The organism is Nocardia sp. NPDC050710 (assembly GCF_040654375.1).
Lineage (GTDB): Bacteria > Actinomycetota > Actinomycetes > Mycobacteriales > Mycobacteriaceae > Nocardia.
Genome location: NZ_JBFAHV010000008.1, coordinates 1 through 230,686, shown reverse-complemented (window position 1 = coordinate 230,686; position 230,686 = coordinate 1). Strand labels below are relative to the sequence as shown.

The window sequence follows — 230,686 nt, the reverse complement described above, 5'->3', positions numbered from 1 at the left end:
GGATCGGTGACTGTGATCAACGTCATCGACACCCCGGGCCACGCCGATTTCGGTGGTGAGGTCGAGCGCGGCCTGTCCATGGTGGACGGCGTCGTCCTGCTCGTCGACGCATCCGAAGGGCCGCTGCCGCAGACCCGTTTCGTGCTGCGCAAGGCGCTTGCCGCGTCGTTGCCGGTGATCCTGGTCGTCAACAAGACCGACCGGCCGGACGCCCGCATCGAGGAGGTTGTCGAGGAGAGCCACGATCTGCTGCTCGACCTGGCCTCCGATCTGGACGACGCCGCCGCCGAGGCCGCCGAACTCGCCCTGGACCTGCCGGTGCTCTACGCCTCCGGCCGTGAGGGCAAGGCGTCCAAGGAGCGTCCGGAGAACGGCCAAGCGCCCGATGCCGAGAACCTCGACGCATTGTTCGACGTGCTGATGGAGTACATCCCGGAGCCCAAGGGCGATCCGACCGCGCCGCTGCAGGCACACGTCACCAACCTCGACGCCTCGGCCTTCCTCGGCCGCCTCGCGCTGGTCCGCATCCACAACGGTGAGCTGCGCAAGGGTCAGAACGTCGCGTGGATGCACGCCGACGGCGTCAAGCAGGTCAAGATCACCGAGCTGCTGCAGACCGTCGGCGTCGACCGCCAGCCGGGCGAGATCGCGGTGGCCGGTGACATCGTCGCTATCGCGGGTATCCCCGAGATCATGATCGGTGACACCCTCGCCGATCAGGAGAACCCGATCGCGCTGCCGCGTATCACCGTCGACGAGCCCGCCATCTCGGTAACCATCGGCACCAACACCTCGCCGCTCGTCGGCCGCGTGCAGGGCCATAAGCTCACCGCCCGCATGGTGAAGTCGCGCCTGGACCAGGAACTGGTCGGCAACGTGTCGCTGCGGGTGCTCGATATCGGCCGTCCGGACGCCTGGGAGGTCCAGGGCCGCGGTGAGCTGGCGCTGGCCATCCTGGTCGAGCAAATGCGCCGCGAAGGCTTCGAGCTGACCGTCGGCAAGCCGCAGGTGGTCACCAAGCAGGTCGACGGCAAGGTGCACGAGCCCTTCGAAGAGCTCACCATCGACTGCCCGGACGAGTACCTCGGCGCGATCACCCAGCTGCTGGCCGCCCGCAAGGGCAAGATGGTGCAGATGAACAACCACGCCGCCGGATGGGTGCGGATGGAGTTCATCGTTCCGTCGCGCGGCCTGATCGGCTTCCGCACCGACTTCCTCACCGAGACCCGCGGCACCGGCATCGCCAACGCCGTCTCGCACGGCTACGCGCCGTGGGCCGGTGAGATCCGCGCTCGGCATACCGGCTCGCTGGTCTCCGACCGCGCGGGCACGGTGACCCCGTTCGCCATGATCCAGCTCTCCGACCGCGGCCAGTTCTTCGTGGAGCCGGGCGCGGACACCTACGAGGGTCATGTCGTCGGCATCAACCCGCGCGCCGAGGACCTCGACATCAACGTCACCCGCGAGAAGAAGCTGACCAATATGCGCAGCTCGACCGCCGACGTGATGGAGACGCTGGCCAAGCCACTGCAGCTCGATCTCGAGGGTGCTATGGAGTTCTGCGCGGGCGACGAATGCGTCGAAGTCACCCCCGAGGTGGTCCGGGTGCGCAAGGTGATCCTGGGTGCTACCGAGCGTGGCCGGGAGCTGTCCCGGCGGAAGGCGCGGGACCGGGCCGCGTTGTAGTGCGGACGCGACCAACAGGGTGCGCTCTGTGTGGCCGAGTGTCAGTGAGGCGAAGTACGTGAGGGAGCGCAGCGAGCGAACCGGTGGGCACAGCCGCGTGCGCGCGCTGCGTGGCCGAGTGTCAGTGAGGCGAAGTACGTGAGGGAGCGCAGCGAGCGAACCGGTGGGCACAGCCGCGTGCGCGCGCTACGTAGCCGAGCGTCAGCGAGGCGAAGTAGAGTGCGCACCGTGAGCTCGGGGGCAAGACGACGCGCGACGGCGCGTGCGATGTTGGTGGTGATGATGGCGGCCTCCGTGACGGTGGTGCTCGCCGGTTGCACCGCGAATCCGCCACCGCCGATCGAGAGCACCGACAGCCCGAAGACGACGCCCGCGAAACCGGGTAAGCACACGGTCGTGGTGGCGATCGACGACATCGGCATCGGATTCAATCCGCATCTGCGCGCCGATCAGTCGCCCGCCAACGCGGCGGTGGCGTCGATGGTGTTGCCGAGCCCGTTCCGGCCGGTGCCGAATCCGGCATTGCCCGGCGCCACCGAGTGGGTGCCGGATACGGCCCTGGTCACCGCGGCCGAGGTGACCGCGCAGGAGCCGTTCACCATCACCTATACGCTGCGCAATCAGGCCAACTGGTCGGACGGCGCCCCGATCGCGGCCGAGGACTTCCGGTATCTGTGGCAGCAGATGATCACCCAGCCGGGGGCGGTCGATCCGGCGGGCTACCGGCTGATCACCGACGTGAGTTCCTCCGGCGGCGGCAAGACCGTCACGGTGACCATGAATCAGCCGTACCCGGCGTGGCGCGAGTTGTTCGTGGATCTGCTGCCTTCGCACCTGCTGAAGGATTCGCCCGGCGGATTCGCCAATGGGCTGGAGGAGCCGAGTCAGGTCTCCGGCGGTAACTTCGCCATCAAGTCGGTCGACCGCGGCCGCGACGAGATTCTGCTGGAACGCAACGACCGCTATTGGGGTACGCCCGCCGCACCGGACCAGATCCTGTTGCGCCGCGGCGGAACTCCGGCCCAGCTCGCCGAATCGCTGCGCTCCGGCGATGCCCAGATGGCGCTGGTGCACGGTGGTGTCGCGACGCGGGCGCAGCTCGCGGCGATCCCCTCGGTGCGCACCGCGATCATGCCGCAGTCGCGCGAATTGCAGTTCATATTGAACGGGCGCAGTGGGGATCTCGGCGATCATCGGGTCCGGCGCGGGGTGGTGGCGCTGCTCGATCCCGCGCTGCTCGCCACCGTCGGCGCGCAGACCGGCGGTTGGGTGGAACCGGTGCGCGCCCAGATCCTGACCCCGTCCGACCCCGGCTACACACCGACCGCGCCGCCACGGGCGTCCGCCGAGGAAGCGTTCGGGCTACTGGCCGAGGCGGGTTATGTCCGCGCCCCGGAGCAACCGCCGGTGGCCTCGCCGACCTCGCCCGCGCCGCAGCCCAGGGCCGTCGCGAAAAACGGTAAGCAGCTTGTTATTCGGATCGGCGCGGTGACCGGCGATGCCACCGCGCTCGCGGTCGCGAATACCGCCGCCGACCAATTGCGCAGTGCCGGAATCGATGCCAGCGTGCGCAGCCTCGCCGCCGACGCGCTGTACGGCAAGGAGTTGGTCGAGAGCGGGGTCGACGCGCTGGTCGGCTGGGAGGTCGCGGGCGGGGATCCCGCTACGGTGCTCGGCTCCCGGTACGGCTGTCCGCCGACCGCCGATCCCGCGGTGAGTAATGGAAATGCGCAGGCGGCGGTGGAAGCGGCGCGTCGCGCGCCGACCAACCTGTCCGGGGTATGCGATCCGGCGTTGCAGCCCGGCATCGACGGCGCGCTGCGTGGCATCGATGTCGGCCGGGTGCTGGCCGAGGCCGAGCCCGCGCTCTGGAATCTCGCCACCGTGCTGCCGATCGTGCAGGACAATGTGGTCGCGGCCTCCGGCCCGCGGGTGGACGGGGCCTCGCTGAGCGGCGCCATCCAGGTCGGCATCTTCGGTGACGCGGCGATGTGGAGAAGGATCCCGTGAGCACGCACGGCGAGGGTCGGCCGTGACCGGAGGCATCCTGCTGGTGCATGCCCATCCGGACGACGAATCCATCACCACCGGTGGCACTATCGCGCACTATCGCCGCCGCGGTGTGCCGGTGACGGTGGTCACCTGCACCCTCGGTGAGGAGGGTGAGGTGATCGGGGCGGAGTGGGCGCAGTTGGTCGCGGATCGCGCCGATCAGCTCGGCGGCTACCGCGTACTCGAATTGACCAGGGCGCTGGCCGCTTTGGATGCCGGGCCGCCGCGCTTCCTCGGTGGGGCGGGCCGGTGGCGGGATTCCGGGATGGCGGGTACTCCAGCGGCCGAGAACCCCAGGGCCTTCGTACATTCCGGCGAGGAGGCAGTGGGCGCGCTCACCGAGGTGATACTCGAACTGCGCCCGCGGGTGGTGATCGGCTACGACCCGCGCGGGGGCTACGGCCACCCGGATCACATTCGCGCACACCAGATCACGACCGCGGCGGTCCATGCGGCGGCCGATCGGGGCTGGGACGTACCGAAGTCCTATTGGACCGTGACCGATGCCGATATGCTCCGCCTGCACACCGAGGCGTTGGCCCGCCGCACCGTGGAGGGCCTGCCCGGCGCGTTGCCGCCCGGTTGGCGGCTGCCCGCCGTGGACGAGCTGGCGAGTGTGCCCAGTCATACCGTGACGACGACGATTGAGGTCTCGGACGCGCTGGCCGCGAAGCGGGCCGCATTGCGCGCGCACGCCACCCAGGTGACGGTGGCGCCGTCCGGACGGGAATTCGCGCTATCCAATAATGTCGCGCAGCCGGTACTGCCCGAGGAGCATTTCGTGTTGGTGCGCGGTGAAAAGGGGCCGACCGGGCCGGACGGACGTGAACACGACCTGTTTGCCGGAATTGACTGAATTCGGCTGAAGCGCTGATAGCGATCGCCGGCCGACGGGGAGTGACGCGCGGTCACATCGAGCGGAATAGACTCATCGCATGTACAACTGGCACCTCCAGGACGCCATCGTGGCCTTCGTGGACAGCATGAAGCCGTACTGGCCCGCACAGCATGAGCTGTACATGTCGGTGCTGTACGCGTTCGTCGATATGCAGAGCCACCTGCTGACCCTCCTCGGCTACCCGCCGGTCTCGTGACGGCGACCGTCGACAAGCGCGCGGCAGCACCACTCACCGATCAGGGCCGCCTCGAGGGCATACCCGCGGCCGCCCTGATGACGCTGCTCGTCCTCAGCGGCCTGTTCACCCTGATTTTCGAGGTCCTCTACCTCCCGACCTATCTGGGCACCGCTCACCTGCCCTCCCCGGAGCCCGAGATCGTGGCCGCACCGGCCGGTCTGGCCGCGGCCATGAGCGCGGGCGCGATCGCCTTCCCGGTGACCGCCCTGCTCGCCGCCGTCCTGAACGTCCTCCTGGTCGCCGCCATGCGCACCCTCACCGACCGCATCGGCATCGCCCTGCTCCCGGTACTGGCCTGGGCCCTCGGCTTCTTCGCCGCCTCGGTCTCCGGCCCGGGAGGCGACATCATGCTCCTCAGCGACTGGCCCACCCTGCTCCTGCTGCTCTGTGGCCTGGTGCCACCGCTGCTCTACGCCTACACCCGCGCCAACCCGGATCTGTTCCGCCTCGGCTGAGTCGGCCACGTCGCCGGACGAGATCCGATACGGCGCGTCCGGGTTCAATCCACGCGGATGGCGAGGGTGGCGACTATGGCATCGGTGCGGCCTCGGAGCGCGGCGGTGAGGACGGGGCCGCGGGGGTTGTGGAGGGGCCGATGCCGCCAGGAGCGGGATTCCACATGGGCCAGCAGGACGGTGACGGGACGGTTGCCGCTGGTTTGCTTGCGGACATAGCCGACGAGGGTGGCGATGAGGCTGCGGTGCGGGCAGGGCAGGACGACGAGAGGGACGCCGGGGTTCCACCGCTTCCATTCGGCGCTGAGGCGTTTGGTGGAGTCGGGATCGATTTCGGCTGCCACCGCGATGATTTCGCCGCGCATGCGGAGGGCGGCTTCGAGGGCGCGGACGGTGACCGTGCTGAGGGAAACCACCGGGACGATGACGAGAGCCCGTGCGTCCGTGGGTGCTCGGGGATGGGGCGGGATCTGGCCGAGACGCAGTTGGGCGGCGATATCGGCGTAGTAATTTTCGGTGCGGGCGAACAGGATGATCAGGGCGGGGATGATGATCAACAGCAACCAGGCGCCCTCGGTGAACTTCTCGGCGAGCAGCACGATCCCCGCGAGCAGCGTGAGGGTGGCGCCGAATCCGTTGAGCAGGGCGCGGGGCAACCAGCCGGGACCGCGGTCGTTCCGCCAGTGCACGACGAGGCCGGTTTGGCTGATGGTGAAGCCGATGAAGACGCCGATGGCGAAAACCGGTAGCAGACGGTGTGTTTCGGCACCGACGACGACCAGTACGAGTCCGGCCGTCACCGCCAAGGCGGTGACGCCGTAGCGGAAGACCGGCCGTTCCGAGCGCAGCGCGAACAGTGACGGGACCCGGCGGTCCTTGGCCAGTAGTGACAGCAGTACCGGCAGACCGCCGAAGCTGGTGTTGGCGGCCAGCACCAGGACCACGGTGACGGCGAGGTTGGTGAGGTAGAAGAGCCATCCGGTGCCGAAGGCCGCCGCCGACAGCTGGGCCAGGATGGTCACGTCATCGCGCGGGACGACGTGATGCTGCCGGATCAGCCAAGCCAGGCCCAGCAACATCGTGCCGAGCAGCGCGCCGAGCGCGACCTCGGTGTGCTGGGCGCGCGGAACACGCGGCGCACGGAAGGACGGCACCGCGTTGGCGATCGCCTCGACCCCGGTGAGCGCCGAACATCCCGCGGCGAAGGCCTTGAGCAGCAGGACGATTCCGATCGCTTCGAACGGGATGAACGGCCCGTGGTCCGTGCCGATGATCGCCACCGGATGCGGGCGCAGCAGTCCGACGCCGATCACCGCCGCGATCACGACGATGAATACGAGCGTCGGACCCATCAGTACCCTCGCCGATTCCGCGACTCCGATCAGGTTGATCACCGTCAGCGCCGCGAGCCCAATCAGCGTGAGCAGCAGCAGATTATCGGCCAGCACCGGAAACGCGCTGGCCAGGCTGGCCGCACCGGCCGAGAGGCTGACCGCGACGGTGAGCACGTAGTCCACCACCAGACTCGCGGCGGCCAGCAGGCTCGCACCCCGCCCGAGCCGCTTCTTCGCGACCGCGTACGCACCACCCCCGTCCGGGTGCACCGCGATGACCTGGCGGTAGGAGAGCACCAGCACCAGCAAGAGCGTCGCGATCGCGCAGGCGACGGGCAGCGTCCAGGTCACCGCCGCGGCGCCCGCCGCGACCAGTACCAGCACGATGGCCTCGGGACCGTACGCGACGCTGGACAGCGCGTCCAGTGATAGCGCGGCGAGACCACCGAGCGCGTTCAGCCGGTACTTGTCCCCTCGGTGCAAGCGCCGAACCCGGGGGTCGGCGATGGGCAGTTCCCGTGTTGTCGACTCCGAGGTCTGGACCACGTCATCCATTGAACGTCGCGGCGCTCCAGCACACCGTCAGCCACACCGAGGGGTTGGTGGGATCGGTCGGGTTCCGGACGGCCCATGCCGGGGTGTGCGCACGCCGCATGGCGACCCGCGCCGGTTTCCGCCGACGCGGGGCGCACCGCGCACGCTCGCCTCGGATAGCTCACTGTGTGCCGAGTTGCCCCGGGGTGACCTCCTCGATCAACGCCCATGCCTCGTCGACCGGGATATCGGTCACCAGGTAGCGCTTCTTGCCCGCGGCGGTAGCGGCGACCACGGTCGCGACGCCGGAGCGGCGTTGCCAAAAGGTTTGCCGCACTGTCCAACCGATGATGCCGCGGGCTTCCAGACAGTCGCGATCGCGGTCCAGCGATCCGGCGCGGGTGATCAACCAGGCCGGGGTGTCCGCCGTAGCGGGCAGGACGGCGTGGCCGAGGCCGCGGTAGCGATCCTCCGCCAGCGCGACCCCGATGAGCGCGACCACCGCGGGCAGCAGCCACCACCACGGCGAGAAGGTCACGTCGGCAAGCAGATACAGCAGCATAACGGACCCCGGAATGAGCGCGGGGGTCACCGCGCGGGTGTAGCGGCGACGGCGCGCGGCCGGGCCATGAGGTGTGAGGGCGACGGTGATCTGGACGCTGGTGGCCGGTGTGGCCCCATTTCTCGAATATGCGGCCGGATCCCGCTGTGGCGTCGCGGCGGTCTCCGGCGTCGGGGCGGCGGCGCGTGATACGAGCAGTTCGGCCAGCGTCCGTTCCACGGCGGCGCGCGGGGCCTGCGGCAGGAGCTTCTGGCGGGCGTTCTCGCCGACCATGATCGCCTCGAGTTCCGCGCCGCCCGCCAACCGCAGCAGCAGCGGCTCATTGACCGTGGCGCCGCGGAACCGGGCCAGGTCCAGGGTGATCTGGCGGGTGGTGAACAGGCCGTGCCGCAGATGCAGCGTGTGGCCGTCGTCGAGGACGCGGAGGCCGAAATACGTTGTCAGATAACGCGTGCAGGCGGCCAGGCTGACCAGCACGACAATGGCGGCCACCAGTATCAGCATGGAAATGACCACCAGCGCGGCGGTACCTTCTTCGATATTGTGTGCCGCGTCCGAGCTGAACACGACCTCGCCGAGTCCGTATTGGAAGGCCGCGGCCACGATCGGTGCGACGACCGCGAACCCGGTGAGCGACAGCGGTGCGTAGCGGACCCAGCGCGGCTGCCAATGTCCGATCTCCAGCGCGGCGGGTGCGCGGAAGCCTGACTCGGGTGTCGGCGGGCCGACCTGGGCGGACGGCGGAATCGGCTGTCCGGCCACACCTTGCGTTCCCGCGGTGGCATGCGCCAGCAGGGTGTTGCGCAACGCGGGCACCATGCCCGCGTCGAGGGAATCCAGCTTGAACTTCTCGCTGGTTTCGGCCTGCTGGCCGGTGCCGATCACCACGACCGCGAGCCCGAGGGCGCGGTGCAGCAGATCGGCCTCGATATCGACGGAACGGATTCGGGAGCGCGGCACCGAAAGCGTGCGGCGCTGGAGCAGGCCCGTCCGCAGCTCGACGTGTGCCGGACCGATCCGGTAGGCGGTGGTGAACCAACGGGCCAGTGCGATACCGATGATCAATGCCAGCGAGATGATGCTCCACCAGTGGTTCCCGCTGCTGGTGCCGAGGATCAGCGTGCCGATCAGCACCGGGATGAACTTCACCACCTCGTTCACCGGATGCACCAACAGCATGCGCTTGTCGAGGCGCAACCACAGCCGGCCGTTCGGGTCGACCGGATCCGGAGGTTCGGCGGGTGTGGCCGCCGGGGGTAGCGCGTCGCCCCGGTCCGGGTGCTCGGCCCCGGAGAACCTGCCGTTGTGGTCGGTCGGGCCCGAGGTGTGGTTACTCATGTCGCATCACCGCGATGCAGCGCGGCGATTTCGGTCAATCGCGTGACGGTCTGTTCGGCCACCGGCAGATCGAGCGCTTCGATGCGCACCGCGCCCGCGGAGGAGGCGGTGGTCACCGTCACCGTGGCCAGACCGAGTAACCGTTCGATCGGTCCGCGCTCGGTGTCGACCGTCTGCACCCGGGAGATCGGCGCGACCCGGCTTTCCTGCGTCAGCCAGCCGACCCGGGTGTACACCGCCTCGTCGGTGACCTCCCAGCGATGCACCGCGTACCGCCACCAGGGCACGACCGCGATACTGAAGCCCCCGAGAATCAGCGCGGCGACCAGGGCCACCAGTTGCCACCCGCGATGTCCGTCATCGAAGAACGCCCAGGCCAGCACGGCCGCGATCGGAATCATCCAGCCCACGGCGGCCTGCATGGTCCACAGTAGTTTCGCCCTCGGGCTCGGACGCCAGGCCGGATCGGCCAGGATGGTGCGCGGCTGCGACATGCTTGTCATGCTTCCATGAACGGGGCGCACCGTCCCGCGCCTCGACGCAACCGCACCGCGCGTGATGACGAGCGCGACGAGCGAACCATCGGCACAGCGCCTCGGGGCGACATCGCCCTCGGGAAGTGCGGAGCCGAGTGTCGGCGCGGTGACGTTGTGAGCGAACGAACCGCCCCCGGGATCGGCCCCCGGAATAACCTCGCGTCGTAGCGAGGTTGTGCTGCTCACGACTGCGCCCGAGGTGGCGCGGCCGTCGTCGTGCGCGTGGCCGCCGGCAACCGCCGGCTTGCTCGCAACGCTCACTCACGTGCACTCGAGGGAGACAGCGAAGGATGTGTAGCGCATGATCGAGGGCGTGACCGAGCCGAGTTCACCCACCCCGCCGGCTTCGCCGGCTGCCGTTCCACTAGCGACACCGAGCGTTCCTCCCGTACCGCCCTCGCCGTCGGCCATGCGCCGGGCGCTGCGGCGCGCGCGCGACGGTGTGACGTTGAATGTGGACGAAGCCGCCGTGCTGCTGCATGCGCGCGGTGATGATCTGGTGGATCTGTGTCACAGCGCGGCCCGGGTGCGCGACGCCGGACTGGAGTCGGCGGGCCGCCCGAATACGATCAGCTACTCCCGCAATGTGTTCATTCCGTTGACGAAGCTGTGCCGGGACAAATGCCACTACTGCACCTTCGTCACGGTGCCCGGCAAGCTGCGGGCCGAGGGCAAGGGGATGTTCCTCGAACCCGATGAGGTGCTCGAGATCGCCCGCCAGGGCGCGGCGCTCGGGTGCAAGGAAGCGCTGTTCACCCTCGGTGACCGGCCCGAGGATCGTTGGCCGGAGGCCGCGCAGTGGCTGGACGAGCGTGGCTACGACTCGACGCTGGACTATCTGCGCGCCGTCTCGATCATGGTGCTGGAGGAGACCGGCCTGCTGCCGCATCTGAACCCCGGCGTGATGAGCTGGGCGGAGATCTCTCGGCTCAAGCCGGTGGCGCAGTCCATGGGCATGATGCTCGAGACCACCTCCACCAGGCTCTTCACCGAGAAGGGTCAGTGCCATTACGGCAGCCCCGACAAGGACCCCGCGGTCAGGTTGCGCGCCATCACCGATGCCGGGCGTCTCTCGGTTCCGTACACCACCGGAATCCTGGTCGGCATCGGCGAGACGCTGACCGAGCGCGCCGAGTCGATCATGGCGATTCGCAAGCAGCACAAGGCATTCGGGCATATTCAGGAAGTGATCATCCAGAACTTCCGCGCCAAGGACGACACCGCCATGCGTGATGTGCCGGATGCGGGACTGGAGGAGTTCCGTGCCACCATCGCGGTCACCCGGCTGCTGCTCGGCCCGGATGTGCCGGTCCAGGCGCCGCCGAATCTGGTGTCGCACGAGGAGTGCCGGGCGCTCATCGACGCGGGCATCGATGACTGGGGCGGGGTCTCGCCGGTGACGCCGGATCACGTGAATCCCGAACGGCCGTGGCCGAATCTGGACACGCTGCGCGAGATCACCGAGGCGGCGGGCTATCGGCTGGTCGAACGGACCTCGGCGCATCCGAAGTACGTGCGGGCGGGCAACCCGTGGATCGACCCGCGCATCGGCGCTCACGTCGCCGCGCTTACCGATCCGGCGACCGGGCTGGCGAATCCGGACGCGCTCCCGATCGGTCTGCCCTGGCAGGAGCCGGACGAATCCTGGGAGTCGGCGGGCCGGGTCGATCTCAACACCTCCATCGATACCGAGGGCCGCAACACCGAGAGCCGCAGCGATTCCGGGCTCGGTCAGGAGGTCGTCGGCGCGTTCGGCGATTGGGACACCATTCGTGAGCAGGCGCGCGACCTGACCTCCGCCGCACCGGAACGTCTCGATGCCGATGTGCTCGCCGCGCTACGGGCCGCCGAGAAGGATCCCGCCGGGCTGACCGACGATGAATACCTGGCGCTGGCCACCGCCGACGGCGCCGATCTGGAAGCCGTTGCGGCGCTTGCTGATCAACTGCGCCGCGAGGTCGTGGGTGACGAGGTCACCTATGTGGTGAACCGGAATATCAACTTCACCAATATCTGCTACACCGGCTGCCGCTTCTGTGCTTTCGCGCAGCGCAAGGGCGATGCGGACGCGTTCACATTGAGCATGGACGAGGTGGCCGACCGCGCCTGGGAGGCGCATGTCGACGGTGCCACCGAGGTGTGCATGCAGGGCGGCATCGATCCCGATCTGCCGGTGACCGGCTATGCCGATCTGGTGCGTGCGGTGAAGCAGCGGGTGCCCTCGATGCATGTGCACGCGTTCAGTCCGATGGAGATCGTGAACGGCGCCTCGCGCGGCGGCCAGAGCATTCGCGACTGGCTGGTCGCGCTGAAAGAGGCCGGGCTGGATACCATTCCGGGCACCGCCGCGGAGATCCTGGACGACGAGGTGCGCTGGGTGCTCACCAAGGGCAAGCTGCCCAGTTCGGCCTGGATCGAGGTCATCACCACCGCGCACCGAGTGGGCCTGCGCTCCAGTTCGACGATGATGTACGGCCACGTGGACAGCCCGAAGCATTGGGTCGGGCATCTGCGGGTGCTGCGCGGAATCCAGGACGAGACCGGCGGTTTCACCGAATTCGTGCTGCTGCCCTTCGTCCATCAGAGCGCTCCGCTCTACCTCGCGGGCGCGGCGCGACCCGGCCCCACCATCCGGGACAATCGTGCGGCGCACGCGCTGGCCCGCATCATGCTGCACGGCCGCATCGACAACATCCAGACCAGCTGGGTGAAACTCGGTACCGCGGGCACCCGCATGATGCTCAACGGGGGCGCCAACGATCTCGGCGGCACACTGATGGAGGAGACCATCTCCCGAATGGCCGGCTCACAGCACGGCTCCGCCAAAACCGTCGCCGAACTGCGCGAGATCGCAGAGGGTATCGGCAGGCCGGTGCGCGAACGAACCACGGTCTACGGGCATATCGATCGCAAGGCGGCCGTCGTACCGCTTCCGGTCGGATAACCCGCCCACGCCGGACGCGAGTCTACGATCGGACCGTGACCGTCAGCTGGCAAGGACCGCAACCGGCGCCCATCGCCTGGGAGGCATTTCTCGATCTCGACGAGGACATCCGCCGAGATCTGGAGATCGTCGACGGCTATGTGGTGCCGCGGGAACAGCGTGGTCGGGACCACCAGAAGGTGGGCACCCGGCTTTCGCTGGCGCTCGAGCGAGCGGCGGTAGGCGAGATGCGCGGCAGCGGTGGCGGATCCTGCTACGAGACCAACACGGAGGTCGATGTGCTCCTGTGGGAGGTGCCGCCGACCGCGCGGAAGCCCGATGCCGTGCTGCACCGTTGTCTGCCCGAGTTCGAACAGCTTGCCGCCGAGCATTGCCTGATCGTCGCCGAGGTGCTGTCCACATGGTCCGCCCGCCGGGACCGGGTGCACAAGATGAGCGACTATGCCGATGCGGGCATCCCGCACTATTGGTTGGTCAGTTTCGACAAGATCGGAGCGCTGACCATCGAGCGGTATGCCCTGTCCGATCGCACGGGGCCCTATACACATATCGGGACAGCACACCGGGATATGGGGCCCGTGGCGGTTACGGTGTCCGATCCGTTTCCGATCGAGCTGCGGTGGGCCGACCTCGAGATCGCCGCGCAGGTGTGAGTTCGGACTCGGCCTGTGTTCGGCGGGCCCGGCGTGGGCGGCGAATGCGGGTGCGTGGCACTACGATCTGGGTGGTGGGCATCGATGTCGATGCGGAAGGCTCGGTGGCCGGTCCGAGCGGGGGCGGAACTGCGAAGTTAGGGCAGGCTGACCGGTAGTAACGTGGGGTCTCGGGATAGGGTTTCGCAGGCGGACCATCCCCGCAGGTGAGGACAGACTAGGAGAGCGGCAGTGCCGTACATCATCGCTGAACCGTGCGTTGACGTGAAGGACAAGGCATGCATCGAGGAATGCCCCGTGGACTGCATCTACGAGGGTGGTCGCATGCTGTACATCCATCCCGACGAGTGCGTGGACTGTGGTGCATGTGAACCGGTGTGCCCGGTGGAGGCGATCTTCTACGAAGACGACACGCCGGACCAGTGGAGCGGCTACGTGAACGCCAACGTCGACTTCTTCGATGAGCTGGGTTCGCCCGGCGGCGCGACCAAGGTCGGCAAGGTGGATTACGACCCGCCGTTCATCAAAGAACTCCCCCCGATGGGCGAGTGAGACCGAACGTGGCATTGCGCGTCCGGGTCAGCAGTCTGCTACCCGATTTTCCGTGGGACACCATCGCGGCGGTCAAGGCGAAGGCGGCGGCACATCCCGGCGGAATCGTCGACCTTTCGGTCGGCACCCCCGTCGACCCCGTCGCCGCGCTGATCCGGACCGCACTGAGTTCGGTCGCCGAGATCCCCGGCTACCCGACCACACACGGCACCCCGGAGCTGCGCGCCGCGGCCGTGGACGCGCTGAAGCGGCGATACGGGATCACCGATATCGATCCGGCCGCGGTACTGCCCGTGATCGGGACCAAGGAACTGATCGCCGGGTTGCCCCGGCTGCTCGGTCTCGGTGCGGCGGACCTGGTGGTCATTCCCGAGGTCGCCTACCCGACCTACGAGGTGGGCGGACTGCTCGCGGGCGCGGAGGTGGTGCGTGCGGACGGGCTCACCCAGCTCGGCCCGCGTAATCCCGCGCTGATCTACGTCAACTCGCCGTCGAATCCGACCGGCCGCGTGCTCGGTGTCGACCACCTGCGCAAGGTGGTGGCCTTCGCCCGCGAGCGCGGCGCGATTGTCGCCTCCGACGAGTGCTACCTGGGGCTGACCTGGGAGGGCCGCGCCGCCTCCCTCCTCGACCCCGAGGTCTGCGACGGTGACCACACCGGTTTGCTCGCGGTGCATTCGCTCTCGAAGACCTCCAACCTGGCCAGCTATCGCGCCGGGTTCGTGGCGGGCGATCCCGAACTGGTCGCCGAGCTGCTGGAGGTGCGCAAGCACTCCGGCATGATGGTGCCGTTCCCGATCCAGGCCGCGATGACCGCGGCGCTCAGCGATGACGCGCATGAGGCGCAGCAACGCGAGCGTTACCGGGCTCGCCGGGAGATCCTGCGAAATGCTTTGCAGGCGGCGGGTTTCCGTATCGATCATTCCGAAGCGGGACTGTACCTGTGGTCCACCCGCGGCGAGAACTGCCGCACCACCCTGGAGTGGCTGGCCGAGCGCGGCATTCTCGCCGCCCCCGGCGACTTCTACGGGCCCTCCGGTGCGGAGCATGTGCGCATCGCCCTCACCGCGACCGACGAACGCGTCGCCGCCGCCGCGGAACGCCTCGCCGCCCACTGACCGCGCGCACCGTCGGTCCGCGGCCGCCACGGTATGCGACCCGGGGTCGGTCCGCCGGAACGGCCGCATCAGCAACAGGTCGGTGTCCGGGACGTTGTGCGAGCGGGAACCGTGCTCCGTAGGGTGGACACGATTGTCGGCTGGGTGAAAGGTTCTGCGATGCAAGGGGCGGGGCTCATCGCGGGTGCGGTGTTCGCGGGCTATCGGATCGAGCGGGTGCTCGGCCGCGGCGGGATGGGCACGGTGTATCTGGCCGCCCATCCACGACTACCACGGCTGATCGCGCTGAAACTGCTCAGCCGCGACCTGTACGCCGACGAGGATGTGCGACTGCGTTTCGAGCGGGAGGCCGATGTGGCGGCCCGGCTGGATCACCCGAATATCGTCTCGGTGCTGGATCGCGGCGCCGAGGACGGTCAACTGTGGATCTCGATGCAGTATGTCGACGGCTCCGATGCGGCCGCGTTCGGCGCCGCACCACCGGATCCGCTGCGCGCGGCACGGATCATCGGGCAGACCGCGGAAGCGCTGGACTACGCCCACGAACGGGGCGTGCTGCATCGAGATGTGAAGCCCGCCAATATCTTGCTGACCTCCGGGCGCGGCGGTGACCGGGTCCTGCTGAGCGACTTCGGTATCGCCCGGCTTCGTGACGACCAGCACCAGCTGACGAAAACCGGTGAGTTCCTCGCCACCTTGGCTTATGCCTCGCCGGAACAGCTTTCGGGTCGGCCGGTGGACCATCGGGCCGATCAATACGCGCTCGGCTGCACGTTGTACGCCCTGCTGACCGGTGCAGCGCCGTTCGCGGCAACCAATCCCGGCGCCGTGGTCGCCGCCCATCTATCCCTGCCGGTGCCGAGGGCCAGCGCCGCGGTGCCGCGGTTACCGGAGGCGATCGACGCCGTGATCGCCCGGTCGATGGCGAAGAATCCGGACGAAAGGTTCGGCAGCTGTAGCGAATTCGCCGATACCGCCTACTCCGCATTGACCAGGCGTCCGCCGGTCGCGAATGTGAACCTCGCCGCCGCGGTCCCGCCGAATGCCGTGCCGGAGCATTCGCCGTCGTATCCGGCGATCGCGCGGACCTCTGTGTTGCCGCCCGCATCGGCAGAGATCGCGGCGTCGGGGCCGACAGTGCGTTCGCCCGGGCCGGGGCAGCCCGGCAGAGTCGATGCCACGCGCCTGGAGAACAGTTGGCAGGCGGCGCCACATGGTCACGGACTCGCCGGAGTGGGTGGGCCGGCGGCGGGGTATCCGGTGCCGCACCCCGCACCGGTATCGAGGCAGCGTCAGGTCTCCTCCGGCTGGCGGACCGCCTCGGTGCTGCTGATCGTGCTGGCGTTGCTGGCCGTAGCCGGTGCCGGCGCGGTCTACTGGAAGTTCCTGCGCCCGCCGGGGCCGAAACCGGTGCCGTGGGGCGCACACCATCCGATCGCGGTGAACTTTCCGGGATTGATACCCGCGGACCCGGCCGGGACGGGCTGGCGCGGGGCGCGGTGCTCGGCCGCGGGCACGGTGGTGGCGCAGGCGGGCGATCCGATACCGGTGCGGCAGATCATCTGCACCGATCCGGACGGTGTCACCGCGTGGTACACGGAGTACAGCAGCCGGGACGACGTCGAGAAATATCTGACCGCCCACACGACCCGGGTCGGTGAGCGGGACTTCTCCGAATTCGGCGTGCTGGTGCTGCACCGGCCGACCGATCCGGCGGCCCCGTTCTCGCTGGCCACCCACGGCTGGGTGACCCCGGGTCTGGACAACAAACTGGTCGAGGTCTCCTGGCCGGGACACAGCTTCGACGAGGTGCGTGACCAGTGGTGGCAGCCTGCCCCGTTCTGAGACCGGGCATGGACACGCTGAGCCCATCGGTACGCGCCGCGAGGTGCGCGAATGGCGCTAGCCTGGGGTATGGACGCTGTCACGGTTGTCCCTACTCCCGGCAATGAGCCGGTGCACTCCTACGCACCGGGAAGCCGGGAGCGTGAGTTGCTGGTCGGCAAGCTGACCGAGATCGCCGCTGAATCCGTCGATGTGCCACTGGTGGTCGGTGGCAAACATCGGCCCGGCATCGGGGAGCGGCACAGTATCGTCGCACCGCACCGGCACCACCACATTCTGGGGACCTACACCGATACCACTCATTCCGAGGCGCGCGGAGCCATCGAGGCGGCGATCGCGGCGGCGCCCGGCTGGCGCACGCTGCCGTTCGACGAGCGCGCCGCGATCCTGCTGCGCGCGGCGGATCTGCTGGCCGGGCCGTGGCGGGAGACCATCGCCGCGGCAACGATGCTCGGGCAGTCGAAGTCGGCGATCCAGGCCGAGATCGACGCGCCCTGCGAACTGGTGGACTTCTGGCGCTTCAATGTGGCCTTCGCGCGCCAGATCATCGAGCAGCAGCCGCAATCCAGCGCCGGTGTTTGGAATCGCCTGGACTACCGGCCGCTGGAGGGGTTCGTCTACGCGATCACTCCGTTCAACTTCACCGCGATCGCGGGCAATCTGCCGACCGCGCCCGCATTGATGGGCAATACCGTGGTCTGGAAGCCCTCGCCGACCCAGACCCTCGCCGCGTTCTACACCATGCGATTGCTGGAGGCGGCCGGCCTGCCGCCCGGCGTCATCAATATGGTGACCGGCGACGGTGTGGAGCTCTCGGAGGTGGCGCTGACCGATCCGCGGTTGGCCGGAATTCATTTCACCGGATCCACCAGGACATTTCAGTTCCTCTGGCAGCAGGTCGGCGCGAATATCGGCCGGTACCACGGCTATCCGCGCCTGGTCGGGGAGACCGGCGGCAAGGATTTCATCGTCGCGCACACCTCCGCGGATCCGGACGCGCTGCGCACCGCGCTGGTCCGCGGCGCCTTCGAATACCAGGGGCAGAAGTGTTCGGCGGCCTCGCGCGCCTACATCGCCCGTTCGGTGTGGCGCACCATCGGCGACGACTTTCTGGATCTGACCCGTCGGCTCAGCTTCGGCGATGTGGCGGATCTGACGAACTTCGGTGGCGCGCTGATCGATCGGCGTGCCTACGACAAGTCGGTGGCCGCCATCGAACGCGCGAGGGAGGCGGGCATCGCCATCCCGGTGGGCGGCGATTACGACGACAGCGAGGGCTGGTTCGTACGTCCGACGGTGCTACTGGTGGACGATCCGCGCGACGAGTCCTTCGCCACCGAGTATTTCGGGCCGATTCTGTCGGTGCATGTCTACGACGATGACCAGCCGGGTTCCTACGCCGCGGTGCTCGCCGAGGTGGAGGCGGCGGCGCCGTACGCATTGACCGGCGCGATCTTCGCGCAGGACCGCCGCGCGATCGAACAGGCAGGCGCCGCACTGCGATTCGCGGCGGGAAACTTCTATATCAACGACAAGCCGACCGGCGCGGTGGTCGGACAGCAGCCCTTCGGCGGTGCCCGCGCCTCGGGAACCGACGATAAGGCGGGCTCACCGCTCAACCTGCTGCGCTGGGTCGCACCCCGGACCATCAAGGAAACCTTCGTGCCGCCCGCCGATCACCGGTACCCGCATATGGACCGGTGATGAATCCGTTGCGCCCGGTCATCCTCGCGGCCGCCGATTCGCCGCGGATGAAGCGCGTGCTCACCGGGAATCCGGTCACCGCCGAAATCGTCCGCCGGTTCGTGGCCGGTGAGGGCCGCGACGAGCTGTTGCCGGTGGTCGCCGATCTGCTCGCGAGCAGGCGGCTGATCAGCGTCGACTTCCTCGGCGAGAACACCACCGATCGGGCGAGCGCCGAGGCCACGGTGGCGGAGTACCTTTCGCTGATCAACGCGCTCGCGGCGATCGAGCGCCCGGTCTTGCCCGGAATCGGGGCCGCCCCGGTCGAGGTATCGGTGAAACTGTCCGCGCTCGGCCAATCGTTGCCCGCCGACGGCCTCGCCATCTCCCTCGACAATCTGCGCACTCTGTGCGTCGGGGCCGCCGCGGCGGGGGTATGGGTGACCGTGGACGCCGAGGATCACACCACCACCGACGCCACCTTGGCGACCGTCCGCGCGTTGCGGACCGAATTCCCTTGGCTCGGTGCGGTTCTGCAGGCCTATCTGCATCGCACCGAGTCCGACTGCGTCGAATTCGCCGGACCGGGTTCGCGTATCCGATTGTGCAAGGGCGCCTATCGGGAGCCGCATCGGGTCGCCTTCCAGCGCGCGACCGAGGTCACCGACGCCTACCTGCGGTGCCTTCAGGTCCTGATGCACGGGCGAGGGTATCCGATGGTGGCCACACACGATCCGGTGCTCATCCTCGCGGCGGAGGCGATGGCCGCCGAAACCGGCCGTCCCGCTCACCGATTCGAGCATCAGATGCTCTACGGCATCCGCGACGCCGAGCAACTGCGGCTGACCGGAGCGGGTTACGCGATGCGGGTTTACATCCCCTACGGCAGCCAGTGGTACGGCTACCTGACCCGGCGACTCGCCGAGCGCCCGGCGAATCTGACCTTCTTCCTGCGGGCGCTCGTCGGGAAATCCTGAGTCCGGCTAGACCAGGGGCTTGCCGAGGCGATGGCGACGGCGCATATCCCACAGATAGAAGTTCATCGGAAAGAGCCTGGCTTGCTTCGGAAGTCGTCGCTGGACCGTGCCCGCGGCACGCAGCAGCCGCGTCATCGCCCGGTCCTGCCGTGCGGTCCAGGTCATGCCCATCTCGTCGCGCAGGTGCTGGGGCAGCAGTCCGGTGACGAAGAACCGCTGGATCGGGGCGAAGACACGCAGTGGCGGCGCGACCATCTTCAGATCGATGAGGTCCTCGAAGTACGCACGCGTGCGCGGATCGATGGTCTTGGTCACCAGGTTGGTGTCCCAATACCGCTGGAATGCGGCGCGATCGGCGGGCCACATCTCGGGACGCATCTGCAGGGTGGTGCCGAGACGGGCGGCGAATTGGTGGAACACCTCGGCGGTGTCCTCGTCCAGCGGGCCGTGCAGCCGCTGCTCCAGATCCGTGATGCCCCAGTACAGGCAGGCCGCGACCCACAACTGCAACCGGGGATCGAATGCGTTGTAGTCGACCGGACTCTCGCTATTCGACCGCACGCCGCGGTGTGAGGTGTTCACCGCGTCGCGGTAGACCCGGCGATCCTCCTCGGTGCCCATCATCGCGACCGCCAGGTAGGTGAGCGTGGTGCGCAGCCGCTTCCACGGATGCAGGGTGATCTTGCCGCTGTCGACCTTGCTCTCCATCACGCCGTAGGCGACCGGCCGCAGGCTCAGCTGCATGATGACGTTGGCGGTTCCGCCGAGGAACGCGGCGATCCCGGACCAGAACTCCGCCATGTCGAAATCGTCGGCCGTGCCGTAACGGCAGGTGCGGTCCGGTTCGGGTGTTGTTGCGCGGAGGGGCGCGGTCATCGTCGACCTCGTCTTTCGGTATCCGCTCGCTCTCCGATGAGCGACGGTGAGAAGATTCGCCATTCACCTTCTCATCGTCTCGGTGCCCTGTCAATCGTGTTCGGCCGTCCGGGGTCATGATGCTATGCGAAGCTGAGGGCGTCATCGTTTCTCCGGACATCGACAGCGGATAGGGTGAGGACATGGCGAGGCTGACCAAGTTGCTGCCGCTGGTGCGCAGCACCGGCCCGGAGGATCGCAATCAGGCGCGGGTGCTGGATGCGGCGCTGCTGGCATTCCTGGACTTCGGGATCAAGCGCACGAGCATGGTCGAGGTGGCCCGGCGCTGTGGGCTTTCGCTGGCCACTCTCTATCGGCGCTTCGCCAGCAAATCCGATCTCATTCAGGCCGTCGCGCTGCGCCAGACCCGCGAATTCATCGATGAGGTGGACGCGGTGCTGCAACGACAGGTCGACCGCGATGCCAGCGCCGAGGATCAGATCGTCGAACTCTTCGCGGCGTTCATCAATGGGTTGCGCGACAACAAGCTGGTGCACCGGCTCTTGGCGACCGAACCGGAATTGGTACTGCCGTTCCTCACCACCAAGGGCGCGCCGATCATCGAATTGGGGCGCGACTATCTGGCCGAATTCGTGACCCGGCTGCAACGGGAGGGCAAACTGCCCGCCTACGATCCGGAGCCGCTGGCCGAGATGATCGCGCGCACCGCCGTGTCGCTCGCGCTGACCCCGCAGACGGTGATTCCGCTCGGCGACGACGCCGCGATCCGGCGCTTCGCCCGCGACCACGTGGTGGTGTCGTTCCGGGTGTCCTGACCGCTCAGCGCGGCGTGGTTCGAAATCGTTCGGCGAGGATGTCGACCAGTTTCGCGGGCAGGGTCGCGAGTAGGTCGCCGAGCAGACCCACCTGGGCGGCGAGGACGTCATCGGTTTGATCCGCCGGTGTGCCGTAGGTGTGGGCCGCGACGGCGAAACCGCTTCCATAGGAGGCCGAGGCGACCTCGGGCGGCCCGAAGTCCGACCAGCCCCACTTCGTTCCCAGCACCCGCGGCAGCTGTGCGGTGCCCCAATTCTGTTCGGTGCCATCGGCGGCGGTGCGGTCCGCCTGGGCCATCCAGGTCAGGATCGGCGACGCGGGATCGGAACGCAGCTTGGCGTTCAGGAAGTCGGCCACATCGGCGCTGCTGGTGCGCGTGGCGCTCCAATGCCCGGCCGAGCGGGTTTCGGTGAGGTGGTATTCCTCGGCGACGGTGTCGATGGCCTGCGGGTATTTGGCGGCCATCACATCCGCGGCCCCATCGTCGGAGAGCCGGATCATGCGCTCGGCGAGTTGGCGATCGGTGTCCGAGCCGTCGCCGTGGCGCAGCGCGTAGTCGACAAGGAAGAGTTTGGACAGGGACAGGCTCGCCCGGGGCTGGCGCTCGTTGGCCGTGCCCCAGGCGAAGCCGAGCGGGGTGCGAAACGAAAGCGCGGTGCGGTCCGGAACGAGCGCGTCGGCGTCCGCGGCCGCGGTGGGGGCCGCTAGCGCGAGGCATATCCCGGCGGTGACGGTGGCGAGCGCGATACCCCGATTGCCCACGGTTTCCTCCTGGCTCCAGCCCCCCGTGATCCGGTCCTCGGTGCGATTCGAGATAACACCTGTTCGAGGCGAATTCGGGGGTACGACACGCCGATATCGGGTTATTGCTTCAACGGCGTGGCGTCGACGGTGCCCGGATCGGTGGATTCCTAGACCAGTCGCATGCCGAGGCGTCGGCGCAGACGCAGATCCCAGAGGAAGGCGTTCACCGGAAACGCCTTGATCTGCCTGGGCATCCGGCCCTCCACGGCGCCGATCGCGGTGAGCAGCCGGGCCAGCGCGCGATCGTCGCGCTCGGTCCAGGTCATGCCCATCTGCTCGCGCAGGCGCGCGGGCAACATACCCGCGGTGATCCAACGGTGAAATCGGCCGAAGACCAACTGGAACGGGCGGGGGAACATCTTCAGATCGACGATGTCGTCGAACATGGCGCGTACCGGCGGATCGATCCGGGTTTCGGCAAGGTTCGCGGTCCAGTACCGATCGAAGGCGGCGCGATCGGCGGGCCACAGCGCCGCGGGCATCTGCAGGGTGCTGCCCAGCCGTTCGGCGTGCCGGTAGAAGGCGTCCGCGGCGGCGGGGTCCATCGGTCCGTGCATGCGTTCGTAGAGGTCGCGGGCGCCCCAGTAGAGGCAGGCGGCCACCCAGAGTTGCAGATTCGGATCAAAGGCGTTGTATTTCACCGGGCTCGCCGGGCCGGAGCGGATCGGGCGATGCGAGCGATTGACGGCCTCGCGATAGGCGGCGCGTTCCTCGTCGGTGCCGAGCATGGCGACCGCGAGATAGGTGAGGGTCGTGCGGGTTCGCTTGATCGGATGCAGCATGATCTTGCCGCTGTCGACGGGGCTTTCCAGCACGCCGTAGCCGACCGCCGGGGTGCTGAGCTGCATGATGACATTCGCGGCGGCACCGAAGAATGCGGCCGAACCGTCGAGATGCTGTCGGATATCGAAGCCATCGGCGGCCGCGGTCGCGGGGTTGGTGGTAGCGCGAAGCGGGCTGGTCATCATCGACCTCGTTCTCGTCGTTGAGAAAGATGTATATAAACCGTCTCACTGCCTCGCGGATGTGTCAACCACCCCGATGCGCACGTCACCGACCTGTGATCGCCGCCGACACGTGGCGCGGGCGAGTGTCGCGGGTGGGGGCGGCCGAAGTAGCGTGAGCGAATGTCGTTCGGTCCGCCGCTGCTGCTTCGATCCCTGAACCCGCTCGCCGTCGCCGCGGGCGCGGATATTCCGGATGCCGTCACCATCGACGGCGTCACCCTCTCGCGCAGTGATCTGCTCGGCGCGGCCACCTCGGTCGCCGAGCGGATCGCGCGCGCCGAGCGGGTCGCGGTGCTGGCCCGCCCGACTGTGACGACGGTGCTCGCGGTGGTGGGCTGCCTGATCGCGGGCGTGACGGTGGTGCCGGTACCGCCGGATTCCGGGGCCGCCGAGCTCACGCATATCCTCGCCGATTCGGGTGCTCAGGCATGGCTGGGGGAGGCGCCGGAGGGGACCGAACTGCCGGTGGTTCCGGTGCGCGTACACGCCCGCTCCTGGCACACCTACCCCGAACCCGACACGGCCGCACCGGCATTCGTGCTCTACACGTCCGGGACCACCGGCCTGCCCAAGGGTGTCGTGCTGAGCCGCGGCGCTATCGCCGCCGGTCTCGAAGCGCTCGCCGACGCCTGGGACTGGACCGCGAATGATGTACTGGTGCATGGACTTCCGCTGTTCCACGTGCACGGGCTGATCCTCGGCGTACTCGGTCCGTTGCGCGTCGGCAGCCCGCTGATCCACACCGGCAAACCGACTCCGTCGGCATATGCGCGGGCGCGCGGCACACTGTATTTCGGCGTCCCGACGGTGTGGTCGCGCATTGTCGAAGATCCCGATGCCGCACGGCAATTGGCCGGCGCGCGACTGTTGGTATCGGGGAGTGCGCCGCTGCCGGTGCCGGTCTTCGAGAAGCTGCGCGAGCTCACCGGGCATACCCCGATCGAACGCTACGGCATGAGCGAAACCATGATCACGCTGTCCACCCGCGCGGATGGCGAGCGGCGGCCCGGCTGGGTCGGCACGCCGGTGCGTGGTGTGCGAACCCGGCTGTGCGACGAGGCGGGCAACCCGGTACCGCACGACGGCGACAGCATCGGCGCACTCCAGGTCAGCGGCCCGATGCTCTTCGACGGCTACCTGAACCGGCCCGAGGCCACCGCGGAGAGCTGGACCGAGGACGGCTGGTTCAAGACCGGTGACGTGGCCGCCATCGATGCCGAGGGTTTCCATCGCATTGTCGGCCGGGAATCGGTCGACCTCATCAAATCCGGCGGCTACCGCGTCGGTGCGGGCGAGGTGGAGACCGTCCTGCTCGGACATCCGGAGGTCGCCGAAGCGGCGGTGGTCGGCCTGCCCGACGACGATCTCGGCCAGCGTATCGTCGCCTTCGTCGTCCTGCGCGACGGTGCCCCCGCCACCCTCGAACAACAGCTCATCGACTATGTGGCACAGCAGCTTTCGGTCCACAAACGCCCGCGCGAGATCCGCGTGGTCGATGGCCTGCCGCGGAACGCCATGGGCAAGGTGCAGAAGAAACTCCTGACCTGAATTCGGCGCTTGACCTCGAGTCAGGTACAGGTTCTACGGTCGCGGTATGAGTGCACAGCTGACCACCGAACAGATCGACTACCTGCATACGCAGCGGCTCGGGCGGCTCGCGACCGTCCGGCCCGACGGATCGCCGCAGAACAATCCCGTCGGGTTCCGCTACAACGCCGAATTCGGCACGATCGATATCGCCGGTTGGAATATGGGCGCCTCGTGGAAGTTCCGCAATCTGGCGGGCAATGATCGCGTCGCCTTCGTGGTCGACGATGTCGCCTCCGTCCAGCCCTGGCGCGTCCGATGTCTCGAAATCCGCGGCACCGCGGAGGCTCTGACCGATGTCGACCCGTATATCGCCGGTGTCTCCCGGGAAATGATCCGCATCCGCCCCGAGCGGATCATCGCCTTCGGACTCGAGCCCGCCGCCGTCCCGTAGCGATCGTGCGCCGTCGGCGGAGGCGATAGCCGCCGAGACGGCACACGCCTCGCAGCCGTTACCCGGACTGCGAGGCGTGGCGAAGCGTCAGCGGTGTTCAGTCGTTGGCGTGCAGTTCGGCGTTGAGCTCGATGCCGGTGCCCTTGCGCGGGACGACCTCGACCGCGCCGGTCTGGGAGTTGCGGCGGAACAGCAGGTTGTCCTGCCCGGAGAGTTCGGCCGCCTTCACCACGGTGCCGTCGGGGGTCTGCACCTTGGTGCCCGCGGTGACGTAGAGGCCCGCCTCGACGACGCAGTCGTCACCGAGCGGAATTCCGACGCCCGCGTTGGCGCCGAGCAGCGAGCGCTCGCCGATCGAGATGATGGTGGTGCCACCGCCGGACAGGGTGCCCATGATGGAGGCGCCGCCGCCGACATCGGAACCGTCGCCGACCACGACACCGGCCGAGATGCGGCCCTCGACCATGGAGTTGCCGAGTGTGCCCGCGTTGAAGTTGACGAAGCCCTCGTGCATGACGGTGGTACCCGAGGCCAGGTGCGCGCCGAGGCGCACTCGATCGGCGTCGCCGATGCGCACACCGGAGGGGACCACGTAGTCGACCATGCGCGGGAATTTGTCGATGCTGTAGACGGTGACCGGGCCGCGGGCGCGCAGCTTGGCGCGGGTGGCCTCGAAGCCCTCCACCGCGGCCGGGCCATAGTTGGTCCACACCACATTGCTGAGCAGGCCGAACTGGCCGTCCAGGCTGACCTCGTGCGGCTTGACCAGCCGGTGCGAGAGCAGGTGCAGACGCAGGTACACGTCGTGCGCGTCGACCGGGGCCGCCGACAGGTCGGCGATGGTGGTGTGGACCGCGATCACGTCCACGCCGCGCGCCTCGTCGAATCCGAGCAGCGTCGCGTACTCCGCGGGCGCCTCGTCGAGCCGCTTGGTGCCGGTCTCGCCGAACGCGCCCAGCTCCGGGCTCGGGTACCAGGTGTCGAGGACGGTCCCGTCCGCGGTCACATTGGCGATGCCGACTGCTGCTGCTCCCTGAATGCTCACGTCAGGAGAGGTTACCGACCCGCGTCGGGCGGTGGTGCAGCTACCTGCGGCGAACTCGTCACAGGCGCGACCAGCGCACGGTCCGGTCGCCCTACCGCGGAGATCCGGCGCGGATTCGCCTCCGTAGGCTGAGCGCGTGACCATCGACCTGCGCGAGGACCCCATTACGCTGACCGCCGCACTCGTGGACATTCCGAGTGTGTCGCTGGACGAGGCGGCGATCGCCGATGTGGTCGAGCGAGCGCTGCGCGAGCAGACCAGCGGATTCGAGGTGCTGCGGCACGGGAATGTGGTGCTGGCGCGGACCGATCGGGGATTACCGACGCGGGTGATCCTGGCCGGACATCTGGATACGGTGCCGATCGCCGACAATGTGCCGAGCCGGTTCGACAAGGACGACGCGGGCGCGCAGGTGCTCTACGGCTGCGGCACTGTCGATATGAAGTCCGGTGACGCGGTCTTCCTGCATCTGGCCGCGACCGTCGCCGATCCGGTCTGCGATCTGACGCTGATCTTCTACGACGGTGAGGAGATCGCCGCCGAATACAACGGGCTCGGCCGCGTCGAACAAGAGCTGCCCGAATGGCTCGAAGGTGACCTGGCGGTTCTCGGCGAACCCTCCGGCGGCTGGATCGAGGCGGGGTGCCAGGGCACCGTGCGGGTCCGCCTGAGCACCGCGGGCACCCGAGCGCATTCGGCGCGAGCGTGGCTGGGCGACAATGCCATTCACCGCCTCGCCCCGATACTGGGGCGCCTCTCGGAGTATCGGGCCAGGCAGGTCGATATCGATGGCTGCGTGTACCGCGAAGGACTGTCCGCGGTCCGGGTCTCCGGCGGGGTCGCGGGCAATGTCGTCCCGGATGCCGCCGAGGTGGACGTGAACTTCCGCTTCGCCCCGGATCGCACCGTGGCGCAGGCCATCGAGCATGTCCGCGAGGTATTCGCCGGCCTCGACCTGAGTTTCGAGGTGACCGACTCGGCCCCCGGAGCCCTCCCCGGCCTGACCGCGCCCGCCGCCGCGGATCTCATCACGTCGGTCACCTCCCACGGTGGCGGCGGAGTCCGTGCCAAGTACGGCTGGACCGACGTCTCCCGCTTCGCCGCCCGCGGCATCCCCGCGGTGAACTTCGGCCCCGGCGACCCCAACCTCGCGCACAAGCGCGACGAACACGTCCCCACCGCTCAGATCACCGCGGTCACCGCGATGCTGCGCAATTACCTCACCGGGCAGATCTGAGGGTGCGCGTCGTCGCCGTGCGTACGCGCGGCGTTGTTCCGGTTGTCCGGTGCGCGAAACCCGTGCCCCGGTAGCGTGGTCGACATGTCCACCGACGCCGCCGACCCCGAGGTTGCCAGCTCACGGAAGTCGACTCCCACATTCCGCGGGCCGATAATGTTTCGCCGCGACCGCAAGCATGGTCGGGGTACCGCCGATCAGAATCTGCTGGATAAGCACGATCCCGGCGATTGGGTACATACCGACCCGTGGCGGGTGCTACGCATCCAGGCCGAATTCGTCGAGGGATTCGGCGCGCTGGCCGAAGTGCCGCGCGCGGTCGCCGTCTTCGGATCCGCCCGTACCCCCGTCGATCACCCCGAATACCAGGCCGCCCACGCCATCGGAGCCGCGCTGGCGCAGGCCGGATTCGCGGTGATCACCGGCGGCGGTCCCGGCGCGATGGAGGCGGCCAACCGCGGCGCCTCCGAGGCGGGCGGCTATTCGGTCGGACTCGGCATCGAACTGCCGTTCGAGCAGAGCCTCAACGACTGGGTCGATCTCGGCATCAATTTCCGGTACTTCTTCGCGCGCAAGACCATGTTCGTGAAGTACTCACAGGCCTTCGTCTGCCTGCCCGGCGGGTTCGGCACCCTGGATGAGCTCTTCGAGGCGCTCACCCTGGTACAGACCCGCAAGATCACCCGCTTCCCGATCATCCTGTTCGGCACCAAATACTGGTCCGGCCTGGTGGATTGGCTGCGCGACTCGCTCGGCGGCTCCGGCAAGATCTCGCCGGGAGACCTCGGCCTGCTGCATGTGACCGATAGCGTCGAGGAGGTGTGCGCCATCATCCTCGCGACCGCGGAGGCGGGCGGCGCGGCCGATGCGATCGGTACGGAGGATCAATGGTGAGCGCGCCCGGATATTCCGTGTGCGTGTATTGCTCGGCCAGCACGGCCGATCCGGACCATATCTCTCTCGCCGCCCGGGTCGGCACCGAAATCGCCCGGCGCGGTTGGCAATTGGTCTCCGGTGGCGGACACGTGTCGATGATGGGCGCGGTGGCGACGGCGGCTCGCGCGGGCGGCGCCCATACCGTCGGGGTGATCCCGAAACATCTGGTGCACCAGGAAGTCGCCGATGTCGACGCCGATGAACTGATCGTCACCGACACCATGCGCCAGCGCAAACAGGTCATGGAGGACCGCGCCGACGCCTTCCTCACCCTGCCCGGCGGCATCGGCACGCTCGAGGAGTTCTTCGAAACCTGGACCGGCGGCTATCTGGGACAGCATGACAAGCCGGTGGTGGTATTGGATCCGAACGGGTTCTACACCGGCCTGTTCCATTGGCTGGACGAGCTGTACGACCGAAAGTTCGTATCCCAATTCGCCAGGGACCGGATCACCGTGGCCACCGATCTGGCCGCCGCGTTCGACGCCATGCACACCATCGGTCTCGAGGAGGAGAACCGACACACGTGAGCAGCGAAGCGGGCGTCGCGGCCGGACGCGCACCGAGGAACTGACCATCGACCCGTGCCCGGCGGCGCTCGGAATATGTGTCGGTACAGTCGAGGCATGTTCAGCCCGACCGTAGTGCCGTTTCCCACGTTGTGCGGCAGGCCGGTGGCGACGGATCGGGCGCTGGTCATGGCGATCGTGAATCGCACGCCCGACTCGTTCTACGACAGAGGGGCCACCTTCAGCGACGCCGCCGCCATGGACGCGGTGGCCCGCGCGGTGGACGAGGGCGCGGATCTGGTCGATATCGGCGGGGTGAAGGCGGGGCCGGGCAGCCTGGTCGATGCGGCCGAGGAGGCGCAACGGGTGGTCCCGTTCGTGGCCGCGATCCGGGAGAAGTATCCGGAGCTACTGATCAGCGTCGACACCTGGCGCGCCGAGGTGGCCAGGGCCGCGGTGGCCGCGGGCGCGGATCTGATCAACGACACGTGGGCGGGGGCCGATCCGGATCTGGTCCTGGTGGCAGCTGAACTCGGTGTCGGAATTGTGTGCAGTCACACGGGTGGGGCGGTGCCGCGAACTCGGCCACATCGGGTTCGCTACACCGATGTAGCGGCCGAAGTGACGGATACCGTGGTGCGGGCCGCGGAAGACGCGGTCGCGGCGGGGGTTCGCAAGGATTCGATTCTGATCGATCCGACCCATGATTTCGGCAAGAACACTTACCACGGGCTCGAGTTGTTGCGGAAAGTGGACGTTCTTGTAAATACCGGATGGCCAGTCTTGATGGCGCTGAGCAACAAGGATTTCATCGGGGAGACTCTAGGTGTCGGTCTATCCGAACGGTTGGAGGGCACATTGGCGGCAACAGCATGGTCTGCTGCGGCCGGCGCCCGAGTCTTCCGTGTTCACGAAGTCGCCGCGACCCGGCGGGTAGTGGACATGATCGCCGCGATCCAGGGCATCCGGCCCCCCGCACGAACTCTGCGAGGTCTGGTATGAAAATCCAACACCGCGAGCCCGCCTGGGCGACCACCAATACCTTCGACACCCCCGATTGGCAGGTCGACGAACTCGTCGCCGCCAAGGCCGGGCGCACCGTATCCGTCGTACTGCCCGCACTCAACGAGGAACGGACCGTCGCCGAGGTGGTGGCCAGTATCCGGCCGCTGCTCGGCACCCTGGTCGATGAACTCGTGGTACTCGACTCCGGTTCCACCGATGCCACCGCCGAACGCGCGGCGGCCGCGGGTGCCGAGGTGATCACCCGCGAGGAGGCGGTCCCCGAACTCGATCCGGTATCGGGCAAGGGCGAGGTGCTGTGGCGCTCGCTGGCCGTGACCACCGGCGACCTCATCGCCTTCGTCGATTCCGACCTGATCGATCCGGACCCGGCCTTCGTACCGAATCTGCTCGGTCCGCTATTGACCGTCGACGATATGCACCTGGTCAAGGCCTACTACCGGCGTCCGCTGCGGCAGGGCGGCACGGTCGACGCGCACGGCGGCGGCCGGGTCACCGAACTGGTCGCGCGACCCCTGCTGGCGGCGCTGCGCCCGGAGCTGTCGCAGGTGTTGCAGCCGTTGAGCGGCGAATACGCGGGTACCAGGGAACTGCTGACCTCGGTTCCGTTCGCCCCCGGATACGGCGTGGAGATCGGACTGCTGCTCGACACCTACGACCGGCTCGGTCTCGACGCCATCGGCCAGGTGAACCTCGGCGTGCGAACACACCGGAATCGCCCGCTCGCCGATCTCGGCGTCATGAGCAGGCAGATTCTCGGAACCGTGCTCGCCCGCAGCGGTGTGCCGGACTCGGGGGCGGCGCTCACCCAATTCCCGCTCATCGGTGACGAATTCACCGCACACAGCACCGAGGTCTCGCTGACCGACCGTCCGCCGATGAATACATTGCGTCCGTCGCGGGTCGCCGCCTGACGAGCCACCCTCCGGTCCGCCGATGAAGGATGGGGGCAGCGTCAGCGGTGGATGGGACCGTCCAGCTCGTCGAGCGGGCGGGCCGATGCGCCGCTGCGCTCCGCGAGGATCTGGGCGGCGATGGAGATCGCGGTTTCATCCGGGGTGTGGGCGTCGAGATCAAGTCCCAGAGGGCTTTTCAGGCGGCGGAGCCGCGTGTCGGTGACGCCTGCGGCGCGCAGGCGGTTCAGGCGTTCGGCGTGGGTGCGGCGGGAGCCGAGGGCGCCGATGAACGCGAGGTTCTCGATATCGAGCGCGGCCGCGATCATCGGCACGTCGAATTTGGTGTCGTGGGTGAGAACACAGATCACGGTGCGCGAGTCGATCTGGCCCGCTTCGTGCTCGGCCGCCAGGTAGCGGTGCGGCCAGTCCACGACGACTTCGTGGGCGGAGGGGAAACGCGCCGGGGTGGTGAAGGTTTCGCGAGCGTCGACCACGGTGACCCGGTAGCCGAGCTGGCGGCCGGTGCGGCTCAGCGCGCGGACGAAATCATTGGCGCCGGCCAGGATCATCCGCGGCGGCGTGGCGAAAACCTGGACGAATACGCGCGGGCGCGTGGCATCGACGGCGTCGCATTCATCACCGCCGACGATCCCGCTGCGTCCCGCTGCGAGCCGAGCCATGGCATCGCGATCCACCCCGCGCCACCGCTCGGAATCACCGGGGCACAACAATTTCCATTCCGTCGTGGTGTCGAGCGTGGTGGCCAGCGCGATGGGAGCACTCGCGCCGAGCCGCCGCCGCAATCGCGTCAGAATCGGCAACCGGTCCGCGTCGACCCGCTCGATGAAAACCTCCAGCTCGCCACCGCAGGTCAACCCCACCTCGATGCCCTCGGCCGCCGCATACCCGAACCGATCCGTCGTCGCCTGCCCGGTCGCCAGCACATCCCGCGCGGTCTCGACCACGGTGGCCTCGACGCACCCGACCGACAGCGACCCGAAGACCGCGCCGGACCCGGTCACCACCATCGCCGCCCCCGGATCTCGCGGCCCCGCCCCCGTCGTATCGACCACCCGCGCCAACACGACCGGCCCCGCCGTCACCAGTTCGATGAGCTGATCGAGTAACGCCCGCACGGCATCCGGTCCTCTCCTCGGGCCGGTGACGTTCCACCCGTCGGCGACCGTCGACCGCCACGCACCTGCCAATAGCTCGAGCGTAGCTACCGATCACCGATTCGGCGCGTCGACCACGACGCGACACGGCCCCGAACGCACGAGGAGATTTCCATCGCCGAGTGCGGGCGATGATCGATAACGCCAACGCAACGGCGGTCGTGCCGATGACCGGTACCGGCCTCCTGGGCACGGCACTAACCGATGACAGCCTGAGTCTCGCCGTCCGCGCGGCTTCGGCAGTGGGTCCATGCCGTTCTTGGTATTCAGTGTGTTCGCCTGTGTGGTGCAGATGACTGATCGCGCGCATAGTCTCGGCCCTCGGCTCGGCCCCAAGGGGCGCCGCCGAGCCGCCGTGGTGGTGTCAGTTTTGACGAGAGCCCATCTTGACGGCATTTTGCTCGGCAAACCTCGTCAGAATGAAGTCGATCCCGGAGTTTCTTGACTCTCGTCCGGCCGCCGCCACCGTGGATCTGGACGAGAAGATGGCTCCGGAAGAATCGCCGGGCCCGTCTTGTGACTCGCAGTGCTATGTGGCGGTATTTTCGCGTTATCAGGCGGCGCTGATGACGAGGGCGCTGCGGGCGGTTTCGACGACATCGGGCCGACAGCAACTCATGCGACAACCTCGTGCTGCTGGCCAGCCGGGGCCACCAAGACCGAGCCGAGCAGCAGATCACCCACCGACCACCGACCCCGCAAGCCGAATGATCACGACCCGGCGAATGGAGAAACGCAATGGCTTCTGGCAGTGAGGCGTCGACTACAGCAGAGCCCGATCGTGTGCGTGTCGGTGCGGTCTACCCGCAAACCGAACTCGGCGGAGACCCCGAAGCGGTCCGACGATTCGGAATCGCCATCGAGGAACTCGGTTTCGACTACCTCCTCGCCTACGAGCACGTCCTCGGTGCCGTACATGCCGACCGCACACCGCCATTGTCGGGCCCCTACACCGAACACGACCCGTTCCACGACCCCTTCGTCATGTTCGCCTACCTCGCCGCGATCACCGAACGAATCGGATTCGCCACCGGCGTGCTGGTCCTGCCTCAACGTCAAACCGCCCTCGTCGCCCGCCAAGCCGCCGACGTCGACCTGTTCTCCGGTGGCCGGCTACGACTCGGCGTCGGGGTCGGCTGGAGCCCCGTCGAATACCAAGCCCTCGGCCAGGACTTCCGCACCCGCGGAGCCAGGCAAAAAGAACAAATCGAACTGCTGCGCCGCTTGTTCACCGAACCCGTCGTCGACTTCGCCGGCCGCTACGACACCGTCGACCGCGCCGCGCTGATACCCAAACCGGCTCGCATCATCCCGATCTGGCTCGGCGGAGCCTCCGGCAAAGCATTCGAACGCGCCGCCCGACACGCCGACGGCTTCGTCTTCTTTGGTGACACCGGCATCGACCCCGCCATCGACGCCTGGAAACAACTACGCGACCGAGTCCACGACCTCGGCAGAAACGTCGAAGACTTCGGCGCAGAATACATTTCCCTCAGCCACGGCACCCACGCCGTCACCACCGAAATCGCAGCATGGCACGCCGCAGGGGGCACCCACGCCGCCGTGGCCACCATGGGCTTCGGCCTCGATACCGTCGATGCCCACATCGACTACCTCACCACCATCGCCGATGCCTTGAACCTGCACTGACCACACGCAGACACCCCACCGACGTGTCATGCCCCGGTGCCCCGGAACCAATACCGGATCGGCCATCTACCGCCCCAGAATCACCGCCACATATCGCTGCGAGTCACACCGTCTCTTGCGGACAACGCAATCCGGCAAGGGATAGGTCCAGTGTTGTAAACCGTTCGTTTCTCGGACATACGGGCGCTCCGAGGGAACCTCTGGTGCCACAGTGGTTCTCGGTGTCCGCAAAACGCGTTGAGGAGAATGCCGGGTTGTTCAACATCTCCGGGAGCCGTGCCCCGAGACCTCGGCACCGGCGCAGCGGCCGTTTACTGTGTATCGGCTCTGGCTGCGCTGGTGAATTCCGACGTCGTTTGTCGGCGAAGTTCGACGTCGGTTGGGGCCGAGACCCCGTTCGCATCGGCGAAAAGTGACGTCGCGGGCCAGCCTTGTCTCGGCGGCTGAGCGTGTCCGCTGAACGCACGCTCGTGCCGATGACAGCTAGTCATGAACTTCAGCTGTGCGAGCCCAATCGCGATGCGAGAATGAAGCCCCTCAGCTGCTTGCATTTTCAGGAGCGGGTATGTTCGAGCTTCGTCTCGGCCGGTTCCGCAGTGTATGTCAGCATCAACCAGTCGAACCGAAAACAACAGATATGAGCGTCGGCCCTGGTCGGTAGCGATGTACCGCTAACCCCCGAACGGTTGCCCCGATCAGGACGTACGTCGAACCTCGATGGAGTTTCGGCGAGCTCTACCGGAACCCCTAGGCGTAGCGACCACCGATCGCGGGAGGGTGCCCCCCGGCCGACCGCGACGGCCATAGCGTCGCAGTGCGTGTGGCGTCTACCGGCTCGGTGTGCGTGATGAATCGCTGGGCTGGCCGTCGCGATCGAGCACCGTGTCGAGCGGGGACGGGGTATCGCTGCTGGGCGCGGTGTCGGCGGGCGCCGCGTGGTCGGCCGGTGCGGCGTCGCGGGGGGCGCCGGGGTGGGCGGTGGCGTCGAGATCCGACTCTGTTCCGGTGGGGTCCCGATCGAGGTCGGTGTGCGAGTCGAAAGCAGCGCGGGTGGGGCCGGCGTCGAACTCGTCGGCGAGGCCGTCTCTTCCGACCTCTTCGGCGAGTCTGGCCTGAATGTCGGCCACCGTCAGGTGCTTATCCGCCGAGCGCGGTCGGCGCAGGACCCCGACGAGTATGCCGACCATCCCGACGACGAATACGACCACGACCACGCCGATGATCACAATGAGGTTCACAGCTGCCTCCCCTGGTGGGTGTCGGGCAATGCGACGTTCGACCCGCGCGTCATTCGACCCGGCACGGCTTGTCCTCGGGACGTTATACCCACAGAACGCTCACCCACCTAACGGATAGTTATCTTCTGGCGATCTAAGCATCGACGGCGAAGCCCGACACGTCGCGGGGCTAGTGACCTGCGACACATATATGAAACTCGAAGTAACTCTAATTGGTTTTCGGGGGTTTCGCCACTGTGATGGCAACTATTCGGCGCGCTTCGTGGCGTGGCGCTGCGGTGTTGTGACACGGCAGCATTCGGCGCCGCAGTGCGGGCTGCCCGCGTTGCGACACGGGTCGATCGCCATACGGCCGCACGGAATAGCCGCGCGCGTCGAGGCGCGGGCGGATCGCGTGATGGCCGCGTTGCGGACGTGATGCCCGCAGCACTCGATAGGCGCATGGGGGTGCGGGCGGATCGTGTGGGGGAGCAGGCGGATCGAGTGGGGGCGTGGGCGGATCGCTCGGGGCGTTGGTGGATCGTGCGGGGCGCGGGTCGACCGCGCCCCGGAGTCGGTGTGTGAGTAGGGAATCGGGCGGCTCAGCGCCGCGTGCGTGGCGCCATTGGCCGGGAGTCGGTGGGGTCGTGCCGGTAGACAGGGGTGAGTAGGTCGGCGTCGATGGGCTCACCGGTCGAGCGGTCGTAGCGGACCGCGATCAGCACCGAGAACAGGTGGTTGGCAGCGCGTTCGTGCAGTGTGGCCAGGCGGGTGGCGAGCAGACGGATGGCGCCGAGCGAACCGGGTGGGTGCAGGCCGTCTATGAGCAGGCAGGTGCCGCGGCCATCCGGGCGCGGCAGCCGGGCCAGGTAGGCGATATCGTGCGGTTCCGGGCCGCCGGGCCGGTACACCCGGCGGGCCGCCCGATCCTCGATCCCGCGGCGGGCGTCCCCGGCCCGTGCCACGGCGCGGCGCAGGCGCGGGTCGGCGGCGATGACCTGGCGCAGGCTGGGGGAGAGTTCGGGGCCGCCGATGGCGATCAGGCCGTCGCGGTTCAGATTGATCGGGCGGCCGGGCAGGAAATGTTCGATGGTCGCGCTGAATCCCAGTTCGCGCAACAACTCCACCAGTCGTGTCCCAGCGTTGGGGTCGGGTGCGCCGAGCACTCGGCCCGCGCGTATCTCGGGGACCAGCACGGTGAGCGAGCCGTGCCCGAAGAACAACCCCTCCGGCGCCGGACCCTGGGTGCTCACCTGATGGATACGCGCGCGGGAAAGTCCCGCCGCGGCACCGATTCTGGCGAAGGTCCAGCCTTCGGCATGTAGTTCCCGGATCACCGCTCGGCGGATCCGGGTTAGTTCGTTGATGGTCTGTTGGGCCGCCGCCACCCCGTCGGTGGCCGCCTTGAGTCTTTCGACTTTGTCCTCGATTGCAAAGACTCGCGCCACGTCATCGGCCGACATGTGCGAAGTCTAGACAGCTGGACAGCGTCTAGTGTCTACCCCACTTGACATGACGTACTTTGCGACAGCCCAGTCTGTTTCGGCTGCTAGGGGTGTTTCGACAGGTCAGGTGGCGTCGTTGTCGATCGGCGGATGCTCGTTGCGCGCCAACGGCTTCTCGAGTTTCGGCATCTGGTAATTCGGCATGCCGCTCGACGCGCCGAACAACTCGTCCTTACTCGGCACCGCCTTGTCGATCTCGCGGAACAGTGAATCATCGCCGTTCAACAGATGTTTGGTGACCATCGAGCGCGGCGTCATACCGCGCAGCTCGTTCAGCTCGGCCAGCGGCTTGCGCAGATCGTCGAATTCGGGCCCGAGTTCCTCTTTCAGCTGCGCGGTCGCCCCGCTCGCGTAGTCGCGCACCTGGCGCAGGCTGCGCGTGGTCCAGCGAACCGCGCCGGGCAGTCGCTCCGGGCCGAGGATCACTAGGGCGGCGACGAGCAAGATGATCATCTCGCTCCAGCCGATGCTGCTGAACACGGGTCCAGGCTACCTGGGGATCGAAGTCGGAGGTCAGTCGGATTCCAGCGTGACCGGCACGTCAACCTGCCTGCCATCGCGGATCAACTGCACGTTCACCGTCTCGCCGATCTTGTGGGCCTGTACCGCGACCGTCAGCTCCTCCGGCCCGGTCACCTCACGATCCCCGACCTTGACGATGACATCGCCCTCGACGATCCCCGCCTTGGCGGCGGGGCCGTTCGGCGCCACGTCGGCAACCGCGGCGCCGCTCATCACCTCATTGGCCACGGTCTTGGTGCGGGCGCTGATGCCGATCATCGCGTGATGCATCTGACCGTCCCGGATCAGCGTCTGGGCGACATTGGTCATCACATCCACCGGGATGGCGAAGCCGAGGCCCACCGACCCGCCGGTCTCGCTGCGGATCGCGGTGTTGACGCCGATGACCCGGCCCTCCATGTCGACCAGCGCGCCACCGGAGTTACCCGGGTTGATGGAGGCGTCGGTCTGCACCGCGTCGATCACGGCATTGGTGTCGCTGCCCTCGCCCTGCAGCTTCACCGGGCGGTGCAGCGCACTGACGATGCCGGAGGTGACGGTCTTGCTCAGCCCCAGCGGCGAGCCGATGGCAAGCACGTCGTCGCCGACCTGCACGTCGCCGGACTTGCCCAGCTTGGCCACCGTGAGGTTCTTCACATCGACCTTGAGCACCGCCAGATCGGTCTTGGGATCGCGCCCGACGATCTTCGCGGGCACCCGGGAACCATCGGAGAAGGTCACCTGGATAGCGGCGCGATTGCTCTTGTCCTGGGCGGCCATCGAGATCACGTGATTATTGGTGACCACATAGCCCGCGCCGTCGATCACCACGCCGGAACCGGTCGCACCGTTGTCGCCGACGGTGACCCGGATCGAGACCACCGACGGCAGCACGGCATTGGCGACCTGGGAGATCAGGCCGTGCGGGCGCTCGGTGTCACCGCTCTGCTCCAGCGTCACCTTGCGGGAGGTGAGATTCGTCGTCGCCTCGGCGGTCAGCCTGCCGACCAGACCGCCCAGCAGCCCGATGGCAAGGGCGACCACGGCGAGCATGGCCAGCGCCTTCGGCGCCACCCGGGAACCGAAGAGCACCTCGCGCGCGGTCAGCTTGCGCGACGGAGGCAGCGGCTGGGCACGTGGCGTGGGTACCGCGGGCGCGCCGAGCCGGGCGGCGGCCGCCGGATCGCGCCACGGATCGACCGGTCCGGCGACCGCGGGCGCGCCGGCCCCCGCGTCGGGGTCGCGCTGCAACAGCTCCGTGGAGCCCTCGGGACGCCCGAATGCCTCGGCCAGCACGGCGTCCGGCGGGCGATTGTGCAACTCCGGACCAAGCTGCGGGGCACCGGAATCGGTTTTCGATGCCGCCTGCTCGGCGAAGGAACCGACCTGCCCGGTGGGGCGGCGGAAGGCGTGCGCGGTGTGGGTGTCGACATGCGGCCGATAGACCGGCCGCGGCCCGAGCACGGGAGCGTCCGACGGCCTCAGGGGGGTGGTGGTAGCCGGCGGGGTGGGTGAGCCCGGTTTCCCCCTGCTGGCCGCCGAATCAGGGGTGTCGCCCGCGGCGGGCGCGTCAGACACGGGTCCGGTGTTCGGTGATTCGGTGGTCACGCGCCAAACTCTACTTGCGCCACCAGGTTGCCCACCGGGTCGCGGTGAACGAATCGGTCAGAAAGCCGAAAACTGCCTCGTTGCGGGTGCTCGCCGCCGGGGGGTGCGCCGCTCCGGTGGGGCCCGTACCGGGCAATTCGGCGAGCGGGATCCGCGTCAGGCTGTCGTGCAGACCGGTGGGAATCGATACCTGACCGGACTGGCGGAGCGCGATCCGCGCCTGCTGCTGAGCGTCGACCTCGGCCGCGCACTCGGGGCAGAGAGAAAGATGTTGAGCGGCACGCAGGTAGGCGTTCATCCGCAGCTCGCCGTCCACAAAGGCCGCGATAGCCTCGCTCGCCAGGTGCTCGGTGGGACGGAACCGCGGCGAACGACCGGACGTGCTGGACTCGCCACTCATTCGGTGCTCACCCTTCCAACCGACATCATCCACGAACCGGGGAGATGCGGACTTCCGACCGATCACCCTATGTTCGCGTCAGCGGCCAACCGCTGCTGAGATCCATTATGCGCAAGGTAGTCGCGCAATGCCTGACGCCCGCGGTGGATGCGGCTGCGCACGGTCCCCAGCTTCACACCCAGGGTCGCGCCGATCTCCTCGTAGGACAGGCCCTCGATGTCACAGAGCACGACCGCGGCGCGGAATTCCGGCGCCAGCGAGTCCAGCGCGGACTGCAGGTCGGGATCGAGTCGGGCGTCGTGGTAGGCGTCCTCGGGGGTCGGACCCTCGGCGGGCACCCGTTCGTAATCCTCGGGCAGCGCCTCCATACGGATTCGGTTGCGCCTGCGCACCATGTCCAGGAACAGGTTGGTGGTGATGCGATGCAGCCAGCCCTCGAAGGTGCCCGGTTGGTAGTTCGAGAGGGAGCGGAACACCCGGATGAAAGTCTCCTGGGTGAGATCCTCGGCATCCTGAGCATCGCCGGAGAGACGGTAGGCCAGCCGGTACACCCGGTCGGCGTGTTCGCGAACCAGTTCGTCCCACGACGGCATGACGGCTCGATCGCCGGTGGCGTCGAACGCCGCGGTGCCGGTCAATTCCCCGGTATCGGCGGGCTCGGACTCGGTGGCTTCGTCGGCCGTTTCGTTTTCGAACGGCATAATCTGCTCTGGCAGGGTGGCGTATTCACGCGCCGCATCGACCGTGTGGATGGGGCTACCTCCTACTCGGGACCGTAAACGCTCAGGAACGGTCGTGGCGATCCGGATCTCGAACCTCCACCTACGGGATACAACCAACTACCGGTATGTCGTTGTTCCCGCGTCCCGTGTAAACAGTCGGCTGGTCTTGCGTGCCCTTACTCTTTCCTGTCCCGATATGCCGCAGATATGGAGATCCTGAGGGACACCTGAGAAAAAGTGTCCGGCGCGGAATTCGTACTGAAGCGCTTTGTCGGAGCGTCAATACATCGTGCGTCCCACTAGCCTCATAGGCGTGGCATCGAACCTGGAGCGAAATCTCGCCTACGTGGAGGAATCCGTCGTGGAGGACGAGATCCTCGTCAGCGCGCGCGAACGGGCCACCGAACTCGGCGCGGCACCCGTGCCGCCGTCGGTCGGGGCCCTGCTGAGCATGTATGCCCAGCTGCTCGGTGCGCGCGCAGTCGTGGAGGTGGGGACCGGCGCGGGTATCAGCGGCCTCTGGCTGCTCGACGGTATGCGCGAGGACGGCACGCTGACCACGATCGATTCCGAGCCGGAGCATCAGCGCGCGGCCAAGGAGGCGTTCCGGGCCGCCGAGATCCCGCCGGCGCGCACCCGGCTGATCAACGGTCGCGCCCTGGATGTGCTGCCACGTCTCGCCGACGGCGCCTACGACTTGGTCTTCATCGATGCCGCACCGCTGGAGCACCCGCAGTACGTCAGCCAGGCCGTGCGATTGCTGCGCGACGGGGGCGCGATCATCCTGCACAACGCGCTACTCGGCGGTCGGGTCCCCGATACGACCCAGCGCGATCCGGCCACCCAGGCGGTGCGCGCCGCGACCCGGGCGATCGCGGAGGATCCCGAGCTCACCAGCGTCCTGATCCCGGTCGGCGATGGGCTGCTCTGCGCGTCACGGGGCTGATTTCGGCACCACCCGCGGTACCGGCCCGGCGTGGCGTCCTTCGTGCGCGATCGGACGGAATGGCCACTGGGCGAGGCGGTTTCGGCGGTGATATCCGGGTATACCGTGGAGAAACCGGAACCTCAGAGGTGCAGCCATGGTGTGGGAACGCGGTTCGGAGATCATCGAAGGGGCCCATATCGGCCACATTGTCACCGAGCGGCGGGCGCACAGTTGGCTGTTGCTGATCTTCGGCACCTTCGGATTCATGCTCCTGGTAGCGATGATTGTGCTTTTGTTGGTCAGCAATGCCGATTTCGATACCGGGCCGACCGAGGCCCCGCCGACTTCCGGGACCTGTGCACCGTTCTGCACGGCCGATATCCCGTCACCGGCGCCGGGCGGCACGCCGTAATTGATCCGAACGCCACGGCCCGGGCTTATCCCGAAGGGGCCGTGATGTTCTGGAACAACGATGACGACGATCGGGTGGACTGGGGTGGCGCCACCGTCATCTTCGCGCTGATCGTGCTGCTGGCGGTCGCCGTGCTCATCCTGGTGAGCACCGCGGATTTCGGTGATCGCACCAGGCCGACGGCGCCACGCACACCCGGCCCGTGCGAGCCGTTCTGCCCGGCGCCGTGATCGTCAGACCCAGACGCCCTTGCCGACGGTGACCACACCGCCGTTGCTCACCGCGAAGCGATCACGGTCCCGCTCCAGATCGACGCCGATGATTTCGCCCTCGCCGACCACCACGTTCTTGTCCAGAATGGCGCGCCGGACCACCGCGCCGCGTCCGACGCGCACGCCGGGCATCAGCACACTGCCCTCGACCGTGGCGCCGTCGTCGACCATCACATTGGCGCTGAGTACCGAATTACGGACGGTCGCGGCGGACAGAATGCTGCCCGCGCCCACGATGGATTCCTGGGCCAGCCCGCCCTGGGCGAATTTGGCGGGCGGCAGATTCTCGGCCGCGCCGCGGATCGGCCAGTGCCGGTTGTAGAGGTTGAAGACCGGGTGCACCGAGACCAGATCCATGTGGGCGTCGTAGAACGCGTCGATGGTCCCGACATCGCGCCAGTAGCCGCGGTCGCGTTCGGTAGCGCCGGGGACCTCGTTATCGGCGAAGTCGTAGACGGCGGCCTCGCCCGCGGCCACCAGCGACGGAATGATGTCGCCGCCCATATCGTGGTCGGAATCGGAGTTGTCGGCGTCGGCGCGGATGGAATCGACGAGCACCTTGGTGGTGAAGACGTAGTTGCCCATGGACGCGAAGGTCACATTCGGGTCGTCCGGGGTGCCGGGCGGATGAGCGGGCTTCTCCAGGAACTGGGTGATCCGGCCCGACTCGTCGGAATCGATGCAGCCGAAGGCGCCGGCCTCGCTGCGCGGCACCCGGATACCCGCCACCGTGACGCCCGCACCGGAGTCGATGTGATGGGAGACCATCTGCTCCGGATCCATCCGGTACACGTGGTCGGCGCCGAAGACCACGATGTAATCCGGGTCCTCGTCGTAGATCAGATTCAGCGACTGCATGATCGCGTCGGCGCTGCCGGTGTACCAGCGCGGGCCGAGACGCTGCTGGGCCGGGACCGGCGTGATGTATTCGCCCGCGAACCCCGATAACCGCCAGGTCTGGGAGATATGCCGGTCCAGTGAATGCGATTTGTACTGCGTGAGCACGCACAACCGCAGGTAGCCCGCGTTGACGAGGTTGCTCAACACGAAGTCGATGAGCCGGTACGCCCCACCGAACGGTACCGCTGGCTTCGCTCGGTCGGCGGTGAGTGGAAACAGGCGCTTGCCCTCGCCACCGGCGAGCACGATCCCGAGTACGTGCGGCTGGCTCCTCACAGTGCCCAAACTACCGTGAAGTACGGGCGCAGGTGGCCCCCGCCGACCCGAGCGTCTACTTTGAATCGGTGAGTTTCGGCACGGACGGCGGGCGCTCGGTAGCGGGATCCGGTGCGACCGAGCAGGGACGCGGCGATACCGCAGCGGGTACCGTCGGGTCCGAGCACGGCGACGCGGCGCCGGTGCGTGACCGATTGCGTGTCGCGATGCTGACCCGCGAATATCCACCCGAGGTCTACGGCGGTGCCGGGGTGCACGTCACCGAGCTGACCGCGCGACTACGGGCGTTGTGCGAGGTCACCGTGCACTGCATGGGGGCGCCGCGCGCGGATGCCGTGGTGCACCAACCGGATTCGACGCTCTACGCGGCCAATGCGGCGCTCCAGATGATGTCCGCCCAGCTCCGCATTGCCGATGCCGTCGGGCAGGTGGACGTGGTGCATTCGCACACCTGGTATACCGGCCTGGCCGGGCATCTGGCCGCCACCCTGTACGGGATGCCGCATGTGCTCACCGCGCATTCGCTGGAGCCGAGGCGGCCGTGGAAGGCCGAACAACTCGGGGGCGGATACCGGCTGTCGTCGTGGTCGGAGCGCAATGCCATCGAACACGCCGATGCCGTCATCGCGGTCAGCCAGGGGATGCGCCACGACGTTCTCGACGCCTACCCGACATTGGACCCGGACCGGGTTCACGTGGTGCACAACGGGATCGACGCGGCCCTGTGGCATCCCGGACCCGTCGCCGCGGGCGCCCGGCCGGTCCTGGACGAACTCGGGGTCAGCGCCGACCGGCCCATGGTGGCCTTCGTCGGCCGGATCACCCGGCAGAAGGGTGTCGGGCATCTGCTGGCCGCGGCACGCGAGTTCGACCCCGAGATCCAGCTCGTGCTCTGCGCGGGTGCGCCCGATACCAAACAGCTCGAGGTCGAGACCGCCGCCGCGGTCGCCGAATTACAGCAGCGCCGCGGCAATGTGTTCTGGGTCCGCGAGATGCTGCCCACCGAGCAGATCCGTCAGATCCTCGCCGCGGCCACCGTATTCGTGTGCCCGTCGGTCTACGAGCCGCTCGGCATCGTCAACCTGGAGGCGATGGCCTGCGCCACCGCCGTCGTCGCCTCCGATGTCGGGGGCATTCCCGAGGTTGTCACGGACGGGGTGACCGGCCGCCTGGTCCACTACGACCCCGTCGCCGCCCTCGACTACGAGCGCGCCCTCGCCGCCGCGGTAAACGAGGTCGCCCGCGACCCGATCCTGGCCGCCGAATTCGGCACCGCCGGGAGAGCCAGAGCCATCGCCGAATTCGACTGGTCGAACATCGCCGCCCGCACCGTCGAGGTCTACGACCACGTTCGCAAGCTCTGAGCCGCACCCCGTACCCGTTCCCACAGACCGTCCGCATGCCTCACAGAGCCTGCACCCTCTGTGAGGCGTAGGAACTCTCTGTGAAGACCGCGACTATGCCAGTTGGGGGCGGTACACGGAGATTGTTACCGAGGCGGTTACCTCGGTGGTGGTGGGTAGTGCGGCGATGCGAGGGTCGGCTGTCGCGGGCGCGTGGAATGCCGAGGGGCCCATGCCGATGACGTGCGCGATATCGTCGCGGGACAGGTTCATCGGGTAGTCGATGACCATGCGATCGAGCTGATCGAAATGACCCGCCATGGAGTCGGCGAGGCGGCGGTTCTTATCCGGATCCACCGTCACCATGTCCAATGGGCCGATCAGCTCGGCCAGATGGCGGGGGGTGGGGGTGGCGACGACGAAGCGGCCGTCGGCGCGCAGCACCCGGGCGATCTCGGCGGGGTTGCGTGGGGCGAAGACGGCGAGTACTCGGCTCATGGTGTGGTCGGCGATCGGCAGACCGCGCCACGCGTCGGCCAGCACCGAAGCGGCACGCGGATGTGCGCGGGCGCAGCGGCGGGCCGCGGGTTTTGCCACGTCCAGCGCGATGCCGAGGGCCGCGGGCGCGGCGTCGAGTACGGCGGCCAGGTAGTAGCCGGTGCCCGCGCCGACCTCGAGCACGGTCGCGGCCGGTTCCGCGACGGCCGCGACCACCGCGTCGGCGATCGGTGCGAAATGCCGCGCGCCCTGAAAGGCCGCGCGGGCATCGAGCATGGTCGCGGTATCGCCGGTCATTTTGGTCGACGCGCCGGTCAACAGGCTGACATAACCCTGCTTGGCAATGTCGAAACCGTGACCGCGCCCGCAACGAAGCATTCGGTCTCGGACTTCGAGCCCGAGACCGCACTCCGGACAGGCCAGCAAGCCGGCCACTTCAGCGAGTGCCGAATGACTAGCTGGTGACACTCTTCAGTTCGTCGCCGAGCGCCGCTGCCTCATCCGGCGTGAGTTCGACGACCAGACGCCCGCCACCCTCGAGTGGAACCCGCATAACGATTCCACGCCCTTCTTTGGTTGCCTCGAGGGGACCGTCCCCGGTGCGGGGCTTCATGGCCGCCATCCTCTGCTCCCTCCAGATCTGCGCGGTTTTCTGCGCACTTTCTTGGAACTCCAGTTGTCACCAACCAGCGAGCCCACCGGCATTTGGCGAGCTACACCCGTCCCATTCTTCCCTATCGCCGATGTGGACGGATACCTGAGTTCGAAATGTGACCGCTAGGTCGGTGTCGGGCAGGTCACTCTAGACCCAGCAATCGGCCAGATGATCGTCCACCATTCCGGTCGCCTGCATCAGCGCGTAGGCCGTTGTCGGGCCGACGAAACGGAATCCGCGTCTCTTCAATTCTTTTGCCAGAGCGACGGATTCGGGGCTGGTCGCGGGCACATCGGCAAGTGTGCGCGGGCGCGGGCGCGGGTCGGGAGCGAACGACCAGATCAGCTCGTCGAGCCCGATGTCCAGACGCTGGGCGACCCGGGCGTTGGCGATGGCGGCCTCCACCTTGGCCCGGTTGCGGACAATGCCGGTATCGGCCAGCAATCGCGCCACATCCGCGTCGTCGAATGCGGCCACGCGCTCGATGGAGAAGCCGGCAAATGCGATACGGAAAGCGGGCCGCTTCCGCAGGATGGTGATCCACGCCAGTCCCGATTGGAAGGCCTCGAGGCACAGGCGCTCGAACATGGCGTGGTCGCCGTGCAGCGGCTGTCCCCACTCCAGATCATGGTAGTCGCGATACAGCTGCGATCCCTCCGACCACGGGCAGCGGAATCGGCCGTCGGGAGCGAGTTCGGCGGTCACTTCGACTCGGGGGTGGGCTGCGACGCGTCGCCGCGATCGGAACCGTCCGGCCGCCTATCGCCGTTCGACTGCGGATGCTGTGACGGTTGACCGGTCGTCGTACTCACCTGCGGCGGTGTGATCGGCTGTGACTCGGCGGACGGCCGCTCGGCATCGGCGGTCCGCGCGGGCCCGGGGGATGAACCGCCGCTCGGCTGCGAGCCGCCCGGTTCGGCGATGGGTGCGGGCCTGTGCTGCTGCGGTGTGACAGCCTGCTGTGGACCTGTCAGCCCGGCCAGCGGTGACTGCGCGGCATTCTGGGTTTGTTGCTGCGGCGCCTGGGTGCCGCGCGGCACCGCGGTGGAGATCGCGGCACTGCGCGCGTGCGCCAACTCCAGTTGTAGTTCATCGATGCGGGCGGCCAGCCGTGCCAGCGCCCAATCCACTTCGCCCGCCTTGTACCCGCGCACCACCTGCTGGAATCGCAGCGCTCGTACGTCCGCCCCGCTGATCCCCTCCGCGGGTAGCACGGTGGCCGTGGTCCCCTCCGGTAGCGGCCCCAATTCCTCTCCGCGCCCGAACACCGCACTCGCGAGCAGGAACAGCACCGCGGCCACCAGACCGACGATCAGCACGTACAAAAGCAGCGTGAGCATGCCCCGAGCTTATTGGCCCGTACCGACACCCGGATACATCCGGTCCGGCGGAAATCGGTCCTCGAATACCGCCAGCGGCGGGCAACCGCTCCGGAACGTGTCTTACAGGTGGCGAGTGGTGTCGATGCCGAGGGACATGCCCGCCAGACCGCGGCGGCGCACCGCGAGCTTGTCGGCGACCGCGACAAGGGCCTTGGCGGAGGCGCTTTCCGGGTCGCGGAGCACGATCGGGGTGCCCTCGTCGCTCGCCTCGCGCAGCGCCTGCTCGATCGGGATCTGACCGAGCAGCGGGACGGTGGCGCCGACCGCGCGGGTCAGGCTGTCGGCGACGGTCTGACCACCGCCGGAGCCGTAGAGCTCCATCCTGTTGCCGTCGGGCAGGTCCAGCCAGGACATGTTCTCCACTACGCCCGCGATGCGCTGCCGGGTCTGCAATGCGATCGAACCCGCCCGCTCGGCCACCTCCGCGGCGGCCAGCTGCGGGGTGGTGACGACCAGGATCTCCGCGTTGGGGATCAACTGGGCGATGGAGATGGCGACATCGCCGGTGCCCGGCGGCAGGTCGAGGAGCAGGACGTCCAGATCTCCCCAGAACACATCGGCGAGGAACTGCTGTAGCGCCCGGTGCAGCATCGGGCCGCGCCACACCACGGGCGTATTCCCCTGGGTGAACATGGCGATCGAGATGACCTTCACCTCATGCGCCACCGGCGGCATGATCATCCGCTCGACCTGGGTCGGACGCTGATCGGTGCCCAGCATGCGCGGCACCGAGTGGCCGTAGATATCGGCGTCGAGCACGCCGACCGACAGTCCGCGCGCGGCCATGGCGGCGGCGAGGTTGACGGTGACGCTGGACTTCCCGACGCCACCCTTACCGGACGCCACCGCGTACACCCGGGTCAGCGAGCCGGGCTGGGCGAACGGGATCACCGGATCGGCGGAGTCGCCACGCAGCTGCTTGCGCAGGTTGGTGCGCTGCTCGTCGTCCATCACATCGAGTTCGACCGTGACCGCGCCGATACCCGCGACGTCGGCCACCGCCTTGGTCACCCGCTGGGTGATCTCGGTGCGCAACGGGCAGCCCGCCGTTGTCAGGTAGATCACGATATGGACATTGCTATCGGCGCCGATCGCGACGCTTTTCACCATGCCCAGTTCGGTGATCGGCTTACGGATCTCCGGGTCGTCGACCTTCGCGAGGGCGCCCCGCACATCCGCTTCCGTTACCACTGGCATAACCACGATTTTAGTGGTGTCAGATCCGGGGCAGCTCCGCGGGCTTCGGTGCGACCCCGGTGTTGTACGAATTGGCCCACGCCATGACGTTCGCGACGTAGGCCATCGAGTTGTTGTACCGCAGGATGGCACGGGTCTGCTGGGCCGTATTGCGCATATTCAAATTGCCGGCGCAGAGGTACTTCCCGGCCGTCAACGCCGCGTCGTAGAGGTTCTGCGGGTCGGCGATTCCGTCACCGTTGCCGTCGGCGGCGTAGCGCTTCCAGGTCTCGGGCAGGAACTGCATCGGACCCACCGCGCGGTCGTAGCCCGCGAGGCCGTCCAACTCACCGTCGTCGCTGTCGTGGATGACATTGTTGCCCCACAGTGAGCCGTCGAGGACCGGACCGTAGACCGGGGTGAGCGGATTGCCCTCGGCATCGGCCTTGCCGCCGAAGGCGTGGGTCGATTCCACCCGGCCGATTCCGGCCAGTAGGTACCAGGGCATCCCGCAGTCGGGGTTCTCCGCGATCAGCGTGCGTTCGGCGTTCTGGTAGGCCGCGATGGCGACGCCGGGGACACCGAGCTGTCCTGCGGGCATGTTGGCGACTTCCCGATTCGCGGGCAGTGCAACGGATTTGACGACGGGTGGTGCCACGGTGCCCTGTTTGGCCATGGCATGCGCGACGGCTTCGTCGAGAGACTGGGATCTGAGGCCCAGTGCGTCCTGATCATCCCCCGGAGACTGCTGGATTGCGGCCTGTTCGGCGGTGTCCAGGTCGGATGCGCCTGCGACGGTGACGATTCCGGCGGGGACCAATCCTGATAGCGCGATTACAGAGCTTCGCCCGATATTCACAGACGAAGGTTTTCGGTGACGCCCCACTGTGTGGTGACCCTCCTCCGGCTTCCCGAAGGACTCGCTGACGAGCCCTCGTTGGATGAAGGAGAGACTACCGCATTCGAGACCTTTTTGTTACTACTTCGTGACCTGCTCTGATGTTTGGTTTCAGCCTTGTGGCGGAACGGGAATCACGATGTTGAACGGCAGCGTGATGCCCGGCTGCTGGGTTGTCGTCGGCGCGGTCTCCGGCGTGGGTTCCGTGGCCTCGGGCACCCCGGGCTCGGGCGTCTTGGCGGGCTCCGGCGTCTGCTCGGGTGCGGGCGCCTGTTGGGGCGCGGGTGCGGGTGCGGGTGCCTGCTGATTGGCGGCGTCCGGCTGCGGCGGTGTGCAGACCGGCTGCGGCTGCTTGGCCTGCTCCGGCTGCTGGCGCTGCTCCGGCTGCTGGCGCTGCCCCGGATGTTGCGGATCGCCCGAACCGAAGCTTTCGGCGGGGGCGACCGGCGCCTGTGCCAGTAGGCCCGGACGCGGCATCGGCGCGGGAACCGCCTGCACCTCACATGGATTCGCGGGCGGAGGCGGCGGCGGGCAGAAGATGCCGCAGGGGATCGGCGGCAGGCCGGGGATCGTGATCATCACCTGGGTCGGCCTGGGCGGCTCGACCGTGGTCCGGGTATTCGGTGGCGGTTCGGACGTGGTGGTCGGCGTGGTGGTGTTGGCCGCCATGACATCCGGACCGGCCTGGATCGGTGTTTGGCCGGGCGGGATCAGGTCGGGGGAGATCCTGACCTGACTCGGCGTGCCGCCGGTCCGGTAGGCCGCCGACCAGCGCAGCACATTGGCGGCGTAGGACATCGAGTTGTTGTAGCGCAATATCGAGCGCAATTCCTGGGCCGGGTCGCGCAAATTCAGCCCGCCCGAGCACAGGTATTTGCCCGCCGCCAGGGTGGCGTCGAAGATGTTGTGCGGATCGGCGACGCCGTCGCCGTTACCGTCGGCGGCGTAGCGGCTCCAGGTGCCGGGCAGGAACTGCATCGGCCCGATAGCGCGGACATAACCGCCGTCGGCGGCCTTGATGACCTCGTTACCGGGCAGGGTGCCGTCCAACGCCGGTCCGAAGATGGGGGTGACCGAGGTGCCCGCGGCGTCGGTGCGCCCGCCTCCCGCATGTCCGGATTCGATGCGCCCGATACCGGCCAGCAGGTTCCAGGTCAGGCCGCAGCCCGGCATCGAGGATTCCAGTGCCAGTTCGGCATTGCGGTAGGCGGCCAGTACGACCTGCGGGATGCCGAGCGCCCCACCGGTGGTGGGCAGTGTGATGTCGCGCAGAGGAATCGCCCCGGCGAAGGGGGCGATTCCGTCAGCGGGAGGAATCATAGCTGTGAGTTTGCGGGGTGTCTCCGGAGTGACCGGTAGCAGTCCGACTGTCCGAGACAGCTGGGCGTCTGTGGCCGTCGCCGCCGCGTTGCTGGATCCGCCCACCCCGCTGGACGCGGCCAGCAGTGCCTCTGGTGCCTGCGGCGGCGTACTGGACGTGGTGGTGTTGGTGGTCGATCCTGTGGCGACGAGGCCCGCGACGACCAGGACCGAGACGGTTATCGGAGCAGATATTCGCATTCGGCCACACCAATCCTCGGACGTCGTGAGAGCGGGTGTCCGGGACATCCACTGCCCGGCCTGCTCGGGACAACGTTGTCCAGGTTACCCATCGGTCAGGAAGTAATTGAGCATTTCCGGTCATTGATCAACAACTGGTGGCGGAATGGGCCCCGGCGACTGCTTCGGACCGGAGCTTTTCTTGCGGCGCGCCTTTGGGGCCGTGTCGGTGGGAAGCGCGCGATCCGCGGATCCGGCGGCCTCGATTCGGTCCAATACCTCTCGCATCTCCTCCAGTTCGCGGCGCAGGTAGTCACGAGTGGCCACCTCGCCGACCGCGATTCGCAGTGCCGCCAGTTCGCGGGCCAGAAACTCGGTGTCCGCCTTGGTTTGTGCCGCCCGCGTCCGGTCCTCCTCCAACGCCACCCGGTCGCGGTTGTCCTGCCGGTTCTGCGCCAACAGGATCAGCGGCGCCGCGTAGGCCGCCTGGGTGGAAAACGCCAGATTCAACAGAATGAACGGATACGGGTCCCAGCGCAATGTCACAACGAAGACATTGATGAGGATCCAGACGATGACGACGATGGTCTGCATCGCCAAATACCGCCCGGTACCGAGGAATCGGGCCACCCTTTCGCTGCTGCGGGCCAATGCCTCTGCGTCCCAGTCCAATCGGAAGCGCGATTCGACCGGCATCTCCAGCCGCTGCCGCGCCGGACTCTTCTCACTCATGTCCGGCGACCCCCTCGTCTGCCTCGTTCTGCTCGCGCCAATCCTCGGGCAGCAGGTGGTCGAGCACGTCGTCGACGCTGACCGCGCCGAGCAGATGATTCTCCGTATCCACCACCGGCCCGCATACCAGGTTGTAGGTGGCGAAGTAGCGGGTCACGGTGCCCAGCGGGGCGTCGGGGCGCAGCGGCGCGAGATCGCTGTCGATGATCCCGCCGATCAGGTGCGCCGGTGGTTCGCGCAATAGTTGCTGGATATGGACGCAGCCCAGGTATCGGCCGGTCGGGGTGGCGGTCGGCGGGCGCACCACGAAGACCATGGAGGCGAGCGCGGGCGTCAGGTCCGGATTGCGCACCCTGGCCAGCGCCTCGGCGACCGTGGTGGCGGGCGTCAGGATCACCGGCTTCGTGGTCATCAGACCGCCCGCGGTATCGGGGGAGTGCTGGAGCAGCCTGCGCACCGGTTCGGATTCCTCCGGATCCATCAGCGCGAGTAGCGATTCCCGCTCTCCCGTGGACAGCTCGCCGAGCAGGTCGGCGGCATCGTCGGGATCCATCGCCTCGAGTACGTCGGCGGCCCGGTGGACCTCGAGGTGCCCGAGCAGGTCGACCTGATCGTCGTCGGGCAGCTCCTGCACCACATCGGCCAGGCGTTCGTCGTCGAGGGCCAGGGCGACCTCGATCCGGCGTTTCTCCGGCAGCTCGCGGAGCTGATGTGCGACATCGGCGGGACGCAGGCCCTCGAACTGTTCCAGCAGCTGGGTCACGTCCTGGCCCGGTCTGCCGATCTCATAGGGGGTCAGCCCGGTGACCCGGGTCCAGTCCACCACGTGCACGGTGCGCCTGCGGCCGATGCGCCGATGCCCGCGCACCGCCACCCGGGAGACCCGCCAATCGCGGGTGCGGGTCTGCTCGATCCCCAAATCCACCACGAAGACGTCCACCCCGGCCAGAGCGGGCAGATCCGGATCGTCGACACGGACGGCGGAATCCACGATCTGCGCGAGTGCCAGCAGTTCGCCGGGCCGTTGTGCGAACCGGCGCAGGCTCACCGTGCCGGTATTGAGCGTGACCACCCCGGGTTCGACCGCGGTCACCCGTAGCATCGGCACGAAAATGCGACGCCTGCTGGGCAGTTCGACGACGAGGCCGTGAACGCGGGGTTGCTGGCGGTCATACCGGATGGCCACGACGACGTCGCGGATGCGGCCGATAGACTCGCCGTCCGGTCCCAGCACCACCAGGCCGGCCAGCCTGGCGACGTAAACCCTGGTTGCTGCCATGGCTGCCAGGCTAGAGGTTCGCGGGCGGGTGTCCTTGCCACGCCACGGAGGACAGGAGTTGTTCATGAAGCCGCGCCGTTCGGTGCTCGCCTGCCCCGGCAGCAGCCAGAAGATGATCCAGAAGGCCAAGGGTCTGCCCGTCGACGAGGTGTTTCTCGATCTCGAGGATGCGGTGGCGCCGGTCGCCAAGGCCGAGGCGCGTGCGAATATCGTTGCGGCGCTGAATGAATCGGGGTGGGGCGATCAGCTGCGGGTGGTGCGGGTGAACGACTGGACCACCGAATGGACCTACGCCGATGTCATCGCGGTGGTCGAGGGGGCGGGCGCGGCGCTCGACGCGATCCTGCTGCCCAAGGTCACCGACGCCGGTCAGGTGCGGGCCCTGGATCTACTGCTCACCCAGCTGGAGAAGGCCAACGGCCTCGAGGTCGGCCGGATCGGCATCGAGCCGCAGCTGGAGAACGCCATCGGGCTGCGCAATATCGACGCCATCGCCACGGCGAGTCCGCGGGTGCAGGCGCTGGTCTTCGGGCCCGCCGATTTCATGGCCAGCATCAATATGCGCACCCTGGTGGTGGGCGAACAGCCCGAGGGTTACGACACCGGCGACGCCTACCACCACATTCTGATGACCATCCTGCTCGCCGCCCGCGCGCACGGTCTGCAAGCGATCGACGGCCCGTATCTGCAGATCCGGGATGTGGACGGTTTCAAGCGCGCCGCCGCCCGCACCGCCGCGCTCGGATACGACGGCAAATGGGTGCTGCACCCCGGCCAGATCGATGCGGCGAACGAGATTTTCAGCCCGCGCCAGGCGGATTACGATCGCGCCGAGGAGATTCTGGACGCCTACGCCTTCCACACGTCGGCGGCGGGCGGTGCGCGCGGCGCGGTGATGCTCGGCGACGAGATGATCGATGAGGCCAGTGCGAAGATGGCGCAGGTGATCGCCGATAAAGGCAGGGCCGCGCGAATGACGCGCACCACGCGTTTCACACCACCGGAAACTCGGCCGGAATAGCAGAATAGAGATATGACGAATCCCTTGGGGAACCCGAACCGCGCGCGACAGGGTCTGCCGACCCCGCCGTCGGGCTGGCCGGTGGGCTCCTACCCGACCTACGCCGAGGCCCAGAAGGCCGTCGACTATCTGGCCGACAATCAGTTCCCGGTGCAGGACGTGACGATCGTTGGCGTGGACCTGATGCAGGTCGAACGCGTGCTCTACCGGCTGACCTGGGGCAAGGTCATCGGCGGCGGCGTGGTGAGCGGCGCCTGGCTCGGCCTGTTCCTCGGTCTGCTGCTGAGCCTGTTCACGACCGGCGGTGCGTTCGGTCCGCTGCTGGTCGGCCTGGTCGGCGGCGTTATCTTCGGCGTGATCACCACCACGATCCCGTACGCGGCGACCAAAGGACAGCGTGATTTCGCCTCCACCATGCAGTTGGTGGCCGGTCGCTACGACGTACTGTGCGATCCGAAGTCGGCGGAGCAGGCGCGCGACATGCTGGCACGGCTGGCGATCTGACATATGGATGTCGTTGATAAGGTCCGCACCGGTGTGCTGGACCATTTCGGTGTGGACGCGTCGGGCGTCGATTCGGCGTCGGTGACCTTCCTCGGGCTGGAGCCCATCGAGATCCTGCGCATCGTGGACGGCGATCTGGTGCACTACGTGACGCTCGGCGGATCGCGTCACCCGATGGGCGATCCCGGTGATCTGATGGCGGATCCGGTGCGCGGGCCGCGCGCGGAGCTGGTGCTCACCCTGCGTTCCGGGACGGGTGCGGCGTCCGGACTGGTCAGGGCGCTGGGTGTGCTGGTGGCCGCGCCCGCGGTGGAAGGCGTTGTGCTGCAAGCCGATGCGCTACTCGATCTGGGTGAGCCGATGTGGGTGAATTCGCCGTTCACCGCGGTGCTGTTGAGCGACAGCGATATTCCCGAGGTGGTGCTGCCCGAGCCCGCGGACCCGGTGCGGTATCTGACGGTGACCCCGGTGACCGGGACCGAGGCGGCGTGGGTGCGGGTGCGCGGTGCGCAGGCGCTACGCGATGCCTGGGCCGAAGCCGGGATCGACGTACACGATCCGGCCCGGGGTGCGGCCTCGCTGTAGGCCCATCCCGCGGTCGCGGGTTCAGAGCCATTTGTTGCGACGGAACAGCGTGAACAGCGTGCCGCAGATCGTCAATATAACGATCCAGACGAGCGGATACCCGAAGGTCCATCGCAGCTCGGGCATATGGTCGAAGTTCATGCCGTAGATACCGGCGATCATCGTCGGCACCGCGGCGATCGCGACCCACGCCGAAATCTTGCGCATATCGGTGTTCTGCTGCACCCCGATCTTGGCCAGTGCGGCGCTGATCAACGCGCTGAGCGCACTGTCGAAATCGGTGATGCGCTCGGCGACGCCGGTGTGGTGGTCGGCCACATCGCGCATATAGCGCCGAATCTCCTTGGGCAGCGGCAGGTCCGGCTTGTTCCCGAGCGACTGCAGCGGGATCGCGAGCGGATTCACCGCCCGGCGCAGCTCGACCACTTCGCGCTTGAGCTGGTAGATCGACTCGATGGCGACCTGACTGCGCGGGGTGAAGACCTCTTCCTCCATGGCATCGATATCGAGCTCGACCGATGCCGCCACGTCGATATAGGAATCCACCACATAATCGGCGATCGCGTGCAGCACCGCGCCGGTGCCGTACATCAGCATCGCCGATTCGGCCTCGAGTTGCTTACGCACCGAGGCCAATCCGGAGTGCTCGCCGTGCCGGACCGTCACCACGAAGTCGGGCGCCGCGAACACCATGATCTCGCCGGTCTCGACGATCTCGCTGACACTGTGCAATTCGTGGGGGACATAGGCCACCGTTCGCATCACCAGCACCAGGGTGTCGTCGTAGCGCTCCAGCTTCGGCCGCTGATGCGCCTTGACCGCGTCCTCGGCCGCGAGCACGTGCAACTCGAATGTCTCCGCGATATCGGCCATCTGGATCTCGTCCGGGTCGTGCAGGCCGACCCACACGAAGCCCTCGCCCCGGTTGCGCACCTCGGCCAGCGCGTCCTTGTGGGTGAAGAGTCCCGGCAGCCGCTTGCCCTGGACGTAGACGCCGCAATCGACGATGGCCCGCGCGGTCGGGACCGGAATGCGCGGCCGCGGCCGCGCTGTTCGACCCGAACCGCGGAACGAGGGCATGGATGGCACATCGCCGATGCTACGTCGGGCGGTTGGTCCATGCCGTATCCGCGCGACCGCAGCGGGACCGCCGTGGCCCTGTGGGCGGGGCCTGACCGCACCCACCGAGGATCACGCACTGTAAGACTGAAGGCGTGCGCATCGACCTGCATACCCATTCGACCGCCTCCGACGGTACCGACACCCCGGCCGAACTCGTGCGAAACGCGGCCGCGGCCGGCTTGGATGTCGTCGCGATCACCGATCACGACACCACCTCGGGGTGGGGCGAGGCGGTGGATGCGCTACCGAAGGGTTTGACCCTGGTGCGCGGCATGGAGATGTCCTGCGTCGGTCTCGGCGAGGACGGCTGGCCGGTCCCGGTGCACCTGTTGGCCTATCTGTTCGACCCGGCCGATCGGTGCTTCGCCGAGGAACGGGAGCGGTTGCGGGCGGAGCGGGTCGAGCGGTTGCGTGCGATGGCGGAGCGGATGCGCGCCGATGGCCTGCCGATCGATCCAGAGGCGGTGCTCGCCTCGGCCGGGCCGTCGGCGGGGCGGCCGCACCTGGCCCGCGCCCTGGTCGAGGCGGGCGTGGTGCCGAGCGTGGACGCGGCCTTCGCGGAACTGCTTGCGCCGCACGGCCCGTATTACGCCGAGAAGGCCGATACGCCGCTGCGCCGGGCCGTGGAGATGATCGCGACCGCGGGCGGGGTGAGTGTGCTGGCGCATACCAGAGCCCGTAAGCGCGGCAGGCTGCTGGCTCTGGACGACATTCGCGAGCTGGCCACGCTCGGCCTGGGCGGGCTCGAGATCGCGCACCCCGATCACTCGGCCGCGGACCGGGCCGTACTGACCGAGCTCGCCGACGAACTCGGGCTGCTCATGACCGGCTCATCGGACTACCACGGCGCCAACAAGACCATCCGGCTCGGTGAATTCACCACCGACCCAGCGCAATTCGAGGAGCTTGCGGGTAAGGCCACCGGCGTGCCCGTGATCGTCGCGTGAGAGTGGTGCGTGGGCTCAGCGGGGTGGCGGCCGCGGGGACGTTCGTGCTCACCCTTGTCGTCGTCGGTACCGCGTTCATCGGCGGGCGGCGCGGATTTCCGGGTCCGGGCGGAGAATCCATCGCCTGGCATGTGGCGGCCTCCGCGACCGTCATTGCCGCACAGGTTTTTTCGGATAGACATCGGGGTTTTGCCGCTTTTTCCGGATCGATGGTCGTTTTTATGGTGGCCGGATTATTGCTTTGGACACAGTGGTGGAGTTGATCTTCCCGTACTAGTTGCGGGCGGGTGAATTGTGGTCGAACATTTCTCTTTGTGACGGAAATCGAGACGGACGTCCTCGTTCTCGGCGGTGGTCCCGCCGGTGCCTGGGCCGCCGTCTCGGCCGCCGCCACGGGGGTGCGCGTGGTGCTGGTCGACAAGGGGCGGTGCGGTACCAGCGGACCGACGGCGTTCGGCATGACCTCGCTCTGGAACATCCCGCCGGGAGCGGCCAGGGACGAGGCGGTGCAGCGCGGCTACGCGCACGGCGGATACCTCGGCGACCCGGACTGGATGTATCGGGTGCTCGACGAAACGCATCGGCGCGTCGAACAGTTGGCGAACTGGGGTTACCGGTTCCCTGGCGACGGCCCGAACGGCGGCGGCGCGCTGCGGGTCTGCCTGGACGGGGCGAGTTACCTGCGCCGGATGCGCCGTCGCCTGCTGGAATCCGGCGTGCGGATACTCGACCACCATCCGGCGCTGCAATTGCTCACCGACCGGGACGGCGTGGTCGCGGGGGCGACCGGGGTGCAACGGCACAACCGGTTCCGGCCATGGACCGTGCGGGCGGGGGCCGTGGTCGTCGCGACCGGCGGCTGCGCCTTCCTCTCCGGTGGCGCGGGCACCGACGTGGATACCGGTGACGGTTTGCTGCTGGCCGTCGAGGCGGGCGCCGAACTGTCCGGTATGGAGTTCTCCAGCGCCTACGGCCTGGCGCCGGTGCTGAGCTCACCCTCGACCGCGACGCATTCGAGTTTCGCGCCCGGGCTGGCCCTGCACTTCGCGACGCTCTACGACGAATCCGGTGCGGTCATCTCGGGACACCGGTCGGCGGCCTTCGCGGCGATCGCCGACGGCCACCGGATTTACGCGGCGATCGATGAGGTGCCCGAGGCCGTACGGATCTGGCTGTCGCGTCAGGGCCTGGTGGATCGCGCCCGGCGGGTGCCGTTGCGCGCGGTGCTGGAGGGCACGGTGCGCGGCACCGGTGGGCTGCGGATCACCGGAGCGGATTGCGCGACCACCGTGGCCGGGCTCTTCGGCGCTGGCGACGCCACCACCCGGGAACCGATCACCGGTGCGGTGAGCGGATTCGGCGGGCAGGGCGGAGCCTGGGCCATCGCCTCGGGGGTGTGGGCGGGCGCGGGCGCCGCGCACTTCACGCGCACCCGGGGCATTCCGGACGTGGCGCGGCCGGTGCCGGGCGCCGGGCTGCACGACCGCGCGCGGCTCGACCCCCGCGCGGTGATCGGACTCGTGCAGGAACACACGCTGCCGCTGCGCCGCAGCTACTGGCGCAGTGCGGGCAGTCTGCGCGACAGCATCGCCGAACTGGACGGGATGTGGCCGGGCGCCGAATCACTGCTCGGCGGCATCGGGGCGGACCGGCTACGGGCCAGGCAGGCCGCTGCGCTGCTCGCGGTGGCGCGGTGGACCAAGCACAGTGCGCTGGCGCGCACCGAGAGCCGGGGTATGCATCGGCGCACCGACCATCCGGGGGCGGCCGACGACTGGCGGGTGCGATTGGTGTCAGGCGGGCTTGATGGCGTCTGGGTCCGGGCGCTAGCGCACCCCGTGGCCGGGGGCCTCCTCGCCCACGCCGCCGCTGAACCGGAGCTGGTTCCATCCGGGCGTACATCGGCCGGACAGGAATCGATACTCGCGGTCCCGCCCAGGACCAGGAACGGGGCGGATTCGACGCTCGACGCGGCCGGACGTACCCTCGCGGGGCAAGAGTCGGTGCTCGCCGCGCACGGACCGGCCTCCCACTCGGTCGATGTCGTGCCGGTCGCGCGCTCACCGGTGACCGAAACGGCCGAAACAATAGCGGAGACGACCGTCCGGACAGACACGGGTGCGTCGAATCACCGGAGTGCGGATCCGCTGCCGCTGTGACGGGATGTCCGGTCCCGATGCCGCCCGCCGGTCACGGATGCTCACCGTGTCCCGTCCCGCCCGCTGCGCTCTCTCACAATCACCAATCTCCGGAGGGCGAGTTTCCGCTAACCTGGGGGTAATTCCGTGGCCTTACCCTCGGAATATGGCGCGAAACCGGGATACGACACACCGGTTTGGCAAGTCGCCGGAACGGCTGGCAGAATGTTGCGGATTCCCCACCTTCGCCACCGCCGGGTACGGGAAGCACGACGACCCCCGCAGCGCGACGCACCGTCGCACCCGAGGATCGCCCCGCACGTTCCGTCCGGACCACCCTCCGGCTCCCGCAGTGCTCATCCGCTTCATCGGCTCGCCGACCGCCATCCCCTTCTGCGGATCAGTGCCGCGCACGATTTCGACATCGGCCGCCGGGTTCCCGACAACCCGAGCCGGACCCGAAACGTGCCGGTCAGCGCACTCGATGAGCGATATGAATCACCTAGTACCTATTACCCGGTGGTAACCGTCCCCCGGTTTAGCCCGACCCGAGCAGGAGTGAAATCGTGTCACCTGTGACTGACGCACCGAATGCCACTGCCTCCCTTTCCGAAATCACCCAGGAAGAGATTTTCGCGGGTCATCTCGGCGGCAAGCTCTCGGTCGAACTGTCAGCGCCGTTGGAGACCCAGCGCGACCTCTCGATCGCCTACACCCCGGGCGTCGCTCAGGTCAGCCGGGCTATCGCGCAGGACGAGTCGTTGTGCAAGCAGTACACCTGGACCGACCGTTTGGTTGTCGTCGTCAGCGACGGCACCGCGGTGCTCGGCCTCGGTGACATCGGCCCGCGCGCCTCGCTGCCGGTGATGGAGGGCAAGGCGGCGCTGTTCAAGAAGTTCGCCGGGCTGAACTCGATCCCGATCGTGCTGGACACCAAGGACGTCGACGAGATCGTCGAGACCCTGATCCGCCTGCGTCCGAGCTTCGGCGCGGTCAACCTGGAGGACATCTCCGCGCCGCGCTGCTTCGAGATCGAGAAGCGGGTCATCGAGGCGCTGGACTGCCCGGTCATGCACGACGATCAGCACGGCACCGCCATCGTGGTGCTCGCCGCCCTGAACGGCGCGGCCAGGGTGCAGGGTCGCGGCATCGACGGACTGAAGGTCGTGGTGTCCGGTGCCGGCGCGGCGGGCGTCGCCTGCACCAATATCCTGCTTGCCGCGGGTGTGTCCGATGTGACCGTGCTCGACTCGAAGGGCATCGTCAGCCGGGAGCGCGGCGACCTCAACGAGGTGAAAGCCGAACTGGCGCAGCGCACCAATCCGCGTGGCCTGAACGGCGGTGCGGCCGAGGCGCTGGCGGGCGCGGATGTGTTCCTCGGTCTGTCGGCCGGCCTGATCGCCGAGGAGCTCATCGCCTCGATGGCCCCGGAGTCGATCGTGTTCGCCATGTCCAACCCGGACCCGGAGATCCACCCCGAGGTGGCGCGCAAGTACGCCTCGATCGTGGCCACCGGCCGCAGCGACTTCCCGAACCAGATCAATAACGTGCTCGCGTTCCCCGGTGTCTTCAAGGGTGCGCTCGATGCGGGTGCGCGCCGCATCACCGAGGGTATGAAGATCGCCGCCGCCGACGCCATTCTCAGCGTGGTCGCCGACGAGCTCGGCCCGGAGAAGATCGTCCCCAGCCCGCTGGACCCCCGTGTCGCCCCGGCCGTCGCCGAGGCCGTGGCGGCCGCGGCGCGCGCGGAGGGCGTCGTCTAGTAGTACCGATGTCGAGAACGGGGCCGCTCACCCTCGGTGGGCGGCCCCGTTTCGCGTGCGGGGTCAGTGCGGTACGGAGACCGCCGAGACGAAGTGGGCGATCTCGGTGTCGCTGAGGTTCTTGGCGATATCGGATTCGCAGATCATGCCCACCAGTCGCTTATTGCGGTCGATCACGGGGATTCGCTTGATCTGCTCACCCTCCATCAGGTCGAGTACATCGCGCACCTCGGCGTCGTCGTATACCCAGCGCGGCGTGCCCTGAGCCAGGTCACCGGCTCGGACCCGACTCGGATCATGTCCCATCGCAACGCATTTCACGACAATGTCGCGGTCGGTCAGCATGCCGACCAGCCGGTCGTCGTTGCCGATCGGCAGGGCGCCGACATCGAGCCTGCGCATCACCTGCGCGGCTCGGTCCAGCGTCTCGTCGGCCGGGATCCACTCCGCACTCTCGTGCATGATGTCGCGCGCCTTCATGGAGCGACTGTTCACGGCAGAACCTCCTGGTCTCGGGCGAGTGATCCCGCAGGACTCGAGGTGTTCGCAGGACTCGACACGTGTTGTCACAAGTGCGCCGAGCGTCCACGGGTGACGACGACTCCTACGGCCTCGTCACATCGTGGCCCACATCACAGCAATGGTCAATGCGTAGTGTGCTCTGTGGTTGCTGGGGCCGGTCGATCCCGCAGGATTCCCGCGGGGGTGAGCGGCAGCGGCTTGGTGCGGCGCAGGCGGCCGGTGCCGGGAGCGCTGGCCCAGACTGCGAAGGCGAGCAGGCCGTCGAGCGCCATGGCGAGTGCGGCCACCAGCAGGGCGCCGACGAGAACGCGGTCGTAGCGGTAGAGGCCGATGCCGTCGAAGATGTAGCGGCCGAGGCCGCCCAGGTTGACGTAGGCGGCGATGGTGGCCGTCGCCACGACCTGCAGGGTTGCCCCGCGCAGGCCGGTGAGCAGGATCGGCATGGCGTTGGGGACCTCGACGCGGAACAGGATCCGGGATTCGGTCATACCCATGGCGCGGGAGGCGTCCACCACGTCGGCCGGGACGTTCGCGATCCCCGCGTAGGCGCCCGCAAGCAGCGGCGGGATACCCACGGTGACCAGGGCCAGCAGCGGCGGGATCAGGCCGAGGCCGAGTAGCAGCACCAGGAAGGTGAGCAGGCCGAGGGTCGGTAGGGCGCGCATGGCGTTGGCGACGCCGACGAGCAGTGCGGAACCGCGTTTGGTGTGGCCGATGATCAGGCCGAGCGGCACCGCGACGACTACCGAGGCGGCGATGGCGAGGAAGCTGTACCAGAGGTGTTGCGCGATACGGGTTTCGATGCCCGCCGGGCCGCCCCAGTTCGCGCCGTCGGTCAGATAGTGCCAGGCGTCGATGAAAAGGTTCATGCGCCAGCGCCTTTCGCCTTCGCGGACCTGGCGTCGGCGCGCGTCCACGGGGTTGCCCAGCGGCCGAGCGCGTACACGAGCCGGTCGAAGATCAGCGCCAGTGCCAACGTCACGATGATGCCCGCGATGATCTCGTCCGGGTAGTCGCGCTGATAGCCCTGGGTGAACAGTTTGCCCAAGCCGCCGACGCCGATCAGCGCGCCGACCGAGACCATGGCGATATTGGTGACCACCACCACACGCAGGCTGGATACGAAAACGGGCACGGCCAGCGGCATATCGACGGTCAGGGTGCGGCGCAGCGACCCGTAGCCGACCGCGTCGGCGGCGTCGATAACGCCGGCGGGCACCGAATCCAGTGCGGTGGGCACGGCGATCACCAGCAGCGCCGTCGAATAGACGGTGAGCGCGATGATCACATTCAGCGGATCGATCGTCGAAATCCCCACCAGCGGAGGGATGATCACGAACAGCGCGAGCGACGGCACTGTGTAGGCCAGGCTGGAGACCGTCACGGTGACCCGACGCAGCCACGCCACCCGGCGGACCAGCGCGCCGACCGGAACGGCGATCACCAGCCCGAGGGCGAGCGGAATCAAGGCCAGGTACAGGTGGGTTTCGGTGAACCCCATGATCTCGGAGAAGTTGTCGATCAGATACCTCATGCGCGCCTCCGCCACGCCGTCGCGCGCCGTGCTACCGGATCTCGGGCCGTCCGGGTCACGACATCTCCTGATCCGGCACGGTCTGCCTGCGCTCGGCATTCCCGGTCTCGAAGAAATGCCGGTTGCGTGCGTCGTCCTCCATCGTGCGCTGGTCGGCGAGCTGTTCGAGCACCTCGGGTCCGTGGATGCCGCCGCGCACCGCGCCCGAATCATCCACCGCCACACCGATTCCGGAGGGGGAGGAGATCGCCGCGTCGAGTGCCTGGCGGAGGTCGCCGTCCGGCGGGAACAGCGAGCCGCCCGCCGCGATGCTGTCCATCAGCGGGCGTCCGGAGCGGATCCCTTCGACGCCGGTGACGTCGATCCATCCGCGCGGCATCCCGGAATCGGTGACCACCAGCACCCATTCGCCGCGGTCCAACCGCAGCCCGGCCAGTTCCGGTTCGGTCGCGGTGTGAATCTCGTGCAGTGTCAACGTGTCCGCGTAGCGGAACGACAGCGCGCGATAGCCGCGATCGCGGCCGACGAATCCGGCAACGAAATCCGTTGCCGGAGAGGCCAATACTCGCTGCGGCTGGTCGTGCTGTTGTAGTACGCCGCCGGGTCCGAAAACCGCGATCCGGTCGCCCAGTTTGACCGCCTCGTCGATGTCGTGGGTGACGAAGACGATTGTCTTGCGCAATTCGCCCTGCAGCCGCAGCATTTCGGCCTGCAACTCCTCGCGCACCACCGGATCGACGGCACTGAAGGGTTCGTCCATCAGCAGCACCGGCGGGTCCGCGGCCAGTGCCCTGGCCACGCCGACCCGCTGCTGTTGGCCACCGGAGAGTTGCGCCGGATAGCGGTGGGCCAGTGCGCGATCCAAACCGACCCGGTCCAGCACCTCGAGTGCGGCCGCCCTGGCGGCGCGACGGCGGACCCCCTGTAGCACCGGCACGGTCGCGACATTGTCGATGACGGTACGGTGCGGCAGCAGTCCGGCGCTCTGGATCACATAGCCGATGCCGAGCCGCAGCGCGACCGGGTTCATCGTCGAAATATCCACGCCGCCCACGGTGATGGTGCCGGAGCTGGGCGTGATCATCCGGTTGATCATCCGCATCGAGGTGGTCTTGCCGCAGCCCGACGGGCCGACGAATACGGTGAACGAGCCTGATTCGATGCGCAGATCGAGTTCGGCGACGGCAGGTGTGCCGTCCGGATAGATCTTGCTGATGCCACGGAACTCGATGTCGGACAACGAGTTTTCTCCTTATCCGATCGGAGCGTTCAGCCCGTGGGCGTTGATCCACGCCACCGCCGCGGCCTTGGGCTCGGTCTTGCTGCTTCCGGAGACGGCCTCGTTCAACACGAGCAGCTCGTCGGTGGTCAGCTTGGCGGAGACGGCATTCAGTGCCGCGAGCGCCTTATCCGACCTCTTGGCCGCGTTGAACAGCGGGACGAGGTTCTGGGCCGGGAAGTTGTGCTTGGGATCTTCCAGCACTACCAGGTTGTGCTGCGCGATGGCGGGGGAGGTGGTGAAGATATCGGCCGCGGTCACCTGCCCGTCGACCAGCGCGCGCACGGTGGCGGGGCCGCCGCCGTCGGCGATGGGCACGAAGTTGTTCGCGGCGATATCGAGGTTGTAGTTCTTCTTCAGGCCAGGCAGGCCGCCCGCGCGTTCCTGGAACTCCGCGGGCGCACCGAATTTCACCTCGGCCGAATGCGCGGCCAGATCGGCGATGGTGCGCAGGTTCCAGCGGTCGGCGGTGGCCTTGGTGACCACGACCGCGTCGGAATCCTGGCCGGGCGCGGGGGTGCCGACGGCGAGATCGGAACCGAGTGCGGTGGTGAGCGCGGCATCGACATCGGCCGGGGTGGTCGCGGTCGCGTTCTTGTCCAGATACTGCAGCAGGTTGCCCGTGTACTCCGGGATCACCGAGATCGCGCACTGGCGCAGCGCCGGGATATAGGCTTCGCGGCTGCCGATATTCATCCGGGTGTCGACCTGGAAGCCGTTGATGCGCAACACTTCCGCGTAGATATTGGCGACCGTCTCGGACTCCGGGAAATTCGCTGAGCCGACGGTCAGGGCGTCGCCCTCGCAACTGCCGGTGCCCGCCAAGGGATCCGAGTTGCCGCACGCGGACAGGATCATGGCCGCGGCCAGCGCCGTGGCTGCGACGAGGAAACGGGTGGCGCGCAGTGCCAGGCGCAGCGCCGAGCGCCCGTGCCGGGCGGCATCGGGGGTGAAGGTGGATTTCACGGAGGTCCTTCCGGCGGGGCGGGCGGTGCGGGCGGCCGGGTCGCAACGGCCACCGGTACATTCTGGTTGTCCATACTGCCCGCTACTGAGCCTTTCTGTCGGCTCTGTCGACTTCGGAGAGTTGGTGTCGCCGGATGGTGCTGGCCGTGACAAGGCGGATGCTGGCTCGGTTTCTGGTGGTCACGGCCGCGGCCGTGACCGTCTCCTGCGGGAGTGACGAGGCGGATCCGTCCTTCGTGATTGGTGCGGGCGATTCGGTGGAGTCGGGGGTGCTGGCCGAGATCTACGCGGGTGCGCTGGCCCGCACCGGATTGCGCGTCTCGGTGCTGCCGCGGCTGGGGAATCGAGCCGACTATCTGGCCGCGCTCGACGACGGCCGGGTGGCACTGGTCGGTGAGCACAGCGGTGCACTGCTCGCCTTTCTCGACTCCGGCGCCACAGCGCGCACCCCGGCGCAGGTGACCGAGGCACTGAATCGAGCGCTGCCCGAGGGATGGGTGGTCGCCGATCCGGCCGACGGCACCGACCTGCGTCCGCGGGTACTGCTGCCGACCGAGTTCGCGGTACGTGAGAATGTGCGAACCATCGCGGAATTGGCGCCGCACTGTGCGGCATTCGAGGCGGGCCTCGCGCCGGTTCCCGGTCTGCTGCCGACCGCGCCGGTCTCGATCGTCGGCTGCGGATTCGCTAGGACGCTGCCGCTGCCCGACCCCCCGGCCCTGCGGAAGGCGTTGCTGGACGGCGGGATCCAGGCCGGGGTGCTCTCCGGGCCGCTCGCCCCGACGCCCGAGACAGCCGACGGGCTGACGGTGGTCTCGGATGAGGACTACGCCCTGCCCGCGGAGAATGTGCTGCCGGTGTTCCGCAAGGGTGTGCTCGACGATCGACGCGTCCGGAAGCTGAATTACGTGGCGGGGGAGCTGACCACCGACGAGTTGGTCGCGCTGATCCAGAAGGTTCGCGAGGGGACCCCACCCGCGGAGACGGCGCGCGTCTGGCTGGACGCGCACGCACTGTAGTCGCCCGGCTCTACCATCCGTTCGGGCTGCGGCGTCCTGTTCGGCTGCGCGCAGCCATCATTCACGTGTCGTCGATCACAGATTCGGCCAAGGGCGAAGGCTTGCTGCCCAAATATTCCGGACCGTATATTCCGTGTGGAGTATTTGGTGCCGGAGCAAGTCGGACCCCGGCCGGATGAGCGGCTTCGGCGGCTCGGCGCGCGTAGAGCGCATTCTCGACACGGGGAGGTGGCGCAGATGGGACAGCAGGCGCGTCCTTCGGTGACCGCACTCGCGGTGGCCGTGCTAGCGCTGCTCGAGGAGCGGCCCATGCATCCGTACGAGATGTATCAGACGATGGTCGGACGCGGCGAGGACATTCTGGTCAAGGTGCGGCCGGGATCGCTCTATCACACGGTGGCGCGGCTGGCCGACCAGGAACTGGTGCGGGCCGAGGGGGTCGATCGGGCCGGTAATCGGCCCGAGCGCACCACCTACCGGATCACCGAACGCGGCCACCTGGCGTTGCGCGCGAGAATCGCCGAGGTCATGCGATTTCCGGCCGCCGAATACCCGATGTTTCCGGTGGCGCTGGCGGAGGCGCACAACCTACCCGTCGACGATGTGCTGGCCCTGCTGCGCGAACGCTTGGGACATCTGGAATCCGATATCGCGGACCTGGATCGGATGATCGAGTGGGCGACCGCGCACCTGGTGCCGCGGCGCTATTGGATCGTCCTGTCCTATCTGCGCGCCACGATCGGCGCCGAAAGCGACTGGGTCACGGGCTTTCTCGCGGAGCTGGAGAGCGGCGCGCTGGAGTGGGAGCGGTTCGATCCGGTCACCGGAGTCCGGGTCGCGGGGCCCGAACATCCCTGGGGCGACGTCGGCCACGCCGAGTCGCCGCCCGTGCCACGACGTTCCGCGGCCTTTACCCCGCCGCCCCTGATGTGATCCCCGCGAGCAGACCCGCGCATACGGTGCGCGCCCTCGCGACCTTCGTCATCCGCAACAGCTTTCCGAGATAGGAACGAAGCCCTTGTCCACTCAACGTAATCCGTGGCTCGCGCTATTCGCGCTGGTCGTCGGCTTCTTCATGATCCTGTTGGATATGACGATCGTCGCGGTCGCCAACCCGGCGATCATGACGGATCTGCAGGCCGACATTTCCCAGGTGATCTGGGTGACCAGCGCCTACCTGCTGACCTATGCGGTTCCGCTGCTGGTCACCGGCAGGCTCGGAGATCGGTTCGGCCCCAAGAACATTTACCTCGTCGGTCTGGCCGTCTTCACGGGCGCCTCGCTGTGGTGCGGTCTGTCCGGCAGCGTCGAGATGCTGATCGCGGCGCGTGGGGTGCAGGGTCTCGGCGCCGCGCTGATGACCCCGCAGACCATGGCGGTGATCACCCGCACCTTCCCGCCGGATAGGCGCGGCGCGGCCATGGGCCTGTGGGGCGGTGTCGCCGGGCTGGCCACGCTGGTCGGCCCGATCCTGGGCGGCGTGCTGGTCGACGGACTGGGCTGGGAGTGGATCTTCTTTGTGAACGTCCCCGTCGGTATTGTCGCCTTCGCGCTGGCGATGTGGCTGGTGCCCGCGCTGCCCACGCATGAGCACAAGTTCGACATCCCTGGCGTCGTGCTCAGCGGTATCGGCCTGTTCCTGCTGGTCTTCGGCATCCAGGAAGGCAACGCCTACGACTGGTCACCGCGCATCTGGCTGATGATCGGCGCGGGTCTGGCGGTGTTGGTGGTCTTCGTGGTGAACCAGGCGCGCAATTCGGGTGAGCCGCTGCTGCCGCTGACACTGTTCAAGGACCGCAATTTCGCGCTGTCGAGTGTCGCGATCGCCGCGATGGGTGCGGCCGTCACCTCGCTGATGGTGCCGGCCTACTTCTACCTGCAGGCGGTGCGGGAGATGTCGCCGACCAGATCGGCGCTGGTCTTTGCGCCGATGGCGATCGTGACCGGTGTCTTCGCCCCGGTCATCGGCAAATTCTCCGACAAGCTGCACCCGAGGCTGGTGCCCACCATCGGCTTCACCCTTTTCGCCGCCTCGGGCTTCTGGTTCGCGAGCGTGATGACGCCGGATTCGTCAATGGTGTGGTTCCTGATCGCGGCGGGGCTGGCCGGTTTCGCGAACGCCTGTATCTGGGCGCCGCTCGCTTCGACCGCCACCCACAACCTGCCGGTGCAGCTGGCGGGCGCGGGTGCGGGCGTCTACAACACCACCCGCCAGGTCGGTTCGGTACTCGGCAGCGCGGCGATCAGCGCCCTCATCGCCGCCCGCATGACCGCCAACGGACTCGGTGGCGGCAAGGTCGCCGAGGGCGGCGCGGGCCAGGGCGCGATCCCGGAGTTCATCAAGGACCCCTTCAGTTCCGCACTGTCCGAGTCGATGTTGCTGCCCGCGGGCATCCTCGTCATCGGCGTCATCGCCTCGGCCCTGTTCATCCGCCACGGCCGATCCGGCACGGCCGGTCCGCAGGACGAACCGGCGAAGGCCGACACCCTGGCTGCTTGATCCGAGGCGGCAGCGCCCCGCGAACGGTTGCTGTGCGCGGGGCACAACCACATCAGAGGACCAGGTCGGAGAGATACTTCCAGTCCAGTTCGACGTGAATCGGCACGTTGATCGTCGTTTCGTTGCCGCTCGGCCGGAGGGTGCAGTGCTGACGGTACTGGCCGAGAACGTGGTCGAGGACGTGGATCTCAATGGTGTCGACTCGGTTGTCGGCCACCCAAACCAGCCAGTACCACGGGATTCCAGCTACAGCGTATTCCGTCTTTTTTTCGGCGATGTCGACCTTTTCGCTTCCGGGCGACACGACTTCGATGGCGATCTTGACAAGCGAGGCAGGCAGCGGGCGCAGGTGGTTCGGGGCGCAGTCGATCAAAGCTGCGTCCGGCCTTCGGATGGTTGTTCGTGGAAACTCCCAGAGCACCACATCGAAGTCGAGTTCCACGTCGAGGCAGCCTCCATAGCGGCTCACGTGGGTTCGGGCGGCTGATTCGACGAGTTCGGCAATGCGGCGCGCGGCCTTCTGATGCACGTGTTGCGGTGACTCGGCCCGAATCACCTCCCCGTTCACGACCTCTACCTGGCGGCAGTAGTCTTCGGGCAGCTTCCTCCAGATCTCCACGGTGACCGGCTCCGGCTGCAAGTTGTCGGATCGAGCCCACTCGAAGATGGCCGACATATGCGCTCCTTGGGATTGGGCACCATTTACCTGCACAGATCCTATCGTCGATCCAGCGGATCGAAATCGTGCTGGAGTATTGGGCGCGGGTCAGGTCACGTGAACTGTGACGGAGGGATAGCCGGTGGCGCCGTCGGGGATGACGTCGCGGTATCGGTCCGTTTGGGTTTCGCCGGTGCCGTCGGTGGCGCGGGCGCGGATGGTGTGCTGGCCGGGGGTGGCGGTCCAGTCGTAGACCCACTGGCGCCAGGTATCGATGGATTGTTCGGTGGACAGGCGAGCGGGTTGCCAATCACCGTTGTCGATCTGTACTTCGACGGAGCGGATGCCGCGATGTTGAGCCCATGCGACGCCCGCGATGGCGGTGCGGCCCTGCGTGGTTCGGCCGCGGGCGCGCGGGGTGTCGATGCGGGTGCCGGTTTTGATCGGGCCGCGGGCCGACCAGCCGCGGCGGGTCCAGTAGGCGGTGGCGCGGTCGAAGCGGGTGACCTCGAGTTCGGTCACCCACTTGGTCGCGGAGACATAGCCGTAGAGGCCGGGGACGACCAGCCGTGCCGGGTAGCCATGCGAGACCGGCAGCGGCTCGCCGTTCATGCCGATGGCGAGTAGGGCGTCGCGGCCGTCGGTGAGTACCTCGAGCGGACTGCCCGCGGTCCAGCCGTCCTTGCTGTGCGAGAGCACCATATCGGCATCCCGATGCGGGCCCGCCTCCGCGAGCAGTTCGTCGAGCCGGTACCCGCGCCACAGCGCATTACCGATCAGATCCCCACCCACCGGATTCGAGACGCAGGCCAGCGTCACCAGCCGCTCCACCGCCTGCCGATTCGCGAGATCGGCCCAGCTGAGCCGGATTTCGCGATCCACCATGCCGTGGATGCGCAGCGACCAATCCTCGATCGACACCTGCGGCACGATCAGCGCCGTATCGATCCGATAGAAATCGGCATTGGCGGTGAGATACGGCGTCAGCCCCGGTACCCGCAGATCCGCCTCCGGAGCGAGTGAGATCGGTGGTCCGCTCGGCTGCGGCAGCAGCACCGCCGCCCGTTCGCCGGAAACATCGGCCCGTCGCGCCCCGATCACCCGCCCCGTGATTCCGGCGGCGAGCGCGAGTCCACCGGTGACGACGAGGCCACGCAATACCTGCCTGCGTTCCGGCGCGACCTGCTGGTAAGCGGGCGGCGATACCGCCTCGGCACCCCGCGGGGCGGAAGCGCCGTCGAATGGTATTGCGCGGGTAGTGCTTCCGGAGGCCGAATCTCGGACCGAGTGGGTCGCACCGGATTCGGCGGCCGCGGATTCCGTCGCGGTCGCCACGGCGTCGATGCGCGCGGTCAGCAGGCGCAACGCGGATATCCCGACGCCGACCCCGATCACGGTGGGCAGCGCCCCGGGCAGGCCGCCGCGTCCGGCCGCGATGACGGCCGCGACCACACCGAATACCGTCAGCACGGCGGATCCCGCCGCGCGCGTGGTGCGCTCCACGGCCCCGGCGACTCCCGCGACGACGATGGCCACCACCGTCATACAGGCATACAGCACCGCTTTGTCGTCGGTGCCGAATGTCTTGATCGCCCATTCCCGCAGCCCGTCGGGCGTGTAATCGACCACGGTCGCACCCAGGGTGTGCAGCGGTGCGGAGTCGGCACCGATGAACGCCGCGAGCACCTCGGCGACTCCGAGCGCCAATCCGGCCGAGACGATCCCAGCCACCACCCGAAACCGCAGTTCAGCCATGGGTCGAGCCTACTGCCGGGTGAGACCGTCGAATGTGACCATTTGCTGACGCGGAGGTCCCGGCACCACGACGAAGGCGCTGTCCGCGATGTGTTCGCGAACAGCGCCTTCGGGCCGGGGAGCGAGCTCCTAGCTGTAGATCTTCTCCACCTCGGTGGCGTACTGCTTCATCACGACGGCGCGCTTGAGCGACATCTTCGGGGTGAGCTCGCCGGTCTCCTGGGTCCAGTCGACCGCGAGGATGCGGATCTTCTTGATGGCCTCGGCGTGCGAGACCTTCTTATTGGTCTCGGCGACCGCGGCATCGACCTCGGCGATCAGCGCAGGGTTCTCGATCAGCTTCTCGATCGCGGTGTCGGCGGGCAGGCCGTTGCGTTCCTTCCAGCCCGGCAGTGCCTCCGGGTCGAGGGTGATCAGCGCGCCGACGAAGGGCTGGCCGTCGCCGACCACCATCACCTGGCTGATCAGCGGGTGCGCCCGCAGCGAATCCTCGAGCAGCGCGGGGGAGACGTTCTTGCCGCCCGCGGTGACGATGATTTCCTTCTTGCGGCCGGTGATGGTGACGTAGCCGTCGGCGTCCACCGCGCCCAGGTCACCGCTCTTGAACCAGCCGTCCGCGAAGGCTTCCTCGGTGGCCTCGGCATTGCCCCAGTAGCCGTTGAATACGACTGAGCCGCGCAGCAGCAGCTCGCCGTCCTCGGCGATCTTGACCGCGTGGCCCTCGGTGGGGCGGCCCACCGAGCCGACCCGGATGTTCTCCGGGGTGTTCACGGTGATGGCGGCGGTGGTCTCGGTCAGGCCGTAGCCCTCGTAGATGGTGACGCCGACGCCGCGGAAGAAGTGGCCGAGCCGCGCGCCGAGCGGACCGCCGCCGGAGACGGCTGCCTGGCACTGGCCGCCCAGCGCGACCCGCAGCTTGCTGTAGACGAGCTTGTCGAACAGCGCGTGCTTGAGCTTGAGCACCAGGCCGGGGCCGCCGTTGTCGATCGATTCGCTCCACGCGATGGCGGTATCCGCGGCGGCGTCGAAGATCTTGCCCTTGCCGCCGTCGTGCGCCTTCTGCTTGGCGCTGTTGAACACCTTCTCGAAGACGCGCGGGACCGCGAGGATGAAGTGCGGGCGGTAGCTGCCGAACTGGTCGACCAGGGTGGACCAATCGGAGCTGAACGCGACCATCACCTTGGCATCGAACGCGGCCAGCGTCACGCCGCGGGCGAAGACGTGCGCCAGCGGCAGGAACATCAGCGTCTTCTTGCCCGCGGTCACGTACTTGCCGAGCGCGATCCGGTCCGACTTCGACTCCGCGTAGAGATTCGCGTGCGAGAGCATGACGCCCTTGGGGCGTCCGGTGGTGCCGGAGGTGTAGATCAGGGTGGCGGGCGAGGCCGCGTTGACCTGCTTGCGACGGTCGTGCACGAGCTGGTCGTCCAGCTCGGCGCCACGGGCGATCAGCTGGTCGATGGCGCCCTTGTCGATCTGCAGGGTTTCGCGCAGCTCGGGCAGCGCGCCCGCCTCGATCTCGTCGATGGTCGCGCGGTGCTTATCGCCGTCGACGACCAGCAGCTTGGTGGCGGAGTCCTGCAGGATCCACTTGGCCTGTTCGGCGGCGGAGCTGTCGTAGATCGCGACGGTGCAGCCGCCCGCGGCCCAGATGGCGAAGTCGAGGACGACCCACTCGTAACGGGTGGGGGCCATGATCGCGACGCGGTCGCCGAAGTCGATGCCCGCGGCGATGAGGCCCTTGGCAACGCCGGTGACGGTCTTTGCGAACTCCGCGGCTGTCACATCCTTCCAGCCACCGCTACCGTCCTGCACGTTGAACAGCACCGCGCTGGGCGACTGTTCCGCGTGTCGGAAGACGTTGTCGGAATTGTTCGCGTCTTCCGGAATGGTGTAGGAAGCCGGGACTTCGAACTCGCGCATCAGTGCCCTTCCACGTGGTTTACTCGCTAGTAATCTACGACACCTCTTGGGGGGTCGTCATATCGACCGCCGGAAATCTGTCCGAAACCGTGTCCTGTTAGGTGCTGTCGGCCCGTTGAGATGGGTTCGTCCTTATCCTAGGTCCCGCACCGAGACCGGCTGCGCCGCTTCGCGAAGGAAATCGGCGAGTTCGCGCACCGCGGCGGCCGCGGGCCCGACCAGCGACGCCTGGAGTTGCGCGACGTGCCATAGCCCGTGGCTCTCGGTGAACCGCACATGCACGCCCGCGCCGCGCAGCCCCGCGACCAGCTCAACGCATTGCGCGTGCAGCAGTTCGCTGACGTCCACCTGCACATAGGTGGGCGGCAGACCGCGCAGTTCGCCGCGCAGCGGCGCGTAGCCGGGATCGTTGCCGTCCGCGCCGCCCAGGTAGGCGGCGGCGCAGGAGCGCGACCACGACTTGTTGATGACCAGGTCGCGATCCCGGTCCGGGATCTGATTCGGATCGGTCCACGGCGCGATCAGGCCGAGTGCGGCCGGGGTCATCCCGTGCCGGCCGATCAGCCGCTGCGCGGTGGCCAGCGACAGCCCGCCACCCGCCGAATCGCCGGCGATCGCGATCTGGTCCGGGCGATAGCCCGCCTCGCGGACCAACTCGAGGAATGCGGTTTCGGCATCGTCGAGCGCGGCCGGGAACGGGTGCTCCGGGGCCAGCCGGTAATCGAGCAGATAGACCGCGCAGCCGGTTTCGTGCGCCAGCCGGGCCGCGAGCGAGCGGTGCGTGGTCATCGAGCCGACCGCGTAGCCGCCGCCGTGTAGATACAGCACGGCGCCCACCGCGGTGTGAGTGGCGGGCCCGGAGGAGGTAGCGGAGTGTGACCACGCAGGGACCCGCGAATGCCGCTGATCGGACACCGCGGTGTGAGTGGCGGGCCCGGAGGAGGTAGCGGAGCGTGACCACGCAGGGACCCGCGAATGCCGCTGATCGGACACCGCGGTGTGAGCGACGGGCCCGGAGGAGGTAGCGGAGCGTGACCACGCAGGGACCCGCGAATGCCGCTGATCGGACACAGCGGGTCCGCGCCGGGCGGCGATCCGTTCCGCGGGCCGGCCGGCCAGCCGCAGCCGATGCACGACGGTGTCGCCGGGCACCAGCTGGGCGCGGGAGCCGATATCCATCAGCATGCGCTGCACCCGCCAGGGCAGCCGGTCGTTCAGGATGACGCGGAACAGCGGATTCAGCAGCGTTCGCGCGATGGGAAGCGGAATATCGATATCGCGCATGGGATCAGGGCTGGTACGGCCGCTGCACCACGGCGGCGATGCGCTGGTAGCCCGACGCGGTGATGCGCACGAAGGCGTCGAGCAGCTTGGCCTCCCAGCCGATCAGCACGCGACCGTGCCCCTTGCGCACACCCTCGGTAATGGTCTGCGCGGCCATCTCCGGGGTGTGCATGGCCAGCTTCGCATCGAACATCGAGGCGGCGGACTTGCCGTCGATGCCCTCGGCGTAGGTGGCGTTGCGGGCGACGGCGGTCTTGATGCCGCCCGGATGCACGCAGGTGACCTTGACCGGATGCTTGCCGAGCAGCATCTCCTGGCGCAGCGACTCGGTGAAGCCGCGCACCGCGAATTTGGCCGCGTTGTAGGCACTTTGGCCCGGAATCGCGATCAGGCCGAAGAGGCTGGAGACATTGACGACATGGCCGGCGCCGGACTCCATGAGCATCGGCAGGAAGGCCTTGGTGCCGTTCACGACGCCCCAGAAGTCGACGTCCATGATCCGTTCGATGTCCTTGAATTCGGACTTGATCACGTTGCCGTGGTAGGCGATACCCGCGTTGTTGTAGATCTGGTGCACCACACCGAAGTGGGCTTTCACCGCGTCGGCGTAGAGCAGAACCGCTTCGCGCTCGGCGACATTCAGCCGATCCGACTTCACCTCGGCGCCCAGTTGCTCGCAGCGGCGCACGGTTTCGGCGAGGCCTTCGGTGTCGATATCGGAGAGCGCCAGTTTGGCGCCGCGCCTGGCCAGGTTCTCGGCCAGGGCCCGGCCGATGCCGGAACCCGCACCCGTGATCACACAGACCTTGCCCTTGAAGTAAGCGTCATGGCGCCCACCCGTTTCCCGGCCGCCGCCCCTCATCGAATCGCTGCGCGATGCCGCATTCACTGTGCTGCCACCACTTTCACATCACTACGGGACGCGGTCGTCGTCTCATACGCCGCCACGTCGAATGTCTTTGTCAACCTACGGAATTGGAAGGTGAAGTCGGGCCAGAGCGTGGTGTTGTTACCGTGCTTGTCCAGATACCAGCTGGCGCAGCCGCCGGTGCTCCACACGCTCTTGACCAGCTTGGCCTGCAGATCCCTGTTGTACGTATCCTGGACCTCGCGGCGCACCTCGACGGTGCGCAACCCCATCCGATCCACGGTGGCCAGCGCGTCGGCGATGTAGTTGATCTGCGATTCGATCATGTACACCATCGAGGTGTGGCCGAGGCCGACATTCGGGCCGAGCAGGAAGAACATATTGGGGAAGTTGGCGATCGTCGAACCCTTGTACCCCTGCTGGCCGATCTCGTCGAAGACCTCGCTCAGCGTCCGGCCGTCCTTGCCGGTGATGGTGTCGTAGGTCGGCGAATCGGTGACGTGGAAGCCGGTGGCCACGATCAGCGCGTCGATTTCGCGCTCGGTGCCGTCCTTGGTGACGATGGAGTTGGCGCGCACCTCGGTGATGCCGTCGGTGACCACGTCGACATGGGGGCGACTCAGCGCGGGGTAGTACTCGTTGGAGATCAGCATGCGCTTGCAGCCGATCCGGAAGTCCGGGGTGACCTTCCTGCGCAGCTCCGGATCGCGAATCTCCCACTGCAGCTTGGCCTTCGCCAATATTTCGAAACCCTGCATGAGTGCGGGGAATTTGGCCAGGCCGACCACCTGGGTCTCGCGCGCGGCGTAGATGGCGGCGCGTGAGAGCCGCTGGAAGCCGGGAATGTGCTTGAAGGCCAGGCGTTCCGGCAGCGTGTAGGGCCGGTCCATGCGCGGCAGCAGCCAGGGCGCGGTGCGCTGGTAGACGTCCAGGCGCGCGACCTTCGGTGCGATCGCGGGCACGATCTGGATGGCCGAGGCGCCGGTACCGATGACGGCGACCCGCTTGCCGGTCAGGTCCGTGTCATGGTTCCAGCGCGCCGAATGGAAGATGTCGCCTTCGAAGCCGTTGATGCCCTTGATATCCGGGAGTGAGGGCTCGCAGAGCGCGCCGACCGCGGAGACCACCGTGTCGGCGGTGAAATCGCCCTTGGTGGAGGTGATTTCCCACCGTGCGGCGTCGTTGTTCCAGCGGACGCCGGTCACATCGCAGTCGAAGATGTGCTTGTCGAGCACGGTGTAGCGCTGGGCGACGCCCTGGATGTAGTTCTGGATTTCGCCCTGCTTGGAGAAGGAGCGGGACCAGTCCGGGTTGAGCGCGAAGGAGTACGAGTACAGGTGCGAGGGCACGTCGCACGCGGCGCCGGGGTAGGTGTTGTCACGCCAGGTACCGCCGACATCGCTACCGCGCTCGAGGACGAGGTAGTCGTTGCGACCCTGCTGGCTGAGCCGGATGGCCAGCCCCAGACCCGCGAACCCACTGCCGATGATGATCGTCTTGGCGTGGCGGGTGGGCCGGTTGCCGACAGCTTTGTCTGTAACCTTGCGACTCATGTAAACGAGAGTACGGTTTTATTGAGCACGAGTCAACAGCTATTGAATCATGTTCAGTAGGATGGTGCGGTGAGTAGCAAGAGCTCGGGAGCGACCAAGCGGGTACGGCTCAGCCCGGACGAGCGCCGCCTGCAGCTGATCACCCTTGGCGCCAAAATGCTCGGTGACCGCGCCATCGAGGACATCTCCGTCAGCGAGATCGCCACCCAGGCGGGCATCTCCCGCGGCCTGCTGTTCCACTACTTCCCGACCAAGCAGGATTTCCAGCTCGCCATCGTCCGGCACGCCAACGCCGAACTCCTGGAGCGCGTCACCCCCGACCGCACCCTCGGCATGTTCGAGATGTTGCGCGACTCCATCGATCGCTATATCGACTACGTCAGCGAGAACCGCACCTCCTACCTCTCGCTGCTGCGCGGCCCCGCCAGCGCGAGCCCCGATGTGGTGCCGCTGGTCGACCAGACCCGCGACGCCATCATCGGCATCATCCTCACCGAGGTCCCCATTCCCATCGACGACCCTGACCGGCCCCGCCTGCTGCTGGCTATGCGCGGCTGGATCGCCTTCGTCGAGGAAACAACCCTCAGCTGGTTGCGCCACGAAACGATCACCCGCGCACAACTGGTCGAATTGCTGGTCGAGTCGATGGTGGCGCTGGCGCTGGCCTTGAATCCCGCGCTGGCCGCCGTACTGCGTCGCTGATACGACCGAACAGCGCCGGAGCGCCGCGATTCGGCGTCAGGTCACGGGCAGCCGGGGGCGTACCCGGAAGGGGCCCGAGCAGCCCAGGCCACACGGAGGACGGTGTCGATATCGGAAGCCGCCGGTGCCCAGTCGAGTTCGTCTCGTGCGCGGCGGCTGTCGCTGACCAGGCGCGGTGGTTCGGCGATCGCCGGGTGGTACTCCACGGGGATGGGGCGGCCGGTGATTCGGGTCGCGGTAGTGACCAACTCGTTGACACTGATGCCGACACCGGTGCCGATGTTGTACCGACGGCAGGCGCCCGGCCCCGGCATCCGGGCCAGGGCGGCGGTGAAAGCTCGCGCGGCATCGGTGAGGTGCAGGTAGTCGCGTACGGATGTGCCGTCGCCGGGCACCGTCAGATGAAGTTGTTCGCCCGCGGCGACCGCGAGCAGGCGCGACATGATGCGGGTTTCATCGGTGTCGTCGCCGCCGACGATATTGAACAGCCGCAGGACGATAGCGGACAGGGTGCCGCGCGCCGTCGCCGCCGCGATCGCCAGTTCGGCCGCCAGTTTGCTCGCCGCGTACGGATGGGGTGGGTGATCGGGGAGATCTTCGGACATGGGTTGCCGGTCCGGCGTCCCATAGATCGCGGCGGTGGAGGCGAAGACCAGTGCGCGGCTATCGGCCGCGGCCATGGCGTGCAGCAGAGCGGCCGTCCCGGCGTGGTTGACCGCGAAGTAGCGTTCCGGTTCGTCGAGGGACTCGCGGGCGCGGGTGAGTCCGGCGAGATGACATACCGCGTCCATGCCGTCGAGCGCCGCCGTGAGTGCGCCGGGGTCACGCAGGTCCGCGGTGCGGGTCGGCATATCCGTCGGGATCCGCGAGCGGTGGCGGTGCACCAGCCCGACGACATCGTGTCCGGCCGTACGCAATTCGCGCGCCACCACACTGCCGAGGTAGCCGTTGGCCCCCGTTACCAGGACCCGCACGCGCCGGAATCCTCAGACGAGATAGGGCGCAAGTTGCGGCACCGCCTCCACCGGATGTTTCGCCTGCATCGTTTCGGCGATCGGCCGGTACTGCCACAGCCCGCGCGGCGACCGGGTCAATGTGCCCATCACGAATCCGGTGGCGCCGTGGCCGCCATCCAGTTCGTAGCGGGCGAATTCGATGCCGTTCATGCCGTCCACCAAGCGGCAGAACGCATTTCCGATCTGCTCGAAGGGCTGGCCGGAATAGGAGGTGACGATGAAGATCACGGCGGTCACCGTCGGTGTCAGCCGCGTCAGGTCGACGGTGATCACTTCGTCGTCACCCTCGCCCGCACCGGTGGTGCTATCGCCGAGCAGCCGCACCGACCCGTCCTCGGACATGAGTTGTTCGTGATACACCACATCCACGAGCGACTCACCCGCGAACAACACCGCCGCCGCATTCAGATCGATATCGGGTTTTCCCCCGCCGAGCCACCGACCGCCGACCGGATCCCAGCCGAGCCCCATGGTGACGAATGCGAGACCGGTATCTCCCTCGTTTTCCAGCACTGCCGACACGATCCCTTCTTCGGTGCGACCACGGCACAACACTCATCGCACCGCCCACCCTAGGTCCTTCGCCGCTCGTATCTCCCGAAACGCGCCGGGCGCATCCGGATACCGGCGGATCGGTCGCCGAAACGCCGAACGCCGGGCCGAATCGCCGTGGGGGACAGCGAATTCGGCCCGGCGCTCGGGTCGGCTAGCGGATTACGCGATCGGCTCGAAGGCCTCGGCGACGATCTCCGCCTGCTCTACCGCGTGCACCTTGCTCGAACCCGAGGACGGGGCCGACATGGCGCGGCGGGAGATGCGGCGCAGCTTGGGGAAGCGCTCCGGGAGGGTTTCCGGAATGTTGAGGCCGAAGAAGGGCCATGCGCCTTGGTTGGCCGGTTCCTCCTGGACCCAGACGATATCGGTCGCGTTCGGGTAGCCGTCGAGCGCCTCGTTGAGGCGGCGGGTGGGCAGCGGGTAGAGCTGCTCGATCCGCACGATGGCGATATCCTCGCGCTTCTGCTTCGCCTTCTCGGCGGCCAGCTCGTAGTAGAGCTTGCCGCTGGTCATCAGAACCCGCTTGACCTTGCTCCGGTCACCGATGCCCTGTTCGTAGGTGGGCTCGTCGAAGACCGAGCGGAACTTCGATTCGGTGAAGTCCTTCAGGTCCGAGACCACGGCCTTGTTGCGCAGCATCGACTTCGGGGTGAAGACGATCAACGGGCGGCGGATGCCGTCGAGTGCGTGGCGGCGCAGCAGGTGGAAGTAGTTCGCCGGGGTGGACGGCACGGCGACCGTCATCGAGCCCTCGGCGCACAACTGCAGGAAGCGTTCGATGCGACCGGAGGTGTGGTCCGGGCCCTGACCCTCGTGACCGTGCGGCAGCAGCAGCACGACCTCGGAGAGCTGACCCCATTTGGCCTCACCGGAGGAGATGAACTCGTCGATGATGGACTGCGCGCCGTTGACGAAGTCACCGAACTGCGCCTCCCACAACACCAGTGCGTCCGGGTTGCCCAGCGAGTAGCCGTATTCGAAGCCGACCGCGGCATATTCGCTCAGTGCCGAATCGTGTACCGCGAACCAGCCCGGGTTCTTGCTGCCGATGTTGTGCAGCGGGGTGTATTCCTCGGCCGTCTTGCGGTCGATGATCACCGAGTGGCGCTGGGTGAACGTGCCACGACGCGAGTCCTGACCGGTCAGGCGCACCGCACGACCCTCGTCGATCAACGTGCCGAAGGCGAGCAGTTCGGCGAAGGCCCAGTCGACCTTGCCCTCATAGGCCATTTCGCGACGCTTCTCCAGCACCGGCTTGACGCGCGGGTGCACGTTGAAGCCATCGGGCACGCCCAGGAAGGCGTCGCCGATGCGCTGCAGCACCGTCTTGTCCACGGCCGTCTGCACAGTCGTGGGCTGCTGCTGGTCGTCCTCGACCGATTCACTCGGCTCCGGGACGTACTTCTCCAGCTCGCGGACCTCGTTGAATACCCGCTCCAGCTGGCCCTGGTAGTCGCGCAGCGCGTCCTCGGCCTCTTTCAGCGAGATATCGCCACGGCCGATCAGGCTCTCGGTGTAGGCCTTACGCACCGAGCGCTTGGTGTCGATGACGTCGTACATATACGGCTGGGTCATCGACGGGTCGTCGCCCTCGTTGTGGCCGCGACGCCGGTAGCAGATCATGTCGATCACGACGTCCTTGCGGAACTTCTGGCGGAAGTCCACCGCCAGACGCGCCACCCAGTCGCAGGCCTCCGGATCGTCACCGTTCACGTGGAAGACCGGCGCGCCGATGAACTTCGCGATATCGGTGGAGTATTCGGTGGAGCGGCTGTTCTCCGGCGCGGTGGTGAAGCCGATCTGATTGTTCACCACGATGTGGATGGTGCCACCGACGCGGTAACCGCGCAGACCCGACAGGTTCAGCGTCTCCGCGACCACACCCTGACCCGCGAACGCGGCGTCACCGTGCAGCATCAGCGGCATGACGGAGAACCCCTCCGGCCCGTCGCCCTTGTCCAGCAGGTCCTGCTTGGCGCGCACCAGACCCTCGAGCACCGGGTCGACCGCCTCCAGATGCGAGGGGTTGGCGGTGAGCGAGACCTCGATCTCGTTGTCGCCGAACATCTGCAGGTAGGTGCCGCGCGCACCGAGGTGGTACTTCACATCGCCCGAGCCGTGGGTAGCGGCCGGGTTCATATTGCCCTCGAACTCGGTGAAGATCTTCGAGTACGGCTTGCCGACGATATTGGCGAGCACATTCAGGCGACCGCGGTGCGGCATACCGATCACGACCTCGTCGAGCGAATGCTCGGCGCACTGGTCGATGGTCGCGTCCATCATCGGGATGACGGCCTCGGCGCCCTCCAGCGAGAAGCGCTTCTGGCCGACGTACTTGGTCTGCAGGAAGGTTTCGAAGGCCTCCGCCGCATTCAGCCGGTTCAGGATGTACTTCTGCTGCGCGACAGTCGGTTTGGCGTGCTTCTGCTCGACCCGCTCCTGAATCCACTGCAGCTGCTCGGTTTCCAGGATGTGGGTGTACTCCACACCGATGTGGCGGCAGTACGCGTCGCGCAGGATCGACAGCACGTCGCGCAGCTTCATCCGCTCCTGGCCGTGGAAGCCGCCGACATTGAACTCGCGGTCCAGGTCCCACAGGGTCAGCCCGTGCTGGGTGACGTCGAGGTCGGGGTGGCTGCGGAACTTGTCCTTGACCAACCGCAGCGGATCGGTGTCGGCCATCAGGTGGCCGCGGTTGCGGTAGGCCGCGATCATCTCCAGCACGCGGGCGCTCTTGTCGACGCCGCGTTCGCGAATGTCCTTGCGCCAGCGCACCGGCTCGTACGGCACGCCGAGGCCGTGGAAGATCTCGTCGTAGAACTCGTCGGAGATCAGCAGCTGGTGGACGGTGCGCAGGAAGTCACCGGATTCCGCGCCCTGGATGATGCGGTGGTCGTAGGTGGAGGTCAGCGTCATCAGCTTGCCGACGCCGAGGTCGGCGATGCGCTCATCGCTCATGCCCTGGAATTCGGCCGGGTACTCCATGGCGCCCGCACCGATGATCGCGCCCTGGCCGTTCATCAGGCGCGGCACCGAATGCACGGTGCCGATGGTGCCCGGGTTCGTCAGCGAGATGGTGACACCGGAGAAGTCCTCGGCGGTCAGCTTGCCGTCGCGGGCCCGGCGCACGATGTCCTCGTAGGCGGTGTGGAACTGCCCGAAGGTCATCGACTCGGTGCCCTTGATGGCCGCAACGACCAGCGAACGGCTGCCGTCCTTGCCCGGCAGGTCGATGGCGAGGCCCAGGTTGGTGTGCGCGGGGGTGACCGCGTTCGGCTTGCCGTCGATCTCGGTGAAGTGCCGATTCATATTCGGGAACTTCTTGATCCCCTGCACGATCGCGTACCCGAGCAGATGAGTGAAGGAGATCTTGCCGCCGCGGGTGCGGGCCAGGTGATTGTTGATGACCAGACGGTTATCGATCATCAGCTTCGCCGGAATGGCGCGCACGCTCGTCGCGGTCGGGATGGCCAGCGAGGCGGACATGTTCTTGACCACCGCGGCGGCCGCGCCGCGTAGCACCTTGGACTCGTCGGCGGCCTTGTCCGCTGGCTTGGGCGCACCGGAGGTGGGCGCCGCGTTCGAGGTGGGCGCCGGTGTGGTCTGGGGGGTGCGCGCGGTGGCCTTCGCCGGGGCCGGAGCGGGAGCCGGGGCGGGAGCCGGGGCGGGCTTGGCGGGTACGGGTGCGGGGGCCGCGACCGCGGCGGGAGCGGCAGCCGCGGGGGCCGGAGCCGGAGCCGGGGCCGCGGGAGCTGCTTGCGCGGCGGGTTGGCTGTTGGTGTCGCCAGTCGCTTCAGGGGTGTAGTCGGCGAGGAACTCGTGCCAACTTTCGTCGACCGAGGATGGATCCTGTTTGTACTTTTGATACATCTCGTCGACTAGCCACTGGTTCTGTCCGAACTGGGAAGTTGAGCTGCTCACAGCAGGTGTTCGCCTCATTTCGTTCTTCGCGCTGCGACGTTTGTGACGTGCCCGGCACGGGGATCAGCGGATGCGCGCCGATGCGCCCTAATTGAGGATAGGCCCAGCAGCAAATCGGTGATGCTACCCACCACCGGACAGACCCGAACTCCACATGTGCAGACTCGTCCGCACTCGAGAATATTCCTCCCGGTTCCCGGTCTGTCGCCCATCCCACACGACGCTCTCACCCGAGCGCGGGTGCTCCGGCCGCCCACAGCCGCGCGTACGGTCCACCGGCCGCCAACAGCTCGGTGTGGGTGCCGATCTCCGCGATCCGGCCGTGCTCCACGACGGCGATCCGGTCCGCCCGCGCGGCCGTGCCGAGCCGGTGCGCGACCACCACCGTGGTGCGCCCGCGGGCCAGCGATCTGCTCGCTACCAGCACCGATGCCTCTGTATCCGGGTCGAGCGTCGCGGTGGCCTCGTCGAGCAGCAGCAGATCCGGTCGCACCAGTTCGGCCCGCGCCAGCGCGATCAGCTGGCGCTGGCCTGCCGACAGCCCGCGTCCGCGTTCGCCGACCGGCTGGCGCATACCAAGCGGGAGCGCCGCGATCATCGCGCTCGCCCCGACCGCGTCGGCGGCCGCGGCGATCTCCGCGGGGGTTGCGGATGGTTGTCCGAATGCAATGTTGCTGGCGACGTCGCCGGTGAAGAGGTGAGCTTCCTGTGGGACGATGCCGAGCCGCGACCGATAGTCGGTGAGGCGGTAATCGCGGATGTCGACGCCGTCCACCAGGATGGCTCCGGCCGCCTCCCCGGCAGGCAGGTCGTAGAGCCGGGCGAGCAGCTTGACGATGGTCGACTTGCCCGCGCCGGTCGGGCCGACGAGGGCCAGGGTGGAACCGGCCGGAATCTCCAGTGACACGCCGTCCAGGGCCGCCGTCTCGGTGCCCGGATAGTGGAAGCGGACCGCGTCCACGCCGACCTCGCCGCGCAATCCCGCGGTGATCGCGACGGCACCCGGGCCGTCGGCCGCGAGGGAGGACGGGGTGCGCAGCAACTCACCGATCCGGCGCAGGCCGACCCGTGCCTGCTGATACCCGTCGAAAACCTGCGAGAGTTGCAGGATCGGCCCGAACAGCAGCTCCAGATAGAGCACGAAGGCGATCAGGGTGCCCGCGGTCGTGGTCCCCGCGGCGACCTCGCCCGCCCCGATGAACACCACGGCGGCCAGCGCCAGATCGGCCCAGGCGATGACGAATGCGAAATATGTCGCGATCGCCCACTGCGCCCGCATCCGGGACTGCCGGTAGCGCACCGAGTATTCGGCGAAACGCCGGGCGGCGACCGGTTCGTGCCGGTTGGCCTGGACGGCGCGCAGGCCGGTGACGTTCTCGGTGAAATGGGCGTTCACCGCCGAGACGCGTTCCCGCGACACCGTGTACGCGGAATTGGAGACCCGCCGGAACAGCGCGGTGGCCAGCAGTAGTGGCGGCAGCGCAAGCAGCACCACCGCGGCCAGCGAGGCGTTGATGACCAGCAATGCCACCGCGATACCGAGCAGGGTGAGTCCGCCGATCAGGGTGGTCGCGACGCCGGTCTGCAGGAAGGTCGACAGGGCATCCACGTCGGTGGTCATGCGGGTCATGATCTTGCCGGACAGTTCGCGCTCGTAGTAGTCGAGTCCGAGCCGCTGCAGATGCGCGTAGCTGCGTACCCGCAGGCCGTAGAGCACCCGCTCGCCGGTGCGCGCGGTCAGCAGAGTGGTGGCCGCGCCGACGATCAGACCGGCCGCGACCAGCAGCGCACCGATCACCGCGGCCCGGCCGAGCACACCGGCGTCATCGAGGCTCACACCGCGGTCGATGGCGTAGCGGACCAGCGGCGGGAAGGCGATGCCGACCAGCGCGTCCAACGCGAGCAGACCCACCACCGTGAGGACAAGCCCGCGGACCGGCCGCAGCAGCCGGATCAGCCGGAAGCCCGGGTCCGGCTGCCGCAGTTCGTGTTCGTCGGCCTTCGGTTGTTCGGTCGCGGGCGGCAGCCGTTCGATCGTGCGGCGCAGTTCCGGGGTTTCGCTCAGCGCGTTCGTCACGCCGGACCAGTTGCCCGGACCCCCGACCGCGTCCGGCCCGCGACCGATCGGCGCCGCCGCGGTGGTGGTCACGAGGGGTCCGCCGGGCGCGGGCAGCCGGATCACCCGGTCCGCCTGGGCCAGTGTGGATTCGCGATGCGCCAGGATCAGGGTGGTCCGGCCGCCGTGGTCCGGCAGCGTGTCGAAGATGGCGGCCTCGGTGACCGCGTCCACCGCGGAGGTCGCGTCGTCGAGCACCAGAATGCGCGGGCGCGCCAGCAGCGTCCTGGCCAGCGCGATCCGCTGGCGTTGGCCGCCGGAGAGCGTGAGCCCGCGTTCCCCGACGACCGTGTCGTAGCCGTCGGGCAGGTCGGCGATGAAGTCGTCGGCGGCGGCCAGCTTCGCCGCATGGCGAATCTCGGCGTCGGTGGCGTCCGGGCGGCCGAGGGCGATATTGGCGGCGATGGTGTCGGAGAACAGGAACGGGTCGTCGAAGACCACGCCGACCGCGGATCGGAGTTCGGCGGCGCTGACGTCGGCGATATCCACCGCGTCGAGGCGCGGATCGGCAGGCGCCGCCGACCGAGGCTCGTCCATGTCGAATGTCGAAGCGGCGGTGGCGGATTCGGAACCGAACAGGCGAATGCTGCCGGCATCGGGCGCGTAGAAGCGGGGCAGGAGCAGCGCGAGGGTGGACTTGCCGGAGCCCGCGGGCCCGATGATCGCCACCGTCTCGCCGGGACGCACCGTCAGGTCGAGATCGCGGAGCACCGGTAGATCGGGGTCGAATCCGAAGGTGAGCGATCGGATATCGATGCCGAGCGGGCCGTCCGGCAGCCGTATCGGCTCCGGTGGGTCGGCGACCACTGGTGCGGTGTCGATGACCTGGTAGACGCGTTCGGCCGCGGCGCGCGTCAGCTGAGCCATGATCACCACCGCCGACAGGGTGCGGGCCGAGGCGGTCATGGTGGCGACGTAGGCGGCGAAGGCGAGGAAGGTCCCGATGCCGATGGCGCCGTGCAGTGCGAGCAGGCCGCCGACCACGATCACCGCCACCATCCCGGCCTGCGGAATGGCCGCGACGACCGGCGCGAACCGGGCATCGATCCGGGCGGCGCGCAGCCGCTCGGCATACAGCGTGCGACCGTGTCGCTCCAGTACCTCGACCATCCGGGCTTCCTGTCCGAAACCCTTGACCACCCGGACCCCGGTCACGGTCTCCTCGACGTGCTGGGCGAGATCGGCGGCCCGCTGCTGAGCCGACCAGGTCGCCGCGTAGAGCCGGGGCCGCATCCGATACACCACCAGCGCGATCGCCGGCACCACCAGCAATGCCACCGCCGCGAGCGGCGGCGACAGCCAGACCATGACCGCGGCCGCGAGCACGAACTGCAACAGCGCCAGCCCCGACCACGGCACCATGGCCAGTAACCCCTGCACCAGTTGCAGATCGGTGATCGACCGCGACACCACCTGACCGGTACGGATGGTGTCCTGCCCGACGCCGTCCAAGCGTTGCAGCGATGCCAGTAGATCCACCCGCAGCGCATGTTGCACATCCAGCGACAGCCGTCCGGCCAGAACCCGCCTGCCCAGCGACGCGGCGAACCGTCCGACCGCGAGCAGCGCGAGCAAACCCGCGACCACCCCGATCACCGCCGTATCGCCGATTCCGGCCGCGTCCACGGCCCGCTTGGTCAGCAACGGCGCCGTGATCTCCACCACCGCCCCGCCCAGCACCGCGACCGCGATACCCGCGAGCGTGCCGCGGTACACCCAGGCGGCGGCCCACAGCCGCCGTATCCACCCCGTCCGCCGCAGCGCGCGCCCGTTCGACTCCGTCACCGTCACTCCCACTCGCCCCCGCTCATACCCATCGACGTTACGACGCGCGCCGACACCCCGTTTGTTCCCGGCCGATCCCCGCTACCCGCTTGGCCCTGTCGGTACCCGCGGCTATTGTCGCCGCATGACAACGCAGGGGGATTTCACACGCAAGTACCGTCAGCTCCGGCACGACGTCGACGACGTCTACGAACAGATCGACACCTTCCGCGCGGAGGTGAACGAACAGATCGACACATTCCGCGCGGAGGTGAACGAACGGTTCGAAGGTGTCGATGCCCGGCTCGAAGTTGTCGATACCCGACTTGAAGGTGTCGATGCCCGGCTCGAGGTCGTTGATACCCGGCTGGAAGGCATCGATACCCGGCTGGAAGGCATCGATACCCGGCTGGAAGGTGTCGATACCCGGCTGGAAGGCGTAGATACCCGGCTCCGCCAGATCGAGCACAGCGTTACCGAGATGCTCGGGCTGTTGCGTGGTGGGCGGCGGAGCCGTCCGGCCCTGGGGGCCGGTGGTATCGGATCAGAGGTCGCGGGTGCGCAAGGTCCACCAGCCGGCGCCCGTGATGCCGAGGGTCCACAGGAGTAGGACGACGACGGCGGCCGGGGTCGGGGCCAGGATGTCGCTGTCGGTGAAGGAACCGACGGCGACGGTCGCGATGGTGGCCGACCCGGGGAGCAGGGTGGCCAGGCCGCCGAGGCCGAGTGCGTTGGCGACGATCCAGATCAGGGGTTCGGCGATCAGGAGCCAGCCGAGCAGCAGAACAATCGCTCCCGTCGATTGCCGCAGCAGTATCGCCAGCCCGGTGCCGATCAATGACCAGCAGACCGCGGCGAGCAGACCGCCGCCGAGAACGGTGATCAGGCGCATGCCGAACTCGGATTCGGCGCCGCCGAATCCGAGCAGGCAGGCGAGTCCGACGAGTTCGACCACGAATGTCGTCGCCAGTGCGATACCGGCGGTGACCAGTAGTTTCGCCGCTACCAGCCGGTCCCGGTCGGTGGTGAACAACGCGGTCGCGGATATCGATTGATACCGGTACTCGGCGCCCGCGCCCGCCGCGCCGAAGGCCGCCGCCGCCAGGATCGCCGCCGCGATGCCCAGGTAGAGCCCGATGGAGGCGGCTCCGGTCGCCGGATTCGAGTTCGGGTCGGAGGGGCCGGACACGAGGGAGGTGACCGTACTCGCCACCAGCGTGATGGCGACCAGCGCGATGGCCAGCAGCAGATTCGACCGGAGGGCGCCGACCTTGCGCACCTCCGAGGTGACGGCCGGGACCAGATCCGGGGGCAGGATGGTGATCATCGTGGAATCCCGTAGGGCGTCGGCTGCTGCGGTGTGGCGGCAGCGTGGGGCAGATGCGGGCCGGGCGGTGCGAACGCAGACTGCGGTGTACGCGGTTTGGTCAGCGACGCCAGCACCCGATCCGGGTGGATCGGATCGGGCGTCACGCTGTCCAACCGCACCCCCGCGGTCCGTGCGGCATCGTGGATTTGCGACTCGGTCGCCTCCGCCACCGCCAGCCGTCCGTCCGACCGGATCACCGCGTCGGTGAATCCGCGTGCGGCCAGCACGGTGGCCAGCGCCACCGGCGTGGATGCCGCGACCACCAACCGGTCCGGATGTCCGCGCCGCAGCTTCGCGGGGGTGCCCTGGTAGACCACCGAGCCCTCACTCAGCACGATGAGGTTGTCGACCATCGGCACCACCGCGGCCAGTGAGGTGCTCGACAGCAGGACGGTTCCACCGCGCCGGGTATGTCTGCGCAGAAAGTCTTGTAGCCAACCGCGTTCCGCACCGTCGAGCCCCTCGGTCGGCTCGTCCAGGATCAGCAGCGGCGGATCGGCGAGTAGCGCGGTCGCCAGCGCCAGCCGGGTCTGTTGCCCCGCGCTCAGCGCACCGGCCTTGGTGGTGGCGTGGTCCCGCAGATTCACCGATTCGAGCAGTTCGTCGACGCGTTCGTCGGGGACCCGCGCCGCCGCGGCGTAAATGAGCAGATGATCGCGCGCCGTCCGGGCCGGATGCAGCCCGCGCGGGGTCGACATGCCGCCGACGGGCGCGCCGCCGCCGATACCCGCCACCGCGCCCGGGCTGCCCACCGCGGCGGTGCCGGTGGTGGGTCGCACCAGTCTGAGCAGGATGCGCAGGACCGTGGTCTTCCCGGCGCCCGCGGGGCCGACCAGGGCGACGCTGGTGCCCGACGTGACGGTGAAGCTCACGTCCTGCACGGCGCAGACCTGGTCGTAGTACTTGCTCAACCCGCGAACGGCGAAGGCGGGCCGCGCTGACGTCACCGCGGGCCCGCGGGATGCTGCGGCGTGGCCGGGTCGATCGCGGTGAGCGGATTCGCCTCCACGATCAGATGCCGACCTGCGGGCCATGTCACCGGTGCGGGCCCGAATGCCTTGTGCGCGTTGACGATCGTGGTCTTGCCCAGCGCCCGGTTGCCGACGCCGCCGATCACCGCGCCGATGCCCATCGGAATCACCTTGCCTGCCATCAGCGCCATCCGCTTGGTCAGGAACCGGATGATGAACCGCTTCATCAGCGAATCGTTCATGCTCGACAGGCCGGGGATGCGGGTGGCGAGCAGCGTGCCCCAGTTCTTCGCCGAATGTCCGACCGACTTCTCGACGATCTCCATACCCGCGTCGCCGAGCACCACCGCGATCACCAGTGCGCGCCGCTGCTCCTTGGCCTCCGGGGCGATACCGTGCACCGCGGCGATGGCGAGCGTGTACAGCGCCGAGGCCTCCATGAAGAACACGGTTTCCGCGGTGATGGTGGCCAGTGAGGCGACGGTGCCGACGCCCGGCATGGCCGCGGTCGCGCCCGCCGCCGTGCCGCTGCCGGTGACGGCGAGCAGGTACAGCCGTTCCAGCCGGGCAATGATCTGCGCCGGTGTTTCGTCGGGGTGGGAGCGCCGGATCAGATCGATGTATTTGGCCACGGCGGGCGCCTGTAGCTTCGACCCGTTCTCGAGCAGCGCGACCACGGTCTTCTCGAACGCGCTATGCCTCATCGGCAACACCCCTTAGTCTCAGCCGTCGCTGGCAGAACTCTATGGCACCGAACCGTCGTCGGCCCAACACGGCAACGAACCGTGCCGGACGATCGGTTCCCCGCCTCAGGCGGGTATACCCGCCTGAGGCGCGAGTATCGCGGGCACCCGTTCCGACAGCGGCGGGGGCGGGGGCGGGGTGCCATCGCCGAAGGGTCTGCCGCCCAGCGCCTCACGGCCGTGCGGGGTCAGCCAGTTGGCCAGATCCGGGCCCGATGGCACGATTCCGGCCGGATTGATGTCGGTGTGCACCACGTAGTAATGGGTCTTGATCTGCCCGAAGTCGATGGTGTCGCCGAATCCGGGGGTCTGGTAGAGGTCGCGGGCGTATGCCCACAGCACCGGCATTTCGGTGAGCTTGCTCCGATTGCATTTGAAGTGCCCGTGATAGACGGGGTCGAAGCGCACCAGTGTGGTGAACAGCCGCACATCGGCCTCGGTGATGGTGTCGCCGACCAGGTAGCGCTGTCCGGTCAGCCGCTCGGTCAGGTCATCCAACCGGGCGAAGAGCCGATCGTGAGCCGCCTCGTAGGCGCCCTGGCTACCCGCGAAGCCACAGCGGTAGACACCGTTGTTGACATCGCGGAAGACCGCCAGGTTCACCTCGTCGATCTCGGCGCGCAGCGCCTCGGGGTACAGCCGCGGTGCGCCGGGCCGGTGGTAGGCGCTCCATTCGGTGGAGAAGTCGAGGGTCATCTGCGCGTAGTCGTTGGTGACCACCTGTCCGGTCGCCACATCGACAATGGCGGGCACCGTGATGCCGCGCGGATAATCCGGGAACCTGGCCAGGTATGCGTCACGCAGCCGGTGGATGCCGAGTACCGGGTCGACCCCGTCCGGATCCAGATCGAAGGTCCAGCTCTGCTTGTCGTGGGTGGGCCCGCAGAGCCCGAGCGAGAGCACATCCTCCAGCCCGAGCAGTCTGCGCACGATGAGGGTGCGGTTGGCCCACGGGCAGGCACGCGCGGCGACCAATCGGTACCGGCCCGGCTCGACCGGATAGCCGTCGTGGCCGTCGGCCGTGATCCGGGTGGTGATGTAGTTCGTGTCGCGCTTGAACTCACCGGCCTCGACATAGGAACCGGTTTCGGATACCGACTTCGTCACTCGGACAGTTTCGCAGACGCGAGTCCTAGGCTGGCCGGCATGAGTGAATCGAAGGTCACCCGGCTGGAACGTGAAATCACCGAGGGCGGCGCGGAGGTGGCGATCCTCACGCTGGCCAATCCGCCGCTGAACCTCTTCGACCAGACGATGTTCGACGCCCTGGTCGCCGATATCACGGAGCTGGCCGCGCGGCCGCCGCGCGCGCTGCTGCTGCGGGCCGAAGGCAAAGTGGTTTCCGGCGGTGTCGACGTGCACGTCTTCGACGGTTTGTCGGTGGAGCAGGGCGCCGAGCTGTGGCGCACGCTGTTCGCCCAGATCATCCATCCGCTGGAGGCGCTACCGTGCCCGGTGGTCTTCGCCGCGCACGGACTGACCCTGACCGCCGCCTTCGAGATCGCGCTGGCCTGCGACATCATCCTGGCCGCGCCGAAGGCAAAGTTCGGCCTGGTGGAGACGGTGGTCGGGCTGACCCCGTCGATGGGCGGACCGCAGCGGCTGGCCGAGCGGGCCGGATCCGGCCGGGCCCGCGAATTCGTGATGACCGGCGATCTCTACGATGCCGCGACCATGGCGGAGTGGGGCGTGGTGAACGCCGTGCACGACGATGTGGACACTGCCGCACGGGAACTCACCCGGCGGCTGGCGCAGGGGCCGACCAGGGCGCACGCCGCGACCAAACAGATCGTCGCGGCCTGGCGTTCCGGCGGTGTCGCCCATGCGGATTCGGTGACCCCGCAGGTTTCCGGGATGTTGTTCGACACCGACGATCTGCGCGGCGCCGTGCGCAGTTTTCTGGAGGTCGGACCGGGAAAGGCGACCTACGCCGGGCGGTGATCGGTGTTGCCAACCGGACACGGATGTTCGCTATCCCAGCGAAATTGTGATCCGCGTCATATAGTCGCAGGTGCCTGCTGGCTCGAGGCACCCGCGGAGGACGAATGTCGCAGCAGTTATTGGTCGAATACCCCCTGATGCGTCCGCCTGCGTGCGACAACCCGCTGGCCCGTGGCGCCGACGGTGTGCTCCGCTACGGCAACCTGACCCCGGCGCTCACCGAACTGCTCGATCTGCAGGTGCATGCCTTCTCCGGGCGGGAGGCGGTGGTGGAGATCGGCGGCCCCCGGCTCACCTACCGGGAGCTGTGGCACTCCGCCTCGCGCATCGCGGGCGGATTGCAGGAGCACGGCATCGGCTATGGCGACCGGGTCGCGATCCATATGCCCGCCGGCCTCCGCTGGGTGCAGGCGTTTCTCGGCGCCCTGCTCAGCGGCGCCGTGCCGGTGCTGGTGCACGACGGGCTGCCCAGTGCGGTGGCCGAGCGGGTGATCGTGGACAGCAGTGCGGATTTCGTCCTCGATGCGCGGGCGGGCGGCGAGCTGCCGGACGGGGCCGCCTTCATCGATGACGGTGCGGCACTGAATGATCTGGCGCTGCTCTGCTACACCAGTGGCGCGACGTCGAGTCCGGTGTGTGCCGACGCGACCCCCAAGGGGGTCGAGCTGACCAACGAAAATCTGCTGTCCGCAATCCGTTCCGTGGTCGGGGCGCTGGATCTGCCCACCGACGGCCTGCGCAATCTGGTGCTTCTTCCGCTCGCCCATGCCAGCGGCTGTGTCGATCAGCTGCTGCCCACCTTCGCGGTCGGCGGCACCGTCGTGCTCGCCCCCGATACCCGAAGACTCGCGGAAGGTATTGCGGCCGAACGGGTCGACATGGTTTCGGCGACACCGCGCATCTTCGCCCGGCTGCTGCCGGAACTGGCCGCGCTGAGACCGGACGGGCTACGCACCGAAGGGGTCTCCCGGATCAGTAGTGCGGGGCATCGTGCCGAACGGGCCGCGGCCCCGACCGGCCCCGCGGATCCGGCCGTCACCCTGCGCGAGATGTTCCCGGTCGCCAGGCAGTGGTCGGTCTGGGGTGCGACCGAAACCAGTGGGATCGGGCTCGCGGTGGACGACGCGGCGGCCGACGCGGACGCGCGCGTTCTCGGATTCCCTTTCGGCGGTACCGAATTGGCGCTGTTCGGGCCGGGGGCCGAGGCCGGGCACGGCGAACTGCTCTGTCGCGGACCGAATGTCACCCGCCGGTACTGGAATGATCCCGAGGCGACCGCCGACCGCTTCACCGGCTCCTGGTTCCACACCGGCGATCAGGTGACCATCGACGCCGACGGTTTGGTCCGCCACGATCGCGCCGGATAGTTCCGGGATTCCTTCGAACAGCGCCGAACTCGCTCGAATACGGTCGCGCTGGCTCGAATGCGGTGGGTACTCGCCCGAATACGGCTGGTGCTCAGCATCGTTCGATTACCCGGGTCGCATCAATCGATTACTCCAGCATCCGCTCGCGCAGTCGCGCCCGCAGGTCGGGTGTGAGACCGATCGTGGCCAGATAGGTCTCGAAGTCACCGTGCAGTGCCCTCACCGCATCCGTCGCCACCTGCATGTACTGCTCCCGGACTCCCAGCAGATCCTCCGAAAGATCTTCGCCGGCAGTGAGTTTCGGCGCCATCATGGCGCGCAACGCGGGGACCGCCGCATTGCTGAGCATGAAGTCGGCCAAGATATCGCCCTCGATGACGCCCACCGACCGCAGCAAGGTCGCCACGGCCCAGCCGGTCCTGTCCTTACCCGCGGCGCAGTGCACGAGTACCGCGCCCTCGCCGCGCACTACCGACTCGGCCAGCGCCGCGATCGCAAGGTGTGCCTCGGGGAGCGCGGGGAAGTGCCGGTAGACCTCGAGCATGTGGGCCAGTGCGGACTCGGTCTGGGCCTTGTGCGGCGGCGCCGCGCCCATCCGGGAGTCGAAGGGGGTGACGTTCAACCTGATCCCGTCGGGCAGGTTGTCGTGGCCGATGTGGTCGATCTCCCGCAGTCCGCGCAGGTCGTGCACGTCGGTGACGCCGAGTTCGCGCAGGGTGGCGTGGCCCTGTGCGGTCAGACCGCTGAGCTGGGCCGAACGCAGCAGCACACCGGGGCGGACCTTCGCACCGTCGACGGTGCGCAGCCCGCCGGTATCACGGAAGTTGAAGGTGCCGGGGATGAAGAACTGATCAGCGGGTGGCGGGAGGGTCACCGATCCAGGCTATCGGTCCGTCGATGTACCGACGGTGTCGTTCCCGGATCGAACGGTGAACGTCCCGGTGACCGATTTGCGAGGTTCATTGCTGTGATCTGCCACACACGAATGGGGGCTTGTCGTCTCTCCCCGTACAGTGGTTCGCGGTGTCTCTCGCGCCGAGGGTTGACGAGATCGACACCGAGAACATGGATTCCGGGGGCGACGGACGGTCGCAAAGCGATTCCGTTTGGGTAACAAAACATTCTTTCAGTCTGAAAATACCCATTGAACCCGTTCTTAAACCCTGAAAACCCTCTACCATTGATGAACGTTGGACCGGGCAGCCCGAGGATCTCACTGGGGAGATTCGTGGGAGTGGTCGCAATGTTCAGCGAGTCGCGCCGAAGTATGCGCGCGAGTTCTTTCGCCGAGGGAGTCGTCGTTGAGCGCACGTGGAGAGATAGCAGAGGCTCGGTTACGGCCGACGATCTGCGATGCGGTCGAGAAGGCGGCCGCCTCGCTCGATTTCGCCGGGATACGAGCCCTGCGGGTGCTGCTACATGCCGGGGTCAGTGCGTACTGGCCACTGGTCAAGGCGGCGCCGACCAAGCAGGTTCGGGCTTACGAAGCGACCGTGCAGACGCTCCGTGAACGCTGGGATGAGCAGCCCGATTGTGTGCCGGACCCGACTAGCGTCGCGGCATTCCGCGAGATCGATACCGAGGTCGCGTCGTTCCTGCATCTGTGTGCCGCTCGATCGGGTACGCAGTGGCTGGAGCCGGTCGATTCGATCGCCGCCTATGTGGTGTCCGTGCTCCAGGGCACGGTCCTGCGTTGGCTCGCCGACTGCAATGACGAGACCACCCTGGTCGTGCTGGACGACCTGGTCAGCGGTCTGACCACCCGGGCCGTCGAGGTCTGATTACGCAAAAACTGGACGCCTGACCAGTTTGGTGGTTGAGTTGTCCTGGTGACATCGCCGATTGCCGGACTGCACGCGGCCACCGCCGAGCTGGATCCGCCGCTGGCCGCCCTCGACCTGACCGCGCTGCGGGCCAATGCCGCCGATCTGGTGCGCCGGGCCAATGGGGTGCCCTTGCGGGTGGCGAGCAAATCCGTACGCTGCCGCGCCGTCCTCGAAGAGGTGCTCGGATCCGAGCTGACCGAACAGGGCGGCTTCGCGGGCATCATGTCCTACTCCTTGCGCGAGGCCATCTGGCTGACCCGCCGCGGCGCCCGCGACATCCTGCTCGGCTATCCGACCGCCGATCGCGCCGCGCTCGCCGAACTCGCCGCCGATGACACGTTGCTGCGGTCCATCACCCTCATGGTCGACGATGTCGACCAGCTCACGCTGATTCGCGCCGCGGTCGGTACCGATCGGGTGCGCCCGCGGATCTGTGTGGATGTCGACGCGTCGCTGCGCGTCGGCCCGCTGCACCTCGGGGTCCGTCGCTCGCCCGTGCGCACCCCGGATCAAGCTGCGGCACTTGCCCGTTCGGCCCTCGACCGGGGCTTCGAGGTGGTCGGTGTGATGACCTACGAAGCGCAGATCGCGGGTCTGCCGGATAGCAATATCGCGATCCGGCTGCTGAAGAAGGCCTCGGCGGCCGAGATCACCAAGCGCCGCAAGCAGGTGCTCGACGCGGTCGGTTCGGTGGCGGGCAAGCTGGAGATCGTCAATAGCGGCGGTTCGGGCTCGATCGAGGTCAGTATCACCGATCCCGATGTCACCGAGGTGACCGCGGGCTCGGGCCTGTACGTGCCGACCCTGTTCGACAACTACCGCGCGTTCACCCCGCGCCCGGCTCTGTTCTTCGCCACCCCCGTGCTGCGCAAGCCGACCCCGTCCATCGCCACCGTCTTCGCGGGCGGCTACATCGCCTCCGGTCCGGCCGGCCCCTCCCGGGTTCCGAAACCGGTGTGGCCCAGCGAGGTGAAGCTGATCGGCGCCGAGGGCGCGGGCGAGGTGCAGACCCCGCTGGCCGCCGCCGCGGGCCTGCGTATCGGCGATCGGGTCTGGTTCCGGCACGCCAAGGCGGGCGAGCTCTGCGAGCGCTTCGATCGGATCCACCTCGTCGACGGCGACGGCGTGCGCACCACGGTGCCCACCTACCGCGGTGAGGGCGTCTGCTTCGGCTGACGGTCGGCCCGCCGTTTCCGACCGTCGGCGGATTCGGTTCCGCCACCCACTATTTCGGCGGAGCTTGCCGGGTGATTGATCCTTCGCCGCTATTCAGCGCAGGGCCAGTGGGGTCTCGGATTCGATGCGGGTCAGTTTCTGTGGGTTGCGGACGAAGTAGAGCCCGTTGATGCGGTCGTTCTCGACATGGAACGCCATGACTCCGTCTATCTCGTCGTCCAAGCGGAAAACCAGCGCCGGGCTGCCGTTCAGCATCATCTGGTGGACGGTGATCGTGGCGTCGGTCCTGCCGATGCCGCCGAGGATGTAGCGGACCACGTTCTCGGCGCCGGTGACCGGGCGCAGCGCTGCCCGCTTGACGCCGCCGCCATCGCTGACCAGGACGACCTCGGGTGCGAGCACATCCAGCAGCGCCTGCGGGTCTCCGGATTCGAGGGCGTGCCGGAACGACTCCAGAGCCGCCCGGGTCTCGCCGGCCGAGACCACCGACCGCGGGCGGCGGGCATCGACGTGTCGGCGGGCACGATGCGCGATCTGGCGAACGGCTGCCGGGGTTTTGTCGACGGCGGCGGCGATCTCGTCGTAGCCGATATCGAATACCTCGCGCAGTACGAACACGGCGCGTTCGGTCGGTGACAGCGTCTCGAGGACAAGCATCAGCGCAATCGACATGCTCTCGGCGAGCTCGATGCCAGCGGCCGCATCCGGTGCGGTGAGCAGCGGCTCGGGCAGCCACGGGCCGACATAGGATTCCTTGCGGCGGCTTATGGTGCGCACGCGGTTGAGCGACTGCCGGGTCGTGATGCGGACCAGGTAGGCGCGCCTGTCGCTCACTTGTCCCAGGTCGACCTTGTTCCACCGCAGCCAGGTTTCCTGCAGGACGTCTTCGGCGTCGGCTGCCGATCCGAGCATCTCGTAGGCGACGGTGAACAACAGATTGCGATGGGTGAGGAATGCCTCGGTCGCTGGGTCGGTGGCACGGTCGCTCACATCCCGGCCGCTCTCCTCCGCGAGCGGCGCTGGTGGCCGATGGCCTTCACGCGGTGGTGTATTCACTGCAGTGTCTCCTTCGATTCACAAGGGTTCGGCCACCAGACACCGCGTGACCGATCGCTGTGACAGGAGCATGAAGTAGATCACTCCACAGGTGAGGCGACCTCTGGTCCCGGTGGCGCACATCACGTCCGGTGGGGTGTCACACCCTCAGGGCCGGCGGTGTCTGATGCCCGACCAGTTACACCATCGCCTGCGCCTCAGGAGAAGCTCATGAACCTCGCCCTCTGGATCGTTGCCGGACTGCTTGCCGCCCTCTCCCTGTTCGGTGGCGCCACCAAAGCGTTCATGCCCAAGGACAGGCTGGACGAATTGGGCGCGAAGTCCGGTGGGGGATGGACGGAGCACGCAAGCGCCGGTTTCGTCAGGACTCTCGGGGGCCTCGAGATCCTGGCCGCGGCTGGTCTGATCCTGCCCGCCGCGCTCGACATCGCACCGGTGATGGTGCCCGTGACCGCCGTCTGCTGGATTCTGCTGATGATCGGCGCGATGATCACCCACGCCCGCTACGAACAGTACAAATACGTCGCGCTGAATCTGGTCTACCTCGCGATGGCCGCCTACGTGGCCTGGGGCCGCTTCGGCCCCGAATCCTTCACTGTCTGATTCGGCTGAGGCGCCGTCCGGTCGCGCGGCTGGTGAACCCGCCGCCGGTCAGCTCAGATGCAGGAAGCCGGCCAGGTCGGACAGTTCGTCCGTGGTGGCGGGCAGGTATTCGGTGAGCAGCGTGGAGCGGATGATGACGGCCTTCCACATGGCCCGGCACAGGGCCGCGTGGATCAGGCTGCGCGACAGCAGGAACGGCATGCCGTACGGCGCGTCGGCGGGGGTGGAGGTGGTCATCGAGAGCAGGACCACCGCCGCCTCGCGGCCGCGGAAGCGGTCGGGGGTGCCGACCAGGACATCTTCGATCTTGGCGCGGGCCAGCATGGTGCGGATGCGGCCGACCTGCGCGCCGTAGGGCGCGACCACGAAGATGTCGTGCGGGTGCAGACGACGGGTCACCGCGCCCACCGTCCATGAGGCCCCGAGCAGGGTCCGCACCCGGCGGACCACCTCGCGCGCCTCGGCCACCGATTCGGTGGTATTGCCGTGATGGTCGATGAGCACGGTCTCGACACCGGGCGGTACCCCGTCGAGTTGTCTTGCGAGCGTGACGGTTTCGTTGGAGCGAAGTCGGTTGTCGTAGCAGAGCCGGGAGATCGGCTCGCACACTTTCGGGTGCATCCGCCAGGTCCGGTCCAGGAAATAGCCGCGCTCGGCGGGAAGTGTGCCGCGCCCCTCGGTGAGCCAGCCGAGCACCGACTCGCCGATCGGCGCCGGATGCGCGGCGCGGACCGCCGTCGGCACCGGATCGCCGAGCAGCAGCAGATTTCGCGCGCTCAGCCCGACCGTGATCAGCTCGGCCAGCGGAAAACATCCGGCGTCGGCGATCACCAGCAGATCGAGCGTGTCCTGCGGGATCAGCTCCTCGTTCGCGAAATCCGCCGGGATCCCGCCGATGACGCAGCCGTTGACGGCATTGTCCAGGAAGCGCCGATACCGGCTGCCGTCGATCACGGCCCAGTCCGGGGCGACCGCTTCGACGTCCTTCTTGGCGACCAGCTCCGGCAGTACGCCGATCTCCACGACGGCGTCCAGCATGTTCTCGATGATCGAATGGGACTGCGCGACCACGCCGATCCGCCATTTGTGCCGGGTCACCAGCCGTTCGATCACCCGGGCCGCGGTGGAGGTCTTGCCGGTGCCCGACGGCCCCTGCACCGCGATATACGAGTGGTCCAGATCGCGCATCGCGGCGGTGATAGCGGCCGCGTGATCGCCGTGTACCTCCGGCAGTCCCGACCCGCGGCGAAGCCGGGGCGGGCGGCGTGTCAGTACGTCGAAGATCGCGTCGGAGGGGATCTCGGGCAGCGTCACCAACAGTTGCTGGGCGGCGAATTCCACGGTGCTCTCGGCGTTCTCGTCCCAGCCGGGTAGTCCGGGCGCGATCGCGGTCGGCAGATCGTCGTAGGGATCGCAGCCCGCGGGCAGCAGTTCCTCCAGCCGGACGGTGTCGTCGAAATCGGCGTCCACCGAGCAGCCGAGCACTGTCGCGGTGGCGGTCGCGCGCCTGCCGACCGCGGTGACCATGCCCGCGGCGACCGGGTGGTCGTAGAAGGTGTAGACGGTGGTCCCCGGCGTCAGCGTCGTGCCCGCCCCCGCGCTCCAACCGGTGCCGATGCGCCCGGTCAGGGTGATGTAGCGGCGCATCGTCGGCCGGTTCAGGCTGTGATGCCATTTGGTGTCGACCGTGCCCCAAGCCGTGACGAGTACCCCCGGCGCCTCGGCCCATTCGTCCACCGGATGGCTGAGGCGGTCGGCGTGCGCCCACCACAACGGCTGCCGTTCGCGCCGGTGAAAGCCGAGTGCGGCGGCCATCAGCGCGGCGGGATGCGGGGTCGGCCCCGCCGCCGTATCACCGCGTGCCGCGGCTTCGTCCTGTGTCGCCGCGAATTCGGCGAGTGCCGCCTCGACCGAGGACGGCCGCGGCGATGGAACGACCGCCGCCTCTTCCGGACTCGGCACCATACACCACGAGCTGGCCCGCTCCAGGGTCACCGCCTGCGGGTCGATGCGCTGCTCGGCGGCGCGGTCGAGCAGCCAGTCGCGCAACCGCAGCACCATGACGCAGTCGCGTTCGGCCCGATCGGAATGCCGCGCGCCCGGGAACAATTCGCGCAGCGTGCCCAGCGCATAGGATCGCTCGCCGACGATCAGCGCATTGCGCACGATCGGATACAGGTCCACCAGCACACCGTCGCAGAGCAATTCGTCGACGAGCTCCTCGCCGACACCGTGCCCGCCGGTGCAGCGCAGCAGCGCCGCCCGCACCCCGGAGGTGTAGTAGTAGACGCGCATATCGGGGTACATCCGGCGTCGCTGGGCCAGGTACTCGACAACCTCCTGTAGGGCGCGGCGTTGCGCGGCGGCCGCGGCCGCGGACCCGCCGGGGAGCCGGAACGACCGGTGCACGGTGCCAGGTCCGCCCACCTCGAGCAGCAGCGGCCGACCAGGTGTGTCGTCCAGTGTGAGTGAGAGATCGCCGGGGGAGGGCGGTGGCAGCGCGCCGAGCGCGATCGGATCGATCAGGGTGTGCGCAGGCGTCCCGGAATGTTCACTGCGGAGCTGTATCTCGGCCTGTCGCCGCAGCGCCGCGAAGGTGCGCGGCGAAACGCCCGGCACCGCGGTCTCGGTGCTCGCCAGACGGTCGATGGTGCCGATCCCGGCCTCGCGCAGCCGGGCCCGGGCCGGACTGCCCAGCCCAGCGACCAGCAGCAGGTCGCGCGCGGCGGTCAGGGCGGCAAGGCAGGTCGGGCAGTGCCCGCAGGCGATGAAGCGCGGGTCGCCCCATTGCACCGGTAGCAATTCGCTGAGCTTCTCGTCCACGATCCGCTCCAGTCGGCGTCTGCGCGCCTGGTATACCGGGACGAGATCGGCCAGGGTCTGCTCGGAAGCGTTGTTGCCCAGATGCAGTCGGACCAGGGGTGCGGTGAGGGCGCCGCTGTTGTCCAGGGCCTCGGCGCAGGCCGCGAGTTCGAGGGCGGCGCCGACCGATTCCGGCTGGCTCGGCGCGGTGCCGTGCACGGTGTAGCGGACCCGATGACCCGCGCGCACCAGAAAGTCGCAGGAGCAGGCGAATCGGCCATCGAAGAAGGTGGCATTGTGGATCACGTGCACGCCCGCGCGCAGTGCCGTGACGGTCTCGGTGTGCGCGGCGTGCAGCGCGGCGATCCGGGCCGCCGGATCGTCGGGTTCGGTATGCGGCCGGTGCACCTCGACCATGGCGCTGCCGAACCGATCCCGGAAGTCCGCGAGCCTGCGAGTGCGCGAGTCGTCGAAACCGGTGGTGGGTGCGATGGAATCTCTCTCGCGCGCGGACTCTGTCGTAGGTCCGATATTGCCGAGTTCGGTGTCGAGGGCATGCAGCAGCGCAAACTCACAGTGCGCCGCTGATACGAGATCCGCGGCGCTACCAACGACACGATCACCGAACACGAACAAACGCGGCCCTCCTGTGTCTTCGCGGGACACCGCCGCCGGCTATCGCCTCCTGTGTGCAACCGGACGGCAACACCTTAGAGCATGTCGAACAACTCGCATCCGAGTGGTCGGCATAGCCCTTCCCGAGCGTCGCCGACGCACATCGCGGATGCGGTGAGAACGACGGTTCCCGCTGCAACCGGGCGGGTTTCACCAGCAGATATTCGCTGGTCATTGCCTTTTCCATCGGCGGGCCTCGGTAACCCGGCGCGCTTCGCGGTCAGGGAGGCCGGACAGACAATTGTGTGCTTCGCCCTGAGCTGCGGTGTTGGCGGCCGCATTCGGATCGTGGTCGATCAGCGTCCCGCATTCGCGGACGAAATCCGTCCGACAATATCGGCTGCTGGTTCACAAGGCCGCGTCTTACTCGACGGGTACCCACGCTCCGCTACTCGAGCAATCTCCTGGCGATCATTTTTTCGGCGACCGAGTACGCCGACCGTCCGCGATCGACCCCAACCCAGCCGTTCCCGTTCTCGTCGCCACATAGCCGAGTATCCGCCATCCCGAGAGTCGGCTGAAATTCGTCGTCGACTCTCGGGCAGCGAGCAAGACCGCGCATTCGAGCGTGTTGCCCGAATATCGGTTCAGGAGCGCGGCTTACGCCGTTCCGGGCGCTTGCCACCGCTGCGTTCCGGGCGCGGTCCGCGGCTGAACGCGCGCTGCTGCGGGGGACCCGAATCCAGTTGCAGCTGGATCAGCTGACCGCTGATCCTGGTGCGCCGCAAAGCCTCCAGGGTTTCGTTGGATAGGTCGGCGGGCAGTTCCACCAGGCTGTGATCCGGGCGGATGCTGATATGTCCGAAGTCGCTGCGGCGCAGGCCGCCCTCGTTGGCGATGGCGCCGACGATGGCACCGGGCACCACCCGGTGTCGCTTGCCGACACTGATCCGATACGTCGCGAGTTCGGCCCCGGTACCGCGGTTGAACGAGCCGCCGCGCTCCTCGTCGAACTTGCGCGCGGGCCGCTCGCGCGGCATGCGCTCGCGCTGCGGGCGTTCCACCGGTTCCGGCTCGGGCTCCATGAAGAAGTTGTCGCCGTCGTAGGAACCGACCGCGAGCGCCGCCGCGATATCGACCAGCGGAATGTTGTGTTCGCGCTCGTAATCCTCGATGAGCTTGCGGAACAGCGCCAGATTCGCGTTGGACAGGGTCTCGGTGATGGTGTCGCCGAATTTGGCCACCCGCTGCGCGTTCACATCGTCGACGCTGGGCAGCTGCATTTCGGTGAGCGGGTGCCGGGTGGCGCGCTCGATCGCCTTGAGCAGATGCCGTTCCCGCGGCGCGACGAACAGCAGCGCCTCGCCACTGCGCCCGGCCCGGCCGGTGCGCCCGATGCGGTGCACATAGGACTCGGTGTCGTGCGGAATGTCGTAGTTGACCACGTGCGAAATGCGGTCCACATCCAGACCACGGGCGGCCACATCGGTGGCGACCAGGATGTCGAGCGCGCCGGACTTGAGCTGCCCGATGGTGCGCTCACGCTGATTCTGCGCGATATCGCCATTGATCGCGGCGGCGGAGAAGCCGCGGGCGCGCAGCTTTTCGGCCAATTCCTCGGTGCCCTGTTTGGTGCGCACGAAGATGATCATCGCCTCGAACGACTCGACCTCGAGAACACGGGTGAGTGCGTCCAGCTTGCGCTGATGCGAAACCTGCACCCAGCGCTGGTTGATATTGGTGTTGGTCGAGGTCTTGGTCTTGACGGTGATCTCGACCGGATCGTTGAGGTACTGCTTGGAGATCTTGCGGATCGCCGCGGGCATGGTGGCCGAGAACAGCGCGACCTGCTTCTCCTTGGGCGTATCCGCGAGGATGCGCTCGACATCCTCCTGGAAGCCCATCTTCAGCATCTCGTCGGCCTCGTCCAGCACCAGATACTGCAGCTGCGAGAGGTCGAGCGTGCCCTTTTCCAGGTGGTCGATGACGCGGCCCGGCGTGCCGACCACCACGTGCGCGCCGCGGCGCAGCCCGGACAGCTGGACGCCGTAGCTCTGGCCGCCGTAGATCGGCAGCACATGCAGGCCCGGGATATGCGCGGCGTAGCGACCGAAGGCCTCGGCCACCTGGATGGCCAGCTCGCGCGTGGGGGCCAGAACCAGCGCACGCGGATGTTTGCCGGTGGCCTGCAGGCCCATCAGGATCGGGATGGCGAACGCCGCGGTCTTGCCGGTACCCGTCTGCGCAAGCCCGACCACATCGGCGCCGGAGAGCAGCGGCGGAATCGTCGCGGCCTGGATCGGCGACGGCGACTCATAGCCGACATCGGCGATGGCCGCCAGGAGGCGGTCATCGATCCCGAGATCGGCGAAGGTCGGGCCGTCGGTGTCCCTGTCATTGTCGCCAGGAACGCTGGACATACCCTCCCCGCCGACTCCGTCGGCTGCCGTCCCCGATTCGACCTCATTGGTGCTCATTGACCAGGAGTTTACTGCCTTGTTGTAGTCGTCCCGGCCACCGGCCCAATACGGTGAGATCTATGCAACTGAATGACTCGCTCGCACATCAGGACCCGGCAGTCTCGACGGTGCCGGTGGCCGTCGTCCAGTTCGCGCCGGGAACCGAGCCGTCGGACAATCTCGCGGTGCTGCGCGAGCACGTCCGGACCGCCGCCGAACGGGGCGCCATGGTGGTCGTCGCACCCGAATACTCGATGTTTGCGGTCACCCGGCTCGATGAGCGCGTCGTGGCCGTCGCCGAACAGCTGACCGGGCCGTTCGCCACCGGTCTCGGCGCGATCGCCGCCGAGTTCGGGGTATATCTGGTGGCCGGGATGGTCGAACAGGTCGAGCCCGGAGCGGATCGGATCCGCAACACCCTGGTCGCCTTCGATCCCGCTGGAACATTGATCACGCGGTACCGCAAGGTGCACCTCTACGACGCGTTCGGGTACCTGGAATCGGATGTGGTGCAGGCGGGCGCCATCGAGACACCCGCCACATTCACGGTCGGAGCTGTGACATTCGGCATGCAGACCTGTTTCGACCTCCGTTTTCCGGAGGGATTCCGCCGCATCGCCGCCGCGGGCGCCCAGGTGCTGCTCCTGCCCGCGCAGTGGATTCCCGGACCGGCGAAGGTGGACCAGTGGACCACGCTGGTGCGGGCCCGCGCGATCGAGAGCACCGTCTACGTCGCCGCCGCCGATCAGGCCGCGCCACGCGGCGCGGGCGCCTCGATGATCGTCGATCCGACCGGCCGGGTGCTGGCCGAACTCGGTGACGAACCCGGCGTGCTCAGCGCCGATATCGACCTCGAATATCTCGCGACGGTGCGCATCACCAACCCGAGCCTGGCATTGCGTCGATTCGCGATCACCGAGCGGGTTGCGGAGTAGCGTTCGAATCGATGATCTACACCGATCGGGCTGCCGCCGGTCGCGCACTGGGGGCCGAGCTGGAACACCTGCGCGCGTCGATGCCGCTGGTGCTCGGGCTCCCGCGCGGCGGCGTCCCGGTGGCGGCGGCGATTCGCGACGTCATCGGCGGTGATCTCGACATCCTGCTGGTCCGCAAACTGGGCGTGCCGTGGCAGCCGGAGCTCGCCATGGGAGCCATCGGGGAGGACGGCGTCCGGGTGCTGAATCCGGATGTGTTGTCGCATATCGGGATAAGCCCGCAGCATTTCGACGAGATCGAGGATCGCGAACGTGTCGAGCTGGAACGTCGCCGCGCCATGTGGCGTGGCGACGCCGAACCCGTCGCCATCGCGGGCCGCACCACCGTCATCGTCGATGACGGCATGGCGACCGGCGCCACCATGGTCGTCGCCTGCCGGGTGGCGCGATTACATCAGCCGACCCGGATCGTGGTCGCGGTTCCGGTCTCCTCGTCCGAAGCGGTGTACCGGGCGGCGGGCGAAGCCGACGAGATCGTCTGCCCCTGGATTCCGGAATCCCTCGGCGGCGTCGGTAGCGCGTACCGCGACTTCCATCAGCTCGAGGACGACGAGGTCACCGACCTGCTGACCTGACCCGCGGCTCAGACTTCGCTGATGCCCTTGCGGTGGCGCTGGGCGAGTTCGGCGTAGAAGCCGGGGTTGAGCTTGACCCAGCCTTCGGCCTGGGTGCCTTCGATCGACTTCTTGACCTGGGCGGGGGAGCCCGCCGCGAGCACACCCGCCGGGATGTCGGCGTGCGGCGGGACGAGGGAATGCGCCGCGATCATGGTGCCCGCACCGATCGTGGCCAGGTCCAGAACCGTGCAGCCGTTGCCGACGATCGCCTCGGCGCCGACGGAAGCACCATGGAAGACCACACTGTGGGCGATGGTCGCGCCGGGGCCGATCTCCATCGGCACGTCCGGCGGCACATGCAGGACGGCGTTGTCCTGGATGTTGGCGCGCTCCCGGATGGTGATCGGCGCGAGATCCGCGCGCAGCACCGCGCCGTACCAGATGGAGGCGCCCGCCTCGACCCGCACATCACCGATCAGGGTCGCCGTCGGCGCGACGAACGCTGTCGGATCGACCTGCGGCCGCTTGCCTTCGAATTCGTACAGTGGCACGCTCTTCCGCCTCTCCGTGATTTTGCCGGTCGCTGGGTGCCGCAACAGTATCGTCGCGGGCCGGCGGTCAGGTCGCCGGTTGGATTCCGGGCGTTCCCGGTGAGTTACCCATGTCCGTGTCAGATCAGTTGTCTCGTAAGCGTTCGGCGTTGGCGCTGGTCTTTCCAGCGGCGTTGAGCATCGGGCGCAGATGGGCGGTGAAGGCCTCGGCATCGACCGGGGCGACATCCACATCGGCGCCGGTGCGGACCGTGTACCGACCGTCGCCCGCGACATCGATCCAGCACAGCACCCCGAAGGGGCGCAGCTCGCCGTCGGCGCGGCGGGCCGAGACCACGATCTGGCCGATGCCGTCGCGCGGGCGGTTGAGCAGACGGCGGATGCGCGCGGGCGCGGTGGGTCCGGCGACGGGAACGGTCACCAGATCCCTGCTGTCCTCGCGGACCCGGGGCAGCGGTGCGGTGAGCCGGGCGGCGGCGCCGGGCGGGCTGTCCGGGAGCGTCGAAACGACCCGTGCGGCCAAGCTTTTCGGACCGCCGACGAACAGCCGGATATCGCCGCCGCGATCCGGGGCCGAGCCGGGTCGTTGGGCGGCCACCACCGCGATGTGGCCCGCGGTCGCGCCGAGTACCCGCACCGTGCGCGGGTCGTGCGCGGGTACGGTGCCGTTCGTGCCGATGGTCGCCCGTTCGGCATCCGAGACCGTTGCGACACCGAGCGATTCGGCGCCGAGCGCGGCCCCGGTCAGCACCGACCGGTGCTCCTCGGACCTGCCGCGATCCGGCTCGGCGGCCGAATTGTGCTCGCCGTACACCTCCAACCGCACCGTCGGGCGCGCCAGCACCCGCAGCGCGGCCTCCAGATCGGCGTCCAGAACCCGATCACACCAGCTGTTCAGGTCCGGCAGCTGAGCGGCTCGCTCCACGGTGTCGCGGGCGGAGAGCCGGACGGCCAGCGGATAGGGGATACGGTCACCGTCGGTGCGTTCCCAGGCCAGCGCGAACTGGTCCGGGGTCAGCGTCCAGTTCACTCCAGCTCGGTCCACTCTCCGACCACCGGCGGCGTCGTCGGATCGAGCGAGCCGATCAACTCGCCCGCTTCGTCGGCCGGTTCGAGGAAGGTCAGTTCGTCGTCGTCGATCCAGTGCAATTCGTCGTCATCGTCCGCAGCGGGCTGCGCGGCGGCGCGGGGCGAGGGCGGCGATCCGATGCCCGAACTCGAACGCGGACTATCGGCGGCGGCGAAGGCACCGCCCATCAGCCCGCCGACGGCGCCTGCCCCCATGCCGTTGACGGCTTCGCCATTGGTATCGCGGCGGCGCTCTTCGCGTTTGCGTTCGTCGTCCGCGGTGTTCTGACTGCCGCTGCCCGGCACCGTCGGCGCGACCATCGGGTCCGCGGCGGCGGGTACCACCGGCGCGCCGGAGGCCGTGGGGACGACGCGCTCGGGGATGGGCGTCGCCGTCGCGGGCGTCACCGGTGCGCCCGTCGCGGCGGCCGCGGTCTGGGTGGTCGCGGGTGCCGACGGATCGACCGCACCCGGGACGGCGATCGGAACGGTGGCGGCGGGAATCGTCGCGGGCGCGGTCACCGCGTCCGGGGTGGGCTCGGCGTGCGAGGGCTGCGGGGTGGTCACGGCGTCCGGGGCGGGCGCCGTGGCCGAAACCGGTTGTACGGTGGGTATTCCCACACCCTCCTGACGGGCGGGGACGCCGGTGAGCGGCGCGGCGGCCGCGGTGACGGGCGCCTGGGACGGGTCCGCGGGCGAAGCGTCGGGGAATGCGGGCACTCCGGATCCTGCCTGGATGAACGCATTCGTGTAGATGCTGTCCATCGCCTGCACTACGTCCTGGCGGTCGTGCTCGGTGGCCTTCTGGGTAGCGCTGTTGCCGGTGGCCTGGTTCGGATCCAGCAGTGCCGCCGACAGATCCGGCGGAGCGTCGTTCGGTGTGCCGACCGCGGCGCGCAATGTCTCCGCGGCGTCGCCCGCCTGGCCGAGCCGCTGCGCCACCGTCGACATGACGTCGGCGAGCTGCTGGCCGTGCTGCTCGAACGAACGCACCGCCTCGGTCGCGGTCTGCGCCGCGCCGCCGCGCCAGCCGTCGGCGATGAGCGAGCGGATCTCGGTGTGCGCTTGGGAGACCGCGTCGGCCAGACCGGTCGCGGAGCCCTGCCAGGCTTGCTGTCCGGCGTTGAGCAGCGCCGGATCCATCAGCTCCACCGCGGCGTGGATCTCCCGGTGTGAGAGGTTGTCGAAGATCTCCACGCTCGGCGCGTAGTCGGGATCGGTGCGGGTGTGTGGCGCGCGTTCGGTGCCGAAGGGGATCTCACGCATGGGTCGCTCCCGTCGCATCGATCCGGCCGACCGCCGTGGCGAGTTCGTCGTCGGAGCGGGTATAGGCCGCCGCGGCCGCGCGGAAGGTCTGGGCAAGAGCGCGCGCGGCGTCGGCGTACTCCTGCAGCCGGATCACCGCGTCATCCGCCTTCGTCTCGAAGCCGCTGCGCAGCGCGTCTCCGGAGGGGAACCCGCCGAATCCGGGCAGTGAGGTCGCCGCGGCGAGCACCCTGATCTGCGCCTCGACCTCATCGGCGAGCTGTTCGTACCGGCGGGCGCAGCGATCATGGGCGCCCTCGGCGACCAGCACCCCGTCGATCCACAGCCGCCCCTCCTCGACCGCCCGATTCAGAGCCGTCACATCCGATTGCACCGCGATCCCCCTTCCTCATCGTGCCGCGTCTACCGCCGTACCCGGTTCACCGATGCCGTGCCAACCCCACGACGACACCCTGCAGCCAGTCCGCGATGTCAGCGGCGACCCGCGCGTGTACCGGTTCGTGCAGCAGATCGTGCCCGGCCTCCGCGTACTCACGCAAACTTACCGTTTCGTGGCGTCCAGTCCATACCCTCATCGCATCGATCGGCGCCCGCCGGTCCTCGGCGCCGTGCACAGCCAGCACGGGCAGGTTGCTGGGCATCGGGGTGCCGGGCGCCCCCGGCATGCCGCCGCCCAGTGCGCGTTTCGGCACACCGGACAGCACCAGGCCGGTCAGTTCGCCCGCGGGCAGGCTCGGCGTCACCGGGTAGTTGGACTCGACCGCGGACAGGTCCGCCGCGGAGCCGATATCGGGGACGGCCGCACCGAGCATGCCGAGCGCGGTGACGGCGCCGAGCGAGTGACCCATCAGCACCATGGGGGTGTTCGGTAGCTCCGCGCGCACCAGGTCGACCAGCATTGTCGCGTCCGCCACCAGTTGGGCCAAGGTGCCCGGTTGTTCGGGATCGCCCTCGCTGAGTCCGTGCCCCGCGGTGTCCAGCGCCCAGACCTCTATATCGATGGCCTTCAGGGTCCGGGCGAAGCGGTGGTAGTGGCCGCTGTGCTGGCCCAATCCCGGCAACAACACCACTACGGCGGTGCTGTTGTCGACCGGCCATCGCCGATAGTGCATCCGGCCCCGCGCGCCGTCGAAGAAAAGCATGCACCGATAGTGCCAAAACTTCTGCGTCTCATGTGACCTCACCACGGAAACCGTAAGCCGACTAGACTGCGCGAGTTCGCCGCGCCGCCAGGAGGATCGCCGTGTCCGTCAGCAAGCCTCGCCGTCCGATTCGCCACGGCTGGTTCACCGCCGCGCTGATTGCCGTCGCATGCATCGGGTTCGGCGCGCCGCCGGCGTCCGCCGAACCGGTTGCCGGATGCGTGCCCGCGGCCGCGTCGACCGTATTGTCCCCGGGCGTTCCACTGCTCGACTGGTCGGAGAACGTGGCCTACGACGCCGCGGGCAACCTCTGGGTTTCCCGCATCTACCGCAACGAAGTACAGCGTTACGACGGCTCGGGGCGGTTGACCGCGACCGTACCCGTCGAGTTCCCCGGTGCCGTCCGGCTCGGGCCCGATGGGTTGCTGTATGTCGTCTACGGTGCGTCACCTACCAGCGCGATCCGCCCCGGCGGTGTGGTCCGCTTCGACCCGGCCGCCGCCACGCCGCGGCCGGAGGTGTTCGTCTCCGGCTTCACCTTCCCCAACGGCGCCGCCTTCGACACCGACGGTGTGCTGTACGTCGCCTCGACCGCGACGGGCGTGATCAAGGTGCGCCGCGACGGGACTGTCGACGCGGAGTGGACCGCGCGGGCTCCCGGTGCGGGAGCCAACGGCATCGAGGTGCGCGACGGCATTGTCTATCTGACGTCGAACGCGGGTCCGCTCGGCCGGGTCATGAGTTTCCCCGTCGATGCCCCGGAGCGGCGCACGGTGCTCGCGGATCTGTCCTCGTCGCTGCCCGGTGTGCCCGACTTCGCCGATGATCTGCTCGTCGACCCCGACGGCATCGTCTACGTGGCCACGCTCTCGGGCAAGCTGGTCCGGATCGATCCCCGGGGCGGCGCGGCGTGCACGGTGCTGAGCACCGAGCCGATGACATCGGTCGTCGCGGTGCCCGGTAAGCCCGGCGAACTGCTGGCGGGCACCGAGCGCGGGGGAGTGCTGCACATTCGCCTGGTCCCGTAGCGGTCCGGTTCCGGCGACTCCGCGCGGGAGTCCGCTCAGCGTGATCCGGCTCGGTCGGTCTCGGGGGTCCACGGCGGTGCCGGATTGTTCGCGCCCGGTCCCGGCCGGACTTCGACATCGTGCGGTTCGAGCTCTTCGCCGCAGCATTCGCACACCACCTTGGCATGCGTGACCTCACCGCAGATCCGATGCACCAACTCGGTGGGGGCGCCGTTGATCAACCCGGTGTGCTTCTCACCCCAGGTCAGGATGGCCGCGATCACCGGATACAGATCGAAGCCCGCCGGGGTGAGGCGGTACTGGTGCAGCGTGCGCTGCGGGCCGGAGGCGTATTCGCGGCGCTCCATGATGCCGAAGTCGACGAGCCGGTTCAGCCGCTCGGTGAGGATATTGCGCGCGATGCCGGTCCGGCGCTGATAGTCCTCGAAGGTGCGGGCGCGGAAGTAGGCGGCGCGCAGGATCGCGATCACCCAACGCTCGCCGAGTACGGCGCCTGTGCGTTCGATGGCGCAGTTACTGGCCAGGAGATCGTCGTGTTTCATCACGAACAGAATAGCCCGTTGCAAAACGCAACGACGTCGCCTAGCTTCTAGTTGCATGTTGCAACGACGCGCGCTGGCGCTGCTGGCCATCTGCGGTAGTGCGTTCCTCGCCTTCCTGGACACCTCGATCGTCAATGTCAGCTTCCCGGACATCGCGGCCTCCTTCCCCGACGCCGACCGGGCCGAGCTGAGCTGGGTGCTCGACGCCTACTTCATCGCGATGGCCGCGCTGCTGGTTCTCGCGGGCGGACTGGCCGATCGGTTCGGCCATAAGCGGCTGTTCCTCTGGGGTACCGGACTTTTCGTACTCACCTCGATCGCCTGCGCGTTGGCCCCGAGCTGGCAGCTGCTGGTCGGCGCCCGCACCCTGCAAGGGGTGGCCGCGGCGATCATCGCACCGGTTTCGCTGGCGCTACTGCTTCCCGAATTCCCATCCGAACGTCGTGCGGCGGCCGTGGGCATCTGGGGCGCGTCCGCCGCCCTGGCCGCCGGTGCGGGGCCGCCGCTCGGCGGGCTTTTGATCGAGATCGCGGACTGGCGCTGGATCTTCCTGATCAATATCCCGGTCGGCCTGGTTATCGTGGCCGCGGGCTGGGTGGGGGTGCGTGAATCGGTGCACGACAAGGTGAACGGTCTGCCCGATCTGCTCGGCGCACTGCTGTCCGCGCTGGGCCTCGGCCTGCTCGCGCTGGCCATCATCGAGGGTCACGGCTGGGGTTGGGGCAGCCTCGACACCATCGCGTGCTTCACCGCCGCCGCAATTCTGCTCGGCTGGCTGGTGCGGCGGTGCCTGACGCACCGGCAGCCGGTGGTCGACCCCGCGCTCATGCGGATCCCGAGCTTCGCCGTCGGCAACCTCGGCACCCTGCTCTTCGCCATGGCCTTCTTCTCGATGGTCCTCGGCAATATCCTGTTTCTCACCGGCGTCTGGCAGTACAGCATTCTGCGGGCCGGTCTGGCCGTGCTGCCGGGGCCGTTGCTGACCACCCTCGTCGCCATCCCCGCGGGCCGCGTCGCCGACCGTTTCGGCCATCGCGTCGTCATCGTTCCCGGCACTGTCGTCTACGCCATCGGTCTGCTGATCCTGCGCGGCAGCAGTGTCGATCCGGACTTCCTCGGCACGTGGCTCCCCGGCCAATCGTTGGTCGGCATCGGCATCGGTCTGGCGTTCCCCGCGCTGGGCGCCGCCGCCTTGGCCGACGTGCCCGCCGACCGGTACGGATCGGCCAGTGCCGTGAGCGCCGCGTTCCGCCAATTCGGCGCGGTCCTCGGCACCGCATTGCTGATCGCCATCATCGGTGCGCCCACCACCGCCCAGGCCGCACTCGATGCCGCCGATCGCGCCTTCGTACTCGGCATCGGCGCGGCGCTCGCCGCGGGCGCGGTCGCCATGGCCCTTCGGCCCCGGCCTGCGATGGCTGACGAAACGCCCACCGCCGCAAGCATTTCCCTACCCGACCCGGCCGAGGCACGGTCATGAGGAACCGATACCTCGCCACCGCTGCCGAATCGGTGCTGCGTATGGCCCGGGTGACCTTCACCGCCCTGCAATCGCTCACCCCGTCCGGTCGTCGCCGCCTCGTACTGGAGCTGCGGATCGCCGTCGGCGCGGCTCTGGCCGAGTCGGCCCTCGAGACCCCCGCCGACTTCGGCGCGGCCGCACCTCCCGTCCCCCGAATCGCCTGGGACCTCTGGCATTACGTAAACCACCTGTCGAATCCCCGCTGACCGGGCCGCGCTGTCGCATCCCTGTCTGCACCGGCGGTCTCAGCGCAACGGAAGCTCAGGTGCCACCACGCGATTCGGTGGATCGATAGCGAGATTCGCCGCGGTCCTAGGGTGCGGGCCGGTCGGGTGGGAGCAGTTCGGTGGGCGCGGCTTGGCGCCAGGAGTCGAGCAGGATGTCGTGGAGTTCGTCGGTGTCTTCCAGTGCGGACAGACGGACGCGGACCCAGGAGGACGAGGCTTCGTGCGGTGGGACCCAGAATTTATGGGGTTCGGCGGCGATGAGTTCTTCGCGTTCGAGCTTCGGGCACCGGACGGCGAAGGAGCTGTAGTCGTCGGGAATGGTGACGAACATCTTGCCTGCCACGTCGAAAGTGGGGTGTTGCCAGCGTTGTTTTTCCACGGTCTTCGGGAAGGACAACGCGATGCGGCGCACGTCGTCGGCGTCGAGCACAGTTCTTGGCCTCCGGTCGGGGTGTAGAACCTCTATCCTGCAACATCGCGCTGCGGCCCCGCGAAAGCCCCACTCGGCAGGAGTCGCGGGAGGCACCGGAGATCAGGGGATGGCGGCGGCGATGCGAGCCGAAATCGCGCGCAGGTGCTCCACCAGCACCGGCGGCTCGTGCACCTGGAAGTCGGCGCCGAGGCCGATCAAACGGTGAGCCAGCCACTCCGGGCTGTCGTCGCGGACGGCGTCCAGGCGGCAGGACATATCGTCGACCGACGTGACCTCGCCGGGTGAATCGCCGAGGCGACCCGCCACCCGACCGGCCGGGGCGTCGATGGTGACCGATACCCGGAACGGCACTGTGCCCCAGTCGGTTCGGTGTCCGGTGACATAGGCGGCCGGATCCGCGGCGGGTAGCGATCGCGGGGTGAAGCGAGCTCCGGTGGGTTGCGGGCGCTCGATGCGGTCCACGCGGAAGATGCGCCAGTCATCGCGGTCCATATCGTGTGCGACGAGATACCAACGCCGCCGCGAGGGTACGAGGCCGAGCGGTTCGACGTGTCGGCGGGTTTCGGTGGTGCTGTCCTTGCGGTACGCGAAACGTACACGCTCCCTGTTGGTTACGGCGGCGGCCAGAACCGTCAGCGCCTCCGGATCGACGGCGGGTCCGTCGCCGGTGGGCGGCACCAGCGCGGTGCCGAGTACACGCACCCGCCTGCGCAGCGTGGCGGGCAGCACCTGCTCCAGTTTCGCGAGGGCGCGGACCGACGCCTCCTCGATACCGGTGATGGCCGAACCGGCGGCCGCGCGCAGGCCGACGGCGATCGCGACCGCCTCCTCGTCGTCGACCAGCAGCGGCGGCATGGCGGCACCCGCGACCAGGCGGTAGCCGCCGGTCGCACCCATGGTCGCCGTCACCGGATAGCCGAGTTCGCGCAGCCGGTCGATATCCCGGCGCACCGTGCGGTCGGTGACACCGAGGCGTTCGGCCAGTTCACTGCCTGGCCATTCGCGGGGCGTCTGTAGTAGCGAGAGCAGACGCAGCAGACGAGCGGGGGTGTCGTTCATGAATTTCAGGATTCCAGATAACTAGGACATGAATAGTCCTATATGAGTTCTACAGTCGTTGACGAACCGAGTGACCGACCGACAAGGAGACCCCCGATGAGCAACGACCGCACCGCCATTCGCCCGTTCCGGATCGAGATCCCGCAGGCCGATATCGATGACCTGAACGATCGGCTCGCCCGCGCCCGATGGTCGGCCCAGCTGCCGGGCGCCGGCTGGGATCGCGGGGTCCCGGTGGACTACTTGCGGGAGCTGGCCGAGTACTGGCGCACCGGTTACGACTGGCGCGCCCAGGAAACGGCGCTGAACGAATTCCCCCAGTTCATGACCGAAATCGACGGCCTGGACGTGCATTTCGTGCATATGCGGTCGCCGGAACCGGATGCGGTGCCGCTGATCCTGACCCACGGCTGGCCGAACTCGTTCGTCGAATTCACCAAGACCATCGGCCTGTTGAGCGATCCGCGTAAGTATGGACTCGATCCGGCGCAGGCGTTCCACGTCGTCGTTCCCTCGGTGCCCGGCTTCGCGTTCTCGCAGGCGCCGGACGAACTCGGCATGACTCCCGCCCGGGTGGCGCGGATGTGGGTCGAGCTGATGGAACGGCTCGGCTACCCGCGCTACGGCGTTCAGGGCGGCGACCTCGGCGCCTATATCGCACCGGAGATGGCGATCGCGGCCCCGGACCGGGTGATCGGGGTGCATCTCGACGGCGGCATCGGCATGCCCACCGAGGCCGACGTTCCCACCATGACTTCGGACGAGTTGGCCGAGTGGGAGCTCATGCAGAAGTGGATGACCGGCGTGAACCACCACGTGCTGCTGCATGCGGCGCCGCAGACCTTCGCCCATGCGTGGACGGACTCACCGGTCGGCCTGCTGTCCTGGCTCATGCACAAATTCAACGAATTCACCCCGATGGCCGAGCTTGCCGAGGATGTGATGGACCGCGACCATCTGCTGACCAACATCAGCCTGTACTGGTTCACCAATACCGCGGCCACCTCGTCCTGGCCGATGTACAACGGCCTCGGTGACGACGGTTTCGCATGGCCCAAGGGGCAGCGGCGGGTGCCCACCGGCGTCTACGGCGGCGGTTCGGCCCTCATGCTGCGACTTGCCCAGCGGGACAACACGATTGTGCATTGGCCCGAGGGCAATACCGGAAACCACTTCGTGGCGATGGAACTGCCGCGAATGCACGTCGACGATATCCGCGCCTTCTTCGCCAAGGTGCGGTGAGCACCGCGACCGGTCGCGGATCGGGTCCGGGCCCCGTCGCGCGGAATGTCAGTTGCCGGAGGGGGTTGCACTCTGGGCCGAACCCGCGAGCGGGTTCGGCGCGGCCGGTGCGGCGGGATCCGCCGGCGGGGCCGCCGGAGCGGGCGCGGGCGCGGGCAGTTCCGGCACTACGAAGGTGCCGACCGTCGGCATCATCACGCAATTCGCGAATGGGTAGTTGATGATGCCCCACATCGAGGCGATCACGGTGCCCGGTCCGCTGTCCACGGTCTTCGACAGCGTGGGCAGTCCGACCTCGGTCTTGTCGTCGAGGGTGTCGATACCGCTGCGGCCGTTGTTGATATTCAGCCAGGCCACCACCAGACCCGAGGCCAGCGGCGCACCGGAGTGCGCGGGCGCCGCGCTGAAGCGCAGCGTGCCGGGGTCGGGGCTGACGCCCTGGTTGCGGTTGGTGCCGTCGGTGGTGCCCGCGGCGATGATGGTGGTGATCGGGCCGTTGCTGCCGCATCCGAAGGTCGGGGCCGCGTAGGCGAAGGGCACGAAGTTGGCCGCGACGTGCCGCAATTGGGACACGTCGACCAGCTTGGTGTACTGGTTCAGCGCGTCGACGCCTGCCTGCGCGGTCGCGTCCTCGCCCGCTTTCACGGTGAGGTCGGCGAGCGCGGCCTCGACCGGCGAGGCCGGTTCGGCCGTGGCAGTGCCGAGAGTCAGAACCGCACCGATGCCGAGAGAAGTCACTGCCGCGGCCGCGCGTGCGATGGTTCTGCCGTTCACCACATAACTCCCTTACCTGCCGACCGCGGGTTTTCCCCGTCCCACGCGCAGCAACGTACCAGGTCGTCATCGCGCGCGCCGAGGTAGCCGAGTCTGGTAGCTCGAAGTTTGCCCGACTTCGCGTATTCACCTGGTGTGATCCCGCTGACAGCGGGAGAGTACCGGGAGGTAGGGTTCCACTCGGAAGTACGAGACACCATGGGAGTTATGTATGAAAATATCCCTGTCCCCCGACGAAGTCGCGTTCCGCGACGAGTTGCGCCGGTTCTATCGCTCCGAGATTCCCTCCGAGATCCGCGAGCGTGTGAAACACGGCAAGGAGCTGTCCCGCGAGGACGTCGTCACCACGCAAAGGATCCTCAATGACAAGGGTCTTGCCGTGCCGAACTGGCCGGTGGAGTGGGGTGGCAAGGACTGGACGCCGATGCAGCACCACATCTGGCACGACGAGATGCAGCTCGCCTCGGTGCCCGAGCCGCTGACATTCAACGCCCAGATGGTCGGCCCGGTCATCGCGCAGTTCGGTTCCCAGGAGCTCAAGGAACGTTTCCTGCCGCCGACCGCCGCCCTCGACATCTGGTGGTGCCAGGGCTTCTCCGAACCGGATGCGGGCTCCGATCTCGCGTCGCTGCGCACCACCGCGGTCCGAGACGGCGACTCCTACATTGTCAACGGCCAGAAGATCTGGACCACGCTGGCCCAGTACGCGGACTGGATCTTCTGCCTCGTGCGCACCGATCCGAGCGCGCCGAAGAAGCAGGCAGGCATCTCCTTCCTGCTCTTCGATGTCAAGAGCCCCGGCGTCACCATCCGCCCGATCAAGCTGATCGACGGCGGCTACGAGGTGAACGAGGTCTTCTTCGAGAACGTCCGCGTCCCGGCCGACCAACTCGTCGGCGAGGAGAATATGGGCTGGACCTACGCGAAATTCCTGCTCGGTAACGAGCGCACCGGCATCACCGGCGTCGGCCGCACCAAGGTCAAGCTCGGGGTCGCCAAGGAATACGCGCGCCAGGCCCGTTCGGGCTCCGGCACGCTGCTGGAGGACCCGCTGTTCGCGGCCCGGATCGCCGAGCTGGAGAACGAGCTGCTCGCCCTGGAGCTCACCCAGTTGCGGGTGGTCTCGAATTCCGAAGAGGGTAAGCCGAATCCGGCCTCCTCGGTGCTGAAGCTGCGTGGGTCCGAATTGCAGCAGGCCGCCACCGAGCTGCTGCTCGATATCGCCGGACCGGACGCCCTTCCGGTCGACGCCGACGACATCGCCTCGCCCGGGTGGGCGCAGCGCAGTGGTCCCGGCTACCTGAACTACCGCAAGACAACCATCTACGGAGGCTCCAGCGAGGTGCAGCGCACCATCATCGCCTCCACGATCCTCGGATTGTGAGACGACACCATGGATTTCGAACTCACCGATGAACAGGTCATGCTGCGTGACACGGTCCGCGACCTGCTCGCCCGCAATTACGATCCGGAAACCCGGCTCAAGGTGACCGATACCGAACTGGGTTGGAGCCGCGACGTCTGGAACCAGCTCGCCGAACTCGGCGTACTCGGTTTGCCGTTCGCCGAAGAGGACGGCGGCGTCGGCGCAGGCCCGGTCGAGACGATGGTGGTGCTGGAGGAGGTCGGTCGCAGGCTGGCGCCCGAGCCGATCGTGGACGCGGTCTACGTGCCGGGCACGCTGGTGGCTCAGGCGGGCAGCGCCGAGCAGCGGCAGCGGATCCTGCCCGAGATCGCTTCGGGCACCAAGCTGCTGGCCTTCGCGCACGCCGAATCCGGGATGCGCTGGCCCTCGACCGAGCTCACCACCGTGGCGTCCGCCGGGCCCGCCGGTGGTAATTCCTACGTGCTGACCGGTATCAAGAATCCGGTCCCGCACGGGGACGCCGCCGACGAACTGGTCGTCAGCGCGGTGCTGCCCGGCGGCGGGGTCGGCCTGTTCTTGGTCCCCGTGGACGGCCAGGGCGTGGTCCGCAAGTCCTACCGCACGGTGGACGGACTGCGCGGCGCGCAGATCGAACTGGATAACGCGCCCGCCGAGTTGCTCGGTGACTCCCTCGACGCGGCGGAGCCGGTGCTGTCGGCGCTCACCCACGCACAGGTGCTGTTGTGTGCCGAGTCGATCGGTGCGATGGAAGAGGCGCTGCGGCTGACCACCGAATACCTGAAGACGCGCAAGCAGTTCGGTGTCACGCTGTCGAAGTTCCAGACGCTGACCCAGCGGGCGGCGAATATGTACGTCTCACTGGAACTCGCGCGCAGCATGAGCCTCTATGCCACAGCGGCACTGGCCGACGACGCCATCGATCCGGTCGTGACGTCGCGGGCCCGGTTGCAGGTTGGTCGCTCGGCCCGGCACGTCGGCCAGGAGGCGATCCAGATGCACGGCGGCATCGGCGTCACCGCGGAATACCCGGTGGGCCACTATGTCGCGCGGCTGACCGCGATCGAGCGGACACTGGGCGGCGAGCTGGCGCATCTGCGGGTGCTCAGTGAGCGAGTCGGGGAGTACGAGCTGCCCGAGCTGTAGACACGGTATTCGCCGGGTGCCGGTGCGGGTCAGGATCCGCGGCGGCGCCCGGCGTTGTGCTGTTCGGGGGTGTGATCCGCCGGGCGGCTGCGTTTTTCGGGTTGCGCGCGTCGTAGCGGGCGACCGTGCCCGCTACTCCTCTTCTTGGTAGAGGGTGGTCGGCCGCGTCGAGGCCGGACGCCGGGTGGTGGTCGGCTCTTCCTGCGGGGTGGTGGCCTCGACGGTCGATGTGCGGGTCCGGGTGGTGGGCGCCGAGTCCTCGGTCTCCACGGGCATGCCCGGGACCGGCGTCTCCTGGGGGGCGCCCGACTCCCGGGGAGTGGACTCCGGCTCACTCGACCGCGGCGTGTAGCCCGGCGGTCGCCGTGGCGGCCCGGCCGGTGCGATCTGCCAGCTGGGCGACGGCGGGATGATCACCTTCGGTGCGGTCACGGTGGTACCGCCTCGGACGGTCGCGACGACCGCGGCCGGGTCGGTCTTCAGTGGCGGGGGCGACACGTAGGTTTCGTGTCGCCCGATTCCACAGGCCCCGATGAGAATGAGACCGACGGACACCGCGCCCGCCGCGACTGCCGGACCGGCAATCTTGGCCCTGCTGTTCACCATCGGGGACACTCCTCGTGTGTGGACCGGCGTTGCCGGCATCGAGTGGCCTCACCTTAATCCAGGTCGGTCGACCGGGCCAGGTGAGAGGTCGCTGTGGTTGCGCGTGAGACGCGCATTGTAAATATCGTTAGTTCAGATATCGAATTGATCTCTTCGGCGTGTCGCGGGCACGTGTCGTGGCTCTACGGCGTGCCCGGGCCGTAGCGTATGTGATCAAAGTTACGCGTGAGACGCCTGTACCAAGATGAGAGACGCGCTGCTCGAGCCGCGCGATGGCAATACTCTGATCGGCGTCATCGAGGAGTAGATGATGGGAGCATACTCGACAACTCCGCTGCGATCCGCTTCCGCGGCCGCCGATTCGGCGGACTCGGCAGCAGTGCAGCGCACGGTGTCGAAATCGCCGGACCGCGTCCTGTCCACGATCCTGTCGCGGACGCTGGCCTGGTTGATCTTCATCGGCGGGATCGTCGGAGCCGTACTCGGCATCGCCGGGCTACATGTCGAAATCACCGTCGCCGGATTGATTCTGGCGTGCACCGCGGGCCTGGTCCTGCTGAAGCTGCGCGCCGACGGCGGGAAGGTCGCCGAAACCGGCTGAAATACACTCGCTTACCGCATGCCGTGCCGGAAACCGCACAGCCGCATCGAATTCGGTGCTCGCGATGACCGGTCGATCCGGACCGGAAGGCGACACGCGCCCGCCTAGGGTGATCGTATGAAGATTGCGATCACCGGCGATGTCGAGCGGTTCGAGGCGCAGACCGAATCCTTCCTGCGCCGTGATCCGCTGCGGCACACGGTAATCACGACGATCATCGCCAACCGTCGTAGTGGACTGGACAACACGACCGACCCGTGCCACTTCGTCTCGGTACACGGCGACGACGGGTCCGTGCACGGCGTCGCCGTGTGGGTGGCCGGTCGCGAAATCTATCTCGGTCGATTGCCCGCCGACAGTGTCGACGCGGTCGCCGACGCCTTCGCCGAAGCGGTCCCGCAGACCGGTGGGGTGGAGGGCGCGACCGATACCGCGCTGTCGTTCGCCGAACGCTGGGCGGCGGTGCGTGGCGTAGGGTTCCAGCTCTCCTATGTCACCCGGCTGTACCGGCTCGACACGGTGCGCCTGCCCGATGTACCCGGGTCGCCACGGCGCGCGACGGAATCCGATCTGGCCCGCTGCATGGAGTGGTCACAGGCGATGCGCGTGGAATCCGGTATCGCAGTCGGGGGCTGGAATGCCGTCGCCATGCGCCGCCGCATCGCCGCGGGCCGCTGGTGGCTCTGGGAGCGCGACGGCCGCCCCGTCAGCCTCGCCGCCCACCAGATCCCCGCCCACGGCTGGGCTCGCATCGGCCCCGTCTACACCCCGCCCGCGGACCGCGGCAACGGCTACGCGGCCGTCCTCACCGCCCACGTCGGCCACACCCTTCGCACCGGAAATGTCGACGTCTGCCTCTTCGCCGACCGGGCGAATACCACCGCCAACAAGATCTATCGTGCTATCGGCTTTCAGCACGTCCGCGACTTCGCCCACTACGACTTCGGCTGATTCGCGGATCAGGCGCGGGCGACCCATTCGAAAGCGTCGGCTTCGGAGCGGGTTCCTTCGGCGGTCCGGGAGCGGTTGGGTTCGCGCAGCTCGGTGAGCAGGGTTTCGGTGAGAGTGACCAGGGTGGCCAGGGTCGACGGGGTGAACCAGGGCGGTCGGGTGGCGAAGAGGATGTCCTCGGTGGAGGTGTTGCCGCTGGCGCCGGGAGCGAAGGGACAGCCGCCGAGGCCGCCGAGGGAGCCGTCGACCATGTCGGCGCCCGCGGCCAAGGCGGCCAGGGTGTTGGCGACGCCCATACCCCAGGTGTCGTGGCCGTGGAAGACGATGCGGCGCCGCGGTGTTCGTTGCGCGACCGCCGTGACCAACGCCGTCACCTGGGCGGGATGGGCCTGGCCGAGGGTATCGGCGAGGACGATGTCGGCGGCGCCGTCGGTGCGGGGATCGTTGGCGATGGCCAGTACCCGTTCCGGATCGACCGGGCCGTCGAACGGGCAGGTGAAGCTGGTGGCGAGGCAGAGCTGGATTTCGCCACCCGCCTCGTGGGCCAGGCGCACCGCATCGGGCATGGCGGCGACGCTGTCCTCGGTGCTGCGCCCGATATTGGCCTTATTGTGCGCATCCGAGGCGGAGAAACAGTATTGGAAGTTGCGCACCCCCGCCGCGGCCGCCTTCTCGACATGCCGTGGCGTGGCGACCCACACCCAGCACCGTTGCAGCTCTTCGGCGGTCAGCGCCGCGATGAGTTCCATGGTGTTGGCCATCGGCGGTACCAGATCCGGCCGGGCCATCGAGCCGATCTCCAGCGCGGGCACGCCGAGTGCGAGCAGCCCGCGGACGATCTCCACCTTGCGCTCGACCGGCAGCACCTTGCCGGTGAGCTGCAGGCCGTCGCGCAGCGTCACATCGCGCAGCACCGATTCGGTGAGTCCCGTCATTTGTCCTCCCGCGCCTGCTTGGGCACGCACATCACCCCGGCCCAGGATTTCCGGTTCGTCCCGGCCGGATTCGGATGCACCGTCGGTCGCCGCGGCGAGGGTGACCGCGGCTCCCATCGGCCCCGTCCCATCGGTCGCCGCCGCTCGGGATGCCGCCGGTTCACGAGGTCTCCAAGGCGTCGATCTCGACATCGCTCATGCCGAGTAGTTCGGAGAGCACCTCGCGGGTGTGTTCGCCGAGATCGGGGCCGACATTGCGGATGGGCAGGGATTTCTCGCCGATGACCGGGACGATGCCGGGGAATCCGACCGTCTTCGGTTCCGGCGCACCGACATCCACCGGGAAGGGCTGAATCATATTGCGCGCCAGATACTGTTCGTCGGCGACGATATCGGCGGCGGTGTAGATGGGGCCGCACGGGATGGCGGCGCCCTCCAGAATGCTCAGCGCCTCGTCCCGGCTGTGGCGGATCGTCCACTCGGCGATCGAGGCGTCCAAGCGTTCCCGGTTGCGCCAGCGCCCGGCATTGTCCTGGAGTTCGGGATCGGCGGCCAGATCGGGGCGTCCGATCACCCCCATGTAGCGCTGGAAGATCGCGTCGCCGTTGCCGCCGATGATGATGCTGAACCCGTCGGCGCACGGATAGGCATTACTCGGTGCGATGCCCTCCATCCGGCCGCCGACGCGTTCCCGGTTGATGCCGTACGCCAGATAGTCGGGGACGAGGGATTCCATCACCGACAGGATCGCCTCGTTCAGCGCGACATCGATGACGCGCTCGGGTAGCGGAATCGAATCGGCCTTCGCGCGCTCGCGCTGGAACAGCGCCATCACCGTGCCGAACGCCGCGTAGATGCCCGCGATGGAGTCACCGATGGATACCCCGACCCGCACCGGCGGCCGGTCCGGGTCGCCGACGAGTTCGCGCAATCCGCCGACCGCCTCGGCGACCGCGGCGAAACCGGGACGCGCGGCGAGCGGACCGGTCTGCCCGTACGCGGAGATGCGGGTGATCACCAGATTCGGATTGGCGGCATCGAGGACCTCGGGCCCGAGTCCCCACTTCTCCAGCATCCCCGGCCGGAAGTTCTCCAGCAGCACATCGCACTGCCGGATCAGATCCAGCACGATGTCGCGGCCCGCTTCGGTCCGTAGATCCAGGGTGATCGACTTCTTATTGCGATTGACGGTGCGGAACAGCATGGAGGTGTCACCGCCGTAGAGCCGCCAGTTCCGGAGTTCGTCGCCGGCCTTCGGACGTTCCACCTTGATCACCTCGGCTCCGAAGTCGCCGAGGATGCGTCCGGCGGTCGGCGCCGCGATGTAATTGCCGAGCTCGAGGACGCGAACTCCGTCCAACGGCCGAATACTCATGGGGACCAGTGTGGACTATCCGCCGTCCGGCAACGGCGTGCACCTCACCTAGCGGTATGCCGCGGCAAGCCACGGTGACCGGCGCCACAGCCCGGCTCGCCATGCCTCCCCTCGGGCGCCGCGACATCTGCGCCCGCGCGACCCGGCCGGTGGTGCGGGTTCCGGCCGGGTCGGCTGGTCAGGCGGCCGCGGTGTCTTTCTCGACGATCGAGGTGACTTCCTCCACGATCGAGTAGTGCTCGGCATTGCCGGACAGGATGGTGCTCGGCCTGCCGTCGACGCCGACCGGGACATCCCCGGCCAGCGTGATCCGGGTCAGGCGGCGGGGCTGATCGTCGTAATCGTCGATCGCGTAGTGCTGGGTGGCGCGGTTGTCCCAGATGGCGACGTCACCGAGCTGCCAGTTCCAGCGCGTGGTGTTCTCCAACCGGGTCACCCGGTCCTGGAACAGGCGGAACAGCGCCTGCGACTCGCCGGTGGACAGGCCGACGAAATGCTTGACGAAGTGGCCGACCAGCAGCGACTTCTCTCCGGTCTCCGGGTGCACCCGGACTACCGGATGCTCGGTCTCGAAGTAGGTCGACTGGAATTCGGCGCGGTAGGCGGCCGAGTGCGGGCTTTCCTTGTCGTTGTGTGCGGCGGCGTAGTCGTAGACATTGGTGTGCACGGCGCGCAGATTCTCCGCGAGCAGCCGCAACGGCTCCGGCAGTGACTCGGACGCGGCGACGGTGGAGGCCCAGGTGGTGGAGCCGCCGTAGGACGGTAGGTGCACCGCGCGCAGGATGGACGCCTTCGGGATCCGGTCGACGAAGGTGACATCGCTGTGCCAGCTGTTGGCGCGGCCGTTCTCGGAGTCGATGGCCAGGCTCTTGACGCCCTTCGAGGTGACCGTCGGATGTGGGGTGGTCGGGGTGCCGAGCAGTTGGGCGAACTCGTGCTGACCGTCCTCGGTCAGGTGGTCCTGGCCACGGAAGAAGATGACCTTGTGCTCCAGCAGCGCTCGGCGGATCACCTCGACGGTAGCGGCGTCCAGATCGCCACCGAGTCGGATGTTGTCGATCCTGGCGCCGATGCGGGCTCCGAGTCGGGTCACCGTGGCGGTGGATGGGGTGGCGTGGTCGACCGTCATGGGATCACCTTCGCTGCTCGATATCGATTGATGCGGTATCGAGCACACCACCGAAACAACCCCCGCCACCAGGGTTTTCGTCGCTGTGATCACAAACGCGGAGGGCGGGGGATGCCGGGTGAACCTCAGCCCACGTGTTCGCGCAGATACGCCAGATCGTCGGCGACGCCCTCGGCGGGGGTCTCCAGGATCACGGGCGCGTCCGCGGTGCGGCACACCTCGGCCAGCAACTGCGGGTCGATGGTGCCGTCGGCGAAGTTGGCGTGCCGGTCCGCGCCGGAGTTGAATTCGTCGCGGGAGGAGTTCAGGTGCACCAGGTCGATGCGGCCGGTGATGGCCTTGATCCGCTCGACCACCCCGACCAGTTCCTCACCGCCGGCCCAGGCATGACAGGTGTCCAGGCAGAAGCCCGCGCCGAAATCGCCGACCGCGTCCCAGAGCCGGGCGATCGAATCGAAATGCCGCGCCATGGCGTGATTACCGCCCGCGGTGTTCTCGATGAGGATCGGCACCGCGAAGCCGCCCTTGTCCTGCTGGCGTTCGAACAGCTTGCGCCAGTTGACGATTCCGTCCTCGATCTCCGCGTCGGAGCGGACGTGACCGCCGTGTACGACCAGTCCGAACGCGCCGAGGTCGGCGGCGGCCTTCGCCTGCTGCGCCACCGCGTTGCGCGAGGGCATCCGCAGCCGATTGTTCAGGCTGGCCACATTGATCTGATACGAGGAGTGCACCACCACATCGATCGGACTGGCCAGAATCTCCTCGGTCCGCGGATGCGGGGCGGGCTTGTCCCAGCTCTGCGGATCGACGACGAACAACTGGATGACATCGGCGCCGAGCTTCTCACCGAAGCCGATCGGGTCGCTGTCGAGCCGGACGTGTGCTCCAATGCGCATGGGCTCAGCCTAGTGACTGGCACCGACAGCTCGCGGACAACCGATAATCGCGACGCCGGCGCGCCATAATGAAATGTTGCGCCCGTGTGGTCGGGCGAGATACATCGATAGGACCCACGTGCTCGACCCTATGAGGGGGGTGAAATCCACGGTGTTGCGGACTGGCGAGACCTTCGCCGGATACGTGATCAAGCGCGTGCTCGGTCAGGGCGGGATGGGGACCGTGTATCTGGCTCGGCACCCGCGGCTGCCGCGATTGACCGCGCTGAAGCTGCTCGAGCGCGATCTCTACGACGATGTCGAGATCCGGACCCGGTTCGAGCGGGAGGCCGATCTGGTCGCTCAGCTCGATCATCCCAATATCGTGACGGTGTTCGACCGCGGGGCGGAGGACGAGCAACTGTGGATCTCCATGCAGTTCGTCCCCGGCTCGGATGCCGCCAGCGCGGATGTGAACGTGCTTGCCCCGTGGCGGGCGGTGCAGATCATCGGTGAGATTGCGGCGGCACTCGATTTCGCGCACGCCAACGGAGTGCTGCACCGGGATGTGAAACCCGCCAACATCTTGTTGGCCAAGGCGCCGATCGGGCAGCCGGAACGGGTGCTGCTCACCGATTTCGGCATCGCGGGTATGCGCAATAGCGACACCACGCTGAGCTCGGCGGGCACCATCACCGCCACCCTCGCCTACGCCGCGCCGGAACAGTTGAGCGGGTTGCCGCTGGATCACCGGGCCGACCAGTATTCGCTGGCCTGCACGCTGTTCTGGATGCTGGCCGGTGCCGCGCCGTTCACCGGGGCCAACCCCGCCGCCGTGATGAACGGTCACATGTACGGTCCGGTGCCCTCGTTGCGGCCACTGCGCGCGGGTATCCCGCCCGCGCTCGACGGGGTACTGGCGCGTGCCATGGCCAAGCGGGCCGAAGACCGGTTCGCCAGCTGCACCGACTTCGCGATCGCCGCGCGCCGGGCGTTGGCGATCGCGGGGCAACCGCATCCGGCGACCGCACCCGTGCCCCCGCATCCCCGCCCGCCGACCGCGCACCCCCACGATCCGCACACGCGGGCCACGAATCCGGGGACCGGATACCCGCATCCGGCGCACCCGCGGTCCGGACATCCGGGCCAGGCGGGGTCGCCGGTCCCGCCCGGTCCGGCGAATCATCCCCGCACTCCGGTTCCGCGTCGGCCGGTTCCGCCGCCGACCGCGGCGCCCCCGCCCACCTCGGGCCCATCACCGACCGGGACGTGGCCGCCTGGGTATGCCGAACCGGCCAGCGCCCCGGTCCGGCCCAGCGCCCCGCTGCACGGCACCGTGCCGCCGGGCCCCGCGACGCCGCCCCGCGACGCCGCTCCACCACCTCCGGCCGCACCGCCGCAGCACGGGACGCACCATGCGACCCCGCGGTCGCCGCGTCCGCAGGATGCGGCGCGTCCGCACTCGGGATATCCACCGCACCCGGGACCCGGTGCTGCCGCGGTCCCGCATCCCGCGCCGTCCGAGGCCGTGCCCTCGCGCGCGGACAACGCCCCCGAATCCCCGCGCCCCGCGGCGTCGGAGTCATCGGGGAAACGGCGTGCCGGGCGTCCGATCACCATCGCGCTACCTGATGCCAGGGTGCGCCGGGCACCTCCGCCGGGTGCGGCCTCCCGGAATGGGTCGCCGCCGCCCGAACCTCGTCCGCCGCCATAGCTTTCGCCTATTGATGTCGCCTCGAATACCCCCTACTTATCGGGCAACCGCGGGGTACGCGACTGCTGCTAAGGTTTCGATGTTTTCCGTGGTCGGGTATTGCTCGAGCGCGCGTTCTTATGCTGTACGCCTGTTCATCGGTGGGTCCCGATGACGGCGGGAAGTGGAGCAGACAATGCTGGCCAACGGTGACGTTTTCGCCGGCTATGTCATCGACCGGCAATTGGGTCGTGGTGGCATGGGTTCGGTCTACCTGGCGAAGCATCCGCGACTTCCGCGGATGACAGCGCTCAAGCTGTTGAACCGGGAGATGTTCTTCGACAAGGAGGTGCGGGCGCGGTTCGAACGGGAGGCGGATTTGGTCGCCCGGCTAGACCACCCCAATATCGTCACGGTCTACGACCGCGGTCTCGACGACGAGCAACTGTGGATCTCGATGCAGTACATCGATGGCATCGATGCCGCGTCGGTCGATCCCAAGACGCTGCCCCCCGAGCGGGCGGTCCAGATCATCAAGGAGACCGCCGACGCGCTCGATTACGCACACGGCATGGGGGTGCTGCACCGGGATGTGAAGCCCGCGAACATCCTGCTGGCCCGCTCCGGCGGCGGCCGCGGCGAACGCGTCTACCTGACCGATTTCGGTATCGCGCGCCTGCGTGACGACACCGGCCACCTGACGCAGACCGGAACCTTCACCGCCACATTGGCCTACGCGTCGCCAGAGCAGCTCACCGGCGCCGCCCTCGATCACCGTTCGGACCAGTACTCCCTGGCCTGCGCCATGTTCTGGCTCTTCACCGGCAGCGGTCCGTTCGCGGCGACCAATCCGGCGCAGGTCATCCAGGGTCATTTGCAATCCGCGCCGCCCGCGTTGAGCAGTGTGCGCCCCGGCCTGCCCTACGCCTTGGACGGCGTGCTGGCCAAGGCGATGGCCAAGCGTCCGGAGGACCGTTTCGCCTCGTGCTCGGAGTTCGCGGCCGCGGCCCAGCAGGCGCTGTCCAACCTCAGCATCCCCGCCATGCCGATCACCGGCGGACCGCGGCCGGCCACCGGGCCGCCCATTCCGGTCACGGGTGGTCCGCGCCCGGTCACCGGACCGCAGAATCCGGTGACGGGCACGCCCTACCCGGTGACGAACGGTCCGGCCCCGACCAGTAGCGGCGCCCATCCGCTGACCGGTCCGACCATGGCGAACACCTCCATGCCCAACGCCTCCGTGCCCAACACGATGGTGCAGCAGCCGACCGGGCAGACCCCGCCGCACGCGAATCCCACCGCGCCGTACCACAATCAGGGCGCCTACGCCTTCGCGCAGCCGCCAGGTCCGCCGATGGGCGGTGGCCCGCAGTACTCGAACTCGCAGCCGCCGCGGAAGTCCAATACCGGGCTCATCATCGGCTTGGCCATCGGCGCGGTGGTGTTGATCGTGGTGGTGCTCGGTGTCATCGGAGTCGTCGCGGGCAGCGACAGTTCGGATACGCCGACCACCACGACCGCCTCGAGTGCCCGGCCCACCTCGGGTTCGTACACCACCACCTCGGCGGCAAGCACGGGGACGGTCACGGCGGACGCGGATTCGATCAGCAAGGAATTCCCGCGCATGGTGCCCGCCTCCAAGTCGGGCGATACCGGCTACAACGGCGCCACCTGTGGAGCTTTCAGCAGCAGTTCTCCGTCGACGCCGACCACCGGAACCCCGGATTTCGGTAACTGGGCCTACCAGTGGGACTGCTTCGGCGGCGGCAACAATGACGATCCGTTCTTCACGATCTATGTCTACAAGTCCTCCGCGGACGTCCAGGCGGCCTTGAACAACCTGCCCACGGATGCCGTCAAGTCGACCGACAGCAATGGCGGAAAGTCGTACACCAACTACAAATTCGACAACAGTGGACCGAAGATGGTGACGGTCTTCACCGGAGACAAGAACCGCGGCCAGTTCCTCATGTACACCGACGGCATCGTCGGCAGTATCGATGAGGTGCTGCGCTGGTGGCGCTCGGCTCCGCTGAACTGACAAATGCTGGAAAGCGGAGGGGTTTTCGCCGGGTACACCGTGGAGCGCCGATTGGGGCGCGGCGGTATGGGATCGGTGTACCTGGCGCGGCATCCGCGGCTGCCGCGCTGGACGGCGCTCAAGCTGCTGAACCGGGAGCTGTTCGACGACACCGAGATTCGGGCCAGATTCGAGCGAGAGGCCGATCTGGTCGCTCAGCTCGACCACCCGAATATCGTCACGGTCTTCGATCGCGGCATCGAGGGCGATCAGCTGTGGATCGCGATGCAATACATCGACGGTGTCGACGCGGCCTCGCTGGACGCGTGGACGCTGCCACCGCAGCGGGCGGTGCAGATCGTGGCCGAGACGGCGAAGGCGCTGGATTTCGCGCACCGCAAGGGCGTGCTGCATCGAGATGTGAAGCCCGCCAACATCTTGCTGGAACGGTCCGCGGCCGGTGCGGGGGAGCGGGTCTTTCTCACCGATTTCGGTATCGCCCGGCTCCGCGACGATACCGGCAAGCTCACGCAGACCGGAACCTTCACCGCAACACTGGCTTTCGCGTCACCTGAGCAGCTGTCCGGTGCCGTGCTGGATCACCGCTCCGATCAATACTCCCTGGCATGTAGCCTGTTTCGGCTGTTGACCGGCACCGTGCCCTTCGACGCGACCAATCCGGTCGCGGTGATCCAGGGACATATGCAGCAGCCGCCGCCCCGGATCAGCGCCGTGCGCCCCGGACTGCCGGTCGCGTTGGACGCGGTGCTGATGCGGGCGCTGGCGAAGCGTCCGCAGGACCGGTTCGACTCGTGCGCGGAATTCGCGGCGGCGGCGTGGCGCGCGCTGGCGGAGCCGAGTGGATCGTCGATTCCCTTGGCGGGCAACGGTTTCGCGCCTGCCGCGCCGACGAATCCGGTCGTATTCCCACAGGATGGTGCGGGCCACGCGCCGTTCGGCGGGTATCCGGCGAGTCCGCAGCAGTTCCACGGTGCGGTGCCGCCGCCGTTCCCCGGCGTCGGATCGCATGCCCCCGGGCCACAGCCGTTCCAGTATCCCGGTGATCCGATATCGCCCGGTTCGCCGAATGCCCCGATCGGCCGCGATGCCGAACCCGAACTGTCGCGGGCCCGCGAGTATCTGGGTGCGCCGCGACGCTCCCGTTTCCAAGCCACGCCGGGCGGCTGGATCGGTTTGCTGTTGCTGCTCGGATTCATCGCGCTGATCATCGCCATGGCGGTGTCCTTCGCCCGTGGTGACAAGGGGTCCGCGTCCAGCTCGCCGGATACGACGACCACCGAGGTCTCCACCCGTGCCGTCGCGCCGTCGGCTCCGGCGTCCACGAAGTCGAAGCCCAAGGATGACAAGTCCGCACTGGGCGCCAATGCCGCGTTGATCAGTAAGGAATTCCCCGCCATGGTGCCGCAGACCGATGCGAGCAACGTGGTGCACAGCGGGTCCGGCTATCACGACAAGACCTGTTTCGCGCACGACGCGGGTTCATCCTCGGCCATGGACGCGGGTTCTCCGGATTTCGGTAATTTCACCGCGTTCTGGTACTGCTTCGGCGGCCAGGACAAGGCGAATTACGAGATCTACGGTTACGGCTCCGCGGCCGATGCCGAGGCCGTGCTCGCCGCCCTGCCCGCGCACACCCGCTCCACCGCGAACCACGGCGGCCGGGCGTATACGAACTACCTGCTCGACGACAATCCGGCGACCCTGCGTCCGCGCATGATCACCCAGTTCACCGGGGATAGGACGCGTGGCGCCTTCCTGATGTACAGCGTCGGCTTCATCGCTACCCGCGCCGAATTCACCGACTGGTGGAACACCGCCCCGCTGAACTGACCGGGCGGCGTGGCCACCCGGTCGGTGCCGGAAGCCAGCTGGTGCCGAAAGGCGTTGTTCAGAGCAGGTTTTCGAGGGCGGCGCGCAGTTCGGCGGCCTCGGGGGTGGTGCGCGGGCGGAACCGCCCGGCGACCGCGCCCGACCGGTCGATGAGGAACTTCTCGAAATTCCACTGGATATCGCCCGCGGTGCCCTCGGCATCCGGGATCTGGGCCAGCTCCTGGTAGAGCGGGTGCCGGTCGTCCCCGTTGACGTCGGTCTTCTCCAACAACGGGAAGTCGACGCCGTAGGTCATCGAGCAGAACTGCTGGATCTCCTCGGCGGTGCCGGGTTCCTGACCCATGAACTGGTTACACGGCACGCCGACCACGCTGAAGCCCTTCGGCCCGTAGGTCTGCTGCAACTCGACCAGCCCCGAGTACTGGGGCGTCAGACCGCACTTCGAGGCCACATTGACCAGCAGCACCACCTTGTCGCCGACCAGCTCGGCCAGGGTGGCCTGCTCGCCGGACAGGGTGCGCAGCGGAATGCTTCGAATGCTCACTCGTCTCTACCTGCAATTCCGGATTCCCTTGATCCGAAACACAACGTACCGGATTGTCGCTTCGCGAGGCCCCGCTCGTGCCCGTCGCGTCCGTCGCCGGTCGGGGTGTTCCCCGGTCGTAGTGATCGGGTCGGGGCATCATCCTCGGGGAATCGGGGCAATCCCTGATGGCGCGGGGGCGGGTTCGCAGACAGACTGGAGGGCATGACTTCGCACGCTGTGGGTACCGATACCGTCGATTCGGCGGTTGCGACCGACGTCGCGGCCCGTGCCATTGAGGTAAGCAAGATTTACGGGTCGGGGGATACGCAGGTCAAGGCCCTGGACGCGGTCACGGCCGAGTTCGCGAAGGGGGAGTTCACCGCCATCATGGGTCCGTCGGGATCCGGCAAATCGACCCTGATGCACTGCCTGGCCGGGCTGGACAGCGCCACCTCCGGCACGGTCAGGATCGGCGGCACCGATCTGACGAATCTGTCGGATAAGCAGATGACGCGGCTGCGTCGCGACCGCATCGGCTTCGTCTTCCAGGCATTCAACCTGGTGCCGACATTGACGGCGCTGGAGAACATCACGCTGCCGCTGGATATCGCGGGCCGCAAGGCCGACCAGGAATGGCTCGAGACCGTGCTGAAGCGACTCGGCCTCACCGATCGGCTCGGCCACCGGCCGAGTGAGCTATCCGGCGGTCAGCAGCAGCGCGTGGCGTGCGCGCGTGCGCTGGCGGGCAAGCCGGAGATCATCTTCGGTGACGAGCCGACCGGCAACCTGGATTCCCGCGCCTCCGAGGAGGTGCTGTCGATCCTGCGGGCCGCGGTGGACGAATTCGGGCAGACGGTCGTGATCGTGACCCACGAACCGCATGCCGCCTCCTTCGCCGACCGCGTGGTCTTCCTCGCCGACGGCCGCATCGTGTCCGAACTTCGCGATCCCACGGCGGAGTCGGTACTCGACCGGATGAAGTCGCTGGAGCAGGCGTGAACGCGGTATCGAATAACGATTCGACGCGGGGCGGCGGCCGGGTGACCGGTGGGCTGTCCGGCAGTCCGATGCGCAAGGTCGCCCTGCGCAACCTGGCCGCACACAAGGTCCGGCTCGCCCTCACCGTGCTCTCGGTGGTGCTCGGCACCGCCTTCATCTCGGGCTCCTTCGTCTTCACCGACACCCTGCAGCGCACCTTCGATGGGATCTTCGCCAATCAGGCCAGGGGCGTCGACGTCCGGGTGAGCCCGAAGGAGTTGCAATCCTTCGGCGTCCCGCTCGCGGTGGTCGACAAGGTCGGGCAGACCGAGGGCGTACGCGCCATCGCCCCCAGCGTGGACGGGCCGCTGGTGCTGCTCGACCGGGAAGGCAAGCCGGTGCAGACCGGCGGCGCCCCGAGCTGGGGCCAGTCCTACGTACCGCCGGATCGCGCGGTGGCCGAACCGGAGCGGATCATCGAGGGCGCGCCGCCCGGTAAGGCAGGCGAGGTCGCAATCAATAGCGGCGGCGCCGAGCGGGCGGGGCTGAAGGTGGGTGATCGGACCAAGGTCCTGATTCCCTCCCGCAGCACCCAGCAGAACCCGACCATCGACGTCACCATATCGGGCATCTTCACCGTCGCCTCGGATACCGGCGGCTTCGTCGGCCTGCTCTTCGATGACACCCAGGCGCGTCAGCTCTTCACCGACGGCTACCACGTGGCCTATGTGGACATCGCGGCCGCGCCGGGCGTTCCCGCCGACGAGCTGCGCGATCGAATCGCCACGGAACTGCCCGGATTCAAGGTGCAGAACGGTGAGCAGGTGCGGGCGGATCTGAAATCCCAGGTCTCCCAGGCGTTGAACTTCATCAACTACTTCCTGCTCGCCTTCGGCGCCATCGCGCTGATCGTCGGCACCTTCATCATCTACAACACCTTCTCGATGATCGTGGCGCAGCGGCTGCGAGAACTGGCGCTGCTGCGGGCCGTCGGCGCGAGCAGGCGACAGGTCGGCAATTCGGTGGTGGCCGAGGCGCTGGTCATCGGATTGATCGGCAGCGTCATCGGTTTGGCGGCGGGTGTGGGTTTGGCCTTCGGGCTCTCCGCCGTGCTGAACGCCTTCGATCTCGGATTGCCGACCGGCTCGATGACGGTACTGCCGCGCACCATCGTCGTGGGCCTGCTGGTCGGCCTGCTGGTGACGGTGGTCAGCGCCTACGCACCGGCGCGGCGGGCGGCGAAGATCCCGCCGGTCGAGGCCATGCGCGAGGAGTTCGCCTCCACGGGCGAGTCGTTGCACGTGCGCACGGTGATCGGTGTCGTGCTCGCGGTGCTCGGCCTGGTGCTGGTGGTGCTCGGCGCCCAATCCACCGGAGGCCGGGCCGCCTCGACGGTGGGTGCCGGTGCGCTCGCGCTGATCCTGGCGGTGCTGCTGGCCTCGCCCGCATTGTCGCGGCCGGTGGTCGGTGCGCTCGGGGTGCTGATCCGCCCCTTCGGGCCGATCGGCCGGATGGCCCGTAACAACGCGGTCCGCAATCCGCGCCGCACCGCCGCAACGGCTTTCGCGCTGACCCTGGGACTGATGCTGGTCTCGGCGATCGGCATGCTCGGCGCCTCGGCCAAGGCCAGTGTCGGCGTACTGGTCGACAAGGGCGTCGCCGCCGACTACGTGCTGTCCGGTCCGCAGCAGTCGCAGTTGATCGGACTCCCGCTCGGTATACCCGATGCGGTCCGGCAGTCGGTTCCGGATGTCGAGCAGGTGGTGGGATTCCGTGGCGCCGCCGTCAAGATCGGGGACGACCAGGTGGCGGGCGTCTCCTCGGATGAGCCGATGGACGGCGTGCTGAATTACGAGATCCTGCGTGGCACCGGCACCCTCGGTGCGCACGACATCCTCGTCGAGAATGACGAAGCGGCGGAGCACAACTGGCAGGTCGGTCAGCGGCTCGAACTGACCACACTGGACAAGAACCAGAAGGTGCCGGTGACCGTCGCGGGCATCTTCAAGAAGACGCCGCTGCTGGGCAAGATGGTGCTGTCACCCGAGGTGTTCCAGGAGGTGACCCCCGTTGCCTTCCAGAACAACTTCTACGTGCTGGTCAAGGCGAAGCCGGGTGCGGATCTCGCGGCCATGCGGACGAATCTGGAGAACTCCACCGATCAGTTCGCCGTGGTGCAGGTGCAGGACCGCGAGCAGTTCAAGGGCGCGCAGGGCAGGCAGATCAACACCATGCTGGCCATCCTGTACGGCCTGCTCGCGCTGGCGGTGGTGATCGCGATCCTCGGGATCATCAATACCCTCGCGCTCTCGGTGGTCGAGCGGCGCAGGGAGATCGGTATGCTGCGCGCGGTCGGCACCATGCGTGCCCAGGTGCGGCGCACCATCTACCTGGAATCGATGTTGATCGCGGTCTTCGGTGCCATTGTCGGCGTCTTGCTCGGTATCGGTCTCGGTATCGGATTCCTGCGCACCCTCCGAGATTTCGGCATCGACCAGATCTCCATCCCGTGGAGCCAGCTGGTGCTGGTGCTGATCGCCTCGGCGGTGGTGGGTGTGCTCGCCGCACTCTGGCCGGGTATCCGCGCCGCCCGCACCCCACCCCTGGCGGCCATCGCGGACCTGTAGGCGGCAGCCGGATCGGACGCCCCCTGTTCACGCCGAACACCTCTTCGGCACGGACAGGGGGCTTTCCGCGTTCGGGGCATGTCATATCGCGTTGAACCACAGCAGTTTTCGCGCACATCACGACACCGTCGGGCATCCTCGGCCCGGCGGTGTCGCTCCGGTCACACAGTGCTGATTCCGTCTGTTCAGTGCTGTTACGGTAAACGGAGGTTTACGCTCCGGTTATTCCGGGGTGGCGGTCGGGTTCAACGGAGAGGGAGGCCGCGGCAATGGTGGCGGTGGGACTCGGCGGTCCTGGCATCGGTTTCGCGTCGGCGCCCGGTGGCGTCGTCGAACGGATACGGGCGGCCGTACACGGCCGCGGTGGTGAAGCGGCGGGGCAGTTGGCCCTGATCACCGTGCTGTACCTGGCGTATCGCGTGGGCCGGATGTTCACCGCGGACGATACGGTGCGTGCGTTCGGCAATGCGCACACCATCCTCGGGGTCGAGGACCACCTCGGTCTGCCGGAGGAAACCACGCTGCAATCGCTCTTCGTCGGACAGGACTGGCTGGCCGTCCCGGCGAACTTCTATTACGCCACGGCGCATTTCACGGTGGCGGTCGGCGTCCTGCTGTGGCTGTGGGTATTCCGCCCCGAGCACTACCGGTGGACTCGCAACCTGATGGTTGCCCTCACCGGAACCGCCCTCGTGGTGCACGTGCTGATGCCCTTGGCGCCGCCGCGTATGCTGCCGGAGTACGGCTTCGTCGACCTCGCCGCCGTACATGGCCAATCCGTCTACGGTCCGGTCGAATCGGGTGGTCTGTCCAATCAGTTCGCCGCGATGCCCTCGCTGCATGTGGGCTGGGCATTGCTGCTCGCCTTCGCTGGCGTCGCGGCGACGCGAAGCGCCTGGCGCTGGCTGCTGCTGGCGCATCCGGTACTCACCGTGCTCGTGGTCGTCGGCACCGGCAACCACTACTGGCTCGACGCCATCGTCGCCGTCGCACTACTGGCCTGGGCGGCGCTGCTGCATCCGGTGGTGGTGCCCGCGACAGCGACCGCATGGGGCCGGATGGGGCCGGTCCCCGCACGCTGACCGAGCTCAGCCGAAATAGCGGGCGTGCCATTCCGTGGTCGGTTCACCATGGTTGCCGCGTGGCGGATTCGGGCCGAACTCGATGCAGTAGTCGGTCGCGAGGCGTTCGATGACCGTCGCGGCGTCGAGAGCGGCACGCCACGGGGCGGGGATGGCGCCGCCGCCGTATCGCGCGCCGAGGATGCTGCCGCAGATGGCCCCGGTCGAGTCGCTGTCGCCGGAATGGTTGACCGCGAGCAGGATTCCGTTGCGCACGATCTGTTCCGGTGTGCCACCCGCGGCCGCCGCGGTGAGCGCCGCGTAGACGCCGATCGCCAAGGCCTCCGGGCCGATCCAGCCGCGGCCGAGCGGCTCCAGATCATCGGGACCCGGAAGCCGTCCACCCGCCTCCCGCGCCAAGCGCATGGCGGTGGCGAGCGCCTCCGAGGTCTCCTCGTGCCGGTCGTATCCGGCGAGTTCGGCGGCGGCCTGATCGATGGCGGTGGCGAGATCGATGCCACGACACAACCCGTAGACGATGGCGGCGAGCGCCCCGGCGGGCAGCCAGCCGCTGGGATGTCCGTGGGTGAGCGCGGCAGCGTCGCAGCCCAATTCGAAGACGTAGGCGAGTGAGGAACCCGCCCGATCCAGGGTGTACCCGAATCCGCACGGCGCCGCCCGCGCCACCGCGCCGCAGCCCTTGGAGTCGTTGATCGGGTCCGCGCGGGTGCCGAGCGGGCGGCTCGGCTGTAGTTGTGCCGCCACCTTCTGCAATGCGGTGGTCACGGCGTGGGTTGTGCCGCGATGACCCATGAGCTCCGGATGCGCGGCCAGTCCGCTGTGCAGCCGGACCGGCTGCTCGGGGATGGCGACGCCCTGGCCGCGCAACCAGACCAGGAAGCCCATCTGCATCAAACCCAGTGTAGCGCCGCCGATACCGCGGGCCCGGGCCCGTACCGAACCCTTGATCAGCGCCTCCACGGTGAACAGCGTGAGCTGCGTCTCCTCGGAGATGGCGCCGTCGAAGGAATCCGGGTCGCCGGTCACCCCGAGCGGTCCGTAGCGCTGCCGGATGTGGTGCAGCAGCATGTTCTCCACCGGGGCGCCGAGTGCGTCCCCGACCGCGCCGCCGAACAGGCAGCCGTGCACGATCTCCTCCTGGGACAACCTGCCGTGCCGTGCGCGCTGGGTCGCCGGGGGTACGGGTCGCCGGGTGTGCGACGGGAGATCCGGGGTGGCAGGGGACGGCGTCGGTGGGTGGTCGCGCAGCGCGCGCAGCGCCGCGTCGGCGAACTCGGTACAAGAGCCGTAGCGGTCCGCCGGGTCCTTGGCCATCGCCTTGGCGAGTACCGCGTCCAGTGCGGCGGGCAGATCGGGGCGTACCGCGCGCGGCGACGGCGGCGGGGATTGAATGTGGCCGAGCATGACCGCCGCCACATTCGCGGAGTCGTACGGTCCGACGCCGGTGAGCAGTCGAAACAGGGTGCAGGCCAGCGAATACTGATCGGATCGGTGGTCGAGCGTGGTCGCGGTGAGCTGTTCCGGCGAGGCATAGGCCAGCGTCGCCGTCAGCATTCCGGTACGGGTGAGCTGACCGGTGTCGTCGAGTAGCTTCGCAATCCCGAAGTCGGTCAACAACACTCGTTCCTCGAAGCCCGCGCCGACGCCCGCCGAACGGGACAGCAGGATATTGGCGGGCTTCACGTCCCGGTGCAGTACCCCGGTCCGGTGCGCGTAATCGAGCGCGCCCGCCGTCTGGACGATGATCTGCACCGCGCGTATCGGCGACATGGCGGGCACCGGAATGGAGGCGGTGTCGACGCCGTCGACATACTGCATGGAAATCCACAGCTGCTCGTCCTCGATCCCGCGGTCGAAGACGGTGATGATATTGGGGTGATCCAGCTGCGCCACCAGGTCGGCCTCGCGCCCGAAGCGGGTCCGGGTCTCACTGTCGCCGAACATCTCCCGATGCAGCAGCTTCAGCGCCGTCAGCTTCGGTAAGCGGGGGTGGCGCGCCGCGTAGACCGAGCCCATACCGCCGCGCCCCAGCTCCCGCTCGATCACATACCCGGCGAATACATCACCACGGCGCAACATCCGTGCCCCCATCCCAGCGAGCTGTCCCTTTCGCAGCCTATCGAACGCGGCTCATCCGGCATTGCGGTCCACCCAGGATCGGATGTCGCCGCGATCCAGGGCGGTGGCCAGCAGATCCGGGAATTTGTCGGGGGTACAGGCGAAAGCCGGGATATCCAGTGCCGCAAGGGCGGCCGCGTTCTCGTGGTCGTAGGCGGGGGCGCCGTCATCGGAGAGTGCGAGCAGCACCACCACCTGGACGCCCGCCTCCTTCATCGCGTTGACACGGCGCAGCATCTCCTGTTCGATCCCGCCCTCGTAGAGATCGGAGATCAGCACGAAGAGGGTGTCGGCGGGTCGGGTGATCAGCGACTGGCCGTAGGCGAGAGCGCGGTTGATATCGGTGCCGCCGCCGAGTTGGGTGCCGAAGAGCACCTCGACGGGGTCGGCGAGCCGCTCGGTGAGATCGACGACCTCGGTATCGAAGACGATCAGCGAGGTCTTCAGGGTGCGCATGGACGCCAGTACCGCCCCGAAGACCGAGGCGTACACCACGCTGGCCGCCATCGATCCGGACTGGTCGATGGCGAGCACCACCTCCCGGCGCACAGCCTGCGCCTTGCGCCCGTAGCCGACCAGCCGCTCGGGTACCACCGTGCGGTGTTCGGGCAGATAGTGCGCGAGATTCTTGCGAATGGTGCGGTCCCAGTCGATATCCCGGGGCCGGGGCCGGGCGATGCGGGCGGCGCGATTGAGCGCGCCGGAGACCGCGGCCCTGGTGTGCGCGGCGATCCGTCGCTCGATATCGCGGACCACCCGTTCGACCACGGTGCGGGCCGTGGCCTTGGTGGTCTCGGGCATCACCTTATTGAGGCTCAGTAGGGTTCCGACCAGGTGCACATCGGGCTCCACGGCCTCGAGCAGCTCCGGTTCCAGCAGCAGCTGGGTCAGATTCAACCGGTCGACCGCATCCCGCTGCATCACCTCGACCACGGTGGACGGGAAATAGGTGCGGATATCGCCGAGCCAGCGTGCCACCCGTGGCGCGGACCCGCCGAGGCCCGCCGATCGCTTGCCGGTGCTCTGCTCGTCACCCGCGTCATACAGGCCGCCGAGCGCGCTGTCCATGGCCGTGTCATCGGCCGAGCCGAGCCCGCCGAGTTCCGGTTCGGCCGCGGTGCCGAGCACCAGACGCCAGCGCCTGGACCGGGTGTCGTCGGGGTTCACGATGCCACCTCGCCGCGGCGGCGCGGGGGCGCGCAGCGGGTCGTCGGCGATGAGCCACCACGGATGGCGATGTGTATACGGGAGTTCATATCCGGACTCCTAGTAGGTCGGCGACCGTGCGCATGGCGAGGGTGCCGCGGGCGGTGTCGACGGTGCGCGCGGTCGCCGATACGGCCGGGGATCCGGCGTCCCGGACGGCTCGGCCGATGGCGCGGCGTTCACCGGATTCGAAGCCGCCGAAGGTGCGGCGCAGCAGCGGGAGAGTGTCGACGAACTGGTCCTCGGCCAGGCTCTCCAGCCACTCGTCGATGAGACGCAACAACTCTCGATCGTGCACCAGCAGCAGGCCGCGGCCGCCGAGGAACCCATCGATCCATGCGGCCTTGACCGCCGGGGTGTTACCGATCGAGAGCGCGGCGGAAAGTCTTCGGGCGGAGTCGGATTCGTCGAGAATACCGGCATCGCCGAGCAGTCGAACCGCGCGGCCGACGAGTGCGCCGTGCACGTCGGTGCGATCGGCCAGGCGGCGTAGCGCGCCGAGCCATTCGGTGGTGGTCCAAGCGTCGTCACGGGTGGAGATGGCGGTATGCGCCGCGTCGAGCAGGGCGCGCAGCTGTTCGGCCGCACCGGAGTCGAGCCCGGTGACGGCGCCGGGCAGGCCGGCGCAGATTCGGACCAGCAGGCCGTCGGCGACGTGCCCGAGCGCCTTGGTATCGGTGCCGCGCACATCGCCGTAGCGCAGTGTCCTGGTCAGTCCGGGCAGCGCGGCCAGCAGGTGGGTGACGTCGTGATCCAGTGCCGCAACCGATTCCAGCCGGGCGATGAGCCCTTCGGTGGCGCCGCCGAGATCGGCCAGCAGCGCCAGCTCCAGTGTGCCCGTCAGGTCGGCGAGACCTATTTCGGGGCGGCCCGCGGTATCGAGGATCTTGGCCTCGGCCGCGGTGCGCAGCGTGGTACCCCAGCGTGAGGCCTCGATAATGGCGACCGCGAACTCGGGGCGCCAGCGCAGATTCCAGCTCTCCCGGAAGGTGCCGGTGCTGCGTACCTCGCCGGTGGTGGGTGTGCCCCACTCGATGCCGAGCAGTCGCAGTCGATGTAGCAGCCGGGAGCGTTCCAGTTCGCGATCCTTGCGCAGATCCAGATCGAGCGATTTCACCTGCGGCTCCTGTTTGAGCCGCAGCGTGCGGATCCGGGCCCGCAGATCGGCCGCGAGCGGCACCGTCGGCGCGCCCTCCGGCGCCGCGCCCAGCGCCTCACCGACCACCAGTTCGGCGGCCACGACCCTGACCATCGTCTCGTCGCCCCCGCACAGCACCGCGCGCACCGCCTCGGTCACCTCGGACAACCCCGCCAGCGGGCGCTCACGCAGTACCGCCAGTGTCTCGGCGAGGCGCACGGCTTCGATGACGTGCGCGCTGGAGACCGGAAGATCGTGCGCCCGAAGGACCCCCGCGACCTTCGTCAGCCAGCGCGCGATCGGCTGCTCGGTCTCGGTGAACAGGTGGTGATACCACCCGGGCGAGGTGATGCCCGCGCCGTACCCGGATGCCGCCGACAAGCGCGAATGCGTCCACGGAACCCAGGTCACGGTCGCCTTCACCTTCGGCATGCCCTTGAGCAACCGGGTATCCGGCGCCGCGGGCCCGAGCTTGCCCGCCAAAGCCGGTGCGTGCCAAGCGCCGCACACCACCGCCAGGCGTTTCGAACCGTCCTTCAACGCCTTTCGCATGGTTTGGCGCATGTAGGCCTCACGCCGCAGCGTGTGAGCGTCGACGACGGACGACACCGGTGCGGCGGGTTCCGATACTTCGGCATCGCGGGGCGAGTCGACCGGCCGGGCGGATTCCCGCAGCGCGGCCATGGCTTCGGTGATGGCGTCGAAGGCGGCGGCGTCGGCGGAGGATTCGATGAGGGCGTCCCACCAGCGTTCGGCATCGTCGTAACCCGCGGCGCTCGCCAGTTCGGCCAGCGGGTCGGTGCCTTCGCCGTGTTCGTCGGTCGCGGCGAGCACGGCGGTGGCGGGCAGGTCGCAGAAGCGTACAGGCACCTCGTGTTCGAGGCCATAGCGCAGCGCCTGCCACTCAGGTGAGAACGCGGCGTAGGGCCAGAAGGCGGCGCGGGCCGGAGCATCGGGGACGTAGGCGAGCAGTGCGACCGGCGGCTCCATATCCGGGGCGTCGACGAAGCGCACCAGCGGATCGGCGTCCGCGGGGCCCTCGATCAGGATGGTGTCGGGCCGGAAGGACTCCAGCGCCACCCGCAGCGAGCGCGCCGAGCCCGGCCCATGGTGGCGAATGCCGAACACCCGGGTCACCGCGGTGTCGGATGCCGCCGCGCCGGTTTCGGGATCTGCCTCCACGTCGCTCACCCGCTCCCGAGCCGTCGACGGACGAGTCGCGTGTTCACGACGGTGTCGCGCTGATGCTCGGCTGCGCCACGCACGGTGCCGCCGCGGTGTCGGTTCGGTGTCGGCGCTGTCCCGATCTCGCGCACCGGCGCATCGACTCTCATCCGATGACCTCGCGGCAGGCGCGGTAGAAATCGGACCAGTCGGGCCGTTCGCGCACCACGGCCTCGAGATATTCGGTCCACACGACGGCGTCGGCGACCGGATCCTTGATGACGGAACCGAGTACGGCGCCCGCGATATCGGTGGGCCGCAGCGTGCCGTCGCCGAAATGAGCGGACAGCGCCATGCCGTTGGTGATCACCGAGATGGCCTCGGCGGTGGAGAGGGTGCCCGAGGGGGATTTGAGTTTGGTGCGGCCGTCGGCGGTGATGCCGGAACGCAGTTCGCGGAACACCCGAACCACCCGGCGCACCTCCTCGGCCGCGGCGGGCACGGCGGGCAATTCGAGTGCGGCGCCGAGCTGTTCGACGCGGCGCACGACGATCGCGACCTCGTCGTCCTCGCTGGCGGGCAGCGGCAACACCACGGTGTTGAACCGGCGGCGCAGGGCGGAGGAGAGCTCGTTGACGCCACGGTCGCGATCGTTGGCGGTGGCGACCACATTGAAACCCTTGGCGGCCTGCACCTCGGTGCCGAGTTCCGGGATCGGCAGGGTCTTTTCCGACAGCACCGTGATGAGCGCGTCCTGGACATCCGAGGGGATGCGGGTGAGTTCCTCGATGCGGGCGATGCTGCCCGTACGCATCGCGGTCAGCACCGGCGAAGGCACCAGCGCGCCGTCGCTCGGTCCCTCGGCCAGCAGGCGGGCGTAGTTCCAGCCGTAGCGGATCGACTCTTCGGTGGTGCCCGAGGTGCCCTGGACCAGCAGTGTCGAGGCGCCGCTGATGGCGGCCGAAAGATGCTCCGACACCCAGGTTTTGGCGGTGCCGGGGACGCCGAGCAGCAGCAGCGCCCGGTCGGTGGCCAGGGTCGCGACGGCGACCTCGACGAGTCGGCGGGGCCCGACATACTTCGGGGTGATCACGCTGCCGTCGTCCAGGGTGCCGCCGAGTAGGTAGGTGACCACCGCCCACGGGGACAGCCGCCACGACGGCGGTCGTGGCCGGTCGTCGACCGCGGCCAGTGCGCGCAATTCGTCGGCATAGGCCTGTTCGGCGTGTGGGCGCAGCAGATCCGGTGCGGGGTCGATGGTTGTCACTGCAACTCCTCGAGCATCATCGAGCGGTGGTTGAGGTCATGGGCGAGCTGGTCGAAGGCGCGCTCCCAGGAGGGGTCGTCGCAACGGCGCGCCATCGCGGTGGCCGAAGGCGCGGCCGTGACGGGTAGATACGCGGCCGCGGCGGCCAGCAGCGACCGGTGCGCGGCCGGACCGGCGCCGTGCGCGCCGGAGTGCTGCGCGGCGATGCGGGCGCGCTCGAACAGCAGCAGAATCAGATGCTGCGCCACCGCCTCCGGCCACGGATGCCCCATGGCGGGCAGCAGCGCCTCGATCTCCGAAAGCCAGGAGCCGTCCAGGCGCAACAGATGTCGCGTCCGATCCGCCAGCGGCAGCAGCGCGAACAGTTCCCGCCGCCGCAACAACGCGAGATCGGAGGGCACACCCGCCTCGAACAGCGCGTGCGCCCACCTCGGATCCCGCTGCGCCAGCGCCGCATCCACCCACCCGTCGAACAGCGGCTGCCGGAACCGATCGTCGACGCCGACCCGCGTCACCTGCTCCGGACCGAACCGATGCCCGGTCGACCCACCCGGCGGCGTCGCGCCGGATGTTTCGGGGTGCGCGGTGCTCGGCGGTGGCGTGGCGCCGGGTTGTGTGGGTGCGTTGGGTCGTGGGTGCGGCGGCGTCGCGCCGGATGTTTCGGGGTGCGCGGTGTTGAGCAGGGTTTCCCAGTGGTGCAACGGGGTGGCGGCGACCAGTTGGCGGAGGCGGCCCGCCATCGCGTCGGGTGCGCCCGCCCAGCGGTAGGGAAATTCGACGCCGCGGTCGAAGATGCCGTCGCGGTGGGCATCGGCATCGAGAGGGTCGGGCAGTTCGATGACGAGGTGCATGCGCGGTTCGCCGTGTTCGGCGCGGAGCCGGATGGGGCGGATCCAGGTCGCGGCTCGGCCGATCATGCGGCGCGCGAAGGCCGAATCGGGCAGTAGTGCGAGCAGACCGGCCGCGGTGCGGCGGACCTCGGCGCGGCGGTCGTCCAGGGCCGCCTCCAGCAGGTTTTCGTCCGCCGCGGAGATGCCCTGTTCGAGGGTGGCCAGCAGATCCGCCTTGGCCGCGCCGGATTCCGTCGGCCACGCCGCGGTCAAAATTCCGCGTGCCGCGGCCGGATCGCGCCGACGCAGATCGGCCAGCCAATCACGGCGCGCCTGCGGTCCACCGAACCGCCACACGTCGGCATCCGGTGTATCACCGCCCTGGGTGTCGGATGTCTCGGGCCACTTCAGTTTTCGCCATTCCGGATGCTGGGCGGCCAGCCACCGCCCCCGGGATCCCGCCAGTCGCAGCAACCGGGTTCGCCACCGTGTATTCACCGCGTGCTCGAGAACCAGCGAGCACAGCGCGTCCGGCGCCCGAAAGTCGTGCGGCTCGGCCGCGTCGAACCATTCGGCGAGGAAGTTCGACCGCTCGCGCAACATCCCCGCCAGGCGCTCCGCCGCGGCAGGCGGCAATGGCCGCCGGAGATCCTCGGGTGCCGGCTCCGGCATACTCGCGGCACCGGCCACCACCCCGGCGCGAGTGAAAGCGTCACGCAGCGCGGCGGATTCGAGGAGTAGCAGTGCCGGTTCGGTGCGTAACTGCCCGGCCGCGGCCGCGACCGGCGGTATCAGCCGCGCCGGATCCGGCGCCCTGCGCGCCGTGCCGAGCAGTGCCACGGAGGTCAGATCCGCGCCGCTGTCCGCCGGTGCGGCACCGGAACTCACGGTACGCACCGACTCTCGTTCGCCGCCGATGTCCACCACCTCACCCGCGACGAACACCGAAACCGGAATCAGTCCTTCCCCGGTCCATTCGCAGGTCAGCGTGACCGGATGCCCACCGGAAATCCCCACCAGCCGCCATGGCTGCTCCGCCGCCGCGACGGGCAGCGCCGCCCCCGCCGAATCGACCACCTGCCAACCGCTCTCACCCGGCACCGGCACCACATCGCGCAACAACATCGGCCACGACCGCAACCACGGATCGGCCCCCAACGCGCGAGCATGCTCCTCGAGCGCGATGGCCACGGCACCCGGCGTCGTCGAGCCGGTGTTCGGTGTCTCGGCGATCTCGCTTGCCGATGTCATAGGGGTTCCGGGGCTGTGCGGGACCACCGGTTCGGCTGCCGAAACATCCCGGGCTACCGCCGTTTCGAGGGGCGGTGACGGCTCGGCGTCCGCGCCGGTGGTCTCGATGAATGGGCGCGGCAGGCCGGTGAACGGTTCGTCGGTGCCGTGTCGTTCACCCCAGAGGGCGCGCAACGGTGCGGCGGCCGGGTAGTAGTGCAGTGCCGCATCGGCCATTGTGCCCAGTGCGGGAACGTCGTTCGCGAAACCGGGGGAGCCGAAGCAATGATCGATGAGCAGGGCCCAGCGGTGGGTGTGGCGGCCGTAGAGCCAGGTGCGCCTGGTGTAGAGGCGTTCCTCCTCGGTGGTGCGGCTGCCGAGGACCATCCAGTGGTCGCGCAGCGCGGGTTCGGCCCGCACCGTTTCGGTCGCGGTCGGATAGCCGATATGGGTGCGGACGCTGGCGGCCAGGGGCGCGGGCAGTTCGTCGAGGCGGCGGTGTGCGGCGATGAGCAGGTGCAGGCGGGCGTACTCACGCAGCATGAGTTCGGGCCAGTCCGCCCGGGTGACGACCGTGCTCGGCAGCTGGCGCAACGCCGCCGCCACCGCCGGGGCCTGCGCGTCGACCATGCGGGCGGCAATCGTCTCGAAGGCGCGGTATGAGCGATCGGTCTGGGCCAGACCGGTGCGCACCTGGTCGCCGAGCCAGATATCGAGCTCCTCCAGCCCCGCGGTAACCCGTACCCGCCGCTGTTCGGCGGTCGCGGGATTGGGTGTGCGGGTCGCGTTCTCGCGCGCGGGCCGATCCGCCCGCGCCGCCCGATCCGCGATCCAGCCCGCGGCGAAATCGGCGACGGTCGCGGATTCCGGTACCGCCCCGGCCGACCAGCGCAGCAAGAGCGATAGCGCGTGCTTGCACGGGAACTTCCGGCTCGGGCACGAACACCGGTACGCGGGCCCGCTCAGATCGACGACGGTCTGGTATGGGTGCGCCCCGCTGCCCTGGCACAGCCCCCACACCGCGCGGTCCCGGTACCCCGCGTCGCGCCATCGCCCGGCGAGCTTGCGCGCGGCGGCCAGCGCGCTCGCATCCGGCGCGAGCGCGCTGACCTGGGTTTCGGTCCACCGTGTGGTCATCGAGCGGCTCTCGGTCGGCGTGTTGTCATGGCGTCCCCCCGCGGTATCTGTTGACTGGATTTCTACCCCAGCCCACCGACAGCGCCGCACGCGCGCACCGCTGTTGCGCGGAATTCGCTGTGCCTCCGGCAGATTCGAAGTCACCGGCATCTTGCGTTATGTACTCGATATCTGGCATTCTGTCCTGTTCGGCTCCGTCCGAGCCACCCAAATCGGGTGATACACCATCGAGCTGCCCGCCGGGGCTGGCGAGGGGTGGACATCGAGACGCAGCCGAGCGTGTCTCGATGGCCATATCCATCCCCGCGGGCAGATTCGCACCACCGCGGTATCCGGTACCGCCGGTGGGCGAACTCGATGCGATCGGGTAGCGTTTCGCTCAGCTTTCGACAGAGACACCGGGCGCGAGGTGGGTGCGCGTGCCACGGTTCGGTGCTGGAGGGGTTTCGTATGCGCGTGGATCCCGCGGCCGACCCGGCCACGGAGGCGGCGCCGCGCCTACCCGAGGTGGTGGCCAGGCGGCTGGCCGAAGATCCCGCTGTCACCCCGGAAGTCACTCGGACGGTGCTGCGAGCCCTCGGCCGCGGCGGTTCGGCCACCGGGGCAGACGAATTCGATGCCGCAGGGGTTTTCCTGCGGGCGATCCGGGTCCGCGGATTCCGCGGCATCGGCCCCGAGTCGACGCTGAACCTGACGCCCGGCCCCGGCCTCACCCTGGTGGTGGGACGCAACGGCAGCGGCAAATCCAGTTTCGCCGAGGCCGCCGAGCTGGCGCTGACCGGCGGAAATCGACGTTGGGAGGGCCGCTCCGCCGCATGGCGGGAGGGTTGGCGCAATCTGCACGCGGGCGATTCGGCGCGAATCGAGCTGGAATTGCTCACCGCGGGTGACGATCCCGAGCTGACCATCGTGAAGGAGTGGGCGGCCGAGGCGGATCTGGGAGACGCCGAGTGGACCGAATACCGCGCCTCCGACGCGACCATCGAAACCGGCTCGGCCCCTTTCGATGTCACCCGCTGGGCCGCGGTTCTCGATCTCTATCGGCCCTTCCTGTCCTACAGCGAACTCGGCGCGCTGGTCGATGGCAAGCCCAGCGATCTGTTCGACGCGCTGCACCAACTGCTCGGCCTGGACGAACTGACCAGGGCGCAGGAGCGGATTCGAGCGCGGCGGCTGGAACTGGAACGCGCCGTACGGGATTCGCGCCAGGAACGCCTCGACCTGGTGGGCACGCTGGAGTCGCTGGCCGATGACCGCGCGGCGCGGATGGCACGGCTGCTGCGCCCGGCTCAACCCGACCTCACCGCGGTGAGCAGGCATATGTTCGGCGCCGGCGGCGATCCGATCGGACCCGACGGGCTGCGCGCGATCGTCCGGCTCGCCCTGCCGACCAGTGCCCAGGTCGACGAGGTGGCCGCCCGTCTGGAGGACTGCGGTGCGGCGGTGGCCCGCGACTCGACCGCCGACGCCGAGGCCGATTTGCGGGTGCTCGAGCTGCTGCGACGGGCACGCGAACATGTCGACGCGGGCGGTGAATGCGCCTGCCCCGTATGCGGTCGCGGTGCGCTCGATCAGGAGTGGGCGCGCGGTGCGGACGCGTCGATCTCCCAGCTCTCGGCCCGGGTGGACGCGCTGACCACCGCGCGCACCGAACTGCGCCAGGCGGTGCGCGCCGTCCGCGCGCTACCGGATCATGTACCGCCGGAACTGGATTTCGATCCCCGCAACCCGCCGACCGTCGACACCGCCGCGGTCCGCCGCGCCTGGGCGGATTGGGCGGCGCTGGCCGCCGCCGACTACAGCCCGAATCTGGCCGACCGACTGCGCGGTGCGCACGCCAGGCTGGTCGACGAGCTCGACCTGCTGCAACAGGGCACCCGCAAGGAACTCGATCGGCTGGACGAGGTCTGGGCGCCGCTGGTGCCGCGGATCGCGGGCTGGCTGGACAACGCTCGCGCGGTGGCGTTGAACGCGAGCGAATTGCGCACGGTCAAACGCGCCCAGGAATGGCTCAAATCCGCCACCGCGGGGCTGCGCGGCGAACGGATGGCGCCGCTGGAGACCACCGCCCGCTGGGTGTGGCGGACGCTGCGTCAACAGAGCAATGTCGAGCTCGGGGCAATTCGCTTGCAGGGCAATGCCGGAACCGCGCGCCGGGTACTGCTCGATGTCACCGTCGACGAGGTGGACGGCGCCGCACTCGGGGTGATGAGTCAGGGCGAACTGCACGCGCTCGGGCTGTCGCTGTTCCTGCCGCGGGCCACCGTGGAGGAGAGCCCGTTCCGCTTTGTCATGATCGACGATCCGGTGCAGGCGATGGACCCGGCCAAGGTGGACGGACTCGCCCGGGTACTGGCCGCGGTGGCCTGGACCAGGCAGGTCATCGTGTTCACCCACGATGAGCGGCTGGCCGAGGCGGTGCGCCGGATGCAACTGGATGCCTGCGTACTCGAGGTGCAGCGGCGCGAGCGCTCGGTGGTGGAGGTGCGGGTCTCCAGCGATCCGGTGCGCCGCTACCTCGATGACGCGCGCTCGCTGGTCCGCACCCCGCAGCTGCCGCAGGCGATCGCCGATGAGCTGGTCGCCACCTGCTGTCGTTCCGCCGTCGAGGCGGCCAGTCAGGCCCGGGTGCGACGCGACCTGCTGGCCTCCGGCATGCATCACCGTGAGGTGGAGCGCTATCTCGAAGCGGCGTTCACCACCCGGGCCATGGTGGCACTCGCCGTGATGGGTGTGGATTACAACGTGGACGACCTGAACAAACATCTGGCCCGCGACGGCAAGTGGCTGGTGAGCGCGCTGCGGGATGTGACCGCGGGCGCGCATGTGCCCATCGGCCGCAGTATGCGCGAATTGATCTCCGACACCGAACGATTCATCGCCTGGCTGGCCCGCAGCGAGGCGCAGCCATGAGTGGACCGCGCAGATCGCGCGGCGGATCCGGCCGTCGCCGTTCGGGTCCACCGCGCCGATCCGCGCGACCTCGCGCGCCCCGGCCGACGGTGGTCGAACGGTTCGAGGCGGTGGACCAGCTGCTCGACGGTGAGGTGACCGACGCGGGCGGGGTGTGGTCGCGGGCGACCGCCTGGATTCTGCGCCTCGCCCTGGAACAGTCGGTGGACGAACTGTGGGCCAGGACGACGCCGGAGCTGATGCGCTGCCCGATGCGCGCCCAACTGCTCGCCCTGCGCAGTTACGCCGGACCGGAAACCGCCGCACAGGTCGCGACGGTATGGGCGGCCCTGTCCCGCGCCGCCCACCACCACGATTACGAACTCGCCCCCAGCGTCACCGAACTGCGGCGCTGGCGTGAACAATCCGCCGCGATCGCCGCCGTACTGTCGCGCGTCGAGTCGCGCTGATGGTGTCCGGCTCGGCCACACCGCAGTGGCGGCGGCGAAAGACGGCCGATCGCACGGGAGATAATTCGAGACATGGCTCGATCAGGTCTTTGCCCATGCCGGCGCGGCGAACCGTTCGCCGAATGCTGCGGGCCGGTGCTGGCGGGGGAGCGGGCGGCCGCCACGGCCGAGGCGCTGATGCGTTCGCGGTATACCGCTTTCGCGGTCGGCGACACCGATTACCTTCGGCGGTCCTGGCATTCGAGCAACCGTCCCCGCACCCTCGACCTCGACCCTGGCCAGCGGTGGCTGTTCCTCGAGATCGTGCGCACCGAGCGCGGCGGTCCGTTCGACGACACCGGAACCGTCGAGTTCATCGCGCACTACCGGGCCGAAGGTGGCCGCGGCTCGTTGCACGAGGTCAGTCGATTCGTCCGTGAGGACGGCGCCTGGGTCTACCTCGACGGCGTCATCGAACCGTGACGGGTACCGTCAGCCCCATGGCACGTGTCGCGATCGAGTACTGCACCCAGTGCCGCTGGTTGCTGCGGGCGAGTTGGATGGCGCAGGAGCTGCTCAGCACCTTCGGCACCGATCTCGGCGAGGTGGCGCTGCTGCCGGGCACCGGTGGCGTCTTCCGGATCACGGTCGACGGCGAGCAGGTCTGGGAGCGCAAGGCCGACGGCGGTTTCCCGGATATCGCCGTGCTCAAACAGCGGGTGCGGGATCGGGTCGCCCAGGATCGCGATCTGGGTCACGTCGATCGGCGTGACACCGAGCACAGCGACTGATTCGTGACGGTCGTGAGATCGGCCACGGCGTGCCCGATCTCGGACGCGCGCGCACCTCAGCCGCAGCAACCGCCGCCGCAGCAGCCACTGCCCGCCGGGCTCGGCGCCGGATTCGGCGCGGGCGCACCCCCGACACCCCGGCTGACCGTGGCAAATGTGGTCAGCAACTTGACCGTATCGGCGTGCCCGTGCGGGCATACGGCGGGATCCGACGACTGCGCCATGGGGCGATTCACCTCGAAGGTGTCGCCGCAACTGCGGCACCGAAAGGCATAACTCGGCATCGGGCCAGCGTATCGCGCCCGCGTCGAATGAGTTCGTCTTACCTGCCGATGTCGGATCGGGGACGTACTCTCGAAAAGAGATCACGAGGTGCCGACCCGGGAGTAGCAAGTCCCCAGCGCACTGACGGGTCGCGGTAGGAGGTGCGGCTATGACCACTCAGTTCGAGGGGGATCCGAGCCGGGAAGCGCATGGTGCCGAGCCTGTGGCCCGAACCACGTACGGCAGCGTCCGAGGATTCTGGGACGGGCCGATCGCGACCTGGCGCAGCATCCCCTACGCCGCGCCGGTCACCGGAACCGGACGATTCCGCCCGCCGGTTCCGCCGCAGCGCTGGGACGGTGTCCGCGACTGTGTGACCTTCGGTGAGATCGCCCCGCAGACGATGGGCAACATGGTGCCGGTCGACTCGGATCTGCGGATGGGCGAGGACTGTCTGTGGCTCAATGTCTGGGCGCCGCGGGGCTTGCACAACGCGGACGGCGAACCCCGTCCGGTCATGGTCTGGCTGCACGGGGGCGCCTACTGCCTCGGCACCGCCGCCCAAGCCGTCTACAACGGACGCAAGCTGGCCGAAACCGGTGACGTCGTGGTGGTCGGGGTCAACTACCGGCTAGGCGCGCTCGGTTTCCTGGATCTGTCCTCGCTGTTCCACGGTTTCACGCCCAACCTGGGCCTGCATGATCAGATCGCCGCACTGGAATGGGTCCGCGACAATATCGCGGCATTCGGCGGTGACCCCGGCAATGTGACGCTCTTCGGCGAATCCTCCGGCGCGGGTTGCGTGACGGCCCTACTCACCTCGCCGCGCGCGACCGGACTGTTCCACAAGGCCATTGCCCAGAGTCCACCCGCGACCACGGTCTTCGGCAGGGAGCGGGCCGCGGGTGTGGCGCAACGTTTCCTGGAACTGCTGGAGATCGGCCCGTCACGGGCGCTGGAACTGATCGATATGCCGATCGAGCGGATGGTGCGAGCGGCCGGTGTGCTGTTGGACGAGGTCCCGCTCAAGGAGCCGGGGCGGTTGGCCGCGGCGCCGGTGGTCGACGGTGATCTGGTGCCGACCTATCCGATCGATCGCTTCCAACAGGGTCGTTCGCACCGGGTGCCGCTGATCATCGGCACCAATAAGGACGAGGCGTCATTGTTCCGGGTGTTCCGCTCGCCGATCATGCCGGTCACCCCCGATGCGGTGAACATCATGCTGCAGGATGTGGCCGCGAATCATCCCGAGATGTCCGCGGAGCGCATCGCGGAAATCACCTCCGCCTACCCGGATCTCGCCAGAACTCGTGGTGCGCTGGCCATGTCGACCGATGCGGCGTTCCGGATGCCCGCGCACTGGGTCGCCGACGGGCACGCACAGCACTCGGCGACCTGGGCCTACCGCTTCGACTATGCCACTCCGATGCTGCGGGCGGCCCGCGTCGGAGCGGGCCACGCCACCGAATTGCCATACGTCTTCGGCAATTTCGGCACCTTCAACCTCGACCCCACCTTCTGGCTCGGTGGCCGCAAGGTGGCCACCGAGGTTTCGGGCCGGATGATGCGCCGCTGGCTGGCCTTCGCCACCCACGGTGTTCCCGCGGCCATCGACGGCTCCAAGCACTGGCCGCCGTACCGCCCGGTCACCCGCGCCACCCTGCTCATCGATGCCATGGATCGCGTGGTGGACAACCCCGACGCCGACCTGCACACGGCCTGGGGCGACCAGGCCGTCGGCTTCAGCTAGAGCCGCGCCGCCCCGGGGACGCGGCCGCTGGATCAGACGTCGGTGGAGAAGCGGATACCGCCGTCGGGGATCTCGACGCCGGGCCAGACACGCGCGCCGCGTAGTAGCTCGCAGCGGGCGCCGACATTCGCGCCGTCGCCGATCACTCCGTCGCGGACCAGCGCGCGCGGCCCGATGCGGGCGCCGAAGCCGATAATGGAACGTTCGACGGTGGCACCGGCCTCGACCACCGCGCCGTCGAAGATGACCGCGCCGTCGAGTCGGGCCCCCGCACCGATCTCGGCGCCGCGGCCGACGACGGTGCCGCCGATGAGCAGGGCGCCCGGCGCCACGCCCGCACCCGGATGCACCAGGGATTCCCCGCGCTGGCCCGGCAGCGCCGGGGACGGGGCGATGCCGCGAACCAGGTCCGCGGAGCCGCGGACGAAGTCCTCGGGGGTGCCCATATCCCGCCAGTAGGAGGAGTCGACATGTCCCTGGACGCGGGCGCCCTCGGCGAGCAGCGCGGGGAAAACCTCACGCTCCACCGAGACCGGGCGGCCCGCGGGGATCTTCTCGATGTACTCGCGGCGGAAGACGTAACAGCCCGCGTTGATCTGATCGGTCGGCGGATCCTGGGTCTTCTCCAGGAATGCGGTGACCCGGCCGTTCTCGTCGGTCGGCACGCAGCCGAAGGCCCGCGGATCGCTCACGCGCACCAGGTGCAGGGTGACATCGGCGTTGGTGGACTCGTGCGTATCCAGGATCGCGCCGAGGTCGGTGCCACCGAGCACGTCACCGTTGAAGACCATCACGTTATCCGCGCGCAGCTTGGACAGCACATTGCGGATGCCGCCGCCGGTGCCGAGCGGTTCGGTCTCGGTGACGTACTCGAGGTCCAGGCCCAATTCGGATCCGTCGCCGAAGTGTTCCTCGAACACCTCCGCCTTGAACGAGGTGCCGAGGACCACGTGGGTGATTCCGGCCTCGGCGATCCGTGCCAACAGGTGGGTGAGGAATGGCAGTCCGGCCGTCGGCAGCATCGGCTTGGGTGCCGACAGGGTCAGCGGACGCAGCCGGGTTCCCTGGCCGCCGACCAGAATGACCGCGTCGGTGCCTGCATGTCCTGCCATCAAGTTCCCCTGTTCACAGTGGATCGGTCCCGCCAGGCGCCCCGTAAATCAGGCTAGCCTTGCGCCTGCTGTCGCAGCGCAGATCGAACCGCAATCCGGGAGCGGATCGCAAGTCCAGCGCGCAGCGCCAACCGCAACGGTGCCTGCCACCAGTGCGGATGCCGGTCGGCCTGGAAACGGTACGCGCTCGCGTGGTGCGCGGGCAGCATCACTTCCGGGTGGCGTCCGGCGGCATGCCCCTTGGCGTGGGTGACCTCGGCCGTCGGCACGAAAACGTTGTGCCAGCCCGCCTTGCCCATGCGGTCGCCGAAGTCGACATCCTCCATGTACATGAAGTAGCGCGAGTCGAAGCCCTCGATCGCGTCGAAGGCGCTGCGGCGTACCAGCAGGCAGGACCCGGAGAGCCAGCCGACGGTCCGCTCGGAGATCTGCTCGTTCTCCTGGCGGTACCGGCGGGTCCACGGATTGGCCGGCCACACGGTGCCGAGGATCGCGTGCCCCGCGCCGTCGAGCAATCCGGGCACCGAACGGGCCGACGGGTAGACGCTGCCGTCCGGCTCCAGCACCATCGGGCCGAGCGCACCCGCACGGGGCCAGCGCTGTGCGGCGGCGAGCAGTTCGTCGATGGAATCGGCGCCCCAGCGGACGTCCGGATTCGCGATCACGATGAATTCGATACTCGGATCGATCTCGGCGACCGCGCGGTTGATCGCGCCGCCGTAGCCGATATTGCCCCCGGTCCGCAGCAGCCGAACGTGTGCGTTGGCCTCGGCGGCCAACTCCGGCGTCCCGTCGACAGACCCATTATCGGCCAGGATGACCTGCGGCTTTTCGCTGGTGGCCTGGGCCAGGGTGGTGATGAAGTGTTCGAGATGCTCGCCGGGTGAGTAGGTCACCGTGACGACGGCAAGGCCACCGGGGGCCGCGGAATCGGAAGCACTCATGCCTGCACCTCGCTGACGCTCGGTTCCGGCATGACCGCCATCGCGGCTGTGTTATCGGTTCGCTCGCTGCGCTCACTCACGACCGCCCAGCCTAGCCGGATCCCTCCGGTCGCGCGCCCCCGGTCAGTGATATCGGCCGTCACCGCCCGAAGCGCAGTCGCGCAGCTCGGGGACCATCGAAAAGGCCACGCGCCGAGCCGGTCTCGGTTCCCCCTCGGCTTCGGGTGCGCGCTTTTCCTCGCCGGTGCGGGTTTTTCGGGCGGGTAGCGACGAAAAGTGCGCGTTCAGGCCGAGGCCGACAGCGCCGCCGTTACCGCGTCCCGCCACGGACGCAACGGCGACAGCCCGGCCGCGATCCAGGACCTGTCGGAGAGCACCGAATATGCTGGGCGCCGAGCGGCTCTCGGGTAAGCGGTGGAATCACACGGCCGAACCCGGTCCGGATCGGCGCCGACCTCCATGAACACCGCGCGGGCCAGTTCGAACCAGGTGGCCTGACCCCGGTTCGTGGCGTGCAGCAGCCGGGGAGTGTCCGGGCGGGCGGCCAATTCCAGCAGTCCGGCGGCGAGGTCGACGGCGTAGGTAGGTGAGCCGAGCTGGTCGTCGACCACGTCGACGGTTTCGCGCTCACGCTCCAGCCGCAGCATGGTGGCGACGAAATCACCGCCGCGCCCGCGGTACACCCAGGCCGTCCGCACCACCTGTGAATCAGGCGCCAGGTCGAGTACGGCGCGTTCCCCCGCCAGTTTGGACCGGCCGTAGACGGTGGTGGGTCCGGTCACGTCGTCGGTGTCGTAGGGCCGATCGTGGGTACCCGGGAACACATAGTCCGTCGAGAGATGAATCAGCCGGGCCCCGGCCCGCGCGCAGGCGGCGGCGAGGACGGCGGGCCCGGTTTCATTACCCGCGAAGGCGGCATCGGGTTCGGACTCGGCGCGGTCCACCGCGGTGTACGCGGCGCAGTTGATCACGACATCGCCGGGCGCCACCACGGCACGGACCGCGTCGGCGTCGGTGATGTCGAGATCGGTGCGGCCGTATCCACGGGCCCGCGGCGCCAGCCGGATCAGCTCCCGGCCGACTTGGCCGCCTGCTCCGGTCACCAGAAGACGCGCGGTCGGGGGTGGGGTTGTGGCGGTCACAGGCGCAAGTCTGGCACGCCGTCGCACCTGCGGTTGACCTCCGCTGCGATAACCGTTGGTTAGCCTGAACGCACTGATTCCGGAGTGGATGTGCTCCGGAACGGACGCGGGGGCAACCGGAGGCGGGGGCGGTCGGGTCAGCGGCGGCGCATCGTCACGGTGATACGCCGCGTACGAACCAACGCCGAATGTGTCGAGAGGATACGGGGTTGCAGGCGATGCGCGGGTCGGTCCCATCGCGGCTTTCCGGTGCCGACGGCGGTCCGGGATCGCTAGGGCCGATGCGCGTCTTTGTCGCGCTGATCGCGGTGCTGGTGGTGGTCATCACCGGTTTCGCCTGGCACAAGGTCGACTCGCTGATCTCCGGTATCGAACGGATCGGCAACCTCGGCCTCGGCGGCGTCCATGACGGTGCCGTCGACATCCTGATGGTCGGTGTGGACAGTCGTACCGACGCGCACGGCGATCCCCTCACCGACTCCGAGCGCGCGATGCTGCACGCCGGTAACGAGGTCGGGACCAACACCGACACCATCGTGCTGGTGCGCGTCCCCAACGACGGTCGCTCCGCGACCGCGATATCCCTTCCGCGCGACTCCTATGTCGACATCCCCGGTTTGGGCAAGGGCAAGATCAACTCGGCCTACGGCGCGACCAAGGAGACCGAACGGGCGAAGCTGACCGGCAAGGGCGTCTCCGAGGCGGAGGCGGAGAAACAGTCCACCCAGGCCGGGCGCAAGGCGCTGATCACCGCCGTCTCCAATCTGACCGGTGTCACCGTCGATCACTACGCCGAGGTGAGCCTGCTCGGCTTCGTCCTGCTCACCGACGCGGTCGGCGGTGTCGACGTATGCCTGAACAGTCCGGTCGACGAATGGATGTCCGGCGCCGACTTCCCGGCCGGGCGGCAACGGCTCGACGGCCCGGAGGCCCTGAGTTTCGTGCGTCAACGCCACGACCTGCCGCGCGGGGACCTGGACCGGATCGTGCGGCAGCAGGTGTTCATGGCCCAGTTGGTCGGGCAGGTGCTGAGCGCCCGAACCCTCGCCGATCCGGGCAAACTCGGCCGGCTCGGCGAGGCGGTCGGACGCACCGTTGTGCTGGACGATGATTGGGATGTGCTCGCGTTTCTGCAACAGCTGAAGGATCTTTCGGGTGGTCAGGTGAAGTTCGAGACCATTCCGGTCGCCGATCTCAACGGCATGACCAGTGACGGCGAATCGGTGGTGCGGGTCGACCCGAAGTCGGTGAAGTCCTATGTGGGCTCGCTGGTCGACGGCAAGGGCGCCGCAACCGGCGAATCCGCCGTCGACCCCGACACCGTGACGGTCAGCGTCTACAACGCCAGCGGCAAGGGCGGTCTGGCCGGGCAGGTGTCACAGATGCTGAGCGCCAAGGGATTCCGGGAGGGCCTGGTCGGTAACTATTCCGGTTCGAGCGTAAGCGGTAGCCGGGTGCTCGCCGCCGACACATCCGATCCGAGGGCCCGAGCGGTGGGCAAAGCGCTGGGCGGGCTGACCGTGATCGCCGATTCGACGATGTCACCGGATTCGGTGAGCGTTGTGCTGGCAAGCGACTACTCTGGTCCGGGCTCGGCGGCGAGTTCCATGTTCGATTTCTCCGGTACCTCGGCCTCCGCGACGCCGGTTCCGCCCGCGCCACCGATCGACGCGGGCCGGAACGGCCCGAAATGCGTGAACTGACCACTCCCCAGCAAATGATCGTGAATCCGAGAATGCGTGATCAAGACAAGTCACTCACCCTTACCGAGGCGGTGTTGGATCCGATCCTCGCGCGCGAACCCGCGGGTCCGCGCGTCACCTACTACGACGACGCCACCGGTGCCAGGATCGAGCTCTCGGGGCTGACCCTGGCGAACTGGGCGGCCAAGACCGGCAACCTGATTCGCGACGAATTCGGTCTCAGTCCCGGCGCGCGGGTCGCGGTGCTGCTGCCCGCGCACTGGCAGACCGCCGCGGTGCTGCTCGGCTGCTGGTGGGCGGGGACCGAGGTGGTCCTGCACGCCGATCCCGATGCCGACCTGGCATTGGTCACCCCGGACCGTATCGGCGACGTCGATGGTGTCGCCGAGGTCGCCGCGCTGTCCCTGGACGCCATGGGCGCCCCGGTGCGGGATCTGCCCGTCGGCATCACCGATTTCGCCACCGCCGTGCGCGTGCACGGCGACCAGTTCCGCCCCGGTGGCGTGGGGGTCGCGCTGGACGGCATGCGGGTGTCGGAGGTGCTGGCCGAGGCGAGGGTGTCCGCGCTGCGGCAGGGGTTCGCCGAGGGGGATCGGGTGCTGTCCAGTACCCCGTGGGATACCGCCGCGGAGCTGATCGACGGCTACGTCTCGGTACTCGCCGTCGGCGCCTCCCTGGTCCAGGTGGTCAATCCCGACCCCACACTCCGGGTTCGCCGCATCGCCTCGGAACGCGTCACCGCGCACCGCGGCTGACGGCGCGATCCGTCCCGGTCGACGTCCGAATGCGCGGTCGACTCCTACCTGGGTATAGGTAGGAGTCCGACCAGAGAACGTTCCACAACTGCGGTGGAGTCCGTACCGTGGACATATCGCGCGACGACGAGGTTGGTGGGATATGAGGCCGCACTATTGGTTCCGTTGGTTGTCGCAGCAGGGCACGCCCCGGCTGGTGTTGCGCACCCAGGCGCGCCGCGGTGACCCGTTCGCCATGTTGATGGGCGGGCCGGACGGCATCCGCGATCCGTATCCGCTCATCGAGCAGCTGCGTGGGCAGGGCAGGTTGGTGCATACCAAACTGTCCTGGGCCACCTTCGACCATGAGCTGAGCCGAGCCATCCTGCGCGACAGCCGCTTCGGCGTGCGCACCCCGGAAAGCTTCAATATCCCCAAGCCATTGCAGCTGCTCGCGCAACGGTCCCCGCTGCCGCCCAACCCCGTCGAGGCGCCGTCGATGCTGGTCATCGACCCGCCCGAGCACACCGCGATGCGCAAGCCGGTCGCCTCGGCCTTCACACCGCGCGCCATCGCCAAGCTGCGCGACCGCGTCGAGACGGTGACCGCGGAGCTGCTCGAACAACTGCCGTCCGGTGGATCGGCGGATCTGGTCACGTCGTTCGCCGCCCAGGTGCCGATCGCGATCATCTCCGAGATGCTCGGCTTCCCCGATAAGGATCGCGCGGTATTCCTCGACTGGGGTGATCGGATGACGCCGATGCTCGATGTCGGCATCTCCTGGCGGGCGCACTATCGCGCCCTGAAATCCATGGAGCTGATGAACGACTATCTCGATGGCCACATCGCCCGGCTGCGCCGCAACCCCGGTGACGATATCCTCAGCACCCTGGTCAGCGCGGGCGAGCTCGACGACTACGCGCTCAAGGCGACCGCGAGCCTACTCATGGGCGCGGGTTTCGAGACCACCGTCAATCTCATCGGCAACGGCGTCGTCCAACTGCTGGCGCATCCCGATCAGCTGGAGCGCCTGCGCGCCCAACCCGACCTGTGGCCGAACGCGGTCGAAGAGGTGTTGCGCATCGACTCGCCGGTGCAGACCACCGCGCGCACGGCGCTCGAGGATGTCGAGCTCGACGGCATACTGGTGCACAAGAATCACACCGTGGTGCTCTCGCTGGCCGGCGCCAATCGCGACCCGAACGTCTTCGCCGACCCGACCCGCTTCGACGTCGGACGCGCCAACGCCAAGGATCATCTCTCCTTCAGCAATGGCATCCATGTCTGTCTCGGCGCCAGTCTGGCTCGCATGGAGGGAACCTATGCCCTGCGTGCGCTATTCGACCGATTCCCCGACTTGACGCTCGACGGCACACCCCGACGCCGCCAACTGTTCACCCTGCACGGCTACGAACATATGCCGGTGCGGCTGGGCCGGCGTGCGCGCACGCCGGAGTCCGCCGCGGTCTGAGCGTCCAGGGCGTCATCCGGATCGACGTCTCCGCCGAGCATCCGCATTCTGTGGTTGGGCGGTCGGTGGCCGCTGCCGGTCGGCCGATATCAGGAGTCCGTGCCGGGTTTCCACTGGTAGCGGGTTTTCGGACGGCCCGCCCTGCCGTAGTCGGAGCGGCGCGTGACGAGGCCGTCGTCGGCGAGTTTTTCGAGGTAGCGCCAGGCGGTGATGCGGGAGACGCCGATGGAGGTGGCGGTATCGGCGGCGGTGATGCCGTCGGGGGCGGCGCGGACGGCGCGGGAGATTTCCGCGAGTGTTTGCGGGGCAACCCCTTTGGGTGCGGCGGCGCGCTGGTCGGAGGTGCGCAGGGCGCTGAGGGCGCGGTCGATATCGTGCTGGGTGATCGCGGATTCGCCCGCGGGGAGCGCGGTTCGGTATTCGCGGTAGCGTTCGAGTTTGTCGCGGAAGGCCGCGAAGGTGAACGGTTTGAGCAGATACAGGATGACGCCGTGTGAGACGGCGGTGCGGACCAGGGCCAGGTCGCGGGCCGAGGTGATGGCGATGACGTCGGGCCTGGGCGCGAGGCCGGACAGCGCGGCGGCGACATCGAGGCCGCTGGCATCGGGTAGCCCGATATCCATGAGTACCAGGTCGATCGGATGACCTTCGGCGGCGGCCTCGGCCGCGGCGCGCATCGCCTCGCGACCGGTATGCGCGATGCCGACCGGGGTGAAACCGGCGATCCGTGCGACGTAGGCGTGGTGCGCTTCGGCGATCAGCGGCTCGTCTTCGACGATCAGCACTCGGATCATGGTGCGTCCTTCCGGGGGAATCGGCTCCGGCACCGTGCCTTTCGGCCGGTGTCCGGTGCGGGTACGGCCCCCCTGCCGGGTGGTTACCGGTGCTGTCACGGTGCTGTGTCCTTTCGTGGAATCGTCACGATCACCGCACTTTCCGGTTCACGCTCGGTCCGAATCGTGCCCCCGTGCCTGGCCACCAATCGGTTCACGAGCGCCAGCCCGAGCCCCTGGTGATCCGTCTTGGTCGTATACCCCCGTTCCGCCGCTCGGGCGAAGATCTCGTCGGACATGCCGGGTCCGCTATCGGCGACCCGCAGATACAGCGCCGAGTCGGAATCATCGTGGCGCACGGTTACTTCCACCCATTCCGCGGCGCTGTCGGCGGTCGCGTCGAGGGCATTGTCGATCAGATTGCCGACCAGCGTCACCGCCTCGTGCGCGGACAGCGGAGCCGTGGAGTCCAGGGCGGTGTCCTCGGAGACGGTCAGTTCGATGCCGCGCTCGGTCGCCTGATTCACCTTGCCGAGTAACAGCGCCGCCAGTGCCGGATCTCCGACCGCGGCCATCAGCCGATCGATGAGCGATTGGGAGAGTTCGAGTTCGGCGGTCGCGAAATCGACGGCCTCGCGATGATTACCCAACTCCACCATGGTGATCACGGTGTGCAGCCGGTTCGCCGATTCGTGCGCCTGCGCGCGCAGCGATTCCGCGAAGCCGCGCACCGAGTCGAGTTCGCCGAGCACCGTACGCAATTCGGTGTGATCCCGGATGGTCATCACGGTGCCGATGGAGCGACCCTCCCAGGCGACGATGTCCTGGTTGACCAGCAGGATCCGATCCGCTGTCACATGCATCTCGTCGCGCACCCGGCCCCAGCTCATGCGCTGCAACGACAGCGGCAGATCGTGACGCCGCACCGGACCTGCGGGCAGTTCGAGCAGCCGCCGGGCCTCGTCGTTGACCACCTCCGCCTGCTCACCGGCACCGAAGACGACCAGCCCCTCGTGGATCGAATGCAGCACCGCGTCGTGGTGCTCGTACATGACGCGCAGTTCGTCGGGCGCGAGACCGTGGGTCTGTCTGCGCAGCCGCCTGCTCAGCAGGAAGGAACCGGCCGCGGCGACCAGCAGGCCCGCGAGGGCGACCCCGAGGATCTTCGGCAACTGGTCACCGACCTGATCGCCGATCCGCGACCGGGTCACGCCCGCCGAGACCAGCGCGACGATCTGGCCCGTCTCGTCACGGACCGGCGTGACCGCGCGGATCGAGGGCCCGAGTGTGCCGGTGAAGGTTTCGGTGAAGGTCTCTCCGGCCAGCGACCGATCGATATTGCCGCTGAACGGCTGGCCGATCCGTTCGGGATTGGTGTGGGTGAATCGGGTCCGGTCCGGAGCCATCACCACGATGAAGTCCATGCCGGTCCGGATGCGGATCCGTTCGGTCACCGGCTGAAGGTGGGCGGTCGGGTCGGGGGAGCGGAGAGCGGCGACGGTGGAGGGCGCCTCGGCCAAGCTGACCGCGACATCGGTGACCTTCTGCTCGGTGGTGACGTCGCTGGTGTGCCGGGCGTCAATCACCGCGAGCACCGCTCCGATCCCGATCATCAGCGCGAGGACGACCAGTTGCAGTACGAACGCCTGCCCGGCCAGAGAGCGCCGACCACCTCTCACAAGCTTGTCCTCCACGAACCGACTACCGACGAACCCGTACGAGCAATGAACGCCGGGTCCGTCGACCGCCGAGCTCGTCTGACGCCGCGCCCTTCCCACGCCGCGCCCTATTGAACGATATGCACCAAACAGTGACCGCCGTCACGTCGGCCGCCATCATTCTGCACATAGGGCCGTGAGAGACCTCACGTCGGTACCACTCGAAGGACTGCACTCGCCATGAGCGACACCACCCAACAGCCGCGGCGCGACCGCACCCATTGGCTGTATCTCGCCGTGATCGCCGCCGTGATCGCGGGCATTCTGGTCGGTTGGCTGGCGCCCGACGTCGGGGTCTCACTGGCCCCGCTCGGCACCATGTTCGTCAATCTGATCAAGATGATGATCGCGCCGGTCATCTTCTGCACCATCGTGCTCGGTATCGGTTCCGTGCGCGCCGCCGCCACCGTCGGCAAGGTCGGCGGATTGGCCATCGGGTACTTCCTGGTGATGTCGACCGTCGCGCTCGGCATCGGCATGGTGGTCGGCAATCTGCTGGATCCCGGCACCGGCATGAACATCGCGAAGACGGCCGGTGCGGGCACCAAACTCGCGGATCAGGCACACCAGGCGGGCGGAACCTGGGAGTTCGTCCAGGGCATCATTCCGACGACGCTGATCTCCTCGCTCACCGCGGGCAGCGTATTGCAGGCGCTGTTCGTCGCACTGCTGGTCGGTTTCGCGGTGCAGGCCATGGGCAGCGCGGGGGAGCCGATCCTGCGCGGCGTCGGGCTGCTGCAAAAGCTGGTGTTCCGGATTCTGTCGATGATCCTGTGGCTGGCCCCGATCGGCGCCTTCGGCGCGATCGCCAATGTGGTCGGCAAGACGGGGCTGGATGCGGTGGTGAAGCTCGGCACGCTGATGATCGCGTTCTATCTGACCTGCCTCGTCTTCGTCTTCGGGGTGCTGGGTGTGCTGATCCGGGTGGTGTCCGGGGTGTCGATCTTCAAACTCTGCCGCTACCTGGCGCGCGAATATCTGCTGATCGTGGCGACCTCGTCCTCGGAATCGGCGCTGCCGCGGCTGATCGCGAAAATGGAGCATATGGGGGTGGAGAAGACGACGGTGGGTGTCGTTGTGCCGACCGGGTATTCGTTCAATCTGGATGGCACCGCCATCTACCTGACCATGGCCTCGATATTCATTGCCGACGCCATGGGCAAGCCGCTCAGCCTCGCCGAACAGTTCGGTCTGCTGCTGTTCATGATCGTCGCGTCGAAGGGCGCCGCCGGGGTCACCGGCGCCGGTCTGGCGACCCTGGCCGGTGGTTTGCAGAGCCACCGCCCCGAACTCCTCGACGGCGTCGGTCTCATCGTCGGTATCGATCGCTTCATGTCCGAGGCCCGCGCGCTCACCAACTTTTCCGGCAATGCCGTCGCCACCGTTCTCATCGGCACCTGGACCGAGACCATCGATATCGACCGCACCCGCACGGTGCTGGACCGGGAACTCCCCTTCGACGAACAGACCATGGTCGACGACGTCCACGCCCCGCGCCCCCAGGAACCCGAAAAGTCGCTGCTCCCGGCGTGATTCGTGTTCAGACGGCCCACTTTTCGGGGTTGAGGTGGTGCTGGGTGATGGCGGTGGCGTGACCGTGTCCGAAGCCGTGTTCGGTCTTCAGCCAGGCGACGAGGTCCTTGAAGGTGGTGCGGCCGGAGTCGGTCATGGCGGACTTCCACTCGGCGATGGTGCGGCCGTACTTGGCTTCGATGGAGGGGAAGTAGGACGCGGGGCCGTGGGGCTTGGTCGCCATCGGTGACTCCTTTGCTCGTTATGCGTTCATCGGTATCGACGGACCGTCGTGCGCGGACTCATCGGCGCGGTCGTGATTGTGCGCTAGCTCACACGGGCGTGCGCCGCGCTGTCGCTGTGCTCGCGGATCAGCAGGGCGCCGGTGAGGGCGACGAAGGCGGCGGTGAGTCCGTGGATTCCGAAGGCCGCGCCGGCGGAGCCGTCCCAGCGCAGCACGGTCAGCATGTCGCCGAATGGGATGAGGGCGATCACCAGCGTCGCGATGCCGAGTGTGTAGCGCTGCTTGATCGCGAGCAGGGCCAAGATGATCAGGCCGGTGACGATGTCGCGGACGCCTTTGAGGTTCAGGAAGGCGACGGCCTCGCCCTCGGGCTGGGCGGGCAGGCCGAAGCCGGTCGCCATGGTCTCCGGGGTGATCACGTAGCCGATGCCGACGTAGAGGATGAAGGCGGCGCCGATCAGAGAGAAGGTGGTGGCGATGCGGGAGAGGGTCACGGGGTACTCCTTTGTTATGCTCTTTTTTCTAGCGTCGCTAGGTTCGAGAATGACTCTAACCGAGCCGCGTTAGCTTGTCTAGCGCTGCTAGAATTTCGGTATGAGCACGCAGACCCGCAAGGAACGCGAACGCGCCGAACGGCACCAGCGGATCATCGACACCGCCCGCGAACTCGCCGAGACCCAGGGTTGGGAGGCGGTGACGGTGCGCCGCCTCGCCGAGCGCATCGAATACAGCCAGCCCGTGCTGTACAGCCACTTCGCGAGTAAGGCCGCCATCGTCGCGGCCGTCGCCGAACAGGGCTTCGTCGACCTCACCGCACAGCTGCGCGCCGCCGCGTCGGCCGCGACCACACCGGCGCAGGCCCTGGAACAGGTCACCCGCGCATATCTGGACTTCGCCGCCGCCAACCCGGCTCGCTACGACGCGATGTTCGTCCTGAACATCGACCTGACCTTCGGTCTGGAAGCGCCCCAGGCCCTGCGCGACGGGTTCGGCGAATTCGAGTCCCTGTTCCGGCCTTTCGTGGACGAGGCCGACCTGGGCGCCCGCACCGAGGTCGCGTGGAGTTCCATCCACGGCCTCGCCACGCTGGAACGCGGCGGCCGTCTCCGCCCGGAACTGCGCGAGCGGCGCCTCGCCATCCTGGTCGCCGAATGGCTGGCCGCCGTCGGCGCCTGAGCCGCCGGCATATCCAGGCAGGCGCAAGGCCGAGTCACCGTGCCCGAGCGGGCGGTAGCGTGAGGTCATGGCGGATGTGGTGGTGGTCGGATCCGGTCCCAACGGCCTCGCCGCGGCGGTGATCCTGGCGCGGGCCGGGCTCGCGGTGCGGGTATACGAGGCCGAGGCCACCGCGGGCGGCGGGTCGAGGACCGCCGAGCTGACGCTGCCCGGATTCCGGCACGATGTGTGCGCGGGCGGGCATCCGATGGCCTTGGCATCCCCGTTCTTCCGTGCATTCGACCTGCCCGCCCACGGTGTCGAATTGCTGGCGCCGCAGGTGTCCTACGCGCATCCGCTCGACGGCGGGCGCGCCGGGCTGGCCTGGCGGGATCTCGACCGGACGGTCGAGGGTCTCGGCCGCGACGGCGCCGCGTGGCGCGGACTCTTCGAGCCGATGGCGCGGCATTGGCAGGCGATCGTGGACGTCGCGATGTCGGATCTGCGGAGGCCGCCCGCCGACTTGCTGACCGCCGCCCGCTTCGGACTGCGCGTCTTCGAGCAGGGAACCCCGCTGTGGAACCTGCGTTTTCGCGAGGCGGCGGCCCCGGCGTTGCTGACCGGCGTTGCCACGCACGCGATTACACCGCCGCGCGCGATCCCCGCCGCGGGCGCGGGCATGCTGCTCGGCACCCTGGCGCATGTGGGCGGCTGGGTGCTGCCGCGCGGTGGCAGCCAGGCGATTCCGGACGCGTTGAGCGCCGAGCTCGAGCGGCTCGGCGGCCGGGTCCATACCGAACACCGGATCGACTCGCTCGACGAATTACGCTCCGCCCGAGCGGTTCTGCTCGATCTGGCACCGGCCGAACTGCTCCGGATCGGCGGGCACCGGCTGCCCGATCGATATGCCGAGCGTCTGCGGCGCTTCCGCTACGGCGGCGCGGCCTGCAAGGTCGACTTCGCGCTTTCCGGTCCGGTGCCGTGGGCGGCCGCAGGTTGTGAGCTCGCGGGCACCCTGCACCTGGTCGGCACCCGCGCCGAGGCCGTCGCCGCGGAATGCGCCGTCGCCTCCGGGCGTCACGCGGATCGGCCGTATGTGCTGGCCATCCAGCCGGGTGTTGTCGATTCGACCCGTGCCCCAGCGGGCAATCACACGCTCTACACCTACGCCCACGTCCCCAATGGATCCCCGCGCGATATCAGCAATGCCATTGTCGCCCAGATAGAGCGCTTCGCACCGGGCTTCACCGATCTCATCCTGGCGAAACATGTCTATACCGCCGCCGAGCTCCCGGAGCACAACGCCAACTACGTCGGGGGCGATATTTCCGCGGGCGCGATGACCCTGCGCCAGTTCCTCTTCCGTCCCATGCCCCGCTGGAACCCGTACGCGACGCCCATCCCCGGCGTCTACCTGTGCTCGTCCACCCCGCCCGGCCCCGGTGTCCACGGTATGAACGGTATGCACGCCGCCCGCCATATCCTGCGAGGGGAGTTCGGCATCCGCACCGACCCGCTCGAACTGCTTGCGGCGCAGTCGGTCCGGGATCGCTGACCGATTCGGCCCCCGACCGCGCGATCAGGTCACCCGCGCCCGGTACAGGTCGGGCTCCAGGCGCGACAGCGAACAGGGATGCCTACACCGTCTGCCGGCGATACAGATCCGGCTCCAGGTAGATCACCCGGGCGGCGGGCACCGCGTCGCGCACCCGCGCCTCGGCCGCGTCGATCGCGTCGGCGATATCGGCGATCTCGAGTCCGGGCACGATCGCGATCTTGGCCGCGACCAGAATCTCCTCCGGCCCCATGTACTGGGTCTTCAGATGGATGACCCGGTCGATCTTGTTCCCGTCCACCAGATTGGACCGGATGAGCCGGTCTTCCTCGGGGGTGGCGCCCTCACCGATGAGCAGGCTCTGCATCTCGATGATCAGGATGACCGCGATGACACCGAGCAGGAGGCCGATGGCCAGTGTGCCGACACCGTCCCACACCGGATCGTCGGTGAGCATGGTCAGGCCGACACCCGCGAAGGCCAAAATCAGGCCGACCAGCGCGCCGGTGTCCTCCAGCAGCACCACCGGCAGCTCGGGGCTGCGCGAGGTCCTGATGAACCGCCACCAGCTGCTGTTCCCCTTCAGCGGCGTGGATTCCTTCACCGCGGTCATGAAGCTGTAGCTCTCCAGCCCGATGGCGATCAGCAGGATCACGATCGCCACGATCGGGGAGCTGAGCTCCTCGGGATGCTGGATCTTGTGGATACCCTCGTAGATGGCGTAGATCGAGCCGAGCGTGAACAGCACCAGGGCAACGACGAACGAGTAGAAATAGCGGTTGCGGCCGTATCCGAACGGGTGCAGTTCGTCGGCCTCCTGTTCGGCGCGCTTCTGCCCGAGCAGCAACAGCCCCTGGTTGGAGGTGTCGGCCACCGAGTGCACCGCCTCGGCCAGCATCGAAGCCGAACCGGTGATCGCCGCGCCGACGAACTTCGCCACCGCGATCCCCGCATTCGCCGACAACGCGGCGAGAATCGCTTTCTTGCCACCACCAGCAGACATGTGTCGGATGTCCTCTCTCGTTTCGCCGATCCCGGCTAACTTAGCGTGTTCGGCGGCCGGTATCCGAACGTCCGCGTCCCGGCGGCGCGAGCGGAGTCCATCCGTTGTCAGTGCGCGCTGCCGACGCAGGCGCAGAAGAACTGGGCGGGACCGTCGACCGCCTGCGCCCGAATATCGCTGTCCGCGGCCGAGATCCACGCCGCGGTGCCCCGCCCGAGCATCAGTTCCACACCGTTCTGCAGCAGTCGTATCGTGCCCGCCGTCACCAGCACGATGCCCGGGCCGTCGTGCAGCGGCACCTGGGCCGAGCCCGCGGTCAGGTCGAAGCGATGCAGTGCGAATTCGGGGGCGGGCGTCCAGTAGCGGACCGACCCGTCGCCGGCCGGTTCCGGCAGTATCACCGGCAGGTCGATCGGCTCGAAATCCAGGACCCGCAGCAGCTCCGCCACATCGACGTGTTTCGGGGTGAGACCACCGCGCAGCACATTGTCGGAATTGGCCATGATTTCCACGCCGAGCCCGCGCAGGTAGGCGTGCAGATTCCCGGCGGCCAGGAAAAGCCCCTGCCCGGGTTCCAGGGTCAGCCGGTTGAGCAGCAGTGCCGCCAGCACCCCGGCGTCACCCGGATAGGCCTCCGCGAGTTCGAGCGCGGTGCGCGCCTCGGCGGTGAACTCGCGCTTGCCCTTTCCGGAGAGGTAGCGCACGCAGCCATCCAGTACCGCGGGCAGCAGCGTGGCGAGTGCGTTGTGCGGCAGCGTGATCCAAGTGGTGAACAACGTTCGCAGGCCCGCCGAATCAGGTTGCGCGGCAAGCAAATCCGCGAAGGACTCGAGCTGGGGAACGGCCAGTGCGCGCAGCAGCGCCACGGTGCGCCGCGGATCGCGGAAACCGGCCAGCGCCTCGAACCGCTCCAACGCCACCACCAGCTCCGGCTTGTGGTTCTCGTCACGGTAGTTCCGCATCGGCGAGTCCAAGGGCACCCGGGCCCGGTTCTCCCGCTCGAATCCGGCCCGCGCCTGCGCCGTACTCGGGTGCGCCTGCAATGAGAGCGGCTCCTCGGCCGCCAGAATCTTCAGCAGGAACGGCAATTTGCCGCCGAATTCCGGTGCGGCGGAGCCGAGCTCGCGATCGGGGTCGGCGGCCACCAGCTCCAGCAGCGAGCGGGTGCCCTGCTCGACTCGCACATGCGCCGGATCGGCGGGGTGCGCGCCGAACCACAGTTCGGCCTCCGGATGCGCCGAAGGAACCGGCCTGCCGCACAGCTGAGCGAGCGCGGTGCGCGAACCCCAAGCGTAGGAACGCAGTGCACCAACGAGTTCGTGCACTAGTAGCTTCCCCCGTCGTACTGGCCGCCCGCCGCGGACGCACTAGCGCGCGATCCGATCAACCGAAGGTAGGCGGCGGCCATTTCCACCCGGAGGGCGAGCACCGCGAGTTGTTCCAGTTCCGTGCTGTCGGTGGCCGAGCCGGGCAACGGCACCCCGGACTGGTCGACCCTGGCCTGCGTCGGACCCGACGGATCGCTGAGTGTGGACTGTAAGACGTCGAGATCGGCATTCACCAGGTCGGCGTCGACCAACCCGGAGCCCGCGCCGCCGAATACCGCGAGCCTGCGCCGGGTAGCGGCCTGGTCGGGGTCGGTGCTCAGTACGAACAGCCGGATGCGCTCCACCGGCGCCGGACCGTCCAGCTCCTCGTCGTGGAACATCGGATCGAAATCGGGTGCGGATCCGCCCGCGGCCTCGACCATCCGGGGATTGGCGGCGACCGCCTCGTGCAGATCGGCCGCGGTCGCGACCCGGCCCGCCGTCTGCAGCAGCACCTCGGCGCAGTGCTCGGCGAGTTCGGCGGCGGCGGGGGAGTCACCCGCGAAGACGATCCCGCGCTGCTGCATCCGAGCCGCCAGCGTCTTGGCCGGATTGTGGAAGACCTCGTTCTGCGGCGAGGCGCGTAGCGCCTCGGCGTCCAGCACGTCGGCGAGTGTGGTGAGGTCCGGCACCGCCGCACCCGAGCGTGCCGGATCGACGATGCGTAGCACCGCGATCCCGGCCGCCAGGAAGCGCAGCAGGCGGTTGTGATCCAGCACCGGGACCCGCGGCTCCAATAGCGCGGCCCGTCCGGCCGAGGCCGCGCGCAGCGGCCCTTCGTGCGGCGCCGCGATGACGACCTCGGCACCGCGGCGTAGCCCGCGGTCGACGGCGTCGATGAGGCGCGGATCGCCCGCGTCGTCGCCCGCGACGAGCACCACGTCGAGGGGGCCGACCCAGGGTGGGAGCGCGGGTGTGCGGACCACGGGCAGACCCGCCCGATCCCCGAGCGCGGCGACCAGCAGGCCCGCCGCGCGTGCGGCCCGGCCCGCGCCGGTCACCAGCACCACGCTGCGCGGCCGGAGGTCGGTAAGACGGGCCAGCGCGTCCTCGCCGACCGCAGCCGCGGTCGCGCGTACCTGGGCGCCGCCGGAAGCAGCCGACCGCAGGGCGCCGCCGCTATCTGCTGCCTCGAGCGACGCGGCGTCGTCGAGGTCGAGCACCGGTGTTCCAGCGATCATCGGGCGTCCCACCTCCCCTCATCGCGCTGTGTCCGATCCCGCCCGACTCCTACACGGGCCATGTATACCGAGCCCGGGTCGGGCGAATCCAATGTCTGTGATTCCACTATTCCAGTCGGGAGCGGACGATGTTCAGAATCTCGGCAACGGGCAGAGCCGTCTACTTCCCTCGTCGCCGAATCCTGAGCATGTGATTCCATTCCGCCGTAATTCCACTATTCCAGTCAGGAGCGGACGATGCCGAGAATCTCGGTTACGAGTGCGTCTACTTCCTCCGACGATCGCGCCTCGACGTTCAGACGGAGTAAGGGTTCGGTATTCGACGCGCGCAGATTGAACCAGGCGTCGTCGGCGAGCTGCACGGTCACGCCATCCAGCCTATCCACCGACACGGCGCGATCGCCGAACGCCTCCAACACGGCCATGGTCCGCTGCTTCGCATCCGGCACCGTGGAATTGATCTCCCCGGAGGCCGCGTACGTCTCGTAGGACGACATCAGCTCCGAGATCGGCCGATCCTTCTCGCCGAGGGCGGCCAGCACATGCAATGCGGCGAGCATGCCGGAGTCGGCGCCCCAGAAATCGCGGAAGTAGTAGTGCGCGGAGTGCTCGCCGCCGAAAACCGCTCCGGTCGATGCCATCTCCTGCTTGATGAAGGAGTGGCCGACCCGGGTGCGCACCGGGGTGCCGCCGAGTTCGTGCACCAGCTCGGGCACCGCCCGCGAGGTGATCAGGTTGTGGATGATGACCGCGCCCGGCTCCTTGGCCAGTTCGCGCTCGGCCACCAGCGCCGTGATGGCCGACGGCGACACCGGGTCGCCATGTTCGTCCACCACGAAGCAGCGGTCGGCGTCGCCGTCGAAGGCCAGGCCGATATCCGCGCCGGACTTGCGAACCAGATCCTGCAGATCCACCAGGTTCTTCGGGTCGAGCGGATTGGCCTCGTGGTTCGGGAACGAGCCGTCCAACTCGAAGTACAGCGGCACGATCGTCACCCGGGGCAGCGTGCCGAGTACCTCCGGCACCGTATGCCCGCCCATGCCGTTACCCGCGTCCACCGCGATGGTGAGCGGGCGGATGTCGTCGAGATTCACCAGCCCGCGCAGGAACGTCGCGTAGTCGGCGAGCAGATCCATCTCGGTGGCGCTGCCGCGGGGACCGTCGAAGCCGGGCACACCCGCGACGACCTCCTCCTTGATGGTGGCGAGGCCGGTGTCCTGACCGACCGGCAGCGCGTTGGCGCGGCACAGTTTGATGCCGTTGTAGCGCGCGGGGTTGTGGCTGGCGGTGAACATGGCGCCGGGACAGCCGAGGCGGCCCGAGGCGAAGTAGAGCTGGTCGGTCGAGGCCAGGCCGATATGCACCACATCGAGGCCCTGGCCGAGTACGCCCTCGGCGAAGGCGGCGGCGAGTTCCGGTGAGGATTCCCGCATATCGTGTCCGATGACCACCCGCTTCGCACCCTCGTCGCGCATCAGCCGCGCGAACGAGGCGCCGATATCGCTGACGAATTGCGCGTCGATCTGTTCGCCGACCACCCCGCGAACGTCATAGGCCTTGATCACCGCGTTCACGAATTCGGCAGAGCGCGTGGCTGTCATGGCCACCACCCTAGTGGTATCGCCGGACAGGTTTGACGGGGTCCTGCCTCGAATCCGCCGGGCGGTTCCGGCGCGTCAGTTCGGAGGGTCGGGGAGCACCCGCAGATGGCCCCGGCGTCCGGTGCGGGTGGTGCGCGGCGGCGGGGGCGTGTAGTCGCGGTAGCCGCGCTGATCCGGCTCCGGCGGGCGGCGGCGCAGCCCTGCTTCGCGAACCGCTTCGGCCAGCGCGGTCAGATCGTCGTCATCGGGTGTGCTGGAAGAGAATCCGCCCTCGTGCCGAACCATGTCCCAGCCCTTGGGCGCGGTGATGCGGGAGGCGTGTGTTTCGCAGAGGTCCCAGGAGTGCGGTTCGGCGACGGTGGCCAGCGGTCCGACAACGGCCGTCGAGTCCGAGTACACATACGTGAGCGTCGCGACGGCCGGATTCTTGCAGCCTGGTCGGCAGCAACGACGCATGGGGATCACGCGGATGAGAGTAACCCCCTTGACGGTCCGACGCGGCCAGACACGCGGTAAAGGGTCAAGGCTGACTCGAGCGTTGAGGTCTTATCCCGCTTCGGGATCGATGATCTCGGGGTCGACGCCCAAGTAGGTCGCGATCTGCTGGACGAGGACCTCGCGGAGTAGATCGACCAGATCGTCGGGATCGCCCGCGCGCAATTCGAGCGGTTTGCGGAACAACACCACGCGGGCACGGGTGGCCGCCCCGTGCCGGTCGACGCCGGCGGGGATGAGCCGCGACAGCGGCACCGGTCCGTCGGCGACCACCTCATCCGGCCAGGTGACCGAATCAGGGTGCAGCGGACGGATTTTCGGTACATCGTCGACGGCGATATCGAGCTTGGTCAGCCGATCGTGCCAGCGGCTGTCCAGCGGTGCGAACGCCTCGAGCACCAGCCGGTCGAATTGCTGGCCGCGGGTACGCCAGGCAGGCACGGTCGGCGGCAGCATCGGCCCGCGCACGCCGCGCCCACGGCGGATCACCGACCGTGCGGTCGGTGGTCGTCGATTGCGAGAGCGAGACATAGGAAGAATCTAGGTGAACACGCACCGACCTCGTGCATCGAGGTCGGTGCGGTACCCGGTTCTAGCCGATGCCGCGCTTGAGACGGCGGCGCTCCCGCTCGGAGAGACCGCCCCAGATGCCGAAGCGCTCATCGTGTGCCAACGCGTATTCCAGGCATTCGTCGCGGACCTCGCAGCCCATGCAGATCCGTTTCGCCTCGCGGGTCGAACCGCCCTTCTCGGGGAAGAACGCCTCCGGATCGGTCTGTGCGCATAGGGCACGCTCTTGCCACTGCTCTTCGATGGATTCGAACATCTCGTCGAAGCCCGTCACGACCAGGCTGAGCCGGGGTGTCGACATATCGTCACCCGCCTCCCGATCGATCCGGCCGATGTCTGTGCAGACGCCACGTGCTGCGCCTGCTGTGGAATCGGTTGGCGTGACCATGTCTTCGGCCATCGCTCCGCCTCCTCACTGTGTGTTAGCGCAGAATGATTCTTTCCGTCGGACCAACACGCACACCGACGGCCGTACCCCGCGACGTTGTCCCGCGGACATCCCCGAGCTCGTCATCCCGATGCGAACATCTGTTCGAAAAGCCGTTCGCGCCTTGCACTCTCGCGCGAACCCGGAATGACATGACTGTGATTAGACACGCCGGACGTGTCGATGGTCAAGCCGCCGACGCTATTCCGTTACTATCCGCTGCCGTATTCTGTGTTGATCTTGTGCTGTCGAACAGCAAATGACCAGCAAATATGGCGCGAACGACGCTCGATCGGGCAGCGCATAGGCTGTGTCGATGTGACTCCACAACAAGCGGGCATCGCGCCAGCGAGCGGACCCAAGATCGCCGTCCTGGTCGGCGGGGTCGGTGGCGCGCGCTTCCTCCAGGGTGTGCGGGAGCTGCTGCCGGAGGCAGACGTTTCCGCCATCGTCAATGTCGGTGACGACGTCTGGATGCATGGCCTCCGCATCTGCCCCGACCTCGATACCTGCATGTATACCCTCGGTGGCGGAATCGACACCGAGCGCGGCTGGGGCCGGGTCGCGGAGACCTGGCATGCCAAGGAAGAGCTGGCCGAATATCACGCTCAGCCGGACTGGTTCGGCTTGGGTGACCGCGATATCGCAACGCACTTGATTCGTACCGAAATGTTGCGCGCCGGGTACCCGCTTTCCGCGGTGACGGAAGCGCTCTGCAACAGGTGGCAACCCGGGGTGAAACTGATCCCGGCAACCGACGATCGCTGTGAAACACATGTCGTTGTGAGTGACCCCGAGAACGCTGGCGAACGTCGCGCGATCCATTTCCAAGAGTGGTGGGTTCGCTACCGCGCGAACATCGAGACCCATGGATTCGCCACGATCGGGGCCGATGACGCCAAGCCGGCGCCAAATGTGACAGAGATCATAGCCGATGCGGATGCGGTGCTGCTGGCCCCCTCGAACCCGGTTGTCAGCATCGGCGCCATCCTCGCGGTGCCCGGAATCCGCGGCGCGTTGCGCACCACGAAGGCCAAGGTGATCGGCATCTCCGGGGTGATCGACGGAAAGCCGTTGCGCGGCATGGCCGATGAATGCCTCTCGGTGATCGGCGTCGAGACCACGGCCGAGGCGATCGGCCGCTACTACGGCGCCCGCTCGGCCACCGGCATCCTGGACGGCTGGTTGATCCACACCACCGACACCGCCGACGTTCCCGGCGTCGAGGTGCGCAGCGTGCCTCTGCTGATGACCGATCCGCCCACCACCGCGGAGATGGTGCGCGAGGCGCTTGATCTCGCCGGGGTGAAATGGTGACCGTGGATATCGATCACGCCGCGACCGAGCTGCGCATCCTGCCGATCACCGGGCTGCCGGAATTCCGCCCCGGCGACGACCTGGCCGAACATATCGCGGCCTGCGCGCCGTGGCTGGCCGACGGCGACATCCTGGTGGTCACCAGCAAGATCGTCGCCAAGGCCGAGGGGCGCATCGTCGCCGCGCCGCTGGATCCGGAGGAACGCGATACCGCGCGCCGGGCACTGGTGGACCAGGAGGCGGTGCGGGTGCTGGCGCGCAAGGGCCGCACCCTGATCACCGAGAACAAGCTCGGCATCGTCCAGGCCGCCTCCGGTGTCGACGGATCCAATGTCGAACAGGGTGAACTGGTACTGCTGCCCAGCGATCCCGACGGTAGCGCCAAGGCGCTGCGCACGGCGCTGGCCGAGCGGCTCGGTGTCACCGTCGCCGTGGTCATCACCGACACTATGGGCCGGGCCTGGCGCAACGGGCAGACCGATACCGCCATCGGCGCCGCCGGACTGCGAGTGCTGCACGACTACGCGGGCGCGGTGGACGGGCAGGGCAATGAACTGCAGGTCACCCAGGTCGCCATCGCCGACGAACTGGCGGCCGCCGCCGATTTGGTGAAAGGGAAGCTCGGCGGCGTGCCGGTCGCGGTGGTGCGCGGGTTGCCCGTTATCGACGACGGCTCCTGCGCGGCCGATCTGCTGCGCGGCGGCACCGATGACCTGTTCTGGCTCGGCACGGCCGAGGCGATCGAGAAGGGCAGGCGCGAGGCGCTGCTGTTGCGTCGCTCTATCCGGCAGTTCGCCGACACCCCCGTCGATCCGGACCGTATCCGGTCCGCCGTCGCGACGGCGCTGACCGCGCCCGCGCCGCACCACACCCGCCCGGTGCGGTTCGTGTGGCTGCGCAAGGACGGCCTGCGCGAACAGTTGCTGGCGGCGATGGCGGACAAGTGGCGCGCCGACCTCACCGCGGACGGGCTCGATCCGGAGCGAGTGGAGCGCCGAATCGCCCGGGGCCGAATCCTTTTCGACGCCCCCGAGGTGATCATCCCGTTCTGCGTGCCGGACGGTGCGCACGACTATCCGGATGAGCGCCGCCGGACCGCGGAGCGGACCATGTTCACCGTCGCCGTCGGCGCCGCGGTGCAGGGCCTGCTGGTGGCGCTGGCCACCGAGGGCATCGGCAGCTGCTGGATCGGCTCGACCATCTTCGCCCCGGAGATCACCCGGAACGTGTTGGGCCTCGCCGAGGACTGGAATCCGTTGGGTGCGATCGCGATCGGTCATCCACCGGAGGAGCTGGCGCCGCGTCCGGTATTCGGTCCCGGTGCGGGATTGGTCGAACTGTGAGTGCGGAATCCTTGCATGCGTCGGCGCATGAGCTGCTCGAATCCTGGCGTCCCGCCACGGGCCCCGAGCAGTCGCTGCGGGAGGCCATGCTGGCCTTCCTCGGGTCGGCGCCGCGCGGTTGCCTGCGGGCGCACGCGCCCGGCCACATCACCGCGTCGGCGGTGGTCTTCTCGCACGACGGCAGCGAGGTGCTGCTGACTCTGCACCCCCGGGTCGGGCGCTGGATCCAGCTCGGTGGGCACTGCGAGGAGGGTGACGAGACCGTCGCCGATGCGGCGTTGCGCGAGGCGACCGAAGAGTCCGGTATCGACGGCCTGACCCTGGATCCGGAGCTGTACGGCGCGCAGGCGCATCCGATCACGTGCTCACTGGGCGTGCCGACCAGGCATTTGGATCTCTTGTTCCGGATCACCGCGCCCGCGGGCGCCGTCCCGGTGCGCAGCGCCGAGTCGACGGACCTGCGGTGGTGGCCGGTCGACGCGCTCCCCGACAACGCCGACGTCCTGCTGCGCTGACGCGTCGCGACCAACACCGGGCCGTACCCCTCCGGGGGTGCGGCCCGGTGTGTATTTCGGCCCGGTATCGATTCCGGGGCGGGCGCCCGCGAGGTGTCACAACTTTACAAAATGACCATTTTGTATAGACAAATGACATCTATGTGACTAGTGTCCATGGTGGATGTATTGCGCGTCACACTGTGACGCGCCGCTGTGAATGGAGACAACGATGTCCACCGATACCGACGCGTCCGGCCGCCGGATAGCGGCGCCCGCCTGGCGCGATCGCAAGCGCTATATGTGGCTGTGGGGGCTCTTCGCGCCGACCGGCCTGTTCACCATCGGCCTCCCGCTGATCTGGGCGTTCAACGAACTCGGCTGGCACCGCCTGGCGCAGGTGCCGTTCTGGCTGGGCCCGATCCTGGTCTATGTGCTGATCCCGCTGGCCGACATCTTCTTCGGCCCGGACGGGGACAACCCGCCGGACGAGGTGATGGAGTATCTGGAGAACGACAAGTACTACCGCTACCTCACCTACCTCTATCTGCCGTTCCAGTACGCCACGCTGCTCATGGCCTGCTACCTGATCACGGCGGACAGCGTGAGCTGGCTCGGTATCGACGGCGGACTGCATATCGTCGACAAGATCGGCCTGGCGCTCACGGTCGGCATAATCGGCGGCATCGGCATCAATACCGCGCACGAATTGGGCCACAAGAAGGTCCATCTGGAGCGTTGGCTGTCGAGAATCGCTCTGGCCCAGTCCTTCTACGGCCACTTCTACATCGAGCACAACCGGGGCCATCATGTGCGCGTCGCGACGCCGGAGGATCCGGCGAGTTCCCGTGTCGGCGAGACATTCTGGGCCTTCTGGCCGCGCACCGTATGGGGCAGTCTGACCTCGTCGCTGCGACTGGAGAAGACCCGGCTCGACCGCCTGGGCAAGAAGCCGTGGAGTCTGCGCAACGAGGTGCTCAGCGCCTGGCTGATGTCGGCGGTGCTGTACGCGGTATTGCTCGCGGTCTTCGGCATCGGTCTGCTGCCTTACCTGATCCTCCAGGCGGTGGTCGGCTTCAGCCTGCTGGAGGCGGTCAACTACCTGGAGCACTACGGTCTGGTGCGCCAGCGCACCGTGTCCGGCCGGTACGAGCGGCCCGCGCCGGTGCACAGTTGGAACAGCGACCACATCGTCACCAATATCTTCCTGTACCACTTGCAGCGCCACAGTGATCACCACGCCTACCCGACCCGGCGCTACCAGACGCTGCGCAGCTGGGACGGCGCGCCCAACCTGCCGAGCGGCTACGCCAGCATGATCCTGCTCGCCTACTTCCCGCCGATCTGGCGACGGGTGATGGATAAGCGGGTGCTGGCGCACTACGGCGGCGATATCACCCGGGCGAATATCCATCCGGGCAAGCGCGACAAGGTGATCGCGCGCTACGGCGCGGGTGTGCGGGAGGCGTAGTCATGAGTGCTTTTCGTTGCCCGGTCTGCGATTACGTCTACGACGAGTCGAAAGGCGCACCGCACGAGGGCTTTCCGGCCGGGACGGCGTGGGACAGCGTGCCCGACGACTGGTGCTGTCCGGACTGCGGGGTGCGGGAGAAGATCGATTTCGAACCGATGGGAGTCGCGAAATGAGCACGGCATCGCACAGCGATTCAATGAGGGGCGGTGGTCCGGTGACGGTCGGGCCGGAGTACAAACTGTTCCAGTGCATCCAGTGCGGCTTCGAATACGACGAGGCCGAGGGCTGGCCGGAGGACGGCATCGCGCCGGGTACCCGCTGGGACGAGATCCCGGACGACTGGACCTGTCCCGACTGTGGTGCGGCCAAGGCCGATTTCTACATGGTCGAGATCGAGCGGTCGTGAGATTTTGACTGCGGCAGACGCCCGTGACAGTGTCGCGGGTATGTCGCGCACCGGACCGAGGGTCCCCTATCAGGAGGCGGCGCGGGTTCTGCTGCGCACCTCGGTCCTGGATTCCATGCGCGAACTGCTCACCGAGCGGGATTGGGCCAAGATCACCCTCGGTGATGTCGCGACCCGGGCCGGGGTGAGTAGGCAGACCCTCTACAACGAGTTCGGCTCCCGGGCCGGCCTGGCGCAGGCATATGCGCTGCGCTTGGCCGACGATCTGGTCGACCACGTGCATACCGCGATCGATAGCAATGTCGGCGATGCACGCTCGGCGTTCCGGGAGGGGCTGTCCGGCTTCTTTCTGGACGCGGGGGCCGACCCGCTGGTGCAGTCGCTATTGGCGGGTGAGGTGAAGCTGGATCTGCTTCGCCTCATCACGCTCGACGCCGGGCCGCTGCTCGAACACGCGACCGACCGGTTGGCGGCCGCCTTCCAGGACAGCTGGGTGGCTGCCACCCGCTCGGAATCGGAGGTTCTCGCGCACGCGCTCGCGCGGATCGCGCTGAGCTACATTCCCACGCCCCCCGCGCCGGGTCGCAACGCGCCCGCCGAGCTGAGCGAGTTGCTGGCACCCTACGTGGAGGCCATTCTGGCGGCCAAGGAACTGCCGTAGCGGCGGTTCTGTCGATCGCTCGCCGCTAGCGGCGAACGTGGGGGTGTTCTTGATCACATGGCAATGTGTCAACAAACCGACCGGCACGGTTGTAACCGGTGCCACGTTTCATTCGCTACACCACGTGTAACGCATCCGCAGGCTGTATGTATTGTCCTGCAACAAAGTCGGAGTTCTGACATTAGTGGGGCAAACGTGCAATCGGTTGGCAAACCGACGGGATCACTCGATCCCAAACGCCACTTATGGATACTCGGTCTGCTTGCTCCAGCCAGCGCACTCTTGCCGTCGCAGCTGGTGCTGCACACCGGTGCCGAGGTGTTCTGGTGGATCGGCCCGATCATCGTGCTGATCGCCATCCCAGTGCTGGACTGGGTGGTCGGCGACGACGGCAGCAACCCGCGCGACGAGGATTACGAGCGGCTGTCCAACGATCGCTACTACCGCTGGTGCACCTACCTGTTCCTGCCGATCCAGCTGATCGGCCTGGTCATCGCCAGCTATATGTGGGCCGGTGACCAGCTGAGCCTGGTCGACAAACTCGGTCTGGCCGCCACCCTCGGCTTCGTCAGCGGTATCGGCATCAACGCCGCGCACGAGCTCGGTCACCGGGTCGAACACCTGGAGCGCTGGCTGGCCAAGATCGCCTTGGCGCAATCGGGGTACGGCCACTTCTTCGTCGAGCACAATCGCGGCCATCACGTCCGGGTGGCGACCCCGGAGGATCCGGCCAGCGCCCGGCTCGGCGAGTCGCTGTGGGAGTTCCTGCCGCGCAGCGTGGTCGGCGGCTTCCGATCGGCGGTCCGGCTCGAGCGCGAACGCCTGGCCCGCCGGGACAAGGGCTGGTGGAGTCCGCACAATCACATCCTTCAGGCGTGGTCGATGACGCTGGTGCTCTTCGGCACGCTGATCGGGGTGTTCGGCATCGGGGCGCTGCCCTGGCTGCTACTCCAGGCCGTCATCGGCGCATCGCTGCTGGAGACGGTCAACTACGTCGAGCACTACGGGCTGCTGCGGGAGCGGCGCCCGAACGGGCTCTATCGGCGCTGCTCGGCCCGCGACAGCTGGAACAGCGACCGATTGGTCACCAACATCTTCCTGTTCCATCTGCAGCGGCACAGCGACCATCACGCCAATCCGGGACGCCGCTACCAGACCCTGCGCAGCTCTATGCAGGCGCCGCAACTGCCCGCCGGATACGCCAGCATGATCGTGTTCGCGGCCATCCCGCCGTTGTGGCGCGCGGTCATGGATCAGCGGGTCCTGGACCATTACGACGGTGATATCAGCCGGGCGAATATCCAGCCACGCAAGCGCCGCCGAATGCTCGCGTCCTACGGGCTGGCCGCCGACAACGGGGGCGAGGCAGCCGCCTGACGGGCGCGGCCGGACGAAAGTCCACCCATGGCCCGCGCTCGCCGAGCGCGGGCGAGACACCGCCTGGCCCGTCGTCGCCGATCGCGACTAGCCTTGGCTCGGTACTGTCGACCAGGAGAGGCTGATGACGACCTCAGAACTTCCCGCACGAACGTCCCTGACCGCCGATGTCCGCAACGGCATCGACTACAAGGTGGCGGACCTCTCGCTCGCCGAGTTCGGCCGCAAGGAGATCCGGCTCGCCGAGCACGAGATGCCCGGCCTGATGTCCCTGCGCCGCGAATACGCCGAGGTGCTGCCGTTGCAGGGCGCGCGCATCTCCGGTTCGCTGCACATGACGGTGCAGACCGCCGTGCTGATCGAGACCCTCGTCGCGCTCGGCGCGCAGGTGCGCTGGGCCTCGTGCAACATCTTCTCCACCCAGGACCACGCCGCGGCTGCGGTCGTCGTCGGTCCGCACGGCACCATCGACGAGCCCAAGGGCACCCCGGTTTTCGCCTGGAAAGGCGAGACGCTGGAGGAGTACTGGTGGGCCGCCGAGCAGATGCTCACCTGGCCGAACGAGCCCGCCAATATGATCCTGGACGACGGCGGTGACGCGACCATGCTCGTGCTGCGCGGCGCGCAGTTCGAAAAGGCCGGCGTGGTGCCGCCGGAGGACGAGGATCACTCGGCCGAGTACAAGGTCTTCCTGAATCTGCTGCGCGAGCGCTTCGAGACCGATAAGGGCAAGTGGGGCGCCATCGCGGAATCGGTGCGGGGCGTCACCGAGGAGACCACCACCGGCGTGCTGCGGCTGTACCAGTTCGCCGCCGCGGGCGAGCTGGTGTTCCCGGCGATCAATGTGAACGACTCGGTCACCAAGTCCAAGTTCGACAACAAGTACGGCACCCGCCACTCGCTGATCGACGGCATCAACCGCGGCACCGATGTGCTCATCGGCGGCAAGAAGGTATTGATCTGCGGCTACGGCGATGTCGGCAAGGGTTGCGCGGAATCGCTTGCGGGACAGGGTGCCCGGGTGCAGGTCACCGAGATCGATCCGATCAACGCGTTGCAGGCGCTGATGGACGGCTATGACGTCGTCACCGTCGAGAAGGCGATCGCGAACGCCGATATCGTGATCACCTCGACCGGCAACAAGGACATCATCACCCTCGATCACATGAAGGCGATGAAGGACCAGGCCATCCTCGGCAATATCGGCCACTTCGACAACGAGATCGACATGGCGGCGCTGGAGCGTTCGGGCGCAACCAAATTGAACATCAAGCCGCAGGTGGACCTGTGGACGTTCAAGGAGTCGGGCAAGTCGATCATCGTGCTGTCGGAAGGTCGTCTGCTGAACCTGGGCAACGCCACCGGCCACCCGTCGTTCGTGATGTCGAACAGCTTCTCCAACCAGGTGATCGCCCAGATCGAACTGTGGACCAAGCCGGACGAGTACGACAACGAGGTCTACCGGCTGCCCAAGCATCTGGACGAGAAGGTCGCCAGGATCCATGTCGAGGCGCTCGGCGGCGAGCTGACCAAGCTCACCAAGGATCAGGCCGAATACATCGGCGTCGACGTCGAGGGTCCGTATAAGCCGGAGCACTACCGGTACTGAGCACTGACCGGCCGGTGGCCCGTCGACTCGGCTGTCGACGGGCCACCGGACTTCGCGGGATGCGGTCGAGCGCCGCTAGCGCGGGCACACCGTGCCAGGGGTGCAGCCGCGCATGATGGACAACAGCAAGTCCAACGTGCCTTTTGCGCTTCCCGTTCCGCTTCCGCTGTTGAGACCGTCGTTGGCGACGGGTGCATTGGCGACGGGGGCCATCGGCTCGAGTGCCAGCGGTGCAGCGGTTGCTGTTCCGCAGGTCAGGGCGGTACCGAGGACGATCGCGGCGGCGACTGCTCGCAGGGTGCCGACTGTGCTCATGAAGTTCTCCTGTTGTCCGTGCCCCGCGTACTACGTGGCAGCGCACGATTCTGTCAGTGGGGTCGTTGTCGTCGCCAGCCACGGAATCCGGGGGCACCCCGCGCGGAATCCGTTCGCGTCCCGGTCGATCCGCCGGTGCGTCAGGCCCCCTTGCGAGGCGAGTACCCTGCTGGCCATGGGTGTACTGATGGCTGTCGAAGGACTCGACGGCGCCGGGAAACGGACGCTGACCGACGCCCTCGTCACCGCGCTCGCGGCGCGGGGAGTGCGGGCGGTCACGCTCGCTTTCCCGCGCTATGGGCGTTCGGCCCATGCCGATCTCGCCTCCGAGGCGCTGCACGGGCAGCACGGTGATGTCGCGGATTCGGTGTACGCTATGGCGTTGCTGTTCGCCCTCGATCGCGCCGACGCGCGCGACGAGTTGTCGAAGCTCCTGGCGGACAACGACATCGTCATCCTGGACCGCTACGTCGCCTCCAACGCCGCCTACAACGCGGCTCGGCTGCACCAGTCCGCCGACGGCGAAATCGTCACCTGGGTGGGCGAATTGGAGTTCGACAGGTTCGCGCTGCCGGTGCCCGCGCTACAGGTGTTGCTGGACGTGCCCACCGAGCTCGCGGCCGAACGGGCGCGCCGCAGGGGCGAGTTGGACGCGAGCCGCGCACTCGATGCCTACGAACGCGATGGCGGACTACAGGATCGAACCGCGGCGGTGTACCGTGAGCTCGCCGAACGGGACTGGCGAGGGCCGTGGTGGATATTCCGATCCGGTGACGATCCGGCATCGCTGGCCGCGCGTTTAGCTGAAATTGTTGCCCGATAAGGTTGGATGTGCGGCGGGTTCGCAGCATTAATGGCGTGGCGGCCCGATCCTGGCCTGGGAGATGACAACATAGTAATTATGAAGCCGAAGATTCTGGTCGTCGACGACGATATGGCGCTCGCTGAGATGCTCACGATCGTCTTGCGCGGGGAAGGGTTCGACCCGCATGTGGTCGGCGACGGCACGCAGGCCCTGGCGGCGGTTCGCGAGATCCGCCCCGATCTTGTGTTGCTGGACCTGATGTTGCCCGGCATGAACGGCATCGATGTATGCCGGGTGCTGCGGGCCGATTCCGGGGTTCCGATCGTGATGCTCACGGCGAAGACCGATACGGTCGACGTCGTGCTCGGTCTGGAATCCGGCGCCGACGATTACATCGTCAAGCCATTCAAGCCGAAGGAGCTCGTCGCCCGGGTGCGGGCACGCCTGCGCCGCACCGAGGAGGAACCCGCCGAGCTGCTGTCCATCGCGGATATCGTCATCGATGTGCCCGCGCACAAGGTGAGCCGCGGCGGCGCGCAGATCTCGCTGACTCCGCTGGAGTTCGACCTGCTGGTGGCCCTGGCCCGTAAACCACGCCAGGTCTTCACCCGCGAGGTGCTGCTCGAGCAGGTCTGGGGTTACCGGCACGCGGCCGACACCCGCCTGGTCAACGTGCACGTGCAGCGACTGCGCGCCAAGGTGGAGAAGGATCCCGAGAACCCTGAGATCGTGCTGACCGTCCGTGGGGTCGGGTACAAGGCTGGACCCCCGTGATCGATAGCGAGGAGCGTCCGACGGGCGCGCGGGGGGAGTCCGACCGATCTCGCGCACCACGTCGGATCGGTCGTCGTATCGAAAAAACGTTGGCGCCGGTGGTGGCCTGGTTCAAGGAGGCCGGCACCGCGCTGGGTCATGTCTGGCGGCGCTCGCTGCAATTGCGCGTCATCGTCTCCACGCTGACCCTGTCACTGATCGTCATCACCATCCTCGGGGTGGTGCTGACGAGTCAGATCACCGATCGGCTGCTGGACGCGAAGATCAACGCGGCGGTCGAGGAGATGGATCGCGCCCGCAATACGGTGGAGAGCCAGCTGGCAGGCGTGCACGACATCGGCACCCAGCAGCAGCGTCTCGCCGACGCGCGCAATGCGCTGTCCAACCGAGGCGGCACCGGCCAATCCAGTGGTGTCGCGGGCAGTTTCGACTCCGCGCTGACCATCGTCGGCGGCACCCCGCAGCAGCAGATCTCGGTCGGCCCGGTCGCCGAGGTCCCCGAGGAGCTGCGCCGGTTCGTGCAGCGCAATCAGGTCAGCTACCAGTTCGCCACGGTGTCGGATCCGGACGGCTATCACGGTCGCGCGTTGATCATCGGCAGCCCGAGCGCGGAGATCCCCACACTGGAGATCTACCTGGTGTTCCCGCTGGCCAACGAGGAACGCAGCCTCGCGCTGATGCGCGGCACCATGATGATCGGCGGGCTGGTGCTGCTCGTACTGCTGGCCGCGATCACCGCGCTGGTCACCCGGCAGGTCGTGCTGCCGATCCGGTCCGCGGCGCGGATCGCCAGCCGCTTCGCCGACGGCAGGCTCAAAGAACGCATGCTGGTGCGCGGCGAGGACGATATGGCGCGGCTGGCCCAAGCCTTCAACGAGATGGCCGAAAGTCTGTCGAACCAGATCACCCAGTTGGAGGAGTTCGGCAATCTGCAACGCCGCTTCACCTCCGATGTCAGCCATGAGTTGCGTACGCCGCTGACCACGGTGCGGATGGCCGCCGACCTGATCCACGGCAGCAGCGACGATCTCGATCCCGCGCTGGCCCGCAGCGCCGAACTGCTCGTCACCGAGCTGGACCGGTTCGAAGGTCTGCTCAACGATCTGCTCGAGATCAGCCGGCATGACGCGGGCGTGGCCGAGCTCCAGGTGGAATCGCTGGACGTGCGGATGTGCGCCAGGGCGGCCATCTCCACGGTGCGGCACCTGGCCAAGGACGCCGGTGTCGAGGTGGTCATCGACCTGCCGGAGGAACCGCTGGTCGCGGATGTCGATCCGCGGCGGGTGGAGCGGGTGCTGCGCAACCTGCTCGCCAACGCCATCGATCACAGCGAGGGCAAACCCGTGCTGATCCGGATGCGCGGCGATGCCGACGCCAACGCGGTCGCGGTGGTGGTGCGCGATCAAGGTGTCGGGTTGCGGCCGGGTGAGGAGAAGTTGGTCTTCAATCGCTTCTGGCGTTCGGACCCGTCCCGTATGCGCCGCTCCGGCGGCACCGGGCTCGGTCTGTCCATCAGCGTCGAGGACGCCAACCTGCACGAGGGCAGGCTGGAGGCCTGGGGCGAGGTCGGTCTCGGCGCCAGCTTCCGGTTGACGCTGCCGCTGGTGCGCGGCAAGAAGCTGGGCGCGAGTCCGCTGCCGCTGGAGCCCATGCTGCGTAAGCCGCCGCGCGCGGTGGAGCCGGAGCCGAGCGATATCACGGACGTGCCGACGATTCCGTTCCACAAGGCCGAGGCCTTCGCGAACGGCATATCGTCCGCGAAGGGCGGTGCGCCGACCGCGGATGCGGCCGTCGGCGCCGACGCGGATACCGGTGCGGCCGCCCGCACACCGTCCGCGGGCGTCGGCGGCAACGGTGTGACGTCGGATCGAACCGATGCCACCCGATCGCCCGATCCCGCCCATAGTGGTGATACGGGTGCCGACCCCGGGGACGTACAGTCATGAGTGTGCGTCCCAGGTCGACCCGGCTGTCGCGCACGACCGCGCTGGGCGCTGTCGTGCTGGCTATGACGCTGTTCACCGGGTGTGCGAGCCTGCCGGAGTCATCCGCGCCGCAGGCCCTCGGCACCATCAACCGGGAACCCGCCGCGGAGGGGCCGCTGCCGCCCGCCAAGGGGCGTGATCCTGGCCTGCTGCTGCGCGATTTTCTGCAAGCCACCGCCGACCCGTCGAATCGGCATCTGGCCGCCCGGCAGTACATGACCCAGTCCGCGGCGGCCCAATGGGACGACACTACCGGCACCGTGATCGTGGATCGGCCGGATACGCTGCTCGAGTCGCGGTCCGCTGATACGTCCACCTACCGGATCCGGGCGCAGAAGGTCGCCGAACTCGCGCCCGACGGCGCGTACCGGGCCATCGAGGGACCCCCGCTCGAGTACAAGATCGAGATGAGCAAGGTCGACGGTGAGTGGCGCATCGACGATTTGCCCGACGGTGTCGTGATGGACAAGACCGCGTTCGCCAAGTCCTACCGGCGCAATGTGCTGTACTTCGTCAACCCGACCGGCAACGCCCTCATCCCCGACCTGCGCTGGATCTCCTCGGCCAAGAATCAGCTGACCCAGCGGCTGCTGAGTCTGCTGGGTGAGGGCAGCCAGCCGGCGTTGGCCCGCGTGGTGCGCAATGGGCTGGCCGCGCCCGTGGCATTACGCGGCCCGATCACCAAGGCCAACGGCGATCCGGACGAGGTCGGCGTCGGCCTCGGTGGCGTGCGCATCGACTTCGCCGGCGCGGCCGGACTCGCGCCCCGCGACCGCGAGCTGCTCGCGGCGCAGGTGGTCCTCACCCTGGCCAGGGCCGACATCCTCGGCCCGTACATGCTTCTCGCCGACGGCAAACCGCTGGACGAGCGATTCGCCGCCAACGGCTGGTCGGTCGCCGACGTCGAGCAGTTCAGTCCGGAGGTGAACGCCCAGAACAAGACCGGCCTGCACGCGCTGCGTGAGGGCGCGCTCGTGCAGGTGGGCGTCGATGGAATCACCCAGGCTCCCGGTTATTTCGGTGCCGTCAACAATCTGCAATCGGCGTCGCTGAGCCCGGACGGGCAGTTCGTGGCGGCGGTCGCCGACGCCGGGCGTCCCGCGCCCGAGCCGCCACGCACCCTGATGGTCGGCAGTTACGGCGGCAATCAGTTCCCGGTGGCCGAGGGCACGACCATCAGCAGGCCGTCCTGGACCATGGACGGGAGCGCGGCCTGGGCCGCCATCGATGGTGAGCGGGTTATCCGGGTGGTCAACGATCGCGCCACCAATACGGTGTCGCTCCAGGATGTCGATATCTCGGGGCTGACCGCGGGATCCAATGCGCCGCGGCTACCGATCACCGAGGTCCGGATCTCCAGGGCAGGCGTCCGGGCGGTGCTGATTGCGGACGGCAAGGTGTATGTGGCGGTGGTGACCCGGCAGCCGGACGGCAAGTACGCGCTGACCTCACCCCTGCCGGTGGCGGTGGATGTCAGTACGCCCGCGGTCTCGGTGAATTGGATCGGTGGAGACACGATCTTCATCGCCTTCCAAGGCGATGTGGATCCCGTCCGGACGGTGCAGATCGACGGATCCGGTCTGATGCCGTTGACCGGCCGGAATCTGACCACCCCGGTGCGATTGGTCAGCGTCTCCCCGGAGCATCAGTACGTCGCCGACTCTCGCGCCGTGCTGGAGTTGACCGGTAATCCGGACGGCGGCGAGCCGTATTGGCGCGAGGTACCCGGACTGGGTGCGACCGCCGTACCGGTTCTGCCCGGATAGCGACCGCATCGGCGCGCTCGGCATCCGGCACCTCGGCCCGAGCATAAATCCTTCGGTCGCAACGGAATTGTGCCCGGTGCGAGTCCGATCGGAGCTGCCGGGAGGCGGCGATATCGGATCCGCCGTTGTCGGTGGGCGGGTGCAGACTCGGACGATGCAGACACTGTTGGATTTGCTGCTGCCCGCCGTCTGCGGCGGATGCGGGGCGCCGGGCACGCGGTGGTGTGCCGGATGCGCGGCGGTGCTGATGAGGCCGCCGGTGCGAGTGCGTCCGCGTACCGATCCGGGGGTGCCGTGCTGGGCGCTCGGACCGTACTCGGGGCCCGCGCGACGGGCCGTACTCGCGACGAAGGAGCACGGACGGCGGGATCTGGCCGAACCGCTGGGGCTCGCCCTGGCCGGTGCGCTGGTGCGGTTGCGGGCGGTCGGACGGCCACTGGTGCTGGTGCCCGCGCCGAGCAGACGGACCGCGGCGCGGCGGCGTGGCGGGGATCCGGTACTGCGTACGGCACGGGCCGCGGCGAGGTGGCTGCCCGATTGCCAGATGATGCCGATGTTGCGGGTGTGGTGGGGTGTGCGCGATTCGGTGGGATTGACATCTGGTGAGCGGCAGCACAATCTGCGCGGCAGGATAATGGCGCGGCCCGGGTACGGCACCGCCGTGCCGACCATGGCGAACGCCGAGGTAGTGGTGGTCGACGATGTATTGACCACCGGTGCGACCGCATGCGAATCGGTACGCGCACTAGGGCGAATCGGTGTCCCGCCACGTGCCTTTTTGGTGACGTGTGCTGCTTGACTCGGGGAAATTTGCGTGAACACTGGCGGACTGCCCGTTGGCGTACTAGCGTCGCGATCACACACCCGAACCGGGAGTTTGGAGGTGGCGCCTCGGACAACTACGTGCCGTCCGATTCCCCGACGTGAGTACAGGGCCCCAAGGGTCCGAGTCCGTGTGATCACGTAGGGCTCCGGTGAGAGAGGGATATCGAATCAGCTCGGCACGGCTCAATTCCGCCGCACGTGAATCGGTATGTGCGGCCAGATCCGGGAGGTACGCGTGACGACTTCTTCACGACCTTCAGTGAAAGATGCAGATCCTTCGGTGCTGGATGCAGGCGCCTTGGAATCGACAGAGCAACCCGCAGCGGACCGGGAGCGGGCCAATCGTGCAGACATCGTGGTCAAGGGCCGCAATGTCGAGGTGCCCGATCACTACCGAATCTATGTCGCGGAGAAACTCTCCCGTCTCGAACGTTTCGATCCGTCGATCTTTCTCTTCGACGTCGAACTGTTCCACGAACGCAACCGTCGTCAGCGTAAGAGTTGTCAGAGGGTGGAAATCACCGCACGTGGTAAAGGACCCGTGGTCCGTGCCGAGGCTCGCGCGGACAGCTTCTATGCCGCATTCGAGTCGGTGACCGCGAAACTGGAGAGTCGCCTGCGCCGGACCAAGGATCGGCGCCGCGTGCACTACGGGGAGAAGACTCCGGTGTCGGTGGCCGAGGCCACCGCCGACCTTGTCGACGATCAATTGTTCGCGCTCGCGAACGGCGCCGCACCGGCGCGCGAGGGCGAGGAATTCGCGGAGGAATACGAGGCCGGACCGGGCCATATCGTGCGCACCAAGGAGCACAACGCGACCCCGATGACCGTCGATGACGCCCTGTACCAGATGGAGCTCGTCGGCCACGACTTCTTCCTCTTCCAAGACAAAGAGACCGACCGACCGTCAGTTGTCTACCGTCGCCACGCTTTCGATTACGGCCTGATCCGGCTCGCATAGCGAAGTGTCGCTACCACCCGGCCGGGGTTCGAGAACCCCGGCCGGGTGATTTTTTCGGTATCCGCGTGCTGGGCGTCGACCGCCGCTCGCGCACGGCTCCAGACCCGGGCCAGGGCCAGTAGCTGACGGAGTTCGGATTCGAAATCGCGCGATACCGGTGTGGATCCTCGGGCCTGACGCACGGTCCGGGTGGGGCCGCGGCCGTTCACCTTCGCCCGAAGCCCATGGGCGATCCGCATCGCGTATTGCCGGTTCGCGCTGATGTCGCGCGGGATCACCACCTCCGTGGGGACGTACCTGTTCAAATGCAGCAGGGCGTCGCGGATTTCGACCGTCATCCGGATCAGCCGCACGTCGGGTTCGCCCTGTCCGCCCGCCGGGTGCAAGACGATCTCCGGCACGGCGGCGGTGACATCGCTCCAGAGTGGTTGCAGCCGTCGGCAATACCGCTTCGACCGATCCCATCCGGCACGAACCGCGAGCAGCTCGACCAGCGGTACCGCCAGCACCACGGAGATGAGGAAGACCGCGCCGTAGTTGGGTGCCGCCCAGCGGACCAGATTCGGATCATCGATGCGCATCTGCCCGTTCAGCAGGGCCGCGGAGAAGGGCAACCCGGCGCTCCCGACGATGATGGGCGCGAACAGTCCGCCGTAGACGAGTCGTTCGTGCACCGTCCGACTGGCGCGGAATTCACGTATCCCGGCCCGCCAGACCAGCCGTCCACACGCGATCGCGGGCAGGCACATGGCAATTCCGACAACCGCCGACTGCCAGTCCGGTACGGCGCCGAGTAGCCGCCCCTCCTGCCGGGCGGAGGTGCCGACGATCAGGATGACCACGACCGCGGCCACCGCGACGATGTCATAGCCGCGCTGGCGCAGCCGCGCCGTGCGCGGATCGGCCCCGGACCACAGCTGCGCGGTGCCATAGAGGCCGATCACGGCCAGCACAATGCAGCCCATGGCCAGCTGATGCATGAGACTGCCGTAGCGGGGGGCGATTTCGTTCTCCAGCAGAATCAGCGCGGCGGCGCCCCAGGCCAGCGAACGATTGAGCAGTCGGTCGGTCATGCTCTCGTGCAGCAGAATCCAGCGACCGACGGTCACCGCGATGACGAACACGATCACCGGCGCCGCGATCGCCCCCGGGATCGGTGATGTCACCGCCTGCGATCGCGGAAGAATGTCCTATGCAGCAACGAATCTCGGCGCGGCGGCCGCATCGCCTGCAACATCACCAGATCTGCGAAGGTTTCGGCGTCGCGCTCGCGGGTGTTGCCGTAGTCGGTCCTGCCGAGCACATGCCGAATGGATTCCGGTGCGATCGACGGCAGCAGTTCGGCGACGGCGGACAGGGTTTCGGTGGTCGGCGCGCAGTCGTCGGCGGGCGCCGGATCCGGTCCGTGCCCGAGCAACATATGCCCGAGTTCGTGGGCGATGATGTGCTCGGCATGCCATTCGGTGGTGTCGGCGCCATAGACGATGACGTCACTATCGTGCTTGGCGATCCACAGCCCGCTCCCGGTGCCACAACCCGCGCCCGCCAGCACCGCGGTATCGACAGGCTGCAATGTTATTGCGCGACCTCGGTATTCGGCCACCGAATCGAGATAGGTCGTCAGGTCCCAGGGGTGCGGTATCGGTACGTTCCGCGACAGCTCGCGGAACCGGGTGTCCATACCGGCCATTCGTTTGCGATCTCCTACGGCAGTTCTACGATCCCGCCCCATGTAGGTGACGATGCTACCGATTCGGCGGCCGAAGTCGATCCGTGCTGTCGATCAGTGCGGTCAGCCGGGCCAGATCCATATCCGATCCGCGCAGTGCGATGCTGGCGACATTGGCGTCGCGCATGGTCGCGAGTAGTTCGAGTTCGCGATCGATCGCCGAGGCCGAGGCTCCGGTGGTGGTGAGGTAATCGGGCTTGACGCCGAAGCATTGGGCGATGGCGGCCAGCACCTCCGACTCGACCCCGCGATCGTCGAACGCACCGTCGCGCATCTTATCGATCTGGTTCGTGGGGATGGTGCGCCGCAGCGTGCGACTGACCTCTTCGGCGACCGAGCTGGTGCTGCGTTCCGGGGCCGACCGCGGATGCATGGTGGCGAATAGTCGGTTGATCTTGCGGCTGAGCTTCAGGCGCTCTCGCGCGGGCGCTTTGTCGGTCATCTCTACCATCTTCACTATCTGCCGTTCCGGATCGTCGCGCCGTTGGCCGTGAGCCAGCGGGCCCGGAATCGGGCCTCGGTGCTCGCATCGATATCGGTGACGCGACTCGCCAGCCAGCGACGATAGCGGCGTTCCTCGACTTCGGCCGGATCGCTTGCCTCGGCTGGGATCTCGAGTAGATGCGAGAACGCCATTTCGACCAGCGGGTGCAGATCCCGTCCCGGTCCGCCGTTGCGTTCCAGCATGGCGGTGGCGTAGCGCGCGGACAGCCGGGAGACGACATTGTTGAGGTCCGCGATCGCCGCCGTCACATGCGGTTCCGTTGCCCGGCCGCGCTCGACGGCGTCGGTGAGCCGGCCGGAGGCCGCGAGCAGGGCCGTCAAATCCGAGAGTTCGAAGCGGATCGAATCGGGTCCGGAGACGATCGAATCGTCGCCGGGGGGTTCGTCGATCTGCTGTGCGGTGGGCGAGCCGCCGGCGTAGGTGCGTGCGGCGCTGCCCGGCCGCCAGCGCAGGGGCGTGTCGAGTTTGTTCAGGGTGTGGATGCTGATCGCGGCGTCGCCGTCCTCGATCTTCCTGATGGTCGGAGCCGAGGGCCCGCCGAGATCGCCGATCTGCATCTGGGTCAGACCGAGCTCGTCCCGACGCTCCTTGATGATTCGGCCGAAGCGCTTCTGCCGCGACAGCTCCGACGTGCTTTGCATAGTGGGCTTCATCGTACGGTTCCCCCGTCCCGAATGACAACTTGATAGAAAGGGTTTGAAAAATTCGTAGAAAGATTGCTACTGTTCTTTCGCGCCGAGCATACCGACACAGGCTTTGTCGGGGTTCCGGGACGAGCAGGGGCGTTCGCCGGGACGGGCGCTCCGGCCTGTTGCGCAACGGCGCGCCGCAGGCCGGCTCAGCGGATTCAGGAGGGGATCGCTGAGCCGGAAACGGCCGTTGGCCTCCCGAGAACAGTTGGCCTCCCCGCCCGGTGGGTGCGGGGAGGCCGATTGGCGTCGGTGGGTCTGGGCTGGATCCTGAACTTACTTTTGGGTAAGGTTCTGGAACGCCAGTGCGCTGATTACTCGGAGAGGCGGACAAGCATGGCTGTCAAGGGTGCTCGCCGTGCCGTGATCGTCTCGGGTGCGCGCACGCCGTTCGTGCGCGCGTTCACCGACTTCACGCGGATGGACTCGATCGCACTGGCGGATGCGGCGGTGCGCGGATTGTTGGAGCGGACCGGACTGCCCGGCGTGCGGGTCCAGGCCATGGTGTGGGGCGGGGTGATCCTGCCGAGCGCCGCGCCGAATATCGCCCGCGAGATCGCCTTGGACCTGAAGCTCGACCCGGGATGTGAGGGGTACACCGTGACCCGGGCCTGCGCGTCCGGATTGCAGGCGGTGACCGCGGCGGCCGCGGCGATCGAGCGCGGCGAATACGACATCATGATCGCCGGCGGCAGTGACTCCACCAGTAATGCCGAGGTGAAGTTGCCGCAGAAGCTGGTGCACGCGGGTGCGCCGCTGGCGCTCGGCAAGCCGAAGGTCAAGGACTATCTGTCCGCGGCCGCGCAGTTGGCGCCCTTCACCGATCTGCTGCCGACGCGGCCCAAGATCGCCGAGCGCACCACCGGCGAGGTGATGGGCGAGTCGGCCGAGAAGATGGCGCGCATCCACGGGATCGGCCGCGCCGAGCAGGACGAATTCGCGGCACGCTCACATCGGCGCGCCGCCGCGGCCATCGACTCGGGGCGCTTCGACGACGAGGTGCTTCGGGTGCGCACCGACGACAATGCGGAAATCGCCCGCGACGGCCTGGTCCGCGCCGACACCAGTGTGGCAAAGCTGGCCGCGCTGAAGCCGGTCTTCGCCGAGGGCGGCACGGTGACCGCGGGTAACGCGAGCCCGCTCACCGACGGTGCGTCCGCGGTGCTGCTGATGAGCGAGGAAGCGGCGCACGCGTTGGGCTACCGCCCACTGGCCGCCTTCCGCTCCTGGAGTTACGTCAGCGTCGACCCCACCGATCAGGTGCTCATCGGCCCCGCCATCTCCATGCCGCGCGCGCTCGACAAGGCCGGAATGTCGCTGGGCGATATCGATCTCGTCGATATCCACGAGGCCTTCGCCGCCCAGACCCTCTCCGTGGTGAGCGCCCTGGCCAGTGACGAGTGGGCCAAGACCCGCCTGGACCGCGATACCGCGGTGGGTGAGATCGATATCGACAAACTCAATGTGCACGGCGGCTCGGTAGCTCTCGGACACCCCTTCGGCGCCACCGGCGCCCGCATGGTCACCACCATGGCGAACGAATTGGCCCGCACCGGTAAGAACGCCGCTCTTCTCGGTATCTGCGCCGCGGGTGGCATCGGCGCCTCAGCGGTGCTCGAACGCGTCTGACGGCGCGTGGGTCATTCGTCGAAGGTCTCGTAGTGGATCGCTTCGGCGAGCGGGCGGCCGGTCCGCCAGCCGAAGCGTTCCAGGTCGGGGATCTGCTGGAATTCGTTGACCGGGCCGATGCACAGCCATGCCACCGGCCGGACGCCTTCGGGCAGGGCGACGAGGTCGGTCAGGAACTCCGGGTCGTAGAAGGAGACCCAGCCGACGCCGACGCTTTCGGCGGTGGCGGCCAACCACAGGTTCTGGATCGCCAGCACCGCCGAATAGATGCCGGTTTCGGGTACGGTCGCGCGGCCGAGCACCTGGGGCCCGCCCCGATCGTGCCGGTAGGTGACCACGATGCCGGTGCCGCTCTCGGTGATGCCTTCGATCTTGATCGGCTCGAAGGTGGCGGCGCGCTCCGGCGTCAGCGAATCGCGGAACTCGACCCGCTTATCCGCCACATGCTCCGCGAACTTCCGCAGCGTCGCGGTATCCCGCACCACCACGAAATCCCATGGCTGTGAATTACCGACGCTGGGCGCCCGGTGCGCGGCCTCGAGGATCCGCCACAGCGTGGCATCGTCCACGAGCGCCCCGGTGAACTCCGCGCGTACATCGCGGCGTCGCCGGATCGCCTCGTAAACACTCAGATCGTCAGCACCCACGCCACTCAGTCAACCAGCAGCGAGCCGGTGTGGATCAACCATGTCCCGTCCCCGAGGAACCGGCCGTGTACTCGGCCACCGGCCCGCGACAACGCTCTTTACGCGCTCACGCGCGGCAGAGGCGGCTCGGAGGCAGGGGAGTCGGACTGGGCGCGGCGGGCGAAGCGGCGGCGGCCCTCGGCCAGTGCCGTGCGCAGACCGCGACGCTTGCCGGTGATCGGATCGAAGCGCGGGGCGGTGTCACCGCCGAATTTGCGTTCCGAGGCGGTCTCCGGAGCATCGTCGGCGGTGTGGCGCAGATACTTGTTCGGCAGCGCGAGCTTGAGGATGGTGCGCCAGGACTTGAAGTACTGCACTGGCAGCGAACCCGTGGTGTAGGGCAGGTCGTACTTCTCGGCCAGCGCGCGCACCTTCACCGCGATATCGGCGTACCGGTTGCTCGGCAGATCCGGGAAGAGGTGGTGCTCGATCTGGTGGCTGAGATTTCCGGACATGAAGTGCATGACCGGGCCGCCCGAGATGTTGGCGCTGCCCAGCATCTGACGCAGGTACCACTGGCCCTGGGTCTCGCCGTCGATATCGGCCTTGGTGAACTTCTCGGCGCCGTCGGGGAAGTGGCCGCAGAAGATCACGGCATTGGTCCACACATTACGCACCATATTCGCGGCGATATTCGCGGTCAGGGTGGTGACGAAGGCGGGACCGGTCAGCAGCGGGAAGAGCAGGTAGTCCTTGCCGATCTGCTTACCGATCTTGGTGAGCACTTCGCTGCGCTTGCGTTCGAACTCGGCCCGCTCCGGTGTGCCCTCTTTGTAGCGCCCGGCCGCCAGCTTGCCCAGCTCGAGGTGTTGGATCGCGACACCGTATTCGAAGAACAGCTGCAGCAGTAGGTTGTAGACGGGGTTGCCGATATTGAAGGGCTTCCACCGCTGGTCCCGGGTGACACGTAGCAGGCCGTAGCCGATGTCGTCGTCCATGCCGAGCACATTGGTGTATTTGTGGTGCAGATAGTTGTGCGTCTGCTTCCAGTGCTTGGCCGGACCGGTGTTATCCCATTCCCACGAGCTGGAGTGGATCTCCGGATCGTTCATCCAGTCCCACTGCCCGTGCATGACGTTATGCCCGATCTCCATATTCTCGATGATCTTGGCGGTGCTGAGCAGGGCGACGCCGGCCAGCCAGGCCGGAGGTAGGAAACTGGCGAAAAGTACCGTGCGCCCGCTGATTTCCAGCGCGCGCTGTAGCCGAATGACATTGCGGATGTACCGCGCATCCTTCTCACCCCGGGAGGATTCGATTTCCCGCCGGATCGCGTCGAACTCCGCGCCGAGTGCCTCCACATCGGCTTCGGTGAGGTGCGCGTACTCCTTGACATCCGAGATCGCCATGGCGGTTACAGTACCGTAAGTTACGTGACCGTAGGTTACGGGAGCGTAGTCGGCTGTGTGGCAAATCCCCCATTGTGGTGTCGCCAGGAGGATGCTACAGGGTGCAGTCGAATCGAGCTCGCCCCACCGCGCTCACCGGCTACGGCGAATGCGGCGCAGCGCCCGCTCCCGCCTGGCCTTGCGGCGCAGGGTGGCCTGCTCGTTGCGGGCCTTTTCCTGTAGCGCGGCCCCGGCCTCGCGGAGCAGCTCCTTCTCCTGCCGGGCCCGCTCCTTCAGCGCCCGCTTCGCCTCACGCAGCACTTCCTTCTCGTGCTTGGCCTTCTCCCGCAGCACCACCTTGGCCTCGGCCAGCGCCGACCGCAGGCCGCGCCGCTGCCCGGTTTCCGGGTCGATCACCAGCCGGTGGTTCTCCGGCAGGAAGTGGGTCTCGTTCCAGGTCTCGGTCCAGCGCTCGGTATTCGGCAGCGTAATGCCGGCGAACTTGCGCTCCGAGGAGGTCTCGGGGGCGTCGTCGGCGGTGCGCTTGAGGAACTTGTCCGGCAGCGCCAGCTTGTGGATGGTCCGGAAAGCCAGCAGATACTGCTTGCCGAGCGAGCCGGTGGTGTAGGGCAGGTCGTACTTGTCGCAGAGTTCGCGCACCCGCACCGCGACCTCGGCATATCGGTTGCTCGGCAGGTCGGGGAAGAGGTGGTGCTCGATCTGGTAGCAGAGGTTGCCGCTCATGAACGCCATGGCGGGTCCGGCCTTGAAGTTGGCGCTGCCCAGCATCTGGCGCAGGTACCACTCGCCGCTGGTCTCGCCCTCCAACTGCTCGATGGTGAATTTCTCGGCGCCGTCGGGGAAGTGGCCGCAGAAGATGACCGCGTAGGCCCAGAGATTGCGCACCAGATTGGCGGTCGCGTTCGCCTTCAGGGTGGACTTCCACGCCGGGCCGGTGAGTGCGGGGTAGAGCAGGAAGTCCTTGCTGACCTGACGCGCGATCTTGCGTCCGAAGTCCACATTCGGCTGGGACATGATTTCCCAGCGCGGGGTCTTCGACAGGTCCTTCTCGATGCTCCAGTCGTGCAGCGCGATGCCCCACTCGAAGCTCGCGGCCAGCACGAGGTTTGCGAAGGGCTGCACCAGATGGATCGGCCGCCACTGCTCGTCGCGGGTCATCCGCAGGATGCCGAAGCCGAGGTCCTCATCCTTGCCGAGGACATTGGTATAGGTGTGGTGCGAGTAGTTGTGCGCCCGCCGCCACTGCGAGGACGGACCCGTCTGGTCCCACTCCCAGGTGCTGGAGTGGATCTCCGGATCGTTCATCCAGTCCCACTGCCCGTGGCTGATGTTGTGCCCGAGCTCCATATTCTCGATGATCTTGGCGACCGAGAGCAGTGCGGTACCGGTCAGCCAGGCCCAGCGGTTGCGGCTGCCGAACAGGATCGCCCTGGCCGCGACCTCGAGTCCGCGCTGGGCGGCGATGGTGCGACGGATGTACTTGGCGTCCCGCTCGCCGCGCGACAGCTCGACCGATCGCCGGATGGAGTCCAGCTCCTGCCCGAGGGTCTCGATGTCGGCGGCCGTGAGGTGGGCGAACGCCTTGATGTCGGTGATGGCCACCGGAGTCCCTTCTTCGGCTTGAACTACCCCGAGGGTACCTGCCGTCTCAGATGCCGCGGGTGCGGCTGCGATCAGACCTCGAGTGTGCAGTCGCCCGCGGCGGCCGAAATGCAGGTCTGCACTTTGTCGCCTTCGCGGCGTTCCTCGCCGTTGCGGAGATCGCGCGCGTGTCCGGAAGTCAATGTCACCACACAGGTTTGGCAGATGCCCATCCGACAGCCGAACGGCATCTGAACCCCGACCGACTCGCCGGCCTCGAGCAAGCTGGTCGCCCCGTCGATCTCCACCGCGCGGCCGGTCTTGCCGAAGGTGACGGTGCCGCCCTCGCCGACCGCCGAGCGCTCGATCTCGAAACGTTCCACATGCAGCCGGTCCGAAAGGCCCGCCGCGCGCCAATGCTGTTCGATCTCGTCGAGCATCGCCGCCGGACCGCAGGCCCAGGTGTCGCGCTCGCGCCAATCCGGGAAGCGCTCGTCCAGATCCGCGAGCGCGAATTTGCCCTTCTCGCCGGTGAGGTGCAGATGCGTGGTGAAGCTGGGATGCCGGTCGTGCAGGTCGCGTAGTTCGGCGCCGAACATCACGTCATCGGAGGTGCGCGCCGAATGCAGATGCACCACATCGGTCACCCGATCGCGGCGGTCCATCGCTCGCAGCATCGACATGACCGGGGTGATGCCGCTACCCGCGGTGAGGAACAGCACCTTCTCCGGCGGCGGGTAGGGCAGGACGAAGCCGCCCTGCGGCGCTTGGAGCCGGATGATGGTGCCCTCTTTCACACCGCCGACCAGGTGACTGGAGAGGAAGCCCTCCGGCATCGCCTTCACCGCGATGGAGATGAGCCGCTTACCGTGCCGGTCCCCACCCTGCTCCCGCCCGCGTCGGCCCGGATCGGTCCAGTTCGGCGGGCAGGTCAGCGAGTAGGAACGCCAGTGCCAGCGGCCGTCGACCAGGATGCCGATGCCGATGTACTGACCCGGCTGGAACTTGAAGTCGAAGCCCCAGCCCGGCTTGATGACCAGTGTGGCCGAATCCGCGGTTTCCTTGCGCACCTCGACGATTCGGCCGCGCAACTCCCGCGCCGACCACAACGGGTTGGCCAGGTGTAGGTAGTCGTCCGGCAGCAGCGGCGTGGTCACCCGCGCAACCGCCCCGCGCAGCACGTTCAGTCGACCGCCGCGCTCGGCGACACTCGCGGCCGGAGCCTCCAGCCACTCGCGGACATTCTTGAACACCATGCGCTGCCGTTCGTCTCTCTCTGTCGTGGCGGCCACCGTCGGGAGCCGTCTCGCCGCTAGGTTACGGCATCGTAGGTTACGGGAATACCGGCGGCCGGTATTCCCCAATTCTGGCAGCTCCGCGACGCGTGCGTCCGCCCGATCGGCGCTTACAGCAATTCGAGCAGGAAGGGGAGTTCCTGCGCGGCGTACCAGGCGAGCTGGTGATCTTCGGCGTCGCCGAGTACGAACTCGGCATCGGTATCGCCCAGATCGGCCGCGTCGACCACATCGACGGCCTTGGCCACCTCGGGTTCGGCCTCGGCGAGATCGACGTGCACCGACGCGATCTGGCTATAGGTGATCGGACCCGCCAGTTTGACCACCGCGTCATCCAGATCGGGGCGCAGCTTCGCGCCGGGGACATCGGCGGCGATCACCGCGCGCCGATAGACCGGGCTACCGGTCGCGGTCGGCGCGACGTCGCGTGGCTCGTCCGAGTCCGCGATGTCCTCGCGCTCGGCGGCCAGCAGGCGCAGCGAGGCCCTGGCGGCCTCGCCCATCGCCACCTCGGCCAGTTCCTCGTCGTCGCCGGAGGCGTAGGCCTCGCGCAACGCCGGGGTGACCGCGAAGGCCGTAGCGCCGATCGGGAACAGCTCCCGGTCCGCCACCAGCTGACGCAGCATCGGCACCGTTGCCGGGATGTAGACCCGCAGTGTGTTCTGATCAGACGCAGGCACCGAGCATCTCCTCCATGGATTCGTGTACCGCCGCCGCGAGTACATCTATGTCGGCCATCGCGTCACGGTCGGCATTGAGTCCGTAGAACACATGTCCGTCGTAGGACGTGATCCCGATGCTCGAGGCCTGATTGCGCAGCAGCGGCGACACCGGATACATCTCCAGCATCCGCGCGCCACCGATGTACATCGGCGTCTGCGGACCCGGTGCATTGGTGATCACCAAGTTGAACGTGTGCTCTGCGAACGTACTCGCCGCCCGCACACTCATCGCATGCAGGCTGGCCGGAGCGAATCCGGCCATATGCACCAGGGTGCGCGCCTGCACCCCGCGCCGATGTTTGCTGTTGGCCTCGGTGGCATGCGAGATATGGGAGAGCCGCATCACCGGGTTGGGTTCGCCCACCGGCAGATCGATCAGGAAGGACGAGACCTCGCTGGCCGGTTCGATCCGATCGCCATCGAGGCCGTCGACATAGACCGACATCGGCACCACCGCGCGTAGCGTCGCCGATTCGGTGAGCGCCTCGTCGCGTGAGAGCAGCCAATTGCGCAGCGCCCCGGTGACCACCGCCAGGATCACATCGTTGATCGAGCAGTTGAACCGCTTGCGGATCCTGCGGTAGCTCTCCAGATCGGTGCGGACCACATCGAAGCGGCGGCTGCGCGAGGTCTTGGCATTGAGTGGGCTGTCGGGGGCGCCGGTGGTGGCGGTCCGCACGGCGGTGACCACGGAATCCACCGCCTTGCCCGCGGCGGCGACCATGGCGAAGGCGTCCGCGGTCGCCTCCCGGACCACCTCCAATGCCTCGCGCGGCTGCGCCGCCAGATGGCTCAGTGCGCCGACCAGCAATTCCACCTCGTTGGGTTCACGCGGTGCGACCCAAGCGTCGTCGGCGACACCGCGCGGCGAGGGGCTGGTATCGAGGATCACATGCCCGATCTCGAGCGCGCTGTCCCCGTCCACCAGCGCCGAATGGGTCTTGGTGAAAATCGCGCTGCGGCCGTCGGACAGCCCTTCGATCAGATACATCTCCCACAGCGGGCGGCCCTGATCCAGCGGCCTCGAGGCCAATCGCGCCACCAGGTCGTGCAGCTGATCATCGGTGCCCGGGCTGGGCAGCGCGGAGCGCCGGATGTGATAGGTGATGTCGAAACGACTGTCCTCCACCCACACGGGCCTGCCCAGTGCGAGCGGGATCTCGCGCACCTTGCGGCGATAGCGGGGAACCAGTGACAACCTGCCCTCGACCAGGTCGACCAGGCGGTCGTAGTCCAGGTCGGAGCCCTCGTCGGTGTTCCGGACGATCGCGAGGGAGCCGATGTGGATCGGATTGCTACTCGATTCGAGCCGATAGAACGCCGCGTCCTGTGGCGTCAGTCTCGTGATCACGCTGCCCGATGCTCCCTTCCGCTGCCCGTCTCACGCCTCATTGTGGTGCCCTACAACGAACCGTAGGCGTTTCTGTGGCATATCAAGCGAAATGAATGCATTCCTTTACCCGCGTCCATTTCCGTGGCAGTGTTTTTCGATTCGATCACAGGGGTAGGGAGAATGCACAGTCGACGACCGTTACTTTCGCTCGCTTCGCGTCGGGGCCACGAGCCGCATTGCCCTCGCCGTCATCGCATGCCGTTTTGTTGCGGACGGTCCCGATCGAGGTCGGTCGCCGCGTCCGGCGCGACGGACGCCTCATATCGTACGGCACCTACCTCGAATCAGGTTCCGCACCAATCGATTCGCTGAAAGTTCGCCTATTCTTCGTCCTCCCGCGGTGTCCCGGTATCGGGCCCGTTGAGTGCATCGGGCGGATGATCCGGTCGCGGCGGGACGGTGTCGGCATGCGCGCGGCCGGCGCTCCGGTGACGAGTACGGTGAGGAGAAAGGCCCGCGGGCGCGGTGACAGAGTCGGGTGAGGTGCCACGACGCTGGTCACCGGCGCCTACCATGGGTGCGGCATTAACATGGAGCGTGCTGCGGATTCCGCTGAGCCCGGCGGGGACGTGCGCACCGGCTGCGCACACCGCCCGACCGGGTGGGGGCCGAACATTTGACACACCGACCAGAGGACTGACGAGACCCGTGCCTGCGCTGACACTGACGAGGTTGCTACGGATTGGTGAGGGTCGCACGGTCAAGCGGCTGGCCCACCTCGCGGACGAGGTCCTGGCGTTGGGGTCGGAGATCGAGTTGCTCACCGACGCCGAGCTGCGGGCCAAGACCGACGAGTTCAAGGAGCGCTACGCCGATGGCGAATCGCTGGACGAACTGCTGCTCGAGGCGTTCGCGGTGGCCCGCGAGGCGTCCTGGCGGGTGCTGAACCAGAAGCACTACAAGGTTCAGATCATGGGTGGCGCCGCGCTACACCTCGGCAATATCGCCGAGATGAAGACCGGTGAGGGCAAGACCCTGACCTGTGTGCTTCCGGCCTACCTCAACGCGCTGTCCGGTGAGGGCGTGCACGTCGTCACGGTCAACGACTACCTGGCCAAGCGCGACGCCGAGTGGATGGGCCGCGTGCACCGCTTCCTCGGCCTCGAGGTCGGCGTGATCCTGGGCGGTCTGAACCCGGCCCAGCGCCGCCAGTCCTACGCCGCCGACATCACCTACGGCACCAACAACGAGTTCGGCTTCGACTACCTGCGCGACAATATGACCCACTCGCTGGACGATCTGGTGCAGCGCGGGCACAACTTCGCCGTGGTCGATGAGGTCGACTCCATCCTCATCGATGAGGCTCGCACCCCGCTGATCATCTCGGGCCCCGCGGACGCCTCCTCGAAGTGGTACGCCGAGTTCGCGCGCATCGCGCCGCTGCTGAAGAAGGACCTGCACTACGAGGTCGACATCAAGAAGCGCACCATCGGCGTGCACGAAGCGGGCGTCGAATTCGTCGAGGATCAGCTCGGCATCGACAACCTGTACGAGGCCGCCAACTCGCCGCTGGTCAGCTACCTCAACAACGCGATCAAGGCCAAGGAGCTCTACAACAGGGACAAGGACTACATCGTCCGCGACGGCGAGGTCATCATCGTCGACGAGTTCACCGGCCGCATCCTGGTCGGACGCCGCTACAACGAGGGCATGCACCAGGCGATCGAGGCCAAGGAAGGCGTCGAGATCCAGCCGGAGAACCAGACCCTGGCCACGATCACGCTGCAGAACTACTTCCGTCTCTACGACAAGCTCTCCGGTATGACCGGTACCGCCGAGACCGAGGCGGCCGAGCTGCACCAGATCTACAGCCTCGGTGTCGTTCCGATCCCGACCAACCGGCCGATGGTCCGCGCGGACCAGTCCGACCTGATCTACAAGACCGAAGAGGCCAAGTTCTCGGCCGTGGTCGACGACGTCACCGAGCGGCACGAAAAGGGTCAGCCGGTGCTGATCGGTACCACCAGCGTCGAGCGCTCGGAGTACCTGTCCAAGCAGTTCACCAAGCGCGGCATCCCGCACAACGTGTTGAACGCGAAGTTCCACGAGAAGGAAGCCGAGATCATCGCCGAGGCCGGTCGGCCGGGCGCGGTGACCGTCGCGACGAATATGGCCGGTCGTGGTACCGACATCGTGCTCGGTGGCAACCCGGACATCATCGCCGACATCCTGCTCCGCAAGGAGGGCCTGGATCCGGTCGAGACGCCGGAGCAGTACGAGGCGGCGTGGCATCCGGCGCTGGAGCAGGTCAAGGCGCAGACCGAGGAGGACGCCGAGGCGGTGCGCGACGCGGGCGGCCTCTATGTGCTCGGCACCGAGCGGCACGAGTCCCGGCGTATCGACAACCAGCTGCGCGGCCGCTCCGGCCGTCAGGGTGACCCGGGTGAGTCCCGGTTCTACCTGTCGCTGGGCGATGAGCTGATGCGGCGCTTCAACGGCGCGGCGCTCGAGGCCATCATGACCCGGCTGAACCTGCCCGATGATGTGCCGATCGAGGCCAAGATGGTCTCCAAGGCCATCAAGAGCGCGCAGACCCAGGTCGAACAGCAGAACTTCGAGATCCGCAAGAACGTCCTCAAATACGACGAGGTCATGAACCAGCAGCGCACCGTCATCTACGGCGAGCGCAACCGGATCCTGCGCGGTGAGGATATGGAGGGCCAGGTCCAGGAGATGATCACCGACGTGATCTCCGCCTACGTGGACGGCGCAACCGCTGAGGGTTACGTCGAGGACTGGGATCTGGACAAGCTGTGGGCCGCGTTGAAGACGCTGTACCCGGTGAGCTTGGACGTCAAGGAACTGACGGGCGAAACCGAGGTCGGCGAGGCGGGTGACCTGTCCAAGGAGGAGCTGAGCGAGGCGCTGCTCGATGACGCGCACGACGCCTACGACAAGCGCGAACAGGAGATCGACGGCTTGGCCGGCGAGGGCTCGATGCGCAATCTCGAACGCCAGGTGCTGCTTTCGGTGCTGGACCGCAAGTGGCGCGAGCACCTCTACGAGATGGACTACCTCAAGGAGGGCATCGGCCTGCGCGCCATGGCGCAGCGTGACCCGCTGGTCGAATACCAGCGCGAGGGTTTCGACATGTTCGCCGCGATGCTCGAGGGTCTGAAGGAGGAGTCGGTCGGCTTCCTGTTCAACCTGCAGGTCGAGGTACAGCAGCCACAGCCGGAGGGCGTCGCGGTCGATCCGGGTCTGCGGTCGCCGGTCGGCGCCACCGCGCCGCGCCCGCTGCCCACCGAGCAGGCTCCAGTCGCCAATGGCGCCCCGGCGGCGTTGCGCGCCAAGGGTATCGGCGAACCCGGTCCGCGCGGCTTCAGCTACTCGGGTCCCGCGGGACCCGATGACGGTGGTCACGCGGCGGTGCACAACGACGCGCAGGAGTACGGCGACGACGACACCGTCGGCACCACGCGTCGCGAGCGCCGCGAAGCGGCTCGGGCGCACTCGAAGTCGAAGCGGTCCCCGAAGACGCGCCGTCGGCACTGATCACCCCTGCCGCTCGATACCGAAGGCGCCCACGGACATCGATCCGTGGGCGCCTTTGTCGTATTCGAGCCGGGTCGGAGTACTCGCGAGCCCGCCGGTGCGGCGGAGGTCGAATACCGCGTCCAGGCCGCGGTACTCGATAAACGCGCCGACGGCGCGACCGAGGCGACAATTCCCGGCCGTGCCTGTATCGCGGAGTATCTTTCGGGACGTGGACCGCCGCGCAGTGGAAGCATGGGTCGACGACTATGAACGGGCTTGGCGGTCGCCGGGCACGCAGGCCCTCGACGCGCTCTTCAGCCCCGACGTCACCTACCTGGTGTCCCCGTGGGCCGAACCGATCACCGGACTCGCGGCCCTGGCCGCATTCTGGGAACAGGGCCGCGACGGCCCGGACGAACCCTTCACCATGGATTCGGAAGTCGTCGCCGTGGACGGCTTCACCGCCGTGGTCCGGGTCGAGGTCGAATACGCCCGAGACACCCCCGGCCGCTGGCGCGACCTCTGGATCCTGCGCTTCGACCAGGTCGGCCGATGCGGTTGGTTCGAGGAATGGCCGTTCGCCCCGGGCCAACCCGACGGCCAGTGACGGCGACCGCGGGCCGGCAATTTCCCGTGGACTATTTCACCGCGACCCGGACACCACCGGAGAAGACTGAATCATGGAATTCGACGGCGGACGGGGTGGTGCCCCGCGGCACGTCGAAGACCAGGGTCACCGAGATCTTGTTGCCCGGATTGATCTCGCTGATCACGTTCTTGTTCAGGTTCAATTCGGCGGCGGTGTCGTTGGTGTAGAGCCTGCCCTGGTCGTCGACGAGTTTCTGGTTTTCCCCGAAATAGGTCTGCGGTCGGTCGCCGGTATTGGTGACGTCGATGTGGACCAATACGTATTCGCCCTGGGCGTCCTTCTTCAGGAACTGGTTGTCACCGACCGTCGGCACCGGCGGATCGACGCGGGTGACGACGAAGCCGAACTTGCCGTCGCGGACCTCGGCGCCTGCGGGTGCGGCGGAGGTGCGCTGCTCCTCGCCCTTGGCGACCTCATCGGCCGCGCTGCTGAGCAGTGCGACACAACCGCCGAAAAGTAGGAGTGCACCGGTGAATACGCCGAACAGTACCCACGGCCAGATCGCTCGCTTCTTCGGTGGCGCGGGGTAGTGCATGGCCTGTGGACGAGGGCCGGGCCAGGGCTGCTGGGGATTGACCATGGTGGTGTCTGCCTTTCAGAGCGTGGACGACTCGCTACCGGTCCGGACAGGGAGGGTGCCACGGCACAGCTACCACTGGAGGAGCGCCTGCTGATCGGTGCGGCAGGCGATGATCGTGTGAACCCCCTGTTCGTGGAGCACAACCTATTCGGAAAGTGTCGCGCGGCTCGGGGTTTCGCATGGCTCGAGCAAACATTCGGGAACCGGCCTGGTTTCGGTCCGGACTCGCCGTGTCCGGCCGTGCCATATCGGAGAAAGACCTGGAAAACCGGGCGGTCTCGCAGCGCTTCGCCCTCTCCATGATTCGGGGTCGACGGCCCGCAGCGGGGTCGGGCGTGGTGCCGGGCGGGCAATTCCGGCGCGGTGGCCGTACCGTCCAAGCCATGGGCGACAACGAATCTCGGCGCGACGATCCCGAGTTCAGTGAACGGGGCTATTGGGCGTGGCGGGATCGGCTGGAAGCCGAGCTCGAGGTGGACGACCCGGAGGCGGCGCAGGCGGTGGTTCGGGATGCGGGTGAGTGGTACGAGGCATTTGTCCGGATGCGGGAGGGCGCTCTGAAACGGCGGGCGCGTTTGTATGTCGGCGGGATCGCCGTTCTTCTGCTGGGCGCGCTGGCGGCCTGTGGCATTGCCGCGATGGTCTGGCGCGCCACTGTCTGGGCCGTCGTCATCTGCGGTGTCCTCGGTCTTGTCGCGGTATTCCACTATGTCAGCACCGTGGCCGCCGCCCGCGCCGCCCACAAACTGGAGCTCGGTGTTCTCCTACGGCAATTTCCCGGCACCGCAACATATTTGGGAGGAGACGGTGCGCAAGCGCACGGCCTGAGCGCTCCGGCGGCGGCTCGCACTCGGCCACCAGCTCGCCTGGTTCGGCCACGCGCTCCGATCCGCGCGGGCCGAGCACCCCTACGCGCCGTAATGCGGCGCGCCGTGCGATGACCGGCGGTCGCAGGCGCGCGGCGGATTCCCTGTGCGCCCGCGGCTGATTCAGATCTGGGCGGTCCAGTTGACCGGTGGCAGGCCGTCCGCTCGGCGTAAGGTGTCGGCGACGGACTCGAGATAGAGCAGCGTGCGCATCGACAGACCCTGCGCCACGCGGCCGAGTCTGCGCAGCGCGACATTGTCCAGGTCGTCGAGCACCTCCTGATCGTGGCTGTAGGTGAGGACCGGCGTGTACCCGAAATAGCCCGGGTCCAGGCCGAAGACCTGTGCCAGACCGGCTCGCACCGAGTCGGGTGCCTCGGCGACCTGGCCGGTGCGCATAGCCCGCACATAGTCGGCGGAGATGCCGTGACCCAACGCGGTCAACCACCCCGCGACGGTCTCGTCAGCGAGTGGGCGTCCGTGCGTTCGTTCCCACATCTCGAACGCCAGACTCACCCGAGTTCCGAATTCCTTGGTCACGCCCACCTCGCCTCCTGGCTCCAACGCCGTTGACGAATCAATGAATTACCGTCACCGTAATCCGCTCAGCCCACCGAACAGTCGGTTTCGCCCCAAAAGCCCGTCTTACCAGGCTCGATGGGGATCGGACCGAACCTCTTGCCCGATACCGTGCGAACTTCCCAACCCCTTGCCCGGTTCGGGAGACGGCTGCCGGATCCGCTTACCAGGGATCGTTGGAGTTCAGGGCAACCAGCAGCAGGCGGATCGCGGCGATGCGGCGTTCCTTGCCGGGGAGCAGGTCCAGTGCGCATTCGGGGTCGGCGGGCGGGCCCAGGTGGGTGCAGCCGCGTGGGCAGTCCTCGATGGCCTCGGCCAGGTCGCTGAAGGCGGCGATGACATCGTCGGGGGTGATGTGGGCGAGGCCGAAGGAACGCACGCCGGGGGTGTCGACGACCCAGCCGCCGCCGGGCAGCGGCAGCGCGACCGACTGGGTGGAGGTGTGCTTGCCCTTGCCGACGCCGGACACCTCGCCGACCGCGCGATCGGCGTCGGGCACAAGCCGATTCACCAGGGTCGATTTGCCGACCCCGGAGTGACCGATCAAGGCGGTGAGGCGGTCGGTGAGCAGATCGATGACCGGATCGCTCGGGTCGTCGATGCCGCCGTAGACGATCGTGAGAGCGAGATCATCGAACGCCGACGCGAATTCGGAGTCGGCGGCCAGATCGTGTTTGGTCAGGCACAGGATCGGTTGCAGCCCGCCGACGTACGCGGCGACCATGGCGCGCTCCACGAAGCCCGTGCGCGGCGGCGGATCGGCGAGGGCGACCACGATGAACAGTTGTTCGGCATTGCCCACGACGACGCGTTCGAACGGGTCGGTGTCATCGGCGGTGCGGCGCAGTACGGTGCGGCGTTCGGCGACCCGGACGATGCGGGCCAGGGTGTCGGGTTTGCCGGACAGATCACCGACCACGTCGACCTGGTCGCCGACCACGATCGGGGTGCGTCCGAGTTCGCGGGCGCGCATCGCCACGATGCGCCGGTGCGGGTCGCCGTCGAGGACACATCCCCAGCGTCCGCGGTCCACCGAGACCACCATGGCGGCCTCGGCGTCGATGTGCTGCGGCCGGGTCTTGGTCCGGGGACGGGTGCTCTTGCCCGGGCGGACCCGGACATCGGATTCGTCGTAGCTCGCTGTGGAACGTCCCCGACTCAGCGGACCGCTCCGCGCCCGGACAAGGCCGTGTCGAGCATCCGCTCCCACAGCGATACGAAATTCGGCAGCGTCTTGGCGGTGGTGCCGATGTCCTCGATCGCGATGCCGGGGACACGCAGCCCGAGAATCGCGCCCGCGGTGGCCATCCGGTGGTCGGCGTAGGAATGCCACCGGCCGCCGTGTAATTCGGCGGGCACTATCTCCAGCCCGTCCTCGGTCTCGGTGACTTTGCCGCCGAGCCGGTTGATCTCGGTGGACAGCGCCGCCAGCCGGTCGGTCTCATGTCCGCGCAGGTGCGCGATGCCGCGCAGCCAGGACGGGGAGTCGGCGAGCGCGGCGAGGGCGGCGACGGTCGGGGTCAGCTCGCCGACGTCGTGCAGGTCGATGTCGATGCCCGCCAGACGCTCCGGACCGCGCACGGTGAGCACACCGTCGAAGATGCGGGCCTCGGCGCCCATGCGCACCAGGATCTCGCGGATGACGTCGCCCGGCTGGGTGGTGAGCCGCGGCCAGTGCGGAATGCTGACCTCGCCGCCGGTGACCGCGGCCGCGGCCAGGAACGGGGTGGCGTTGGACAGGTCCGGCTCGATCTCCCAGTCCACCGCTCTGATCGGGCCGGGCTCGACGGTCCAGATCTGCGCCCGGCGGCTGTCGGCGGGCGCCTGCACGCGCACATCGGCGCGGCGCAGCATTTCCACGGTCATCTCGATATGCGGCATCGACGGCAGCGCCTTGCCGTCGTGGTGCACGGTCAGTCCCTCGTCGAATCGGGCGGCCGAGAGCAGCAGCCCGGAGACGAACTGTGAGGAACCCGACGCGTCGATGGTGACCGCCCCGCCGCGCAGCGCGCCTTTGCCGTGCACCACGAAGGGCAGCGCGTCGCCGTCGATATCGGCGCCCAGTCCGCGCAGCGCGTCCAGGATGGTCCGCAGCGGACGCAGCCGGGCCTGCGCATCGCCGTCGAAGGCGACATCACCGGTGGCCAGCGCCGCGACCGGCGGCAGGAAGCGCATCACGGTGCCCGCGAGTCCGCAGTCCACGCTGCCGCCGCCCAGTGGGGCCGGGGTGACTGTCAGGGTCTCGTGCTCGCCCGCGATATTCGCGCCGAGCGCTCGCAGCGCCTCGATCATCAGATTGGTGTCGCGGCTGCGCAGCGCGCCGGTGATCGTCGACGGACCATCCGCCAGTGCCGCCAAGATCAAAGCGCGGTTGGTGATGGATTTGGATCCGGGCAGGGTGACGGTTGCGTTGACTGGGACATCGACATGGGGCGCTGGCCAATAAGTCACGGGTCCATCTTCGCCCATCCGCGGCCCGGACACGCGGGCGGTCGCGAACTGGTGAGTAATTCGGATGCGCCACCGGCGGCGAGGGCCCTACGCGGACCGGCCGCCCGAATCGAAGCATGCCGTACCGGTTCACGCGCGACAGCCGCACCGGGCGGTGTGCCGGTGCGGCTGTCGCAGTGGGGGACCGTGCTTACTTGTGACGCCCGTGCAGGAACGGCACCATCTTGCGCAGCAACTTCATGGTGGAGTCGGTACGCGAGTAGCTGAGCAGCGCCATGCCGGGAATCGTGAAGCGTTGCACCGCGATCGAGTGCGGGCGGCTGAATTCGCGCAGACCCGGCTCGCCGTGGATGCGGCCGATGCCGGAATCCCCGACGCCGCCGAAGGGCAGGCCCGCGATCGCGGCGAAGGCGAGCACCGAGTTGACCGAGGTCGCGCCCACGCGCAGCCTGCGCGCGATCTCCAGGCCGTTGTTCTTGGAGTAGACCGCCGAGGAAAGGCCGTACTTGGAGTTATTGGCCAGTTCGACGGCCTCGTCCACGCCGTCCACGGTGCGAATGGTGACGGTCGGGCCGAAGGTCTCCTCGGCCACCGCCTCGGAGTTCTCGTCCACGTCGACCAGCACGACCGGTTCGATGAACGGGCCCTTGACCGATTCCGGTCCGCCGAGCACCGCGGTGCCGCCGTTCTTCAGCGCATCGTCGATGTGGCGGCGCACGATGTCGATCTGGCTGGGCATGGTCATCGGGCCGTAGGCGGCCTTCTCGTCGGAGCCGGGCTTGATGTCCTCGAGGATCCGCTTCACCTCGGCGACGAATTCATCGCGCACCGAGCGATCGACATACACCCGCTCGACACCGGCGCAGGTCTGTCCGCTGTTGGCGGTGGCGCCCCAGGCGACGGCGTCGGCCGCGGCCTTGACATCGGCGTCGCGCGCGACGATCACGGCATCCTTGCCGCCGCATTCCAGCAGCACCGGGGTGAGGGTGTCGGCGGCGGCCGCCATGATGCGCTTGCCGGTGGCGGTGGAGCCGGTGAAGGCGATTTTGTCGACGCCGGAGCGGACCAGCGCGGCGCCGGTGGCGCCGTAGCCGTTGATGGTTTCGAATACACCCTCGGGCAGTTCGGGATTGGCCTTCTTGAACGCTTCGGACAGGAAGTTGCCGATGCCGGTGGAGAATTCGCTCGGCTTGAATACGACGGTGTTGCCCGCGGCCAGCGCGTATGCGATGGAGCCGTTCGGGGTGTAGACGGGGTAGTTCCACGGGCCGATCACGCCGATCACGCCGAGCGGGCGCTGCTCCAGCCGGGCGGAGAAGTTGGCCATCAGCGCGCCGGGGGAGATCTTCTTCGGCGACAGGATCTTCTTGGCGTTCTTGGCTGCCCAGGCGATGTGCTCGAGCGCCAGCATCAATTCCAGGAAGGCGTCGTCGAGCGGCTTGCCGTTCTCCCGGTGGATGAGTGCGCAGAACTCCTCGGAGTCGGCGACGAGCCGACTGGACCAGCGCAGCAGATGTTTGCGGCGCTCGTCGAAGCTCAACGTGCCCCAGGTGGCGGCGGCGGTGCGGGCCTTGGCGACGGCCGCGCGCACCGCGTCCTCGTCATCGATGGTGTAGGTCGCGATGACCGCGCCCGTGGCCGGATCGACCGACGTCAGCGCCGTGTCGGGGGCGGCGGGTGTGGTCTCGGTGGTTGTCACGTTGGGGCTCTCCTCTTACCTCTGCGGTGGCCGGTCGGTGCGCGTGCCGGAGCGGACGGGTGTGATCCAACCCATCCGTTGAGAGAATGCTAAGCCAAAACTCTCACCAGGTCATCCCCATCCGCTGAATGTCCGCGAGCTTGTCGGTGTGAGGTGGCACGATCGAAATATGTGTGGACGATATGCGACGACCACGAATCCCGGCCGATTGGCGACCGAACTCGACGCGATCGATGAGACCGGCAGTGAAAGTGATTCGCGCGCCGATGGATTCGCCAATTATAACGTCGCACCGACCAACCGGGTGCTGACCGTGGTGGAACGGCACGACCGGAACCACCCGGACGACGATCCGGCCCTGCGGATCCGGCGCATGCGCTGGGGGCTTATCCCTGTCTGGACCAAGGCCGCCGAACCCGGGGTGCCGGTGAAGGGCAAACCGCTGTTCAATGCGCGCGCCGATAAGGCCGCCACCACTGCATCGTTCCGCGACGCGGTGAAATACCGGCGCTGTCTGGTACCGATGGACGGCTGGTACGAGTGGCTCGTCGAACCGGACGCGGTGGCGGGCGCCAAGGGCAAGGTCGCCAAACATCCGTACTACATGTCGAACGCGGACGGCTCCCGGCTGTATATGGCCGGCCTGTGGTCGGTCTGGCGGGACCGCGCGCAGCCGGAGAGCAGCCCGCTGCTGTCCTGCACCATCCTCACCACCGACGCGGTCGGCGATCTGACGAAGATCCACGACCGGATGCCGCTGCCCATGCCACGCGAATACTGGGATGCCTGGCTGGATCCGGATCATCCTGCCCCTGCCACGCTGCTGGAAACCCCGGCCCCGGAGGCGGTGGCGGCGATCGTGGCCCGGCCGGTGCCACCGCTGGTCAACAGCGTCAAGAACAACGGGCCCGAACTCCTCGCGACGGTGGACGGTCCGGATACCGAAAAGGCCGGGCAGATCAGCCTCCTGTGATCTCCCGGCCCTTCGGTCAGCGGCGGTTCAGAGCTTGCACTGCACCGCGTCCGTCGCGATATGCAGAATGCATTTGACGACACCGGACGACATGTCGATGGCCTTGGAGACGACTTCGCCGCCTACCTCCTCGGCCCTCTCCAGCCGCTCGTCCTTCTTCGGCTCGTCCGTGTTCGGCTTTTCCTTTTTCGGTGCGTCGTCGGCGCCCTTCCCGTCGAACGGGGAATCGACGTGGGTCACCGCCGGGCCACCCGGGGCGGCGGTGGCCGCGGGCGCGGTCACCACCGTCGGACCAAGGGCAAGGACGCTCGCCCCGGCCAGGGCGACGATCGCGGTACACAGACGTTGGTGCGGGGACATTTCGCATCACATCCTCGGGTCGGACCAATCGGACCTTGCTGAGATCGGTAACGCTGCGAATCAGTAACGCATAATCGGACCCCGCTCGGCATGCGTTCGCGCCGGATCGGTGATGTGTCGAGGCCGGCCGCATCGCCACGCATTCGGCCGCGAAGGCTATCGCCGATGGATCAGGCGGTTATGGGCGCGGTGACCGCCGTTGCCGCCCGGACCAGATCCGCCGGGGCCAATTCGATTTCCAGTCCGCGCTTACCCGCGCTGCACAGCACCCGATCCCAGTCCAGTGCCGAGGCGTCCACCACGGTCGGCAGCGGCTTGCGCTGACCGAGCGGAGAGATGCCGCCCAGCACATAACCGGTGCTGCGTTCGGCCTTCGCCTTATCGGCCATGCTCGCCTTCGGCGCACCCAGTGCGGCCGCGGCGGCCTTGAGCGACAACGTATTCGGTACCGGCAGTACGGCCACCGCGAGCGTGCCGGTGGACAATTCGATCACCAGGGTCTTGAAGATCTGCGCCGCCTCCACGCCCAACTCGGCGCCGAGCGCGTCGACCGCCTCGGCGCCATAGGAATCGCTGCGCGGGTCGTGGGTGTACGCGTGCACGCGATGGGCCACACCGGCCTTGGCCAGCGTGCGGATCGCGGGGGTCGAGGCGCCTGCCATGCGGGTCACCCTAGTTGCGTGGGCACCCCGACCCGCAATGGCATTTCATCGGTCCGCGGCGCGATGGGAACACAGCCGGGGCCGTACATGTTGCAAGCGATACACAGCGCACCGGACGAAGGAATTCGGACGACGTGCGTCCCGCGGATGGGAATAGCTCCCGGTACCGCGCGGAATATCAGGCCCGGATGACGTGAAGGAGATGTCGGTGCCCGTACTGCTCGACGAACGTCCGGTATGGACCGAAGCGCCTCGGCGGGGCCCTTCGTGGTTACGCTCCGCTACCGCCTCCGGGCTCGGCGCTCGCGCCGCGGAAGACACGCGATTGCCTTTCGATCTCGACTTGCCGGTAGATTTGGCAGGTACGCCGATCGAAGGGACAGGTGTGACGAGCGACGATGACGTGGTGACCGAGGGCACGGTCGGCGCCGCGCTCGACGATGACGCTGCGGCCGGTCGGGTGGCCGCATCGGTGGACGATGCCGAATTGGCGCGGCGGTTCGAGCGCGACGCGCTCCCGCTGCTCGACCAGCTCTACGGTGCCGCACTGCGCATGACCAGGAATCCGGCCGATGCCGAGGACCTCGTGCAGGAGACTTACGTCAAGGCGTTCCAGGGGTTCAAGTCCTTCAAGGAGGGCACCAACCTGCGGGCCTGGCTGTACCGCATCCTGACCAATACCTACATCAACTCCTACCGCAAGAAGCAGCGTCAGCCCGCGCAGTATCCGACCGACGAGATCACCGACTGGCAGCTCGCGGCCACCGCCGAGCACACCTCGACGGGTCTGCGTTCGGCCGAGGTCGAGGCGTTGGACGCGCTTCCGGACGACGACATCAAGGCCGCGTTGCAGGAACTGCCGGAGGAATTCCGGATGGCGGTCTACTACGCCGACGTCGAGGGTTTCCCATATAAGGAAATCGCCGACATCATGGGCACGCCCATCGGTACCGTGATGTCCCGGCTGCACCGCGGCCGCAAACAACTCAAGGGCTTGCTCGCCGATGTGGCGCGTGAGCGAGGGTTCAACCGGAGCGAACGCCAGGAGGTCAAGCAGTGAGCACGGAGCGGGACCCCGATATGGAGTTGGACTGCACCGCGGTACTCGCCGACGTGTGGCTGATGCTCGATGGCGAGTGCGATGACGCTACCCGCGCTCGGTTGCAGCACCACATGGATCACTGCTCGCCCTGTATCGAGGCCTACGGCATCGAGGAGAAGATCAAGGGGCTGCTCAGCCGCAAGTGCGGCGGTGACCGCGCGCCGGATTCGCTGCGGGACCGGTTGACGCTGGAGATCCGTAAATCCGTCACAGTGACCCGGATCGAGACGACCGAGGCCTGAGCCGGTAAATATTCCGAAAACAACTGAGCGGCCCGCTCTTCCGTGAGGAGGAGTGGGCCGCTCAGTTGTTCAAGCAGCGCTGTGGCTCAGGCGTTGGGCCGCTTGCCGTGGTTGGCCGCGCTTCCCTTGCGGCTGCGCTTCTTACGTCCGCGCTTACCCATAGGTTGTCTCCCTTCTGATTGAAGGCCATTGTTTCATGTGTGGTTGGCTGTACCTTCAGGCGGATACAGGCCGAACCGAGTGAATGGGGTGTCATGGCTGAGGAAGTACGCGCGGAGATGGTGTCGACCGTCCTGACCGTCGAGGTCACGGTGGGGGACAAGGTGCAGCTCGATCAGACGCTGGTGCTACTCGAATCCATGAAGATGGAGATCCCCGTGCTCACCGAGGTCGCGGGTGAGATCACCTCGATCGCGGTCGAGCCCGGCCAGGTGCTACAGCAGGGCGATCTGATCGCCGTGATCTCCTGAGCGAAGCGGCAGACCGAACGTGTCGACACTGAGTGAGCTACTGGCCGAACACACCGATCTACCCGGTGTCGCCGTGGACCATCTGCAGCGGGTGGTGGGCGATTGGCAGCTGCTCGCGGATCTGTCCTTCGCCGATCTGCTGCTGTGGGTCGGTGCCGGACCGATCACCGACGGTGCGGATATCGTGTGTGTCGCTCAGTGTCGTCCGACCACGGCGTCGACCGTGCACCTGGAGGACAAGGTCGGCACCACGGCCACGCAGGCCGATCATCCCCAGGTATTCGATGCGCTGACCACCGGCAAAATCGTCCGCGCGGACAGCGATGTCGAGGCGCAGGGCGTCTATCACCCGCATCCGGTGCACGCCATCCGCGAGGCCATCCCGGTGCGCTGCGGCGACGATGTGATCGCGGTGCTGAGCCGGGATACCGATATGCAGCGGTCCCGGGTGCGCAGCACCCTGGAAATCGCCTATGTGGCCTGCGCGGACGACCTGTGCCAGATGATCGCCGACGGCACCTTCCCGACGACGGAGGATCGTGCGGCCACCCACTCCAGTCCGCGCGCGGGTGACGGCTTCATCCGGCTCGATACCGAGGGCATCGTGGTCTACGCGAGTCCGAACGCGTTATCGGCCTATCACCGGATGGGTTTGCAGTCCGATCTGGCCGGACAGGATCTGGCGGTCACCACCCGCTCGCTGATCACCGATCCGTTCGATGCCCAGGAGGTCGTCGGCGATATCCAGGCCGCGCTGGCCGGCCGCACCGGACGCCGCATGGAGGTGGAGGCGCGCGGCGCGACGGTGCTGCTGCGCACCCTGGTGCTGCGTCCACACGGCGAACTCGCCGGGGCCGCGGTGCTGGTTCGCGATGTCACCGAGGTCAAGCGCAGGGACCGGGCGTTGCTCAGTAAGGACGCCACCATCCGGGAGATCCACCACCGGGTGAAGAACAACTTGCAGACCGTGGCCGCGCTGCTGCGGTTGCAGGCCCGCCGCACCGAGAACGAAGAGGCGCAAGTCGCGCTGACCGAATCGGTACGCCGCGTCACCTCGATCGCCTCGGTGCACGAAATGCTGTCGATGTCGGTGGACGAAGAGGTCGATCTCGACGAGGTGGTGGATCGGCTGCTGCCGATCATGGCCGATGTGGCCACCGTGCACACCACCCGGATCAAGGTGCGCAGGGCCGGTTCGCTCGGCGTCTTCTCGGCCGAACGCGCGACGCCGCTGGTGATGGTGCTGACCGAACTGGTGCAGAACGCCATCGAGCACGCCTTCGATTCGGGCGAAAACGGCACTGTGACAATCCGTTCCGAGCGTTCCGCGCGCTGGCTCGACGTCATCATCAGCGACGACGGCCGCGGCCTGCCGCCGGGCTTCAGCCTGGAGGCATCCGACCGCCTCGGCCTGCAGATCGTGCGCACCCTGGTCACCGCCGAACTCGGCGGGTCCATCGGCCTGCACCCGGGTGCAGACGTGGGCACCGACGCGGTGCTGCGCGTTCCGCTGGGCCGTCGCTCCGGTCGCTGAACGGCACACTTCACTTCACGCCCTCCTAGCCCCGTTCGGAGCGAGTTTTGCGAGCGACCGTTCGCGGCCGTCTCGCGTCCGAGTGGTCGAAGTGCATGCGACGCAGTCGCGAGTCTCGGCCGCTCGGACGCGAGACATCAAGGGCCGCGAACACGCAGCGCCGCAGGCGCTGCAAGTTGGATACAGCACAAAATAGCCCGGCACCTCGTGGGTGCCGGGCCGAAATGCGCTGCCGGGCCGGGCTGAAAGGTCCGGTAACGCCGATCGTCGAATCAGACGACGGTGCGGGTGCGAGTGCGCGCGTTGCGACGCTTGAGCGCCCGGCGCTCGTCCTCGCTCATACCACCCCACACGCCGGCATCCTGTCCGGACTTCAGGGCCCAGGAAAGGCAGTCGGCGGTAACGGGGCAGCGAGCGCAGACCAGCTTGGCATCGGCAATCTGCGCGAGCGCCGGACCACTGTTCCCCACCGGGAAGAACAGCTCGGGGTCCTCGTCGCGACAGATGGCCTTGTGGCGCCAGTCCATTCCTCTGCTCCTTTGCTGGGCGCCGCAAAAGGCGCCTACGGTTTGTGGATCGTTCACTTGTGCGACTTGAATGTTTCCGCACGGTTGCTTGTGAATGCTTTCACGAACACCGTAGATGTCAATAGGTCTGCGGCGCACCGTGGGGAAGCTCACGCTCTCAAGGTCCCCACATGGGGAACCTGCCCGGTCCTTTGTACTCGCTCTACCGGGTTTTCGCAGCACAACCACGAGGTTTTTCGCGGCGTTTCGCGCTTATTCGGGTCGTGGGGCAATGACCTCGAGCACGTTGGGGATGGAGGTGAAATCCACCACGTTGCGCTTCCCGATGAAATCGCCATCGATTTGCAGGCCGATGGGCTCGGCCGTCTCGATCCGCACCGAGGGTACGTCGTCTTCGCGAAATAAATTGCGCGACTTGGGATTTCCATTCGTGGCCAGGAGTTGGCGCGCGAGCAACAGTGTCGGTAGCACCGCCATGGACCGCATGGCAAACACGCCGAGGCCCGTCTCGAAGGTCGTCCCGGGGTTGGTGTGGACCGGGGTCGAGTTCAAGTACGTCCACGGACTGGCGTTCGTTACGAATGCGTAATGCACCCCGTCGACGGTTTCGTGCCCCGGAATCTCGATCCGAACGGCGGGCTCGTTGCCTTTCGCTCGGAAGAATTGTCGCACAGTTGTTCGAATATAACGGGCGGGTGTCGCGGTATGCCCCCTGGCGCGGCTGGCATCGATCGCCTCGCAGACATCGGCGTCCAATCCGACACCCGCGCTGAAGGTGAACCAGCGGTCATCGGCCAGGCCGAGGCCGATTTTACGATCGCGATTCAGCGTCAGCAGATCGATCAGCTGATTGGTGGCCGTCACCGGATCGGGCGAGATACCCAGCGCCCGCGCGAAGACATTCGCCGAACCGCCGGGAATCACCCCGAGTCGTGGCCGCCAGGCCTGGCCGTCGTCCACCTGCGGCAGCGGTAGGAAACCATTGATGGTCTCGTTCACCGTCCCATCGCCGCCGTGCACGACGATCAGATCCATTTCGTTGGTCGATGCCCACTGGGCCAATTCGGCCGCGTGGCCGCGATGCTGGGTGTGCGCAACGGTCAGCTGGGTCCGGCTCTCCAATGCGTGCGCCAGCAGATCCCGGGTCGCCGGCGTAGTCGAGGTGGCATTCGGATTCACGATCAGCAGCGTCCGCACAAACGCAGCCTAATGGGCGCGGTTGGGAGGATTCCGTGCGCACCGAGTGCGGACGAGGCGCCGCCCGATGGGCCGCGACGGCCGTCCGGCAAGCCGCTGACCGGTACCGCCCGGCGCGTGGTGTCCTCGTAGGCTTGGCGCGTGGCGGATAGCGGCAAGAGTAGTGAGGCTTCGGTGGTACCGGCGACCGTGCGCGGCGCGGGCGGGTTGGTCGCGCTGGAAGGTGCGGTGGCGGTCACCGTGGCCATCGTGCTGGTGGTGCGCGGATTGCTCGGGCACGACCAGACGGCGGCCAGCGGCTACGGCACCGCCGCCTGGTTCGGCATCCTCGGCGGCGCGGTGCTGGCAGCGGGTATCGGACTACTGCTCGGCCATCGCTGGGGGCGTGCCATCGCCACCATCGCACAGATCCTCTTGCTCCCGGTGACGTGGTCGTTGCTCACCGACTCGCATCAGCCGGTATACGGCGCACTGCTCGGTGTGGTGGTGGTCGCGGCCCTGGTGTTGCTGTTCGCGCCCGCGTCCAATCGCTGGATGGCGCAGGAGTACGGGGTCGAGCCGAACTGAGGCCGGGCGGCGCGATGACGCGCGGTCAGGATGTGCGGGCGGCGCGCAATGCCTCGCGGCACAGGTGATCGGCCCGTCGGGTGGTCTCCGGCTGGCGATAGTGCGGCGTGAGCGCGAGCACCTGGGCGCAGGCGGTATCGAGATCGATGAGATGGCCGACCGAGACGAAAACCGGCTTCACATCGGTTCTGGTGCGCAGCGCCCGTCCGACCACCTCGCCGTCGATGACGAGATCCGTCGCCGCGCCGCGTTCCCGGCCGGGTTCGGTATAGGCGCCCCACACCGTCTTGGCGACCCCGATGGTCGGGATACCGGCCAGGATTCCGACGTGGCAGGCCAGCCCGAAGCGCCGTGGATGTGCCAGCCCCTGACCGTCACAGATCAGTAGATCCGGTGTGGTGCTGAGCTTTTCGAGTACCGCGAGGGTGGTCGGGAGCTCACGGAAGGCGAGCAGGCCCGGCACGTACGGAAAGGTCGCGGTGCCGTGCGCGACCGCGGACTCGATCGTCTCCAGCGTGCCCGCATCGAGCACCACCGCCGCGGCGGCGACCACACCGGAGTCGTCGTAGGCCGAGTCGAGTCCGGCCACGGTGCGGAAATCCGCGGGCCGCGGATCGGTCGGGTCGACCAAGGGGCGCAGTTCGTCCTGCACCGCCATCGCCGCGTCCGCATCGACGGGCCAGGCCGCCGGTGTGGTTACCTTCATCGGTTGTCCCCCTGGGTATTCCGCGTCAGGATGCCTCGTTGGCCAGCTTGGTGAGTTCGCCGCCCGCGAGCCGGTAGCCGACCCACTCGTCCTGTTCGACCGCGCCCAGGGACCGATAGAAGTCGATGGACGGGGTGTTCCAGGTGAGCACCGACCAGGCGACGCGGCTGTAGCCGTTGTCGACGGCTTCCTTGGCGAGCGCGGCCAGCAGCGCCTTGCCGTAGCCCTTGCCGCGGGTCTCCGGCTTGACGTACAGATCCTCCAGATAGATGCCGTGCACGCCGTCCCAGGTGGAGAAGTTGAGGAACCAGATGGCGCAGCCGGCGATTCCGGTCTCGTCCTCCACGACGTGCGCGAAAAGCGCGGGCGCCGAACCGAACAGCGCCGTATGCAACTGTGCGTGGGTGAGAGTGCATTCGTCGCGCGCCTTTTCGTACTCCGCGAGGTCGTAGACCAGGTCGACGAGTGCGGGGACGTCGGCTTCGGTCGCACGGCGGATCTGGGCGTGGTCGGGGGGTGTCACTGAACGACTCCATTCGATGCGGGAACCAGGTTGTGCGCCAAGATGGTTCGAGCGTCGTGCTCGTAACCGAGTACCGTGGTCGCGGCGGTCGACATGGCGAAGCGGCGCCCCTCGCGCACGTCGAACTCGGCCCAGCGGGCGATCAGGACCCGGGAGAAGTGGCCGTGTCCGACCAGCACCACGTCGCGGTCCGCCAGCACCGGGTCGACGGAGGTGAGTACCCGATCGGCGCGGTCGCGCACCTGCGCCGCCGATTCGCCGCCGGGCACCTCGCCGGTGAAGATGGTCCAGCCCGGGGCGGTCTCGCGGATCTGCGGGGTGGTGAGCCCCTCGTAGTCGCCGTAGTCCCATTCGACCAGATCGTCGTCGATCTCGACGCCGGTGAGCCCGGCCAGCTCCGCGGTGCGCACCGCGCGCTGCCGCGGGCTGGTGAGCACCAGCGGATCCCGCAGCCGCAGTTCGGCGAGCAGCGGCCCGGCGGCCCTGGCCTGCGCCTCGCCCCGCTCGGTGAGCGGCAGATCGGTGCGGCCGGTGTGACGATGTTGGCTGGACCAGGACGTTTCACCGTGGCGGAGCACAACCAACCGGGCATCGTCGAATGCGGACATGTCCTCCATCATGGCGATTCGGGTTCCGGACCCCGTGACGCGGGGTTCCACCGCCCCGCTCAGCTCCGCCGGTCGAACTCGAGTACCACCAGCGGCAGCGGGCGCGAGACCTTGGCCTGGTACTTCGCCAGCGCCGGGTTGTGCTCGCGCACCCAGCTCGCGAACTCCGCGTATTCGGCGCCCGCCAGTGCCTTCGCGGTGGCATGGAAGGTGTCGGCGCCGAGTTCGACGGTGACCCGCGGTTGCGCTTTCACATTGTGGAACCAGGCCGGATATTTGTCCTCGATCAACGAGCTGACGTACAGCGTGTCACCACGGCGGAGCAGGCCGAGCGGAACCACGTGCCGCTTACCGCTCCTGGCCCCGACGGTGCCGAGCAGGATCAGCTCGCCGCCCTCGTAGGCGCCGCCGACCTTGCCGCCGTTGTCGCGGAATTCCTGGATGACGCCGTTGTTCCACTGTGCGATCTCGGCCTCGGTGTACTCCCGATTCCATGGGGCGTCGTCATCGTCGGTGACGGAGTCGGTCTGTGATCGCGCTGTGCCCGATTCGGATTCGCTCATGCCGACAGTGTGCGGTGTCCCACCGACAGGAATCGCCGGTGCGCCGTTCAGCCCAGGGCGTAGAGGTCGGTGCCGCGCCGTTCCAGCACGGTGGTGCCGAGTACGGCGAGGGAGATGGGGGAGTTGTCGTAGCCGGGGCGGTCGACCGGGATGCGGGTCAGCTCGGCGCCGGTACCGGAGTCGAGTGCGGTGATGCCCTCGGCGACCGGCATGAGCACCCGACCGGCCATCATGGCGGGACTGCCGAGTGCGTTGGGCGCGGCCCAGAGCGGGTCGAAAGTGCTGCCGTTCAAGGCGATCAGGCTGTTGCCGGTGAACAGGTAATACGTCGAACCCAGCTTGGTGGTCGTGGCCTTATCGCTCAGCGGCGCGGAAAGCTGGTGTACCACAATCGGATTCCCGCTCGCGTCGTAGACGGCTAGTCGCGGTGGCGTGGATTCGGCTCCGGCCGTTGCGGTTCCGCCCGGCAGGTACAGCACGATCCGGCCGTCGGAGACGGCGATCACCCGGGCGTCCGGTGAATCGGCGCCCACACCCGTGAGCACGTGCGAACCGTACTCCTCGGGCACCGTATTGTCCTTCGGCGCGGGGTTGAGCACGGTCAGCCGGTCGGCGGGATCGTCCGCGCAGCGTTCCAGTACCGCGAGGCGGGACGGACTGGAACCCGACGAGAGCAGATCGCAGCCCGCGCGCGGCTGGGTCTTCACATTCACCGGCGCGTCCACGTAGCCGTACTCGAGGGTCCGCACCAGATCCGAGCGCCACACTTCCAGCCGCTCCGGGCCCTGTGCCAGCGCGTAGGTGCCGTCGACGGACAGATGCAGCCTGGAATCCATATAGCTGCTGCGGGCCGTACGCCGTTCCCCGGTATCCCCCGCCAGCAGGGTGGCCTGGCTGCACCCGCGCTGATCCCGGTACACCGCGATCACCATGCCGAATTGCGACTCCACCCCGCACAGCGGCATATCGCGCCGATACCGCCACAGTTGCGCGCCGGTGCGCGGATCGCGCCCGGTGACGGTGCCGTCATGGCCGGTGACCACCACGCCGCTCGAGGTCAGCGCCCGAGCCGCCGCGCCGTCCGAGGCGTGCCACAGTTCGCGCAGCGTGGTGGGCAATTGATCGGCGGTGGGCGGCGCCGACACGGGGGTCGGCGCCGTCACCGATTCGGTTCCGGTCGCATCGCCGCGCGCCCACACCACCAGGGCCGCGACCACCACGAGCACGGCGATCGCGACTGCGGAGATGATGTCGGCGCGCGTTCGCCGCTCGGGTGCGAGCACGATTGCGAGAGTAGCGGATCCGCCGAATTATGCCGAAGCGGTCGCTGCCGAGGCCGCGACGACGTCGGCCGCCGCGCCCTCCTCGTCGGCCTTGCGACGGCGTCGCCGACGCGGCTGCTCGGTGGCCTCCGCATCGGAGGTGTCGCCGCCCGCGGGCGTGTCGGTGGCCGCTGCCGCCTCGGCGGTCTTGCGGGTGCGACGCCGCTTGACGGGTGCCTCGGCGGCCTCCGCGGAGGCGCCGTTGCTCTCGACGGCGGCGTTGCCCTCGACGGTATCGGCGGCCGCCGCGGTCTTGCGGGTGCGACGGCGGACCGGCTTCTCGACCACCTCCGAATCGCCGCTCGAGGCGGCGGTGTCGGTCGTGCCCTCGGCGGTGTCGGCGGCTGCCGCGGTCTTGCGGGTGCGGCGGCGGACCGGCTTCTCGGTCACCTCCGCGGTCTCGGCGACCACGGTGGTCTCGGCAACGACGGTGGGTTCGACGGTGTCGCTCGTGACGGTGGCCTCGGCCTCGGCGGTCGCGGTGGCGGCTTCGGCCTTGCCGGTCGCTACGGCTTCGACGGTGCCGTTCACAGCGGCAGGTTCGACGGTGCCGTTCGAGACGGCGCCCTCCGCATCGGCGTTCACGACGACAGCCGTCTCGCTGCCGTCCTCGCCCGCGGGCCTGCGCCGCCGGCGCCGACGGCGAGCGGGCTGGTCGGCGGTGTCGTCCCCGGCCTCGGCGGACTCGCCACCGTCGGCGGCGGTCGAGACCTCCCCGGTGCCGGTGTCCGCGACAGTCTCCGCGTCCGCACCCGAACGGCGACGGCGGCGCCGACGGCGGGGCTGACCGCCCTCCTCCGGCTCACCCTCGGTGCTCGGCGCGGCATCGCTCTCGGTGCCGGTGGTCTCGACCGCGTCGATCGGTTGACCGGCCCGGGTCCGCCTCCGATTGCGCTTGCGGGGTGCGCGGGCCGGTCGCTCGACGACCTCCGCGTCCTCGTCGCGGACCGGCTTGGCCTTGCGCACCGTGCCGGTCGCACCCTCCGGGATACCCAGATCCGAAAACAGGTGCGGCGACCGCGAATACGTTTCGACCGGGTCCGGGATACCGAGGCCGAGCGCCTTGTCGATACCCGCCCAGCGGTTCAGCTCGTCCCAGTCGATCAGCGTGACCGCGACGCCGGTACGCCCGGCCCGTCCGGTGCGGCCGATCCGGTGTACGTAGGTCTTCTCGTCCTCGGGGCACTGGTAATTGATGACGTGGGTGACGTCATCGATATCGATACCGCGGGCCGCCACGTCGGTGGCGACCAGCACATCGATCACGCCCTTACGGAATTTGGTCAGCGCCTTCTCGCGCGCGATCTGGCCGAGGTCACCGTGTACCGCGCCCACCGCGAAACCGCGGTCGGCCAATTCGTCGGCGACCTTCTGCGCGGTCCGCTTGGTCCGGGTGAAGATCATGGTGGCGCCCCGGCCTTCGGCCTGCAGCACCTTGGCGATGAGCTCGCTCTTGTCGAGCGCGTGCGCCCGATATACGAACTGCGCCGTGCGGTCGTGCACGGCGGAGTCGTGCGGCTCCTCGGCCCGGATATGCGTCGGGCGGGTGAGGAAAGTGCGGGCCAGGGTGATGATCGGGCCCGGCATGGTGGCCGAGAACAGCATGGTCTGACGCTTGTCGGGGACCATATTCAGGATGCGCTCGATATCCGGAAGGAAGCCGAGGTCCAGCATCTCGTCGGCCTCGTCCAGAACGAGTACGCCGATCTTGCCGAGAATCAGGTGGCTCTGGTTGGCGAGGTCCAGTAGTCGCCCCGGCGTCCCGACCACGACATCGACGCCCGCGCGCAGCGCGGCGATCTGGGAATCGTAGGGACGGCCACCGTAGATCGAGGCCACCTTCAGCGGTCCCTGGTGGTTGGTCAGGTACTTGCTCGCGTTCTCCAGATCCTGGGTGACCTGGATGCACAGCTCGCGGGTCGGCACGATCACCAGGGCGCGCGGCGTGCCGTCCAGCGGTGTGGTGCCGGTGTCGGCGGTCGCGATACGGTGCAGCAGCGGCACACCGAAACCGAAAGTCTTGCCCATACCGGTGCGGGCCTGACCGATGAGATCTTCGCCGGCCAATGCCAGCGGCAGGGTCAGTTCCTGAATCGCGAATGTGCGTTCGATGCCGATCTCGCCGAGTGCGCGCACGATTTCATCGCGAACCCCCAATTCGGCGAATGTCGGAGCGGTGTGTGTGTCATCCAGTTCTGCGGTCAACAGGGTGTCCGTCAGGCCTGGTTCCTGTTCGACAGTGATCTTGCTCAGGTTCGTGCCTTCCTCGTAATCGCGTCACGCGCGCACGAGGCGTGGGGCGGACCGGTCGGTCCACGATGACCACGTATCCGCCTGTGATACTCACCCGCGGCCACTGCCGGACGTCACCAGGGTGCCGTCGATACAGCAGCTACCTGGGACATCGGCGCGGCGCAACGGTGATGCGGATCTGGTGCGCGCACATTTTCCCGGACATCGGAAACCCTGGCTCGGGCCGTCTCGGGCCGGAAATGGCGTAGATCCGGCAACTCCGGTCGAGCGAAATCTTCCGTTGTCCGCAGTGATTGTAGCGTGATATTGTGCACGGCTCGAATTGCCGCCGTCGCAATTCCCGGACAAAACTCCGGTTTCCTCCGCCGCATCCGCGACGTACGCTGCGCGACATGGCAATTCATCCTGCGCGTCGAATCTGGACGACCCTCGAACCGCTCCACGATGTCGTCTATTTCGGCACCGGGATCAAGGAGGCGGGTGTCGCCGTCGGACTGCGTGGTTTCTGGCAGACCTACTTCGCATTCCGTGCGGCTCCGTTGGGGGCGGTCGGTCCCGGCGCGGTGACGGCGGTATTCGCCGGATTCCACCCGGGGATGGTCGGCCGAGCGTTGCCCGATGCGTGGTCGCGGACCTCGCCGCAGCGCTGCCTCGAGGCCAGGCTTACCTTCTCGACGGGGTTGTTGCGCGCCGGCGGCGCCTCCGATGCCGGGTGTGCCCGCGCGGTCGAATTGCTGCGACCGGCGCTGAACGCCGCCGACCCGACCGGTAGGCCGTTGTTCGCGGCCAATGCCGAGGCGCCCCTCGACGCGGATCCGGTGGCCGCGCTGTGGCAGGTCGCCACCACATTGCGCGAACATCGTGGTGATGGACATGTGGCCGCGCTGGTGGCGCACGGCGTGAGCGGCGCGCAGGCGCTGGTGTTGCAGGTCGCCGCGGGCAAGGTGACCGAATCGGTTTTGCGTCCGGCCCGCGGCTGGTCGGAGGACGAATGGGCGGACACCGTCGACCACTTGCGTGAGCGTGATTTGGTGCGCGGGGAGCCGACCGGTCCGACGCTGACGGACAGCGGTGCGCAGCTGTTGGAACGTGTGGAAGCCGATACCGATGACGCGGCCTGGCGCGGGGCGCTGGCCGCACTCTCCGGCGATGCCGTGCGCGAGCTGCACGCCACGCTGGCGACGGTGGCGCAGACCATGCGGGAGACGGTGGTGCCGCCGAATAATCCGGTCACGATGGGCGCGGACGCGACGGGCAAGCAATAGCCGCACACCGGACTTGCCTGTAACCGCCGGTAACTAAATATGAGAGATTCTTGATCGTGAGTCTTGCCGACACCGTCACCATCGCTGCCCGCAACGCCTGGGCCCTCACCTTCGGCTCGGGCGTCGAAGCGCCGGATCCCACCCCGGCGACGGTGCTGTGGGATGAACCGCACCGGCAGCTGCGCCGCTTCGAAGGTTCCGAATCCGGTACCGCCGCAACCGAATCGGCCGTGCTGCTGGTGCCACCGCTGGCCGCGCCCGCCACCTGCTTCGACCTGCGTCCCGATCAGAGCCTGGCCCGCTACCTACTCGAGACCGGGCGCGCGCCCTACGTCGTCGACTACGGCGAGATCACCTTCGGCGACCGCCGGATGGGCTTCGAGGACTGGATCGACGACATCCTGCCGGAGGCGATTCTGCGCGCCTCCTCCGATCGCGGTGGTCAGCCGGTCGACCTGGTCGGCTGGTCTATCGGCGGCACCCTGGCGCTGCTCACCGCGGCGGCGCACGCGCATCTGCCGATCCGGTCCGTCACCGCGGTCGGCGCCCCGCTCGACTACGACAAGATGACCGGCATCCCGCAGCTGCGCGCGGTCGCCAAGTTGACCGGCGGCATCGCCACCTCGACCGCGGTGCGCGCGGCGGGTGGCATCCCGGCCCGGCTCACCCGGATCGCCTACCGGGTCACCGCCTGGGACCGCGAACTCACCCGTCCCTGGTTCGTGGCGAGCAATATCGCGCGCACCGAAACCCTGGCCCGGATGGAATCCATCGACCGCTTCATAGCCGATATGCCCGGCTACCCGGGCCGCTTCTACGGTCAGCTGTGGGGCCGCCTGATCCTGAACAACGACATCGGCCGCGGCGTCGTGCGGCTCGGCGACCGGCGCATCGCACTCGCCGACGTCGCCGCGCATGTGCTGCTCGTCGGCGGTCCCACCGATGTGATCACCCCGGCGGCCGCCGTCGAGGCGGGCATCCGCACCCTCACCGGCGCCGCCTCGGTCCGCTACGAAACCGCGCCGGGCAGCCACCTCGGCATCCTCACCGGCGAGACCGCCCGCGACACGACATGGACTTATCTCGACGAGTTCCTCGCCGAACTGCCCTAGTTCGGCGACACGTTGCCGGGAATGTGCGGGTAGGAAAGGCTCGGTTCCACATCCAGGACTAGGCTGTGAACACATGGGAGCACAGTCATCTGCCGCGCTGGGTGTTTCGTCGACGCTAGGTGTTTCGTCGTCCGACTCGGCGAACATCGCCGCAGACCATCCCGGTGTCACCGATCTGTTCGCGGTTCTCGCCTACGGTGAGATCTCCGCGTTCTATCGGCTGGCCGAGGAGGCCAAGCTGTCCCCGACGCTGCGCGGCAAGGTCGCCGTCGCCAAGATGGCCGCCGCCGAGATGGCGCATTTCAAGACGCTGGAGTTGGCGCTGGCTCAGCGCGGCGCCGACATCTTCGACGCGATGGCGCCGTTCGTGCGCGCCCTGGACGCCTACCACACCTCCACCGACCCCTCGACCTGGCTCGAGTCGATGGTGAAGTTCCACGTCGGCGACGGCATCGCCGCGGACTTCTACACCGAGATCGCGGGCGCGCTCGACCCGGAGGTGGCGGCCGTGGTTCGCGACGTGCTCGCCGAGACCAGTCATTCCGAGTTCGTCGTGGAGGAGGTGCGTCGCGCGGTGGCGACCAGCCGTTCCGAGCGCGACCGGCTCACCCTGTGGGGCAGGCGGCTGCTGGGCGAGGCGATCACCCAGGCGCAGTACGTGATGGCGCAACGCGACGAACTCACCGACCTGGTCCTCACCGCCACCGGCGACCTCAACGGCATCGCCACGCTGTTCGAGCGCATGCAGGCCAGCCACGCCCAGCGCATGGCGGTCCTCGGCCTGTAATGCCGACGCCACGGGCTCGGATCTGGTTGAGCCCGTGGATTACTCGTTGACGGCGCGGTTCGGTACCAGGCGCAGGCCGGGCGCGTGGGCGGCGGTCTTATCCGTCAGCCAGATCATGACGCTCTGATCCCGGTCGGCGTCCAGGGTCTCGAACGGGATATCGACATGGCCGTGGTCGGGATGGTCGAAGAGCAGTACGCCGGAACGGTGGTCACCGAGGTGATGCGGCTTCCAACGTTGGGCGAACTCCGGGCTGCGGTGCAGCGCGTCGATCATCTCGTGCAGCGAATCATCGGCGGGCCAGCGGATCTTGGCGCGATTCAGTACGGCGGTGAACGCGTCGGCGGCCGCGGACCAATTGCGCAGCACCCGGCGCGCCACCGGATCCATGAAGATGTACCAGGCCAGATTCGGCTGCGCGTGCTCGTCGAGCAGGCCGAGCGGTGTGACGAAATCGGCCCAGGCCGGATTCCAGCCGAGCACGTTGAGGCGGCGGCCGATCACGAAGGCGGGAGTCGGCTGTAGTGCCCGCAAGATGGTCTGCATCGACTCGGCGAGCTGTTCCTGCGGGGATTCGGAGCCGGGGCAGCGGGATTGGTTGCCCGACGCCAGCGCCAGCATGGTGAAGTGGTGCCGAGGCGCGCCGGTGAGCAGCAGGGCATCGGCGAGCGCGTCGATCACCGCCACCGACGGATTGGTATCGCGCCCTTGCTCCAACCGGGCCAGATAATCGGCGCTGACCCCGGCCCGCACGGCGACCTCCTCGCGGCGCAGCCCCGGCGTGCGGCGCCGCCCGCCCGCGGGCATGCCCACATCGGCGGGCCGCAGTTCAGCGCGGCGGGCCACCAGGAATTCCGCGAAGCCGTTTCGGTCCATATGCCCCATCGTGCCCTGTCCTGGGACGCTTAGCCGCGCCCTGTCGGGTCCAGGATAACGGCGGTCTGGCTATCCGATGATCGTGGCGCGATCGTCGAAGACATGACACAAGCCTCCGAATCCACCACCGCCACCCAGACCCTCGTACCCGGCTCCTGGGCACTCGACGCGGCGCACTCCTCCGTCGCCTTCACCATCCGCCACCTCGGCATCTCCAAGGTCCGCGGCGGCTTCACCCGCTTCGAGACCGAGTTCGTGGTCGACGAATCCGGCGCCGCCACCCTCGGCGCGACCATCTACCTCGACTCGTTCGACACCGGGAACCCCGACCGCGACAACCACATTCGCACCGCCGACTTCCTCGATGTCGCCAACCGCCCGACACTCACCTTCCGCGCACTGGAGCCGGTGCGGGTCGGCGAGTCCTTCGTGGTCGAGGGCGAGGCCACGCTCGGCGCAGTCACCAAGCCCGTCACCCTCGACGTCGAGTGGGGCGGTGTGCAGGACTTCGGCCCGACCGGCGACCGGCACGCGGGCTTCTCCGCGACCGGCACCATCAAGCGCACCGATTTCGGCGTCGGCGGCCCGATGCCGGGCATGCTGAGCGACGCCGTCAAGATCGAACTCGAGATCCAGCTCATCGAGCCGAAGTAGCACGTTCGCTGACAGCGCAGGCGGCCGTCTGCCGCGGTGACCTCGCGCTGCACTAGCCTTGGATTCGACAGCACAGGACTCTAGGTTCGGAGGTTGGCCGTGGAGGTCAAGATCGGTATTTCGGATAGCCCGCGGGAGCTCGTGATCAACAGCTCGCAGACCCCGGACGAGGTCGAGGCGCTGGTCTCCGGTGCGCTGGCCGGTGAGGGTGGCGTCGTGTCGCTGACCGACGAGAAGGGCCGCAAGTTCCTGATCCAGGCCGCCAAGGTCGCCTATGTCGAAATCGGCACCCCGGCCAGCGGCCGCGTCGGCTTCGCCGCCGTCTAGCCCCCGAATCGATCGAGCCCCCGGTATCCGATGATCGGATACCGGGGGCTCGGTTGTCTGTGCTTCAGGAACCCAGGGTGCGCGGCATGCCGTCGATGGGGTGCAGCGGCACATGCGACAGACCGCCCCAGGCGAGTGCGACGGTGGTATCGACAGCCTCGTCCTTCGGGATCGGCCGGTCCGCCTCCAGCCAGTAGCGGGCGGTGAACTGGCTGGCCCCGACCAGACCGACGGCGAGGATACGCGCCCGGTACGGATCCAGACCCGAGTCGTGCGCGACCAGATCGAAGACCGCGTCGACGCACGCCTCGGTGGCCTGCTCGACCCGGCGCTGCACCTGCGGCTCGCTGGTCAGGTCGGACTCGAAGACCAGCCGGAAGCCCTGCATTTCATTGTCGACGAAGTCGAAGTAGGCCGCGACCGCGGCGCGCACGCGCTGGCGGTTGTCGGTGGTCGAGCGCAGCGCCTGCCGCACGCTGGACACCAGCATGTCGACGTAGTTCTGCAACACCGCCAAGTACAGTTCGAGCTTGCTGGTGAAGTGCTGATAGAGCACAGGCTTGCTCACTCCGGCGCACTGTGAGATCTCGTCCATACCCGCGGCGTGGTAACCGCGTAGGACGAACACCTCGCTGGCCGCATGGAGTAGCTGTTGACGCCGTTCGTCACGCGGAAGCCGGGTACCGCGCTTCGTCGGTACCATGGCCTCGGACGACGATCTACGGGACGTCATCCGGTCCACGAGGTCAGTCATTTCGGCTCTCCCAGTCGATTCCCCGGCAAAAGGGGTTGTGCACCGGGTATCCCATGAACGATACCCGGTCGTAGCTCATATGCGGATCGGGGATCCGTATGTGGTCCACTCGGTGAGATATCTCCCAGCGGATCCACCGTGGTGTGTTCGACTCTTCAGTCTGGCGCACTCGCGGAACTCGGGTATTGCCACCTGTGAGAGTCTGGTGTGCGTGATCCCCCGCGTTTACCTCTTCAGGTACACGGTTCCGGCTCCCCGGTTGTGTCCGGCGGCGGGCGCGATGCCCACCGCCTCGCTCGCTCCGTCGTCCTCGGTTCCGTAGTGTCGGAACCCGTGGCAAGATCCGGCCCCAATTCTCGTGCAAGCGCGTCGTCCCGCGCGGGTGCGGCGCCGGGATCCGGTGCCGCACGTCCGAAGGGACGCCAACCACGTTCCGATCCCGACGGCCGTTCGATCGCGCGAACCGGAGACGGCGCGCACCCCGGCTCCCTCGCATCGCGTCGCGACAAGAACGGCGTCGAGATCTACGACCCGCTCGGCCTGTATAGCCCGCCGAACCGCTCCCACCAGCCATTGCGTGCCCGCTGGGATCCGACCGCTCCGGACGAGAGCAGATCCCGGTCCCCGAGACCGGACCGGGATGTGAAGAAACAGAGCGCGCTGGGCCGGTTCATCTCCACCTATGGCTGGCGCGCCTACGCGCTACCGGTGCTGTTCGTGGTCACCGTGCTGGTGATCGTGGACGCGGTGAACGGGGGACCGGAGAATCTGGGCACCACAGGATCGCCCGGCTTCGGCAGACTCAGCCCGCGTGCGGCCTCCGCGGGAATCATCGGCGCACCGCCCGGTGACGGACATTTCCCGGCCGATCTACCCACCGGGGCGCTACCCGAGGGCGGCCCGTTCACCGAGATCGGCGCGGGCACCTGGCATGTGGTCCCCGGGGCCACGGCGGAGGTCGGCGCGGGCGCGGAATTCCACTTCAGCTACACCGTCGAGATCGAGGACGGGATCGACACCTCGGGCTTCGGCGGCGACGTCTCGGTGGCCAAGATGGTGGACAGCACCCTGTCCAACCCCAAGAGCTGGTCGCATGACAAGAAGTTCGCGTTCCGGCGGATCGACCAGGGCCAGCCCGACTTCCGCATCTCCCTCACCTCCCGCGAATCCACCCGCAAGGCGTGTGGTTTCGATATCCCGATCGACTCGTCGTGCTTCAACGCCGACCGGCGCCGGGTGGTGTTGTCCGAGGTGCGATGGGTGCGCGGCGCGCTGGCCTACGAGGGCGATATCGGTTCGTATCGGCAATATCAGATCAACCACGAGGTGGGCCACGCCATCGGCTACCACCAGCATCAGCCGTGCGAGACCGACGGGGGACTGGCTCCGATCATGATGCAGCAGACCTTCGGCACCAAGAACAACGACATCGCCGTCCTCGACCCCGACGGTGTGGTCCCGATGGACGGCAAGCACTGTCGCTTCAACCCTTGGCCGTACCCGCGGGGGTGAGCTGTGTTGTTGGCCGCGCGGGCGCGGCGGGTTCGCGGCCCTGGATGTCTCGCGTCCGAGCGGCCGAGATTCGCGACTTCGTCACATGTGCGGGTGGGACGGGGTGTTGCGTTCGCGTTAGCGGT

208 protein-coding genes and 3 pseudogenes (1 of these 211 cut by a window edge) are annotated in these 230,686 nt (G+C 67.9%); 99 read left to right on the top strand and 112 right to left on the bottom strand.

Annotated elements, in window-relative coordinates; translation table 11 throughout:
• The 5 genes from typA to AB0H61_RS17265 form a co-directional block, all read left to right on the top strand.
• A protein-coding gene (typA, locus tag AB0H61_RS17285; protein ID WP_357305040.1) for a translational GTPase TypA crosses the window boundary here: on the top strand, positions 1-1,686 show its 3' portion. Its footprint begins 213 nt before the window's first position; only the last 1,686 of its 1,899 coding nucleotides appear in the window; its start codon lies off the left edge, out of view; it ends in the stop codon at positions 1,684-1,686.
• Between the two features lie 267 nt (positions 1,687-1,953).
• Positions 1,954-3,696 carry an ABC transporter family substrate-binding protein gene (locus AB0H61_RS17280; RefSeq protein WP_357305235.1) on the top strand — a complete coding sequence of 581 codons (1,743 nt, stop codon included), beginning with the start codon at positions 1,954-1,956 and terminating at the stop codon, positions 3,694-3,696.
• Positions 3,697-3,718: 22 nt separating this feature from the next.
• Positions 3,719-4,594, top strand: a complete 876-nt coding sequence (gene mshB, locus AB0H61_RS17275) for an N-acetyl-1-D-myo-inositol-2-amino-2-deoxy-alpha-D-glucopyranoside deacetylase (protein ID WP_357305037.1) — start codon at positions 3,719-3,721, stop codon at positions 4,592-4,594.
• Between the two features lie 79 nt (positions 4,595-4,673).
• Positions 4,674-4,832 (top strand): hypothetical protein, encoded by a 159-nt coding sequence (locus AB0H61_RS17270; protein ID WP_357305034.1) that lies wholly within the window; start codon positions 4,674-4,676, stop codon positions 4,830-4,832.
• Positions 4,829-5,329, top strand: a complete 501-nt coding sequence (locus AB0H61_RS17265) for a hypothetical protein (protein ID WP_357305032.1) — start codon at positions 4,829-4,831, stop codon at positions 5,327-5,329. The genes AB0H61_RS17270 and AB0H61_RS17265 overlap by 4 nt, the downstream gene beginning before the upstream one ends.
• Positions 5,330-5,373: 44 nt before the next feature.
• Here the strand turns inward: AB0H61_RS17265 and AB0H61_RS17260 are convergent, their stop codons facing one another.
• From AB0H61_RS17260 to AB0H61_RS17250, 3 genes are all read right to left on the bottom strand, one after another.
• Complete coding sequence (locus AB0H61_RS17260; protein ID WP_357305029.1) at positions 5,374-7,218, bottom strand: APC family permease; 1,845 nt, start codon at positions 7,216-7,218, stop codon at positions 5,374-5,376.
• Positions 7,219-7,378: 160 nt separating this feature from the next.
• A complete protein-coding gene (locus tag AB0H61_RS17255) occupies positions 7,379-9,097 on the bottom strand; it encodes a PH domain-containing protein (protein WP_357305026.1) in 1,719 nt (572 codons plus the stop codon).
• Positions 9,094-9,591: a PH domain-containing protein gene (locus AB0H61_RS17250; RefSeq protein WP_357305232.1), complete on the bottom strand. Its 498-nt coding sequence runs from the start codon at positions 9,589-9,591 to the stop codon at positions 9,094-9,096. The genes AB0H61_RS17255 and AB0H61_RS17250 overlap by 4 nt, the downstream gene beginning before the upstream one ends.
• 343 nt (positions 9,592-9,934) lie before the next feature.
• Here AB0H61_RS17250 and AB0H61_RS17245 point away from each other — a divergent pair, with 343 nt between their 5' ends.
• The 7 genes from AB0H61_RS17245 (at position 9,935) to AB0H61_RS17215 (ending at position 19,405) form a co-directional block, all read left to right on the top strand.
• On the top strand, positions 9,935-12,577 hold the full coding sequence (locus AB0H61_RS17245) for a bifunctional FO biosynthesis protein CofGH (protein WP_357305024.1): 2,643 nt from the start codon (positions 9,935-9,937) through the stop codon (positions 12,575-12,577).
• A 35-nt stretch (positions 12,578-12,612) separates the two neighbouring features.
• Positions 12,613-13,230 carry a Uma2 family endonuclease gene (locus AB0H61_RS17240; protein ID WP_357305021.1) on the top strand — a complete coding sequence of 206 codons (618 nt, stop codon included), beginning with the start codon at positions 12,613-12,615 and terminating at the stop codon, positions 13,228-13,230.
• A gap of 231 nt (positions 13,231-13,461) precedes the next feature.
• The gene (gene fdxA / locus AB0H61_RS17235; RefSeq protein ID WP_011211287.1) at positions 13,462-13,782 is read left to right on the top strand and encodes a ferredoxin; all 321 of its coding nucleotides are present in this window, start codon (positions 13,462-13,464) and stop codon (positions 13,780-13,782) included.
• A gap of 8 nt (positions 13,783-13,790) precedes the next feature.
• Positions 13,791-14,900 (top strand): succinyldiaminopimelate transaminase, encoded by a 1,110-nt coding sequence (gene dapC / locus AB0H61_RS17230; protein WP_357305018.1) that lies wholly within the window; start codon positions 13,791-13,793, stop codon positions 14,898-14,900.
• 159 nt (positions 14,901-15,059) lie between these two features.
• Positions 15,060-16,745: a protein kinase gene (locus AB0H61_RS17225; RefSeq protein WP_357305015.1), complete on the top strand. Its 1,686-nt coding sequence runs from the start codon at positions 15,060-15,062 to the stop codon at positions 16,743-16,745.
• Positions 16,746-16,814: 69 nt separating this feature from the next.
• Positions 16,815-18,449: an L-glutamate gamma-semialdehyde dehydrogenase gene (gene pruA / locus AB0H61_RS17220; RefSeq protein WP_357305230.1), complete on the top strand. Its 1,635-nt coding sequence runs from the start codon at positions 16,815-16,817 to the stop codon at positions 18,447-18,449.
• Positions 18,449-19,405, top strand: a complete 957-nt coding sequence (locus AB0H61_RS17215) for a proline dehydrogenase family protein (protein ID WP_357305012.1) — start codon at positions 18,449-18,451, stop codon at positions 19,403-19,405. Before pruA ends, AB0H61_RS17215 begins: the two co-directional genes overlap by 1 nt.
• 6 nt (positions 19,406-19,411) lie before the next feature.
• Here AB0H61_RS17215 and AB0H61_RS17210 read toward each other — a convergent pair whose 3' ends face one another.
• Positions 19,412-20,281 (bottom strand): oxygenase MpaB family protein, encoded by an 870-nt coding sequence (locus AB0H61_RS17210; RefSeq protein WP_357305010.1) that lies wholly within the window; start codon positions 20,279-20,281, stop codon positions 19,412-19,414.
• A 182-nt stretch (positions 20,282-20,463) separates the two neighbouring features.
• Here AB0H61_RS17210 and AB0H61_RS17205 point away from each other — a divergent pair, with 182 nt between their 5' ends.
• Positions 20,464-21,096, top strand: a complete 633-nt coding sequence (locus AB0H61_RS17205) for a TetR/AcrR family transcriptional regulator (protein ID WP_357305007.1) — start codon at positions 20,464-20,466, stop codon at positions 21,094-21,096.
• Positions 21,097-21,100: 4 nt separating this feature from the next.
• On the opposite strand, the gene AB0H61_RS17200 is transcribed toward AB0H61_RS17205, so the two are convergent.
• Both AB0H61_RS17200 and AB0H61_RS17195 read right to left on the bottom strand, forming a co-directional pair.
• Positions 21,101-21,859 carry a hypothetical protein gene (locus AB0H61_RS17200; protein ID WP_357305004.1) on the bottom strand — a complete coding sequence of 253 codons (759 nt, stop codon included), beginning with the start codon at positions 21,857-21,859 and terminating at the stop codon, positions 21,101-21,103.
• 149 nt (positions 21,860-22,008) lie between these two features.
• Entirely contained in the window at positions 22,009-22,866 is an 858-nt protein-coding gene (locus AB0H61_RS17195) for an oxygenase MpaB family protein (RefSeq protein WP_357305002.1), read from the bottom strand.
• Positions 22,867-23,028: 162 nt separating this feature from the next.
• Here AB0H61_RS17195 and AB0H61_RS17190 point away from each other — a divergent pair, with 162 nt between their 5' ends.
• Together AB0H61_RS17190 and AB0H61_RS17185 are read left to right on the top strand one after the other, a co-directional pair.
• A complete protein-coding gene (locus AB0H61_RS17190) occupies positions 23,029-24,456 on the top strand; it encodes an acyl-CoA synthetase (protein WP_357305000.1) in 1,428 nt (475 codons plus the stop codon).
• A 46-nt stretch (positions 24,457-24,502) separates the two neighbouring features.
• Positions 24,503-24,889, top strand: a complete 387-nt coding sequence (locus AB0H61_RS17185) for a PPOX class F420-dependent oxidoreductase (RefSeq protein WP_357304997.1) — start codon at positions 24,503-24,505, stop codon at positions 24,887-24,889.
• Between the two features lie 97 nt (positions 24,890-24,986).
• Here the strand turns inward: AB0H61_RS17185 and dapD are convergent, their stop codons facing one another.
• The gene (gene dapD, locus AB0H61_RS17180; protein ID WP_357304994.1) at positions 24,987-25,934 is read right to left on the bottom strand and encodes a 2,3,4,5-tetrahydropyridine-2,6-dicarboxylate N-succinyltransferase; all 948 of its coding nucleotides are present in this window, start codon (positions 25,932-25,934) and stop codon (positions 24,987-24,989) included.
• A 136-nt stretch (positions 25,935-26,070) separates the two neighbouring features.
• On the opposite strand from dapD, the gene dapE reads away from it, so the two are divergent.
• From dapE to AB0H61_RS17155, 5 genes are all read left to right on the top strand, one after another.
• Entirely contained in the window at positions 26,071-27,171 is a 1,101-nt protein-coding gene (gene dapE / locus AB0H61_RS17175) for a succinyl-diaminopimelate desuccinylase (RefSeq protein ID WP_357304992.1), read from the top strand.
• Between the two features lie 84 nt (positions 27,172-27,255).
• On the top strand, positions 27,256-28,065 hold the full coding sequence (locus AB0H61_RS17170; RefSeq protein ID WP_357304990.1) for a TIGR00730 family Rossman fold protein: 810 nt from the start codon (positions 27,256-27,258) through the stop codon (positions 28,063-28,065).
• A complete protein-coding gene (locus tag AB0H61_RS17165; protein ID WP_357304987.1) occupies positions 28,059-28,637 on the top strand; it encodes a TIGR00730 family Rossman fold protein in 579 nt (192 codons plus the stop codon). Before AB0H61_RS17170 ends, AB0H61_RS17165 begins: the two co-directional genes overlap by 7 nt.
• 96 nt (positions 28,638-28,733) lie before the next feature.
• The gene (gene folP / locus AB0H61_RS17160; RefSeq protein ID WP_357304985.1) at positions 28,734-29,618 is read left to right on the top strand and encodes a dihydropteroate synthase; all 885 of its coding nucleotides are present in this window, start codon (positions 28,734-28,736) and stop codon (positions 29,616-29,618) included.
• Positions 29,615-30,553: a glucosyl-3-phosphoglycerate synthase gene (locus AB0H61_RS17155; protein WP_357304982.1), complete on the top strand. Its 939-nt coding sequence runs from the start codon at positions 29,615-29,617 to the stop codon at positions 30,551-30,553. Before folP ends, AB0H61_RS17155 begins: the two co-directional genes overlap by 4 nt.
• Positions 30,554-30,594: 41 nt before the next feature.
• On the opposite strand, the gene AB0H61_RS17150 is transcribed toward AB0H61_RS17155, so the two are convergent.
• Positions 30,595-31,671: an XdhC family protein gene (locus AB0H61_RS17150; RefSeq protein WP_357305227.1), complete on the bottom strand. Its 1,077-nt coding sequence runs from the start codon at positions 31,669-31,671 to the stop codon at positions 30,595-30,597.
• A gap of 777 nt (positions 31,672-32,448) precedes the next feature.
• Here AB0H61_RS17150 and AB0H61_RS17145 point away from each other — a divergent pair.
• On the top strand, positions 32,449-33,360 hold the full coding sequence (locus AB0H61_RS17145; protein WP_357304979.1) for an LLM class F420-dependent oxidoreductase: 912 nt from the start codon (positions 32,449-32,451) through the stop codon (positions 33,358-33,360).
• 827 nt (positions 33,361-34,187) lie between these two features.
• Here the strand turns inward: AB0H61_RS17145 and AB0H61_RS17140 are convergent.
• From AB0H61_RS17140 to sigE, 6 genes are all read right to left on the bottom strand, one after another.
• Complete coding sequence (locus AB0H61_RS17140; protein ID WP_357304977.1) at positions 34,188-34,598, bottom strand: hypothetical protein; 411 nt, start codon at positions 34,596-34,598, stop codon at positions 34,188-34,190.
• A gap of 581 nt (positions 34,599-35,179) precedes the next feature.
• On the bottom strand, positions 35,180-36,040 hold the full coding sequence (locus AB0H61_RS17135; protein WP_357304974.1) for a hypothetical protein: 861 nt from the start codon (positions 36,038-36,040) through the stop codon (positions 35,180-35,182).
• Positions 36,041-36,145: 105 nt separating this feature from the next.
• Positions 36,146-36,562: a Sec-independent protein translocase protein TatB gene (gene tatB / locus AB0H61_RS17130; RefSeq protein ID WP_357304971.1), complete on the bottom strand. Its 417-nt coding sequence runs from the start codon at positions 36,560-36,562 to the stop codon at positions 36,146-36,148.
• 33 nt (positions 36,563-36,595) lie between these two features.
• The gene (locus AB0H61_RS17125) at positions 36,596-38,191 is read right to left on the bottom strand and encodes a trypsin-like peptidase domain-containing protein (RefSeq protein WP_357304968.1); all 1,596 of its coding nucleotides are present in this window, start codon (positions 38,189-38,191) and stop codon (positions 36,596-36,598) included.
• A 10-nt stretch (positions 38,192-38,201) separates the two neighbouring features.
• Positions 38,202-38,591, bottom strand: a complete 390-nt coding sequence (locus AB0H61_RS17120; protein WP_357304965.1) for a hypothetical protein — start codon at positions 38,589-38,591, stop codon at positions 38,202-38,204.
• Between the two features lie 62 nt (positions 38,592-38,653).
• Positions 38,654-39,292 carry an RNA polymerase sigma factor SigE gene (gene sigE, locus AB0H61_RS17115; RefSeq protein ID WP_357304963.1) on the bottom strand — a complete coding sequence of 213 codons (639 nt, stop codon included), beginning with the start codon at positions 39,290-39,292 and terminating at the stop codon, positions 38,654-38,656.
• Positions 39,293-39,620: 328 nt separating this feature from the next.
• Between sigE and AB0H61_RS17110 the strand changes: the two genes are divergently transcribed.
• From AB0H61_RS17110 to AB0H61_RS17100, 3 genes are all read left to right on the top strand, one after another.
• Complete coding sequence (locus AB0H61_RS17110; RefSeq protein ID WP_357305224.1) at positions 39,621-40,259, top strand: O-methyltransferase; 639 nt, start codon at positions 39,621-39,623, stop codon at positions 40,257-40,259.
• A gap of 136 nt (positions 40,260-40,395) precedes the next feature.
• A complete protein-coding gene (locus AB0H61_RS17105; protein WP_357304961.1) occupies positions 40,396-40,653 on the top strand; it encodes a hypothetical protein in 258 nt (85 codons plus the stop codon).
• 44 nt (positions 40,654-40,697) lie between these two features.
• On the top strand, positions 40,698-40,883 hold the full coding sequence (locus AB0H61_RS17100; protein ID WP_357304959.1) for a hypothetical protein: 186 nt from the start codon (positions 40,698-40,700) through the stop codon (positions 40,881-40,883).
• Positions 40,884-40,886: 3 nt separating this feature from the next.
• Here AB0H61_RS17100 and glgC read toward each other — a convergent pair whose 3' ends face one another.
• A complete protein-coding gene (gene glgC, locus AB0H61_RS17095; protein ID WP_357304957.1) occupies positions 40,887-42,101 on the bottom strand; it encodes a glucose-1-phosphate adenylyltransferase in 1,215 nt (404 codons plus the stop codon).
• A 194-nt stretch (positions 42,102-42,295) separates the two neighbouring features.
• On the opposite strand from glgC, the gene glgA reads away from it, so the two are divergent.
• Positions 42,296-43,465, top strand: coding sequence for a glycogen synthase (glgA, locus tag AB0H61_RS17090; protein ID WP_357305222.1), 1,170 nt, complete (start codon positions 42,296-42,298; stop codon positions 43,463-43,465).
• A gap of 93 nt (positions 43,466-43,558) precedes the next feature.
• On the opposite strand, the gene AB0H61_RS17085 is transcribed toward glgA, so the two are convergent.
• From AB0H61_RS17085 to AB0H61_RS17045, 9 genes and pseudogenes are all read right to left on the bottom strand, one after another.
• Positions 43,559-44,377, bottom strand: a complete 819-nt coding sequence (locus AB0H61_RS17085; protein ID WP_357304954.1) for a putative RNA methyltransferase — start codon at positions 44,375-44,377, stop codon at positions 43,559-43,561.
• A 19-nt stretch (positions 44,378-44,396) separates the two neighbouring features.
• The gene (locus AB0H61_RS17080) at positions 44,397-44,564 is read right to left on the bottom strand and encodes a DUF3117 domain-containing protein (protein WP_011211259.1); all 168 of its coding nucleotides are present in this window, start codon (positions 44,562-44,564) and stop codon (positions 44,397-44,399) included.
• A 180-nt stretch (positions 44,565-44,744) separates the two neighbouring features.
• Positions 44,745-45,302 (bottom strand): DNA-3-methyladenine glycosylase I, encoded by a 558-nt coding sequence (locus tag AB0H61_RS17075; RefSeq protein ID WP_357304951.1) that lies wholly within the window; start codon positions 45,300-45,302, stop codon positions 44,745-44,747.
• A 356-nt stretch (positions 45,303-45,658) separates the two neighbouring features.
• A pseudogene (locus tag AB0H61_RS17070) lies at positions 45,659-45,937 on the bottom strand (DivIVA domain-containing protein); the annotation flags it as partial.
• A 102-nt stretch (positions 45,938-46,039) separates the two neighbouring features.
• Positions 46,040-47,176, bottom strand: coding sequence for an Mrp/NBP35 family ATP-binding protein (locus AB0H61_RS17065; protein ID WP_357304947.1), 1,137 nt, complete (start codon positions 47,174-47,176; stop codon positions 46,040-46,042).
• Positions 47,177-47,195: 19 nt separating this feature from the next.
• Positions 47,196-48,041 carry a lytic murein transglycosylase gene (locus tag AB0H61_RS17060; protein ID WP_357304944.1) on the bottom strand — a complete coding sequence of 282 codons (846 nt, stop codon included), beginning with the start codon at positions 48,039-48,041 and terminating at the stop codon, positions 47,196-47,198.
• 123 nt (positions 48,042-48,164) lie between these two features.
• The gene (locus tag AB0H61_RS17055; protein WP_357304942.1) at positions 48,165-49,613 is read right to left on the bottom strand and encodes a lytic murein transglycosylase; all 1,449 of its coding nucleotides are present in this window, start codon (positions 49,611-49,613) and stop codon (positions 48,165-48,167) included.
• A 120-nt stretch (positions 49,614-49,733) separates the two neighbouring features.
• Entirely contained in the window at positions 49,734-50,324 is a 591-nt protein-coding gene (locus tag AB0H61_RS17050; protein ID WP_357304939.1) for a DUF1003 domain-containing protein, read from the bottom strand.
• On the bottom strand, positions 50,317-51,603 hold the full coding sequence (locus AB0H61_RS17045) for a CBS domain-containing protein (RefSeq protein WP_357304936.1): 1,287 nt from the start codon (positions 51,601-51,603) through the stop codon (positions 50,317-50,319). Before AB0H61_RS17045 ends, AB0H61_RS17050 begins: the two co-directional genes overlap by 8 nt.
• A 64-nt stretch (positions 51,604-51,667) precedes the next feature.
• On the opposite strand from AB0H61_RS17045, the gene AB0H61_RS17040 reads away from it, so the two are divergent.
• Genes AB0H61_RS17040 through AB0H61_RS17030 form a run of 3 tightly spaced genes read left to right on the top strand, consistent with a single transcriptional unit; the run spans position 51,668 to position 53,713 of the window.
• Positions 51,668-52,624: a CoA ester lyase gene (locus AB0H61_RS17040; protein WP_357304933.1), complete on the top strand. Its 957-nt coding sequence runs from the start codon at positions 51,668-51,670 to the stop codon at positions 52,622-52,624.
• Between the two features lie 12 nt (positions 52,625-52,636).
• Positions 52,637-53,128 (top strand): general stress protein, encoded by a 492-nt coding sequence (locus tag AB0H61_RS17035; RefSeq protein ID WP_357304930.1) that lies wholly within the window; start codon positions 52,637-52,639, stop codon positions 53,126-53,128.
• Between the two features lie 3 nt (positions 53,129-53,131).
• A complete protein-coding gene (locus tag AB0H61_RS17030) occupies positions 53,132-53,713 on the top strand; it encodes a suppressor of fused domain protein (RefSeq protein ID WP_357304928.1) in 582 nt (193 codons plus the stop codon).
• Positions 53,714-53,734: 21 nt separating this feature from the next.
• Here the strand turns inward: AB0H61_RS17030 and AB0H61_RS17025 are convergent, their stop codons facing one another.
• A complete protein-coding gene (locus AB0H61_RS17025) occupies positions 53,735-54,802 on the bottom strand; it encodes a magnesium and cobalt transport protein CorA (protein WP_357304926.1) in 1,068 nt (355 codons plus the stop codon).
• A gap of 125 nt (positions 54,803-54,927) precedes the next feature.
• On the opposite strand from AB0H61_RS17025, the gene AB0H61_RS17020 reads away from it, so the two are divergent.
• The 4 genes and pseudogenes from AB0H61_RS17020 to AB0H61_RS17005 all read left to right on the top strand — a co-directional run bounded on the left by AB0H61_RS17020 (position 54,928) and on the right by AB0H61_RS17005 (position 59,683).
• Positions 54,928-55,782 (top strand): PHP domain-containing protein, encoded by an 855-nt coding sequence (locus tag AB0H61_RS17020; RefSeq protein ID WP_357304923.1) that lies wholly within the window; start codon positions 54,928-54,930, stop codon positions 55,780-55,782.
• Between the two features lie 44 nt (positions 55,783-55,826).
• Positions 55,827-56,045 carry a hypothetical protein gene (locus AB0H61_RS17015; protein ID WP_357304920.1) on the top strand — a complete coding sequence of 73 codons (219 nt, stop codon included), beginning with the start codon at positions 55,827-55,829 and terminating at the stop codon, positions 56,043-56,045.
• Between the two features lie 51 nt (positions 56,046-56,096).
• A pseudogene (locus tag AB0H61_RS17010) lies at positions 56,097-57,605 on the top strand (FAD-binding protein); the annotation flags it as partial.
• A gap of 890 nt (positions 57,606-58,495) precedes the next feature.
• Positions 58,496-59,683, top strand: coding sequence for an NADP-dependent malic enzyme (locus tag AB0H61_RS17005; protein ID WP_357305220.1), 1,188 nt, complete (start codon positions 58,496-58,498; stop codon positions 59,681-59,683).
• 63 nt (positions 59,684-59,746) lie between these two features.
• Here AB0H61_RS17005 and AB0H61_RS17000 read toward each other — a convergent pair whose 3' ends face one another.
• From AB0H61_RS17000 to AB0H61_RS16980, 5 genes are all read right to left on the bottom strand, one after another.
• Positions 59,747-60,163 carry a CBS domain-containing protein gene (locus tag AB0H61_RS17000; RefSeq protein ID WP_357304918.1) on the bottom strand — a complete coding sequence of 139 codons (417 nt, stop codon included), beginning with the start codon at positions 60,161-60,163 and terminating at the stop codon, positions 59,747-59,749.
• Between the two features lie 164 nt (positions 60,164-60,327).
• On the bottom strand, positions 60,328-61,074 hold the full coding sequence (locus tag AB0H61_RS16995; protein ID WP_357304915.1) for an ABC transporter permease: 747 nt from the start codon (positions 61,072-61,074) through the stop codon (positions 60,328-60,330).
• Positions 61,071-61,739, bottom strand: coding sequence for an ABC transporter permease (locus AB0H61_RS16990; protein ID WP_357304912.1), 669 nt, complete (start codon positions 61,737-61,739; stop codon positions 61,071-61,073). The genes AB0H61_RS16995 and AB0H61_RS16990 overlap by 4 nt, the downstream gene beginning before the upstream one ends.
• A 55-nt stretch (positions 61,740-61,794) precedes the next feature.
• Positions 61,795-62,979, bottom strand: a complete 1,185-nt coding sequence (locus AB0H61_RS16985; RefSeq protein WP_357304909.1) for an ATP-binding cassette domain-containing protein — start codon at positions 62,977-62,979, stop codon at positions 61,795-61,797.
• Between the two features lie 12 nt (positions 62,980-62,991).
• Complete coding sequence (locus AB0H61_RS16980) at positions 62,992-63,876, bottom strand: ABC transporter substrate-binding protein (RefSeq protein WP_357305218.1); 885 nt, start codon at positions 63,874-63,876, stop codon at positions 62,992-62,994.
• Positions 63,877-64,130: 254 nt separating this feature from the next.
• On the opposite strand from AB0H61_RS16980, the gene AB0H61_RS16975 reads away from it, so the two are divergent.
• The 3 genes from AB0H61_RS16975 (at position 64,131) to AB0H61_RS16965 (ending at position 67,503) form a co-directional block, all read left to right on the top strand.
• Positions 64,131-65,003 carry a glycine betaine ABC transporter substrate-binding protein gene (locus AB0H61_RS16975; protein WP_357304907.1) on the top strand — a complete coding sequence of 291 codons (873 nt, stop codon included), beginning with the start codon at positions 64,131-64,133 and terminating at the stop codon, positions 65,001-65,003.
• Positions 65,004-65,240: 237 nt separating this feature from the next.
• Entirely contained in the window at positions 65,241-65,936 is a 696-nt protein-coding gene (locus AB0H61_RS16970) for a PadR family transcriptional regulator (RefSeq protein ID WP_357304905.1), read from the top strand.
• A gap of 85 nt (positions 65,937-66,021) precedes the next feature.
• Positions 66,022-67,503 (top strand): DHA2 family efflux MFS transporter permease subunit, encoded by a 1,482-nt coding sequence (locus tag AB0H61_RS16965; protein WP_357304903.1) that lies wholly within the window; start codon positions 66,022-66,024, stop codon positions 67,501-67,503.
• Between the two features lie 52 nt (positions 67,504-67,555).
• On the opposite strand, the gene AB0H61_RS16960 is transcribed toward AB0H61_RS16965, so the two are convergent.
• The 6 genes from AB0H61_RS16960 to AB0H61_RS16935 all read right to left on the bottom strand — a co-directional run bounded on the left by AB0H61_RS16960 (position 67,556) and on the right by AB0H61_RS16935 (position 75,544).
• On the bottom strand, positions 67,556-68,179 hold the full coding sequence (locus AB0H61_RS16960) for a Uma2 family endonuclease (protein WP_357304901.1): 624 nt from the start codon (positions 68,177-68,179) through the stop codon (positions 67,556-67,558).
• 90 nt (positions 68,180-68,269) lie between these two features.
• Complete coding sequence (locus tag AB0H61_RS16955; protein ID WP_357304898.1) at positions 68,270-69,916, bottom strand: molybdopterin-dependent oxidoreductase; 1,647 nt, start codon at positions 69,914-69,916, stop codon at positions 68,270-68,272.
• Positions 69,917-70,045: 129 nt separating this feature from the next.
• Positions 70,046-71,839: a long-chain fatty acid--CoA ligase gene (locus tag AB0H61_RS16950; RefSeq protein WP_357304895.1), complete on the bottom strand. Its 1,794-nt coding sequence runs from the start codon at positions 71,837-71,839 to the stop codon at positions 70,046-70,048.
• A 132-nt stretch (positions 71,840-71,971) separates the two neighbouring features.
• Entirely contained in the window at positions 71,972-73,123 is a 1,152-nt protein-coding gene (locus AB0H61_RS16945) for an alpha/beta hydrolase (RefSeq protein ID WP_357304892.1), read from the bottom strand.
• 4 nt (positions 73,124-73,127) lie between these two features.
• Positions 73,128-73,985 carry an SDR family NAD(P)-dependent oxidoreductase gene (locus AB0H61_RS16940; protein ID WP_357305215.1) on the bottom strand — a complete coding sequence of 286 codons (858 nt, stop codon included), beginning with the start codon at positions 73,983-73,985 and terminating at the stop codon, positions 73,128-73,130.
• A 23-nt stretch (positions 73,986-74,008) separates the two neighbouring features.
• On the bottom strand, positions 74,009-75,544 hold the full coding sequence (locus AB0H61_RS16935; protein WP_357304891.1) for an NAD(P)/FAD-dependent oxidoreductase: 1,536 nt from the start codon (positions 75,542-75,544) through the stop codon (positions 74,009-74,011).
• Between the two features lie 69 nt (positions 75,545-75,613).
• Here AB0H61_RS16935 and AB0H61_RS16930 point away from each other — a divergent pair, with 69 nt between their 5' ends.
• Complete coding sequence (locus tag AB0H61_RS16930) at positions 75,614-76,246, top strand: TetR/AcrR family transcriptional regulator (RefSeq protein ID WP_357304888.1); 633 nt, start codon at positions 75,614-75,616, stop codon at positions 76,244-76,246.
• Between the two features lie 41 nt (positions 76,247-76,287).
• Here the strand turns inward: AB0H61_RS16930 and AB0H61_RS16925 are convergent, their stop codons facing one another.
• From AB0H61_RS16925 to AB0H61_RS16885, 9 genes are all read right to left on the bottom strand, one after another.
• On the bottom strand, positions 76,288-77,220 hold the full coding sequence (locus tag AB0H61_RS16925; protein ID WP_357304886.1) for an NAD-dependent epimerase/dehydratase family protein: 933 nt from the start codon (positions 77,218-77,220) through the stop codon (positions 76,288-76,290).
• 12 nt (positions 77,221-77,232) lie between these two features.
• On the bottom strand, positions 77,233-77,784 hold the full coding sequence (locus AB0H61_RS16920; RefSeq protein ID WP_357304883.1) for a TerD family protein: 552 nt from the start codon (positions 77,782-77,784) through the stop codon (positions 77,233-77,235).
• A 192-nt stretch (positions 77,785-77,976) separates the two neighbouring features.
• On the bottom strand, positions 77,977-81,756 hold the full coding sequence (locus tag AB0H61_RS16915) for a multifunctional oxoglutarate decarboxylase/oxoglutarate dehydrogenase thiamine pyrophosphate-binding subunit/dihydrolipoyllysine-residue succinyltransferase subunit (protein ID WP_357304880.1): 3,780 nt from the start codon (positions 81,754-81,756) through the stop codon (positions 77,977-77,979).
• A 208-nt stretch (positions 81,757-81,964) separates the two neighbouring features.
• Positions 81,965-85,639 carry an ABC transporter ATP-binding protein gene (locus tag AB0H61_RS16910; protein ID WP_357304878.1) on the bottom strand — a complete coding sequence of 1,225 codons (3,675 nt, stop codon included), beginning with the start codon at positions 85,637-85,639 and terminating at the stop codon, positions 81,965-81,967.
• Positions 85,640-85,676: 37 nt separating this feature from the next.
• Positions 85,677-86,087 (bottom strand): hypothetical protein, encoded by a 411-nt coding sequence (locus AB0H61_RS16905; protein WP_357304875.1) that lies wholly within the window; start codon positions 86,085-86,087, stop codon positions 85,677-85,679.
• Positions 86,088-86,162: 75 nt separating this feature from the next.
• Complete coding sequence (locus AB0H61_RS16900; protein WP_357304872.1) at positions 86,163-86,945, bottom strand: ABC transporter permease; 783 nt, start codon at positions 86,943-86,945, stop codon at positions 86,163-86,165.
• Positions 86,942-87,934 (bottom strand): ATP-binding cassette domain-containing protein, encoded by a 993-nt coding sequence (locus AB0H61_RS16895; RefSeq protein ID WP_357304868.1) that lies wholly within the window; start codon positions 87,932-87,934, stop codon positions 86,942-86,944. The genes AB0H61_RS16900 and AB0H61_RS16895 overlap by 4 nt, the downstream gene beginning before the upstream one ends.
• The gene (locus tag AB0H61_RS16890; RefSeq protein WP_357304865.1) at positions 87,931-88,662 is read right to left on the bottom strand and encodes a hypothetical protein; all 732 of its coding nucleotides are present in this window, start codon (positions 88,660-88,662) and stop codon (positions 87,931-87,933) included. Before AB0H61_RS16890 ends, AB0H61_RS16895 begins: the two co-directional genes overlap by 4 nt.
• A 105-nt stretch (positions 88,663-88,767) precedes the next feature.
• Positions 88,768-89,808, bottom strand: coding sequence for a glutathione S-transferase C-terminal domain-containing protein (locus tag AB0H61_RS16885; protein WP_357304863.1), 1,041 nt, complete (start codon positions 89,806-89,808; stop codon positions 88,768-88,770).
• A 39-nt stretch (positions 89,809-89,847) separates the two neighbouring features.
• Here AB0H61_RS16885 and AB0H61_RS16880 point away from each other — a divergent pair, with 39 nt between their 5' ends.
• Both AB0H61_RS16880 and AB0H61_RS16875 read left to right on the top strand, forming a co-directional pair.
• Positions 89,848-90,642 carry an enoyl-CoA hydratase/isomerase family protein gene (locus tag AB0H61_RS16880; RefSeq protein ID WP_357304860.1) on the top strand — a complete coding sequence of 265 codons (795 nt, stop codon included), beginning with the start codon at positions 89,848-89,850 and terminating at the stop codon, positions 90,640-90,642.
• A 104-nt stretch (positions 90,643-90,746) separates the two neighbouring features.
• Positions 90,747-92,009, top strand: coding sequence for a long-chain fatty acid--CoA ligase (locus AB0H61_RS16875; RefSeq protein WP_357304858.1), 1,263 nt, complete (start codon positions 90,747-90,749; stop codon positions 92,007-92,009).
• Positions 92,010-92,136: 127 nt separating this feature from the next.
• Here AB0H61_RS16875 and AB0H61_RS16870 read toward each other — a convergent pair whose 3' ends face one another.
• Complete coding sequence (locus AB0H61_RS16870; protein WP_357304855.1) at positions 92,137-92,883, bottom strand: tyrosine-protein phosphatase; 747 nt, start codon at positions 92,881-92,883, stop codon at positions 92,137-92,139.
• Between the two features lie 427 nt (positions 92,884-93,310).
• Here AB0H61_RS16870 and AB0H61_RS16865 point away from each other — a divergent pair, with 427 nt between their 5' ends.
• Positions 93,311-93,790 (top strand): TetR family transcriptional regulator, encoded by a 480-nt coding sequence (locus AB0H61_RS16865; RefSeq protein ID WP_357304852.1) that lies wholly within the window; start codon positions 93,311-93,313, stop codon positions 93,788-93,790.
• A 48-nt stretch (positions 93,791-93,838) separates the two neighbouring features.
• The gene (locus tag AB0H61_RS16860; protein ID WP_357304849.1) at positions 93,839-95,011 is read left to right on the top strand and encodes an amino acid deaminase/aldolase; all 1,173 of its coding nucleotides are present in this window, start codon (positions 93,839-93,841) and stop codon (positions 95,009-95,011) included.
• Between the two features lie 93 nt (positions 95,012-95,104).
• Here the strand turns inward: AB0H61_RS16860 and AB0H61_RS16855 are convergent, their stop codons facing one another.
• Positions 95,105-96,001, bottom strand: a complete 897-nt coding sequence (locus AB0H61_RS16855) for an RNA polymerase sigma-70 factor (RefSeq protein WP_357305213.1) — start codon at positions 95,999-96,001, stop codon at positions 95,105-95,107.
• 276 nt (positions 96,002-96,277) lie between these two features.
• On the opposite strand from AB0H61_RS16855, the gene AB0H61_RS16850 reads away from it, so the two are divergent.
• A complete protein-coding gene (locus AB0H61_RS16850; protein ID WP_357304846.1) occupies positions 96,278-96,670 on the top strand; it encodes a DoxX family protein in 393 nt (130 codons plus the stop codon).
• 48 nt (positions 96,671-96,718) lie between these two features.
• Here the strand turns inward: AB0H61_RS16850 and AB0H61_RS16845 are convergent, their stop codons facing one another.
• Both AB0H61_RS16845 and AB0H61_RS16840 read right to left on the bottom strand, forming a co-directional pair.
• Entirely contained in the window at positions 96,719-100,102 is a 3,384-nt protein-coding gene (locus AB0H61_RS16845; protein ID WP_357304843.1) for an AAA domain-containing protein, read from the bottom strand.
• 632 nt (positions 100,103-100,734) lie between these two features.
• Positions 100,735-102,507, bottom strand: a complete 1,773-nt coding sequence (locus AB0H61_RS16840) for a DEAD/DEAH box helicase (protein ID WP_357305210.1) — start codon at positions 102,505-102,507, stop codon at positions 100,735-100,737.
• Between the two features lie 119 nt (positions 102,508-102,626).
• Here AB0H61_RS16840 and AB0H61_RS16835 point away from each other — a divergent pair, with 119 nt between their 5' ends.
• Both AB0H61_RS16835 and AB0H61_RS16830 read left to right on the top strand, forming a co-directional pair.
• Entirely contained in the window at positions 102,627-103,481 is an 855-nt protein-coding gene (locus AB0H61_RS16835; protein ID WP_357304840.1) for a carbon-nitrogen hydrolase family protein, read from the top strand.
• A gap of 11 nt (positions 103,482-103,492) precedes the next feature.
• The gene (locus tag AB0H61_RS16830; RefSeq protein ID WP_357304837.1) at positions 103,493-104,116 is read left to right on the top strand and encodes a phosphoribosyltransferase family protein; all 624 of its coding nucleotides are present in this window, start codon (positions 103,493-103,495) and stop codon (positions 104,114-104,116) included.
• 8 nt (positions 104,117-104,124) lie between these two features.
• Here the strand turns inward: AB0H61_RS16830 and AB0H61_RS16825 are convergent, their stop codons facing one another.
• The 5 genes from AB0H61_RS16825 to AB0H61_RS16805 form a co-directional block, all read right to left on the bottom strand.
• Positions 104,125-104,649, bottom strand: coding sequence for a gamma carbonic anhydrase family protein (locus AB0H61_RS16825; RefSeq protein WP_357304834.1), 525 nt, complete (start codon positions 104,647-104,649; stop codon positions 104,125-104,127).
• Between the two features lie 124 nt (positions 104,650-104,773).
• Positions 104,774-105,679 carry an ESX secretion-associated protein EspG gene (locus AB0H61_RS16820; protein ID WP_357304832.1) on the bottom strand — a complete coding sequence of 302 codons (906 nt, stop codon included), beginning with the start codon at positions 105,677-105,679 and terminating at the stop codon, positions 104,774-104,776.
• Positions 105,676-106,983, bottom strand: a complete 1,308-nt coding sequence (locus AB0H61_RS16815; RefSeq protein WP_357304829.1) for a WXG100 family type VII secretion target — start codon at positions 106,981-106,983, stop codon at positions 105,676-105,678. Before AB0H61_RS16815 ends, AB0H61_RS16820 begins: the two co-directional genes overlap by 4 nt.
• Positions 106,976-107,344: a hypothetical protein gene (locus tag AB0H61_RS16810; protein WP_357304826.1), complete on the bottom strand. Its 369-nt coding sequence runs from the start codon at positions 107,342-107,344 to the stop codon at positions 106,976-106,978. Before AB0H61_RS16810 ends, AB0H61_RS16815 begins: the two co-directional genes overlap by 8 nt.
• A gap of 58 nt (positions 107,345-107,402) precedes the next feature.
• Complete coding sequence (locus AB0H61_RS16805) at positions 107,403-108,125, bottom strand: alpha/beta hydrolase (protein WP_357304823.1); 723 nt, start codon at positions 108,123-108,125, stop codon at positions 107,403-107,405.
• 101 nt (positions 108,126-108,226) lie between these two features.
• On the opposite strand from AB0H61_RS16805, the gene AB0H61_RS16800 reads away from it, so the two are divergent.
• Positions 108,227-109,153, top strand: coding sequence for a hypothetical protein (locus tag AB0H61_RS16800; protein ID WP_357304820.1), 927 nt, complete (start codon positions 108,227-108,229; stop codon positions 109,151-109,153).
• A 35-nt stretch (positions 109,154-109,188) separates the two neighbouring features.
• Here the strand turns inward: AB0H61_RS16800 and AB0H61_RS16795 are convergent, their stop codons facing one another.
• Positions 109,189-109,695 carry a helix-turn-helix domain-containing protein gene (locus AB0H61_RS16795; RefSeq protein ID WP_357304817.1) on the bottom strand — a complete coding sequence of 169 codons (507 nt, stop codon included), beginning with the start codon at positions 109,693-109,695 and terminating at the stop codon, positions 109,189-109,191.
• Positions 109,696-109,750: 55 nt separating this feature from the next.
• Between AB0H61_RS16795 and AB0H61_RS16790 the strand changes: the two genes are divergently transcribed.
• Positions 109,751-111,175, top strand: a complete 1,425-nt coding sequence (locus AB0H61_RS16790; RefSeq protein ID WP_357304814.1) for an MFS transporter — start codon at positions 109,751-109,753, stop codon at positions 111,173-111,175.
• Positions 111,172-111,423 (top strand): hypothetical protein, encoded by a 252-nt coding sequence (locus tag AB0H61_RS16785; protein ID WP_357304812.1) that lies wholly within the window; start codon positions 111,172-111,174, stop codon positions 111,421-111,423. Before AB0H61_RS16790 ends, AB0H61_RS16785 begins: the two co-directional genes overlap by 4 nt.
• 106 nt (positions 111,424-111,529) lie before the next feature.
• Here the strand turns inward: AB0H61_RS16785 and AB0H61_RS16780 are convergent, their stop codons facing one another.
• Positions 111,530-111,874, bottom strand: a complete 345-nt coding sequence (locus AB0H61_RS16780; RefSeq protein ID WP_357304809.1) for an MmcQ/YjbR family DNA-binding protein — start codon at positions 111,872-111,874, stop codon at positions 111,530-111,532.
• A 102-nt stretch (positions 111,875-111,976) separates the two neighbouring features.
• Complete coding sequence (locus AB0H61_RS16775; protein ID WP_357304806.1) at positions 111,977-112,936, bottom strand: YafY family protein; 960 nt, start codon at positions 112,934-112,936, stop codon at positions 111,977-111,979.
• 96 nt (positions 112,937-113,032) lie between these two features.
• Here AB0H61_RS16775 and AB0H61_RS16770 point away from each other — a divergent pair, with 96 nt between their 5' ends.
• Entirely contained in the window at positions 113,033-114,178 is a 1,146-nt protein-coding gene (locus AB0H61_RS16770) for an epoxide hydrolase (RefSeq protein ID WP_357304804.1), read from the top strand.
• 48 nt (positions 114,179-114,226) lie between these two features.
• On the opposite strand, the gene AB0H61_RS16765 is transcribed toward AB0H61_RS16770, so the two are convergent.
• Positions 114,227-114,952, bottom strand: a complete 726-nt coding sequence (locus AB0H61_RS16765) for a hypothetical protein (RefSeq protein ID WP_357304801.1) — start codon at positions 114,950-114,952, stop codon at positions 114,227-114,229.
• A 211-nt stretch (positions 114,953-115,163) separates the two neighbouring features.
• Between AB0H61_RS16765 and AB0H61_RS16760 the strand changes: the two genes are divergently transcribed.
• Entirely contained in the window at positions 115,164-116,336 is a 1,173-nt protein-coding gene (locus AB0H61_RS16760; RefSeq protein WP_357304798.1) for an acyl-CoA dehydrogenase family protein, read from the top strand.
• 9 nt (positions 116,337-116,345) lie between these two features.
• A complete protein-coding gene (locus tag AB0H61_RS16755; protein ID WP_357304796.1) occupies positions 116,346-117,482 on the top strand; it encodes an acyl-CoA dehydrogenase family protein in 1,137 nt (378 codons plus the stop codon).
• A 132-nt stretch (positions 117,483-117,614) separates the two neighbouring features.
• Here the strand turns inward: AB0H61_RS16755 and AB0H61_RS16750 are convergent, their stop codons facing one another.
• Positions 117,615-118,088, bottom strand: a complete 474-nt coding sequence (locus AB0H61_RS16750; RefSeq protein ID WP_357304793.1) for a hypothetical protein — start codon at positions 118,086-118,088, stop codon at positions 117,615-117,617.
• A gap of 310 nt (positions 118,089-118,398) precedes the next feature.
• Here AB0H61_RS16750 and AB0H61_RS16745 point away from each other — a divergent pair, with 310 nt between their 5' ends.
• Both AB0H61_RS16745 and AB0H61_RS16740 read left to right on the top strand, forming a co-directional pair.
• A complete protein-coding gene (locus AB0H61_RS16745; protein ID WP_357304790.1) occupies positions 118,399-118,689 on the top strand; it encodes a hypothetical protein in 291 nt (96 codons plus the stop codon).
• A gap of 117 nt (positions 118,690-118,806) precedes the next feature.
• Complete coding sequence (locus tag AB0H61_RS16740; RefSeq protein WP_357304787.1) at positions 118,807-119,640, top strand: GNAT family N-acetyltransferase; 834 nt, start codon at positions 118,807-118,809, stop codon at positions 119,638-119,640.
• Between the two features lie 8 nt (positions 119,641-119,648).
• Here AB0H61_RS16740 and AB0H61_RS16735 read toward each other — a convergent pair whose 3' ends face one another.
• The 4 genes from AB0H61_RS16735 to AB0H61_RS16720 form a co-directional block, all read right to left on the bottom strand.
• Positions 119,649-120,575 (bottom strand): hydroxymethylglutaryl-CoA lyase, encoded by a 927-nt coding sequence (locus AB0H61_RS16735; RefSeq protein WP_357305208.1) that lies wholly within the window; start codon positions 120,573-120,575, stop codon positions 119,649-119,651.
• A 160-nt stretch (positions 120,576-120,735) separates the two neighbouring features.
• Positions 120,736-121,950 (bottom strand): CaiB/BaiF CoA-transferase family protein, encoded by a 1,215-nt coding sequence (locus tag AB0H61_RS16730; RefSeq protein ID WP_357304784.1) that lies wholly within the window; start codon positions 121,948-121,950, stop codon positions 120,736-120,738.
• A 178-nt stretch (positions 121,951-122,128) separates the two neighbouring features.
• Entirely contained in the window at positions 122,129-123,079 is a 951-nt protein-coding gene (locus AB0H61_RS16725; RefSeq protein WP_357304781.1) for a TauD/TfdA family dioxygenase, read from the bottom strand.
• A 125-nt stretch (positions 123,080-123,204) separates the two neighbouring features.
• Positions 123,205-123,975, bottom strand: a complete 771-nt coding sequence (locus tag AB0H61_RS16720; RefSeq protein ID WP_357304778.1) for a deoxyribonuclease IV — start codon at positions 123,973-123,975, stop codon at positions 123,205-123,207.
• Between the two features lie 151 nt (positions 123,976-124,126).
• Between AB0H61_RS16720 and AB0H61_RS16715 the strand changes: the two genes are divergently transcribed.
• The 3 genes from AB0H61_RS16715 to AB0H61_RS16705 all read left to right on the top strand — a co-directional run bounded on the left by AB0H61_RS16715 (position 124,127) and on the right by AB0H61_RS16705 (position 129,518).
• Positions 124,127-125,668 carry a protein kinase gene (locus AB0H61_RS16715; RefSeq protein ID WP_357304775.1) on the top strand — a complete coding sequence of 514 codons (1,542 nt, stop codon included), beginning with the start codon at positions 124,127-124,129 and terminating at the stop codon, positions 125,666-125,668.
• A 175-nt stretch (positions 125,669-125,843) separates the two neighbouring features.
• Positions 125,844-127,688 (top strand): protein kinase, encoded by a 1,845-nt coding sequence (locus AB0H61_RS16710; protein ID WP_357304773.1) that lies wholly within the window; start codon positions 125,844-125,846, stop codon positions 127,686-127,688.
• A gap of 3 nt (positions 127,689-127,691) precedes the next feature.
• Complete coding sequence (locus tag AB0H61_RS16705) at positions 127,692-129,518, top strand: serine/threonine-protein kinase (RefSeq protein ID WP_357304771.1); 1,827 nt, start codon at positions 127,692-127,694, stop codon at positions 129,516-129,518.
• A gap of 58 nt (positions 129,519-129,576) precedes the next feature.
• Here AB0H61_RS16705 and AB0H61_RS16700 read toward each other — a convergent pair whose 3' ends face one another.
• Positions 129,577-130,062, bottom strand: coding sequence for a glutathione peroxidase (locus AB0H61_RS16700; protein WP_357304768.1), 486 nt, complete (start codon positions 130,060-130,062; stop codon positions 129,577-129,579).
• 204 nt (positions 130,063-130,266) lie between these two features.
• Between AB0H61_RS16700 and AB0H61_RS16695 the strand changes: the two genes are divergently transcribed.
• The 3 genes from AB0H61_RS16695 to AB0H61_RS16685 all read left to right on the top strand — a co-directional run bounded on the left by AB0H61_RS16695 (position 130,267) and on the right by AB0H61_RS16685 (position 134,731).
• Positions 130,267-131,043 carry an ABC transporter ATP-binding protein gene (locus AB0H61_RS16695; protein ID WP_357304766.1) on the top strand — a complete coding sequence of 259 codons (777 nt, stop codon included), beginning with the start codon at positions 130,267-130,269 and terminating at the stop codon, positions 131,041-131,043.
• 68 nt (positions 131,044-131,111) lie between these two features.
• On the top strand, positions 131,112-133,649 hold the full coding sequence (locus AB0H61_RS16690) for an FtsX-like permease family protein (protein ID WP_357305205.1): 2,538 nt from the start codon (positions 131,112-131,114) through the stop codon (positions 133,647-133,649).
• Between the two features lie 269 nt (positions 133,650-133,918).
• Positions 133,919-134,731, top strand: a complete 813-nt coding sequence (locus AB0H61_RS16685; RefSeq protein WP_357304763.1) for a phosphatase PAP2 family protein — start codon at positions 133,919-133,921, stop codon at positions 134,729-134,731.
• 6 nt (positions 134,732-134,737) lie between these two features.
• Here AB0H61_RS16685 and AB0H61_RS16680 read toward each other — a convergent pair whose 3' ends face one another.
• From AB0H61_RS16680 to AB0H61_RS16660, 5 genes are all read right to left on the bottom strand, one after another.
• Complete coding sequence (locus AB0H61_RS16680; RefSeq protein ID WP_357305203.1) at positions 134,738-136,810, bottom strand: ADP-ribosylglycohydrolase family protein; 2,073 nt, start codon at positions 136,808-136,810, stop codon at positions 134,738-134,740.
• Positions 136,811-136,861: 51 nt separating this feature from the next.
• Positions 136,862-138,016, bottom strand: coding sequence for a VWA domain-containing protein (locus AB0H61_RS16675; protein ID WP_357304760.1), 1,155 nt, complete (start codon positions 138,014-138,016; stop codon positions 136,862-136,864).
• 85 nt (positions 138,017-138,101) lie between these two features.
• Positions 138,102-140,375 carry a DUF5682 family protein gene (locus AB0H61_RS16670; protein WP_357304757.1) on the bottom strand — a complete coding sequence of 758 codons (2,274 nt, stop codon included), beginning with the start codon at positions 140,373-140,375 and terminating at the stop codon, positions 138,102-138,104.
• A 148-nt stretch (positions 140,376-140,523) separates the two neighbouring features.
• Complete coding sequence (locus AB0H61_RS16665; RefSeq protein WP_357304754.1) at positions 140,524-141,624, bottom strand: AAA family ATPase; 1,101 nt, start codon at positions 141,622-141,624, stop codon at positions 140,524-140,526.
• On the bottom strand, positions 141,621-144,821 hold the full coding sequence (locus tag AB0H61_RS16660) for an SWIM zinc finger family protein (RefSeq protein WP_357304752.1): 3,201 nt from the start codon (positions 144,819-144,821) through the stop codon (positions 141,621-141,623). Before AB0H61_RS16660 ends, AB0H61_RS16665 begins: the two co-directional genes overlap by 4 nt.
• Positions 144,822-145,271: 450 nt before the next feature.
• On the opposite strand from AB0H61_RS16660, the gene AB0H61_RS16655 reads away from it, so the two are divergent.
• From AB0H61_RS16655 to AB0H61_RS16640, 4 genes are all read left to right on the top strand, one after another.
• Entirely contained in the window at positions 145,272-147,734 is a 2,463-nt protein-coding gene (locus tag AB0H61_RS16655; RefSeq protein ID WP_357304749.1) for an AAA family ATPase, read from the top strand.
• 110 nt (positions 147,735-147,844) lie between these two features.
• Positions 147,845-148,183, top strand: a complete 339-nt coding sequence (locus tag AB0H61_RS16650) for a hypothetical protein (protein ID WP_357304747.1) — start codon at positions 147,845-147,847, stop codon at positions 148,181-148,183.
• A gap of 72 nt (positions 148,184-148,255) precedes the next feature.
• A complete protein-coding gene (locus AB0H61_RS16645; protein WP_357304744.1) occupies positions 148,256-148,645 on the top strand; it encodes a YchJ family protein in 390 nt (129 codons plus the stop codon).
• A 17-nt stretch (positions 148,646-148,662) separates the two neighbouring features.
• The gene (locus AB0H61_RS16640) at positions 148,663-148,953 is read left to right on the top strand and encodes a SelT/SelW/SelH family protein (protein ID WP_357304741.1); all 291 of its coding nucleotides are present in this window, start codon (positions 148,663-148,665) and stop codon (positions 148,951-148,953) included.
• A 56-nt stretch (positions 148,954-149,009) separates the two neighbouring features.
• On the opposite strand, the gene AB0H61_RS16635 is transcribed toward AB0H61_RS16640, so the two are convergent.
• Positions 149,010-149,237, bottom strand: coding sequence for a zinc ribbon domain-containing protein (locus AB0H61_RS16635; RefSeq protein ID WP_357304738.1), 228 nt, complete (start codon positions 149,235-149,237; stop codon positions 149,010-149,012).
• A 149-nt stretch (positions 149,238-149,386) separates the two neighbouring features.
• Between AB0H61_RS16635 and AB0H61_RS16630 the strand changes: the two genes are divergently transcribed.
• Positions 149,387-150,967, top strand: coding sequence for a carboxylesterase/lipase family protein (locus tag AB0H61_RS16630; RefSeq protein WP_357304735.1), 1,581 nt, complete (start codon positions 149,387-149,389; stop codon positions 150,965-150,967).
• A gap of 32 nt (positions 150,968-150,999) precedes the next feature.
• Here the strand turns inward: AB0H61_RS16630 and AB0H61_RS16625 are convergent, their stop codons facing one another.
• The 3 genes from AB0H61_RS16625 to rfbD all read right to left on the bottom strand — a co-directional run bounded on the left by AB0H61_RS16625 (position 151,000) and on the right by rfbD (position 154,165).
• A complete protein-coding gene (locus tag AB0H61_RS16625; RefSeq protein WP_357304732.1) occupies positions 151,000-152,079 on the bottom strand; it encodes an NDP-sugar synthase in 1,080 nt (359 codons plus the stop codon).
• A gap of 53 nt (positions 152,080-152,132) precedes the next feature.
• Positions 152,133-153,023, bottom strand: a complete 891-nt coding sequence (locus AB0H61_RS16620) for a glycosyltransferase family 2 protein (protein ID WP_357304730.1) — start codon at positions 153,021-153,023, stop codon at positions 152,133-152,135.
• A gap of 284 nt (positions 153,024-153,307) precedes the next feature.
• Positions 153,308-154,165, bottom strand: a complete 858-nt coding sequence (gene rfbD / locus AB0H61_RS16615) for a dTDP-4-dehydrorhamnose reductase (protein ID WP_357304727.1) — start codon at positions 154,163-154,165, stop codon at positions 153,308-153,310.
• 281 nt (positions 154,166-154,446) lie between these two features.
• On the opposite strand from rfbD, the gene AB0H61_RS16610 reads away from it, so the two are divergent.
• The 3 genes from AB0H61_RS16610 to AB0H61_RS16600 all read left to right on the top strand — a co-directional run bounded on the left by AB0H61_RS16610 (position 154,447) and on the right by AB0H61_RS16600 (position 158,073).
• Positions 154,447-155,868, top strand: coding sequence for an LCP family protein (locus AB0H61_RS16610; protein WP_357304724.1), 1,422 nt, complete (start codon positions 154,447-154,449; stop codon positions 155,866-155,868).
• A gap of 32 nt (positions 155,869-155,900) precedes the next feature.
• Positions 155,901-156,623 carry a TIGR03089 family protein gene (locus AB0H61_RS16605; RefSeq protein WP_357304721.1) on the top strand — a complete coding sequence of 241 codons (723 nt, stop codon included), beginning with the start codon at positions 155,901-155,903 and terminating at the stop codon, positions 156,621-156,623.
• Positions 156,624-156,765: 142 nt separating this feature from the next.
• Positions 156,766-158,073, top strand: a complete 1,308-nt coding sequence (locus AB0H61_RS16600) for a cytochrome P450 (protein ID WP_357304718.1) — start codon at positions 156,766-156,768, stop codon at positions 158,071-158,073.
• A gap of 89 nt (positions 158,074-158,162) precedes the next feature.
• On the opposite strand, the gene AB0H61_RS16595 is transcribed toward AB0H61_RS16600, so the two are convergent.
• Both AB0H61_RS16595 and AB0H61_RS16590 read right to left on the bottom strand, forming a co-directional pair.
• The gene (locus AB0H61_RS16595) at positions 158,163-158,867 is read right to left on the bottom strand and encodes a response regulator (protein ID WP_357305201.1); all 705 of its coding nucleotides are present in this window, start codon (positions 158,865-158,867) and stop codon (positions 158,163-158,165) included.
• A 95-nt stretch (positions 158,868-158,962) separates the two neighbouring features.
• Positions 158,963-160,459 carry a sensor histidine kinase gene (locus AB0H61_RS16590; protein WP_357305198.1) on the bottom strand — a complete coding sequence of 499 codons (1,497 nt, stop codon included), beginning with the start codon at positions 160,457-160,459 and terminating at the stop codon, positions 158,963-158,965.
• A gap of 285 nt (positions 160,460-160,744) precedes the next feature.
• On the opposite strand from AB0H61_RS16590, the gene AB0H61_RS16585 reads away from it, so the two are divergent.
• Positions 160,745-162,097 (top strand): cation:dicarboxylase symporter family transporter, encoded by a 1,353-nt coding sequence (locus tag AB0H61_RS16585; protein ID WP_357304716.1) that lies wholly within the window; start codon positions 160,745-160,747, stop codon positions 162,095-162,097.
• Between the two features lie 7 nt (positions 162,098-162,104).
• On the opposite strand, the gene AB0H61_RS16580 is transcribed toward AB0H61_RS16585, so the two are convergent.
• The gene (locus AB0H61_RS16580; RefSeq protein WP_357304713.1) at positions 162,105-162,320 is read right to left on the bottom strand and encodes a DUF4287 domain-containing protein; all 216 of its coding nucleotides are present in this window, start codon (positions 162,318-162,320) and stop codon (positions 162,105-162,107) included.
• Between the two features lie 83 nt (positions 162,321-162,403).
• On the bottom strand, positions 162,404-162,814 hold the full coding sequence (locus tag AB0H61_RS16575) for a DUF4267 domain-containing protein (RefSeq protein WP_357304711.1): 411 nt from the start codon (positions 162,812-162,814) through the stop codon (positions 162,404-162,406).
• Positions 162,815-162,914: 100 nt separating this feature from the next.
• Here AB0H61_RS16575 and AB0H61_RS16570 point away from each other — a divergent pair, with 100 nt between their 5' ends.
• Both AB0H61_RS16570 and AB0H61_RS16565 read left to right on the top strand, forming a co-directional pair.
• Positions 162,915-163,496, top strand: a complete 582-nt coding sequence (locus tag AB0H61_RS16570; protein WP_357304708.1) for a TetR/AcrR family transcriptional regulator — start codon at positions 162,915-162,917, stop codon at positions 163,494-163,496.
• A gap of 67 nt (positions 163,497-163,563) precedes the next feature.
• Positions 163,564-165,030, top strand: coding sequence for an NAD(P)/FAD-dependent oxidoreductase (locus AB0H61_RS16565; protein WP_357304705.1), 1,467 nt, complete (start codon positions 163,564-163,566; stop codon positions 165,028-165,030).
• A gap of 82 nt (positions 165,031-165,112) precedes the next feature.
• Here AB0H61_RS16565 and AB0H61_RS16560 read toward each other — a convergent pair whose 3' ends face one another.
• The 7 genes from AB0H61_RS16560 to AB0H61_RS16530 form a co-directional block, all read right to left on the bottom strand.
• On the bottom strand, positions 165,113-166,033 hold the full coding sequence (locus AB0H61_RS16560) for a cation diffusion facilitator family transporter (protein ID WP_357304702.1): 921 nt from the start codon (positions 166,031-166,033) through the stop codon (positions 165,113-165,115).
• A gap of 107 nt (positions 166,034-166,140) precedes the next feature.
• Positions 166,141-167,358, bottom strand: coding sequence for a mannose-6-phosphate isomerase, class I (gene manA, locus AB0H61_RS16555; protein WP_357304699.1), 1,218 nt, complete (start codon positions 167,356-167,358; stop codon positions 166,141-166,143).
• Entirely contained in the window at positions 167,358-168,581 is a 1,224-nt protein-coding gene (locus AB0H61_RS16550) for a tobH protein (RefSeq protein ID WP_357304697.1), read from the bottom strand. Before AB0H61_RS16550 ends, manA begins: the two co-directional genes overlap by 1 nt.
• A 224-nt stretch (positions 168,582-168,805) precedes the next feature.
• The gene (locus tag AB0H61_RS16545) at positions 168,806-170,182 is read right to left on the bottom strand and encodes a phosphomannomutase/phosphoglucomutase (protein ID WP_357304694.1); all 1,377 of its coding nucleotides are present in this window, start codon (positions 170,180-170,182) and stop codon (positions 168,806-168,808) included.
• 75 nt (positions 170,183-170,257) lie between these two features.
• The gene (locus AB0H61_RS16540; RefSeq protein WP_357305195.1) at positions 170,258-170,638 is read right to left on the bottom strand and encodes a DUF3499 domain-containing protein; all 381 of its coding nucleotides are present in this window, start codon (positions 170,636-170,638) and stop codon (positions 170,258-170,260) included.
• A 90-nt stretch (positions 170,639-170,728) separates the two neighbouring features.
• A complete protein-coding gene (locus AB0H61_RS16535) occupies positions 170,729-171,208 on the bottom strand; it encodes a metallopeptidase family protein (RefSeq protein ID WP_357304692.1) in 480 nt (159 codons plus the stop codon).
• Between the two features lie 61 nt (positions 171,209-171,269).
• On the bottom strand, positions 171,270-171,503 hold the full coding sequence (locus tag AB0H61_RS16530) for a WhiB family transcriptional regulator (RefSeq protein ID WP_029901515.1): 234 nt from the start codon (positions 171,501-171,503) through the stop codon (positions 171,270-171,272).
• 354 nt (positions 171,504-171,857) lie between these two features.
• Here AB0H61_RS16530 and cofD point away from each other — a divergent pair, with 354 nt between their 5' ends.
• From cofD to ahcY, 9 genes are all read left to right on the top strand, one after another.
• On the top strand, positions 171,858-172,991 hold the full coding sequence (gene cofD, locus AB0H61_RS16525; RefSeq protein WP_357304691.1) for a 2-phospho-L-lactate transferase: 1,134 nt from the start codon (positions 171,858-171,860) through the stop codon (positions 172,989-172,991).
• On the top strand, positions 172,988-174,334 hold the full coding sequence (locus AB0H61_RS16520; RefSeq protein ID WP_357304688.1) for a coenzyme F420-0:L-glutamate ligase: 1,347 nt from the start codon (positions 172,988-172,990) through the stop codon (positions 174,332-174,334). The genes cofD and AB0H61_RS16520 overlap by 4 nt, the downstream gene beginning before the upstream one ends.
• Entirely contained in the window at positions 174,331-174,849 is a 519-nt protein-coding gene (locus tag AB0H61_RS16515) for an NUDIX domain-containing protein (protein ID WP_357304685.1), read from the top strand. Before AB0H61_RS16520 ends, AB0H61_RS16515 begins: the two co-directional genes overlap by 4 nt.
• Before the next feature lie 211 nt (positions 174,850-175,060).
• On the top strand, positions 175,061-176,299 hold the full coding sequence (locus AB0H61_RS16510; RefSeq protein ID WP_357304683.1) for an alkane 1-monooxygenase: 1,239 nt from the start codon (positions 175,061-175,063) through the stop codon (positions 176,297-176,299).
• Positions 176,300-176,301: 2 nt separating this feature from the next.
• Positions 176,302-176,475 carry a rubredoxin gene (locus tag AB0H61_RS16505; protein ID WP_357304681.1) on the top strand — a complete coding sequence of 58 codons (174 nt, stop codon included), beginning with the start codon at positions 176,302-176,304 and terminating at the stop codon, positions 176,473-176,475.
• A gap of 23 nt (positions 176,476-176,498) precedes the next feature.
• Positions 176,499-176,708, top strand: coding sequence for a rubredoxin (locus tag AB0H61_RS16500; protein ID WP_357305194.1), 210 nt, complete (start codon positions 176,499-176,501; stop codon positions 176,706-176,708).
• A 40-nt stretch (positions 176,709-176,748) separates the two neighbouring features.
• Positions 176,749-177,369: a TetR family transcriptional regulator gene (locus AB0H61_RS16495; RefSeq protein ID WP_357304678.1), complete on the top strand. Its 621-nt coding sequence runs from the start codon at positions 176,749-176,751 to the stop codon at positions 177,367-177,369.
• Positions 177,370-177,651: 282 nt separating this feature from the next.
• Positions 177,652-178,746 carry an alkane 1-monooxygenase gene (locus AB0H61_RS16490; protein ID WP_357304675.1) on the top strand — a complete coding sequence of 365 codons (1,095 nt, stop codon included), beginning with the start codon at positions 177,652-177,654 and terminating at the stop codon, positions 178,744-178,746.
• A gap of 124 nt (positions 178,747-178,870) precedes the next feature.
• Positions 178,871-180,355: an adenosylhomocysteinase gene (ahcY, locus tag AB0H61_RS16485; RefSeq protein WP_357304672.1), complete on the top strand. Its 1,485-nt coding sequence runs from the start codon at positions 178,871-178,873 to the stop codon at positions 180,353-180,355.
• 75 nt (positions 180,356-180,430) lie between these two features.
• On the opposite strand, the gene AB0H61_RS16480 is transcribed toward ahcY, so the two are convergent.
• On the bottom strand, positions 180,431-180,670 hold the full coding sequence (locus AB0H61_RS16480; RefSeq protein WP_357304669.1) for a hypothetical protein: 240 nt from the start codon (positions 180,668-180,670) through the stop codon (positions 180,431-180,433).
• Positions 180,671-180,845: 175 nt separating this feature from the next.
• On the opposite strand from AB0H61_RS16480, the gene AB0H61_RS16475 reads away from it, so the two are divergent.
• From AB0H61_RS16475 to raiA, 6 genes are all read left to right on the top strand, one after another.
• Complete coding sequence (locus tag AB0H61_RS16475) at positions 180,846-181,493, top strand: dTMP kinase (protein WP_357304666.1); 648 nt, start codon at positions 180,846-180,848, stop codon at positions 181,491-181,493.
• A gap of 69 nt (positions 181,494-181,562) precedes the next feature.
• A complete protein-coding gene (gene mtrA / locus AB0H61_RS16470) occupies positions 181,563-182,249 on the top strand; it encodes an MtrAB system response regulator MtrA (RefSeq protein WP_355004330.1) in 687 nt (228 codons plus the stop codon).
• 101 nt (positions 182,250-182,350) lie between these two features.
• A complete protein-coding gene (mtrB, locus tag AB0H61_RS16465) occupies positions 182,351-184,195 on the top strand; it encodes an MtrAB system histidine kinase MtrB (protein WP_357305191.1) in 1,845 nt (614 codons plus the stop codon).
• Positions 184,192-186,000, top strand: coding sequence for an MtrAB system accessory lipoprotein LpqB (lpqB, locus tag AB0H61_RS16460; RefSeq protein ID WP_357304663.1), 1,809 nt, complete (start codon positions 184,192-184,194; stop codon positions 185,998-186,000). Before mtrB ends, lpqB begins: the two co-directional genes overlap by 4 nt.
• 154 nt (positions 186,001-186,154) lie before the next feature.
• Positions 186,155-186,799 carry a ComF family protein gene (locus AB0H61_RS16455; protein WP_357304660.1) on the top strand — a complete coding sequence of 215 codons (645 nt, stop codon included), beginning with the start codon at positions 186,155-186,157 and terminating at the stop codon, positions 186,797-186,799.
• A gap of 261 nt (positions 186,800-187,060) precedes the next feature.
• The gene (gene raiA, locus AB0H61_RS16450; RefSeq protein ID WP_357304657.1) at positions 187,061-187,786 is read left to right on the top strand and encodes a ribosome-associated translation inhibitor RaiA; all 726 of its coding nucleotides are present in this window, start codon (positions 187,061-187,063) and stop codon (positions 187,784-187,786) included.
• On the opposite strand, the gene AB0H61_RS16445 is transcribed toward raiA, so the two are convergent.
• Genes AB0H61_RS16445 through AB0H61_RS16430 form a run of 4 tightly spaced genes read right to left on the bottom strand, consistent with a single transcriptional unit; the run spans position 187,762 to position 190,661 of the window.
• Entirely contained in the window at positions 187,762-188,952 is a 1,191-nt protein-coding gene (locus AB0H61_RS16445) for an MAB_1171c family putative transporter (protein ID WP_357304655.1), read from the bottom strand. The genes raiA and AB0H61_RS16445 overlap by 25 nt on opposite strands.
• The gene (locus AB0H61_RS16440; protein ID WP_357304652.1) at positions 188,949-189,476 is read right to left on the bottom strand and encodes an ImmA/IrrE family metallo-endopeptidase; all 528 of its coding nucleotides are present in this window, start codon (positions 189,474-189,476) and stop codon (positions 188,949-188,951) included. Before AB0H61_RS16440 ends, AB0H61_RS16445 begins: the two co-directional genes overlap by 4 nt.
• Before the next feature lie 55 nt (positions 189,477-189,531).
• A complete protein-coding gene (locus tag AB0H61_RS16435; RefSeq protein ID WP_357304649.1) occupies positions 189,532-189,957 on the bottom strand; it encodes a hypothetical protein in 426 nt (141 codons plus the stop codon).
• 14 nt (positions 189,958-189,971) lie between these two features.
• Positions 189,972-190,661, bottom strand: coding sequence for a helix-turn-helix transcriptional regulator (locus AB0H61_RS16430; RefSeq protein ID WP_357304646.1), 690 nt, complete (start codon positions 190,659-190,661; stop codon positions 189,972-189,974).
• A gap of 384 nt (positions 190,662-191,045) precedes the next feature.
• On the opposite strand from AB0H61_RS16430, the gene AB0H61_RS16425 reads away from it, so the two are divergent.
• Positions 191,046-192,338: an acetyl-CoA C-acyltransferase gene (locus AB0H61_RS16425; RefSeq protein WP_357304643.1), complete on the top strand. Its 1,293-nt coding sequence runs from the start codon at positions 191,046-191,048 to the stop codon at positions 192,336-192,338.
• An 11-nt stretch (positions 192,339-192,349) separates the two neighbouring features.
• Here the strand turns inward: AB0H61_RS16425 and bluB are convergent, their stop codons facing one another.
• From bluB to AB0H61_RS16395, 6 genes are all read right to left on the bottom strand, one after another.
• Complete coding sequence (gene bluB / locus AB0H61_RS16420) at positions 192,350-192,985, bottom strand: 5,6-dimethylbenzimidazole synthase (RefSeq protein WP_357304640.1); 636 nt, start codon at positions 192,983-192,985, stop codon at positions 192,350-192,352.
• A 98-nt stretch (positions 192,986-193,083) separates the two neighbouring features.
• Positions 193,084-194,373, bottom strand: coding sequence for a fatty acid desaturase (locus AB0H61_RS16415; protein ID WP_357304637.1), 1,290 nt, complete (start codon positions 194,371-194,373; stop codon positions 193,084-193,086).
• Between the two features lie 132 nt (positions 194,374-194,505).
• Positions 194,506-195,975, bottom strand: a complete 1,470-nt coding sequence (locus AB0H61_RS16410; RefSeq protein WP_357304634.1) for a fatty acid desaturase — start codon at positions 195,973-195,975, stop codon at positions 194,506-194,508.
• A gap of 71 nt (positions 195,976-196,046) precedes the next feature.
• Entirely contained in the window at positions 196,047-197,210 is a 1,164-nt protein-coding gene (locus tag AB0H61_RS16405) for a ferredoxin reductase (protein WP_357304631.1), read from the bottom strand.
• A gap of 149 nt (positions 197,211-197,359) precedes the next feature.
• A complete protein-coding gene (locus AB0H61_RS16400) occupies positions 197,360-197,875 on the bottom strand; it encodes a hypothetical protein (RefSeq protein ID WP_357305188.1) in 516 nt (171 codons plus the stop codon).
• A gap of 40 nt (positions 197,876-197,915) precedes the next feature.
• On the bottom strand, positions 197,916-199,322 hold the full coding sequence (locus AB0H61_RS16395) for a wax ester/triacylglycerol synthase family O-acyltransferase (RefSeq protein WP_357304628.1): 1,407 nt from the start codon (positions 199,320-199,322) through the stop codon (positions 197,916-197,918).
• Positions 199,323-200,012: 690 nt separating this feature from the next.
• On the opposite strand from AB0H61_RS16395, the gene secA reads away from it, so the two are divergent.
• The gene (gene secA / locus AB0H61_RS16390) at positions 200,013-202,859 is read left to right on the top strand and encodes a preprotein translocase subunit SecA (protein WP_357304626.1); all 2,847 of its coding nucleotides are present in this window, start codon (positions 200,013-200,015) and stop codon (positions 202,857-202,859) included.
• 211 nt (positions 202,860-203,070) lie between these two features.
• Positions 203,071-203,448, top strand: coding sequence for a nuclear transport factor 2 family protein (locus AB0H61_RS16385; protein ID WP_357304623.1), 378 nt, complete (start codon positions 203,071-203,073; stop codon positions 203,446-203,448).
• Between the two features lie 31 nt (positions 203,449-203,479).
• Here the strand turns inward: AB0H61_RS16385 and AB0H61_RS16380 are convergent, their stop codons facing one another.
• Entirely contained in the window at positions 203,480-204,070 is a 591-nt protein-coding gene (locus AB0H61_RS16380) for a DUF4352 domain-containing protein (RefSeq protein ID WP_357304620.1), read from the bottom strand.
• A gap of 383 nt (positions 204,071-204,453) precedes the next feature.
• Here AB0H61_RS16380 and AB0H61_RS16375 point away from each other — a divergent pair, with 383 nt between their 5' ends.
• Positions 204,454-205,011: a hypothetical protein gene (locus AB0H61_RS16375; RefSeq protein ID WP_357304618.1), complete on the top strand. Its 558-nt coding sequence runs from the start codon at positions 204,454-204,456 to the stop codon at positions 205,009-205,011.
• A gap of 48 nt (positions 205,012-205,059) precedes the next feature.
• On the opposite strand, the gene AB0H61_RS16370 is transcribed toward AB0H61_RS16375, so the two are convergent.
• The 4 genes from AB0H61_RS16370 to AB0H61_RS16355 all read right to left on the bottom strand — a co-directional run bounded on the left by AB0H61_RS16370 (position 205,060) and on the right by AB0H61_RS16355 (position 209,665).
• Positions 205,060-205,482 carry a hypothetical protein gene (locus AB0H61_RS16370; RefSeq protein WP_357304616.1) on the bottom strand — a complete coding sequence of 141 codons (423 nt, stop codon included), beginning with the start codon at positions 205,480-205,482 and terminating at the stop codon, positions 205,060-205,062.
• Positions 205,483-205,678: 196 nt separating this feature from the next.
• Entirely contained in the window at positions 205,679-206,677 is a 999-nt protein-coding gene (rsgA, locus tag AB0H61_RS16365) for a ribosome small subunit-dependent GTPase A (RefSeq protein WP_357305185.1), read from the bottom strand.
• The gene (gene aroA, locus AB0H61_RS16360) at positions 206,674-207,984 is read right to left on the bottom strand and encodes a 3-phosphoshikimate 1-carboxyvinyltransferase (RefSeq protein WP_357304613.1); all 1,311 of its coding nucleotides are present in this window, start codon (positions 207,982-207,984) and stop codon (positions 206,674-206,676) included. The genes rsgA and aroA overlap by 4 nt, the downstream gene beginning before the upstream one ends.
• A 172-nt stretch (positions 207,985-208,156) precedes the next feature.
• The gene (locus AB0H61_RS16355) at positions 208,157-209,665 is read right to left on the bottom strand and encodes an aldehyde dehydrogenase family protein (RefSeq protein WP_357304610.1); all 1,509 of its coding nucleotides are present in this window, start codon (positions 209,663-209,665) and stop codon (positions 208,157-208,159) included.
• 169 nt (positions 209,666-209,834) lie between these two features.
• Here AB0H61_RS16355 and AB0H61_RS16350 point away from each other — a divergent pair, with 169 nt between their 5' ends.
• Positions 209,835-210,638 (top strand): SOS response-associated peptidase, encoded by an 804-nt coding sequence (locus AB0H61_RS16350; RefSeq protein WP_357304608.1) that lies wholly within the window; start codon positions 209,835-209,837, stop codon positions 210,636-210,638.
• Positions 210,639-210,665: 27 nt separating this feature from the next.
• Here the strand turns inward: AB0H61_RS16350 and AB0H61_RS16345 are convergent, their stop codons facing one another.
• The gene (locus tag AB0H61_RS16345; protein WP_357304606.1) at positions 210,666-210,998 is read right to left on the bottom strand and encodes a hypothetical protein; all 333 of its coding nucleotides are present in this window, start codon (positions 210,996-210,998) and stop codon (positions 210,666-210,668) included.
• Positions 210,999-211,168: 170 nt separating this feature from the next.
• Positions 211,169-211,660, bottom strand: a complete 492-nt coding sequence (gene ybaK / locus AB0H61_RS16340) for a Cys-tRNA(Pro) deacylase (RefSeq protein WP_357304603.1) — start codon at positions 211,658-211,660, stop codon at positions 211,169-211,171.
• A 460-nt stretch (positions 211,661-212,120) separates the two neighbouring features.
• Here ybaK and AB0H61_RS16335 point away from each other — a divergent pair, with 460 nt between their 5' ends.
• The 4 genes from AB0H61_RS16335 (at position 212,121) to AB0H61_RS16320 (ending at position 215,008) form a co-directional block, all read left to right on the top strand.
• Complete coding sequence (locus AB0H61_RS16335; protein ID WP_357305182.1) at positions 212,121-212,720, top strand: sigma-70 family RNA polymerase sigma factor; 600 nt, start codon at positions 212,121-212,123, stop codon at positions 212,718-212,720.
• Positions 212,721-212,740: 20 nt separating this feature from the next.
• Positions 212,741-213,004, top strand: coding sequence for a mycothiol system anti-sigma-R factor (gene rsrA / locus AB0H61_RS16330; RefSeq protein WP_357305179.1), 264 nt, complete (start codon positions 212,741-212,743; stop codon positions 213,002-213,004).
• 254 nt (positions 213,005-213,258) lie between these two features.
• Entirely contained in the window at positions 213,259-213,474 is a 216-nt protein-coding gene (locus AB0H61_RS16325; protein WP_357304600.1) for a biotin/lipoyl-binding carrier protein, read from the top strand.
• Positions 213,475-213,493: 19 nt separating this feature from the next.
• Entirely contained in the window at positions 213,494-215,008 is a 1,515-nt protein-coding gene (locus AB0H61_RS16320; protein ID WP_357304597.1) for a histidine kinase N-terminal domain-containing protein, read from the top strand.
• 272 nt (positions 215,009-215,280) lie between these two features.
• Here AB0H61_RS16320 and AB0H61_RS16315 read toward each other — a convergent pair whose 3' ends face one another.
• Positions 215,281-215,535: a WhiB family transcriptional regulator gene (locus AB0H61_RS16315; RefSeq protein WP_011211115.1), complete on the bottom strand. Its 255-nt coding sequence runs from the start codon at positions 215,533-215,535 to the stop codon at positions 215,281-215,283.
• A gap of 252 nt (positions 215,536-215,787) precedes the next feature.
• Positions 215,788-216,732, bottom strand: coding sequence for a diacylglycerol kinase family protein (locus AB0H61_RS16310; RefSeq protein ID WP_357304594.1), 945 nt, complete (start codon positions 216,730-216,732; stop codon positions 215,788-215,790).
• Between the two features lie 141 nt (positions 216,733-216,873).
• On the opposite strand from AB0H61_RS16310, the gene AB0H61_RS16305 reads away from it, so the two are divergent.
• A complete protein-coding gene (locus tag AB0H61_RS16305) occupies positions 216,874-217,299 on the top strand; it encodes a hypothetical protein (RefSeq protein WP_357304591.1) in 426 nt (141 codons plus the stop codon).
• Positions 217,300-217,324: 25 nt separating this feature from the next.
• Here the strand turns inward: AB0H61_RS16305 and AB0H61_RS16300 are convergent, their stop codons facing one another.
• The 6 genes and pseudogenes from AB0H61_RS16300 to AB0H61_RS16275 form a co-directional block, all read right to left on the bottom strand.
• Positions 217,325-218,005: an endonuclease V gene (locus tag AB0H61_RS16300; protein WP_357304589.1), complete on the bottom strand. Its 681-nt coding sequence runs from the start codon at positions 218,003-218,005 to the stop codon at positions 217,325-217,327.
• Positions 218,006-218,030: 25 nt separating this feature from the next.
• The gene (locus AB0H61_RS16295; RefSeq protein WP_357304586.1) at positions 218,031-218,528 is read right to left on the bottom strand and encodes a GNAT family N-acetyltransferase; all 498 of its coding nucleotides are present in this window, start codon (positions 218,526-218,528) and stop codon (positions 218,031-218,033) included.
• Complete coding sequence (locus tag AB0H61_RS16290) at positions 218,525-219,136, bottom strand: acid phosphatase (RefSeq protein WP_357304585.1); 612 nt, start codon at positions 219,134-219,136, stop codon at positions 218,525-218,527. Before AB0H61_RS16290 ends, AB0H61_RS16295 begins: the two co-directional genes overlap by 4 nt.
• 59 nt (positions 219,137-219,195) lie before the next feature.
• Positions 219,196-219,699 (bottom strand): nitroreductase/quinone reductase family protein, encoded by a 504-nt coding sequence (locus AB0H61_RS16285; RefSeq protein ID WP_357304582.1) that lies wholly within the window; start codon positions 219,697-219,699, stop codon positions 219,196-219,198.
• A 47-nt stretch (positions 219,700-219,746) separates the two neighbouring features.
• A complete protein-coding gene (locus AB0H61_RS16280; protein ID WP_357304579.1) occupies positions 219,747-220,982 on the bottom strand; it encodes a hypothetical protein in 1,236 nt (411 codons plus the stop codon).
• A gap of 765 nt (positions 220,983-221,747) precedes the next feature.
• Positions 221,748-223,241 (bottom strand): annotated as a pseudogene (locus AB0H61_RS16275) (DEAD/DEAH box helicase); the annotation flags it as partial.
• A 425-nt stretch (positions 223,242-223,666) separates the two neighbouring features.
• Here AB0H61_RS16275 and AB0H61_RS16270 point away from each other — a divergent pair.
• The 3 genes from AB0H61_RS16270 to AB0H61_RS16260 all read left to right on the top strand — a co-directional run bounded on the left by AB0H61_RS16270 (position 223,667) and on the right by AB0H61_RS16260 (position 226,438).
• Entirely contained in the window at positions 223,667-224,539 is an 873-nt protein-coding gene (locus tag AB0H61_RS16270) for a hypothetical protein (protein WP_357304577.1), read from the top strand.
• A gap of 56 nt (positions 224,540-224,595) precedes the next feature.
• Positions 224,596-225,651 (top strand): alpha/beta fold hydrolase, encoded by a 1,056-nt coding sequence (locus tag AB0H61_RS16265; protein ID WP_357304574.1) that lies wholly within the window; start codon positions 224,596-224,598, stop codon positions 225,649-225,651.
• A gap of 73 nt (positions 225,652-225,724) precedes the next feature.
• Positions 225,725-226,438: a ferritin-like fold-containing protein gene (locus tag AB0H61_RS16260; RefSeq protein ID WP_357304572.1), complete on the top strand. Its 714-nt coding sequence runs from the start codon at positions 225,725-225,727 to the stop codon at positions 226,436-226,438.
• Between the two features lie 39 nt (positions 226,439-226,477).
• On the opposite strand, the gene AB0H61_RS16255 is transcribed toward AB0H61_RS16260, so the two are convergent.
• A complete protein-coding gene (locus AB0H61_RS16255) occupies positions 226,478-227,314 on the bottom strand; it encodes a helix-turn-helix transcriptional regulator (protein WP_357304571.1) in 837 nt (278 codons plus the stop codon).
• Positions 227,315-227,416: 102 nt separating this feature from the next.
• On the opposite strand from AB0H61_RS16255, the gene AB0H61_RS16250 reads away from it, so the two are divergent.
• Positions 227,417-227,968 carry a YceI family protein gene (locus AB0H61_RS16250; protein ID WP_357304569.1) on the top strand — a complete coding sequence of 184 codons (552 nt, stop codon included), beginning with the start codon at positions 227,417-227,419 and terminating at the stop codon, positions 227,966-227,968.
• A 99-nt stretch (positions 227,969-228,067) separates the two neighbouring features.
• Positions 228,068-228,295, top strand: coding sequence for a DUF3107 domain-containing protein (locus tag AB0H61_RS16245; RefSeq protein ID WP_357304566.1), 228 nt, complete (start codon positions 228,068-228,070; stop codon positions 228,293-228,295).
• Positions 228,296-228,359: 64 nt separating this feature from the next.
• On the opposite strand, the gene AB0H61_RS16240 is transcribed toward AB0H61_RS16245, so the two are convergent.
• Positions 228,360-229,049: a TetR/AcrR family transcriptional regulator gene (locus AB0H61_RS16240; RefSeq protein WP_357304563.1), complete on the bottom strand. Its 690-nt coding sequence runs from the start codon at positions 229,047-229,049 to the stop codon at positions 228,360-228,362.
• Between the two features lie 522 nt (positions 229,050-229,571).
• Between AB0H61_RS16240 and AB0H61_RS16235 the strand changes: the two genes are divergently transcribed.
• Entirely contained in the window at positions 229,572-230,561 is a 990-nt protein-coding gene (locus tag AB0H61_RS16235) for a DUF3152 domain-containing protein (RefSeq protein ID WP_357305177.1), read from the top strand.
• The last annotated feature ends 125 nt before the right edge of the window (positions 230,562-230,686 follow it).

Coding starts and splice junctions, on each gene's coding strand:
- AB0H61_RS16745 (WP_357304790.1), top strand. CDS start 118,399: ATGGGAGCATACTCGACAACTCCGCTGCGATCCGCTTCCGCGGCCGCC.
- AB0H61_RS16690 (WP_357305205.1), top strand. CDS start 131,112: ATGCGCAAGGTCGCCCTGCGCAACCTGGCCGCACACAAGGTCCGGCTC.
- AB0H61_RS16890 (WP_357304865.1), bottom strand. CDS start 88,662: ATGAGGCATAGCGCGTTCGAGAAGACCGTGGTCGCGCTGCTCGAGAAC.
- AB0H61_RS16740 (WP_357304787.1), top strand. CDS start 118,807: ATGAAGATTGCGATCACCGGCGATGTCGAGCGGTTCGAGGCGCAGACC.
- AB0H61_RS16270 (WP_357304577.1), top strand. CDS start 223,667: ATGGCAATTCATCCTGCGCGTCGAATCTGGACGACCCTCGAACCGCTC.
- AB0H61_RS17045 (WP_357304936.1), bottom strand. CDS start 51,603: ATGGCAGCAACCAGGGTTTACGTCGCCAGGCTGGCCGGCCTGGTGGTG.
- rsrA (WP_357305179.1), top strand. CDS start 212,741: ATGGAGTTGGACTGCACCGCGGTACTCGCCGACGTGTGGCTGATGCTC.
- AB0H61_RS16880 (WP_357304860.1), top strand. CDS start 89,848: ATGAGTGAATCGAAGGTCACCCGGCTGGAACGTGAAATCACCGAGGGC.
- AB0H61_RS17155 (WP_357304982.1), top strand. CDS start 29,615: ATGAAAATCCAACACCGCGAGCCCGCCTGGGCGACCACCAATACCTTC.
- AB0H61_RS16725 (WP_357304781.1), bottom strand. CDS start 123,079: ATGACGGTCGACCACGCCACCCCATCCACCGCCACGGTGACCCGACTC.
- AB0H61_RS16475 (WP_357304666.1), top strand. CDS start 180,846: ATGGGTGTACTGATGGCTGTCGAAGGACTCGACGGCGCCGGGAAACGG.
- AB0H61_RS16550 (WP_357304697.1), bottom strand. CDS start 168,581: ATGATCGCTGGAACACCGGTGCTCGACCTCGACGACGCCGCGTCGCTC.
- AB0H61_RS16260 (WP_357304572.1), top strand. CDS start 225,725: ATGGGAGCACAGTCATCTGCCGCGCTGGGTGTTTCGTCGACGCTAGGT.
- AB0H61_RS17100 (WP_357304959.1), top strand. CDS start 40,698: ATGTTCTGGAACAACGATGACGACGATCGGGTGGACTGGGGTGGCGCC.
- AB0H61_RS16610 (WP_357304724.1), top strand. CDS start 154,447: ATGCGCGTCTTTGTCGCGCTGATCGCGGTGCTGGTGGTGGTCATCACC.
- AB0H61_RS16400 (WP_357305188.1), bottom strand. CDS start 197,875: ATGCTGCGTCAGCTGGTGGCGGACCGGGAGCTGTTCCCGATCGGCGCT.
- AB0H61_RS16540 (WP_357305195.1), bottom strand. CDS start 170,638: ATGCGTCGTTGCTGCCGACCAGGCTGCAAGAATCCGGCCGTCGCGACG.
- AB0H61_RS17215 (WP_357305012.1), top strand. CDS start 18,449: ATGAATCCGTTGCGCCCGGTCATCCTCGCGGCCGCCGATTCGCCGCGG.
- AB0H61_RS17040 (WP_357304933.1), top strand. CDS start 51,668: ATGAAGCCGCGCCGTTCGGTGCTCGCCTGCCCCGGCAGCAGCCAGAAG.
- AB0H61_RS17135 (WP_357304974.1), bottom strand. CDS start 36,040: ATGTCGGCCGATGACGTGGCGCGAGTCTTTGCAATCGAGGACAAAGTC.
- AB0H61_RS16595 (WP_357305201.1), bottom strand. CDS start 158,867: ATGATCCGAGTGCTGATCGTCGAAGACGAGCCGCTGATCGCCGAAGCG.
- AB0H61_RS17205 (WP_357305007.1), top strand. CDS start 20,464: ATGGCGAGGCTGACCAAGTTGCTGCCGCTGGTGCGCAGCACCGGCCCG.
- AB0H61_RS16440 (WP_357304652.1), bottom strand. CDS start 189,476: ATGGCCGGTATGGACACCCGGTTCCGCGAGCTGTCGCGGAACGTACCG.
- AB0H61_RS16635 (WP_357304738.1), bottom strand. CDS start 149,237: ATGCCGAGTTATGCCTTTCGGTGCCGCAGTTGCGGCGACACCTTCGAG.
- AB0H61_RS16505 (WP_357304681.1), top strand. CDS start 176,302: ATGAGTGCTTTTCGTTGCCCGGTCTGCGATTACGTCTACGACGAGTCG.
- AB0H61_RS16805 (WP_357304823.1), bottom strand. CDS start 108,125: ATGCTTTTCTTCGACGGCGCGCGGGGCCGGATGCACTATCGGCGATGG.
- AB0H61_RS16710 (WP_357304773.1), top strand. CDS start 125,844: ATGCTGGCCAACGGTGACGTTTTCGCCGGCTATGTCATCGACCGGCAA.
- AB0H61_RS17055 (WP_357304942.1), bottom strand. CDS start 49,613: ATGCGAATATCTGCTCCGATAACCGTCTCGGTCCTGGTCGTCGCGGGC.
- AB0H61_RS16415 (WP_357304637.1), bottom strand. CDS start 194,373: ATGGCGATCTCGGATGTCAAGGAGTACGCGCACCTCACCGAAGCCGAT.
- AB0H61_RS17190 (WP_357305000.1), top strand. CDS start 23,029: ATGTCGTTCGGTCCGCCGCTGCTGCTTCGATCCCTGAACCCGCTCGCC.
- AB0H61_RS16455 (WP_357304660.1), top strand. CDS start 186,155: ATGCAGACACTGTTGGATTTGCTGCTGCCCGCCGTCTGCGGCGGATGC.
- AB0H61_RS16405 (WP_357304631.1), bottom strand. CDS start 197,210: ATGGTGTTCAAGAATGTCCGCGAGTGGCTGGAGGCTCCGGCCGCGAGT.
- AB0H61_RS16565 (WP_357304705.1), top strand. CDS start 163,564: ATGGCGGATGTGGTGGTGGTCGGATCCGGTCCCAACGGCCTCGCCGCG.
- lpqB (WP_357304663.1), top strand. CDS start 184,192: ATGAGTGTGCGTCCCAGGTCGACCCGGCTGTCGCGCACGACCGCGCTG.
- AB0H61_RS16755 (WP_357304796.1), top strand. CDS start 116,346: ATGGATTTCGAACTCACCGATGAACAGGTCATGCTGCGTGACACGGTC.
- AB0H61_RS16500 (WP_357305194.1), top strand. CDS start 176,499: ATGAGGGGCGGTGGTCCGGTGACGGTCGGGCCGGAGTACAAACTGTTC.
- sigE (WP_357304963.1), bottom strand. CDS start 39,292: ATGCCGTTCGAAAACGAAACGGCCGACGAAGCCACCGAGTCCGAGCCC.
- AB0H61_RS17270 (WP_357305034.1), top strand. CDS start 4,674: ATGTACAACTGGCACCTCCAGGACGCCATCGTGGCCTTCGTGGACAGC.
- AB0H61_RS16435 (WP_357304649.1), bottom strand. CDS start 189,957: ATGACCGACAAAGCGCCCGCGCGAGAGCGCCTGAAGCTCAGCCGCAAG.
- AB0H61_RS16645 (WP_357304744.1), top strand. CDS start 148,256: ATGGCTCGATCAGGTCTTTGCCCATGCCGGCGCGGCGAACCGTTCGCC.
- AB0H61_RS16830 (WP_357304837.1), top strand. CDS start 103,493: ATGATCTACACCGATCGGGCTGCCGCCGGTCGCGCACTGGGGGCCGAG.
- AB0H61_RS16560 (WP_357304702.1), bottom strand. CDS start 166,033: ATGTCTGCTGGTGGTGGCAAGAAAGCGATTCTCGCCGCGTTGTCGGCG.
- AB0H61_RS17000 (WP_357304918.1), bottom strand. CDS start 60,163: ATGAAGGCGCGCGACATCATGCACGAGAGTGCGGAGTGGATCCCGGCC.
- AB0H61_RS16970 (WP_357304905.1), top strand. CDS start 65,241: ATGGGACAGCAGGCGCGTCCTTCGGTGACCGCACTCGCGGTGGCCGTG.
- AB0H61_RS16655 (WP_357304749.1), top strand. CDS start 145,272: ATGCGCGTGGATCCCGCGGCCGACCCGGCCACGGAGGCGGCGCCGCGC.
- AB0H61_RS17260 (WP_357305029.1), bottom strand. CDS start 7,218: ATGGATGACGTGGTCCAGACCTCGGAGTCGACAACACGGGAACTGCCC.
- AB0H61_RS16585 (WP_357304716.1), top strand. CDS start 160,745: ATGAGCGACACCACCCAACAGCCGCGGCGCGACCGCACCCATTGGCTG.
- AB0H61_RS16990 (WP_357304912.1), bottom strand. CDS start 61,739: ATGAGGTATCTGATCGACAACTTCTCCGAGATCATGGGGTTCACCGAA.
- AB0H61_RS16315 (WP_011211115.1), bottom strand. CDS start 215,535: ATGGACTGGCGCCACAAGGCCATCTGTCGCGACGAGGACCCCGAGCTG.
- AB0H61_RS17065 (WP_357304947.1), bottom strand. CDS start 47,176: ATGCCAGTGGTAACGGAAGCGGATGTGCGGGGCGCCCTCGCGAAGGTC.
- AB0H61_RS16375 (WP_357304618.1), top strand. CDS start 204,454: ATGGGCGACAACGAATCTCGGCGCGACGATCCCGAGTTCAGTGAACGG.
- AB0H61_RS17105 (WP_357304961.1), top strand. CDS start 40,396: ATGGTGTGGGAACGCGGTTCGGAGATCATCGAAGGGGCCCATATCGGC.
- AB0H61_RS16350 (WP_357304608.1), top strand. CDS start 209,835: ATGTGTGGACGATATGCGACGACCACGAATCCCGGCCGATTGGCGACC.
- AB0H61_RS16730 (WP_357304784.1), bottom strand. CDS start 121,950: ATGAGTATTCGGCCGTTGGACGGAGTTCGCGTCCTCGAGCTCGGCAAT.
- AB0H61_RS16250 (WP_357304569.1), top strand. CDS start 227,417: ATGACACAAGCCTCCGAATCCACCACCGCCACCCAGACCCTCGTACCC.
- AB0H61_RS16345 (WP_357304606.1), bottom strand. CDS start 210,998: ATGTCCCCGCACCAACGTCTGTGTACCGCGATCGTCGCCCTGGCCGGG.
- AB0H61_RS16760 (WP_357304798.1), top strand. CDS start 115,164: ATGAAAATATCCCTGTCCCCCGACGAAGTCGCGTTCCGCGACGAGTTG.
- AB0H61_RS16835 (WP_357304840.1), top strand. CDS start 102,627: ATGCAACTGAATGACTCGCTCGCACATCAGGACCCGGCAGTCTCGACG.
- AB0H61_RS16950 (WP_357304895.1), bottom strand. CDS start 71,839: ATGCGCGAGTTCGAAGTCCCGGCTTCCTACACCATTCCGGAAGACGCG.
- AB0H61_RS17245 (WP_357305024.1), top strand. CDS start 9,935: ATGATCGAGGGCGTGACCGAGCCGAGTTCACCCACCCCGCCGGCTTCG.
- AB0H61_RS16915 (WP_357304880.1), bottom strand. CDS start 81,756: ATGAGGCGAACACCTGCTGTGAGCAGCTCAACTTCCCAGTTCGGACAG.
- AB0H61_RS17030 (WP_357304928.1), top strand. CDS start 53,132: ATGGATGTCGTTGATAAGGTCCGCACCGGTGTGCTGGACCATTTCGGT.
- AB0H61_RS17225 (WP_357305015.1), top strand. CDS start 15,060: ATGCAAGGGGCGGGGCTCATCGCGGGTGCGGTGTTCGCGGGCTATCGG.
- AB0H61_RS17185 (WP_357304997.1), top strand. CDS start 24,503: ATGAGTGCACAGCTGACCACCGAACAGATCGACTACCTGCATACGCAG.
- AB0H61_RS16875 (WP_357304858.1), top strand. CDS start 90,747: ATGTCGCAGCAGTTATTGGTCGAATACCCCCTGATGCGTCCGCCTGCG.
- AB0H61_RS16325 (WP_357304600.1), top strand. CDS start 213,259: ATGGCTGAGGAAGTACGCGCGGAGATGGTGTCGACCGTCCTGACCGTC.
- AB0H61_RS16935 (WP_357304891.1), bottom strand. CDS start 75,544: ATGAGTCGCAAGGTTACAGACAAAGCTGTCGGCAACCGGCCCACCCGC.
- AB0H61_RS16705 (WP_357304771.1), top strand. CDS start 127,692: ATGCTGGAAAGCGGAGGGGTTTTCGCCGGGTACACCGTGGAGCGCCGA.
- AB0H61_RS17035 (WP_357304930.1), top strand. CDS start 52,637: ATGACGAATCCCTTGGGGAACCCGAACCGCGCGCGACAGGGTCTGCCG.
- AB0H61_RS16685 (WP_357304763.1), top strand. CDS start 133,919: ATGGTGGCGGTGGGACTCGGCGGTCCTGGCATCGGTTTCGCGTCGGCG.
- AB0H61_RS17050 (WP_357304939.1), bottom strand. CDS start 50,324: ATGAGTGAGAAGAGTCCGGCGCGGCAGCGGCTGGAGATGCCGGTCGAA.
- AB0H61_RS17250 (WP_357305232.1), bottom strand. CDS start 9,591: ATGTCGCAGCCGCGCACCATCCTGGCCGATCCGGCCTGGCGTCCGAGC.
- ybaK (WP_357304603.1), bottom strand. CDS start 211,660: ATGGCAGGCGCCTCGACCCCCGCGATCCGCACGCTGGCCAAGGCCGGT.
- AB0H61_RS17255 (WP_357305026.1), bottom strand. CDS start 9,097: ATGAGTAACCACACCTCGGGCCCGACCGACCACAACGGCAGGTTCTCC.
- AB0H61_RS17080 (WP_011211259.1), bottom strand. CDS start 44,564: ATGGCGGCCATGAAGCCCCGCACCGGGGACGGTCCCCTCGAGGCAACC.
- AB0H61_RS17145 (WP_357304979.1), top strand. CDS start 32,449: ATGGCTTCTGGCAGTGAGGCGTCGACTACAGCAGAGCCCGATCGTGTG.
- AB0H61_RS16960 (WP_357304901.1), bottom strand. CDS start 68,179: ATGTCGGCCATCTTCGAGTGGGCTCGATCCGACAACTTGCAGCCGGAG.
- AB0H61_RS16285 (WP_357304582.1), bottom strand. CDS start 219,699: ATGAGCGAATCCGAATCGGGCACAGCGCGATCACAGACCGACTCCGTC.
- AB0H61_RS16255 (WP_357304571.1), bottom strand. CDS start 227,314: ATGGACCGAAACGGCTTCGCGGAATTCCTGGTGGCCCGCCGCGCTGAA.
- AB0H61_RS16605 (WP_357304721.1), top strand. CDS start 155,901: ATGCGTGATCAAGACAAGTCACTCACCCTTACCGAGGCGGTGTTGGAT.
- AB0H61_RS16775 (WP_357304806.1), bottom strand. CDS start 112,936: ATGAACGACACCCCCGCTCGTCTGCTGCGTCTGCTCTCGCTACTACAG.
- AB0H61_RS17195 (WP_357305002.1), bottom strand. CDS start 22,866: ATGACCAGCCCGCTTCGCGCTACCACCAACCCCGCGACCGCGGCCGCC.
- AB0H61_RS16660 (WP_357304752.1), bottom strand. CDS start 144,821: ATGACCACACGGTGGACCGAAACCCAGGTCAGCGCGCTCGCGCCGGAT.
- AB0H61_RS16695 (WP_357304766.1), top strand. CDS start 130,267: ATGACTTCGCACGCTGTGGGTACCGATACCGTCGATTCGGCGGTTGCG.
- AB0H61_RS16380 (WP_357304620.1), bottom strand. CDS start 204,070: ATGGTCAATCCCCAGCAGCCCTGGCCCGGCCCTCGTCCACAGGCCATG.
- AB0H61_RS16495 (WP_357304678.1), top strand. CDS start 176,749: ATGTCGCGCACCGGACCGAGGGTCCCCTATCAGGAGGCGGCGCGGGTT.
- AB0H61_RS16750 (WP_357304793.1), bottom strand. CDS start 118,088: ATGGTGAACAGCAGGGCCAAGATTGCCGGTCCGGCAGTCGCGGCGGGC.
- AB0H61_RS16570 (WP_357304708.1), top strand. CDS start 162,915: ATGAGCACGCAGACCCGCAAGGAACGCGAACGCGCCGAACGGCACCAG.
- AB0H61_RS16735 (WP_357305208.1), bottom strand. CDS start 120,575: ATGACGGGACTCACCGAATCGGTGCTGCGCGATGTGACGCTGCGCGAC.
- AB0H61_RS16815 (WP_357304829.1), bottom strand. CDS start 106,983: ATGCGTGAGATCCCCTTCGGCACCGAACGCGCGCCACACACCCGCACC.
- folP (WP_357304985.1), top strand. CDS start 28,734: ATGTTCAGCCCGACCGTAGTGCCGTTTCCCACGTTGTGCGGCAGGCCG.
- AB0H61_RS17120 (WP_357304965.1), bottom strand. CDS start 38,591: ATGAGTGGCGAGTCCAGCACGTCCGGTCGTTCGCCGCGGTTCCGTCCC.
- AB0H61_RS16795 (WP_357304817.1), bottom strand. CDS start 109,695: ATGAAACACGACGATCTCCTGGCCAGTAACTGCGCCATCGAACGCACA.
- AB0H61_RS16480 (WP_357304669.1), bottom strand. CDS start 180,670: ATGAGCACAGTCGGCACCCTGCGAGCAGTCGCCGCCGCGATCGTCCTC.
- AB0H61_RS16770 (WP_357304804.1), top strand. CDS start 113,033: ATGAGCAACGACCGCACCGCCATTCGCCCGTTCCGGATCGAGATCCCG.
- AB0H61_RS17210 (WP_357305010.1), bottom strand. CDS start 20,281: ATGACCGCGCCCCTCCGCGCAACAACACCCGAACCGGACCGCACCTGC.
- AB0H61_RS16640 (WP_357304741.1), top strand. CDS start 148,663: ATGGCACGTGTCGCGATCGAGTACTGCACCCAGTGCCGCTGGTTGCTG.
- AB0H61_RS16980 (WP_357305218.1), bottom strand. CDS start 63,876: ATGATCCTGTCCGCGTGCGGCAACTCGGATCCCTTGGCGGGCACCGGC.
- AB0H61_RS16625 (WP_357304732.1), bottom strand. CDS start 152,079: ATGGCAGGACATGCAGGCACCGACGCGGTCATTCTGGTCGGCGGCCAG.
- AB0H61_RS16945 (WP_357304892.1), bottom strand. CDS start 73,123: ATGCGCGATATCGATATTCCGCTTCCCATCGCGCGAACGCTGCTGAAT.
- pruA (WP_357305230.1), top strand. CDS start 16,815: ATGGACGCTGTCACGGTTGTCCCTACTCCCGGCAATGAGCCGGTGCAC.
- AB0H61_RS16720 (WP_357304778.1), bottom strand. CDS start 123,975: ATGCGCATTGGAGCACACGTCCGGCTCGACAGCGACCCGATCGGCTTC.
- AB0H61_RS16300 (WP_357304589.1), bottom strand. CDS start 218,005: ATGAAGGTAACCACACCGGCGGCCTGGCCCGTCGATGCGGACGCGGCG.
- AB0H61_RS16900 (WP_357304872.1), bottom strand. CDS start 86,945: ATGATCACCATCCTGCCCCCGGATCTGGTCCCGGCCGTCACCTCGGAG.
- AB0H61_RS16630 (WP_357304735.1), top strand. CDS start 149,387: ATGACCACTCAGTTCGAGGGGGATCCGAGCCGGGAAGCGCATGGTGCC.
- ahcY (WP_357304672.1), top strand. CDS start 178,871: ATGACGACCTCAGAACTTCCCGCACGAACGTCCCTGACCGCCGATGTC.
- AB0H61_RS16425 (WP_357304643.1), top strand. CDS start 191,046: ATGGCTGTCAAGGGTGCTCGCCGTGCCGTGATCGTCTCGGGTGCGCGC.
- AB0H61_RS16530 (WP_029901515.1), bottom strand. CDS start 171,503: ATGTTCGAATCCATCGAAGAGCAGTGGCAAGAGCGTGCCCTATGCGCA.
- AB0H61_RS16535 (WP_357304692.1), bottom strand. CDS start 171,208: ATGTCTCGCTCTCGCAATCGACGACCACCGACCGCACGGTCGGTGATC.
- AB0H61_RS16510 (WP_357304683.1), top strand. CDS start 175,061: ATGTCCACCGATACCGACGCGTCCGGCCGCCGGATAGCGGCGCCCGCC.
- AB0H61_RS16680 (WP_357305203.1), bottom strand. CDS start 136,810: ATGTTGCGCCGTGGTGATGTATTCGCCGGGTATGTGATCGAGCGGGAG.
- AB0H61_RS17280 (WP_357305235.1), top strand. CDS start 1,954: ATGTTGGTGGTGATGATGGCGGCCTCCGTGACGGTGGTGCTCGCCGGT.
- AB0H61_RS16840 (WP_357305210.1), bottom strand. CDS start 102,507: ATGTCCAGCGTTCCTGGCGACAATGACAGGGACACCGACGGCCCGACC.
- AB0H61_RS16290 (WP_357304585.1), bottom strand. CDS start 219,136: ATGTCCGCATTCGACGATGCCCGGTTGGTTGTGCTCCGCCACGGTGAA.
- AB0H61_RS16430 (WP_357304646.1), bottom strand. CDS start 190,661: ATGCAAAGCACGTCGGAGCTGTCGCGGCAGAAGCGCTTCGGCCGAATC.
- AB0H61_RS16940 (WP_357305215.1), bottom strand. CDS start 73,985: ATGAGGGGCGGCGGCCGGGAAACGGGTGGGCGCCATGACGCTTACTTC.
- AB0H61_RS16955 (WP_357304898.1), bottom strand. CDS start 69,916: ATGGCTGAACTGCGGTTTCGGGTGGTGGCTGGGATCGTCTCGGCCGGA.
- cofD (WP_357304691.1), top strand. CDS start 171,858: ATGGTCAAGCCGCCGACGCTATTCCGTTACTATCCGCTGCCGTATTCT.
- AB0H61_RS17170 (WP_357304990.1), top strand. CDS start 27,256: ATGTCCACCGACGCCGCCGACCCCGAGGTTGCCAGCTCACGGAAGTCG.
- aroA (WP_357304613.1), bottom strand. CDS start 207,984: ATGGGCGAAGATGGACCCGTGACTTATTGGCCAGCGCCCCATGTCGAT.
- AB0H61_RS16580 (WP_357304713.1), bottom strand. CDS start 162,320: ATGGCGACCAAGCCCCACGGCCCCGCGTCCTACTTCCCCTCCATCGAA.
- AB0H61_RS16790 (WP_357304814.1), top strand. CDS start 109,751: ATGTTGCAACGACGCGCGCTGGCGCTGCTGGCCATCTGCGGTAGTGCG.
- AB0H61_RS17165 (WP_357304987.1), top strand. CDS start 28,059: ATGGTGAGCGCGCCCGGATATTCCGTGTGCGTGTATTGCTCGGCCAGC.
- AB0H61_RS16240 (WP_357304563.1), bottom strand. CDS start 229,049: ATGACTGACCTCGTGGACCGGATGACGTCCCGTAGATCGTCGTCCGAG.
- AB0H61_RS16850 (WP_357304846.1), top strand. CDS start 96,278: ATGAACCTCGCCCTCTGGATCGTTGCCGGACTGCTTGCCGCCCTCTCC.
- AB0H61_RS16545 (WP_357304694.1), bottom strand. CDS start 170,182: ATGACAGCCACGCGCTCTGCCGAATTCGTGAACGCGGTGATCAAGGCC.
- AB0H61_RS16600 (WP_357304718.1), top strand. CDS start 156,766: ATGAGGCCGCACTATTGGTTCCGTTGGTTGTCGCAGCAGGGCACGCCC.
- AB0H61_RS16590 (WP_357305198.1), bottom strand. CDS start 160,459: ATGATCGGGATCGGAGCGGTGCTCGCGGTGATTGACGCCCGGCACACC.
- AB0H61_RS16620 (WP_357304730.1), bottom strand. CDS start 153,023: ATGAGTGCTTCCGATTCCGCGGCCCCCGGTGGCCTTGCCGTCGTCACG.
- AB0H61_RS16995 (WP_357304915.1), bottom strand. CDS start 61,074: ATGAACCTTTTCATCGACGCCTGGCACTATCTGACCGACGGCGCGAAC.
- AB0H61_RS16785 (WP_357304812.1), top strand. CDS start 111,172: ATGAGGAACCGATACCTCGCCACCGCTGCCGAATCGGTGCTGCGTATG.